The organism is Streptomyces sp. NPDC008317, from assembly GCF_042955955.1.
In the GTDB taxonomy this organism is placed as follows: Bacteria; Actinomycetota; Actinomycetes; order Streptomycetales; family Streptomycetaceae; genus Actinacidiphila.
The window spans coordinates 128,953-352,848 of sequence record NZ_JBIBFQ010000005.1; the positions used below are offsets into that span (position 1 = coordinate 128,953).

A 223,896-nucleotide genomic window follows, 5' to 3' on the forward strand; every position below is an offset into this window, starting at 1 on the left:
CTTTCGGGGTCTTTTTTTTTTACACCCCCCCCCCCCCCCGGCGGGGCGCCCGGGCGGGGGGGCCCCCCCCCCGGGGGGGGGGGCCCCCCCCCCGGCCCGTGCGCCCGGGTGACCGGTGGTCAGCGCCTCGCGTCCCGCGAGTCGCCGAAGAAGATGCGGTAGAGGATGAGCAGCACGAGCGCCCCGCCGATCGCCGCGCCCCAGGTGGCGGCGTCGAAGAAGTGGTGCTGTACCGGCTTGTCGAGGATTTTGGCGGACAGCCAGCCGCCGACGAACGCCCCTGCGACGCCGATCAGGGTGGTTCCGACCAGGCCGCCCGGATCGCGACCGGGCAGCAGAATCTTCGCGACGGCCCCGGCGAGCAGACCGAGGATGACCCAACTGATGATTCCCATAGGGGCCGTCTGCCCTGCGACCCGCGGGTCACACACACGAGTGCGCACCGCGCGGGGGTCAACACCGGGCGCGGGCACCGGAGTCGGGGCACGCCGCCCGGTCCGGCCGCGTGGAAATACGGCACGGTTATCGCCCGGCCGCCGGGCGCCCCTCGGCGTGCATATTTCCATATCCGCACCGCACGTTACAGAAAGCGTCACTCGGTGAAATCTGGAATTCACACGCGCGCAAGTTTTAGGTGGTCCCATCGCGGCTAATCCGCTGGTCAACCAGGTTTGTCGATTTCCCGCAGAGCGGGACCTGCGATGGGTGCGCGTCATGAACGAACTGCGTGTGCTGTCGATCTACGAGGGCTTCTTTTCCGGCGGTGCGAGGATTCTGCACAGCGACGTCGTGCGCGGTCTCAGCGGCGGCGCGCAGCGGCACGCGGTGCTGAGCATCGAGGGTGAGATGCACCGCGAGGCGACCAGGCAGCCGATGTCCGAGGACGCCTGCTACCGGGCGCTCACGGCGGCGGGTGTACCGGTGTCGGCCCTGCGCGACCGTTTCGGCGGCGAAGGCCGGGAGGACGCCGAGGCGGGCAGCCGTGAGGGCGGATACGAGAGCGGCGGTGGCGTGTTCAGCCGGTCGGAGCTCGCGGCCACCGCCAGGGCGACGGCGGCGGCCGACGTACTCCTCTCGCTCAAGGAACAGCCGCTCACGCTGCTCAATCAGGCCGGGCTACCGTACCGGCCGGTGGTGGTGTGCCTGCACAGGTCCGATCCGGAGAATCAGGGCCCCGCGCTGGACGCGCTGCGCGCCGCGGTGGCGGCGGGCCGGGTGCGGGCCTGCGTCTGCTGCGCGGAGTCGACCAGGGCCGCGTACGTGGCCGCGGGCATCCCTGCCGAGCTGATGCACGTCATCCCCAACGGCGTCGATCTGCTGCGGTTCCGGCCCGACGCGGTCCGCAGGGCCGCGATGCGGTCCTCGCTCGGTATCGCGGCGGACGCGCCCGTCACGGTCTTCGCGGCCCGCTACGCGGAGATGAAGAACGTGCCGCTGTTCCTGCGGGCGGCCAGGATCCATCTCGGGCGGGACCCCGGCGCGCACGTCCTGATGTGCGGCGCCGGGATGACCGCGGAGAACCCGGAGCTGACCGCGGACATCACGGCCGCCTTCGGTGACGCTCCCGGCCTGCTGCGGCGGCTGTCGCTGCTGGGCGTGCGGCAGGACATGGAGACGGTGTACGCCGCCGCGGACGTGGTCTCGCTGACGTCGTCGTCGGGTGAGGCGGCGCCGCTGTGCCTGATCGAGGGCATGATGTGCGGCGCGGTGCCGGTGGCCACCGATGTCGGGGACTGCGCGGAGCTGGTCGCCGGGCACGGCTTCCTCACCCCGGCGGAGGCCGAGCCGATCGCCGCGGCCTGGTCGCGGGCGGCGGCGCTGGCCGCCGACTTCGCCCCGGCGCTGGCCCGCAGCCGCGAGCGCTTCAGCCAGACCCGCATGGTGACCGCCTACGGCGCGCTCATCGAGCGGGTGCACCAGGACGCGGTGCGCGCGGTCCGCCCGGCCCGTCGCAGGACCAGGACGCGCGCGGGGGTCCCGTACGGAGCCTGAGCCCGCCGGGACGGCAAGCCGGAGTACGCGGTACGGCGCGGTGGGGGCCCCACCGCTCCCCCGCGCCGTACCGAAGCCGTGCCGAAGCCGTGGCGCCGAAGCCGTCAGGCGCCGTAGTACGCGTCCCGGTACGAGAGGAAGAGGCCGCCCGGTCCGTCCACCGTCTCGGCGGCGAGGACGGCGTGCAGGAGGGCCCGGGTGAGCGCGTCGGCGCCCGCCTCGAGGACGGCGTTCATCGCGCCCGCCTCGATGTGCACGCCGAAGGCGGGGTCGGCGGCGGCGGCCGTCCCCGGCGGGACGAGGGGGCGGCGGCCGGTCGCCATGGCGAAGACGGTGTCGCCGTCGGACAGGGAGTGGGCGGGGCGGACGGCGCGGGCGAGTCCGTCGTGCGCGGTGCCCGCCAGCTTCCGCGCCTGGGCGCGGGTGAGGACGGCGTCCGTCGCGACCACGGCCAGCGTGGTGTTGAGCGGGTGGGTCCGCCGCTCGGCGTTCGCGGCGGCAGCGGCGGCCGTACGGCGTCGGGCCCGCTCCAGGGCGTCGCCCGCGACGGGCGGGCCGTACGGGGCGAATTCCGCGGCGGCGGGGCCCGGCCTCGCGCCCCAGAGCGCGCCCGTGTCCGGGTCGACCACGGAACCGGCCGCGTTGAGCACCGCGAGCGCGGCCACCGTCACGCCGGACTCCAGGACCGTGCTGGCCGTCCCCACCCCGCCCTTGAGACCGCCGGCCACCGCGCCCGTACCCGCGCCGACGCAGCCCTGCGGCACCGGCGCGCCCTCCGGGGCCGCCGCCGCGGCGCGTACCGCCGCGAGGCCCGTCTCCGCTCCCGGTCGCGCCGTCCACGAGCCGCCGCGGCCGAGGTCGAACAGCGCGGCGGCGGGCACCACCGGCACCACCTGGCCGGGACCGCCGACCCGGAAGCCCCGGCCCCGCTCCTCCAGCCAGCCGACCACGCCGCCCGCCGCGTCGAGCCCGAAGGCGCTGCCTCCGGTGAGCACCACGGCGTCGATGTACGGCACGAGATTGCGCGGGTCGAGGGCGTCGGTCTCGCGGGTGCCGGGACCGCCGCCGCGTACGTCGACCGCGGTGACCGCGCCGCCCTCGGGGGCCAGCACCACCGTCGTCCCGGTGAGCCAGCCGTCGCCGGTCCGCTGGGCGTGACCGACGCGCACTCCCTCGACGTCGGTGAGGCCGTTGCCGGGACCCGGCCGTGCGCTGCCGCTCATGTCGTCCTCCGTGAGGTAGCCACGATCACGCGGGCCCGCGCCATCCGCGTACTCGCGGCCCGCCCCCTCACCGTACGAGACCGCGGCCGAACGTCGGTGTGCTCCGGCGCGTGTCAGGGCGCGCCGGAGCAAGGGGTATCCCATCAGAAGAACGACGTAAACTTCAATGTTTTTTACGCAACAAGTTGACCGAAGAGTGAAATGGACGGTCACTGCCGCCTCGGTGTCAGGTGCGCGCTCCTCGCCGTCTCGGCATGCGGGACGCCTTGATGGCGCGCCGCAGGCGACCGCCCGTGGGCCGCTGTACGGCGATCAGCACGATCATGCCCCGGTCCTGGACCCGGATCCGGCCGCCGGCCTTCACCTCGGACTCGTCGGTGCCGTCGGCCTCGGCCGCGGTGTCCACGGCGACCTGCCACAGGCCGCCGTACTCGCGCTCGGGGATCACGAAGTCGAGCGGTTCGTAGTGGCTGTTCAGCAGGATCAGGAAGGACGTGTCGGAGATCCGGCCGCCCTTCGGGTCGGACTCGGTGATGGCGTCGCCGTTCAGCAGCAGGGCGACGGCGCGCGCGTCGCCGCGGTGCCAGTTCTCCTCGCACATCTCACCGCCGTCCGGCCGGAACCACACGGCGTCCGCGACGGCCGATCCCCCGGTGTCGCCGCGGAAGAACCGGCGGCGGCGCAGCACCGGGTGCTCGGCGCGCAGCTTGATCAACCGGCGCGTGAAGTCGAACAGTTCGCGCTGCTCGGCGTCCAACGTCCAGTTCACCCAGGCGGTTTCGTTGTCCTGGCAGTAGACGTTGTTGTTGCCGCGCTGGGTGCGGCCCATCTCGTCGCCGTGTGCGATCATCGGCACACCCTGCGAGACCAGCAGTGTCGTCAGCAGATTGCGCTGCTGTCTGGCGCGCAGCGCGAGCACACCGGGGTCGTCGGTCTCGCCCTCGGCTCCGCAGTTCCACGAACGGTTGTGGCTCTCGCCGTCGTTGCCGTCCTCGCCGTTGGCCTCATTGTGCTTGTCGTTGTACGAGACCAGGTCGCGCAGCGTGAAGCCGTCGTGGCAGGTGATGAAGTTGATCCCGGCGCGCGGGCGGCGGTTGTCGTCCTCATAGAGGTCGGAGGAGCCGGTGAGCCGGGAGGCGAGGGCGGGCAGTGTGCCGTCCTCGCCGCGCCAGAAGTCCCTGACGGTGTCGCGGTATTCGCCGTTCCACTCGCTCCACAGGGACGGGAAGTTGCCCACCTGGTAGCCGCCCTCGCCCAGGTCCCACGGCTCGGCGATCAGTTTGACGCGGCTGACCACCGGGTCCTGCTGCACGAGGTCGAAGAAGGACGAGAGCCGGTCCACCTCGTGGAACTGCCGGGCCAGCGTGGCCGCGAGGTCGAAGCGGAAGCCGTCCACGTGCATCTCGGTGACCCAGTACCGCAGCGAGTCCATGATGAGCTGGAGGACGTGCGGATGCCGCATGAGCAGGCTGTTGCCGGTGCCGGTGGTGTCGAAGTAGTGCCGCGGGTCGTCGTCCACCAGCCGGTAGTACGAGGCGTTGTCGATGCCGCGGAAGGAGAGCGTCGGCCCCATGTGGTTGCCTTCGGCGGTGTGGTTGTAGACCACGTCGAGGATCACCTCGATGCCCGCCTTGTGCAGGGCCTTCACCATCTCCTTGAATTCCGTGACCTGTTGGCCGCGTACCCCGCTCGACGCGTACGCGTTGTGCGGCGCGAAGAAGCCGATGGTGTTGTAGCCCCAGTAGTTCGACAGGCCCCGGTCGCGCAGATGGCCGTCCTGCGCGAACTGGTGCACCGGCATCAGCTCGATCGCCGTCACGCCCAGTTCCTTCAGGTGCTCGATGACCGCCGGGTGCCCGACTCCCGCGTAGGTGCCGCGTATTCGCTCCGGCAGGCCCGGGTGGGTCATCGTCAGACCCTTCACGTGCGCCTCGTAGATCACCGACTCGTGGTACGAGTGACCCGGCGCGCGGTCGTCCCCCCAGTCGAAGGACGGATCGGTCACCACCGACAGCATGGCGTGGCCGAGGCTGTCCATCGTGTTCTGCTCTTCGGGCGCGTGGAAGCGGTGGCCGAACGCCGACTCGTCACCGTCGACCTGGCCTTCCACTGCCGTGGCGTAGGGGTCGAGCAGCAACTTCGCCGGATTGCAGCGATGCCCCTCGTCCGGCCGGTACGGTCCGTGCACGCGGTAGCCGTAACGCTGGCCGGGGCCGACGCCCGGCAGATACGCGTGCCGGACGAATCCGTCCACTTCGGTCAGCGTGAGGCGCTGTTCCCGTCCCGCGTCATCGACGAGGCACAGCTCGACCTTCTCCGCCACCTCGGAGAACAGGGCGAAGTTGGTGCCCGAGCCGTCGTACGTGGCTCCGAGCGGATAGGGACGACCGTTCCACTGCTGCATTCACTGACCCTCTCGACCCTGCGTGAGCGACGATCCGACGTCCTCCCACTCATACCCCGTTGATCTCAGGCCATGGGTTCGTGAAGTGAACGGTCGCAGAAGGCCCTCGCGGACCGGTCGCGGACCGTACGACAGCGACCTCCGGCGGTGGCCGGAGGTCGCTGTCGCGAGCCGCGTCGGGCTCGGGGTGTCGCGAGGGTTCGGGTGTCGAGGGGGTTCGGGTGTCGAGGGTGGAGGCGCCGGGGGTCAGGAGTCCGGGTTCGGGCGCCGGGGGATGTCAGGCGTCGTCGCCCGGCAGGGCCTCCGGGTCGTCCAGGAGGTGCACGGCGGCCTCCTCCGCGGAGGCGGCGCCGCCGTCGATGCCGACGTCGTCGGCCACACCGTCCTGGACCGGGCTGTCCACCCACTGCTCCGGGCTGGTCAGCCGGCCCGCGCGCAGGTCGCCCGCCTCGGGGTCGAGCAGTTCCCCGTCGGTGTCGGCGGCGTCGCCGAGGCCGTCCCCGTCGGGGAACTGCGGGGTGTCGGGGCGCTCCCTGGCCAGCCGCTGGTCCAGCGAGTCGCCGTCGTGCTGCTCCTCGGCCGTGGTGCCGTTCTGCTCGACGGCCAGGGGCCGCTCGGGCGGCGAGTACCCCTCGTCCAGGACGTCCTCGACGCCCCGGTCGACCAGGGTGTCCTCGGGCTCCAGCGGGCCCGCGTCCTCCTGGATCTCGCTCCCGTCCGGCTGGTAGACATCGTCCCCCATGCCGTCGTCCGTCATGCGGTCGGACATCGTGTCCTCTTCCTGGTCGGTCGGCGGATTCGCGATGCCGGTGGTGGCATCACGGACGGTCGCCTGCCCGTGGTGCGGCGGCGGAAACGGTGGACATCCCACCGCGGCCGTGCGGCGTACCCCTCAATCCTCGCGCGGTGCGGGCAGCGCGGCCAGCCAGTCGGTCAGCAGGCCGCTGACCTCCTCGGCGCGCTCCTGCTGGATCCAGTGCCCGCAGCCCTTGAGGATGTGCGAGGAGACCAGTCCGGGCAGTGTGCTCGGATACGCGTCGATGGCGCCGGCCATCCATGTGGTGGAGGCGTCGAGGTCGCCGCCGATGAACAGCGAGGGCTGCCGGATCGGAGCGCCGTCCCAGGGCGCGAGGTCCGCCCAGTCGCGGTCGACGTTGCGGTAGCGGTTGAGCGCCCCGGTCAGTCCGGTCCGCTCGAACTCGCCCGCGTAGAAGTCCAGGTCGCGCTCGGTCAGCCAGCCGGGCAGCCGTCCGGTGGGGAAGCGGTCGGAGAGCTTGGCGGCGGGCGGTACGAAGTGCGGGTCGCTCTCCCCCGCCGCGGGCATCGTGTCGGCCGACAGCGCCGCGTAGAAGCCCGCGAGCCAGCCGCGCACGTCCTGTTCGATCTCCGCCTCGGCCCGACCCGGCTCCTGGAAGTAGCTGACGTAGAACTCCTCGTCGCCGCCGATGGCGCCGAACGCCTCGGTGGGCCGGGGGCCGCCGCGCGGCGCGTAGGGCACGCTGAGCAGGCCGACGGCGGTGAAGACGTCCGGCCGCAGCAGCGCCGAGTTGGCGGCGACGGGCGAGCCCCAGTCGTGGCCGACGACCGTCGCGGTCCGCTCGCCGAGGGCGCGGACGACCGCCACGTTGTCGGCGACGAGCTGGAGCATGCGGTACGCCTCGGGCTCCGCGGGCTTCGACGAGCGGCCGTAGCCGCGCACGTCGACGGCGACGGCGCGGTAGCCCGCCGCGGCGAGGGCCGGGAGCTGGTGGCGCCAGGAGTACCAGGACTCGGGGAAGCCGTGCACGAGCAGGACCAGCGGTCCCGCGCCCTGCTCGACCAGATGGATGCGGCCGTCGGGCACGTCGACCAGCCGGTGCCGCGCGTCGGCCGCGGGGTCCTCGGTGGCCGCGGAGTGCGGACGGGTCGGCTGTGGACGGGTGGGCTGCGCCATTGCTTCCTCCCGGAGCTTCGGGCCGCGCTCGCGGCGGTCTGACCTGCGGCGTACGTCGTGCACGGGCCGGGAGACCCGGCACGCCGTGAGCCGTTGCCGCGAGTGTGCGGGCGCGGCCGGAGCGCAGGCCAATTCCGTTGCCGTTCCGGCAAAACGGCGTCCCGCCGGGCGTCAGGTGACGACCGCGCCGACGGCGACGAAGCCGCAGATCATGACGAAAAGGATGGCCAGCAGCGGCCAGATGAAGCGCAGGTACTGGTCGTAGCGGACCTTGGCCAGGGCCACACCACCGATGGTGACGGCGGTGGTCGGCACCCAGAGGTTCATCCAGCCGCTGGCCGACTGCCAGGCGGTGACGACGACCGAGCGCGAGACCCCGGCGAAGTCGGCCAGCGGGGCCAGGATCGGCATGGCGAGGGTGGCGTGCCCCGAGGTGGACGGGATGAGGAAGGCCAGCGGCAGGTTGACCAGGAAGACGATGATCCCGAACACCGAGTTGGACGTGCCGGAGACGACGCCCTCGATGGAGTGCAGCACGGTGTCGGTGACCTTGGAGTTGTTCATGATCACGGTGACGCCGCGGGCCAGCACGATGACCAGCGCGGGAGAGATGAAGTCCGCCGCGCCCTGGATGATCGTGGCGCTGAGCTTCTGCTCCCCCATGCGGCCGACCAGGCCGATGATCACCGCGGCGACCAGGAACAGCGCGGCCAGTTCGGCGAAGGACCAGTCCAGTTCCCAGGCGTACGGGGTCGCGTCGGCCTTGCCGGTCAGCGCGCTCGACCAGGGCACCACCGAGAAGATCATGAAGGCGAAGACCAGGCCGACGGCCATCAGTACGGCCTTGTGCAGGCCGGTCAGCTCGGGCGGCTCCTGGTCGCGGTCGACGCCCTGCTCCCGGTCGCCGGGCAGGAAGCCGACGAGGGAGCGGTCGGGGTTCTTCTGCACGCGCTTGCCGTAGCGGACGACGTAGGCGACCGTCACGGTCGTCAGCACGATCCACATCACGAAGCGCAGCACGATGCCGTCGCCGAGCGAGATGTCGGCGGCCGACGAGGCGACGCCGGTCGCGAACGGGTTGACCGTGGAACACAGCACGCCGACGCCCGCGCCGAGGATGATCGCGCCGGTGGCGACCATGCGGTCGTAGCCCAGCGCCAGCATCAGGGGCACGATCAGGCCGTAGAAGCCCAGGGTCTCCTCGGCGAAGCCCTCGACCGTGCCGAGCACGGAGAAGGTCACCATGATGCCCGCGATGAGCAGCGCGCCGCGGTCGCGCAGGGCGTGCGCGAGGCGGGCGATGCCGCGGTCCAGGGCGCCGGTGGCGAAGACCACGGTGATGAACGCGCCGATGGCGAGCACGAACAGGAAGACGCCCGCACTGCCGTACAGGTCACCGGAGTTGTCGGGCGCGACGAAGCCGGTCTTGGCGTTCTGGATGCCGTACAGGCCGTTGACCGGCGAGAGGAACAGGTCCTTGAGGTGGTCGACGAAGCTCAGTCCGGACGAGACACGGTGGTACGTGCCCTGGATGGGCGCGCCCGTGTCCTTCCGCTTGTACTCGCCCGACGGGATCAGGAACGCCAGCGCCCACACCGCGAGGGTGACCAGGGCGAGGATGGTCAGGGCGCTGGGGAAGGTGAATTTGTGCTTCTTGGGCGGCTGTCGGCCCGGGTCGCCGTCACCCGCGGTGCCGGTGCCGGAACCGCCGGCGGAGTCCCCGGCCGTGGTCCCCGCCGTCCCGGTGTCCCGGTACGCGGTGGATCCGTTGGCATCGGCCGCGTCGGCACCGGGCGCCGTATCGCCGCTCATCGCGCCCCGCCCGCCGCGCGGAAGTCCGCCGCGTACTCCCGGAGGAAGGCCGCCTCCGCGATGACGGCGCCGCGCAGCTCGGAGAAGAGCACCCGCTCATTGGGGGCGTGCAGATTGCACATGCTGTCCTGGGCTCCGAAGAGCAGCACCTCGGCGTGGGGTACGGCCTTGGCGAGGCCGTTGACCAGCGGGATGGAGCCGCCGCTGGCGGCGAGCTGGGCCTCCTCGCCCCAGCCCTCGCGCAGCGCGGTGCGGGCGGCGCGGTAGGCGGGGCCGTCGGTGGCCGGTTCGAAGCCGGGGCCCGCGTCGCTGGGGGTCACGGTCAGCTCGATGCCGAAGGGCCGGTGCTCGCGCAGGTGCCTGACCAGCGCGTCGGTGGCCTCCTTCGGGTCCTGCAAGGGGTGCACGCGCAGATTGAGCTTGGCGCGCGCATACGGCACCACGGCCGACGCGGCACCGTCCACGGTGGGGGCGTCCATGCCGATCACGGTGACGGCAGGGCCGCTCCACAGCCGCTCGCCGAGGCTGCCGGTGCCGATCAGCGGTGTGCCGTCGGGCACGGTCGCCAGCGCGCGGAACTCCTCCTCGGTGTACGAGGCCCCGTCCCACGGCTCGCGGCGCAGCCCTTCGACCGTGACGTCACCGGCCGCGTCGTGCAGCGAGGCGAGCGCCTGGATGAGGGCCAGCAGCGCGTCGGGCGCGGCACCGCCGAATTCGCCGCTGTGCCGGGCCTCGGCGAGCGTCCGCACCTCCACGACGACCTCGGCGACTCCGCGCAGACCGGTGGTCAGGGTGGGGGTGCCGGGCCGCAGATTGCCCATGTCGGCGATGACCATGGCGTCGCAGGCGAAGCGCTCGGGGTCGGTCGGCGGGTAGTCGTCGAAGGCGCTGCCGTACTCCTCCTGACCCTCCAGCACGATCTTGACGCCGGTCGGCGGCCGGCCGCCGTACGCGCGCAGGACGCCGAGGTGGGCCATGACGTTCGACTTGTCGTCGGCGATGCCGCGGGCCCGCAGGCCGCCCTCGATGGGCGTGGGCTCGAAGGGCGGCGACTGCCAGGCCGACTCGTCGCCGGACGGCTGGACGTCGTAGTGCCCGTAGAGCAGTACGGTCGGCGCGTCGGGGGTCGGCGGCGGGATCTCGGCGTAGATGACCGGTGAGGTGTCGGGCAGGTCGATCCGCTCGATGTGCTCGACCCCGGCGTCCCTCAGGAGCTCGACCAGCAGGTCGTGCGCCCGGTTCACCTCCGTGGCGGGGTAGCCAGGGAAGGCGATCGAGGGAATCTCGGCGAGCCGCACCAGGTCGGCGGTGAGCTGTTCCATCAGACTGTCGACGGTGGCGGCGAGATCCATACCGGCGTGCTCCTCATCCCGAGTTCTCTGTCTTCCGACCGCTCCGTGGCGCGGTCGCGCTCTCGTGCGATCGCGTCCGTGGTCCGACGCGCCCTGCCGTCCGAAATCCCTGGTGCGGTCAGGGCCATTACGGTCCTTTCGAGCACTCTGTCGACTGTCCGGGTGAGGCGCAGCCGTTAATGGGCCGAACGGGCCATGGTGGCCGCGGCGGGCGGTTGCCGTGGGACGCGGGTGACCCAAGGGGTTGACTGTGCATGACAACGCTGTCTCAATGTGGAATTGCAACGTGAGAAACGGTGAAGTGCCCGCGCTTCGACCGGAGTTGCCGTGCCGCGCGGTCGAGCGCGGCGTGACCCGTTCCGCCCGGTCCCGGACAGGGGTGTCGTGTGAGCAGACGGTGGTTGTGGCGCGTTCTTCTCCTCGCCTTGCTCGTCCTGGGCGCGCAGCCGGGCATCGCGTCGGCCTCGCCTGCGGGCGGCTCGTCGTCCTCCGCGGCTGCGGGGTCGTCGCACACGGGACGGTCGTCCACGGGGCCTGTGCCCACAGCGCTGGCGTCCACGGAGCCGTCGCCTACGGTGTCGCCGGTCGCGCTCGCCGCGCCGAACGACGCCACGACCGTGTGCGCGGTCTACTGCGACACCCGCGACCCGTCACTGGCGGGGCAGGAGACCTTCCCGGTGGCGGACAAGACCCTCAACGGCCGCCGGGTCTCGCTGCACGTCTCGGACGCCGACGGCATGGCCTGGGCGTCCATCGACGCGGGACAGTTCAACGACTCGGTGTGGCTGGACCGCTCGTGGGACGGCGGGACGACCTGGGACGGGCTGCTGGGCAGGGCCTCGATCCCGTCGACCTGGACCGGCACGCGCACCCTGATGTACAACCTCTACGACCCCGCCCACCACCGGCGCGCCGTACTGCGGGCGTGCGGTGACGCGCAGGGCGTCGGCTGTACGGGCTGGGCGCGGCTGAGCGTGTGTGCCGCGCGCTGCGACGGCGCCGATGTGTCCACGGGCACCGGTGACACCCGGCCGGTGGCGGACGCGACGCTCAGCGGGCGGACCATCGCGCTGCACATGGACAACTCGGGGATGGCCTGGGGCACGGTCTCCGGCGGCGGCGCGGGCGACGAGATCTGGCTCGACCGCTCGTGGGACGGCGGCGCGAGCTGGCCCGACGGATCGTCGAAGGGGCGGACATCCGTGCCGTCCGGCGCGTCGGGCACCAGGACAGCGGAGTTCAACACCTCCGATCCGCTCGGCAAGCTCTACGGCGGCGCGGTGCGCGCCTGCGGCCGGGCCGTCGAGGGCCAGAACGGGAGCTGCACCGCGTGGGCGCGGCCGACGACGGTCCGCAGCGCGGCGGCGGCCGACGCCCTCATGTACTCCTACGACCCGAACACCGCCTACTGGCCGTCGAGTTGGTGGAATTCCGCGGTGGCGCTCAGCACGGTGATCGACTACATGCGGCAGACCGGCGACACCCGCTATCTGTGGGTGGTGGCGCGCACCTTCCAGGTGAACAAGGCCGCCTTCCCCGCCGGGGCCCGCAGTTCCGACCCGATCGACGGCGACTTCATCAGCCGGGCCACCGACGACGCCGAGTGGTGGGCCCTGGCCTGGATCGACGCCTACGACCTGACCGGCAACGTCACGTATCTCAACGAGGCCGTCACGATCGCCACGTACGTCAACGGGCTGTGGGACACCAGCACGTGCGGCGGCGGGGTGTGGTGGGACCGCGAACGGACGTACAAGAACGCGGTGACCAACGGGCTGTACGTGCGGTTGACCGCGGAGCTGCACAACCGGATCAGCGGGGACACGACCTGGCTGGGCCGGGCGACCACGTCCTGGAACTGGTTCAGGAACAGCGGTCTGATCAACGCGTCCGGGCTGGTCAACGACGGGCTGACCGGCGGCTGCGCCAACAACGGCCAGACGGTCTGGAGTTACAACCAGGGCCTGGCGATCGGGGCCGCGGTGGAGATCTGGCGGGCCACGGGTGACGGTACGGCGCTGGCGAAGGCGCGCCAACTGGCCGACGCCGCGGTCGCGGCACCGTCGCTGGTCACCTCGGGGTTGCTCACCGAGCAGTGCGACGCGCTGAACGCGACCTGCGACGACAACGCCAAGCAGTTCAAGGGCGTCTTCATGCGCTACCTCCAGGACCTCAACGGCGCGACCGGCGGCGCCTATCGCGGCTTCGCCACCACTCAGGGCAACTCGATCTGGTCGGCGGACCGCGATTCGCTCAACCGTCTCGGCGAGCGCTGGTCGGGCCAGGGCAGCACGGACCATCCCAATGTGCGCGACTGGCGCACGCAGGCCTGTGCGCTCAGCGCGCTGCTGGCGGCGGGCTGAGGCGGCGCGGACCTCAGGGTCCGGGCGGGGTCGCGGGCGCGGTCGTCTCGCGGATGGTCGCCCCTGGCCCGGTCGTCCCGGTCGGCGCGGTATCGGGCACGGTGACACCGGTCAGGCGCTCGGCCGCCGCCCACAGCCGGGCGTTGGTCGCGGGGTCGAGCGCTCTGCGGGTGATGCGCGCGGTCGTGGTCGGGCCGACCAGGCCGAGGCGTCGGCCCGGGCCGTAGTAGCCGCCCGCGACGGCTCCGGGATCGGCCGCGGCGAACAGCAGCGGTTCCGTGCCCTGCTCGACCCCTTGGCGGGGCAGGAAGTCCAGCCGCCTGCCGAGCCTGTGCAGCCGTGACGGCTCGCCGCCCAGGCTCGCGCCCGCGGTTTGCAGGTTGGTGGTGGTGTAGCCGGGGTGGGCGGCGGTGCTCAGCAGATTCCAGCCGCGGTCGGCGGCGAGGGCGGCCAACTGCCGTGTGAGGATGAGGTCGGCGAGCTTGGACTGGGCGTACGAGAGATTCGGGCGGTAGCGGCGTCGCTCCCACTGGAGGTCGTCGAAGCCGATCCGCCCGTAGGCGGCCGTGCCGCTGCTCATGGTCGCCACGCGCGGCGCGGTGGCGGCGAGCAGGGCGGGCAGCAGCCGGACGGTCAGGGCGAACGGGCCGAGGAAATTGCTGCCGAATTGCAGCTCGAAGCCGTCGGCTGTGGTCATCCGGGTCGGCGGGGCCATCACGCCCGCGTTGTTGACCAGCAGGTCGAGCGGGGTGGGGTCGGCGAGCACGCCGTCGGCGAACGCGCGGACCGACGCCAGGTCGGCGAGGTCGACGCGGCGCACTTCCAGGCGGGCGTCCGGGTGCCGCTCCAGGATCTCGGCGCGGGCCCGCTCCCCCTTCTCCGGGGTGCGTACGGCCATGATCACCTGCGCTCCCGCGGCGGCGAGGCGGCGGGCGGCCTCCTTGCCCGTGCCGCTGTTGGCGCCGGTCACGACGGCCTTCCGACCGGTCAGGTCGGGGACGACATACATGGTGACTCCTTCGGCGTCCGTGCCGGGACACCTCAATAAAGGACCGGTGGTCTGTTACGTTTCACGCTATCAGACCGGCGGTCCGATAACAACAGACCGCAGGTCCGTAGAATGTGGGCATGCCCACGACTTTCCAGCGCGCCCGCAGCGAGGAGCAGCGCGCCCAGCGCCGCCAGGCGATCCTGGACACCGCGTCCGCGATGCTCGCCGAGATGCCGGTGGCCGAGGTCAGCCTCAACGAGCTGAGCCGCCGCGTCGGCCTGGCGAAGTCGAATGTGCTGCGCTACTTCGAGTCCCGCGAGGCCGTGCTGCTCGAACTGCTCGACGTCGCCTTCCGGGAGTGGCTGGCACACCTCGGACCCGAACTGGACGACGAGGTCGACCCCGGCGCGCCGCCCCGGCACCGCGGCGACCAGGTGGCGGCCGTCCTCGCCGCGTCGTTGGCGGTCCGCCCGGTGTTCTGCGACCTGACCGGCGCCCAGGCCGCCGTGCTGGAGCGCAATGTCTCGCCCGAGGTCGCCGCCGACTACAAGCGCACCGCCGTCCGGAACGTGTACGCGCTGGCCGAGCTCGTGCGGCGGCACGTGCCGGAACTGGGCGAGGGCGACGCGCTGCGGTACGCGGGCGCGGCCGTGATGGTCACGGGCGCCGTGTGGACGCACGCCCACCCGTCGGCGGCGATGCTGGCCGCCTATGACGCCGACCCGGCGCTCGAGGCGCTGCGGCTGGACTTCGCCGCGACGGTCCGCGAGACGCTGGAAGTCCTGGCCAGCGGGCTGCTGGCACGCCGCGTGCCCGAGTAGCGCCGGGACACCGTCCGAGCCCTCGACCCCCGCACCCTGACGGAGAGAAGACCGAGATGCGACTGCGCTGCGCCGTGCTGGACGACTACCAGGGCGTCGCCACGACGCTCGCCGACTGGTCCTCGCTGACCCACGAGGTCGAGGTCGTCGGCTTCCCCGGTCACGTCGCGGACGAGGCCGAACTCGTCGCGGCCCTGGCCGACTTCGACATCGTCGTGACCCTGCGCGAGCGCGTGCCCTTCCCCGCCTCGGTACTGGCCGCGCTCCCCCGGCTGAAGCTGCTGATCGCCTCCGGGATGCGCAATTCGGTGATCGACTACGCCGCCGCGCGGGAGCACGGTGTGACCGTGTGCGGTACGGAGAGCGCCGGCACCCCGCCGGTCGAGCTGACGTGGGCGCTGCTGCTGGGGCTGGCACGGGGCATCGCGCCGGAGAGCGCCAACCTCGCCGCGGGCGGCCCCTGGCAGACGACGGTCGGCGCCGACCTGCACGGCGCGCGGCTCGGTCTGCTCGGGCTCGGCAGGATCGGCGGGCGGGTGGCGGCCGTCGGGCTCGCCTTCGGCATGGACGTGGTGGCCTGGAGCGGGAATCTGACCGAGGAGCGGGCGGCCGAGGTCGGTGCGGCGCGCCTGGCCACCAAGGAGGAACTGCTGGCCACCAGCGACTTCGTCTCCGTCCACCTCGCCCTGGGCGAGCGCAGTCGCGGCCTGATCGGCGCGGCGGAACTGGCGCTGCTGAAGCCGACCGCGTATCTGGTGAACACCTCGCGCTCGGCGATCGTCGACCAGGCGGCGCTGCTCGCCGCCCTGCGCGAGGGCCGGATCGCCGGAGCGGGTCTGGACGTCTTCGACATCGAGCCGCTTCCGGCCGACGACCCCGTGCGTTCCACGCCCCGACTGCTGGCCACACCGCACCTCGGCTATGTCACCGAGGCCAACTACCGTACGTACTACGGGCAGGCGGTCGAGGACATCCGGGCGTATCTGGCGGGCGCGCCGGTCCGTCGCCTCGACTGACGCCGAGGTGAAGGGGGTCGGCTCAGGCGCTGGGTCCCGGCTCCCGGCCGACGCCGTTCAGCGGGATCCGCCGGGCCAGCAGCGTACGGTGGCTGATCCGCCAGCCGTCCGCGCCGCGCGTCACCCGGTCGTCGTACGTCAGACTCCCGCACGTGCCGTCGGTGTTGACGCCGAAGCCCTTGGACCGGACGCGGACGGCGCCGTCGGGCAGTTCGGTGATGACCACGTTGGTGACGTGGTGGGCGACGGGATTGCGGTCGCCGAGCGTGAGCGCCGCCTCCCGGACGGCCGCGATGCCGACGAGCGCTCCGCCGCCGTAGTCGCTCACGTCGTAGACCACGTCGGCGGTGAACAGCTCGTCCAGCCGGTCGAGTTCGCCGCCGTCGAAGAGGTGGCCGTGCAGGTGGATCAGCTCGGTGACGGCGACGCGGTCCTCGGTGGTGAGCGGCAACGGGACTCCTCTCGGGCCAGGCCCGTCCCGACCGGTCTGCCAGCGTAGTGCGCACGCGACCGCCGCCGTACGGTCCGGCGGCGGTCGGACCCGGACGTGTCGGCGGGCAGAAGGCGACGCGGTTCGGACGGAGTCCGGCCAACTGTGATCACTGCCGACGGTCGTGTCACACCGGGGAGTGAATTCCGGGACCGTCGATCGAGGTCAGCCCTTCGTCGATCCGAGGTGCCTGTGATACTCAGAATCCTGAACAGACCGGGACTCCGGCAGCGCGACACGGCAGGGCAGGACGACGCGGGGCGCGAGCCGCTGCCACCGGCGGCCCCCGTCGATGTGATGGCGGGGCGCGCGAAGCTCAGGGCGGCGCGTGAACTCGGGCGCAAGGCCGAGGAGTTCCTGCGGCTCTATCACGGCGAGGAGCCCGCCGCGGGCGACCTGGACAGCAGGCTCACGGCAGTGCGCGCGGAGATCGGCGACACAGGCACGTATCAACACACCTCGGCGGAGCTGGCGTTCGGCGCGCGGGTCGCGTGGCGCAACAGCAACCGCTGTATCGGGCGGCTCTATTGGCGGTCCTTGCAGGTGCGCGACCTGCGGCACGTCACGGAGGCGGAGGAGATCGCCGAGGAGTGCGCGACGCATCTGCGGATCGCCACCAACGGCGGCCGGATCAGGCCGCTGATCTCGGTCTTCGCCCCTGACGCCCCCGAGCGGCGCGGCCCGCGGATCAGGAACGAGCAGCTCATCCGCTACGCCGGATACCGGGCGGCCGACGGCACGGTCACCGGTGACCCGCGCACCGCGGACATCACCGGCCTCGCGGCGCGGCTCGGCTGGCCCGGCGGCCCGCGTACCGCCTTCGACGTGCTCCCGCTGATCGTCGAGGGCGTCGACGACAAGCCCCGGCTGTTCGACCTGCCCTCCGACGCCGTCCTGCACGTGCCGCTCGACCACCCCGAGCGCCCCTGGAGCGCCCAGTGGGGACTGCGCTGGCACGCGGTCCCCGCCGTCTCCGACATGTGCCTGGAGATCGGCGGCGTCTGCTACGGGGCGGCGCCCTTCAACGGCTGGTACATGGGGACGGAGATCGGCGCCCGCAATCTGGCCGACGTCGACCGCTACGACCTCCTGCCGCGCGTCGCGGACAGTCTCGGCATCGACACCGGAAGCGTCCGCTCCCTGTGGAAGGACCGCGCCCTGGTCGAGCTCAACCGCGCCGTCCTGCACTCCTTCGACCGCGCCGGAGTCACCCTGGCCGACCACCACACCGAGGCGGAACGTTTCCTCCAGCACCTCGACCGCGAGCGGCGCAAGGGCCGCGAGGTCCAGGCCGACTGGGCCTGGATCGTCCCGCCCATGTCCGGCGCCACCACCCCGGTCTTCCACCGCACCTACGACGACCGCGTCCTCAGCCCCGGCTTCGTCCGCCACCCGCGGGAAGCGGCGGACGGCGCCTCGTACGCCTGATCCGGCGCTACCGCGTTCCGTCCTGGTCGCGGCACTCCGGGTGGCCCCAGCCGTCGGGGTTCTTGGCGATCGGCTCGCCCGCGGCGTACGAGCGGCCGCAGCGGCAGCGGCCGGGGAATTTGGCGTTGAGGGTGCGCGAGGAGGCGGACGTGGCGCCGGTGGCGGCGCTCGCTGTCCCGGTCCCGCCGCCGTTGCCGCTTCGGCCTCCGGAGGGCTTGCGCTTGGGGGCGGACGAGGCGCGGGGGGTGTCGGGGTTGCGGGGCGGCGGCGGGGAGTCGTAGCGGGTGCCCGAGGCTTGCTGGGTGATGGCGGTGTTGCTGGCGGCGCGGTCGGCGTAGTCGTTGAGCCGGTCGCCGTCGACCTGGTGGGCGGCGACGTACGTGAACTCGACGTCACGGCCGGTGAGCAGCGCGTCGATGCCCGCGACGAGTTCCTGGTTGGCGACGGGCTTGCCCGCGGCGGTCTTCCAGCCCTTGCGCTTCCAACCGGGCAGCCAGGTGGTGACCGCCTTCATCGCGTACTGGGAGTCCATCCGGATCTCCATCGGCACGGCGGGGTCGACGGTCTCCAACAGCCGGAGCAGGGCGGTGAGTTCCGCGACGTTGTTGGTGGCCGTGCCCAGCGGGCCCGCCTCCCAGCGGTCGGGCTCCCCCGTACCGTCGGCGATCACCCAGGCCCACGCGGCCGGTCCCGGATTCCCCTTCGATGCCCCGTCACACGCGGCGATGATGCGTTCTGCCATGCCAGAGATCATGCCAGCCCGCGGACGGTCGTACGGCCCCGGCCCGAGGAGGCGCCCGGGCAGGGGTGAGGCGGGGCTACGGCTCGGGCGAGTAATCCGGCAGGGCGAGCCACTCCTTCCACGACAGGTCACGGCCGATGTGGCGCGGGCGCTCGAAGGGCCAGTCCTCCGCGATCCAGCGCGGCACCAGGGCGTCCAGCGCCCGCTCCAGGTCGGTGCCCACCCGGTCGTCCACCACCCACCACGAGATCTCGGCGTCGGCGCCCGCCTTCTCCGGCGGGTCGATGTAGACACAGCCGAGCAGCGCGGTGTTCGCGTCGTCGAAGAGCGCGTAGTTGAAGGACTGGTGCGCGGCGATCTCGGTCGCGTGCCGTTCGAGATCGGCGAGATCGGCCTCGTACGTCATGTCGGCGGGCGGCCAGCCCCAGGCCGGGCCGAAGATCGACCAGAGGCGGTCGCGCGAGCCCATCACCGCGGGGTAGTCGAGCGCGGTGTCGGATCCGGCGATCGGGCGCAGATGGTGGCCGCCGGGCACGGGGACGCGGACGGGGTGGACGAAGTCAGCTGGCAGCCAGGTCATGCGGCGGAGGCTAGCGCGGTGGAACGTCGCACCGCACCGGATTTATCGCCGCCGCGACATGGCGGCGGACGGTCCGCGAAGGCCCGTCGGCGGTCAGTGACCGCCCTTCGGCTGCTGGCAGCCGGTGCCGTCGGCGTAACCGGCGAAGGCGTCGACCTCGGTGCCGGCCGTGTTCAGCGCGCCCTTGAGGCAGATCGGGGTGTGGTCGACGACGAAGCCCACATAGGTGGAGCCGTAGGCCGAGACGCTGACCGAGTCGGGGGCGTAGCCGAGGGCGACGAGGCCGAGGCGGAGGTCACGGCCGCGGTGGGCCGCCCGGACGGCGCTTCGGCCCCCGCGCTGTCCACGGTCCGCGTGCCGCAGCCGGTCAGCGCGAGCGCCGCCACGGCGGTCAGCGACGGCGGGAGGACAAGGGCGGCTCCGCGGAGTCGGGCTCGGGTCATGCCCACGATCATGCCCGCCGGGCGGTGGCGGGCGCGTGAGTTCCCGTACTCAGTTCCGCGGGCGCGCGGACAGCGGCGGCGGACCGTCGTCGGGGACCGGCCCGCCGCGCCCGCGGGCCCGTTCACTCCGCGTCGATGCCGGTGATGACGGGGTCGCCGAGCCGGGCGGTCTCCTCGGTGAAGCCCGCGACGCCGAGCGCGTCGTTGACGAGGTCGCGCGCGGCCCCCTCGGCGGCGGGCGGATTGTCGGCGTCGACCGCGACGCGCACGCTGAAGGCGCTGGAGTCGCCGTACATCGTCAGGATGTCCAGCTCCTCGTCCTCGCCGAAGTCCGTGCTCTGCGGGTCGACGGGGCGCAGGGCCCGGACGAGCGTCGAGCGGGCCTCGGCGGTCGGCGCGTCGAGGAAGGTGCCGGGGACGGTCACAACATAGGTGGTCATGAGGGTTACGTCTGCCCGTTCCGCCGCCCGCCATCCCACCCGCGAGGTGCCCGGCCCGCCGGCGTGCGGCGTGTCGGGCACCTCGCGGTACGACTGACGTGGGTACGTCATCCGGACGGAGGAGCCGTGCGCGGTGCCGGAGTCCGTACGGCGCGGTCACCTGCGCGGTGGGCGTCCGGAGGCGCTGGGGCTAGCTGTGGTTCCAGGTGACGCTGAAGGCGTTGCCGCCGGAGAGCGCGGAGGTGGTCGCCTTGGTGGTGCTGCCGGAGGCCATGTTGATCTTGTCGGGGCCGTAGGTGCCGATCGCCTGGCCGTTGGCGGTGGCGTTGGTGAAGGACGCGGTGCTGAAGTGCGCGAGCGGCAGGACGCCGGTGGAGCTGGACGGCGCCTCGGCGATGATCTCCGCGGAGGCCAGGGAGGCGCCCTGGAGCGTCTTCTTGGTGGTCTTCGTCCAGTTCTTGGTGGTGTCGCTGAGGGTGAGCGTGAACGAGCCGCTGCCGTTGGTGGAGACCGTCGAGGTGAAGTGGTCGCCGGGGCTCACCGCGTTGGAGTAGTTCACGGGATAGGCCGGGTACATCTCGTACCACGAGGAGTACACGGCGCGACCGCCGGAGCAGTCCGCCTCGGTCCCGGTCTGCTCCACGGAGTTGCTGCCGTCGCCGTCGAGACCTATCCAGAACGAGGAGTACGTAGTGGCGCCGGTGCAGGTCACCGACGGCTGGACCCAGCTCGCGGAGACGCTGGTGAAGGTGGAGCCGGTGGCCGCGTAACCGGCCCAGTTGGAACTGGTGCTGTGCACGATGCGGCTGTTCGGGCCGATCAGGCGGTGGCTGCCCATGGGGGTGAGGCGGACCGATGAGTCGGCCGAGGCGACCGCGGAGGGCGCGGTCGCGAGGGCGGACAGGACTGCTGCGGCCACGGCGGATACGGCGGTGATGCGCGTTGTTGCCGACATGCTGCTCCTTCTCGCGGGTCTCGCGGTACAGGTGTCACCGGCGCGACCGGAGGGGTGTGTGGCCCCTGAGGGGTGCGTGGCACCAGTGGTGCTTGACAGTGTGCTGACAAGCGCGGCGCGTAGGTGCAGGCGGAATCAAACGATCGGCAAAACTCACGCCAAGTCGCCTTGTGGGCACGTCCAGTTGATCTCCACGGCACTCGAACAGGGGCGAAAAGGGGCCGTCCCGGCGTCCGGGTGTCGGACGCCGGGACGGCCTCACGCGCGGCGGACCGGCGAGAACCGGCCTCGGGCATCGCTCAGTTGCGCGCCCACTTCTGATTGCCGCCGTTGTTGCAGGTCCAGATGTCCAACGGCGTGCTGTTGGCCGTACCCGTGCCGACGGCGTCCAGGCAGGTGCCGGAGGCCACGTTGACGACCGTGCCGTCGGAGCGGACCCGCCACTGCTGGGCGGCGCTGCCGTCGCACGCGTTGATCTCCAGGCCGGTGCCGTCCGCGGTGGCGTGGCCGATGGTGCCCAGGCACTTGGTGTCGTAGACGGTCAACTGGTTGGTGGCGGTGGACGTCCAGGTCTGCTGATTGCCGCGGTTGCAGTCCCACAGCGCGGGTTTCGTGCCGTCGGCCTGGCTCGCGGCGGGCACGTCCACGCAGCGGCCGGAGTCCTGGCCGGTGAGGGAGGCCGCGACGGCGCCGCGGTCCCACTTCTGGTTGGCCCCGTTGTTGCAGGTCCACAGTTCGAGCGGGGTGCTGTTCGCGGTGCCGGCGCCGGTCACGTCGAGGCACTTGCCCGAGCCGACGTTGACGACGCTGCCGTCCGCGTTGACGTTCCACTGCTGACCTGTTGCGCCGGTGCAGTCGGAGATGTCGACGGCCGTGCCGTCCGCGGTGCCGCCGCCCGCTGCGTCCAGGCATTTGGTGCCGTAGACCATGAGTTGCTTGGCGGGGGTGGCGGTCCAGGTCTGGTTGGTGTCCCCGTTGCAGTCCCACAGGGTGACCACGGTGCCGTTGGCCTGACCGCGGGCGGGCACGTCGGCGCAGATCCCGGAGTGCCGGTCCTTGAGGAAGCCGCTGACGTTGCCCGCGGCCTTCGGGGTGATCGCGAGGTTGTCGAACTGGTCGGTCTGGTAGCCGACGACACCGAAACCGACCTGGCCGCTGGCGTACGAGCCGTCGTTGACGGTGCCCAGGGTGGCGCCGTCGAGGGTCGCGGTGATCTGGTCGCCGGAGAAGCCGATCGTCACGGTGTGCCAGGTGTTGAGCGCGAGCGCGGCGTGGCTCCCGGACGTCAGCGTGCTGAGGTTGCCCGAGCTGGTGCTCTTCGCGATCGACCAGGCTCCGGTGTTGGAGAGCCGCAACTGGTAGGCAGCCTGGTGGCTCTGGGGCCGCGACTGGGTACCCGCCCGGCCCAACAGGGTCACGGTGCCCGCCTGTTGGAGGTTGACGTCGACTCCGGCCGTGTAATTCGACCAGGTCGTGTCGCCGACGAGGGTGAACGCGTCGGAGTCCTCCTGCCATTCGATCGGCTTGACCGGCGCCACCTGCTGCACGCACTGCCCCGTCCGTCCGCCGGCGCAGGGCCGCGCCTCGAAGGAGCCCTGCATGTCGGAGAGATACCGGGCCTCGGTGTTGGTGGCGGCGGCGTCGAAGGTGTCGGAGTACGGCAGCGGCAGCGCGTGCGCCGCCGGGCCGGTGGCGGTGCCCTTGCCCTGGCCGGTGGTCGTGGTGACCGTGTAGACGTAACCGGGTTGCAGCGTCAGGGAGTACGAGCCGCCGGCCGGGATGATGTCCTGCGTGTGGACGAAGGAGGTGGCCGCGCTCGGCGCGTTCACCTGGGTGGCCCAGACGTGCACGGCGCCGGTGGACAGGCCGCCCTGGACGTGGAGGTTCACCGTCTGCGCGGCGGTGGCGGTCGTGGTCTCCAGCACGGTGGAGTAGTCGGAGGTGGTGTTCGACTTGATCGTCACGTAGGTGCCGTTGGACTCGGCGCCGCCGAGGTAGCCGGAGGCGGAGTCGATGAACTTCCAGCCGGGCTGGGTGAATTGGGTGACCTGGGCGGTGGCCCAGGTGCTGGCGCCGATGGTGTAGTTCCCCGACCAGGGCGAGTTGGCGGTGGCCAGGCCCACCGTGTTGTACGGCAGATTGGGGTAGATCGCGGCGAGCAGCGGCCAGTTGAAGTAGCTGACCATCTTGGCGTCGGTGTAGCCGCGGGTGATGGCCCTGATCAAGGCGGGGGCTCCGGTGTTCATGTCCTGCGAGCCGTTCTCGCTGTCCCACAGCGGCTTGCCGTTGTTCCGCGCGGCGGCGGTGCTGCTGCACGTGTCGGCGCTGCCGCCGTCGCCGCCCGCGCAGGAGTAGTGCGTGCCGATGATCGAGACGGCGTTGTTGAACGCGGCGTTGTTCGCCATGTCGTCGGCCACGCCCCAGCCGCTGTCGTCGGCGACGAGTTGCACACCGGAGTATCCGGCGGTGTTCAGCGCCGCTCGCAGTTGGACGTACCAGTTGGCGTCGTGCCCGCGCTCGTTCCAGCCGCCGAGGTACTTGATCGTCAGGCCGTGCTGTTTGGCGCAGCCGAGCCAGGAGATCAGGTAGTTGATCGTGTCGGTGGACCAGAAGCCGCCGTTGATCCAGCCGGGCGCGGCCCAGGCGAGGCCGTAGAGACCGATGTTCGGATTGCGGGCCCTGGCCTGTTCCGCGAGCCAGAATTCGTATCCGGCGTCGCAGTTGATCTGGCCTTTGACGTGTTCGATCGACGGTTCCGAGCCGTCGGTGGAGTTGGCGTCGCCGCCGATCTCCAGTTTCAGCAGTTGCAGGTTCGCGCCGTAGCCGGGCTTGAACAGGTAGTCGAGGATCTGCGCCTGTTGCGCGGCCGGGTAGTCGGTCAGCAGCCGGGAGTTGCCGCCTCCGCCGCTGATCGCGCCGATGCCGTCGAAGGTCCGGCCGCCCTGTGTCCCGTCCACCGTGATCGTGGTGGTGGCCGCGTTCGCGGGGGCGACGCCGACGGTCAGCAGTGCGATGAGCAGCCCCATGACCCACAACGGGGCAAATCTCCATGTTCGTAACATGACTGAACCCTTCACCGTGGGGGGATGGCGTTCAGTGTGTTGTCATGTTCACTTCTTGGTCAATATGGCGAACGAAGAAAACAGAAACAAACGTCGACAGTCGTCGTCAGCGGGCCGCGCCGTCGCACGGCGCTCGAAGTGGATCAGCGGGGGGCGTGAGCGGAGAGAACGGGAGCGGTGAAGGCGAGAGCGGTGAAGGCGAGAGCGGTGAAGGCGAGAGCGGTGAAGGCGGGAGTTGATCAGCGCGGCCCGGTCGGCCGGGGAGTGGGCCTTCGGCCCCCGGTGATCGGCCGTCTCACCGCCGTGGCCATTCGACGACCGTGATCACATATCTCACGGGAACACGAAAGGGAGCGCCGGCTCACGGGAGGAGGACATCCGGGGAGGAAACTCTCCCCCTCACACGGCCGGCCGCCGGTGCGACAATGGCTGGCATGACCGGCGACGCGCACATGAATGAGCTGGGCGAGTTCCTGAAGGCCCGGCGGGCCGAGCTCGGCCCGCGCACCGTGGGGCTGCCGGACCCCGGTACACCCCGGCGGGTGCCCGGGCTGCGCCGGGAGGAAGTGGCGCAGCTCGCCGCGATCAGCACCGACTACTACACCCGCCTGGAGCAGGGCCGTATCCATGCCTCGGTGTCCGTGCTGGCCGCCCTGGCCCGGGTGCTGCGACTGGACGACGACCAGCGCGACTACCTCTTCGGGCTGGCCGGGAAGACACTCGTGCGACCGCGCCGCCGCACCCGGCAGAAAGTCCAGCCGCAATTGCGACGGCTTCTGGACGACCTCGGTGCGACACCCGCCATTGTCATGGGCCGTTGCATGGATATCATCGCGTGGAATTCGCTCGCCTCGGCGCTCATCACCGATTTCTCGGCCATCCCGGAAAAGCACCGGAATTACGTGCGGATCATCTTCACCGATCCGTCGATGAAATCGCTCTACGCGGACTGGGAGAAAGTGGCGCGCACCTGCGTGTCGCAGCTGCGGATGGAGGCCGCCAAGTACCCCGACGACCCGGGGCTCGTCGAACTGGTCGGTGAACTGTCCGTGCAGGACGAGCAGTTCCGCCAGTGGTGGGCCACCCATCAGGTCGCCACGCTCAGCGTGGGCACCAAGGCCCTGCGCCATCCCGTCGCCGGGGAGCTCAGTCTGGACTGGGACACCCTGACCGCGAGTACCGACCCCGACCAGCAGCTCATCGTCTGGACCGCGGAGCCGGGCAGCCGTACCCACGAGGGCCTGCGCTTCCTCGCCTCGTGGGCCGCGTCCCACCTCCCGGCGGGTGACACCCCCGCATCGGCCGCTGAGGAGCACCCGCTCGGCTGACACGCCGGCCCGCACCCGGCCGGGCGGTGGCTTCAGCCGGTCACGTCCATGCGCTGGGTGCCGATGACGGACAGCAGCCGCAGCGCCTCCTCGGACGGCGAGCCGGGCGTCGCGGTGTAGATCACGACCTGCTGGTCCCGGTCGGCGATGTCCAGGACGTCGCAGTTGACGGTGACCGGCCCGACCAGCGGGTGCTGGAAGGTCTTGCGGAGGGTGGGCTCGCTGCGCACGTCGTGGGAGGCCCACAGCTCGCGGAATTCCGCGCTCCCGGCCCGCAGCTCGGCCACCAGCTCCGTCACCTCGGGGTCGTCGGGGTAGCGGGCGGCGACGGTACGCAGCCGCTGGGCGGCGTTGCTCGCGAAACGGTCCACGTCCGATACCCCGTACAGCCGCTGGCCCTGCCGGTGCGGTCCGAGGAAGGCGCGGCGGACGAAGTTGCGGTCGCGGCGCGGCAGGGCGGAGAAGTCCTCCATGAGGGCCGCCGCCAGGTCGTTCCAGGCGATGACCTCTCCGGTCGCGGACATCACGGTCGCCGCGGCCTGCGGCAGGCGGTCCAGCAGGTCGAGGATGCTCTGGCGCACCTCGCGCGAGGGTCCTGCGGGCGGTCCCGGCGGGGCGCCCGCGAGGTGGTGGAGATGGTCGCGCTCGACGTCCGTCAGCCGCAGCGCACGGGCCAGCCCCGCCAGGACCTCGCGGGACGGGCGGGGGCCGCGGGCCTGTTCGAGCCGCGTGTAGTACTCGGTCGAGATGAAGGCGAGCTGGGCCGCCTCCTCGCGGCGCAGCCCCGGTGTGCGGCGCCGGGTCCCGGCGGGCAGCCCCACCTCGGCAGGGGTGATCCGCTCGCGTCTGCTGCGCAGGAAGTCGGCCAGTTCTCGTCTGTCCACCTCCCCAGTGTGCTCGCGTGCCGCCGGGCGCAGCCAGGTACAGCCGGTGCCTGGCTGCGCCCGGCGGTCCGGCGCACGCTCGATGCCATGAACACCACACCCAACGTCGACACACCCACCACCGACACCACCGCGACCGGCGCCGCCACCGGGCTGCTGGCGGACAAGGTCGCCCTCATCACCGGCGCGGGTCGCGGCATCGGCGCCGCCGCGGCCCTGCTCTTCGCCCGCGAGGGCGCCCGCGTCATGCTCGCGGCCCGTACCGAGGCGCAGCTCAAGGCCGTGACCGAGCAGGTCGGGGCGGCGGGCGGCACCGCCGACCACGTGGTGTGCGACCTGGCCGACGCGGCGAGCGTACGCGCGGCGGTCGACCGTACGGTGGAGCGGTTCGGCCGCCTCGACGTCGCCTTCAACAACGGCGCCACGAACGCGTCACCCGGCCCGCTGGACCAGGTACCGGAGGCCGACTTCGACCGCCTCTACGCCGTGAACCTCCGGGGTCCGTGGCTCGCGATGGCCGCCGAGGTCGCCGCGATCCGGGCCACCGCGGGGACCGGCGCCATCGTCAACAACTCCAGCGTCGGCAGCCTGCGGGGCAACCCCGAACTGCCCGCCTACGGCGCGATGAAGCGGGCGGTCAACAGCCTCACCGAGTCGGCCGCCGTCACATACGGTCCCGAGGGCATCCGCGTCAACGCCATCGCTCCCGGCGGCACACTGACCGAGATGATCCACGCCTGGGCGGCGGAGTCCCCCGGTCTGCTCGACCGGATCACGGCGCACACCCCGCTGCGCCGGGCCGCCGACCCCGCCGAGATCGCGGAGGCCGCCGCCTGGCTGCTCAGCGACCGCGCGTCCTACGTGACGGGCACCGTCCTGCGGGTGGACGGCGGCGCGGCGGCCTGAGCCGCGCGGACCGCGGCCGTCACCGGTCGTCGGCGGATGTCACCGGTTATCGGCGGGTGTCACCGGTCATCGGCGGGTGTCACCGGGCGGCGGGCGGCGGTGCCACTCGCGCCGTCACCACTCGCGGGCGGCGATCAGTTCCTCGACGTCCGCGTCCTCGAAGCCGTAGGCCGTCGCCACGAACCAGATGTCCCCGCCTATCTCCTCCCGTGCGACGGTCTCGATCTCGCTGCCCGCGGCGTCGAACTCCGCCTCCAGAGCGTTGAACCGCTCCGTCGCGACCGCCGTCAGCGCGTACAGCGCCTTCAGGTCCGCGGGCCGCTCCGCCTCGATCCGCTCGCACAGGTCCAGCAGGATGGCCTTCCCCTTGTCGAGGACGTGGTCGGGAAAATACTCGTCCTCGTACAGCACCTCGAGGAACGCCCGTTCCTTGACCTGCTGGTTGGTGATCGCCATGGCGACGCCCTCCCCTTCTGCCCTGGATCAGCCCCGCGTCCAGTGTGGAATGTCCGACGTCTCCGATCGTGCACCACACCACTGACAACGCCGGTGGCGCGACGGCCGTCGGCCGCCGCGCCCCGGTCGCGTGAGCCCGCGCTTCAGCGCGGTCCGGCGCCGCTCGTCGCGGGCTGGCTCAGGTCAGCTCGGACTGCACGACACCGTCGGCCACGTCCAGGCGCCGTTGGTCTGGATCGTCACACCCCAGTTGTTGCCGCTGCCGTTCGGCTTGGCGGTCAAGACCTGGGCACTGGGATACGTGGCGTTGATGTTCCATGTCGCGATGATCTTCTCCGGCGCCGGAACGTTCATCGTCACCGTCCACGAACTCGACCCGGACACCGCCACGTTCAGGTTGTACCGGTCGTTCCACTGCTGACCGGCGGAGAGGGTCGCGGTGCAACTGCCCCCGCCACCGCCCCCGGTGGTGCCTCCGGTCGTGCCTCCGGTGGTGCCTCCGGTCCCGCCGCCGCTCGTACCGCCGCTGTCGGGGGCGACGGCGCGGCCGGTCTGCGGGGAGATCATGCCCGCGCACAGGCCGCGGCTCGCGAGGCCCTGCGCGATCCGCGGGATCGCGGCGAGCGTGTTCGCGGGCCACTCGTGCATGAGGATGATCTGGCCGTTGGTGAGCCGGGCGTTGGCCTGCACGATCGCGTCGGTGCTCGCGCCGTTCCAGTCCTGCGAGTCGACGTCCCAGATGATCTGGGTCAGACCGTACTTGGCCTCGACCGACTGCAAGGTCGCGTTGGTCTCGCCGTACGGCGGACGGAACAGTTTCGGTGTGCCGCCGCCAGCCGCGGCGATGGCCTGCTGGGTCCTGGAGACCTCCGAGTCGATCTGGGCCTGGCTCTCCTGGATCAGGTGGGGGTGGGTGTAGCTGTGGTTGCCGACCCACATCCCCGCGTTGATCTCGGCCTGGACCTGGGACGGATAGGACGCGGCGAACTGTCCCTCGTTGAACATCGTGGCCCGCAGGCCGTTCTGCCGAAGGGCGTTGAGGACGCTCGGGGTGTGGTCGTTGGACGGACCGTCGTCGAAGGTGAGTCCGACGTACCCGTTGCAGGTGGCGGCGTGCGACGGGGTGGCGTCGACGGTGAAGGTGACGACGCTCGCCACCGCCGTGGCGGCGACGGCAAGTCCCGTGATCAGGGAACGCAATGACATGTGCGGTCTGGTTCGCATGTGGGGGGCCTCCTTGTGGTGGCGTTGCGAACTCCGTGGGGGGATGACGGGGCCACGCGGTACCGGTACACGCGGTGCCGGGAAACGCTGTACCGGGCAACGCGGTCCGGGGATACGGGCGTACGGGCTACGCGCGTACCGGCGTACGGCGTCAGCTCGGACTGCACGAGACCGTCGGCCAGGTCCAGGCGCCGTTGGTCTGGATCGTCACACCCCAGTTGTTGCCGCTGCCGTTCGGCTTGGCGGTCAAGACCTGGGCACTGGGATACGTGGCGTTGATGTTCCACGTCGCGATGATCTTCTCCGGCGCCGGAACGTTCATCGTCACCGTCCACGAACTGGAGCCCGAGACCGAGACGTTGAGGTTGTAGCGGTCGCTCCACTGCTCACCGGCGGACAGCGCGGCCGTGCAACTGCCCCCGCCTCCGGTGGAGCCCCCGGTGGTGGACCCGCCGGTGGTCGAACCACCCGTGGTCGACCCTCCGGTGGTGCCGCCGGTGCTTCCCAGCGTGATGTTGGAGTTGCCGCTGCTCTGGTAGCCCTCGGTGGCGAGGATCATGTAGTTGAAGCTGCCGAGGCTCATCCCGTGGCTGGCCCACGCGTCGAAGTGGTTGCCCGTGGTGATGGTGCCGCCGGTCCGCTTCGACTGCCGGACGCTCCAGTACTGGTTGAAGGTCCGGGTGCCCTCGATCGACGGGGCGTTGACCCGTGTCGTCTCGTAGATGTCGTACGTGCCGCCGTCGCTGGTGACCGTGCCCTTGTACGTGCCGGTCGGCCGGTAGGTGCCGTAGTTGTCGACGACGTAGTACTCGACCAGCGGATTCGTCGTCCATCCGTACAGCGACAGGTAGGCGTTGCCCGAGGGGTTGAAGCTGCCCGAGTAGGCGACGCTCCGGCGTCCGCCGGTGGCCCAGCCCTTGCCTGCGACGAAGTTGCCGGCATTGCTCCACGAGGTGCTGTAGTTGCCGCCGGAGCCCAGGTTCATGGAGACGGATCCGCCGCCGTCGGTCCAGAACGAGTAGTAGTAGCCGTTGTTGGTGCCGGTCTGGTTCGACGTGATGATCGTGTCGGCGTTGGCGGTGCCGGGCAGGATGAGCGCGGCCACGCCGACCAGCGCTATCGCGCAGGCGCCGCTGATGAGCAGCCGGAAACGGCTGAGCAGCCCTAACGGGCGCCGTCTGCGGCTCATGTCGGGTACGGGTGCGGGTGCGTCGTTCATGTGCGTGCTTCCTCCTCGTCTCGTGAGGACCGTCTGCCGCGACAGTGTTGAGCGGAGCACGTCACGTGTCAACACTTTCGGCATCGATTACGAAAGCTTCGCCACCAGTCAGGCGTACGGCACCAGCCATTCCCGCAGGCAGACGCGCATCAATAGCCGGAGGAATTGGTTGACCCACAAAACCGCCGACCCGCGAGATCACCCCCAAGGGGATGAAATCCCGAATGTTTCGGAAAGCCTTCCGAGTGCGGGCGCGAGGTCTACGACCGGCGGGCGAGATCGGCCGAGACGTTGTCCGCGAGACGGCGCAACAGGGTCATGGCGGCCTCGGTCTCCCGAGGCGACAGACCCATCGCCGCGCCTATCGCGGGGGGTACGTCGCGGGCCCGGTCGCGCAGCGCGTCGCCCCGCTCGGTGAGGATGACGCGGACGGTGCGCTCGTCCTCGGCGCTGCGCTCGCGGCGGACCAGGCCGGCCGCCTCCAGCCGCTTGATCAGCGGGGTCAGGGTGCCGTAGTCGAGTTGCAGGGCGGCGCCGACGTCCTTGATCGGGACGTCGCCGTGCTGCCAGAGCACCAGCAGCACCAGGTACTGCGGATACGTGAGGCCGAGCTCGTCCAGCAGCGGACGGTAGCGGCTGGTGACCGCACGGGAGGCCGCGTACAGCGCGAAGCAGAGCTGGTCGTCCAGGAGCAGAGTGAACGCGGGCTCGGCGTCGGCGGCTTCCGTGCTGTCCATGCGGGCTGGCCCTCCTCGGGGACGGGTGACGGGGTCGACCGATCAGCCTAGCTTCACCATGAGGCAATTTCAACGCGCACGATTAGCTTGTACACGAGCTAATCGTGTCCTAGTCTTCTGGGGTGTGGCCGGCTCTCCCTGCCGAGCACGACAGGGCACGGCCGAGCACGATCCACCACGACGCGCCGGCCCGGAGCGCACCCGGAGCCGACGCCCACACCGTCCGTCCCTCCCCTTCCGTCCCACGAGGAGCCCCCGTCATGTCCGAGTCCACCCCCGCAGCACCCGTCCTGGAACCGGCCGCCGCGGAATTCGCCGCCGCCACGGCCAACCCGCCGTATCTGTTCGACCTCGGCCCCGTGGCGGGCCGCAAGACGGTCGACGAGGTGCAGTCCGGCGAGATCGACGCGCCCGAGGTGGACGAGGAGTGGGTGACCGTCGAGGACGGCCCGACCGAGTCCGTACGGGTGCGCGTCGTCCGTCCCAAGGGCGCCGTCGGAACGCTGCCGGTGATCCTCTACATCCACGGCGCGGGCTGGGTGTTCGGCAACGCCCACACCCACGACCGGCTGGTGCGCGAACTGGCGGCCGGTGTCGGCGCGGCGGTGGTCTTCCCCGAGTACGACCTGTCCCCCGAGGCCCGCTACCCGGTCGCGATCGAGCAGAACTACGCCGTCGCCCGCTGGGTCGTCACCGACGGCGCGGCCAAGGGTCTGGACGCGAGCCGTATCGCGGTCGCCGGGGACTCGGTCGGCGGCAACATGGCCGCCGCGCTGACCTTGATGGCCAAGGAGCGCGGTGATGTGCCGCTCGTCCAGCAGGTGCTGTTCTACCCGGTCACCGACGCGAGCTTCGACACCGATTCGTACCACCGGTTCGCGACCGGTTACTTCCTGCGCCGCGACGGCATGCAGTGGTTCTGGGACCAGTACACGAAGGACCCCGCGCAGCGCGCCGAGATCACCGCGTCCCCGCTGCGCGCCACCACGGAACAGCTCACCGGGCTGCCGCCCGCGCTGGTCGTCACCGGTGAGGCCGATGTGCTGCGCGACGAGGGCGAGGCGTACGCCGACAAGCTCCGGCAGGCGGGTGTCGCCGTCACCGCGACCCGCTACCCCGCGATCATCCACGACTTCGTGATGCTCAACGCGCTGCGCGGCACGCAGGCCGCGGAGGGTGCGATCAACCAGGCGGTCACCGTGCTGCGTTCAGCGCTCGGCACCGACTGACCGTCACGGCGGCCCGCGACGCGCTCGCCTGCGCCTCACACCAACGAGCGCGCCAACGACCGTCCCCACATGCCCATATGGCCGAACGCCTCGGGGTGCCACATCCCCACCCCGAGCACGGGCACCACCAGGAGGATCGCCAGGACGAGTGAGGTCTCCCCCAGGGTGGACAGCTCGTAGCGCTCCACGAGGGTGCCGAGCACCATCAGGCCGACGAAGACGACGACGCACAGGGCGAGCAGGTCACCGATCGCGTACCAGGTCACGGCCTCGGCGCCCGGGTGCTCCCAGCGCGCGTAGGTGAAGCTGGTGCCGGCCAGTATGGCCGCGAGCAGCAGGCCGCAGCCGGTCAGGACGGTGCACCAGGTCGTCCAGACCGGGGCCGGCGGCTTCCGGTCCTCCGGCGGGTCCGCCTCGTCCGCCTCCCGGTCGTCCTTCGAGTAGCCGTCCGCGTGGCCGTCCGCCATCTTCGGCGTCGCGGCCGATCCGGTCACGGCGTCGGCGGTGTCGTCGGCCGGACCCGGTTCGGGGCCGGGCTCCACGAGTACGCGTACGGCGGCGGCCCGGGCGTCGTACGCCTCGAGCTGTTCGTCGGCGCTCTCCAGCGCGAGGTCGAATTCCCGCAGCCGGGCGATCGCGGCGCCCACCCGGGAACCCTCGTCGGCCCCGGAGCCGGGACCGCCGTCCACGACCGGAGTGCGGGACGGGCCAGGTCGCGTACGGGCCCGGCCCTGCTCCACGGCCGACCGCCGGACGCCGACGGCCAGCTCCTCCGCCGCCTCTCGTTCCCTGCGGGCTCTGGCCAGCAGGGACTCCGCGGCGACCAACCGGTCCTGGTGGTCGGCCAGTTCCCTGCGCCGCGGCGGGGCGTCGATGCCGACCGCCTCATTCGCCCGGCGCTCCAGGACCGCGCACCACGCCTGGAGGTCGGCGACGAGTCCCATCAGCGTCTGGACGACCGCGCCGATGACCGAGAGCGCTTCCCGTACGAGCAACTGGCTCTTGTGCTCTTCGTCGGTCCCCGCGCCCGACCGCGGTTCCAACTCCGGCACCGCTCCGGCAGGATCCCCCTGCGACATCGACCCGCCCCTGTCCTCGACCGGCTCTTCGGTGCCGCCGCGCCCCCGCGTCGGCAGTCCCCGACGTCCATCAGATCACCTGCTCCGGCGATCGGCCACCCTGTTTCGCGCGCCACGCCGGGAGGGTTTCCCGACGGGTCGGCCGGACTCCGCCGCCGCGGCGGGCGGAATCGGACCGTCCGCCCGCGCGGGCCGCCTGGGCCCGGACATGGCGGGGCGCCTCCCTGCCCGGGGAAGGCGGTGCCGGGCAGAAAGGCGCAAGGTGCGCGAGCCGCTGCCGCTAGGGCCTAGCCGGTGATCAGGTCGAATTTCTCCCAGGCGCCGATGGCGGCCCGGTTGGCGACCAGCGGCGCGGCGCCCGCGTTCTCGGCGGTCACGTACTGGTTGGTGGCCTGGGCGCGGAGGCTGACGCTGCCGTCGGAGTTGTGGACGAGGGTGAAGGTCTGGGCGGCGCCGACGGTGGTGGAGTCGGCGATGAGATTGCCGGAACCCGCGCTGACGTAGCGGTTGTTGGCGTGGGCGCGCAGCGCGATGTTGCCGCCGCCCGCGTCGGTCATGTCGAACTGCTCCCAGGCGCCGATGGCGGTCCTGTTGGCGATGAGGGCCGCGGCTCCGGCGTTCTCGGCGGTCACGTAGTTGTTGTTCACGCGGGCGCGCAGGCTGATCACGGTACCGGTGCCGCCGCCCGGTGTGGTGGTCGTCGGCTGGGTGGGGCGGGTCGCGGTGAGGGCGATCTGGCCCTTGAGCATCTTGCCGCCGTCGCCGGTCAGCCGCAGGTAGTAGTCCGACGAGCAGGCCGTGCCGTCCTCGTCCAGTGCCAGGAACCCGGAGTTGGTCGGCACGAAAGCCTGGGACTCGGCGGTCTTGGCGATCTGGTTGCCCTCGTTGTACTCGTCGAACATCGAGATGTAGATGCCCTGCACCCCTGCCCGGCACATGTTGTAGAACTGCCGCCACATGAAGTCGCCGTGCGCGCGCTGGCGGAGTGTGACGGCGCCGGGCAGGACGCACGGCTGGTAGTCGATGCCGTGGGCGGCGCATTCGGCGAGGTCGGGGACGGTCGCCACGTTGTAGAAGTTGTCGGCGTCCGAGACGTTGCCGATCCGGCCGACCATCCACGGCGAGATCATGTTGAACGCGTGGTAGACGTCGCTGAATCCGGCGCGGGAGTCGCGGTCGCCGGTCCGCCACCAGGTGGGTACGCCGCCGATGACGTAACAGCCCTGGGACTTGAACCAGTTGACGACGTCCAGGCAGGGCGCGGGCGCCCACGGGCGTTTGTCGTCGTTGAAGCCGAAGCCCCAGATGCAGACGACCGGCTTGCCGTTCTGCGTCGCGTAGGCGGACGAGGCCGTGTGGGCCTTCATCTTGTTGGTCCAGTCGGTCTTGATCTCCGACTGCATGTTGGTCCAGTCGGTGACGTCGTACATGATGTAGAACTTCCGGCCGTGCGACTCGGCGGCGCTGCGCACCTTGGTGGCCATCGCGTCGCGTGTCGGACCTTCGCCGCCGACGGGGTTGAAGCGCTGGAGCGCGGCGGTGTCGATGTTGTTCTGCTGCATCCACTGGAAGTGGGTGTCCACGGTCTGCTGGTCGTAGGACGAGAAGAGCGTGGCGGGCTGGCCGTTGCCGAGATTCGCGTAGGCGGTCTGGTACGTCTTGGTGTAGTCGCGCATGTCGGGCCAGGCGACGATGCCGGTGTTGGACGGCGACGGGGGCTGGCTGGAGTTGGGGCTCCAGTGCCACCAGGCGTTGATCGGGGCGCCGTCGCCGATGCAGGCGAACCAGCCCTGATAGCCGACCGTGACCTTTCCGACCACGTCTCCCGGCCCGCTCGCGGCGGGGGCGGCCGACGCGGACGGGGAGACGGCGGACGCCGAGGCTCTCGCGGCCAGACCCAGGGCGCCGAGGGCGGCGGCGGACGTACCGGCCGCGGTGACGCTCACGAACTTGCGACGTGACACTGCCATGGATGACTCCGAACGGCGACGCGCGGCGGGACCGCCGGGCGTATCGGTGGACTGAGTGTGGGGGTTCATGCTGTTGGCCTGTTCAACAGATGAACTCAGTGTTCCGTGGTGGGCCACGCGGGGCGCGCGTGGCCAGCCCGGTGAATTCCGCTCGAATTACGCTGACTTGCGGTGGGGTCCGGCGCGCACAGTCCCTTGACACGCGCCTTCACGCCGATCTTCCGTGCACAAGCGGTATCGGGCACGCGCCGATTCAACTGCTGAATCCAATGGTGCGTCAAGGGTCCAGACCTGATTGACGGTTCCTCCGGAATTCTCCCGAATGGCGCCCAGGAAAGGCGCGTTGAACGTCCGTATCGGGGCCGAAAGGTCGGAGGGGATGATTCAGATAGTGTCAGGCATCGTCAAATATCTCGGCTGACAATCGGCCCCAGCGTTCGGCCGGACGCGCCGCCGCTCGGCCGACTATTCTCGACAGCGGCAGCGTCGCCACTCATCGCGCCCGTCCGCGACAGCGCTGCCGTACCTTCGCCGCGCCTCCGCCGAATCGACGCCTCCCGATGCCTCTCGACGCCTCTCGACGCTTTACCGACAGGAGACAAGCCGGTGCGGAAGACCGAAACGACCTTCACCGCGGGGGATTTAGCCCCGTCACACGTCCTGACCACGATGACCGGGGAGACCGTCGCCGTTCCCGAGGCCGGATATCCGGTGCACCTGCAATTCCGGCGGTTCGCGGGATGCCCGGTCTGCAATCTGCACCTGCGCTCCTTCGTCCGGCGGGCCGACGAGATCAGGGCCGCCGGAATCCACGAGGTCGTGGTCTTCCACGCCCCCGACGAGGAACTGCTCAAGTACGAGGCCGAGTTGCCGTTCGCCGTGGTGGGCGACCCGGACAAGACGCTCTACCGCGAGTTCGGGGTCGAGACCTCGATCCGCGCGGTGGCCGATCCGCGGGTCTGGCCGGCCATCGCGCGCGCGGTCGGCAGCTCGATGTGGGGCGCGGTCCGGCGCCGCAACCGTATGGCCCCGGTCGTGCCGACCGGCGGCAGCCTCGGTCTACCCGCCGACTTCCTGATCGCCCCGGACGGCCGGATCGTCGCGGCGAAGTACGGCGAGCACGCGTACGACCAGTGGTCCGTGGACGAACTGCTCGCGCACGCGGCGCAGCCGGCGGCCACCGCGCCGGCCGATCCCACCGAGGCCCCGGCCTGACGGCCGTCGCGCCACGGTCCGGCCGGGTCCCCGCGGCGCCGGGCGTGTCCGCTCGGCACGGCGAGCGGCGCGCCCGCCGCACCTGAGGCCGTACGACCGGCCGGCTCCCGTCGTACCGCCCGCCCACGGCACCTCCCGCGCCCTCACGCCGACAGTGCCCGCACCGCCTCCCCGATCTCCTCCGGGGCGCAGGCCGTGGCCAGCACGTCCAGGGACAGGCCGAGCGCCGCCGCCAGGGCGACCACGGTGAAGAAGGCCGGGGTCGGGGCCCGGCCGGTCTCGATCTTGCGCAGGGTCTCCGCGGAGACCCCGGCGGCCGCCGCCACGTCCACCATGCTGCGGTCGCCGCGGGCGTCGCGGAGCAGTGCGCCGAAGCGTTCGCCGCGGGCGCGCTCCTCAGGGGTCAGGGGTGTTCTCACCATGCCCGTGATACTAATACCGGTATAAGTATTGGGCGAGGCCGCGGCCGGAAGGAGTCCGGCCGCCCGCACGACGAGGAGTCACAGCACATGGTGGAGATCAAGACCGACGCGGCGCTCGACGCGATGCGCGAGGCGGGGCGCGTCGTGGCGCAGGCGCTCGCCGCCGCACGGGAGGCGGCGGCCGTCGGCGTATCGCTTCGGGACCTGGACGCGGCGGCCCACGCCGTCCTGGACAAGGCGGGCGCCACGTCCCCCTTCCTCGGCTACCAGCCGTCCTTCGCCCCCTCCCCCTTCCCCGCGGTGATCTGCGCGTCGGTGAACGACGCGCTCGTGCACGGCATCCCCACCGACTACCGGCTGCACGACGGCGACCTGGTGAGCATCGACTGCGGCGCGGTGCTCGACGGCTGGGCGGGCGACGCCGCGGTCAGCTTCATCGTGGGCACGCCCCGGCCCGAGGACGTGGAGCTGATCGCCGCCACCCAGCGCGCCCTGGACGCGGGCATCGCGGCGGCCGTCGTCGGCCACCGCCTCGGCGACATCTCGCACGCGGTCGGCGCGGTGGCGCGCACGGCGCGCTGCGGCATGCCCACCGACTTCGGCGGCCACGGCATCGGCCGCCAGATGCACGAGGACCCGCACGTGCCCAACCGCGGGCGGCCGGGGCGCGGCTTCCCGCTCCGCCACGGGCTCGTCCTCGCGATCGAGCCGATGCTGATGTCCGGCGGGCGCGACGAATACCGTACGGACCCGGACGGCTGGACGCTTCGCACGGTCGACGGGAGCCGCGCCGCGCACATCGAGCACACCGTCGCGATCACCGAGCAGGGCCCGCGCGTCCTCACGCTCGTCTGATCCGTCCCGGGCGCCGCCGCCCGCCCGCGGTCCACCGTCGGCCGTCGGCCGCCCGCGGTCCACCCGTCGGCCGCCCGCCGCTCGAACGTCCGGCGCACGCCGCGTGCCCCGCGGGCCGCCCGTTGCCTGCCCGTCGTCCGAAACGGGCACTTCCACGGGCCGTATGGCCAACCACCACACCACCTGATCGCCAACACACCCTCTGAACTGGCACTCTTGCCGACCGGTCCGGGCAACACCGGGCAGTTTGTTGTCCGTTATGGGCCGGTCCCTGTCAAAGTGGCGTTGGTATAACTCTTCCACGGGCAAAACCGGGCACGCCTTGCCCGGACCGGCGAAGAGACAGGTGGTGACCGTGAGAGCACAAGAACGCCAACATCGGATCCTCGCGCTCGCGCGCCACCAGGGTCAGGTCGAGGTCACCGTGATGGCCGCCGATCTCAAGGTGGCGCCGGAGACCATCCGCCGCGATCTGGGCGTACTGGAGAGCCGCGGTCTGGTCCGCAGGACGTACGGCGGCGCCTATCCCGTCGAGGGCGCGGGGTTCGAGACCGACCTCGCCCAGCGGGTGACGCTGCATGTCGCCGACAAGCGACGGATCGCGGCCGAGGCGGTCAAGCTGCTCGGCGAGGCGGAGACCGTCTTCGTGGACGAGGGCTACACCCCTCAACTGCTCGCCGCGCTGCTGCCCAGCGACCGGCCGCTGACGGTGGTCACCGCGTCGTTGACCACCGCGGCGGCCGTCGCGGACTCCGCCAACACCACTGTGCTGCTGCTCGGTGGCCGTGTCCGGGCCCGGACGCTGGCCACCGTCGGCTCCTGGGCCTGCGACATGCTCGCGGGCTTCGTCATCGACCTGGCCTTCGTCGGGTCGAACGGCATCTCCCGCGAACTCGGCCTGACCACACCGGATCCCGTGGTCGCCGACGTCAAGGCCAAGGCGCTGGAGGTCTCCCGGCGCCGGATCTTCATGGGCCACCACAGCAAATTCGGCGCGAGCAGCTTCTGCCGCTTCGCCCAGGTCGGCGACTTCGAGGCGATCGTCACCGACACCGGTCTGTCCAGCGCCGAGGCGCACCGCTACGCACTTCTGGGACCCCGCGTCTTCAGAGTCTGACCCGCGGGCCCGCCCCGCGCCGCTCCCCCCTTCCCCTCCCCCCACCTCCCCCGCGATCTCCGAGCTCCCCGCAGGCCCCGCCCCCCCCCCGCAGTCCCGGCGCTCCCCCCGCCTTCCGCACCTCCCCGGTACGCCGATCCGGGCTACCCCCTGCCCTCCCGCACCACGACTCCGCTCCACCCACCCTCATCCCCGGTCATGAAAGGGACGAATCATGACACCGAGAACGAGAAGCCTTCCCCGCCTTCTGCCTCCGCTCGCCCTCGCCGTCTGCGGCACCCTGCTCGCGGCCTGTTCCGGCGCCGGCGGCTCCGGCGGAAGCTCCGGCGGTCACTCCATCAACGTACTGATGGTCAACAACCCGCAGATGGAGGACCTTCAAAAGCTCACCGCCGCCAACTTCACCAAGTCCACCGGTATCAAGGTCAATTTCACGGTGCTGCCCGAGAACGACGTCCGGGACAAGATCACCCAGGACTTCTCCAGCCAGGCCGGCCAGTACGACGTCGCGACCATCAGCAACTACGAGACGCCGATCTACGCCAAGAACGGCTGGCTCGCCCCGCTCACCGCGCACACCAAGTCCGACACGGCCTTCGCGCAGAGCGACATCCTGCCCGCGCTCCAGCAGTCGCTGACGTACAAGAACGACATCTACGCCGAGCCCTTCTACGGCGAGTCGTCGTTCCTGATGTACCGCAAGGACGTCTTCGCGGCGAAGAACCTGACGATGCCCGCCAACCCGACCTGGGCGCAGGTCGCGGACCTCGCCGCGAAGGTCGACGGCGCGCGGTCCGGCATGAAGGGCATCTGCCTGCGCGGCCAGCCCGGCTGGGGCGAGGTCATCGCCCCGCTGACCACCGTGGTCAACACCATGGGCGGCACCTGGTTCGACAAGGACTGGAAGGCCCAGGTCAACAGCCCCGCCTTCACCAAGGCGACGCAGTTCTACGTGGACCTGGTGCGCGCCCACGGTGAGGCCGGAGCCCCGCAGGCCGGGTTCACCGAGTGCCTCAACGACCTGGAGCAGGGCAAGGTCGCCATGTGGTACGACGCGACGTCGGCGGCCGGTTCACTGGAGGCCAAGGACTCACCGGTGGCGGGCAAGCTCGGCTACGCGCCCGCTCCGGTCGACCAGACCAAGAGCTCCGGCTGGCTCTACACCTGGGCCTGGGGCCTGCAGAAGGCCAGCAAGCACCAGGACGACGCCTGGAAGTTCATCTCGTGGGCGTCGGGCAAGGGCTACGAGGAACTGGTCGGCAAGCAACTGGGCTGGTCGCGGGTCCCGGCCGGCAAGCGCACCTCCACGTACCAGAACCCGGACTACGTCGCCTCCGCCTCGGCGTTCGCCAAGGCCACCGAGACCGCGCTCGAGGCGGCCAACCCGACGAACCCGGGCATCCAGCCGCGGCCCGCGCCCGGCATCCAGTTCGTCGGCATCCCCGAGTTCACCGATCTGGGCACCCAGGTCTCGCAGCAGATCAGCTCCGCCATCGCGGGCCAGACCAGCGTGAAGAGCGCCTTGTCCGCGAGCCAGAAGCTCGCAGAGAAGGTCGCCGACAAGTATGCGGGCAACTGACCGCCACCGCCCCACCCGACGGTCCCGGCCGCCCCCGGCCCCCCGCACGACGGGGCCGGGCGGCGGGCCCGGGGCGCGAAGCGGAGAGAGACGACTGACACCATGAGCACCCCATCCCTCACCAGACGCATCCGCGCGCCGCAGACCGAGCAAGAGCCTGCGCCGCCCGCCGCGCGCCGGTCCCCCGGCGCCTGGGTCCGGCGGGCCCCGCTGCTGCCGGCCCTGGTCTTCATGATCGTGGTCACCCAACTGCCGTTCGTCGGCACCCTGGTGATCTCGTTCATGCGGTGGAACGCCCTCGACCCCGGTGACCGCGGTTTCGCCGGCCTCCAGAACTACAAGGAAGAGTTCACCGACCCGCAACTGCGCCACGCCCTGACCACCACGGTCGTGCTGACCGTCTCCGTGGTCCTGGTCAGCCTGCTGCTCGGCCTCGGCCTCGCGCTGCTGCTCGACCGGAAGTTCCTCGGCCGGGGCATCGTGCGCACCATGCTCATCACGCCGTTCCTGGTGGTACCGGTGGCGTCCGCGCTGCTGTGGAAGCACGCGCTGTACAACGCGTCGTACGGCCTGATCAACGGCTCGCTCAACTGGCTGTGGAAGCTGTTCGGCAGCGACAACGCGCCGCAGCCGGACTGGCTGTCCACCCACCCGCTGCTGGCCGTCGAGGCGTCGCTGGTGTGGCAGTGGACGCCGTTCATGATGCTGATCCTGCTCGCCGGGCTCCAGAGCCGGCCGATGGACATCGCCGAGGCGGCGCGGGTGGACGGCGCGGGCACCTGGCAGATCTTCCGCTATCTGACCTTCCCGTACCTGCGCCGCTATCTCGAACTGGCGGCCCTGCTCGGGTCGGTGTACGTGGTGCAGAACTTCGACGCCGTGTTCACCATCACCTCCGGCGGTCTCGGCACCGCAAACCTCCCCTACACCGTCTACACGACCTTCTACCAGGCGCACGACTACGGGCAGGCGTCCGCCGCGGGCGTCATCGTGGTCATCCTGTCGATCATCGTGGCCACCTTCGCGCTGCGCACCGTCTCGTCGCTGTTCCGAGAGGAGACCCGGTGATGGCTACCGTCTCCGTGACCACCGCCCGCCGCCGTACGGCGCCCGCCGCCCGCAAGGAGCGGCGCAACCGCTCACTGCTCGGCCTGCTGGCCTGGCTGTGCGGGATCGTCTTCTTCCTGCCCTTCGCGTGGATGGTGCTCACCTCCTTCCACAGCGAGCAGGACGCGGCGACCAACCCGCCGAAGCTCGGGGCGTCACTGACGCTCCACGGCTACCGGGAGTTCTTCGGCTCCGGCACCGGCGTCAGCCCGTGGCCACCGCTGGTCAACTCCCTGACAGCGGCGGCCGTTTCCACCGCCCTCGTACTGGTGCTGTCCTTCCCCGCGGCCTACGCGCTGTCGATCAAGCCGGTGCGCAAGTGGACCGACGTGATGTTCTTCTTCCTGTCGACCAAGATGCTGCCCGCCGTCGCGGGCCTGCTGCCGGTCTATCTGATCGCGAAGAACGCCGGTCTGCTGGACAACATCTGGCTCCTGATCCTGCTCTACACCTCGATGAATCTGCCGATCGCGGTGTGGATGATGCGCTCGTTCCTCGCCGAGGTCCCGGTGGAGATCCTGGAGGCCGCCTCGATCGACGGCGCGGGCCTGCCGACCATCCTGGTACGGATCATCGCCCCGGTCGTCACCCCGGGGATCGCCGCGACCGCGCTGATCTCGTTCATCTTCAGTTGGAACGAACTGCTCTTCGCGCGGGTGCTGACCGGTGTGGTGGCCGGTACCGCGCCGGTGTTCCTCACCGGATTCGTCACCAGCCAGGGCCTGTTCCTCGCCAAGGTGTGCGCCGCCGCCGTCTGTATATCCCTGCCGGTACTGGCCGCCGGATTCGCCGCCCAGGACAAGCTCGTCCAGGGCCTCTCTCTTGGAGCCGTCAAGTGAAAGCAGCCGTCATCAGCTCCCCCGGTGTCGTCGGCATCGAGACCGTCGACGACCCGGCGCCCGGCCCCCGGGACGTCGTGGTCCAGGTCGCGGCCTGCGGTCTGTGCGGCACCGATCTGCACATCCTCCAGGGCGAGTTCGCCCCGACCCTGCCGATCGTGCCGGGGCACGAGTTCGCCGGTGAGATCGTCGCCGTGGGCTCCGAGGTCCGCGAGCTGGCCGTGGGCGACCAGGTGGCGGTCGACCCGTCGCTGTACTGCCACGAGTGCCACTACTGCCGGATCGGGCGGAGCAATCTGTGCGAGCGGTGGGCCGCGATCGGCGTGACCGTCCCCGGCGGCGCCGCCGAATTCGCCGTCGCCCCGGTCGCCAACTGCGTCAAACTCCCCGAGCACATACGGACGGTGGACGCGGCGCTCATCGAACCGCTGTCCTGCGCCGTACGCGGCTACGACATCCTGCGCAGCCAACTGGCCAGCCACGTCCTGATCTACGGCTCCGGCACCATGGGCCTGATGATGCTGGAGCTGGCCAAGCGGACCGGCGCCGCGACCGTCGACGTCGTCGACATCAACGAGGAGCGGCTGACCACGGCCACGGCGCTGGGCTGCTCGCAGGTGGCGACCAACGCGGACGAGATCGCCCGCCCGCGCGGCTGGGACGTCGTGATCGACGCGACCGGCAACGCGCAGGCCATCCAGGACGCGCTGGACCGGGTCGGCAAGGGCGGCACCTTCCTCCAGTTCGGCGTGGCCGACTACGCCGCGCGCGCGACGATCGAGCCGTACCGCATCTACAACCAGGAGATCACCATCACCGGCTCGATGGCCGTCCTGCACAGCTACGAGCGGGCCGCCGAGCTGTTCGCGGGCGGGGTGCTCGACCCGGAGGTCTTCATCAGCGACCGGCTGCCGCTGGTCGACTACGCGTCGGCGCTCGAGCGGTTCAAGGCAGGCAAGGGCCGGAAGATCCAGGTGGTGCCCTGAGCCCTGCGGGCGCCGCGGCCGTGTCCGCCGGGGAAGCCGATTGTGACCCGGCCGCGGACTTCGACAGGATGGGGCCATGACCGAGATCCGCACGCCCCGCCTGGTCCTGCGCCGCTGGCGCGAGGACGACATCGCGCCGATGGCCGAGATCAACGCCGACCCGGAGGTCATGCGCTACATCGGCGACGGGCTGCCCCGCGACCTGGAGCAGACCGCGGAGTCCATCGAGCGGTGGGAGGAGGAGTGGGACGACGAGGGCTTCGGCCTCTTCGCCGTCGAACTCCTCGCCTCGGGCGAACTGGCCGGGTTCACGGGGCTGTCCGTGCCCACGTTCCTGCCCGAGGTACTGCCCGCGGTGGAGATCGGCTGGCGGCTCGGCCGCCAGTTCTGGGGGCAGGGTTACGCGTCGGAGGCCGCTCACGCCACCTTGGAGTTCGCCCTCCAGGACCGCGGCCTCGACCGCGTGATCAGCATCGCGCAGCTCGGCAACGACGCCTCCGAGAACGTGATGCGCAAGCTCGGCATGGTCCCGGACCGCACGACGACCCACCCGGTGTCCGGCCGCCCGGTGCGGGTGCACGCGATCGACCTGACCGAATACCGGGCCTGAGCCGCGGAGGACCGGGCCCGGATCGGTCGGCCAGCCCGTCGGCCAGGTCGGCCCGCCGGTCGGTCAGTCGGTCCGCCGGCCTGTCGGGGAGCGACGCTGATCACATGGACACGTCACAGGCTTTTCACTAAGGTTTGCCTTGCCTAAGGCAAACCGTGTGTTTTTCCCTGCCTGCGCACCCGTCGTCGTCTTCGCCCCTTTCCCGCCCGTGGAGTTGTTGACCCATGCCTGCCGTGCCCAGAGCCTCCGCTGTCGCCCTGCTCTCCCTGGTCGTCCTCGGCACGGCCGCCGTCACCGGCTGCGCGAAGAAGAACGACGCCTCGTCCGACGGCGCGATACGGGTGGACGCGGCCGACAGCTCCTGCAAGGTCTCGCGCACGGAGTTCCCCGCCGGTTCCGTCAGCCTGGACGTGCACAACAAGGGCTCCAAGGTCACCGAGGTCTACGTCTACGCGCCGGGCGACCGCATCGTCACCGAGCGGGAGAACATCGGCCCCGGCACCAGCGCCACCATCACCGCGCAGATCAAGGCGGGCACGTACGAGGTGGCCTGCAAGCCGGGCATGAAAGGCGACGGCATCCGGCAGAAGATCACCGTGACCGGCGCCAACGCGCCCAAGCCCGGTGACCCGCGGCTCGACGAGGCCGTCGCCTCGTACCGCAAGTACGCGCAGGAGCAGGCCGACCTGACGATCCCGCTGGTGCAGAAGTTCGCCGACGCGATCAAGGCCGGTGACGTGGCCGCGGCAAAGGCCGCCTTCGCCCCGTCGCGGGTCGGCTGGGAGCGCACCGAGCCGGTCGCCGAGAGCTTCGGTGACATCGACCCGAAGACCGACACCCGCGAGGACGGTCTGGAGGACGGCCAGAAGTGGACCGGCTGGCACCGGCTGGAGAAGGCGCTGTGGGCCGACGGCAAGCTGACCCCCGAGGACAGCACCCTCGCCGACGCGCTGGTGGCCGACCTCAAGGACTGGCAGAAGCGGGTCGGCACCGCCGACATCACACCGACCAGCATGGCCAACGGCGCCAAGGAGCTGCTGGACGAGGTCGCCACCGGCAAGGTCACCGGTGAGGAGGACCGCTACAGCCACACCGACCTGTCGGACTTCGACGCGAACGTGGCGGGCGCCCGCAAGGCGTACGAGCTGCTGAAGCCGGTCGCCGCCGAGAAGGACCCGGCGCTGTCCAAGACCCTGGACACCGAATTCGCCGACATCCAGACGCTGCTGGACAAGTACCGGCAGGGCGACGGCTTCGTCTCGTACGACAAGGTCACCGAGAAGGAGCGCAAGGCGTTCTCCGACGCGGTCAACTCGCTCGCCGAGCCGCTGTCCAAGCTCGCCGCGGCTGTCGCACCCGCCAAGTAACCCTCGGCGCCCGGCTGCCCGGGCGCCGAAACCGCAGCTCACCGAGCCGTGGCACTCCCGCACAGGGAGGGTCACGGCTGCGGTACGCACGACGCAGAACCGATAGAAGGGCCACCGTTCATGGACGAAGCAGCCGGTACCGGCGGCACCGAGTCCACCCCCGCAGACCCCGAGGGCGCCGAGCCCGCCTCGACCGCCCCACAGGGCACGACCGCGGACACGAGCACGGATACCGACACGAGCACGAACACCGACACATCCGCGGACGACCGTACCCACCGGGCGCTCAGCCGCCGCGCGGTCATGGGCTGGGCCGGTGCCGGACTCGCCCTCGGCGCGGCGGGCGGCGGCTCGGTCGCGGCGGCGGTGACCAGCGGTACGAACGGCGGCTCCGCGTCCTCCGACGGCTCCGTCCCCTTCTACGGTGAGCACCAGGCGGGCATCGCCACCCCCGTCCAGGACCGGCTGCACTTCGCGGCGTTCGACGTCCTCACCGACGACAAGGCTGAGCTGGTCGCGCTGCTCAAGGAGTGGACGAGCGCAGCCGCCGCGATGACGGCGGGACGCGAGGTCGGCACGGGCGCGGTGGACGGGCCGGCCGAGGCGCCGCCGGACGACACCGGTGAGGCGCTGGGCCTGCCCGCCTCCCGGTTGACCCTCACGGTCGGCTTCGGCCCGAGTCTGTTCGAGCAGGTCGCCGAGGACGGCACGCGCACCGACCGGTTCGGTCTGCGTGCCCGGCGCCCTGCGGCGCTGATCGACCTGCCGCACTTCCCCGGCGACAATCTCGACCCGGCCCGCAGCGGCGGCGACCTGTGCGTCCAGGCGTGCGCGGACGATCCGCAGGTCGCGGTGCACGCGATCCGCAATCTCGCCAGGATCGGCATGGGCAAGGTGTCGGTGCGCTGGTCGCAGCTCGGCTTCGGCAAGACGTCCTCGACGACGCCGGACGCGCAGACGCCGCGCAATCTGATGGGCTTCAAGGACGGCACGCACAATGTGTCGGGCACCGACACATCGACGCTGGACGGCCATGTGTGGGCGGGGCCGGGGGACGGTCCCGACTGGATGACCGGCGGCTCGTACCTGGTCGCGCGCCGGATCCGTATGCACATCGAGACCTGGGACCGCGAGGGCCTCCAGGCGCAGGAGGACGTGTTCGGCCGCACCAAGGGCGAGGGCGCGCCGTACGGCAAGCAGCGCGAGCGCGACACGCCCGACCTCGGGCTGATGCCGAAGGACGCGCATGTACGCCTGGCCCATCCGGACAGCAACGCCGGGCAGATGATCCTGCGCCGCGGCTTCTCCTTCACCGACGGCTCGGACGGTCTGGGGCGGCTGGACGCGGGTCTGTTCTTCCTCGCGTACCAGCGCGACACCCGTAAGGCGTTCGTCCCGTTGCAGCGGCGGCTCGCCGCGAGCGACGCGCTCAACGAGTACATCCAGCACGTCGGTTCCGCGCACTTCGCCTGCCCGCCCGGCGTCCGGAAATCCGGCGAATGGTGGGGGCAGTCCCTGCTCGGCTGACCCCGCCCCTCCCCCCGACCAGCGTCCCACCCGTCCCGGCCCCTGGAGTACCGCCGTGTTCGCCAACTATCTGATCGGCCTGCGAGAGGGCCTGGAAGCCAGCCTGATCGTCTGCATCCTGATCGCCTACCTGGTCAAGTCGGAGCGGCGCGAGAGCCTGCCGCCGGTCTGGACCGGCATCGGCGCCGCCGTGCTGCTGAGCTTCGGCTTCGGCGCGCTGCTCCAGTTCGGTTCGTCGGAGCTGACCTTCAAGGCCCAGGAGGCGCTGGGCGGTTCGCTGTCCATCATCGCGGTCGCGCTGGTCACCTGGATGGTGTTCTGGATGCGCCGCACCGCGCGGCATCTGAAGGCCGAGCTGCACGGCAAGCTGGACGCCGCGCTCGCGATGGGCACGACCGCGCTGGTCGTCACGGCCTTCCTGTCCGTCGGCCGCGAGGGCCTGGAGACGGCGCTGTTCGTGTGGACGGCCGTGCAGTCGAGCGACGACGGCGTCCGTCCGCTGATCGGCGCCATGCTCGGTCTGGTCACCGCCGTGATCCTGGGCTGGCTGTTCTACCGGGGCGCGGTGCGGATCAATCTGGCGAAGTTCTTCACCTGGACCGGTGCCATGCTGGTCGTGGTCGCGGCCGGTGTGCTCGCGTACGGTCTGCACGACCTCCAGGAGGCGGGCTGGATCGGCGGCCTGAACAGCCTGGCCTTCGACATCAGCTCCACGATCCCGCCGGACAGCTGGTACGGCACCCTGCTCAAGGGCGTCTTCAACTTCCAGCCGGACCCGACGGTGCTCCAGGTCTGCGCCTGGGGCGTCTACCTCGTGCCCACGCTGTACTTCTTCTTCCGCCGCTCCGGCGGTCGCCCCGCCCCGGCCGCGCGGGTCTCCCCCGAGCCGTCGCAGCCGGAGACCGCGCGCTGACCTCAGGCCCCGGCCCGCTCCGGGACCGCGTGCGGTCCCGTGGCCGGGGCCCGCGCACGGCCGACGGACGTCACCGGTGGCCGCGGATCGTGTGCGGGACGTAGGGCGCTTCGAGACGGGCGATCTCGTCGTCGGTGAGGGTCACCTCGACCGCGCCGACGGCGTCGTCCACGTGGGCGAGCTTGGTGGCGCCGACGATGGGGGCGGTCACGGCCGGTCGGCTGAGCAGCCAGGCGAGCGCGATCCGGGCCATGGGCACGCCGCGTTCGTCCGCGACGGCGCGGACGGCGTCGACCACGTCGAAGTCGGCCTCGGTGTACAGCTCGTCGGCGTAGGCGTCGCTCCCGGAGCGTACGGTCCTGCGCTCGCCGTCCCTGCCGCGTGATCCGGCGAGCAGGCCGCGGGCCAGCGGGCTCCAGGGGATGGCGCCGACGCCCTGCTCCCGGCAGAGCGGGATCATCTCCCGCTCCTCCTCGCGGTAGACGAGGTTGTAGTGGTTCTGCATCGACACGAAGCACGGCTGTCCCGCCGCCTTCGCCGTGTACTGGGCGGTGGCGAACTGGTACGCGAACATGCTGGACGCGCCGATGTAGCGGGCCTTGCCCGAGCGGACCACATCGGCGAGCGCCTCCATCGTCTCCTCGATGGGGGTCTCGTAGTCCCAACGGTGGATCTGGTAGAGGTCCACGTGGTCGGTGCCGAGCCGGCGCAGTGAGGCGTCGATGCCCGCCAGGATGTGCTTGCGGGACAGCCCTCCGTCGTTGGGGCCCGGTCCCATCGGCAGGCAGACCTTGGTGGCGAGCACGTAGTCGTCGCGGTGGGCGAAGAGCTTGCTCAGCAGCCGTCCGGTGATCTCCTCGCTGCGGCCGAGCGAGTACATGTCGGCGGTGTCGAAGAACGTCACACCGCCCTCGACGGCCCGCCGCACCAGAGGCTCGGACGCTTCCTCGTCGAGCATCCACGCCCGGTTGGCCGGGTCGCCGTAGCTCATCATCCCCAGGGCGATCCGTGACACCTTCAGGCCCGTCGTGCCCAGCCGGGTGTACTCCATGCCGTCTCCTCGCGTCGTGGTCCCCTTGTCCACGGGTACCCCGGCCGACCCGGATCAATATTGCTGTTCCGGCAACAATGTTTGCCGCCCGCACGTCAGGTGTCCGATGCTCCGTGCTCGGAGGTGGTCACCATGACCGACAAGGTGAGCGGGAACGGAAACGGGCAGGCGGCGGCGCGTACGGAGGCGGCCGGGGAGCGGCGCTTCGACGTCGTGGTGGTCGGCGGCGGGGCGGCCGGGCTGAGCGCGGCCCTGACGCTGGGCCGGGCGCGCCGCTCGGTGCTGGTGATCGACGCGGGCGAGCCGCGCAACGCGCCCGCCGACGGCATCCACAACTATCTGGGCCGCGAGGGCGCGAAGCCCGCGGAGCTGCTGGCCACCGGCCGGGAGGAGGTGGCCCGCTACGGCGGTGAGACCGCCGAGGGCCGGGCCGTCTCGGCCGCGCGGCTCGACGGCGGCGGCTTCCGCGTCGGGCTGGACGACGGCTCAGCGGTGCGCGCCGAGCGGCTGCTGCTGGCGACCGGCCTGGTGGACGGGCTGCCCGAGGTGCGGGGGCTGGCCGGGCGGTGGGGGCGCGAGGTGCTGCACTGCCCGTACTGCCACGGCTGGGAGGTGCGCGGCCAGGCGATCGGCGTGCTGGGCACCGGCCCGCTGGCGGTGCACCAGGCGCTGATGTGGCGGCAGTGGAGCCAGGACGTCACCCTCTTCGTGCACAGCGCGCCCGAGCCGGACGACGAGCAGTACGAGCGGCTGGCCGCCCGCGGGATCGCCGTGGTCGAGGGCGAGGTGGCCGCCGTGGAGGTGACCGACGACCGGCTCACCGGTATGACACTGGCCGGTGGCCGGGTGATCCCCTGCCAGGCGCTGGTGGTGTCCACCCGCCTGGACGCCAGGACGGATCTGCTGGCGGACCTCGGTCTGACCACGGTCGAGCAGGAGATCGGCGGGGTGCCGATCGGCACCCGGGTCGAGGCCGATCCGACCGGCGCCACCGCCGTGCCGGGCGTCTGGGTCGCGGGCAATGTGGCCTCACCTGTCGAGATCCTCATCGGCGGCGCCGCGGCGGGTGTCAGGGCCGCCGCGGCGATCAACGCGGATCTGACCGAGCAGGAGACGCTGGCCGCGGTGGCCGCGCGCCGCGCTTCGGCGGACGCCGCGCCGACCGCGTAGGGCGCGCGGCTCCCAGCGGTACGAGGACGGCACCGACCCGTACGGGAACGGCGCGCCGACACCACCGCGCGGACGACGGCGACACGCCCGTGCGGGCGCGCTCCACGAAGATCACAAAACTCGCGAAGGGCAAGGACAGGCCGATGACCGACAACACTCCGGCGACCGAGGAACTCCAGGGCGAGGAGTTCTGGAACGCCCGCTACTCCGGGAGCGAGCGGATCTGGAGCGGCGATCCCAATACGGTCCTGGTCCGCGAGGTGGCCGGGCTGTCACCCGGTCGGGCGCTCGACCTGGGCTCCGGCGAGGGCGGCGACGCGATCTGGCTCGCCCGGCAGGGCTGGCGGGTCACCGCCACCGACATCTCGGGGGTCGCGCTCGACCGCGCGGCGCGGCACGCCGAGGAGGCGGGCGTCGGCGACCGGATCGACTGGCAGCGGCACGACCTCGGCGTGTCCTTCCCCGAGGGCGCGTTCGACCTCGTCTCGGCCCAATTCCTGCACACCCCGGGCGAGATGCCGCGCGAGGAGATCCTGCGGACAGCGGCGGCGGCCGTCGCGCCCGGCGGCGTCCTGCTCGTCGTCGGCCACTCGGGCTTCCCCGCCTGGGAGAAGAACCCGCACCCCGAGGTGCATCTGCCCTCGCCGCAGGAGGTGCTGGCCTGCCTCGAACTGCCGGACGGCGCGTGGGAGGTGCTGCTCTGCGCGGAGCACGAGCGGATCCAGAACGACCCCGACGGGCGCCCGACCACGCGTACCGACAACGCCGTGAAGGTCCGCAGGCTCCCCGTGTCCGGCTGACCCGGCGCACGACACGCCGGGCGGCACCCGGACCCGGCACCCGGACCCGGCGCACGACACGCGCGACGCGGGCGGGGTCGCGGACCTCGCGCCTCCCGCCCGCCCGGCGTTCGGCGACACGGGGGTCTTCACCCCCTGGTCGGCATGGTGTCGGCTATCAGTGGGAACCTGTGCGGCATGACGGAGATCGGACTGCCCCATGGCGTACGAGCGTGCCTCTTCGACCTGGACGGCGTGCTGACGCCGACCGCGCTGGTGCACGCGGCCGCGTGGAAGGAGACCTTCGACGACTTCCTGCGGGACAGGGACGGCGAGGGTTTCCGCCCCTTCGACGCGAAGGCGGACTACGACGCGTACGTGGACGGACGTCCGCGCGCCGACGGCGTGCGCACCTTCCTCCAGGCCCGCGGCATCGAACTGCCCGAGGGCGAGGACGGCGACCCACCGGACCGGCAGACCGTCAACGGCCTCGGCAACCGCAAGAACGACGTCGTGCTGGAGAAGATCCGCACCGAGGGCGTACGCCCCTACCCCGGCTCGGTGCGCTATCTGGAGGCGGTACGGGCGGCGGGCCTGCGCACGGCGGTGGTGTCGTCCAGCGCCAACTGCCGTGACGTGCTGGTCTCCGCGGGCATCGAGCACCTGCTGGACGTACGGGTGGACGGTGTTGTCGCCAAGGAGCGGCATCTGCCGGGCAAGCCGCACCCGGACACCTTCCTGGCCGCGGCCGAGGAGCTGGGCTTCGACGCCGCCCGCGCGGCGGTCTTCGAGGACGCGCTGGTCGGCATGGACGCGGGCCGCTCCGGGCACTTCGGCTTCGTCGTCGGCGTGGACCGGGTCGGACAGACCGACGCGCTGCGCGAGCACGGCGCCGACACCGTCGTGAAGGACCTCGCCGACCTGATCGGAGTGACCGCGTGATCACCGACCCCGCCTATGAGGTCGCCCCCTGGAGCCTGCGCGAGTCCGAACTGAATCTGGACGTGCTGCCGCAGAGCGAGTCCGTCTTCGCCGTCTCCAACGGGCACATCGGCTGGCGCGGCAACCTCGACGAGGGCGAGCCGAACGGCCTGCCCGGCTCGTACCTCAACGGGCTGCACGAAACGCACCCGCTGCCGTACGCCGAAGCGGCCTACGGCGACCCGGAGTCCGGGCAGACCGTCATCAACGTCACCAACGGCAAGATCATCCGGCTGCTGGTGGACGACGAGCCGTTCGACCTGCGGTACGGCACGATCCGTTCGCACGAGCGTGAACTGGACCTGCGGGCCGGGGTGTTGCGCCGGGTGTGCGAGTGGGTCTCCCCCGCGGGCCGCGCGGTGCGGGTGCGTTCGACGCGCATGGTGTCCTTCACGCAGCGCGCGGTGGCCGCCGTCGCGTACGAGGTGGAGCCGCTGGACGGCAGCCTGCGGGTGGTCGTGCAGTCGGAACTGGTGGCCAACGAGGAGGTGCCGCGCAGCGAGGGCGACCCGCGGCGGGCCGCCGCGCTGGAGAACCCGCTGGTGCCGGAGGAGAACTTCGCGTCCGGCACCCGGCTCCGGCTGGTGCACTCCACGGCCCGCAGCGGACTGCGGCTGGCCGCCGCCGCCGATCACCGCGTGGACGGCCCCGAGGCGACCACGAAGGTCTCCTCGGAGTCCGACGACGACGTCAGCAGGCTCACCATCACCTCCGTACTGGAGTCCGGGCAGCGGCTGCGGCTGGAGAAATTCGTCGCGTACGGCTGGTCGGCGACCCGGTCGCTGCCCGCGCTGCGCGACCAGGCGGACGCGGCGCTGGTCGGCGCCCGCGACACCGGGTGGGACGGCCTGCTGGAGCAGCAGCGCGCCTACCTGGACGACTTCTGGGACCGGGCGGACGTGGAGGTCGACGGCGACACCGAGATCCAGCAGGCGGTGCGCTTCGGGCTCTTCCACGTGCTGCAGGCCGGTGCGCGGGCCGAGGAACGGGCGATCCCCGCCAAGGGCTTGACCGGCTCCGGCTACGACGGTCACACCTTCTGGGACGCCGAGACGGCCGTGCTGCCGGTGCTGACCTTCACCGCGCCGCGCGCGACCTCGGAGGTGCTGCGCTGGCGCCACAACACGCTGCCTGCGGCTCAGGAGCGCGCCCATCAACTGGGCCTGGCCGGTGCTGCGTTCCCGTGGCGGACGATCAACGGCGCCGAGGCGTCGGGGTACTGGCCCGCGGGCACGGCGGCCTTCCACATCAACGCCGACATCGCCGACGCGGTGGTGCGCTATGTGACGACCACCGGCGACCGGGACTTCGAGGAGAACATCGGCCTCGAACTCCTCGCGGAAACCGCCAGGTTGTGGCGGTCCCTGGGTCATCACGACCACGCGGGGGCCTTCCACATCGACGGCGTGACCGGGCCAGACGAGTACAGCGCGATCAGCGACGACAACGCGTACACCAACCTGATGGCGCAGGCGAATCTCGTCGCGGCGGCGGACGCCGCCGAGCGCCATCCGCGCCGGGCCGCCGAGTTGGGCGTCACCGACGAGGAGACCGCGGCCTGGCGGGACGCGGCGGCGGCGATGTCCCTGCCGTACAACGAGGAGCTGGGCGTCCACGAGCAGTCCAAGGGCTTCACCCGGCACCAGGTGTGGAACTTCGCCGAGACCGATCCGGCGCACTATCCGCTGCTGCTCAACTACGCCTACTTCGACCTGTACCGCAAGCAGGTGGTCAAGCAGGCCGACCTGGTGCTGGCGATGTTCCTGCGCGGAGACGCCTTCGAACACGCCCAGAAGGTACGGAACTTCGCGTACTACGAGCCGCTGACCGTCCGCGACTCCTCGCTGTCGGCGTACTGCCAGTCGATCATCGCCGCCGAGGTCGGCCATCTCCAACTGGCCTACGACTACCTCGGCGAGTCGGCGCTGATCGACCTCGGCGACCTGGAGAACAACTCGCGCGACGGCCTGCACATCGCGGCGCTCGCCGGTACGTGGACGGCGCTGGTGTCGGGGCTCGGCGGGATGCGGCTCTTCGACGGCGACCCGATCCGCTTCGCGCCCCGGCTGCCCGACGCGCTCAGCCGGATCGCCTTCCGGCTGGCCTTCCGCGGGCGCCGGCTGCACGTCGAGGTCACCAGGAGCGAGGCCACGTACACCCTCGCGGAGGGCGAGCCGATCGAGGTCCTGCACTACGAGAAGTCCTTCATGCTGACCGCGGAGCACCCGGTCAGCCGCGACCTGCCGGAGATCGAGCACCGCCCGCAGCCCTCGCAGCCCCCGGGCCGGGCGCCGCGCCGCCGCAATCAGCGGCCCGGCTAGGACCGTCCGGGGAACGCAGTGGGGTGGGGGCGGGGGGGGGGGGGGCGCCCCCCCCCCGGTTGTTTGAGACAGGGGCGGGGGGGGGGGAGCGGGGGGGCGGGACGGGGGGGGGGGCGGCAACCGAACCCCACCCCCCCCCCCGGCCGGGCCCCGCCCGCCCCAACCCGCCGGCCGGCGTGGGCCCGGCGGGGGGGGGGTGGGGGGGGGGGCGGGGGGGCGGCGGCGCCCCCCCACTCGGTTGTTCTCTCACGGGCGATGGTGCGGGAACGGGTGTGCCCGTCAGGGCTCGCGCGCTGTCAGCGAACGCGCCGTCAGCGTCGGGCGAGCAGGCGCACGCCGTCACCGGTCGGCTTGTACGGCAGACCGTAGTGCTGGAAGATCGCCTCCTCGTCCTCGACGGGCAGGACGTCGTCCGTGCCGATCGAGGGGGCCGACTTCACCAATGCCTTGTCGTACGGGACCTTCACCCATCCGGGGCCCACAATCACGTCCGTGACGGGCGTGAAGGTGAGCCGGTGCCTGGTGGGCAGGCCGATCTGGACCGTGACCATCAGCGGCTCGTCCGTGCCGGTGTCCACATACACCGCTTCGAGGGAGCCGATCTTGTGTCCCTCTGCGTCGACCACGTCGTGGTCGCGCCATTCGCGGAGATCAGCGGGCTTGATCATGACGAGTCCTCCTGGTGACGTGCTGTACCCGTTCACTTTCCTTGTGCCCCGGTCCACGCGCCACACGCACGTGGCAGTCGGGTCAATCCGTGCTCACCTCCGAGCGGTCGCCGCCCCACAACGTGTGGAAAGAGCCCTCGCGGTCGGTGCGCCGGTAGGTGTGCGCGCCGAAGAAGTCGCGCTGACCCTGCGTGAGCGCCGCGGGCAGCCGCTCGGCGCGCAGCGCGTCGTAGTACGCCAGCGCCGCGGAGAAACCGGGCGTGGGCACGCCGTGGCCCACCGCGGTCGCCACGACCGACCGCCAGTCGTCCTGCGCCGCGCCGATCTCCTCGGCGAACTGCTTGTCGGACAGCAGGCTCGGCAGGTCGGGACGGCTGTCGTACGCCTCCTTGATCCGGTCGAGGAAGGCGGCCCTGATGATGCAGCCGCCGCGCCAGATCGACGCGACCGCGCCCAGGTCGATGTCCCAGTCGTAGGTCTGGCTGCCCGCCTGGATCTGGTGGAATCCCTGCGTGTACGACACGATCTTGGACGCGTACAGCGCCTGCTCCACGCGGTCGGCGAAGGCGGCGGCCTCGGCCTCGCCGAGTACCGCACCCGAGGGGCCCGGCAGGTCGCGGGAGGCGGCCCGCAGTTCGCCGTGGCCCGACAGGGAGCGGGCGAAGACCGCCTCGGCGATGCCGGAGACGGGGACGCCCAGGTCGAGGGCGATCTGTACGGTCCAGCGGCCGGTGCCCTTCTGCTCCGCCTGGTCGGCGACGACGTCCACGAAGGGCTTGCCGGTGGCCGCGTCGGTGTGCGCGAGCACCTGCGCGGTGATCTCGATCAGGTACGAGTCCAGGCGCCCGGTGTTCCAGGTCTTGAAGGTCTCGGCGATCTGCTCGGGCGAGTAACCGGCGACCTCGCGCAGCAGGTGGTACGCCTCGGCGATGAGCTGCATGTCGGCGTACTCGATGCCGTTGTGCACCATCTTCACGAAGTGGCCGGCGCCGTCGGGGCCGATGTGCGTCGTGCAGGGCGTGCCGTCCTCGGCCTTGGCGGCGATCCGCTCCAGCAGCGGGCCGAGCGACTCGTAGGACTCGGCGGACCCGCCGGGCATGATCGACGGGCCGTTGAGCGCGCCCTCCTCGCCGCCGGAGATGCCGGTGCCGACGAAGTGGATGCCCTGCTCGCGCAGTTCCTTCTCGCGGCGGCGGGTGTCGGCGAAGTGCGCGTTGCCGCCGTCGATGATCACGTCGCCCGACTCCAGCAGCGGCGCGAATTCCTGGATCACCGCGTCGGTGGCCTCACCGGCCTTGACCATGATGACCAGCCGCCGCGGCCGTTCCAGGGCCGCGACGAACTCCTGCGCGGACTGCGCGGCGATGAAGGTGCCCTCGTCGCCGAACTGCTCCACCAGGGCGTTCGTCTTGGCGGTGGTGCGGTTGTGCAAGGCCACGGTGAAGCCGTGGCGGGCGAAGTTCCGGGCGAGATTGCTGCCCATCACTGCCAGCCCGGTGACGCCGATGTCCGCCGATCCGCTCATGCGATGTCTCCACACTTGTTGGTGTGCGTCTGCGTACGTCTTCCTGCCGTGCAACGGTGGCCGGGGCCGTGCGCTTCCCGTGGCCCCACTGTCGAGCCTGCCTCTTCCGGCGGCCGACAGCCACCCGTGCGGACCGCTCCGGCCGGGCCGGGTCGCTCCGGCTGCCCGATGATGGCAGAAGCGGGCCGTACGGAGAGGAGCCGTCGTGGCGGACGCCGACACCGACGCGAACAGCAACGCGAGGACGGGCACGGGCTCGGGCGACGACAAGGAAGCGGGCCAGGGCGCCGACCGGGGTACGGGCCAGGAGCGGGACCGGCTGGCGAAGTACCGCAGCATGCGGCGCTTCGACCGCACCGGCGAGCCCGAGGGCGGTACGGCGGCCCCCGGCGACGACCCGTCCTTCGTCGTGCAGATCCATGACGCGACCCGGATGCACTTCGACTTCCGGCTGGAGGTCGACGGGGTGCTGAAGTCCTGGGCGGTCCCGAGGGGGCCGTCCACCGACCCGCGCGACAAACGGCTCGCGGTGCCCACCGAGGACCACCCGCTGGAGTACCGGGAGTACGAGGGCGTGATCCCCGGCGGCCAGTACGGCGCGGGGCCCGTCATCGTCTGGGACCACGGCACCTACCACCCGCTGACGGACGGCGGTCCCGAGGCGTTCGCGCGGGCCCTGGAGCGCGGCCACGCCTCCTTCGAGCTGCGCGGTACGAAACTGCTCGGCGCGTACGCGCTGACCCGGATCCACCAGGCCGCCGACGGCGGTCAGGGGGACGCGGCGGACCCGGCGTGGCTGCTGGTCAAGAAGAAGGACGCGCACAGCACGCCGGGCCGCGGGACCACTCCGGATCCGCGCAGGGCCCGCTCGGTCCTGACCGGCCGCACCCTCGCGGCGGTCGAGCGCGAGGAGCCGCCGGAAGGGCCCGCCGGATCGGGGCCCGACGGAACAGGACCCGCCGGAACAGGACCCGCCGGAACAGGACCCGCCGGATCAGGACCCGCGTGAGGACGGCCGCCGCGCGGACTACGGCTGGGTGAGGCGTTCCATCAGGGCCAGCGCTTCGATGACCGCCTCGCGCTCCTGCGGCGTGTAGCGGTCCTGGAAGGCGCGGGCCAGCCACTCCTCGCGGGCCACGCGGTTGCCCTGGACCCGCTCGCGGCCCGCGGCGGTGAGCACGATCAACTGCCTGCGGCCGTCGCGGGGATCGGGGTGGCGCTCGATGAACCCGTGCTGTTCGAGCGCCCCGAGCGCGACGGCCATCGACTGCGGGCGCACACCCTCCGCGGCGGCCAGCGCGCTGGCGGTGGACTCCTCGCCCTTGCCCAGCCTGCTGAGCACCGAGGTCTGGGAGGGGGTCAGGTCCTGTGTGTCGGCGATCTCCCGCAGCCTGCGCAGCAGACGGCTGACCGTCACCCGCAGGTCGTGGGCCGCTTGGACCGCGGTCCGCGAGATGTCCTCGGTGCTCTCTTCCATACCCCTACCGTAAAGAGACCGGTGGCCGGGCGCGGCACGGGAGTCCGTACCGCGGGCGCGTCCCCGCTCTCAGGTCCGGACCGGGGGCGACCAGATGTACGGCGTCGTGGTCGTCACCGCGTGGAAGCCGAGGCGCCGCAGGATCGGCGCGCTGTCGTCCGAGGCGTCGACCTGGAGGTAGCGGATGCCCCGGGCGGCGGCGACATTGGCGCGGGCGGCGACCAGCGCGCGGTAGATGCCCCGGCCGCGCCACGCCTCCAATGTCGAGCCGCCCCACAGCCCGGCGAAGTCGGTGCCGGTCCTGACCACCAGCCAGGCCGCCGAGACGACCTGGCCGTCGGCCTCCGCGACCAGGACGACGACCTCGGTGGGCGCGGCGGCGATCCGGCCGGCCAGGTCGTCGGCCAGCCACCCCCAGTCCTGGCCCCACACGGCCGACTCCATGGCGGCGATCCGCCGCAGGTCGGCGTCGGCGGTGACCTGGCGCAGGACGACGCCGTCCGGCAGTACGGGGTCGGCCGTCATCTCCTCGGCCCGCCCGATCACGACGGTCTCCCGCTCCTCGGGCACGAAGCCGGCCGCGAGCAGCCGCTCGGGCAGGTCGGCGGGCCGGTCGTGCGCGCGGGTCTTCCACTCCACGGCCTCGCCGCGCGCCGCGAAGAAGTCGCGCTGGCGGGAGATCAGCCGGTCGAGGTCCGCGCCCTCCACCCCGAGGTCGGGCGGTGTGCTCACGAAGCCGCGGTACTGCCCGCTGAGCCGCAGGACCGGTCCGTCCCACTCGCACCTGACCCCGGCGGGGAGGTTCGGCGGAGCGCCGCGCATCTGCTCGTCATAGGCCGCGAGCAGGCCGTCACTGTTCGTCATACGAGCCAACGCTACGAAGGCCCGCAAGTGGTTTTCGCGGACCCCGTGCGGCGCCCGCGATGAGTTCGCGGTCCGCGGCCGGTCTACCGGGGCATGACCACTACCGGATACATACCGCCCCGGATCGTCGACCGCGCCGCTCGCCCGTACGCGGCCGTCCGGGCCCTTGTCACCATGGAATCGGTCGACACCATCGCCCACCGCATCCCCGAAGTCATCGGGCGGCTGTCCGCGCTCGGCGTGGAGCCCGCCGGGCCGCCCTTCCTCAAGTACAACGTCATCGACATGGCGAGGCAGCTCGAGGTCGAGGCGGGGGTGCCCGTCGCGGGGGCGGTGGTGCACGACGGCGACCTGTTCTCCGGCGTGCTGCCCGCGGGCCGCTTCGTGACGTACACGCACCTCGGCAGCCCCGCCGGGCTCGTCGGCGCCACGGCGCTGCTGCTCGACTGGGCGTTGGCGGCGGGGCTGCGCTGGGACATGAGGCCGACGGCCGAGGGCGACCGGTGGGGCTGCCGGATGGAGAGCTACCGCACCGATCCGCGCTCGCAGCCCGACACCGCGAAGTGGGAGACGGACCTGGAGTTCCGGCTGGCCGACTGAGCCGCGCGGGCCTATCGCGGCTCGCCCGGATAGGTGCCGAAGTACCAGTGGTTGCCCTCGATGTCGCGGGCCGCGAAGTCGCGGGAGCCGTAGTCCGTCTCGAACAGCTCGGCGGTGATCTCGGCGCCCGCGGCCTTGGCGCGCGCGTGCAGCGCGTCGGGGTCCGCGGTGACGACGTAGGCGCCGAAGGAGCCGGGGGGCCGCTTGGCCCAGGTGCCGTCCGGGTCCTCGCGGACCGAGCCGAGCATGATGCCGCCGCCTTCGGGCCAGGCCAGTTCGGCGTGCGCGACGGTGTCGCCCTCGCCGTAGACCGCGGTTTCCTCGAAGCCGAACGCGTCCACGAGGAAGCGGATCAGCCCGCGGGCGTCGCGGGCGCGCAGGGTGGGCCAGACCTGGGGCGGCGGTGCGGTCTTCGCTCGCGCGGAACCGCCGTCGCTCCCGCCCTGCGCCGGGTTGTCGCCAGTGCTCTCGGTCATGGGGATCGGACCTCCTCAGTGCTGCCGGTGTGCTGTCGCGTCCAGCCTCACTCGGACGGGTGGTGCCCGGATTGGATGTTTCGGCGCTCCTCGGCGAGCCACAGTGTCGGCGGGCAGCCCGCCAGGGCCCGGAATTCGCGGTCCATGTGCGCCTGGTCGAAGTAGCCGCGGTCGACGGCGATCCTGGCCAGCCGCCCCTCGGCGGCGCCGTAGGAGGCCAGGCCGCGGCGGGTGCGGTCGAAGCGGATCACCCGTGCGGCGGCCTTCGGGCTCAGTCCCACCTCGGCCGCGAAGCGGTCCCGCAACCGCCGGTCGCTCCAGCCGACCTCGGCCGCCAGCCGCGCCACGCCGATCGTGCCGCCGGTGGCCGCGAGCAGCCGCCACGCGTGCCGTACCTCCGGATGGAGCCGTACGCCCGCGCGCGGGTCGACGCGTGCCCGGTCCAGCAGCCAGGCGTCGACGACGGCGAAGCGGCCCGCCCAGTCCGGGGCGGCCCGCAGCCGGTCCAGGACGTCGGCGACCGACGGTCCGAGCACGTCCTGCGCGGCGAGATCCGCTCCGGCCAGCGCGCCCGCGGGCAGCCCGAGCAGGACGCGGGCGCCCAGCGGGTCGAGGGCGATCTGCACGCCGGACTGGCGGCCGGGCACGCTGATCAGCGCGGGGGTGGTGTGCAGGCCGCCGACGAGCGCCGAGAAGTCGCCGGGCGGTTCCGCCGGGTCGGGGTGGGCGGCGACGGTGAGCGGTTCGTCGAGCGTGAGGATCAGCGTCAGGTACGGGGACGGCAGCCCCCGGTGCCTGGTCGGGGGCACGCCGCGCTGCCGGTAGCCGGAGTACCAGCCGACCAGGCCGCGCAGGGCGGGCGCGGGCCTGCCGCGTACCGCCTCGTCGACGACGCCCGTGCCGGTGACCGGCTCCGTACCCGTACCCGTGCTCACGCTCTCCGTCCTCCCGGCGGACGCGGCGGCCCGCCGTATGCGACGGCCCGATGTGTACGGCGACCGTAACGTCCGGCGACCGCCGCCGTCAGCCGCCGTCAGCCGCCCGCGACCATGCCCCTGGTGTGCTCCAGGATCTCCTCGCGCGTCAGGTACGTGTCGGTGTACTCGAAGTCGCGCAGGGTGCCGGCGCTGCGGGACTGGAAGTTGGTGCGGACGAAGTCGTCGCCCGCCACCGCGTTGAGCAGCCAGTTGGTCATGACGCGGGTCTTGGCGACGTTGGTGCGCAGCGCCGACCAGTGGTAGCCGCGGGCGACCGCCTGGGCGGGCAGGCCGCGCAGTTCGATGCCGAGCGGCTTGGAGACCGCGTCCTTGCCGCCGAGGTCGACCACCAGGCCGAGGTCCTTGTGCGCGTACGGCGTGAGCGGCCGGTGGCGCAGGGTGGCCAGGATGTTGTCGGCCATCGTGCGGCCCTGCCGCATGGCGTGCTGCGCGGTGGGCGGGCAGATCGCGCCGTCCTCGCCCTTCGTGACGTCGGGCAGCGCGCCCGCGTCGCCCAGCGCGAAGACGCCGTCGAGCCCCGGCACGGTCATCTCGGGGGTGACCGCGAGCCTGCCGCGTACCGTCTCGGCGTCGAGCGTGGCGACCAGCGGGCTCGCGGCGACGCCCGCGGTCCAGATCAGGGTGCGGCAGGGCAGCACCCTGCCGTCGGTGAAGGTGACCTCCTCGGGTCCCGCCTTCGCGATCGACACCCCGAGCGAGACCTCGATGCCGCGCTTGCTGAGGATCTCCAGCGCGCTTCTGCCTAGCTTGTCGCCCAGTTCCGGCATCAGCTTCGGGGCGATGTCGATCAGGTGCCACTTGATCAGCTTCGGGTCGAGGCGCGGGTAGCGCTTGGCCGCGTTGCTGGTCAGCCGCTGGAGGCAGGCGGCGGTCTCGGTGCCCGCGTAGCCGCCGCCGACCACCACGAACTGGAGCCGGGAGGCCCGCTCGGCCTCGTCCTGGCTGGCGTCCGCGAGGTCGAGCTGCGCTATGACGTGGTCGCGGATGTACGCGGCCTCGGCGAGCGTCTTCATGCCGCGCGCGTTGTCCAGCAGTCCGGGGATGTCGAAGGTGCGGGTGACGCTGCCGGGCGCCAGCACGATGTAGTCGTACGGCTCGTTCAAAATCTCGCCCGTTATCTTGCGGATCACGCAGACCTTGGCCTTGGTGTCCACTCCCACGGCCCCGCCGGGGATGATCCGGGTCCGGTGCCTGCTGCTGCGGCGCAGCGACACCGCGATGGACTGCGGGGTCAGCACCCCGGAGGCCACTTGGGGGAGCAACGGCAGGTAGAGCTGGTACGAAAACGGTGTGACCAGTGAGACGTCCGCCTCGTCGGCGGCGAGCGACCGCTCCAGGCGGCGTACGCACGCCACTCCTGCGAAACCGGCGCCCACCACGAGAATCCTGGGTCGTGCCACGACATCCGTCCCTTCTCAGGTCTTCGCGTCCGTCTGCTCCCCTGCCCCGTGAACGCGGTCCGGCACACCTCCTGTCTTAGTACGCCGCGAGCGGGCCCGCCAGCCGGACGGCCGGTCACGGCGTACACCGCGCTGCACGGACGGCCGACTCGACGGAGCATGGTACGGACGACAAGCGGACAAAACGACGAAGCGACGAAGCGACGGGACGGCGGATGAGTCGAAGGGGCCGTGGATGAACGATCGTGACGAGGGACCCCCGGCGGACGACCGGACGGCGGGGCGCGCCGCCGAGCAGGCCGCCGAACTGCGTCAGATCGATGCCCTGAACGAGACCGGCCCGCACGAGAGGACCCGCAGGCCCGCGCCGGGCGAGGACGGTGAGCGGGACGGCGCCGCCCGCGCGCCCACCGACGCGGGCAGGCACCGTGATGTGCGGATGCTGGAGGCGGGCCGCGCCCTGGCCGAGGCGACCTCCGTGGACGAGGTCTTCATGGCTCTGGCGTCGCTCACCTCGCCGGAGTTCCCGATGGACGGCACGGCCCTGTTCGGCGTCACCGAGCGGTCGCTGAACCTGATCGGGCGGTACGGGTACCGGACCAGCGGCAGCCGGACCGTCCGTATGACGATCACCACCGACTATCCGGCGGCGGAGGTGCTGCGCACCGGCCGCCCGGTGTATCTGCCCACGGTCGAGGAGTACCGCGACCGCTTTCCGACGACGTGGCGGCTCGCGGCCCGCAAGGGCAGCAGGTCGTGGGCGTTCCTGCCGCTGGTGAGCACGGGCCGGATCACCGGGGTGTGGCTGGTGGCGTTCCTGGACGACGTCGACTTCGACAGCGACACGCGCAGCACGCTGGTCACCCTCGCCCGGCTGATCTCCCGCGCCCTGGAGCGGACGCACACCGGCGAGGCGGAGCTGGCCCTGTCGCGCGGGCTGCGCAGCAGCATGGGGCGGGGCGCGTCGGTGTACCGCGGGATGACCGTGACCTCGCGGTACGTGCCGACCGGCGGCGGGCTGGTGGTGGGCGGCGACTGGTACGACATCATCGACCTGCCCTCGGGCCGTCTGGCGCTGGTCATCGGCGACGTGCAGGGCCACGACCTGCACGCGGCGAGTCTGATGGCCCAGCTGCGGACCGCCGTGCACGCGTACGCCGCCGAGGGGCACGGCCCGGACGCGGTGCTGTCGCGGACGTCGCGCTTCCTGACCTCGCTGGACGGGGACAGATTCGCGACCTGCATCTACATCGAGGCGGACCCGGCGGCGGGCACGCTGCACGTGGCGCGGGCCGGGCATCCGCACCCCGTGCTGCGCATGCCGGACGGCACCTGCATGATCAAGCACATCAGGGGCGGGCTGCCGCTCGGCCTGATGCCGGACGAGGACGACTACCCGGTCAACGTACTGGAGCTCCAGGCCGGGGAGATCATGATGCTCTGCACGGACGGGCTCATCGAGACCGGCGGGCACGACATGTACACCGGCTGGAACCGGGTGCGGGACGCGCTGTCGCCCGGCCCGACCTCCGACCTGGAGGGGATGGCCGACCGGCTGATCCAGAGCGTGGTCGGCCCGGTGACCGAGAACGGCGAGGAGCGGCTGAGCCCGCGCAACGAGGACGACATCGCGCTGCTCATGCTGCGCCGCGACACCGGCGTCCAGCGCCCCGTGCGACCCGTTCGGCGCATCCTGACCACGATCGAGCAGGACGAGGCCGAGGGCCTGGCCGAGGCGCGCTCCGAGCTGCGGGCGCTGCTGCACGACTGGGCGCAGCCCGACCAGGTGGACACCGCCGTGCTCCTCGCGTCGGAGCTGCTGGGCAACGTGCTGGTGCACACCGACCAGACGGCGGCCCTGATGGCCTCGATCTCGGGCGAGCCCGGCAACCGCACGCTGCGCGTCGAGGTCTCCGACAGCGGTGACGAACTGCCCCACCAGCGCACCCCGGGCGAGATGGCGTCCTCGGGCCGCGGCCTCGTCCTGCTCGACATCCTGTCCGAGCAGTGGAGCGTACGGCCGGAGTCGGAGGGCAAGACGGTGTGGTTCGAGCTGTCGGAGGACGCCGACGGGGTCGCGGGACAGGACGTCTGAGGGTCGGCTCAGCCGTTGCGGGCTTCGGGCGCGCGGACCCCTGCCGTATGGGCTGCGGCGGTCGTACGGGTGCGGTGGCGTACGGCGGCGACCGTGGGAGACGAGGTGAAGGCGGCCGTCACCTCCAGCAGCCAGGCCGCCTCGGCCTCCACCGTGCCGGGGACCGTGGGCGGGGTGTGGCCGGGGGGCGCGAACCGCTCAGCGGCGGTGCCTTCGCACAGCCGCCCGGCGCGTTTGTTCTCCAACGCCGCCGCGATCGTGGCCGCTTCGAGCACGGCCCGCCGGTCACGGCCGCGCTCGTCGGCCCAGTCGATCGCGTCGCCGCCGGTCACCTCGCTGCCGTCGTCTCCCCCGCGTCCGTCGGTCCAGGCCGTGACGCCGGACTCGAAGTACGGGCGCAGCGCGAGATGGCCGTCGCGGATCTCGATCACCCTGCGGTAGAGGGCGAATTCGGCCTGCCGCAGGCCCGGTCGGCGGTCGGCGGCCGACGGGTCGAGGGCGATCTCGGGCAGTTCGCTGTGCAGCGCCGACCACAGCGGCTCCAGCGCCCGGTGGCTGCGGTAGGCGCGCAGCCAGCGCATGGGGGCGCCGAGCGCGCCGACCCACAGCGTGGTGGTGGCTCCTCCGGTGGCGAGCGCCGCGGTGACCGCGCCGAGCACGGAGGAGACCACGTCCTCGGCGACGCCTTGGCTGCCGGTGCGCAGGTCCGCGATGACGTCGTCCAGCGCCCACAGCGTCCACACCGCGCCGACCGCGGCGGCGAGCAGCATCAGCCGCAGTCCCGTACGCAGCAGCCCGGGGCCGGTCCGAGCGGCGTGGTCGGCGAGTTCCCTGGCCAGGACGGCCAGGCACCACGAACCGTAGAGGGCGAAGAGCGCGTTGTACGACGCCAGGGCCCATCGGTGGCCGGAGGAGACGGTCAGCGTGTCGCCCGCGATGGCGGGGTCGGCCACCAGGTAGAGCGCGGTGGAGACGGCCAGTACCGCACCGGCCGCCCACATCTGGAGGCGCACCGCACGCGGGGCCGCCGCCGCAGGGGACTTGAGCGCGTACGCCACCAGGACGAGGAAGGCGAAACCGACCATCTTCACGTCGTGGATGCCCAGGTTGACCAGGTTGTCGAAGGTCGTGTCGGAGGACAACGCCTTCGTGAGCGCGGGGGTGTTGAACAGCATGCCCGAGCCCAGGCACAGCGCGAAGCCGTAGACGTAGCGCTGCGCGGAATCGGACCACGGCCGGCGGGTGATCACCAGCCGGTGGACACCGAAGACCAGGAAGAACGCGGCGGAGACGAACGACAGGAGATCAGCCATCACGGCGGCCCGACGCGCGGTCCTCCGGTATGCCGAACAACCTGTCCAGACGCGTTCGTTGCGGATGCGGCGGCGGCACGGGGACGGTGTTCCCCAACGGGCGGGCGGTACGGGTCAGGATCAGCGAAGCGACCAACTCGGCTTCCTGCTCCTGCGGTTCGGTGTACACACTGCGGCCGAGTACCCGCTGGACCAGGGACGACGATAAGTGCGGTAACAGGACCTGGGCGGCGGCCGACGCCGCGGGCGCGGTCTCGTGGTGGCCGCAGACCAGGTGGGCCGCCTCGTGCAGCAGGATGTGCTGCTGGTGCAGCGCGCTGGTGTCGGCGGCGTAGAGGATGCAGTCGCCGTGGTCGGTGGTCACCAGCAGGCCGCACGGTGTGTGGGGCCGGGAGGAGACGGGCACGAGTTCGATCGGACGGCCGCGGGCGACCGCGAGCATCCCGATGAAGACCGTCGCGTCGAACGGATTGGGCAGGTCGAGCCCCTCGACCGTCCGCTGACATCTGTGCCACAGAGCTCGGCTCCGGTCACGTCGCACACGTCTCACACGCTGTCCCCTTGTCCGCCGGGTGGAACCGCGAGATCTCACCGAAGAGTTCGCGCACTTCAAGCGCTGCGTGCACTTCAGGCGCTGTCAGGGTTCGCGGCTGGGAGAGCCACGCTCCCTGCGGGCGAGCACATCGATCATGTCGCTGATCGTGGCCGCGCCCTCAGGGGAGAGGTTGACCGCGCGCAGGGCCATGCTGCGGACGCCCGCGTCGCGCAGCGCGCCGAGCAGCTCAAGCTCCTTGGCGATGGCGGCGCCCTGCTCGTCGTCGAAGAAGTATCCGACCGGCACGTCGAAGAACTGTGCCAGGGCTTCGAGATGACGCTTGGTGGGATTGTCGCGACGGCCCGTGCGCAACTGCCACAGGTAGGTCGCGGAGAAGCTCTCGCCGGTGGCCTCGCGGCAGGCGCGGGCGACCTCTTCATGGCTGTACGGCTCACGGTTGGGCCGTCGCACGACCCGGAACAGCGCGTCGATCTTGTCGGCCAGCGTCGACGCAGAGGGGGCCCGCGACTCGTTCTCGCCCATCGCCCGCCTCCCCTTCGTCGGTGCAGCCAGTATGGGTTCGTCCCGTGTCCGGCTTCATCCTAGCTGGTACACACAGCCGCCGGAATGGCCCGCTTGCGTGCGCCCATACGGCGGCGGCGGTGTCCGTCGTGCCGGACACCGCCGCCGATTGGCCTAAGAGGCAAGGGAGTTGTCGCCCGACCGGTGCGGTCGGGCGGGTCGGTCAGGCCGGGTTCAGCAGGCCGGGGCCCTGCGGCTCCTGCGCGATGCGCAGGGAACTGCCCCAGACGCAGTCCCATCCGCACACCACGCTGAGCGTGCTGCCGGCCACGCTGATCGGCTGGAGATTCGCCTTGCCCTGGTCCTTCTCGCTCCCCAGCGCCTGAAGCCTGAGCACCTCGTTCATGGGTGTTTCCTCGTCTCTCGTCCATGGGATTTCCGGTGGTCCGCCGCCGGACGGCGACGGGGGTCTTGGGTCAAACGGAGGCCGGTGACGGCTGCGCCGCGTCGTGGGACCGCCGTGCGGCGCGCAGCGCGGACGGCAGACTCAGGGCCACGCAGCCGAGGGCTGTCAGCCCCATGACCCACAGCGCGCCGCGTACCCCGACCAGGTCACCGAGCAGACCGCATCCCACCGCCCCGATCAGGCCCGCCCCCGCCAGGCACACCTGGAGCGCGGCCATCGCGCGGCCGAGGGTGTCCTCCGACATGTCGGCGACGAGCACGGAACTGACGGCCACATTGGCGACGGCGCCGAAGAAGACGGGCAGCCCGATGCCCATCGCGGCGCAGAAGGCGGCGAGGGGCAGCGGTCCCGCCGCCAGCGGCAGCAGCAGGCTGCACACCACCGCGCCGGTGAACGACATCAGCATCACCCGCCGGGGGTCGCGGCCCGGGGCGAGCAGCCGTGCGGCGACGGCGGAACCGCCCAGGCCCATCAGCCCCGAGAGCGCGAACAGGGAACCGTAGGCGGCGGTCGGCAGATGGATCACCCGCAGCAGGAACGGGCCGGTGAGGGCGGTCACGCCCGCCATCGTCGCGGCGGGCACCACGATGAACAGGCCCAGCGCGCGATGGAAGGCGTCACCGGTGAAGACCCGCATGCCCGCCATGGCGCCGCGCATCATGGTGAGGACCGACGGTGCGGGCCCGCGCGGCACGATGTCGGGTGAGCGCATCGTCATCAGCGCGGTCGCGCTGAGCAGATAGCTCGCCACGTCGACCGACAGCGCGGCGGCGGCGCCCAGCACCGCGATGGCGGGACCGGCCAGCAGGCGTCCGACGAGCGCGGCGCCGTACTGTCCCGCCTGGAGTCTGGCGCGCGCACCGCCGATGCCTTCGGGGCCGACGAGTTGGCGCAGGTGCAGGAAGTAGACGGCCGCGGACAGGGTGGACGAGGCGCCCATGATCACGCAGAGCAGGCCGAGCCACAGCAGCGAGATGGCGCCGACGGCCAGGCCCAGCGCGACCACGCCGATGGCCGCCGCGCAGATCAGGTCCAGCAGGACGAGCGTGCGGCGAGGGTGGGCGATGCGGTCGGCGAGCGCGCCCGCGGGGAAGCCGAGCAGCAGGATCGGCGCGGTCGTGGCGGCGCTGATCAGGCCGATGGCGCCTGGCGAGGCGTGGAGGTGCACGACGGCCACGACGGGCAGCGCGATGGCGGTGAAGGTCGAGCCGAAGGCGGAGGCCGTCTGCCCGCACCAGTAGAGACTGACGTCACGTCCGACGGCGTTGCCCGGGTCCCCCGGGCCGGCGCTCTCGGGCGCCTGCGCCGGCTCGGCGATTTCCTGGTGGCTCATCAGTTCACCTCAACGGGCCGCGACGGAACGGGAGTACGCGCCGGCGAGTGCGTCCACGGTGAACAGCGGGTCGGGCGCGGGGGCGAGGAGTTGCGACAGGAACAGCAGTACCCCTGCCGAACCGCTCCACAGATCGGCGCTGAACCGCATGAGCTGGTCGCCGAGGAAACGGATACCGGTCTCGTGCGGCACCGCGAATTTGAACAGCCCGCACGCCGCACGGATCGCGTCGTCCCGGCCCCGGCCGTCACCGGTCAGCCGCCCGTACTCCGCGAGACCGAGGCCGAGGCCGGACAGTCCCTGCCACAGCCCCGACATCACGGTGTAGGTGGTGCGCGTCGAGGTCAGCAGCCGGGGCAGCGCGTCGGCGAGCCGTTCGTCGTCCACCGACCGCGTGTAGCGGGTGACGGTGTGCGCCATCGAGGCGGAACCGCAGTAGAGGTAGGGCAGGCTGCGGTTGTCGGTGGCCGAGATGGGAAAGGCGAGACCCGGCGAGTCCGGCTCGGTGGCACGGTCCAGCTCGGCGTGCAACAGCCGGACGCCGCGCGCGAGTTCGTCGTCCGCGCCGGTCACGGCGGCGAGCTGCTGGAGCAGCAGCGCGATCCCGGTGCGGCCGTGCACGAGGCCGGTGGCGTCGTTGGCGCCGAGGTACGGGGTGAGGTCCGCGTCGGCCGGCAGCGCCGCCGTCAGCTCCAGGGCCCGGTCGATGTGGTGCTCGTCGCGGGTGTGGCCGTACATCGCCAGGTGGGTGAGCGCGACCCCCGAGGTGCCGCCGTAGAGGGTCGCCGACGCTCCGGAGGCGATGATGGGGTGGCGGTCGGCGGCGGTGAGCAGATCCCTCGCCTCGTCCAGCATCCCCTGGTCGGCGAGCACCCATGCGATGCCCGCGGTGCCCGCGAACAGCCCCGGGGGCAGTTTCCCGACGCCGCCGAGCGCGTCGTGCCGCAGCCGCTCCAGCACGCCGTCGGGCAGTGCGCGGCCCGCCCGGGTCAGGGCGTGCACGACGCCCGCGGTGCCGAAGGCCAGGCACTGGGTGTTGCTCTGGTAGCCCTCGGCGATGGTGGGGAACACCCGGTCGGGGTGGGCCGGGTCGGCCATGGCCACCATGGCGTCGGCGGTACGGTCGCGCAGGTCGGCCAGGTGCCGCAGCGGGTCCGCGGCGACTTCCTCGGGCGTCGGGATGGGGGTGACGCCCTGCGCCGCGGGCCGCGGCCGGTGATACGCGACGGCCCGCTCCCACAGCGGCTCCGGCAGCGGCGCCCGCTCCAGCAGTTCGCGGCGCAGGTGCGCGAGGGTGTCGGGATTGCGCTGCGCCACCTGGTGGAAGGGCCCGATGAGCAGCAGGGCGAGGCCAGCCAGGCCGTACTTGTCGTGGATCAGCGGGTCGTCGCCGACGAGTTCGGCGGGCGGGGTGTAGCCGGGCGTGCCCATCACCGGAGTGTCGTCACTGTCCAGGCGCTGGGCGGCCTCGAAGTCGACCAGTCGGATGCCGTCGTCCTCGGTGACCATCACATTGCCGGGGCTGACGTCGACGAAGAGGTAGCCAGCCGTGTGCAGCCGGTGCAGCGTGCTCTCGATCTCCGCGAACAGCTTCTCGCACCGGCCGTAGTAGTCCCCGGCCGCTTCGGGTCCGCGGTCGACGCCGAGCATGACCTGGTTGGCGACCATCCAGCGCTGGAGCGTCGTGCCCTCGATGAACTCGGTGACGAGGAAGTCGTGCTCCCACTCGCGGAAGTAGGCGAGCGGCTCCGGGGCGAGGCCAGGCGCCGTCTCGTGCAGCGCGGTCAACGTCTGCCATTCGGAGCGGAGTTGGTCGGGTGCGGTGGTGTCGCCCATCGCCACGCCGGTGTGCGCGCGCGCCTCCTTGATGAAGACCTTGCGGCCGGTGGCCGTCTCCCGTCCCAGGTAGGCGCCGCCGGAGTTGGTGAACTGGAGCGCGTCTTCGAAGGCGAATCCGTGGAAGACGATCGGCCCGCCGCCGCCGGCGGCGGGCTCGTCCACGGAATCGGGGGCGGGATCGGCGGCGGCATTGGCGCCCGCCTCCGCCCCGGCCTTCGCGACGGCTTTTTCGGCGGATGCGGCAGCGGGCTCGGCCGAGGACTTCGGCGCCGGGCGCGTCTCGACGAAGGGGTCGGTCATGCCCGCCGGGAGGTAGAAGGAGAAGCCCCTGCGGTCCTCCTCCAACTCGCCGTCGGTGCCGCGGACGAGCAGGGTGTGGGTGCCGTCGGCGTTGACGCGCTCGCGCGGGGCGAACGCCCCGTAGCGGTAGTGGACCGTGCGCGAGTCCCGGTACCGCCTGTCGGTGAGGATGAACGGGCCTTCCTCGTCGGCCAGTTCGGTGCGCAACCGTTCCATGAGGTCACGGGCCGCGGCGACGCTGGTGGGATACGCGGCGATGAACTTCCCGCTCTGCTGCCTGGCGGCCTGCTTGTGGTGGGTCCACCAGTAGAAGAGCCTGCCGGCGAGGTGCTTGAAGGCGACGTCCTGCTCGAAGCAGACGGCCGCGACGGTGTCGAGGACGTACGGCAGGCGGTCGGGCCGCGCGGACACGTGCACCTTCCAGCCGTCCTCGACACCGCGGAGCTGCTTGCCCCGGTGCCACATGGTCCAGATCCCCGACGGGGTCTCGGTCCACCCGTCCGGTACCGGCCCGGGCCGGTAGATCTCACCGCGGTCACGGGTGGTCTCCAGCGGCGCGTAGAACTCTCTGTCCGCCACGACGAACGGGAAGGGGATCATGGGCCTCTCCGATGTGGGACGCGAGGGGGCGGCGGCTCAGCAGCAGACGACGACGCTGGTCGCGCTCATCGACGCGACGGGGCTGCTGATCACCGACGTCGTGGGGTCCATCTCCTGGAGGCTCAGGGGGGATTCGGCGTGCGCCTCCACCTCGAATTCGCCCTCGCCTGCGTCCGCGCCTTCGGGCGCGTTCTCCTCGGCGGCGGATTCGGCGGAATCACTCATGGTCGTCTCCTGTCGGTTCTCAGGTGTCGGAAGGGCCGCCCCGGAGGACAACGCGAGCGGGAAAGACGTGTGGGTGGCGCGTCCACGAGGACGCGCCACCCACCCAGCTCGGTCAGGCGCAGGCGGCCAGGCTGACCGTGCTGCCCGGGGCCTGGAGGCCGCCCAGCACACCCTCGCCCTGGTCGGGCTTGCTCACGCCCATCTCCTGGAGGTCCAGGGGGGATTCGGCGTGCGCCTCGACCTCGTTCTCGGGGGTCTCCGCGATGTCCTCGTTGGTGGGCTCGACGGAATCAGCCATGATCGTCTCCTCTTCTGGGCGGGGTACGAGCAGGTGGTGGGAACACCTCAGAAGCTAGGACCGGCCGTTTCGGAACCGGTGAAGCCGCGGTATAAGCGCGGTATCGTCCCAGGTGATGCGGGGTTGGTCCGAACTCTCACCAGCAGTCCCCGCATTGCCGGTTCGCCACAGGCACATCATCTGATATAAGTCGTCTGCCTGATGTCATTCATCTCAGCTCACGATCCCATCTCCGGATCAACGGGCGGGAAAGGTGAAACCGGATATGGCCGAACCAGCGCACGTCAGTCTGCGGCTCTCCGTCCTCGGCCCGCTGTCCGTCGGCACGGCCGAAGGCCCCTTCCCGCTCGGCCCGCTCAAACAGCGGCTGCTCCTGGCCATGCTGCTGTGCCGCCCCAACACCCCGGTCTCACTGGGCTTGTTGACGGACACCTTGTGGGACGGCAATCCGCCGCGCACCGCGCGCAAGAACATCCAGGTGTACGTCTCCGCGCTGCGCAAACTCCTTGACCGCGCGGGAGCGGGCGACCGGCTCGAGCACCACCCGGGCGGCTACCTGCTGCGGGTGCGCGACGACGAGTTGGACTCGCTGCGCTTCCAGGGCCTGGCCAGATCAGCCCGCGAGGCCGCCGGGCAGGGCGCGTTCGGCCCGGCGTCCCGGATGCTGCGCGAGGCGATGGGGCTGCGGCAGGGACCGCCGCTGCACGACCTGAGATTCTCACCCACCGTCAGATCCGAGGCGGAGCGGCTCGACAGCCGCTACCTCCAGGTCTACGAGGACTGGGCCGAGGCCGAGTTGCGGCTGGGCCGGGCCACCGAAGTCGCCGACACCGTCGCCGATCTGGTGGAGCGTCACCCCGAGCGCGAACGGCTCAGGGCCGTCCAGATGAACGCGCTGTTCGACCAGGGGCGGCAGACGGAGGCCCTGGCGGCGTACGAGGGGCTGCGCCGGCTGCTCGCCGTCGAGTACGGGCTCCAGCCGAGCCCCGCGCTGGAGACGCTGTACCGCTCGATGCTCGACGGCGGCCCGCAGGAGCCCGGCGGCCCCTTCGCTCCGTCCGGCGCGCGGGCCGCGGCGCGGCGCTCCTGCGGAGTCCTCGGCGCCCTGCTCCCCCAGGACCTGGCCGACTTCACCGGCCGTGAACGCCAACTGCGCTTTCTGCTCAAGCTGTTGGGCAGTGACCGGCATCTGGCGGTCGTCACCGGGCCGGTCGGCACCGGTAAGACCGCGCTGGCGGTGCACACCGCGCACCGGCTCGCCGCGGAGTTCCCCGACGGCCGCGTACTGATCCGGATGCGCGACGCGGCCGGGCGTCCGCGTTCGGCCGCCTCGGTGGTCGCCGAGCTGGCCCGGATGGCGGACCTTCCCGGGCAGCGGGCGGCGGCCGTCGACGACGGGTCGGAGGACGCCGAGGAGGCCGCCGCCGCGTGGCGTGACTGGCTCGGGCCGCGCCGGATCCTGCTGGTGCTGGACGACGCGGCCGACGAGGCGTCCGTACGGCCGCTGGTGCCGGACTCCGGCGGCAGCGCCGTACTGGTGACCTCCCGCGCGCAGTTGGCCGGACTGGTCTCCGCCGACCGGCTGGAACTGGCGCCCTTCGACCTCGGCGAGAGCCTCGAACTGCTCGGCCGGATCGTGGGCCACGAGCGGCTGCGGGCCTGTCCGGAGGCGGCCCGGCGCATCGTCACCGCGACCGGCATGCTGCCGCTCGCGGTCCGGGTCAGCGGTCTGAAGCTCGCGGTACGACGCCATCTGCCGCTCGGTGAATACGCGGCGCGGCTGGCCGACGGCAGGACCGTACTGGACGAACTGGTCGCGGGCGACACGGATGTACGGCCGCGGCTGGCGAGCGGGTGGCGGGACCTGTCGGCGGCGGACCGGACTACGCTGTGTCTGCTGGGACACCTGCCGGAGGGGCCCTTCACGCTGCGGCAGGCCGCGGCGGCGCTCACCTGCGGCCAGGACGACGCGCTGCGCCGGCTGGAGTCCCTGCTCGACGCGGGCGCGCTGCTCGCCCCGGACAGCGAGGTCACCGCGCACGCCGCGCGGTACGAACTCCCGCGCCTGACAAGAGTCTACGCGCGTGAACAATCCCTCCTGGGGATGCGGCCACTCCCCCGGGCCACCGCCTGAGGAGCCTTCGGCGCAGGGCACACGCGACGGAACACGCCACCAGGCGCGCCGGTGAGCTGCGGATTTACCGTTTCCCAACCGTCCATGACCCCGACCTCGAACCGGCCCCGCCGAGACTTCGGTGGACGAGGAAGGGAGCACGCGATGGAACTCGCCGAACTCATGACGCTGCGCCCCGAACCCGGCGCGGGACTGCTCCTGACCGTCACCGGCCGCTGCCCCCTGCACTGCGCGCACTGCTCGACCGCCGCCACGATGGCCGCGGACGAGCCGGACGCGGACCGGCTGCGCGCCTTCGTCTCCACCTTCACCCCGGCCGAGCACCCTGCGGTGCTGATGATGACCGGCGGCGAGCCCTTGCTGCGGCCCGAGTTGGTCACCGACCTCGCCGCCACGGCGCGCGCGGCGGGCACCAGGACGGCGCTGCTGACCGGCGCCTTCTTCGTCGGCCGGGCGGACCACGGCGCGGGACACCTCGCCTCCGGCGCCGGCCCGCTGCCCGCTCCCGTACCCGAGTCCGTGCCCGTTCCCGAGCGGATCTGGCGGGCCGTCACCTCCGTCGACCACTTCTCGGTGAGCCTTGACGCCTTCCATGAGCGCGAGGTCGACCGCAGGTCCGTATTCGGCCTGATCCGGCGGGTGTTGGAGGCCGGAGTGGCCACAAGTTTCCACCTGGTCGGCGCCGGCCCCGACGACCCCTACCTCGCGGACGTCACCGCCGACATCCGCCGTACCTTCGGCGACCGCGTCCCGATGCTCGTCAACTCTTTGCGCCGGGTGGGACGCGCCGCGTCCTGGGCCGCCGCGAACACGGCGCTGCCCGGTACCGCGCTGCCCGGTACCGCGGCGCCCGACCCCGAGCGGGCGCTGCCGTGCTCGATGGCCGCGTGGCCGGTGGTGGCCGCCGACGGCACGGTGGTCGCCTGCTGCAATCAGCGGGTCGTCGACCGCAGGCCCGCCCCGCGTCACCTGACGCTCGGTCACATCGCCACCGACGACTGGCAGTCGGTCGCCGTACGGGCCCGTACCTCTCCGGTCCTGCGGATGATCAGGACGGTCGGCCCGGCCCACCTCCTGCACCGGTACGGCGGCGCGGAGCAGGCGGCCGCGCGCCCCGACTACTGCGCGGGCTGCCGGGCGCTCGGGGACCATCCGGAGGCGCTGGCCGCGGCGAGTGCGGCGGCCAGCGGGCCCGTGGGGGCGCTGCTCGACCGGTACGCGGCCCGCGGCCAGGTCGAGGCGGGCGCGGCCACGCTGGTGCGGCGGCACGGCTGCGCGCCCTACGCGGACCTGGTCGACCTGCCCGGAGCGCGGCGATGACCACGGTCGGCACGGCGGGCGCGGGCGCCGCGCTGCGGGTCCGGCTGCTGCTGACGGCCCCCGCCGTGCGGGCGACGACCGCGGCCGTGTGGCGACCGCCCGGACTCGCCGCGCGCTACGCCACGTATCTGACGGTGATGCACGGAGTCGTCCGCGCCTCGGTGCCGCTGATGGAACGGGCGGTGGCGCGGCTGGCGGAATTCGGCCCGCGCGACCCGTTGTGCGAGCCGCTCACGGACTATCTGCGGGAGCACATCGAGGAGGAGCGCGGCCACGACGACTGGCTGCTCGGTGACATCACCGCGCTGGGCGGGGAACCAGCGGCGGTCCTCGCCGAGCAGCCCATATCCGCCGTCGCGCGCCTGGCGGGCGCGCAGTACTACTGGATCGAGCACCATCATCCGGTAGCGCTGCTCGGCTACATCGCGGTGCTGGAGAGCAACGCGCCCGCGCCCTGGCTGGCGGACCGGATCGCCGCCGCGGGTGTGCCGGAGGCGGCGCTGCGCACGGTACGCGGCCACGCCGAACTGGACACCGGGCACACCGCCGCGCTCTTCGCGCTGCTCGACGCGCTGCCGTTGGACCAGGCCCAGGTACGCGCGGTCGTGATGAGCGCGCTGCACACCGTGGACGGACTTGTGGAGCTTTTCGCGCGCATCGGCCGGACAGCGGAGCCGGAACACCTCAGGGAAGGGACGTACACCTCATGAGTGACACGGCGGCGCGGGGCGGGGAGAGCGCGGAGCGGGCAGGCGACGGAGCCGACGACGCGCTGGTGGTGTTGGAGTCGCACGGCTTCGGCGTCGGCGAACTCACCGACGAACAGCGCGAGGTGCTGCGCGGGCTGAGCAGCCAGGAGCTGTCGATGATGCTCGACATCAAGGCCCGGCTGGACGAGGTGGGTCCCGAGGTGCAGGCCCACAGCGAGATCGCCGGCGGGGCGCTCTTCTGACATCTCCCCGCGACCGGGGTCCACACGATCGGGAAGAGACCGGGGTCCACACCATCGGGAAGACACGGGGAAGGGACGGGGAGACGAGATGACCACGCGCTGCGCCTCGTGCGACGGCGATCTGCCGCAGGACGCGCGCTTCTGCCCGTCCTGCGGCACACCGGCCGACTCCCCCGCACCCGTGACGGCGGTCGAGGAGCGCAAGGTCGTCTCCGTCGTCTTCTGCGACCTCGTCGGGTCGACGGCGCTGTCCGGTGTGCTCGACCCGGAGACGCTGCGCACGGTGGTGCTGCGCTATTTCGACCTGATGCGCGAGTGCCTGGAGCAGTTCGGCGGCACGGTCGAGAAGTTCATCGGCGACGCGGTGATGGCCGTCTTCGGCGTGCCGGTGACGCACGAGGACGACGCGGCGCGGGCGCTGGCCGCGGGCCTGGCGATGCTCGACGCCATACAGCGGCTCAACGAAACGGAGTTGGAGCCGACGCTCGGCATTCGGATCGGTGTCCGGATCGGCATCAACACCGGCCCGGTGGTGACGGCCTCGGATGTGTCGTCCCGTCAGGCGCTGGTGTCGGGCGAGACGGTGAACGTCGCGGCCCGGCTGGAGCAGAACGCCGGTGAGGGCGAGGTCCTGATCGGTCCTGAGAGCCGCAGGGCCGCGGGGGCGACAGCGGTCACCGAGCGCGTCGGCCCTTTGCGGTTGAAGGGCAAGGAGGACGCGGTCACCGCCTATCGGCTGCTGGACGTGGTCGAGGAGGAGCCGGAGCTGACCCGCCGCTTCGATGTGCCCTTCGTCGGCCGGGACCGTGAACTGGACGCTCTGTGGGCGACGTTCCGCGCCGTCGCGGACCGCGCCGGGCGCGGCCCGAATCTGGTGACCGTCCTCGGTGAGGCCGGGATGGGCAAGACCCGGCTGATCCACGAGTGGCGCAAACGGTCGGGCCGCGCCTTCCGCTACGGCTCGGGCCGCTGCCGCACGTACGGTGAACGCGGCAGCCTGGCGCCGCTGGCCGACGCCGTGAGCCAACTCCTGGACGCCTTCCCGGAGATCGCCCAGTCCCCGGCGCGCGCGGGAGAGCCCTCCCCCGAACGCCAGGAGATCGACGCGGCGCTGGCCGTACTGTCGGCCGGGCTGCTGGAGGACGGCACACCGAATCCGTCGACCGACGACACCTGCGCGGCGCTGACCGGTCTGCTGGCCGCGCTCGCGCGCAGGCGGCCGGTCGTGCTGGTGCTGGACGACCTCCAGTGGGCGAGCGACCCGCTGCTGACGATGGTCACCGCGCTCAGCGCCGAACTCACCGCGTCCGCTGTGCTGTTCGTCTGCGCGGCCCGCCCCGATCTGCTCGACCGCGGCGTCGGCTGGGGCGAGGGCGGCCCGCGCTCGCTCTCCTTGACGCTGCCCGGTCTGACGGCGACGGAGGCCGAGGCGGTGGCCGAGGCGCTGACCGAGGTCGGGGCGCACTGGGACGGCGGGGCGCCGTCCCAAAAGGGGGGTACGGGCGTGCCGCCGCAGGTGCTGGAGTCCGCGGGCGGCAATCCGTTCTATCTGGAACAGCTCATCGCCGCTCTCGCGCAGCCCGAGTCCGGCTACCGCCCCGACGGCGGAGGCGATGTGCCGACCACCTTGCAGGCGCTGCTCGGCGCCCGGATCGGGGCGCTCGGCCGGGCGGAGCGCGCGGCGCTGGACATCGCGGCCGTGGTGGGACGGGAGTTCAGCGCCGACGAGGTGGCCGAACTGGTGGGCGGGGACCGGGAAGGCGCGCCCGGCGGCGCGCTGCACGACGCGGACCCGCCCTCGGCGGAGACCGGGTCCGGCGGCCCGGCGCTGGACGGCGCGGTCGGCGCGGCGCTCGGCATGCTCAGCAGTCACCGCCTGCTGCGGCCCGCGGACCGGCAGGGGCCTTCCCCGTACCGGCTGCGCTTCAGCAGCGGTCTCGTGCACGAGGTCACGTATCAGTCGATGGCCAAGCGGACGAGGGCGGAGCGGCACGAGCGGGCCGCGGCGGCGCTGTCCGCGCGGCTGGCGGGCGGCGGCACGGCGGCGGGGAGCGCGGGGGAAGGCGCCGCCCCGTACGGCGGTGTCCTGTTCGGCGGTGGCGCTCCCGGTACGCGCGGCGCCGAGGATGCCGCCGCCGTGGCGGGTCACCTGGAGCGCGCCTACCGCTACCGCGCCGAGTTGGGCACGCTCGGTCCGCAGACGGACGAACTGCGCCTGCGGGCCGCCGCGTTGCTGATCGAGGGCGGGTCCAGGGCGCTCGCGCGCTCGGATCTGGCGTGGGCGGGCGGGCTGCTGGAGCGGGCGGTGGAGCTGACCGTCGAGGGCGAGCCGGAGTGGGCCGCGGCGGCCCGGCGGTTCGGTGACGTGCTGCTGGCGACCGGGCGGACGGACGAGGGCCGGGCGCTGCTGCTGCGCGTGCTCGCCGCCGCGGACGCGACGCCGGGGGACGCGGTGCGGCCGGTGGAGGCCGCGCACGCCGACCTCGCCCTGGCCGCGGTGTCGGCGGCCCCCGACGGGAGCAGCGCGGGGAGCGTCGCCCAGCGGACGCTGCCGGTCTTCGAGAGCGCGGGCGACGACCTCGGGCAGGCGCGGGCGTGCATCCGGCTGGCGCAGGAGCGGCAGTTGCACGGCAGGCACGGCGAGGCCGATGTCCTGCTCTCCCGCGCCCTGGACCACGCGCGCCGCTCGGGCGCCGAGCCCGAACGGGCCCTGGCGCTGGGCGCGATCGGCGTCTCGCTGTGGCGCGGGCCCGAGCCGGTCCCCTCGGCGGTCTCGCGCAGTCGCCGCCTGCTGGCGGAGCACGGCGACCGTCGCCCCACCGTACGGCTGACCCTCAACTGCCCGCTGGCCGTGCTGTTCGCGCTCCAGGAGCGCTGGGACGACGCGCACGCCTGTCTCGCCGGGGCGGAGCGGCTGGCCGGTGAACTCGGTTACGCCGAGGGCCGGGTGGTGCTGCCGCTGTTCGCCGCGGCGGTGGCGACGCTGGCGGGCGACGGGAGCCGGGCGCTCGGTCTGCTGGACGAAGCGGACGGCGCCGCACGGGAGTTGCAGGCCGAGGCCCTGCGGGACGCGGTGGCCAGGGACGCGGCGCGGCTGCTGGTGGACGCGGGCCGTCACGACGAGGCCGCGGCCAGGCTGGCCACCGCGCCGGACCCCGGACACACGGCACTCGCCGCCTCGGACGCCGCCGACCTCGACGGGCTGCTGGCCAGGATCGCCGCGGCGCGCGGCGCGGCCGAGGAGGCCGCACCGCTGGCGGAGCGGGCGGTGCGGACCGCGTCCGGCACCGACTCGCCCGTCGTCCTGGCGGTGGCCTGGCTGGACCGGGCCGACGTGCTGCGCCGGGCGGGCCGTACCGAGGAGTCCGCGAGCGCCGCCGCGCAGGCCGCCCGGCACTTCGGCGCCAAGGGCCATGTGCCGGGGGCGCGCCGCGCCGTGCGATGGCGGGAGGGTCCGCCGTGAGGCGCCAGGACCAGGGGCACCGGAGCGGACGGGCGCCGACCGGCGCCCGTCCGCTCCCGCTCCGGCCTCTCGGGCCACCACCGCATCGGAAGGCGACAACGCCAGAACGCGAAAGGCTGCTGATGAAAACCGCCGAACACGGCGCCGGCCCCGGACTCACCTGGACGCTGCGCGGCAAGCGCCCCGAGGACGTGCTGATCACCGCCGACGGCGAGCTGCCCGCGCTCGACCGGAGCTGGGACGACGCGCGCGGCGCCGGGGTGCGGGTGTGCGTGGTGGACTCGGGTGTCGAGGACGGCCATCCGCTGATCGGCCCGGTCGACGGCGCGTGGACGGTGCGCAAGGACGAGACGGGCACCAGCGTGGTCGAGACGACGGCGACCGACACCTGCGGGCACGGCACGGCCTGCGCGGGCATCATCCGCAGGACCGCACCGGATTGCGAGCTGTACAGCGTGCAGGTGCTCGGCAAGGGGTTCGGCGGGACCGGCGACGTCCTGCTCGCGGGACTGCGCTGGGCGATCCGGCAGGGCTTCGACGTGATCAATCTCAGCCTGTCCACGACGAGGCCGCAGTTCGCCGAGGAGTTGCGGGTCCTCGCCGACGAGGCGTACTTCCGGGGGACGGCGATCGTCGCCTCCGCGCACAACACTCCGGTGGAGAGCTACCCGTGGCGCTTCGCCTCGGTGATCTCGGTGGGCAGCCACCAGGAGGACGATCCCGATCTGCACCTGTACAACCCGAGCCCGCCGGTCGAGTTCTTCGCGCCGGGCCAGAACGTCCAGGTGGCCTGGCTCGGCGGGGCGACGATCAGGACGACGGGCAACAGCTTCGCCACGCCGTACATCGCCGGGCTCTGCGCCCGCATTCTGTCCCGGCACCGCCGGATGACGACCTTCCAGCTCAAGAACGCGCTCTACCTTTCCGCGGCCAACGTCCAACTGGGCATCAGGGGTGCTTCGTGACACAGAGCAACACAGCGACGGATCCGCTGTCGCAGGAGTTGATGCAGTCGGTGGTCGACACGGCACGGGCCATCTTCGGCGCCCAGGCCAGTTCGGTGTTCCTGCTGGACGAGTCGAGCCACGAGCTGGTCTTCCAGGCCGTCTCGGGCCAGGGCGAGAGCTTCCTGGTGGGGCGGCGTTTCCCGGCCGAGAGCGGGATCGCGGGATGGGTGGTCTCCTCGGGTGAGCCGATGGTGGTGGACGACCTGTCGCACAGCGCGTCCTTCGACCGGGACTTCGCGGAGTCCACGGAGTACGTGCCCGATTCGCTGATGGCCGCGCCGCTGACGCATGGTGACCGGGTGCTGGGGGTGCTGGAAGTCCTCGATCCCGTGCCGCAGTCCAGGTCGAGCCTGGACGAACTGGATCTGCTGGCGCTCTTCGCCCGGCACGCGGCGGCGGCGCTGCGGGTGGTCGTGGACCGCGCGCGGCCCGCCGACAGCGGCTCGCTCGGCGGTGACGGGCGCGCGGCGGCGCTGCGGATGGCCGAGGATCTGCGGCGGCTGCTGGAGACCTCCGCCTGAGCCGGGGAGCCCTCCGCTCAGCCCGTGGGCGCCGCCCCGGACCCGCACCGACCTGCGACGCGCCGGAAGGGAGGGAGGGGAGATCTCAGGGTGTTCACAGGTGCGAGTTGTCCCCTGAACAGGTGACAATGAGTAGGGTGTGTTCCTCCGGCCCCGGATCATCTGCCTAGCCTGAGCCGGGGAGAGGGAGGTGGCCGTGAGACGACGAATATCCTTCGGCCGCCGCCTCCCGACGCCCCACCCCGACCTCTCGCCGCAGGTGTCGGTCGCCGGGCGGACACCTCCGGTGCTCACCGCGCTGCCCTACGTGTTCATGGCCGTGGTCGCCGTGGTGGATGTGAGCGTCGGGACCAGTGTCGGCCTGCTGCCGCTGGTCTCGCTCGGCCCCGCCTTCTCCGGTCTGGTCGGCGGCTGGCGGCGGACCGCCCTGGTCGGGGCCCTGGCCGTCGCGCTCGTGTGCGCCCTGGGCGTCTACGACGGCCTGTTCGAGGAGCGGCGCGGTTTCAGCGCCCTCGCCTCGGTGATCGGCGTGACGGTCGCCGGAGTGATCGCCGCCGTGATGCGCCAGCGCCGCGAGACCGAATTCGCCAACGTACGGTCGATCGCGGAGGTCGCCCAGCGCGTCCTGCTGCGCCCCGTACCGCGCAGCGCGGGCCACCTGCGCACGGCCGTGTCGTACACCTCCGCCGTCGCCGAGGCGCGCATAGGCGGCGATCTGTACGAGGTCGTCGCGTCGCCGGTCGGCGTGCGGGTGATCATCGGCGATGTGCAGGGCAAGGGCCTCGAAGCGGTGGAGACCGCCGCCGTGGTGCTCGGCGCCTTCCGTGAGGCCGCGCACGACGAACGGGATCTGACGGGCGTCGGCGAGCGGGTGCAGCGGGCCGCCGACCGGGCGCTGAGCGGCGAGAAATTCGTCACCGCGATCATCGCCGAGATCAGCGAGGAGCGCGGCGCGACCCTCCTCAACTTCGGCCATCCCGCGCCGATGGTGCTGCGTCAGGACGGCGTCGCGTGCTTCCCCGAGCCGCCGCAGTACGCGATGCCGCTGGGGCTCGGCGTGCACGGCGGTGACGCTCCCGAGCCGTTTGCCGTCCCCTTCGGGCCGGGCGACCAGATGCTGCTCTACACCGACGGTGTCACCGAGGCCCGCGACCACACCGGCGCCTTCTATCCGCTGGGGCAGCGCGCGCACTTCCTCAAGGACCCGGATCCGGAAGCCGCGTTGGAGGCGCTGCGGACCGATCTGGTGCAGCACACGGAGGGGCCGCTGCACGACGACGCGGCGATGCTGCTGCTGCGCTTCCGCGACCCCGGCCCGGCGTTCGCCGCCTTCGACGGCGCCTGAGGGCCCGGACGGCACCGGCGCGGGTAAAGGGTTCGCAATGTGCGGATGCCTCGCCGTGCGGTCCGTGACGGGTTGTCCGCAATGAGCGACCGGCCCCACCCGAACACCCCTGCGAACACCGGTGTCGCGTCATAGAGTGTCGAGCCGTACACGCGGGCGGAGGCACGCACCGTTTGCCGATCGCGGTTGGAGGAGATCCCGGTGACGCTGCGCGCGTCCAGAGGCGGACCGGTCCCGCCGGACCACCCGGCCGTGTCCGCGGCGCACCTCCAGCGCGACGAGGCGGCGGCGCTCACCCTCTACCGGACCCTGCGCGACATGGGCGAGGGACGGATCGCGGAGGTCGCGGAGGCGGCCGGTCTGGACGCCGCGGAATCCGCGGGCGGCTGGCGGCGGCTGGACGAGCTGGGCCTGATCCGGATCGTGGGCGCGGTCGTCGAACCGGTCGACCCGGACGCGGCCATGGCGCACGCGATGGACACCTACAACGAGAACACCGCCAGGCAACTGCGGGACGCGCACTCGTTGCGCCGGGTCACCGAGTCCCTGATGACCGTCTTCCGCCCGGCCGTGGCCCGTGACTCGGCCGATGTCGCGGTGGAGCGGCTCGGCGACCGCAAGCGCAGGACGCGTACGGTGCGGGACCTCAACGCCGCCGTCCTGGACGCCTGCGACTCGATGCACCCCGGTCCGATGCCCCCGGCCGAGGCGCTGGAGGCGTCGCTCGACGAGGACGCGAAGCTGACCTCGCGCGGTATCCGGGTCCGGGTGATCTACCCCGAGTCGCTGCTGCGCTCCCCCAAGTACACCTGGTATCTGCACCGGTTGCTCGACATCGGCGTCGAGGTGCGGCTCCTGGAGCACTCCCCCTTCGACATCCTGCTCTTCGACCGGCACACCGCGTGCGTGCCCGGCGACCCCGAACGGCCGGGCGAGTCCATGCTGTTGATCCGCGGCTCCGCGCTCCTGAAGGGCTACACCGCGCTGTACGAGGACTACTGGCTGCGCGCCTCCCCCGTCGTCCTCGCCGCGCCGCCCGCGCCCGCCGAGGGCCCGGAGGTCAACGACCAGGAGCGCACGGTCATCCGGCTGATGGCGAGCGGGCTGAGCGACGACCAGATCGCCCGGAAGATGGGCGTGCACCGCCGCACGGTCCAGCGCGCGGTCGCCAAGCTGATGGACCGCCTCAATGCCTCAAGCCGCTTCGAGGCGGGTCTCAAACTCGCCCGCGACCCGGCCCTGATGAAGGTCTACCCGCTGAACTGACCGGCCGGGGTGACCCGTTGACGGCCGTGACGTACCAGCGGGGGCGCCACCAGGCCCAGGTGGTGCCCCCGCCGGCTGCCGTCGGCGGCCTCCACACCAGGTGGAGTGCCGCCTCCGGCAGCCCCGGCCCGCGGACATTCGGGGGATCCACGGGCCGGAAGTCGTGTCGCCGCGGCGGTCCGGCGGTCGCCCGCGGCGGGTGGTGCGCACGCGGGACCTCCGCGTGATGGTGATCGGCCTGCCGACAACTCCCTCGCTACGCCTGAACGTTCACGAGCCCTCCCGGAGCCGACGGCATGCCGTTCCCCCCGAGGCCGCGCACCGGCCGAAGTCACCTTCGGCGCCGTACCCGACCACACCTCGATCTTTACCCACCCGACAACCGCTGGCTACGAACCCCCGAGTACGTAATGCCCGGTGAACGGCTTCGCGCAGGCCACCTGAGGTGTCCAAAAGGAGACAGCGACCCAACTGGACAATGGTGGCGGCGGCGTAGCGAGCGCGCTTGCCGACTGCCACTGGTCGGTACGTCGTCGCAGGTCAACGGCGTTGCCACGGACGGCGACCGACCACTGACGCAGGGCGGGATTCGACCGCTGAGGACGGGTTTGCGCAGGTGGTGGGGGCCGGCCAAGTCGGTTGACACCCCATGCGTCCAGCGAACACGATCGACTGGTAAGCGCATTCTGCGGCTGGGCACGCCACTGGTCAGTCCGGGCGCGGGCCGAGCATCCGGGGGGAACGGTCATGACGCGCGGCTCGAACAGCACCACCCCGCTCATCCGCGGGTTTCTGCGGCAGGCCCGCAAGGATTACGCGGGGCCGCCGGAGCCGGGCAGCGGGCACACGGGACACCGCCCCGCCGGGCTGAGCCAGCAGGCGGTGGCGCACCGGATGGACATCTCGCCGCGGCTGTACCAGGACTGGGAGGGCGGCGGCCGGCCGGTGCCGGTCCACCGGCTGGACAGCCTCGCGAGCACCCTCGGCCTCGACCCGTACCAGCGCGACGAGTTGTGGTTCATCGTGACCGGCGGCTTCGCGCCGACCGGCCCGGCCCAGCCGGACCTGGAGGCGATGAGCGGCTGGCGGCTGTACCTGCGCGCGCTCCAGGTGCCCGCGCTCGTTCTCGACAGCACGTGGCGGATCCACGAGGACAACGCGGCCTGGCGCGGCCTGTTCGAGCCCGAGGGCCAGCGGCCACCGGCGAATCTGCTGCGCTTCATCCTCTTCTCGCCCTACGCGCGCCGCCTGTGCGGGGACTGGCAGGCGAGTTGGGCGGTGCCGTACCTGCGGCAGCTCAGGCTGGAGGCGGGGATCAGCGAAGAGCCGGAGCTGCAGCGTATCGTCGCGGAGCTGCAACTCGACCCGGAGCTGGGCGTGTTGTGGCAGACGGTCGGCCGGGGCGGACGGATGGCGCTGCACAACGACGGTCAGGTCCGGCTGCTGATCCCGCCGGGCGGCCGTGCCCCGTACCGCGTACGCACGCTGGTCTCCTCCCCCGCCCACAACCCCCGTGTGCGGATGGTGACCTTGCTGCCGACTCCCGTCGAGGCGACCGTGATCGCCCACGAACCGCTGGTGTCGCTGCCGCCGACCGCCGCGTGACCTCGGTGAGGAGAGCGGCGCGAGCGACGGGAACGGCGGGAACGGCGGGAACGGTGGCATCGGCGGGAGCACGGCCGCGGGCCCGGAGCGCATCTTCCGTACCCGCGGCCGAACGCCTCGCGACGCCTTACGGCTGTCGCGGTCCTCGCGGCTGACGCGGTGCTCGCGCTGTTGACGCCGTGAGCGCCGTGAGCGCCGTGAGCGGCTTGCGCGCTGTTCGCGCTGTTCGCCGCGTCAGCGGATCGTGACCTTGACGACGTTGGAGATCCCGCCACCGCCGACGATGCGCAGGTTGTTGAGGCCCTTGATGCCCAGCTTGACCCGCAGGTTGTACGTGGCGTCGTGGTTGGTGTTCATCGACGCGGGCAGCGAGACCCAGCGCTTGCCCTGCATCTGCTGGAGCGTCACCCGCGTGCCGACCTTGATGTTCTTGGTCGCGCCGTAGATCCGGAACTGCTGCCATGCGTTGATCGCGCTGACCGTCGCCTTGGCGGTGATGGCGGGTCGGGCGACGGCGGGCGCCATGGCGACGCTGTCCGCCGCGACGGCCTGGGCCACGGGTGCGGTCAACAGCGTGAGGGCGGTGAGACCGGTGGCACAGGCTCGCGAGAAGCGAAGCATGAAGGCTCCTACGGGGTGAACTCTGACATTTCGTCACATCGTAGGAGCCGGTCGCCACTTCACCGGAGAGTGACGCGCCGGGGCGGGCACGGGATTCCGGTCAGGAACCGCCGGGCTCCGGACCCTCGTCCGCAGCCGTGCCGGTGCCAGTGCCAGTACGTGCGTCCGTGCCCGCCCCCGGACCCGCGCCCGCATCCAGACGGTCTCCTCACCGCGCTTCAGAGCGTGTCCTCACCGCGCTCCAGCAGCGTGGCCGCGGAGCCGACGATGCGCGGGTCGGGCGTACCGACCACCTCGTCGTCCCTGTCCGCGTAGTCGAATCGGGCGAGGACGCTGCGCATGGCCTCGACGCGCGCCCGCTTCTTGTCGTTGCTCTTGACCACCGTCCATGGCGCGTAGGCGGTGTCCGTCTCACGGAACATCGCCACCTTGGCGGCGGTGTAGTCGTCCCAGCGGTCGAGTGAGGCGAGGTCCATCGGGCTGAGCTTCCACTGCCGCACCGGGTCGACCTGCCGGATGGTGAACCGGGTGCGCTGCTCGTCGCGCGAGACCGAGAACCAGAACTTCACCAGGTGGATGCCGTCGTCCACCAGCATCCGTTCGAAGGCCGGGGCCTGCCGCATGAAGCGGTGGTACTCGTCGTCCGAGCAGAAACCCATGACCCGCTCGACGCCCGCCCGGTTGTACCAGGAGCGGTCGAACATCACGATCTCGCCCGCGGTCGGCAGGTGGGCGACGTACCGCTGGAAGTACCACTGCCCGCTCTCGCGCTCGGTCGGCTTCTCCAGGGCTATCACCCGTGCGCCGCGCGGGTTCAGGTGCTCGATGAACCGTTTGATGGTGCCGCCCTTGCCCGCGGCGTCCCGGCCCTCGAAGACGATGACCAGCCGCTGGCCGGTCTCCTTCACCCAGCTCTGGAGTTTCAGCAGTTCGATCTGCTGGAGCCGCTTGTGCAGTTCGTACTCGGGCCGCTCCATCCGCGTGTCGTACGGGTAGTTCTCCCGCCAGGTGTCGACGACGCTGCCGTCCGCCCTGACCAGGACCGGGTCGTCCTGGTCGGTGTAGTCGACATGCATGCCCGCAAGGAGTGCGGAGCCGTCGGTGCCTGCGCTCATCGCTCGCCCGCCCTTCGCCGGTGGAACCGTCAGTGGACCCGGTGGTCCTCAGCCACCGCGGGTGGCCTCAGTGGAACTGCGGAATGATCAGATACAGCCCGTAGAGCACCGCGCACGCGCACGCCAGGAAACACGCCCCTGCGCCCGCGAGCTGTCCCGTGCCGCTGCCGCCCGACGCCCGTACGGTGTCGCGGGCGGAGAGCGCGAGCACCCCGACCGCGAAGACCACGACCACGCCGACGGTGACGCCGAAGCTCACCGCGGCCACCTCGCCCAGCGCGTTCCAGTCCACACTCATACTGCTGTTCCCCTTTTCCCCGATGATGCCGGTGATTCCGGTGGCGTCGCCGCTCAGACGCCCGCGCCGGCGGGCGCGGCGGGACGGACGGAGGTGGTGTGGCCGTGGTTCACATTGTCGGCGTGGACCGGGTTGCGGCGCGAGAGGACGACGATGCCGCCCGCCACCGCGACGGCGATCAGCGCGATCACCACGACGCCCGGCGTACCGCCGTGCACGACGACACTCGCGGCCACCGCGCCGACCGCCGCGGCCGAGGGCAGCGTCACCAGCCAGGCGAGCGCCATCCGGCCCGCGGTGCCCCAGCGGACCTCGGCGAGCTTGCGTCCCATGCCCGCGCCGAGGATGCCGCCGGAGCAGACCTGCGTGGTGGACAGGGCGAAGCCCAGATTCGCGGAGGACAGGATGACCGCGGTGGACGCCGACTCCGCGGCGAAGCCCTGCGGCGACTCGATGTCGACCAGGCCCTTGCCCATGGTGCGGATGATCCGCCAGCCGCCCAGGTACGTGCCGAGCGCGATGGCCAGGCCGGCGGCGAGGATCACCCAGACGGGCGGACCGGCGTCGTGGCCGAGCGCTCCGCAGGAGATCAGCGCGAGGGTGATGACGCCCATCGTCTTCTGCGCGTCGTTGGTGCCGTGCGCCAGCGAGACCAGCGAGGCGGAGGCGATCTGGCCGATCCTGAAGCCCTTGGAGACGGTGTCCTTACGGGCCCGGCCGGTGAGCCGGTAGGCGAGGTACGTCGCGGCGAGCGCCGCGAGCCCGGCCACGACAGGCGAGGCCACGGCGGGGATGAGGATCTTCTCGACGACCTTGCCGAAGTGGACGCCGTGCCGGCCCGCACCGACCCACACGGCGCCGATCAGGCCGCCGAAGAGCGCGTGCGAGGAACTGGACGGCAGTCCGAGCAGCCAGGTCATGAGATTCCACAGGATGGCCCCCACCAGGCCCGCGAAGATCATGCCGGGGGTCACCAGCGCGTCGTCGACGATGCCGCCGGAGATCGTCTTCGCGACTTCCGTCGACAGGAAGGCGCCCGCCAGGTTCAGCGCGCCGCTGAGCAGGACGGCGACCTTCGGCCGCAGCGCTCCCGTGGCGATGGACGTGGCCATCGCGTTGGCGGTGTCGTGGAAACCGTTGGTGAAGTCGAAGGCCAGGGCCGTGACGATGACCAGTGCCACAAGGAATGTGATGTGGTCCATGTGCCCAGGGAAGCAGCCCCCGGCGTACGCACGGGGAAGGGCGGGTGAAGGACCGGAGTGAAGGAGTGGGCGGACCCGCGCCGGGCGGTGCTTGACTGGTCCCGTGCGGGGCGGTAGGGAGATCCCGTCACCGCGCGGACGGTGCGAATGGGGGGGAACCATGAAGCCGCTCGAAGCGGGTGATCCCACTTCCGTGGGCGACGGCAGATACCGGTTGGCCGGCCGGCTCGGCCAAGGCGGTATGGGTGTGGTGTACTTCGGCCGGTCGCGGTCCGGCCGGGCGGTGGCGGTCAAGGTCGTACGCCCCGAGTTGAGCACCGAGCCGGGATTCCGGCGCCGCTTCGCCGACGAGGTGGCGGCGGCGCGCCGGGTCGGCGGCTTCCACACCGCGCCCGTGGTGGACGCCGATCCGCACGGCGAACCGGCCTGGCTGGTCACGGCGTTCGTGCCGGGGCCCACGCTGGCGGACGTGCTCGCCGATGTCGGCGCGCTGCCGACGGACACCCTCACGGTGCTGGCGGCCGGGCTGGCGGAGGCGCTGGAGGCGATCCACCGGGCGGGGGTGATCCACCGCGACTTCAAGCCCGCGAACATCATCGTGGCCGAGGACGGCCCGCGCGTCATCGACTTCGGCATCGCCCGCGCCCTCGACGGCACGGCGCTGACCCAGACCGGGCTCCAGATCGGCACCCCCGGCTTTCTCGCGCCCGAGCAGCTGACCGGCGGTCAGGTCAGCGCGGCGGTCGACATGTTCGCGCTGGGTGTGGTGCTCAGCCAGGCGGCGGGAGGCGCGCCCTTCGGTGACGGTCCGTCAGCGGCCCGGCACTACCGGGTTGTTCACGAGTCGCCGGACCTCAGGGCGGTACCTGACGAACTGCGCGCGCTGGTGGCCGCGTGTCTGTCGAAGGAGGCCGCCGCGCGGCCCAGCCCTTCGGAGTTCCTGAGCAGGCTGACGGTACGTCACCCGGATGACGGCGACTGGCTGCCCGCCGAGGCGACGGCGCTGCTGACGCGGGTGGTGCCGCAGGCCGTACCGCCCGCGGTCTCGACGCCCCCGCCCCCGCCCCACGCCACCGGGCCCGCCGCCGCGTCCGAGCCGACCGCCTCCTACGCGGGTCCCCCGGCGGGGAATTCGCCGTCGCCGCTCGCGTCCCCGTACGGTCCGGGGCAGGGGTACGGCGGCCCGCCGACGCCCGCGCCCACCCCGACGCCCGGTTTCGGTCCGCCGTCGGGGCCGCCGCGCGACCGGCGCAAGGGGACCGCGGCCGTGGGTCTTGTCGTGGTGGCCGCCGCCGTCGCGGGGGCGCTGGTCTGGCATCCGTGGACGTCCGGCTCCGCGAAGGACGACAACGCGGGCGCTCCCTCGGGCGGGCACACCACGACCGCCTCGTCGGCGCCGCCGACCCCGGCGCCGTTCCCCGATGTGCCGCTGCTGGTCCGGGTGGACACCGCCCCCGGCTGGCCCGCCACCTGCCACTCCTACATCGCGCTGCGCGACAGCGCGACCGACCGCCTCAAGCGGCTCGCGTCGGGCAGCCCGTGCGACTTCCTCCCCAAGTGGTCGCCCGACCGCAAGACCGTCGCCTTCACCCGCAGGACCGCCCAGGACACCTCGGTGTGGACGGTCGGCGCCGACGGCACCGGCGCCAAGCGAATCGCCGAGACCTCGGGCGGCCGGGTCTCCTGGTCTCCCGACGGCGGCAAACTGGCCGTGCTGCGCAAGGCCGGCGGCGTCCAGCAGCTCTACGTCGTGGACGTCGCGGACGGCTCCGCCCAGCAGATGACCACCGGCAGCACCCGTATCGAGGACCCTTCCTGGTCACCGGACGGCACCCGTATCGCGATCTGCGTCGAGAAGGGGACGGGCAACTGGCAGATCAACATGGTCGATCCGACGACGCCGGGCGCCACCCCGCAGCGGATCACCGACCTGCCCCGGCCCGCCCTCGACCCGGTCTGGTCCCCCGACGGCAAGGTCTTCGCCTACACCTCGGGCGACTACGGCAAGGGCACGCAGGGCGACATCCGCCTCGTCGGCACCGACGGCACCGGCGACCGGCCGCTGGCCGCCACCCCGGCCCACGAGATGGACCCCGACTGGTCTCCCGACGGCGCGTGGGTGGCCTTCGTCCGCGGCCCGCTCGCCACTCCCGAGATCTGGGCGGTCCGCGCCGACGGCACCGGCGAACGGCGGCTCAGCACCGACGCGGCCACGGAAGGGCACCCCGCCTGGGCGGTCAAGGGCGGCGGCTGAGCCCGGGGTCGGGCGACCGGTCCGACCGATACGGCGACGAGCACGGTCGCCACCGCCGTACGCGACGCCCCGGCGGCGCCCTGATTCGACGATTCGACATCCCCCCTGCCCCGGCATGTCCACCGCGCGGCGGACCTCGCCGCGCGCCGCCACAAACAGCGCGAAAAGCGTGAGAGTTGACTCTCACACATTGTGAGAGGACACTCTCCCGCCATGGAACCGGGTAACCGTTTGGGAGACATCGAGATCACCGACCCCAAGGCGATGCGCGCGCTCGCGCATCCGGTGCGGTTGGCGATCCTGGAGCATCTGCAACGCAACGGGCCCGCGACGGCCACCGTGCTCGCACCCCGCGTCGGGGCGACCCCTTCGGTGACGAGCTGGCATCTGCGCCATCTCGCGGGCTTCGGACTCGTCCGGGACGCGGACCCCGATCCGGACGCCGGGGGCGACGGGCGACGGGACCGGCGTGAGCGGCGGTGGCAGGCGGTCGCGCGCGGCTTCCGCTTCGAGGTGCCGGAGGACGACGGGGACGAGGAGGGCCGCTTCGCGGCGCGGCTGCTCTCGCGTGAGATGTTCCTGCGCTCCGCCGATCTGCCGGCCCGCTGGGCGGCCACCGTGGAGCCCGGCCTCGATCCCGCGTGGCGGCGGCTCTCGGGACTCGCCAACACGCGCGTCATGGTCACGCCCGAGGAGGCCGCCGCCATCGAGGACGGGATCGAGCGCGTGCTCGCGCCCTATGTGACGCGGGACGCGGCGGACCGCCCGGCCGCCGCCCGCTCCGTACGCCTGCTGCGCTACACGCTCCCTGAAGGTGAACCTCAAGGTGAGGGTGAAGGTCCGGCTGAGGTTGAGGCACAGGGCCGCGCACCGGGCACGGAATCGGGCGCGGACTCGGACTCGGACTCGGACTCGTATACGGATACCGGTACGCGAACGGCCGCGCGTAAGGACGACGACGGCGGCGGCACCCGGTGACCGCCGCAGCGACGCGGCCGCCCCCGATATCCGTGGCGCGCGACCGCCGCTTCGTCCGCTTCTGGGCCGGCCAGAGCGTCTCGCAGTTCGGCGACCGGATCAGCGAACTGGCCCTGCCGCTGATCGCGGTGAGCGCGCTGCACGCCTCCGCCAACCAGGTGGCGTGGCTGACCGCGCTGATCTGGACACCGAATCTGCTGGCGATCGTCCTGGGCGCGTGGGTCGACCACCAGGCCCGCAAGCGCGGCCTGATGGTGGCCGCGGATCTGATCCGCGCCGGGGTGCTGCTGTCGCTGCCCGTCGCGTACCTGGCGGGGGCGGTGACGCTCGGTCAGCTCTACGCGGTGGCGCTGCTGATCGGCGCCGCCGAGGTGCTGTTCAACACCTCCTATCCCCCGTTCTTCGCCCACCTCGTGCCGCGCTCGTCGTATGTGGACGCGAACAGCAAGCTCAGCGCGAGCCGGTCCGCGTCGTATGTCGCGGGTCCTGCCGTGGGCGGCGCGCTCGTGCAGGCGCTCACCGCGCCGGTGGCCGTCGTGGTCGACGCGCTGTCCTTCCTCGCCTCGGCCGTGCTGATCGGGCGGATCAGGATCGACGAGCCGCCGGTCGCCGCGGGCGCGCGGGACGCGCCGCTGCTGCGGCGGGCGAAGGAGGGGCTGGCGTTCGTCGTACGGCACCCGGTGCTGCGGGCCGGGCTCGGCACCTCGACCACCGTCAACTTCTTCACCTTCGTCTCCGGCAGCGGTCTGATGGTGCTCTTCGCCACCAGGAGCCTCGGTCTGTCGGCCGGCTTCATCGGCCTGGCCTTCGGTATCGGTTCCACGGGCGCGCTGCTCGGCGCGGTCCTGGCGCCGCGGATCTCGCGGTGGATCGGGATGGGGCGCAGCATCGCGATCGGCGCGGTGCTCTTCCCCGCGCCGATCGCGCTGGTGGCGGTCGCCGACGGGCCACCGTGGGTCGGCGCCGTGGCGCTGACCGGCACCGAGTTCCTTTCCGGCCTCGGTGTCATGCTCTTCGACGTCAACCTCAACTCCCTTCAGGCGTCCGTGATCCCCGACGGGATGCGCAGCCGGGTCTCCGGCGCGTACGCCACGGTCAACTACGGCATCCGTCCGCTCGGCGCGGTCGTCGGCGGCGTGCTCGCGACCTTCCTCGGGCTGCGTACGACCCTGCTGGTCGCGGCGGTCGGCGGGGCGCTGTCCGTGCTGTGGCTGCTGCCGTCGCCGGTGCCCGGCATCCGTTCGATCGACCAGGACGAGCGCCCGGAGGACACCAGGAACGCCGAGGACACGGCAGGGACGGCAGACACGGCGGTCGGCGAGGAGGTGGCGGACACGGCAGCGGCCGACGGCGCGGTGGCCGCCGGCCGCCGGCGGGGCCGTCGAGAAGAGCAGGATCAGGAGGTGGCGCCGTGACCGGGGGTCAGGGCGTGGCGCCGTACACCTGGACCTCGTAGAGCGAGTAGCCGTACGCCGTACCGCGCGCCGTGCCGTTGACGCGGACGTAGCGGCCGGTGCCGGTGAGGCCGGTCAGATCCTCGGTGCCGCCCTTGCCCGCGGTGGTGGAGTAGACCGTGGTCCAGGCGGCGCCGTCCGGGGAGGTCTGGACGGTGTAGCTCTTGGCGTAGGCGGCCTCCCAGCTCAGCTTCACCCGGCTGATGTGCGCGCTCGTGCCCAGGTCGACCCGGATCCACTGCGGGTCGGAGCCTTCCTTGCTGGCCCAGCGGGTGGAGGTGAGGTCGCCGTCGACCGCCTTGCTCGCGGGGTAGGCGGTGGATTCGGTGGAGGAGGCGGTGGCGGACCTGCCCTGCGAGAGCAGGGTGTCACCGCCGCCCGGTGGCGGTCCCGTGCCGCCGGAGGGGGTGAAGTTCCACTGGCTCGCGGCCCCGGAGCAGCTTCCGGCGGTGAGCGTCGAGCCGCTCGCCCGGAAGCACTTCTGCCCGGTCTGGATGTCGGAGACGGTGAGATTCGGGTTGACCGACCACTGCTGGTTCGGGCCGCCGTCGCAGGCTCTGAGTGTGATCGACGAGCCGGACAGGGTCGCGCAGAGATTGTTGCTGATCAGGAAGGCGCCGTGGAAGGTGAACGCCTGCGCTGCGGAGCCGGTGCAGGCCGCCGTGTCCAGCTTGGTGCCGCTGGCCGAGCTGTTCCCCGGATTGTCCAGGCACTGCCCGGTGGAGACGTTCTTGTACTGGCCGACGGTGGTGGTCGGCCGGGCTCCGCCGTAACAGGCGCCGGTCTTGGTGTTGAAGACGGGCGTGGCGTCGTACGGCTCGTTGGACGGCGGGTCCACGACGACGGATTCGAGCACCGGAGTGCTGTCGTCGTTGTAGTGGGTCAGCGCGTCCTCGCAGTCGATGGCGTCGAAGGCGTTGCCGCCCTGGCCGCCGAGCCAGAGGTCGAAGTGGTACAGATTCGGGCCGCCGTTGGGGCCGTGGCCGCTCCAGTCGGCGCCGCACTCCTCGCAGGAGTCCTCCATGACGAAGTACTTGCCGACCCTTGGCACCCAGATCCGCGTGCCCGCCGGTATCTCCTTGGTGGACGAGGCGAAGGTGATCGGGTCGGCGTAGGTCCCGGTGCCGCCGGCCGTGTCGTGCAGGCCGGGGTAGGAGATGTCGCCGCCGGGCGGGGTGTTGTCGTACCAGCCGTAGAAGGTGAGGAACGCCTGCCGGTCGGTGGAGGCCGCCGCCGCGGGGGACTTCGGGGCGGCCGAGGCGTACGGGGTCGCGCCGACGAGCGCGGCCATGACGGCCAGGACGAGGGCGCACAGGACGGCCGCGCCGCGCGGGGTACGGAGGCGGCTCATGCGGCCGGGCTCCAGTAGTCGCCCGCCATCACGATGTACACGAGCATCTTGATGGTCTCGCCGTAGTAGGCGTCCTCGAAGGGGTTGGAGGCGAGCTGCTTCCAGATCGCGTCGGTCCACGCCTGGTCGCCGGAGGCCATGGCGGCGGGACCGGCCGAGTCCCCGGCCTCCTCCGCCTCGGTGTCGCCCGAGACGTTGCCGTTGGCGCAGTTGAGCTTGATGTGCGGCTGGACCTTGGCCGGGTTGCCGCCGGACAGCGATTTCAGGCAGGCGGACTCCTTCTTCGCCGCGCCGTAGGCGACGGCGGCGGTCGAGGAGCCGTTGACCAGGGCGTCGGTGCCCAAGTGCCAGGGCACGCGCAGGGAGTTGTAGCCGACGATGTTGTCCGGCTGGTCCTCCTGGTAGTCGGCGGGGGCGGGCTTGGGGCTGGTGGTGTTGGCGTTGACGACGAAGTCGGAGAGCAGTCCGGCGGACGAGGAGTAGCCCGCGGTGAACTCGCTGATCACGGCCTCGGTGCGGGTGACGACCTTGTTCCAGTCGTGCGCGGTGTCGTAGGCGGCGAAGGCGCGCAGGTGGTCGAGCATCATGTCGGACGGCCGGGTGTCCGTGGTGGGGCCGTCGTCCTCGCACTTGAGGTGGCCGTCGGGCGCGACGTCGTGGGCGTAGAAGGAGGCGAGCCACGCCTTGGCGTCCGCTGTGTAGCCGCCCCACTGCTTGTCGGCGAGGATCAGGCCGTAGCCGATGTCGAGGTCGCCGTCGGTGGCCGAGTCCGGGGTGCCGCTGTCGGTGTACTTGCAGGTCTTGCCGTCGAGTTGCCACTGCATGAGACCGTCGGCGTCCTTGTGGTCCTTGACGAGCTGCCACAGGCCGTCGAACTCGGCCTTGGCGTCGCTGTCGTAACCGGCCATCAGGGGCACGATGTTCATGCCGTAGCCCTGGGCCTCGGAGACCGTGCCGTTGTGCGGGGCGTCGTCGTCGCCCTTGGTCGAGACGTAGTACTCGTTGGAGGCGCAGCCCTTGACCAGGTAGGCGCTCTTCCAGGAGTCGTACGCCTTCTTCACCGCCGCGTCGCGGGTGGTCTGCGTCGCGGAGGGCAGCACGCCCACCTTGTACGCGGTGTGCGCGGGGAACGGGTGCGCCGGGGCGGTGGCGGCGTCGGCCGTTCCGCCGCCCGCGGTCGCCAGCAGGCCGAAGGACGCGCAGGCGGCGACCGTACAGGCCGCCAGCCTCCTCGTCCTCGTCTTCACGGGTCGTGGCATCTTCCAACTCCTCGTCGGTTGTGGGGTACGGCGCCGGGCACGGGAGCGCGCACCGGGCAGGAGAGGGTCGTCGCGATAGTTAGGAAAGGTTCCTAACCTGCTTGAGGAGTAAGAGTGTTGCTCCGGACGCGGCGCGTCAAGGGGTCGCGCGCGGACCTTGACCTGACCGGGATTCAGGTACGTGACGCCGTCGCGGACTTCGGCCCGGCCGACCGGCCCGGCACCGGCTCATGCGAGCAGGTCGGCGACCGCGGCGATCCCTTCCGTGACGGCGCGCTCGTTCACATTGCCGAATCCCAGGACGAGTTGGGCCGGGGACTGCGCGCCCGTCGAACGGAACGCGCTCATGCCGTAGAGGCCGACCGCGCGGCCACGGGCGGCGGCGATGACGGAGTGTTCGGTGACGCCGGGCCGCGCGGCGGCGTCGAGGTGCGCCACGGCGTGGAAACCGGCGGCCAGGCCGCTGAGCCGGATGGCGGGCGCGTGCGCGGCGAGCGCCGCCTTGAGTGCTTCGCACCGGGCCCCGTAGATCCCGCGCATCCGCCGCAGATGGCGGTCGAAGCGGCCCGATTCGATCAGCCGGGCCAGGGCCAGTTGGTCGAGGGTGGGTGAGCCGCGGTCGCTGAGATGCTTGTCGGCCACGATCGCGTCGACGAGCGCGGGCGGGCAGAGCAGCCAGCCGATCCGCAGCGCGGGCACCAGGGATTTGCTGACGGTGCCGATGGCGACGACCCGGTCGGCGGCCAGGCCCTGGAGCGCGCCGACCGGCTCGCGGTCGTAGCGGAACTCGGCGTCGTAGTCGTCCTCGACGACCACGGCGTCCCTGCGCACCGCCCACTCGATCAGCGCCAGGCGCCGCTCGGGCGCCAGCACCACGCCGGTCGGCCACTGGTGGGCCGGGGTCACGACGACCGCGCGGGCGCCGGTCGCTTCCAGCGCGGTCACGTCGACGCCGTGCTCGTCGACGGGTACGGGGACGGCGGTCAGGCCCGCCGCCGCGGCCGCCGGCCCGATCACGGCGTGGGAGCCGGGGTCCTCGTACGCCACGGTGCGGACGCCGGACCGGGCGAGCGCGCGCAGGGTCAGGGCGAGGCCCTGGGCGTACCCGGAGCAGATCACGGTCCGCTCCGGGTCGGCCGCGGCGGCCCGTACCCGGCGCAGGTATCCGGCCACCACCTCGCGCAGCAGCGCGTGGCCGCGCGGGTCGCCGTAGTCGAGGGCCGAGGCGGGCATGGCGCGGACCGCCTCGCGCATCGCCCACAGCCAGTCGGCGACGGGGAACGCGGCCAGGTCGGGGACGCCCGCCTGGAAGTCGGCGAGCAGGCGCGGTGCGGGCGGCGTCCTCGGCTGCGGCGCGGGCGGCGCGCAGGCCCCGGCGGCGACGCGGGTCGCGGAGCCGACCCGCGTGACCAGATAGCCCTCGGACTGGAGCTGGGCGTAGCAGTCCTGGACGAGGCCGCGCGAGACGCCCAGGGCCGAGGCCAGTTCCCGGGAGGAGGGCAGTCGCTCGCCGACCTGGAGCCGGCCGGATCTGATCGTGTCCCGCACCCCGCGTTCGAGCTGCGACCGCAGCGGTTCCGTACTGTCCCGGTCGATCACAAGCAACAGTTCCGGCGACAAACCGGACCACTCCAGCGGCATGAAAATGGAGCTTACCCGGGTACCGGCCGCACCCCTAGCGTCAATGCCATGACGACCACGACGCGCGCCTCCGACGCCGCCGACCCCGCCGCGCAACCAGATGCCGACGACCCCTCGGAGCCCGCCACCTGCCGTGAGCCGACCCCGGCCCCGGAACCCGCCTCGGCCTCGGACCGAGATCCGCGCCTGGACTCGGGTCCTGCCCAGGGGCCCGGCTCGGACCGGGAGGCGGGCCTGACCTCGGCTCCCGCCGAGAGGCCCGGCTCGGGCGAGGAGCCGGCTCTCGCCACGGGCCTAGCACCGGAGCCCGGCTCCGGCAAAGAGGGAAATCCGGCTTCGGGCTCCGCCCAGGAGCCCGCTTCAGGCCGGGAGGCGGGGGCGGACTCGGGTCCCGCCCAGGGGGGCGGCTCGGGGCAGGCTCGGGACTGCTCGTCGGCCGCTCGCGGTCCGGCGGCGACCGGCTCGGGGGCAGGGGCCGGGTCCGGCGACGTGCGGCCGACGCTGGTGACGCGGGAGTTGCTGTTGCGCTGCGCCACGATCGTCGGCGCGTCGGCGAGCTTCTTTCTGCTGTTGTCGGTGGTGCCGCTGTACGCGGAGCGGTCCGGCGCGAGTGGCGGGGCGGGGCTGGCGTCGGGGACGCTGATGCTGGCCACTGTCTGCGGCGAGCTGGCCACGCCTCGGCTCGTCGCCCGGTACGGGTACCGGCGGGCGCTGGCGGCCGGTCTCGTGCTGCTCGGCGCGCCCGCCCTGGTGCTGACCGCGTCGGACGGCATGGCGTGGATCGCGGCGGTCTGCTTCGTCCGGGGCGTGGGCTTCGCCCTGACCATCGTCGCGGGCGGCGCGCTGACCGCGACGCTCATCCCCGCCGAGCGGCGGGGCGAGGGCCTCGCGCTCGCGGGCGCCATGGAGGGGGTGCCCTCGTTCATCGCGCTGCCGCTCGGAGTGTGGTTCGCCGCGCATGTCGGATACACCGCCGTCTGCGTGGCCGGTGGGCTGCTGGCGCTCGCCGCCGTCGCGGTCGTTCCCGCCCTGCCGGGACACGCGCCGGCCGGGGACGGGCACAAGGCGGCGGTGGGTGTGCTGGCCGGATTCCGTACCGGCGCGCTGGCCAGGCCCACCGCGGTCTTCGCGACCACCGCGCTCGGCGTGGGGATCATCGTGACCTTCCTGCCGCTCGCCGTGCCCTCCGGCGCGACCGGCCTGGTCGCCGCGGCCCTCTTCGTACAGCCCGCCGCGTCCACCGCGGCCAACTGGTTCGCCGGACGCAGCGGCGACCGGCACGGCTCGCAGCGCCTCGTGCTGCCCGCCCTGCTGCTGTCGGCTTCCGGGCTGCTGCTCACCGCTCTCACCGGCAGCGCGGTCGCGGTCCTCACCGGGGTCGCCCTCTTCGGCGTCGGCTTCGGCATGGCCCAGAACGCGACGCTGGCCCTGATGTACGCGCGCGTCCCGGAGTCCGGCTACGGCACCGTCAGCGCACTGTGGAACTCCGCGTACGACGCCGGGATGGGTTTCGGCGCCCTCGGATACGGCGCGCTGGCCGCCGCCACGGGCTATCCGCTCGCCTTCACGCTCACCGCGGGCCTGATGCTCATCGCGCTCGTACCGGCCCTGGGCGACCGGCGCCGCCCGTCCGTCGCCGCGCGGTGAGCCCCCGCAGTCGCGGTGCCGACCCCGCCCCGGCCGTCAGCCCTCGCCGCGGGCCGCGGCCTGGCGGCGGCGCTTGCCGAGGGCGGCCTGCGACAGGTCCTCGGCGTTCGAGGTGAGGTTCTTCCAGCCGTAGCCGCGCTCGGTCAGCCAGCCGCGGGCGGCGGCCTCGGCGCGCTCCGTGGCCTCCAGGATGTCCTCCTCCGCCTCGCCCGAGTCCAGGTAGCGGAAGGTGAAGAAGGGACGGGCCGCGAGGTCGTAGGTCAGGGTGCCCTCGGCGGTGAAGGCGGCATGCAGGATGTCGTGCTCCGCCGCCCGCGCGAGCAGTGCGGTCCGCTGGTCCGCGGTGAGCGCGTCGAAGGCGCCGCGGACGGTGATCCGGAAGGTGCGTGTACTCATCCCCGGATCGTAGGCAGCCGGTCGGCGATCGGCGTACCGGTTTTCCCGGCGAACCGTGGCGGCCGTGGTGATCGCGACGACCGCAGCGACCGCGGCGGCCGGGCAGACCGGGCGCCCGGCCGTCCGGTGCCGCCCTCTCCACCGCCGCCGGCCGCTCGTCCCGCCTTGTGCTTGACAGGCACTCCCGATGCTGATTTTTTAGCTGTCATACGCCCGAACCGAATGGTCGGTCGGTGCATCCACAAGGTGGTGGGCAGCGGTGACTCAGGGCAGCGACGCCAGGCTCGACACGGGACCGGCACCGGGTCCGCCCCCGGACGCGGTACGAGCGTCCGCGCGAGGGACCACGGACGGGGCCGAAAACGGGGCCGGGATCGCGGCGGCGCAGGCGATGTTCTCGGCCGACCGGGCGTCGAACGGGCTCGGTGTCGAGCTGCTGCACCTCGGTGAGGGCGTCGCCGTCGTGCGGATGGTCGTCACCGCCGCGATGGTCAACGGGCACGGCACCGCCCACGGCGGCTATCTCTTCCTGCTGGCCGACACCGCCTTCGCCTGTGCCTGCAACACCGACGGGGCGGCGACCGTCGCCGCGGCGGCGGACATCGACTTCGTCGCCCCGGCCCATGAGGGCGACGCGCTGCTGGCCACCGCCCGCGAGCGGGCGCGATTCGGCCGCAGCGGGATCTACGACGTACAGGTGCGGCGCGGCGACGAGCTGATCGCCGAATTCCGCGGCCGGAGCCGTACGCTGCGCGGCGCCGACGCGAAGGAGACCTCGTGAGCCACCTGGGCGGGACGACCCCGCGGGAGACCCCGGACGCGGCGGAGCGGATGACTCGCGCTGAGCTGGCGGCCCTTCAGCTCACGCGGCTTCAGGCGACGTTGCGCCACGCGTATGCCCATGTGGAGCTGTACCGGCGGAAGTTCGACGAGGCGGGTGTCGTACCCGCCGACTGCCGGACGCTGGAGGATCTGGCGCGCTTCCCCTTCACCACCAAGGCCGATCTGCGCGACACGTACCCCTTCGGGATGTTCGCCGTGCCGATGTCCGAGGTGCGCCGGGTGCACGCGTCGAGCGGCACCACCGGTCGTCCCACGGTGGTGGGTTACACCGAGGGCGATCTGTCGATGTGGGCCGACGTGGTGGCCCGTTCGATCCGCGCGGCGGGCGGCCGTCCCGGCGACAAGGTCCATGTCGCCTACGGATACGGCCTGTTCACCGGGGGCCTGGGCGCGCACTACGGCGCGGAGCGTGCGGGCTGTACGGTCATCCCCGCGTCGGGCGGCATGACGGCCCGTCAGGTGCAGATCATCCAGGACTTCGAGCCCGAGATCATCATGGTCACCCCGTCGTACATGCTCACGCTACTCGACGAGTTCGAGCGGCAGGGCGTCGACCCGCGCGGCACCTCGCTGCGGGTGGGGATCTTCGGCGCGGAGCCGTGGACGGAGCAGATGCGCCGCGAGATCGAGGAGCGCTTCGCCATCGACGCCGTCGACATCTACGGCCTGTCGGAGGTGATCGGCCCCGGCGTGGCGCAGGAGTGCGTGGAGACCAAGGACGGTCTGCACATCTGGGAGGACCACTTCTATCCGGAGGTGGTCGACCCGCTGACCGACGACGTCATGCCGCAGGGCGAGAGCGGTGAGCTGGTCTTCACCTCGCTCACCAAGGAGGCGCTGCCGGTGATCCGGTACCGCACCCGCGACCTGACGCGGCTGCTGCCCGGTACCGCGCGGCCCGCCTTCCGCCGGATGGAGAAGGTCACCGGCCGCAGCGACGACATGATCATCCTGCGCGGGGTGAATGTCTTCCCGAGCCAGATCGAGGAGATCGTGCTGCGGACGCCCGGTGTCGCGCCGCACTTCAGGATCGAGCTGACCCGGCGCGGCCGGATGGACCACATGACCGTCTACGCCGAGGCCAGGGCGGAGGCCGGTACGGAGCTGCGGGACGCGGGCGCGGCGGCCATCGCGCAGGGCGTCAAGGACGGTGTGGGCGTGAGCGTCGAGGTGCGGGTCGTGGACCCGGAGACGCTGGAGCGCTCGGTCGGCAAGATCCAGCGGGTCAAGGACCTGCGGGCGAAAGAATGAGGGCGAAGGGCTGAGCGCGAAGGGCCGCGGACGAACGGTTGAGGACGAACGGTTGAGGGTGCGGGCTCCAGCCCCGGCCCGCACCGCACCCGTCAAAGCGGCGGGCGGACCTCCGTACAGGAGGTCCGCCCGTCTGTGCTGTGCGCACACGCCGTACGGCCGCCTCGGCGGAGCGGCCGTACGCGTCCTACTCGATGTCGATCGGGCCGTCGGACGACGTGCCCTTGCCGCCCTTCCCCTTGCCGTTGCGGCCGTCGCCCGGGTGCGTCAGACCGCGCAGCGCGGGCAGGTTGTCCGAGCTGTCCGAGTCCGAACCGGAGCCGCCCTCACCGCCGTTGAGGTTGTTGCGGACCGAGTCGAGGATCGTCAGCCCCTGGCTGACCAGGCCCGCCGCGATCTCGCTGAGCCCGTCGGCGCCGTTGAGCACGTTGACATTGGCACCGGCCAGACCGCCGGCCGCCTCCTTCACGATCAGCGGGAGCTGGTCGATCAGCATGCGGTCGAGCGCCACCCGGTCGTGCGAGGCCGCCGCGGCGGCCTGGATGCGCATCCGCTCGGCGTCGGCGACGGCGAGCACCCTGATCCGCTCGGCCTCCGCCTCAGCGGGCTTGACGATCTCCGCCACGAGCTGCTGCTGGCGCAACTCGGCCGCGCGCAGCGCCAGTTCGGTCTGCGCGGCGAGCACTTCCTGCTGCGCGTGCGCCTGGGCGAGGGGGCCCGCCTGCGCGGCCTCGGCCTGCGCGCGGTCGACCTGCGCCGAGTACTCGGCCTGAACGACGGCGGTCTGCCGGGCGTACTCCGCCTGGTTCCTGGCGGCGATCTGCTGCGCCTCCACCGACGCCTGCGTGGCCTGGGCCTGCGCGATCTGCGCCTGCCGCTGGATGGCGGCTTTGTGCGGCGCCGACATGGCGTCGATGTAGCCGGTCTCGCCGTCGTCGATGGACTGGATCTGCAACGAGTCGACGCTCAGGCCGATCTTCGCCATCTCCGTCTTGGAGGTCTCCAGCACCTCGGAGGCCAGTTTCTGCCGCTCGGTGACGATCTCCTCGACCGTCATCGAGCCGATGATCGACCGCAGGTGACCGGCGAAGATCCGGCCGGTCAGAATCGACATCTGGTCCTGGTCGGACAGGAAACGCTGTCCGGCGTTGACAATGCTCTCGTGGTCGTTGCCGACCTTGAACGCGATGACGGCCTTCACCGTCAGCGCGATGCCCTGCCGGGTCACACAGGTCTCGGCGACTTCCGCCTCGCACATCGCGAGCGTGATGAACCGGGTCTTGCGGAAGACCGGCAGAACGAACTTTCCGTGGCCGGTGACCACACGGAACGGCGCACCCCCCAGTCCACGCCGACCGCCCGAGATCAACATCGCCTCGTCCGGCGCGGGAACGCGGTAACCGAACATCCTTTGTCTCCTTCATGTGCGCCGGCTCAGTCGGCCAGCGCGTCCAACGGGTCGGCCCACTCGATGACGTCCACCTGGCGTGTGCCACGCGAGTCCACCACCAGCACGGTCGCCCCCTTAGGCAGGGGTTCCTCGGACCAGGCGAGGAAGGTCTCGCTGCCTCCTCTGACCCGCACGTAGACCTCACCGGGTCCGGCGAGGCCGCGCGTGCCGATGAGCAGCTCCCCCGTACAACCGATCACGGCTTCGTCCTGCGCCATTCCCGGCCGCCCCTCACTTCTCGTGTCCGTTCCGGTCCTGGAATCTCCGTCTCATTCATCCTCCCACCAGCGGCCTCTTCCGGTCCGTCACCGGTCCGTACCAAATACGGAACGCCGCACCGTACCGCTCATCCGTGGATGGCGATTGGACGCGCCACCGGGGTCCCGCTCGTGCCAGGGTGTGGGAAGACCGTTCCTCTGCTGGGAGGCTGGATGTTCCGGGGCTTCACCGCGCCCTTGTCAGGCAGGACCGAGCGCGACCGTACGACGGCCGCCTCCGCGTTGGCGTACATCCGTACCGAGACGGGCAGCGCGGCCGTGCTGCTCGCGGCCACCCTGGTGGCGCTGGTCTGGGCGAATGTCGCGCCCGGCGGCTATGAGTCGGCGTGGGCGACGCACCTGTCCTTCCGCTTCGGGGACCACGGGCTCGACCTGGACCTGCGGGAATGGGTGAACAGCGGGCTGATGACGCTGTTCTTCCTGGTCGTCGGCCTGGAGGCGCGGCGCGAGTTCGACATGGGCGAGTTGCGCGACCGGCGCCGTATCCCGCTGCCCATGCTGGCCGGGATCAGCGGCATGGCCGTACCGATCGCGATCTACCTCATGGTGAACGCGGGCCGGTCCTCGGTGCACGGCTGGGGCACCGCGATGTCCACCGACACGGCTTTCGCGCTGGGCATGCTGGCGCTGCTCGGCTCGCGGTTCCCCGAACGGCTGCACACCTTCATCCTGACCGTCGCCGTCGTGGACGACTTCCTGGCGCTCGGCGTGATCGCGGTGGCGTACAGCGACCACATCTCGTGGACGCCGCTGATCGTCGGGATCGGCGTCCTGCTGGTGGTGTACGCGGTCCGCAGCGCCGGTGTGCGGCGCGGCGCGGTCTACGGGGTGCTGGGGGTGATCGCCTGGGTGGCGTTCCTGCATTCCGGGGTGGACCCGCTGGTCGTCGGTCTGATCATGGGCCTGCTCTCCTTCGCCTACCCGGCGTCGCGGGACGCGCTGGAGCGGGCGACGGGGCTGTTCCGGTCCTTCCGCGAGCAGCCGACCGCGGAGCTGGAGCGCGAGGCGCGGCTGGGCCTGGCCTCCGCGGTCTCCCCCAACGACCGGCTCCAGCGGCTGTGGCACCCGTGGAGCAGTTATGTGATCGTGCCGCTGTTCGCGCTGGCCAACGCGGGGATCGAGATCAACGGCTCGCTGCTGGCCGACGCCTTCACCTCGCCGATCACGCTCGGCATCCTGCTGGCGTACGGGCTCGGCAAGCCGATCGGCATCGTGGGCGCGTCCGCGCTGGCCACCAGGCTGAGCCGGGGCCGGATGCGGCCGTCGGTCGGCTGGGCGGCGGTGCTGGGCGGCGGTTCCATCGCGGGTATCGGCTTCACGGTGTCGCTGCTGATCGCGACGCTGGCCTTCGACGGGGACCAGCTCGCGCAGGCGAAGATCGGCGTGCTCAGCGCGGTCGTCTTCGCCATGCTCAGCACGACGGTGGTCGCGCTGGTCGCCGGGCGGCTGCCGGAGACGCGCAGGGCGCGTGCCCTGCTGGGCACCGCGGAGTCCGTCGTGGACCTCGTCGAGCCCGTCGACCCGGCCCGCGACCATGTCCGCGGGCCGGTGGACGCGCCGGTGACGATCGTGGAGTACGGCGACTTCGAGTGCCCCTTCTGCGGCCAGGCGGAGACCGTCGTACGCGAGCTGCTCGCCGACTTCGGCGACAGCGTCCGCTACGTGTGGCGGCACCTGCCGCTCAACGACGTGCACCCGCACGCCCAGCTCGCCGCGGAGGCGTCGGAGGCCGCCGCCGAGCAGGGCCGCTTCTGGGAGATGCGGGACCTGCTCTTCGAGCGGCAGGACGCGCTCAAGGTGCGCGATCTGCTGGACCACGCGCGGGAGATCGGGCTCGACGTTGCGCTGTTCAAGGAGTCGCTGCACAAGCGGCACGGCGCGCGGCGGATCGCGAAGGACGTGGAGTCCGCCGACCTGAGCGGGGTGTCGGGCACCCCGACCTTCTTCATCAACGGCCGCCGCCACCATGGCGCGTACGACATCGACAGCCTGTCCGCGGCGGTGATCTCGGCGCGCGAGCGGGCGCTGGTGGAGCAGGGCGGGGCGGAGGCGTAGCGGACCCGCGGACGGGGCCTACGCCGCCGCGTCCGCGGGGGCTCGCGCGCTCCGGGGTCTCAGGGGTGGAGGGAGCGGACCGCGCGGGGGACGCCGGGGGCCTGGTGGCCGCCGCTGGCGATCATCCGCACCTCGCCGTCCGCGCTGATCTCGGCGCGGACGATCCCGGTCTCGTCCTCGTAGACCGGGTAGCCGCCCGCGCCGGATTTCTCGGTCCTGCGTACGACGACGACGTCGTCCTCCACCGCGGGAGCCTGGAACACCAGCTCGTAGATCTCCGGGTAATCCATATAGGACCTCCTGACCCGCCCATCATCTCCCGCGACGTCCCGGCCCGCCTCTGGGGACCCGGCGGGTACGCCGGCGGTCGCGGCGGTGGCGCGGAAGCGGGCGCGACATGGTCCCGGAGGGGCTCGGGAGGACGGGTCGAAAGGCGGACAGAGAGGTGAACGCGGACAGAAAGATGAACAACGTGTCACACCGGCCGGTCGAGGGCGCCGGTCCGCTGACACACCGGCCGCCGCTGTGGTTCCCTGGCGTCATGACCCCGCTGCTCGTGATGCGCCGCCACGTGGACTACGGGCGTGTCACGAACATGGCCTGTCCCGCCGTGCGCTGACGTCGCGCTCTCGACGTCCTGCCGCCCGCGACGGCCGCTGATCAGCCCCTTTCACCACGCAAGGCGCGTTCCCGTGCCGCGCCGTGCCACCGCCGGGTGCCGTCCTCGCCGCCCGCCGTGCGGGTCGTCGCGGCGGCGGTCCGCGCGCCGGACACATCCGCACATCCGTACGGCGCGCTCCGCGCGAGCCGAGGGCCGTACGCCATTTCCCAGGGGAGAGCCATGACCCAGCCCATCGACTCCGTGACCGCGGGCACCACCGCGGAGGACACCGCGGCGCGGGACCTGCCGGGGTGGTCGTTCGAGACCCAGCAGGTGCACGCGGGCACCGCGCCCGACCCGACGACCGGCGCGCGGGCGGTGCCGATCTACCAGACGACGTCGTTCGTGTTCCGGGACACGCAGCACGCCGCCGACCTGTTCTCGCTGGCGGAGCCCGGCAACATCTACACGCGCATCCACAATCCGACGCAGGACGCCTTCGAGCAGCGGGTCGCCGCGCTGGAGGGCGGTGTCGCGGCGGTGGCGCTGGCGTCGGGACAGGCCGCGGAGACGCTGGCGATCCTCACGCTGGCGCGCTCCGGTGACCACATCGTCTCCAGCGCGTCGCTGTACGGCGGCACGTACAACCTCTTCCGTCACACGCTGCCGAAGTTCGGCATCGAGGTGTCCTTCGTGGAGGACCCCGACGACGCGGACGCGTGGAGGGCGGCGATCCGGCCGGAGACGAAGGCGCTGTTCGCCGAGACGCTGGGCAATCCGCGCGGCAATGTGCTGGACGTGCGGGCGGTCGCCGACGTCGCGCACGCGGCGGGTCTGCCGCTGATCGTGGACAACACGGTGCCGACGCCGTTCCTGCTGCGGCCGATCGAGCACGGCGCGGACATCGTGGTGCACTCGGCGACCAAGTTCCTCGGCGGGCACGGCACGACGATCGCGGGCGTGGTCGTGGACGGCGGGACCTTCGACTTCGGGGCGCACGCCGAGCAGTTCCCCGACTTCACCGAGCCCGACCCCAGCTACCACGGTCTCCAGTACTGGCCCGCGCTCGGCCCCGGCGCCTTCGCGGCGAAGCTGCGCGTGCAGCTCCTGCGCGACCTCGGCCCGGCGCTGTCGCCGCACTCGTCCTTCCTGCTGCTCCAGGGCGTCGAGACGCTGTCGCTGCGGCTGGAGCGGCACTCGACCAACGCGCAGGCGCTCGCGGAGTGGCTGGAGGCGCGTGACGAGGTCGCGGTCGTCCACTATCCGGGACTGCCCTCCAGCCGCTGGCACGACGCGGCCCAGCGCTATCTGCCGCGCGGGGCGGGCGCGGTGCTCGCCTTCGAGCTGCGGGACGGCGCGGAGGCCGGAAAGCGGTTCGTGGACGCGGTGTCGCTCTTCAGCCACCTGGCCAACATCGGTGACGTGCGGAGCCTGATCATCCACCCGGCGTCCACCACGCACAGCCAGTTGGACGAGGAGCAGCTCGCCGCCACCGGCACCTCGCCGGGCCTGGTGCGGCTGTCGGTCGGCATCGAGCACATCGACGACCTCAAGGCCGACCTGGAGGCGGGCTTCCGCGCGGCGAAGGGCGCGTCCTGAACACCGCTGCCACCACTGGGGTCCCCCTGCTGCCCGCCACGGGCGCCTGGCAGCCGGGGGACCCGCCGGGGCGCCGGAACTGGCACGCCCTCGACCGGCCGCTGGCCCTGGAGGCGGGCGGCGAACTGCCGGGCGTGCGGCTGGCGTTCGAGACCTGGGGGCGGCTCGCGCCGGACGCGTCCAACGCGGTCCTGGTGCTGCACGCCCTGACCGGGGACAGCCATGCGGCGGGCCCGGCGGGTCCCGGGCATCCGACCGCCGGGTGGTGGGACGCCCTGATCGGACCGGGCCGCGCGTTGGACACCGACCGGTGGTTCGTGGTCGCGCCGAACGTCCTCGGCGGCTGTCAGGGCAGTACGGGTCCGTCCTCGTACGGTCCCGACGGTCGTCGCTGGGGCGGTTCCTTCCCGTTTCTGACGCAGCGTGACCAGGTCGCCGCCGAGGCGGAGTTGGCCGACGCGCTGGGCATCGGGAGCTGGGCGCTGGTGGTCGGCGGGTCGATGGGCGGGATGCGCGCCCTGGAGTGGGCGGTCGGTCGCCCCGAGCGCACCCGCGCCCTGCTGCTGCTCGCCTCCCCCGCCGCGGCGAGTGCCGAGCAGATCGCCTGGGCCGCCGTCCAGTCGCACGCCATCCGCTCGGACCCGCACTGGCGCGGCGGCGACTACCACGACGCGGGTCCGGGCCGCGGACCGCACGCGGGGCTCGGCCTCGCGCGGCGGCTGGCCCACGTCACCTACCGCAGCGAGGGCGAGCTGCGGTCCCGCTTCGGCCGCTCCGCGCAGGACGGCGAGGAGCCCTGGCGCGGCGGGCGGTACGCCGTCGAGTCGTATCTCGACCACCACGCCGCCAAGCTGGTGCGGCGGTTCGACGCGGCCAGCTACGTCGTGCTCACCGAGGCGATGAACGCGCACGACATCGGCAGATCCCGCGGCGGTACGGCGGCGGCCCTGCGCCGCGTGACCGCCACGACCCTGGTCGCCGGAGTCGACTCCGACCGCCTCTACCCCCTCCCCCAGCAGGCCGAGTTGGCGGCGGGCATCCCGCACTCCGACCGGCTGCGGATCGTCGAATCGCCGTACGGGCACGACGGATTCCTCATCGAGACGGATCAAGTGGCCGCGCTCGTCAGAGAACTGACGGCGTGAGGGGCATGGGGTGCTGACGGAAGAACTGCCACATCAGGGCGTCGGCGCTGATCTCACGCGTCGTCGTACCGTTGCCCGCGGAGTCCTGTGGTGATCCCGGCCAGGTGTGACCGCCGTCCGACACCGAGTACAGCTCGACGTCCGCGCCGTCGCGGCAGCCTCCGTAGACGGTCCGCTGGACGTGTGCGGTGGTCTGGGTGGTGGCCGGTCCCGTCGTGCAGCCGTTGAGGGAGGCCCAGCGCTGCTGGGCGGCGGGCACCGAGTAGTGCCAGGCGGCGCTGTCGCCGCCGCCGTAGTACGGGTTGGTGTTGTCCTGCTGCCCGTGGAAGGCGATCACCGGTACGGCTCTGCCGGGCGCGCAGGACGCGGCGTCCGGCCGGCTGCCGTCGGCGGGGTCGGGGCGCCCGGCGCGGATGCCCGCCACCGGGGCGATCGCGGCGACCTTGTCGGCCAGCGCGCACGCCAGCGCGGAGGTCATCCGGCCGCCGCCGGAGTAGCCGGTCGCGTACACCCGCGCCGGGTCGACGCAGGCGGAGGGCGTGACCGTGTCGACTACCTGGCGCAGGAATCCGACGTCGTCGCGGGTGCCCTGCGGGGTGACGGAGGGAACGTTCCAGATGAAGCCGCCGCCGCTGGGCACCACCCCGGTGGGCGCGGCGACGACGAAGCCGTTCGCGTCGGCGGTCGGCGCCATGTCGCTGTACGCGAGCTGCCCGGCGCCCGTGCCCTGGCTGCCGTGCAGATCCAGCACCAGAGGCAGCAGCGCGCCTTGGGCGCGAGCCGGGATACGGACGAGGACCTGGTAGGTCGCGCCGCCGAACGACACCGGCGTGTTGTACTGCCCGCTGCCGAGCGCGGGCACGCACTGATCCGGCGCCGTCCCTCCCCCGTCGGGGAGGTTCCACTTCTGCCAGGCGTTGGCGTTGGAGTCCCAGATCTGCAACTGGGTGCCGTTGGCCGTGCTGCCGCCCGGATCATCGAGGAAACGGCCCGACTGAGGATTCCTGAGATGCCCGTCCGACTGGGCCTGCCACTGCTGCGCGCCCGAACCGTTGCACGTCCAGAGCTGGACCTTCGTCCCGTTCGCCGTCCCCTGGCCCGTCACGTCCAGGCACTTGCCCAGCGCCCGGACCGTACCGTCCGAACCGACCGTCCACGACTGCGCGTTGGTGCCATTGCAGTCGTAAAGCTGCACGGGAGTGCCGTCCGCGCTGCTCGCCGACGCCACATCCACACACTTGCCGCCGACACCCGTGATGGGTCCCGTACGAGCGGACGGCGAGGTCGGAGGAGAGGTGGGCGGGGTGCCGGTGGGGACGGTGAACTGGCCCTGGCTGAGGACGCGGGAGGTGGTGAAGGTGGTCTGGAGACCGGCGGTGGTGTTGGCCGAGGTGAGGTAGTCGGACCAGATCATGAACCAGGTCCACAGCGGCTGGGCCGCCAACTGCGCGGGCGTGGGGACCGTACCGACCTCGGCGAGCGAAACCGGCTTGCCGTGGGCCTGGTTGACGATCGCCTGGTACCACTCGGTGCTGGCCGAGCCGTGCACCCACGGGTCGAGGCTGGCGACGTCCACGTACGCGTCACCCGGGTAGTAGTCGGCCACGTGGGCCGCTCCGCCGTCGATGTCCTTGACGTTCCAGACCCAGATGATGTTGTCCAGGCCCTTGGACTCCAGGTAGTCGTGGGTGATCTGGAACAGCCGGGCGCTCCCGGCCGCGCCGGTCTTGCCGCCCCACCAGGCCCAGCCTTCGTTCATCTCGTGCAGCGGACGGAACAGCACGGGGATGCCCGCGTCCTTCAACTGCTGGACGTACGGCACCACTTGGTCGAGCCTGCGCTTGTAGTCGGTGTTCAGCGTCGAGCCGTCCGTGACGAGCTGGCTCCACTCCGGGTCCGACAGGTGGCTGCCCTTGATGGGGTTGGGACCGGTGTCGAAGTCGCAGGTCGCCACGTCGGGGCGGCACATGTGCCAGGTGAGGTTGACCAGTGAGCCGTTGGCCCACTCGGTCTTCGCCTGGTCGATCATCGTCTGGCGGTTGGCGATGTCGTCCGGCCGGAAGCCGAACTCCCCGCCCCACAGCCCGGCCCACTTCCCGGTGATCGAGTGGGCCTGGGCCGTGTAGGCCGAGGGCTGGCTGAGCGGTTCCTTGTTGTGGACGCCGCTGATCACATGGTTCCCGCTGATCTGGTGCAGGTAGCCGATCACCGCGTCGGGCGTCGAGGCACCGGTCGCCGACGCCTGCGGGGGCGAGGTCGCCAGCCACGCCCCGGCCACCAGCGGCAGCGCGGCGAGCAAGGCGGCCCGCCTGCGGGTGAAGATCTTCGCTCTCATCGGACCCTCTCATGTATCCCATGGGGGTGGAACGTTGCATGCCGCGCGTCCGTGGCAGCGAGATGTCGCGTCATCGCGGCCACGGGAAATCGGCGGAAAGACCAACGCCTGGAAGCTAGAACTCTGGTCTAGGCCATGTCAATGAGTCCGGCACACGTTTTCTAAAACGTGCCAGTAACTCACCAGTAACCAAGGAGGGATCGCGGGGCGCGGCCGGGCACGCGAGAGAGCGCGGGCGGGCCACAGCGCGGGAAGACGTACTCGTACGGACGAGGGACACGGCACCGACAGCGGTGGGGCGGCGCGCCGTCACTGGCGATCCGACCTCAACAGCCCGACGACAGCGCGGTGTTACGGCCGGGGCGGCGGCGCTGTCGAACCCCTCGGGACGAGGCCGGGGATCTGGGCCGCGTGGGACGCCGGTTTCTGATGCGTCATCACATCGAAGAGCGTCTCGGTGACGTCGGCGCCGAAGGAGAAGATGTCGTGCCGCATCGCCGAGAGCATGGGCCGGGTGAGCTGGCACAACTGCGAGTCGTCCCAGGCGAGCAAGGACAGGTCCTGCGGTACGGACAGGCCGAATTCGGCGGCCACGCCCAGCGCGGTGACGGCCATGATGTCGTTGTCGAAGACGATCGCCGTGGGGCGCTCGGCGGAGAGCAGGAGCGTACGGCAGGCGCGGCTGCCCTGGTCGGCGGAGAAGTCGGCGACGACGGTCTGCGCCGACAGGCCCAACTCGGCCGCCGTCTCGGTGAACGCGCGGGTCCTGATGGCGCTGTGCCCCAGCTCGGCGGGTCCGCTCACCCGGGCCACCCTGCGGTGCCCGAGCGCCGCCAGATAGCGGACCGCCTCGACGGTCGCGGCGGCGTCGTCGGTCCACACGGAGGTGAACGGACCGGCGAGCGAGGGGTGTCCGACGGCCACGGCGGGCAGGCCGATCGCGGACAGCGCCGGGATGCGCGGATCGTCCACCCGCAGGTCGACCAGGATGCTGCCATTGACCCGGTTGCCCTGCCACCACTCGCGGTGGACCTCGATCTCGTCGTCGGCCTCGACCAGCCGCAGCAGGAGCGAGCAGGAGTGGCGGCCGAGCACGCTCTCGATACCGGAGATGAACTCCATGTAGAACGGTTCGAGGCCGAGCATCCGCGCGGGTCTGGCGATGGCGAGTCCCACGGTGTGCAGCGCCCGGCCGGACAGCGACTGCGCCGCCTGGTTCGGGCTCCAGCCCAGGTCACGGGCGGCCTGGAGGATGCGTTCCTTCGTACTGGACGACACGCCCGGCTTGTTGTGCACGGCGATGGTCACAGCGGACGGCGAGACTCCCGCACGCCGGGCGACGTCCTTGATCGTGGCCTTGCGCCCGCCGCCCGCTGCTGCCGTCTGGCTCACCCGGATGTCCGCCTTCGTCTCGTGGTCGGGCCGTGCCGAGACGCGCCGCACCGGGGCCGGAAGTCGCGGGTCGCGGGGAGTCCCGGCCGAGGGGTGGACCGTGCGAGCCGCCTCGTCGGCTCAGCGTACACTCAAACGTTGCATACGCGCCGGTCGGCGACGGTCAGCGGCCCAAGCAGCACCGGAGCCGGTCGACGGGCCCACGCCCCGGCCGTACGCCGCGACGCGGGCCCGTGGCTCAGCGCGCTCCGGCCGTGGCCGCTCCCGCGATGGCCGCCGCACCGACCAGTCCGGCGTCCCCCCGCAGCGCGGCCCGCTCCACGAGTACCCCGGCCGCGAACGGCAGCGCGGCGTATGACTCCAAGTGGCGGCGCAGCGGCGGGAACAGCACGTCGGCGGCCTCGGCGACGCCCCCGCCGATGACGGCCGCCTCGATCTCCACCAGGGTGGCGACCGCCGCGATGCCCGCGGCCAGGGCCCGCGCGGCGGAGTCGAAGGCCGCCAGCGCGACCGGGTGGCCCCGCCGGGCGCCGACGGCCACCGCCGCCGCGTCGGCCGGTCCCTCCTCGGGCCGCCAGCCCTGCTCCAGCGCGCGGCGCGTGATGGACGTGCCGCTCGCCAACTGCTCGACGCAGCCCCGCGATCCGCAGACGCACGGCTCGCCGAGCAGGTCGACGGTGATGTGCCCCAGATGCCCGGCGTTGCCGGTCGGACCGCTGCGGACAGCGTTGTCAAGGATGAGTCCGGCGCCAACACCGGTCGAGACCACCATGCACAGCGCGTTCCGGTATCCGCGCGCGGCGCCGATCCAGTGCTCCGCCGCCGTCATCGCCACGGCGTCGCCGCACAGCACCACCGGCTTTCCCGCCACGGCGGGGTGCGCCCGTACGCGCTCGACGATCGGGAAGCCGCGCCAGGCGGGGATGTTCACCGGGCTCACCGTGCCCGCCGCGATGTCGACAGGACCCGCGCTGCCGATGCCCAACGCCGTGACCGCGCGCCAGTCCTGATGCTCGGTCAGCTCGGCCAGCACCTCGAGGACGGCGCCGAGAACCGCCGAGTCGGCGCCCGCGGGCGTCGGACGCCGGGCCCGGTGGCGTACGCGGCCCTCGGCGTCCACCAGCGCTCCGGCGATCTTCGTCCCGCCGATGTCCAGGGCGGCCAGCAGTCGCCCTCCGACCTCGGGCAGGAGCAAGGACGGCTGCGCGGCATCAGTGGCCATGGGGTGGATCTCCGTTCACGGCAGAGAGACGGGAGACGGGCCGGCCGTGGGAACTGGCCCCATTTAGGCGTGCGTCAGCGCAAAGGAGTCGATCTCGGACCAGCATGCTACTACAGCGTTTTATGGACGACGACACGCCATGCCGTGCCCGCTGCCCTCCTGTCGCGGTCCGGTCCGTGCCCGGTGTCCTCCGCACCGCCCGGTCCGGGCAGACTCGTCGGCAGCGGGAATCACCGCCGGCCGCGCGCCATGCGGCCGCTCACACGCGGTCCCTCAGACGCGGGGGCTCGGCGGCGCGAGCACGAGGGCCTGGCGGCGCTGATGGACGGTCAGGTAGCGCAGCCCGTGCGGACCCGCGGTGAACGCGCGCAGCGAGCGGCGCGGGAGCCACACCAAATCGCCGGGGACGAGGAGGACTTGGTCGAGTTCGGTGGTGAGGCGGCCGTCGCCGTCGAGGATGTGGACGAGCACGTCGAGGTCGGGGCCGAGGTGCGGTGCGATGCCCGCGTGCGGCGGGAGTTGGATGATGTTGGAGTCCAAGTCGCGTTCACGCATGCGCAGTTTCCACACCGCGCCGGAGGCGTCGGGCACGCCCGGCGGTGCGACGGCCGGGGCGCCCGGACCGTCCGCGGAATCCGGGAAGGCCGGGGCCGCCGAAACCACCGCGGAGTCCGAGACCACCGGGGAGTCCGAGACCACCGGGGAGTCCGAGACCGCCGGGGAGTCCGAGACCACCGGGGAGTCCGGTGGCCGCGCGCCGGTCAGGACGCGGGGCAGCGAGGTCGACGCGAGTTTGCGGATGCGGATCCGCCACTCCCCCGGCGCCTTGTCCTCGTACTGCCAGTCGTGGCCGCCCGGGTGCTCCGTGTCGAACTCCTCGCGCAGGTGGCGGGGGTCGTGGTCGTTGACCAGGACCAGCGAATCCCCTACTGCGAGGGCGTCGTACGCGGCGAAGACGGCGGGGTGCCTGCCGGGCTTGGGCAGCGGACGTACGTCGAGCTCGGGTCCTGGCACGGGCCGCGCCTCCCTCTATTTCTACAAGTGGCGATTGTGTAAACTCTAGCGCATGACGCCTCCCTCCGATCCCACGGACGCCGTGACCGACGCGCCCGCCGGCCGTCGGCGGGACGTCCTCGACCTGCTCCGACGATCGGCGGCGCCGCTGAGCATCGCCGACATCGCCCGCCGCCTCGAAGTGCACCCGAACACGGCCCGGTTCCACCTCGACACATTGGTGGGGCACGGGCAGGCGGAGCAGGTCACGGCCGCGCGCACCGGGCCCGGAAGGCCGCCGCTGCTGTTCCGCGCCAGCCCTGGCATGGACCGGACGGGGCCGCGCAATTACCGGCTGCTCGCGTCGATCCTCGTCGAGGAGCTGTCGCACAGGCCCCGTCCCACGCAGGCGGCGGTCGCGGCCGGGCGCGCCTGGGGCGGGGAGTTGGCCGAGGCACCGGACGCAGCGGCCCCGTCGGGCACGGTCACGGAGGTGCGCACGACGGTCACCGAGGCGCGCGCGGTCGAAGGTCTCATCCGCCTGCTCGACGACCTCGGCTTCGCTCCGGAGCGCCCTCCGCGCGGCGGCGTCGACCGGATCGGCTTGCGGCACTGCCCCTTCCTCGACCTGGCGCAGGAGCGGTCGAAGGTCGTCTGCCCGATCCATCTGGGCCTGATCCAGGGCGCGTTGGCCGCGATGGAGGCGCCGCTGACCGCCGAGCGGCTGGAGCCGTTCGTGGAACCCGACCTGTGCGTGGTCCACCTCGGCCGGGCGGCACGCCCCGTGGAAGGGAAGGGGCGTTGAGCGTGTCGGCGGCGGCCTCGGTGGCCCTGGTGTTCACCTGGCTCGGGATGGTCCTCGCCATCTCCTTCCTGGAGGCGCCGCTGAAGTTCCGCGCCCCGGACGTCACCGTCCGTATCGGTCTCGGCATCGGCCGCCTGGTGTTCCGCGCGCTCAACTCCGTCGAAGGGGTCTTCGCGGTGACTCTGCTGACCGTCGCGGCCAGCGGGCCCCTTTCCGCCCGCACGACGGTCGCGCTGACTGCCGCCGTGGCTCTGCTCGTCCTCCAACTGGCCGTGGTACGGCCCCGCCTGACCCGCCGTTCGAACGCGGTCCTGGCCGGGCAGGACCCACCAGGCTCCCACGCCCACTACGCCTACATCGGCCTGGAAGCCGCCAAGGTCGCGGCCCTGATCACGGCAGGCACCCTGCTGCTGGCCGGTTGACGCCCGCGAGCCGGTCCCCACGGTGCGGAACCGGCCGATCAGAAGAGGGCGATCGGGTTGACCGGGACGCCGGTCATGCCGTGGATACGCGGCGGCGCGACGGAGAGCAGGAAGCTGTAGCGCCCCAACTCCGCGCACAGCGCGGCGAGATCGTCGAGCTGTGAGGCGTCGATCAGGGGCATGGCCATCCGGCCGAGTGCCACGCCGTGCAGCGGCGACGGCCCGTTCGGATCGAGCGGTGGGAAGGCGTCGCCCCGGTCACCGGTGTAGACGGCGACCTGGCGGTGGTGCATCCAGCGCACCGCGTCGAGGCTGATGCCCGGTGTCGGTGTGCCGGGGACGGGCGTGGCGGGCCAGCCGAGCCGGATCGCGAGGGCGTCGCCCGAGCGCACCTCGACGTTCTGCCGCTTCTCGGCCTCCTCCAGGTCGTGGGAGGTCACCGCGTGACCGGGCGCGAGCGGGCCGTCCACGGCCAGGTCGAGCAGCACCCCGCGTGTGACGATGCCCGCGGCGAAGGCCCCCGTCGAAGCGAAGGTCACGCCCGCGGCGGTCACGACCTGGTCCCTCGGACGTCCGGGGTAGACCTGACCGTCGGTCGACCAGTGCGCCAGCGCGTCGATGTGGGTCGAGCCCGCGTGGTGGTTCTGCGTCAGCGTCAGATCGGCCGCCACGGGAACGCCGGTGTAGGACATCATCTGCTGGACCGGGGAGACGTCCACCGTCGTCGGCGCGAACGGGCTGCTGACGATGGGGGTCGGCGTGATCGGCTGCGCCAACGACACCCACCGGCCGGTCCGCACCTCGGCGGCGGCCTGTGCGCGTACGGCGTCGGTGATCAGATTGAGCGTGCCGAATTCGTCGTCGGAACCCCAGCGGCCCCAGTTGTCCGGAAGTTCCTGCTCGGTCGGATCGGTCACGTGAGCGCTTCCCCTCTTGCGATGTGCGGGAGCCGCGCGATGCGCCGAACTGCCCTTGTTCGCCCCGGCCGACGCACCACCAGCGGCCAACAGCATACGGTCGACACCCTTTTCACACCTGCCACATCCGGGATCGGACGGACGGGGTGGCAGCGGCGGGGATCGTGACGCTCGACGCAGCCGTTCCAGCCGGGACGCCACCCGCCTCCGCACGGCCCGCGCACCCGCCCGACGGCGGGAACGGGCGGCGGGTCCCGTGACATACCGTCACCCCGATGCGTGCCGTGACGTGCGCGGCCCGGCGTTACGGCGAAGGGTGGGAAGTTCAGGGCGCCGCGCCGGGCGGGGGCTCCGTACCGGAGGTTTGCGCACATGCGGTCCCTGCACCCGTCGCCCGCCCGCTCCGTGCCAGCGGACGTACACCGGTCGTGACCGGGGAGGACACCGCGACACCGGCCGCCGGGTCGCCGCCGCGGGTCGCCTGGGCGTGGCCCGGCTTCGCGCGCGGTCTGCTGTACGCGCTGCCGGGCGCCGCGGTGGCGCTGCACGATCCGGGCGCGGGCATGGCGCTGGCGGTGGGCGTGCTCCCCGCCGCCGTCATGCGCATGCCCGCCCGGCGGCGGGCCCGGTTCATGACCGTCGTGGTCGGCCTGTGCACCGGCCTGCCGATGGTGCTGGGGTCGCTGCTGGTGCAGGTGCGGTGGGTCGCGGTGCCCGGCGTGTTCCTGCTGGCATACGCGTCCGCCGTCGTCGCCGCACGGCGCCCCGCAGGGATGGTGCTGCTCGCGCTCAGCCTGCCCATGGTGGGCGCAGGGCTGAGCTACGACGACGTGTCCCAGGCGCTCGGCATCACCGGGCTGATCGTCGCGGGCTCCGCGTACGCCTGGCTGGTGTCGCTGCTGTGGCCGTCGACAGCGCCGCCCCCCAGGCCGCCGGGCCCGCCGCACTCCGCCGAGCAGGCCAGGATGTACGGTCTGCGGCTCGGCGCGGCCGGGGCCGCCGCGGCGGGCTGCGGTCTGGCGCTGGCGCCGACGCATCCGGGCTGGCCGGTGGTGGCCGCGCTGATGGTCATGCGTCCGCGACCCCAGATGCAACGGCTGCGGTCCTTCGGCCGGGTGCTGTCGGTGCTGGCCGGTGGCGCGGTCGCGCTCCTGCTGCTCCGTAACGACGCGCCGGACTGGGCGTACGCGGTGACCGCCGCGGCCACGCTCGCGCTCGCCGCGGCGACCCAGGGCAGCCGCTGGTATCTGACCCCCGCGTACTCGACGGTCCTCGTGCTGCTCCTGCTGCTGCACGCGGAGCCCGACCAGGCCCGTGCCCGGGCCGACGAGCGCCTGTGGGCCACGATCGCGGGCGTGGCCCTCGCGTATCTCTTCGGCCTGCTCCTGCCGAGGATTCTGCGGCTGCCGGCGGTGTCGCGCCTGCTGGGGGGGACGGGACGCGGCTGAGCGCCGTGCCCCTCACCGCGCGGGCGCGACCTGCTTCGTCTCCTGCGGCGCGGCGATCCGGCCGAGCGAGCGGTCGACGAGGGTGAGGACGAGGAAGACGGCCGCGGCGGCGAGCATGAACAGGGCGAGACCGTGCAGTCCCGAGGTGGTCGCGCGGCGGCCGAAGAAGGCGCCGGTCGCGGAGGAGGCGACCATGGCGCCCAGATACATGAACGTCCGCAGCAGCCCGGACGACGCGCCCATGCGCGCGGGGTCGGCCTGGAAGTAGAGCGCGTTCTGGTTGGCGAGGCTGACCAGGCCCTGCGGCAGTCCGAGGACGACGGCGACCGCGACCAGCAGCCACACCGCGGCGTGGTCGCCCACGGCCAACAGCATGGCGCAGGCGACGAGTTGGGCCACGGCGCCGACGACCAGCTTGCCGCGCACGACGGCCTTGCGCCCGGTGAGGGTGGACACGACGATGCCGACCGCGAAGGTGGGCAGCAGGAGCAGCCCGGCCGCGGAGGCGCTCAGCCCCCTGCCGTCCTCCAGCCACTGCGTGAAACCGTAGATGAAGGAGTACGAGACGGTGTACGCGACGAAGGTGCGGGCGTAGGTCGCCAGCAGCGGGATGTTGCCCGCCAAGACGCCGACGTCGATGAACGGGTCGGCGGCGCGCCGCTCGCGCAGGGCGAATCCGGTGCCCGCGAGCAGGGTGAGCGCGATGAGCCAGGCCCGGTCGGTGCGGGCGTCCATGAGGAACAGCAGCAGCGATACGAGGGTGGCGGCGAAGAGCAGGACGCCCGCCCAGTCGAGGCGGTTGCGCGGGCGCGGCCCGCCGTCGGGGAACGGGGCGCCGTCGGTGGCGCCCGACGGCGCGATCGCGGTCCTGCCCGGCAGGTGGATCCAACCGAGGACGAGACAGGCGATCGCGAGCGGGATGTTGATGGCGAAGGTGCTCCGCCAGCCGCCGAGGCCGATGAGCAGGCCGCCGAGGGTCGGGCCGATGACGGCGACGGTCTGGCCGGTCACGGCGAGCGTGGTGAGCACGCCCGCGGGGCTCTTCATCCCGGTGCGTTCGGCCTCGCTGCGGATCAGGTACATGGCGGCCGGATAACCGGCGCAGGTGCCGAAGCCGAGGACGACGCGGGCGGCGACGAGGACGGTGAGGTTCGGGGCGAGGGTGCCGATCACCCCGGCGACGCCGGTCAGCGCGGCCCCGGCGAGGAACAGCCGCTTGGGGCCGTACGTGTCGACCAGCCGTCCGACGAGCGGTTGCCCGATGGAGGTGGCCAGGTAGAGCGCGGAGATGAGCCAGGCCGTCCGGGCGGCGTCGGCGCCTAGGGCGGCGCCGATCGGCGCCAGGGCGACGGCGATGATGGAGGAGTTGATGGGGTTGAGGATCGAGCCGATCATCATCGGCGCGAGCAGCCGCCGGTCGAAGGCGCCCTCGGCCGGTGCGGAGGAGGGTTCGGACCGCTCGGACCGCTGGGGCCGCTCGGGCCGGCCTGGAGCGGCCGGTCCGGCGTCCTGCGCGGCGGGTTGTACGGCGGGTTGTACGGCGGCTGGCGCACCCGACGCGGCGATCCATTCCGGCCGTACGGCGGCCTGCTCCGTTCGTACGGCAGGCCCGGCAGGCACGGCGGACGCCTCGGGCTGCTCAGACGGCTCGGACGGCCCCGACTGCCCGGACTGTCCCTGCGGTATCGCGGCCATCAGTTCGTCAGCCTGCCCAACAGGCGCATCGCCTCACTGATCGTGTGCCGCTCCGCGTCGTCGTACTGCTCCTCCAAGGCGCGCGCCAGCCACTCCACGCCCGCCTGCCGAGCGCCCTCCGCGCGCTCGCGGCCCGCCGGGGTCAGCTCGACGATCTGGCGGCGGCCGTCGGCGGGGTCGGGGGTGCGGTGGATCAGTCCCAGCCGCTCGAGGGAGGACAGCGTCGCGGCCATGGACTGCTGCCGTACGTGCTCGGCGTCGGCCAGCGCGGCGGCGGTGACGGCGTCGCCCCGGCTGACGCGCATGAGCACGGACGACTGCGACGGGGTCAGATCCTCCCCGTCCGTCACCTGGAGGATGCGGCGGCGCAGTCTGCCCACCACCACGCGGACGTCCAGAGACGCCTGGAGCATGCCGGGAGCGACCGGCTTCGCTTCACTTTGCATATCGTCAGCCTACACTGTTTAATTCTCACTGTTCAGTTAAGACTGTCTACTTTCGGCCGAGAGGACCCGCCCCTCATGTCCGCATCCCGTACCGCCCTGCTGGTCATGGACTTCCAGAACGGCATCGTGCAGCGCATCGCCGACGACTCCGTCGTGGCCGCGGCGGCCCGCGCGGTCGAGGCCGCCCGCGCCGCCGAGATTCCGGTGATCTTCGTACGGGTCGCCTTCCGGCCCGGCTATCCGGAGACCGCCGCCTCGAACCTCTCCTTCAGCGCCCTCAGCCAGGCAGGGGACGCCTTCACCCAGGACAACCCGGCCACCCAGGTGGTCGACGCGCTCGCCCCGCGCGCCGACGAGCCGGTGGCCGTCAAGCGCCGGGTCAGCGCCTTCACCGGCAGCGACCTGGAGGTCCTGCTGCGCGGCGCCGGTGCGGACTCGCTCGTCCTCACCGGCCTGTCCACCAGCGGCGTCGTCCTGTCCACCATCCGCCAGGCGGCCGACCTCGACTACCGCCTGACCGTCCTGTCCGACGCCTGCGCCGACAACGAGCCCGACGTCCACCGCATCCTCATCGAGAAGGTCTTCCCCAAGCAGGCCCAGGTCATGACCACCGACGAGTGGGTCACGTCCCTCTGAGCCGACGGCTGTTGCCCCACCCCGCGGCCTCACGCGCCGGTGCCCGGCCGCGCCGGAGGGTCGGTGTCCGGCGCCCGTGAAGCGCAGGTCACGGGAGAGGTCCGGCGTTCGCGGACACGCTCTAGACTGAGCGCTCGCGCGGTCGGCGCGCAGGCGCGGTCCGGAGGGAGAGCGGTGGTGGCGAGGGGCGGGGGCGACTTCGAGGAGTTGCCCGCTGAGGTGCTGACACAGGCCGCCGCGGCCTTCGGCCTGCTGGCCTCGCCCGCGCGGCTGCACCTGGTGTGGACGCTGATGCAGGGCGAGAGCGATGTGACCGCGCTCGCCGAGCGGGTCGGCGGCGCGCTGCCCGCGGTCAGCCAGCACCTGACGAAGCTCAAGCTCGCCGGCCTGGTGCGGTCGCGCCGTGAGGGACGGCACGTGGTGTACCTGGTGGACGACCCGGACGTGGAGACCATGGTGCGGTGGATGCTGCGGCAGCTCGCGGAACGCGGTGGGTACACGACAACGCCTGGGCGCGTCCGTGACCTGGGCGCCTGACAGCGGACCACGTCCCACCGCCTGGGCGGCGCCCGAGCCGGTCGACGGCCTGGAGCAGGGCGCGCCGCCCGGTCACCTCACCGCCCCCGACACGGCGGATCTGCCCACGCTGGAGTTCCTGCGCGTGGTCGGCAGCGGTCCGCGCGGGCTGCTGGAGTCGCAGGCCGACGACCGGCTCGCCCGGTACGGCGAGAACGTCCTTCCCGCGCTGCGCTCCGTCTCCTGGCCGCGCCGCTTCCTGCGCAGCCTGCGCGATCCCTTCACCACCGTGCTGTTCTGCCTCGCCCTGGTGTCCGCCGCCGTCGCCGCCTGGAACACCGCGTGCGTGATCATGGCGCTGGTCACGGTCAGCTGTGTGCTGCGCTCCAGCGGCGAGTACCGCGCCGACCAGTCGGCGTCGGCGCTGCGGGAACTGGTCGCCGCGACCGCGACCGTACGCCGTCGAGCGGACGCGAACAGCGCGCCGGAGACCCGCGAGATCCCCGTCGACCAACTGGTGCCCGGGGATGTCGTCCTGCTCGGCCCGGGGGATCTGGTCCCGGCCGATCTGCGGCTGCTGCGCGCCACCGGGCTCACCGTGCACCAGGCCGCGCTGACCGGGGAGTCCGCGCCCGTCGCCAAGTATCCGGTGGAGAGTCCCGCCCCGACGGGCGACGCGTCGCCCGCCTCCGACCAGGAGCCGGGGGACGGGGCGACCGGCGACCGCCGGCACCGGCACGGTTCGTCGTCCGCGCAGGAGGCGCCGCACCTGTGCCTCCAGGGCAGCAGCGTCGCCTCGGGCAGCGCGACGGGGGTCGTGATGGCGACCGGCGAGCACACCCGGTTCGCGCGGGGCTTTCGCGGTATGTCGACGCGGCGGCGGGAGAGCGCCTTCGACCGTTCCGTGCACGGCATCTCCTGGTCGCTCATCCGGTTCATGCTGCTGACGCCGCCGCTGGTGCTCATGGCCGACGCGGGTCTGCGCGGGCGCGGTCTGGAGACGCTGCCGTTCGCGGTCGCGGTGGCGGTCGGCCTGACGCCGGAGATGCTGCCGGTCGTGGTGACCACGACGCTGGCCAGGGGGGCGTCCCTGCTCGCCCGTGGCAGCGACGTGATCGTCAAGCGGCTGCCCGCGCTGCACGACCTGGGCGCGATGGACGTCCTGTGCACGGACAAGACGGGCACCCTGACCCAGGACCGGCCCGTCGTCGCCTGCCATGTCGACGGCGAGGGGCACGACAGTCCCGACGTCCTGCACTGGGCGGCCGTCAACAGTCTGTGGACCCTCCAACTCGCCGAGCTGCCCTCGCCCGACGCGCTCGACGAGGCGCTGCTGGACGCGGCGGAGGAGCGCGGCGACGACCTCGACCACGACGCGGTGGCGGCGCTCCCCTTCGATCCCGTACGCCGCCTGGCCACGGTGGTGCTTCGGACACCGGGCAGTCCCGGCACGCACGCGCTGGTCGTGAAGGGCGCGGCGGAGGCGGTGATCGCCCGGTGCGTGCGGCAGCGCGTGGACGGCCGGGACACCGACCTGGACGACGAGGCCCGCGCGCGGCTGCTGTCCATGTGCGCGCAGCGGGCCGAGGGAGGTCTGCGGGTGCTCGCCGTGGCCGCGGCGGAGCGGCCCGCGAAGTCCGGCGCCTCGTCCGTCACGGCGTCGGACGAGTACGGGCTGACGTTCCTGGGCGTCGTCGGGCTGCGGGACGCGGCGGCGGACACGGCGGCCGACGCCCTGACGGCGCTCAGCGGGCGCGGTGTCACCGTGAAGGTGCTCACCGGCGACCATCCGGGCACCGCCGCGCGGGCCTGCGACGAGATCGGACTCGACCCCGGCCGGGTGGTCACCGGCGACACGATCGACGGCCTGGACGACGACGCTCTGGCCGAACTCGCCGAGACCACCACGGTCTTCGCCCGCTGCACCCCCGCGCACAAGGCCCGCGTGGTGCGGGCGCTGCGCGCGGGCGGCCACGTCACCGGTTTCCTCGGCGACGGTGTCAACGACCTGCCCGCGCTGCACGCCGCCGACGTGGGGATCAGCCCGCGTGACGCCACCGCCGTGGCGCGCGAGGCGGCCGACGTGGTGCTCGCGGCGAAGGACCTCACCGCGATCTGCCACGCGATCGTCGCCGGGCGCCGCAGCAGCGGCAACATCGCCACCTATCTGCGGATCGCGCTGTCCTCGAATCTGGGCAACGTCATCGCGATGCTCACCGCCGGGTTGCTGCTGCCCTTCCTGCCGATGCTGCCGATGCAGGTCCTCGTGCAGAATCTCTGCTTCGACGGCGCGCAGCTCGCCTTCGCCTACGACCGGCCGCCGGCCGCCGACATGGCGCGGCCCTCGGCCCTCGAACCCCGCGCCATCCTGCGCTTCGTCACCGGTTTCGGCATCCTCAACGCCATCGCCGACGTGGCGACCTTCGGCATCCTCGCCCTGTCCATCAGGGGATTCGGCACCAGCGCCAGCCAAGAGGCCTTCCAGTCGGGCTGGTTCACCGAGAATCTGCTCACGCAGGCCCTGGTGATGCTGCTGCTGCGCACCGGCCGCACCGCCGCGGAGGGCCGCGCGCCCGGCCCGATCCGGCTGACCACCAGCGCGCTGGCGGCCATCGGCATCCTCGTCCCCCTCTCCCCCCTCGCCCCCGCCCTCGGCTTCACCGCGCTCCCGCTCTTCTATTACGCGCTGCTCGCCGCGGTCCTCATGTCGTACGGGACGGCGCTGGTGATGGCGAAGACGCGGTACGAGGCGCGGACCGCCGCCCGTCAGGGACTGGCGGCGTCGAAGCCGTAGCGCAACGGGGTGTCCCCGGCGCGGGACGTGCGTCGATAGATGTGCAGCGCGTCCACCCGTACTCCCGTCGTGCCCGCTTCGTCGTCGAGGGGGCACGGACAGCTCACCTGCACCACTCGCGGCCGTCCGGCCACCCGTATCCGCACGCCGCCCGCCGGACCGCCGTCAAGGACCGCGGCTTCCCAGCCGTCGGCGCCGTTCCCTGCTCTCTCCATGCGCGACACTTTATCGATTACGCAATTGGGGAACTGTCGCGGGTGCGGATGTGGCGGGATTCAGGCGACGGGGGGTGGGACCGCCCCCAGGGGGGGTGGAAGGGGCGGCCCCGGCTCGGTGGACCTCAGACGTTGACGCCGAAGTCGGTGGCGATGCCCGCCAGGCCCGAGGCGTACCCCTGGCCGATGGCGCGGAACTTCCACTCCGCGCCGTTGCGGTACAGCTCGCCGAAGACCATCGCCGTCTCGGTGGAGGCGTCCTCGGTCAGGTCGTAGCGGGCGAGCTCGCGCCCGTCGGCCTGATTGACGATACGGATGAACGCGTTGCGCACCTGGCCGAAGCTCTGGCCGCGCTTCTCGGCCTCGTAGATCGACACGGGGAAGACGACCTTGTCGACCTGCGGGGGCACGGTGGCGAGGCTGACCTTGATCTGCTCGTCGTCGCCGTCGCCGCCGCCGGTCAGATTGTCGCCGCTGTGCACCACGGAGCCGTCAGGGCTGCCGAGGTTGTTGAAGAACACGAAGTGCCGGTCGCTCAGCACCTTCCCGCCCGCGTCGCACAGCAGCGCGGACGCGTCCAGGTCGTAGTCGGAACCCGTCGTGGTCCGTACGTCCCACCCCAGGCCGACCGTGACGGCCGTCAGTCCGGGGGCTTCCTTGCTCAGAGAGACATTGCCGCCCTTGGACAGAGTCACACCCACGAGCCCTCTCCACCTTCCCGCTTGTTTTCGCGTCCTCTACTGAGAAGAACGAGGATCCGCGCGACGCGGTTCCTTGATTGCGCAATCTTTGAAGTGCTCACAGGTCCAGGCCCGGACCTGCGGCGGAGGTCGGTACCCCCTCGCGACGCGGCGGACGCGCGTGTCGCGGGGCGAGTCCGTACGGTGGCACCGTGCGGTGACGGAAGGCGGCGGGACAGTGGCGGTGGACAAGCCCCGGAAGCGGTGGCCCTGGGTCGTCCTGGCGACCCTGGTGGTCGCCGGATGGGCCGCGGGCGGCCGTGGGCACAGTCCCGACGCCGCCGACCGGTCGGCGGCCGGCGGCTCCGCCCGGCCGAGCAGCAGCGCGCCGAGCGCGTCCGCCGAACCCTCGGCCTCCGCGAGCGACGGTCTCGGGCGGTACGCGCCGCAGGTCAAGCGGTACGCGGCCCGCGCCGGGGTCGACCCGCAGGTGCTGATGGCGATCCTCTACAACGAGGACTACAAGCCGCACGACCCGGCCTTCCAACGGGCCTGGCAGAAGCTCAAGCCGGACGCCGCCTTCGGCATCGCGAACATGCACAAGGCCACCTTCGACGAGACCAGACGGGGCCGCGACTTCGCCGGCCGCGACTGGGACGAGCTGCCCGACGACACCGGCTTGGCCATCGAGTCGGCGGCCTGGTATCTGCACGACCTGGCCGCCCAGCTCCCCGCCCACCGCTCCACGTCCCTGACGGTGAATCAGCTGATCGCGCTCGGTTACAACACCGGCGCGGGCAACATGCTGGCCTTCGCCCGAGGCGTCACCCCCGGGTCACAAGCCCAGTCCTATCTCGACCAGTTGACCTCGAACTGGGCCGCCGCGGGACGGGACGTGCGCGGCTCCGGCTGACCGCGCGGCGGACGCCGAGTGCCCGATGCCTCATGCCTGATGGCTGATGGCTGATGGCTGATGGCTGATGCCTCATGCCTTGTGCCGGACTCCGGGTGTCGCGGCTCAGGACACCGGAGGCGTGGCGGGCGCGGTCGCCCGCGACGACCAGGCCGACCACAGCTCGGCGTACCGGCCGCCCGCGGCGACCAGTTCGTCGTGCGGGCCCTCCTCGACGACGCGGCCGTCGTCCATCACCACGACCCGGTCCGCGGTGGCGGCCTGCGTGAGCCGGTGCGCCACCACCAACGCCGTGCGTCCGGCGAGCACTTCGCGCGCGGCGGCCTCCAGCGTGCGGGCACCCTCGCTGCCCGCCTCGGCCGCCGACTCGTCCAGCACGGCGATCGGCGGATCGGCCAACGCCAGCCGGGCCAGCGCCAGTTGCTGGGACTGCACGGCGGTGAGCGCCATGCCGCCCGACCCGACCAGTGTCGCCGTCCCCCGGGGCAGCGCGCGGACCCACGCCAGGGCGCCCGCCACGTCGAGAGCCGCTGTCAGCGCCGCCTCGTCCGCGTCCGGCCGGGCCAGCAGCAGATTGTCGGCGACCGTACCGGCGAAGACGTGGGTGTCCTGGTCGAGCAGCAGCACGGCGGGCCGCCCCGCCCGCCCGGTGGCCCGGACCGACACGTGACCCGACGTCGGCGGATGGACGCCCGCGACGATCCTCGCCAGGGTGCTCTTGCCCGCGCCGGTCGTGCCGACCAGCGTCACCTGCTCGCCGGGGGCCAGCCGCAGCGAGACGCCGTGCAGCACGGGCCGTCCCGGCAGGTAGGCGTGGTGGATGTCCCGCGCGTCGAGGAGATACGCCGGGCCATGTGCGGGGTCGGCAGCGGACTCCCGCGGCGCGGGTACGGCCGTCCCGCCCGGCTCGGCGGCGGACTCCCGCGGCGCGGGCACGGGCGTCCAGCCCGGCACGGCGGCGGACTCCGGTGCGAGGTCGGCCGCTCCGACCAGCCGGGCGAGTCCCGCCGCCGCCTCCTGCGCGGTCGCCGCGAGCCCCAGCAGCACATTGACGGGGTCGAAGAGCCGGACGAACAGCAGCGCGGCGGCGGTGGCCTCGCCGACGCCCGCGTGGCCGGTGTGCACCAGCCAGTAGCCGGTGCACAGGATCAGCCCGAGGCCGGTGAACTCGGCCGCGTTGAGGCGGCCGTAGAAGCGCGAGCGCAGGGTGACCGCGCGCAGGGCATAGCCCATCGCGGCGGCCGAGCGGTCCGCGACGCGCTTGGTGTGCCGTTCGGTGAGCCGGAAGGCCCGTACGGTCTCGACGCCCGACACCGATTCGAGGATCTGCCGGGTCCGCTCGCCGCCCGCGACGCGCTGGGCCGCGTAGAGGGGACCCGAGTGGCGCAAGTACCAGCGCATGGTGGCTGTCTGGATCGGCATGGCGCACAGCCCCGCCAGGGCGAACCGCCAGTCGAGGGCGGTCAGTCCGATGACGGTGAAGCCGATGGTCAGCGCGGCGCCCGCGACACTGGGCAGCACGCCGCGCAGCGCGCCCGCCACCAGGGAGGCGTCGTCGCCGATCCGCGCGGCGAGGTCGCCCGCGCCGACCTGTTCGACGCGCTGCGCGGGCAGGGCGAAGGCGCTCTCGATGACGCGTTCGCGCAGCCGGGCCAGGGCGGTCTCGCCGACCCGCGCGGTCAGCCGCAGTCCCATCGCGGTCAGTACGGCCTGGGCCAGCACCGCGGCCAGCAGCACGCCCGCGGCCACGTAGACCGGTCCCTCGCCGCGCCGCTGCTGCACCACGTCCACGATCCGGCCGAGCGCCAGCGGCCCGACCAGGCCGACCAGTGCCTCGGCGACGAAGACCGCGGCGGTCAGGAGGGCGAACGCCCTTTGCGGGCGGACGAGTTCGAGCACCGCGCGGCCGGTTCGCGCCGGGGTCGCGACGGGCAGCAGGTCGGCGACGGTGGTCGCTTCCCCGGTCCGCTCGGTCTGCGCGCTCATGCGAACACCGCCGCCCGGTAGGCCGGTTCGGCCGCCGTGAGGTCGGCGTGCCGCGCGCTGGCCACCACCGCGCCTTCGGTGATCAGGACGGTACGCGCGCAGGCCGCGAGCAGCGCGGGGGACGTGGTCACGATCAGTGTCGTACGGCCCGCCCGCTCGTCGGTGACCGTGCGGGCGATCCTGGCCTCGGTGACCGAGTCGATCGCGGTGGTCGGGTCGTCGAGCACGAGGATCGGCGGGTCGGCCGCCAACGCCCTGGCGAGGGCGACGCGTTGGCGCTGGCCGCCGGAGAGGAAGGCGCCGCGCTCGCCGACGCGGGTGTCCCCCGCGGCGGGCAGCAGGCCGTCGGGGGCGGGCCGGGGAAGGGTTCCCTCGGGCCCGGAGCCGAGGTTGTCGAGGATCGTGCCGTCGAAGAGGAACGGGTGGTGCGGTGCGACGAGGACGCGTTCGCGTATCGCGGCCCCGGTGAGGTCGGTGGCCGCCGTGCCGTCCAGCAGGACGGCGCCGCTCTCGGGCTCCGCCTGTCCGCGCAGGCACGCCATCAGGTCGGCGACGGCGGCCGGGTCCGGCACGACCAGCCCCACGTGCTCCCCGGCCGCGACGCTCAGTTCGATTTTGCGCAGCCGCCCGTAGGTGAGGGCGCGCAGTTCGAGCGCGCCACGCGGGCCCGCCGGGGAGTCGGCCACCGGGGCGTCCTTGGCCGCGGCGGGAGCGCCGGGCGCGCCCGCCGTGTCGAGCACCGCCGTGACGCGTCCGGCGGAGGCGCGGGCGCGGGCGAGGTCGGGGCCGACGGCGATGAGGCCCTGGGTCGGCCCGAGCAGGAACTGGCACAGGCCGGTGCAGGCGATGAGGTCGCCGAGGCTGATCCGGCCCTGGAGGGCGAGCCGCCCGCCGACCAGGGCGACCGCGGTGACCACGACTCCGCCGAGCAGCACGGCGGCGGCGTCCATCAGCGCCTCGAAGCGGGCGGCGGAGATCGTGGCGCGCAGGCTGGTCCGGTTGGCCTCGACGTAGCGGGCGTACGCGGGGCCCTCCGCGCGCAGGCCCTTGAGGACCCGCAGTCCCGCGACGAAGTCGACCGCGGTGCCCGACGCGCGGGCGGCGGCGGCCTGTTCCGCCGCGCCGCGGCGCTCCAGGGGTCGGCCGAGCAGATGCACCGCGACGAGGACGGCGGGCGTGCCGAGCAGCACCAGCAGGCCGAGCGTGACGGACATGCGCAGCAGCAGGGCCGCGCCGAGGACGAGCGCGAACACGCACGCGATCGCCTGGACGACGGACGTGGTGAATCTGCCGACGTTCTGCGCGTCCGAGACGGCGACCGACATCAGGTCGCCGGGCATCCGGTCCCGTACGGCCGTCCCCTCCGGCGCGAGCATCCGGTCGGTGAGCCGTACGCGGACGGCGTGCGCGGAGCGTTCGGCGGCGGCGACGGTGGCGCGGGAGCCGAAGCGGAAGCACAGTGACAGCGCGAGGAAGTCGGCGGCGAGCACGGCGAGCCAGGCCGCCAGCTGCCGGCCGGAGCCGCCGTCCACCGCCCGGTCGATGACGACGCCGACCACCACCGGCACCAGCGCCTCACCGGCCAGATGTCCGCTGCGCAGCAGCACCGCGGCGGTGAGGCTGCCGCGTACGTGGAGCGCCGCGGCGCGCAGCGGGCCGGGGTCGGCGGCGGGGGTGACGGCGGCGGTGGGCGGTGTCTGGGGCATGGCGAGGTGTGCGCTCTTTCCAGGCCCGCGGGGACCTTGGCCGGTGGGTGGTGCGTCGTGCGTACGGCCGCCGGACGGTGGTACGTGCGGCGGCCACCGCGAGGTTACGGGTCGGTCCGGGCTGTCGTAAATGAGCTACGCTGCTGACTTATGTCGCTGAACAGCCATGCCGTCGCCGAGGGTTCGACGCCGCCCGCCCGCGCCGAGGCGCTGCGCGTCGTGAACTTCGACATGGCGCGCGGCCAGCGCTTCGGCGAGCACGAGCACGACGTGCACCAGCTCGTGTGGGCGCCGACCGGTGTCCTGGCCGTGGACATCGGCGCGCACTCGTGGGTGCTGCCGCCGACCTTGGCGCTGTGGATACCGGCGTGGGTGCCGCACACGACGAGCGCGAGCCGCACCGCCCGGATGCGCAGTGTGTACGTGCATCCCGAGAGCTGCCCGCTGGCGTGGTCGCAGCCGACGGTGGTGGCGGTGGGGCCGCTGCTGCGCGAGCTGATCACGCACCTGGCGGACCCGGATCTGGAGCCGGAGCCGAGGGCGCGGGCGGAGGCGGTGATGTTCGACCTGCTGCGGCCGGTGGGGGTGACGACGATCGACCTCCCGATGCCGGTGGACGGCCGGGCCCGCAAGGTGGCCGAGGCGCTGCTGGCGCTGCCCGCCGACCACCGGCCGCTGGAGGACTGGGGGCGCGAGGTCGGGGCCAGCGCCCGTACGCTCGCGCGGCTGTTCAGCTCCGAGACCGGGATGTCGTTCGGCCGCTGGCGCACCAGGGCACGGCTGCGCGCCGGGCTGGAGCACATGGCGGGCAACCGGCCGCTGGCGGCGGTGGCGCTCCAGGTCGGGTACTCCACGCCCAGTTCGTTCATCGCGGCCTTCCGCCAGGAGACCGGCCGCACACCGGGCGCGTACTTCTCCGCTTCGCCCCGCTGAGACCGGTCCCGCGGCAGCGCCGTCACAGCGAGGTCAGCGCCTTCTCGAAGTCGTCGAGCACGCCGAGCGCGTCCTCGTAGCCGCCGGGCAGGAAGTAGTCGCTGCCGTAGAGGTGGTGGGCCTTGGCGGCGGCAAGCTGCTTGAAGGACTTCTGGGCGAAGAGCTTGGGCCCGAGGTTGGCGGGCTTCCCGTCGTTGGTCGTGTAGTAGAAGATCGCGTCCGCGTCGGAGAGCTTGGCGGTGATCAACTCGTAGGAGACGGGCTGCTGTTCGGCCAGCCGCTGGGTGGCGGTGGCGAACCGCGCGCCCGCCTCCTTGAGGATGCCGCCGATCGGCGACCCCGCGCCGTACAGCCACCACTGGCCCTCGTCGAAGCCGCCCTGGAGCAGATCCCAGTGGACGCGGCCGAGGACGTCCGCGTGCTTCTGCTTGATCTCGGCGACGCGCTGGGTGTAGCGGCCCTTGAGCTTGTCGAGAGCGGTCGGTACGCCGAGGACCGCCGCCGTCTGGTCGGACATGTCCCGCCAGGGTGCCTTGGACTTGGAGAAGGGCAGCAGGACGGTCGGCGCGAGCTCGCTGAGCTGGCTGTACGGCAGGTTGGCCTGGACGTCGATGCCGATGATCAGGTCGGGGCGCAGGGCTGCGACCTTCTCCACCTCGATGGCGCCGCCGACGCCGTTGGAGACCTTGGGGATCTTTCTCCAGCGCTCCAGGTCGCGCTGCGGGACGTACTCCTCCCCCGCGTTGAACAGGCCCGCGGGGGTCAGGCCGAGGTCGAAGATCGCGGACATCGGGAAGTCGTTGATCGCGACGACGCGCTGGGGCCTGTCCGGGATCTCTAGCGGGCCCTTGGCGGAGTCGACGGTACGGGTCTCCTTTCCGCCGCTCTTGCCGCCGCCCTTGGTTCCGGCCGAAGCGCTGTCCGAGGAGCCGGATCCGCCAGATCCGCAGGCGGCGAGGCCGAGGAGCGCGGCGCCCGCCGCGCCCGCGCCGAGCAGGGTGCGGCGGGTCGGACGCGCGAGGCGCGACGAGGAGGGGCCGGGCGGCAGGGACGACATGAGGACCTCCGAGCAGAACTTAGGTTTACCTAACTTTGGTTACCCTAAGCGCGGCTTTCCGGGGTGGATTCTGGCCTCGGCCAGTCGGTGTCGGCAGAAGGTCACCCGCGGCCTCCGGCCGCTCCCGCCGCCGTACGGGCGCGATCTCGCCAACTCCCCGGCGCGGCACGGAATTCCGCACTCCGGTGCGACGACGGAACGGCCGCACGGAGCATCAGCCCGATCGGACAGGGCCGCTCAGGAGTGTCCGTTCGGCGACACAAGATGTCTTCCTACGGCCCGTCCGCCGCCGCCGGGCGGCTCGATTCCCCCCAAGGGGCGGCAGAACGACCGCGCGACTTAAGTTAGCCTGCCCTTACTTTCCGCCCGGGTGAGTCCGCCGAGGAGTTGGCCCATGAACGTCTTGCGAGCCCGCAGCGGGCCCGCCCCGGTACCGGCCGACGGGACGCCTCCCGTCCCGGCCGCGACCGGCTCCCCCGCGAACGCGCACGGTTCACCCCGCCGTGATCGTACGGCCGCGCTCGGCGCCGGGCTGATCGCCGCCGCGGTCGTGCTCGCCCTCGCGGTCGGCGCGAGCCTGGCGATCGGCGCCAAGTCCGTCCCCCTGGGCACGGTCCTGGACACCGTCTTCCACCACGACTCCGGCAACGACGACCAGACCATCGTCACCTCGCTGCGGCTGCCGCGTACGGTCGTCGGTCTGATGGCCGGTGCGGCGCTGGGCCTGGCGGGGACGGTGATGCAGGGCCTGACCCGCAACCCGCTGGCCGATCCCGGCCTGCTGGGCGTCAACGCCGGGGCCTCGCTCGCCGTCGTCACCGCGATCAGCGTCTTCGGGATCACCTCCTTCACCGGCTACGTGTGGTTCGGCTTCGTGGGCGCCGCGGCGGCGGCCCTGCTGGTCTACTCGGTCGGCTCGCTCGGCCGGGAGGGCGCGACACCGGTCAAGCTGGCGCTGTCGGGCGCCGCCGTCAGCGCGGGGCTGACCTCCCTCACCACCGCCGTCCTGCTCACCGACACCGCGACGTTCGACCGGTTCCGGTTCTGGGAGGTCGGCTCGCTGGCCGGGCGCGATCTCCCGGTGGCCTACCAGGCGGGACCGTTCCTCCTGGTCGGCGCGGTGTGCGCGCTGGGATCGGGACGGCTGCTCAACACCCTGAGCCTCGGCGACGACACCGCCCGCGGGCTCGGCGCGAACATCGCCGCCGCCCGGATCTTCTGCGCGGTGTCCGTGGTGCTGCTGTGCGGCGCCGCGACCGCGCTCGCCGGTCCCATCGGCTTCGTCGGGCTGACCGTTCCGCACGTCGTCCGCTCCTTCACCGGCCCCGACCACCGCTGGATCCTGCCGTACTCGCTGTTCATCGCCCCGGCTCTGCTGCTGGTCTCCGACGTCCTCGGCCGCATCGTGGCCAGGCCCGGCGAGATCCAGGTCGGCATCGTCACCGCGGTGCTCGGTGCGCCGGTGCTCATCGTGCTGGTCCGGCGCGGAAGGCAGGCGGGGCTCTAGTGAGACCGACCTCCGACCCGCAGACGTCCGTGCCGCCCGGACCGCGGACCCCCGAAGCGCCGACCCCCGAACCGCCGACCGGCCGCGCGGGATCGGACAGCGCCGTTGTGGACGGTGCCGCTTGGGACACCGCCGCTTCGGACCGTGCGATCCGGACGACGGTGCCTGCCGACACCCTGCGCGCGATACGGGCCGCGCGGCGCCGGCCGAGGGCGCGTACCAGCGCCGTCGCACTCGTCCTCGTGCTGTGCGCCGTCGCTCTGCTGTGCGCCTCGCTGTGCGTCGGCAGCTACTCCGTCCCGCTGTCCGACGTGCTGCGCTCGCTGGCCGGGCGGGGCGACGCGGCCACCGACTTCATCGTGCTGAAGGTGCGGCTGCCGCGGGCCGTCACCGCGGTCGCGGCGGGCGCCGCGTTCGGCCTGTCGGGCGCGGTGTTCCAGACGCTGATCCGCAATCCGCTGGCCAGCCCCGACGTCATCGGGATCACCTCGGGGGCGAGCGCGGCGGCCGTGGTGGCGATCGTCGTGTTCGGACTCGGCGGCGCGACGGTGTCGGGACTCGCCGTGGCGGGCGCGCTGGCCACCGCGCTGGCGATCTATCTGCTGGCCTGGCGGCGCGGGGTGACCGGCTACCGGCTCGTACTGGTCGGCATCGGTGTGGCCGCGGGGCTCTCCAGCATCGTGTCCTTCCTGCTGACCAGGGCCGACATCTACACCGTGCAGCAGGCACTGCTCTGGCTCACCGGCAGCCTCAACGGCGCGGACTGGCCGCTCGCCCGCGCCCTGTTGCTGTGCCTGCTGCCGCTGCTGCCCGCGGTCTGTCTGGCGGTGCGTTCGCTGCCGGTGCTCGGGCTCGGCGACGACAGCGCGACCGGCCTCGGGGTACGCGTCGAGCGCAGCCGCCTGGTGCTGATCGGCCTCGCGGTCTGTCTGGCCGCGGTCGCCACGGCGGCGACCGGGCCGGTCGCCTTCGTCGCCTTTCTCTCCGGTCCCGTCGCCCGCCGTCTGGTGCACGGCCGGGGTCCCGCGCTGACACTGTCCGCGCTGACCGGCGCGGTCATCATGCTCGGCTGCGACTTCGCCGGGCAGCACCTGCTGGGCCCGACCGAATTCCCGGTCGGTGTGATCACCGGGGTGCTCGGCGCCCCGGGTCTGCTGTGGCTGCTGGCCCGGGCCAACCGGGTCGGGCAGGGAGGATGAGGACACCGCGATGACGGACACGACAGAGCAGGGCGCGCCCGCGCGGCCGGCCGCCGCGACGGACGGCGTATCCGGCGCGGCGGAGGCGTACGGCAGCCGGGGCGACACGTACGGGAAGCGGGAGGCCGAGACGAACGGGAAGAGGGCGGTCGACACGCGGGCCGAGACGTACGGAAAGGGCGCGGTGGACGCGCCCAGCACGCTCGCCGCCCGTGACCTGCGACTCGGCTACGACCAGCGGCCCGTGGTCACCGGCATCACCGCCGACATCCCCGCCGGGCGGGTGACGATGATCGTCGGCCCCAACGCCTGCGGCAAGTCCACCCTGCTGCGCGGCCTCGCCCGGCTGCTCGCTCCGACCTCGGGCGAGGTCCTGCTCGACGGACAGGACATCCACCGCCTGCCCACCCGTCAGGTCGCCGCCCGGCTCGGCATCCTTCCGCAGACCCCGGTCGCGCCGGACGGCATCCGCGTCATCGACCTGGTCGGGCGCGGACGCTACCCGCACCAGGGCTGGTTCCGGCGCTGGACGGCCACCGACGACGAGGCCGTCGCCGAGGCCCTGACCGCCACCGACACCCTCGACCTGGCCGAGCGCTCGGTGGACGAACTGTCCGGCGGCCAGCGGCAGCGCGTGTGGATCGCCGTCGCCCTCGCCCAGCGCACGGGCGTCCTGCTCCTCGACGAGCCGACCACGTATCTCGACCTCCCCCACCAGGTCGAGGTCCTCGACCTGGTCACCGACCTCAACCGGCAGCGCGGCGCCACCGTCGTCACGGTCCTCCACGACCTCAACCTCGCCTGCCGGTACGGCGATCACCTCATCGCGATGAAGGACGGCCGGATCGCCGCCGAGGGCCCGCCCTCGGAGGTCGTCACCGAGGACACCGTCCGCGACATCTTCGGCATGGAGTGCCGCATCGTCACCGACGAGGTCTCGCGGACCCCGCTGATCCTCCCGATCGGCCGCCACCGCGTACACCGGCCGACCGCGACCGACTGACAGCTACCGGCTGACGTACGCGGGCCGGAGCTTCTGCCGGGACGGACCTTCTAGCGGCGGGGCGCGGCGGTCGGCGTACGGGCGGGCGCCACGGGGATGACCGGCGGTACGGGTGACAGCCGCGCCGCGGGCGGGAGCGGCGCGTGCTGCGGGGACGCCCGGAACGCCTGGATCGCGAAGGCGGCGAAGCGCCGGGAGGCCGCGACGCGGGCCGCGGGTGACGGCGCGTGGATGCCGCTGTTGGCCATGAGGACGAGGATCAGGTCGTCCAGCACGAAGTCGGGGCGCAGGCGGCCGGTGGACTTGGCGCGGGCGGCCAGTTCCGCGACCGCCTTCAGCGCGTACTCGCGGCCCGCGTCGAAGTCGACGGCGTGCGGGAACGTCGACATGAAGGCCGCGGTGAAGCCGCGGTCGCGGGCGTGCAGCTCGCAGATCCTCTCGATCACCAGGCAGAGGCCGCGCCAGGGATCCGGGTCGGCGAGCCCTTCGTCCACGATGTCGTGGCAGGCCCGCAACTGACCGGTGAACGCCTCGGTGACCAGCGTCTCCTTGGTCGGGAAGCGGCGGTAGAGGGTGGCGGGGCCGACTCCGGCGCGCCGGGCGATCTCCCGCATCGGCACGTTCAGCCCCTCGGTCGCGAACACCTCGCGGGCCGCTTCGAGGATGCGCTCGCGGTTGTCGAGGGCGTCGGAGCGCAGGGTGTGAGGCAATCCGTCGGTCACGCTCTCACTTTAGCCAAACGGACGGCGGCGTCCGTTACCGTCCGAAGCACCAGGTCCGCGGGCCGCCGGGTTCCGGACGGGCGCGGACCACGAGGGCCGGGACCGGCCGTGGACCAGCGCAGGGAGCAGACGGTGAAGGCAGTCGCGATCGAGACGTTCGGCGGCCCCGAGGGCATGGCGGTCGTCGACCTCCCCGCCCCGGCGCCCGCCGCCGGGCAGGTGCTCATCGGCGTCGAGGCAAGCGGTGTCGGCGGCGTGGACGCCGTGATCCGCAGGGGCACGCTGGCCTCGTACGGCTTCAAGGAGGGGCACATCCTCGGCAGCGAGGCGGCCGGTACGGTGACCGCGGTCGGCGACGGCGTCGACACGTCGTGGATCGGGCGGCGCGTGTGGGCGTTCACCGGGCTCAGCGGCGGTTACGCCGAGCAGGCGGCCGTCCCGGTCGAGGCGGTCCTCGCGCTGCCCGACGGGCTGTCGGCGGTGGACGCGGTGACGCTCGGCAACTCGGGCGCGGTGGCCCATTTCGCGCTGGCCCACGCCCGCTTCGCCCCCGGCGAGTCGGTGCTGGTGCGCGGCGCGGCGGGCAGCATCGGGATCATGACGGTCCATCTGGCGTCCCGCGCGGGCGCCGCCGCGGTGGCGGTCACGACATCGTCGGCCGCGCGGGGCGAGCGGCTGCGCGCACTCGGCGCGACGCGTGTGCTGGACCGCTCGGGCGACACCATGGGCAGCGGTTCCGGTGCCGACGACACTTCCGACGACGCTCCCGGGGGATACGACGTCATCATCGACATCGTCGCGGGCGCGGACCTGCCGTCCTTCTTCGGCCGGCTCCGGCCGAACGGCCGCATGGTGACCGTGGGCGTGGTCGGCGGGCCGCCGCCCGCCGACTTCGGCATGGCGATGATCGCGGCCTTCCAGAAGTCCCTGTCGTTCGCCACCTTCAGCACCGACACCGTGGCCGCGGCGGATCTGACCGCCGTGCGTACCACGCAGTTCGCCGCCGCGAGCCGCGGCGAGCTGCCTCTCGCGGTGCACGAGGTGCTGCCGCTGGAGCAGGCCGCGCTGGCGCACCGGAAGATGGACGCGGGCGAGGTGTTCGGCCGGATCGTCCTGACGCCGTAACCCGAACCGCCGTCCGGAGCTGGGCAGTCGCTCGCGGCGCGGGCTCCCCAGGCCGCCCGTCCCGTTACGCGCTCATCGGTTGATGCGCTGATCCGCCCAACCGGGCGTGGGAGAGCCGGTTCCGCGCCGCCGCCGTGGCCAGTGGCAGGATCTCCTCATGCAGCATATTTCGTTCGCTCTGCCGCTTTTCGATCCCGGTGCGGGCCAAGGGGCCAGGCAGTTCGCCGAGTTGGGCCTCGCCCTGCTGCTGTCCACCCTGATCGGCGCCGAGCGCGCCACGCAGCAGAAGAGCGCGGGACTGCGCACCCACACCCTCGTCGGTGTCGGCAGCGCGCTGTTCATGGAGGTGTCCCAGCACGGGTTCAACGCCGTGCTGGGCTTGCAGGCCGTCTCGTTCGACCCGTCGCGGGTGGCCGCCCAGATCGTCTCGGGCATCGGCTTCATCGGCGGCGGCCTGATCTTCGTACGGCGTGACGCCGTCCGCGGCCTCACCACCGCGGCGACGGTCTGGCTCACCTGCGCGGTCGGCATGGCCTGCGGCGGCGGTCTCCCGCTGCTGGCCATAGGAGTCACCCTCGCGCACTTCCTGGTCGTCCAGGGCTACCCGTGGCTCACCCGCCGGGTCCCGGTCCTCGCCACCCCCGAGCGCACCCGCATCCACCTCGCGTACCGGATCGGCACCGGCGTCCTCACCCGCGTCCTCGAATACACCGCCACCCAGGGCTTCCGCGTCGTCCAGGTCCGCGTCGACCGCGCCGCCCAGCACCCCGACGACGAGAACTGGCACCCCACCGAGGGCGGCACCGCCCTGGTCGCGGTCGACGTCGAGGGCACCGGCAGCCCCGAACACCTGGTCGCGGGCCTGTCCGAGTTCGAGGAGCTGCTGAGCGTCTCGTCGGTGGCCGACGAATCCGACGACTGACCGGGGACGCGCCCTCGTCCCTGCCCCGACAGCGTGGTGCCCGGCGCCCGTGGACGGCGCCGCCGGGCCGAGTCCCCGAGCTGAGCCATGGGGCCCACGTCGCTGGCCCGCACCGCCGCCCTCGTCACTGGCCGCGCCACTGACCTGCGTCGTTGACAATAGGCAGGCAGATACCTGCATAATGGAGAGGTGAGCCCAGAACCGAGCGAGATGGACCCGGTCTTCAAAGCACTGGCCGACCCGACCAGGCGACTCCTGCTGGACCGGCTGCGGGAACAGAACGGTCAGACGCTGCGTGAGCTGTGCGAGCGTCTCGGCATGGCCCGCCAGTCGGTGACGCAGCATCTCGACCTGCTCGGGCAGGCCAATCTCGTGACCGTGGTGCGCCGTGGGCGGGAGCGGCTGCATTACCTGAATCCGGCGCCCATCCACGACATCGAGGAACGCTGGATCTCGGGGTTCGACAAGCCCCGGCTGCGGGCCCTGAGCGCCATCAAGAACCTGGCAGAGGAGAACGCCATGACCGACGAATCCGTATCCGTACCGACCTATGTCTACGTCACCTACATCCGGGCGACGCCCGAGCAGGTGTGGCGTGCACTCACCGACGCCGATCTGACCGCGCGGTACTGGGGACACGCCAACGTCTCGGACTGGCGGCCGGGCTCGGCCTGGGAGCACCGCCGCGCCGACGGCTCGGGCGCCGTGGACGCCGTCGGCCAGGTGCGGGAGGCCGAGCCGCCCACGCGCCTGGTCCTCACCTTCGAGGACTCCGTCGGCAAGGAGCCGCCGCGCGAGCCGTCGGAGGTCACCTTCCTCGTCGAGCCGCACCAGGACATCGTGCGGCTGACCGTGACCCACGAGAAGCTGGCCAATACGGACATGTTCAACGGCATCTCGCGGGGCTGGCCCGCCGTGCTGGCCAACCTCAAGTCGCTGCTCGAAACCGGTGAGGTGCTGCCGCAGGCGCCCTGGGAGATGTCCCCCACCGCCCGCGCCTGAGCACACCGGGCGCGGGGCCTCGGGCCCCGGCGGGAAAGGGCCGGTCGCGAGGGCGGCGCGGGACCGGTCAGGAATGGAGAAGCGAATCCCGGCGCCCGCCCGTAGCGTGAATCGCATGGACGCCGAGCCCCCGAACGTCAGGGGACCTCGGCACGGAAACACCGGGTCCATGCGGCCCGCGACCACAGGAGCGATCATGACCGGCACCACCACCCAGGGCATCAAGACCGTGCTGCACCCCGTGTCCGACCTGCCGAAGGCGAAGGCGGTGTACGCGGCGCTGCTCGGCATCGAGCCGCAGACCGACGAGTCGTACTACGTGGGCTTCGAGACCGGGGACCAGCACATCGGGCTGGTGCCGGGCGGCGGCCCGCAGGGTCTGACGTCCCCGGTGGTGTACTGGGAGGTGTCGGACATCGAGGCGAAGCTGGCCGAGCTGACCGCCGCGGGCGCCACCGTGAAGGACGCGGCGTCGGACGTGGGCGGCGGCCGGCTGGTGGCCACCGTCACCGACCCCGACGGCAATGTCCTCGGTATCCTCCAGGACCGATGACCGCCGACCCGCGCGAGTCCGGCCACGCGCCGGGTGACGACGCCCGCCGGTCGACCTGACGTCATGGAGAAACGATGAGCACGGCGAAGAAGACGGCCAGGCCGACAGCCGCGGCAACCACCAAGACCGCCAGGACCGCCAGGACCGCCAAAACCGCCAAGCCGGCCAGGACCGCCGCACCCGTCGGCGCGGACGAGACCGCGGAAAGCGCCGGGACGACCCGGGCGTCCGCGGTGCGTCCGGCCGACAGCCACGACCTGATCCGTGTGCACGGCGCGCGGGTGAACAATCTGAAAGACGTCAGCATCGAGATCCCCAAGCGCCGTCTGACGGTGTTCACGGGGGTCTCCGGTTCCGGCAAGAGCTCGCTGGTGTTCAGCACGATCGCCGCCGAGTCGCAGCGGCTGATCAATGAGACCTACAGCGCCTTCGTGCAGGGCTTCATGCCGACCACGGCACGCCCCGACGTCGACGTGCTGGACGGGCTGACCACGGTGATCACCGTCGACCAGCAGCGGATGGGCGCCGACCCGCGGTCTACGGTCGGCACCGCCACCGACGCGAACGCGATGCTGCGGATCCTCTTCAGCCGCCTCGGCAAGCCCCACATCGGCCCGCCCGGCGCGTACGCGTTCAACGTCCCCTCGGTCAGCGCGAGCGGCGCGATCACCGTGGAGCGCGGCTCGAAGACGGCGGTGAAGGCGACCTTCCACCGGACCGGCGGCATGTGCACGCGCTGCGAGGGCCGGGGCACGGTCTCCGACATCGACCTCGCACAGCTCTACGACGACACGAAGTCGCTCTCCGAAGGCGCCATCACCATCCCCGGCTACGGCTCGGACGGCTGGAACATGCGGCTGTACAAGGAGTCCGGCTTCGTCGACCCGGACAAGCCGATCCGCAAGTACACCAAGAGGGAGCTGCACGACTTCCTGCACCGCGAGCCGACCCGTATGAAGATCGCGGGCATCAACATGACGTACGAGGGGCTGATCCCCCGGATCCAGAAGTCGATGCTCTCCAAGGACAAGGAGGCGATGCAGCCGCACATCCGGGCGTTCGTGGAGCGGGCGGTCGCCTTCGCCACCTGCCCCGAGTGCGACGGCACCCGGCTCAGCGAGGGCGCCAGGTCCTCGAAGATCAAGCGGATCAGCATCGCCGACGCCTGCGCGATGCAGATCAGTGACCTGGCCGAGTGGGTCCGCGAGCTGAAGGAGCCCTCGGTCGCCCCGCTGCTGACCGCGCTGCTCCAGACCCTCGACTCGTTCGTGGAGATCGGCCTCGGCTATCTCGCGCTCGACCGGCCCGCGGGCACGCTGTCCGGCGGCGAGGCGCAGCGCGTGAAGATGATCCGGCACCTCGGGTCGGCGCTCACCGACATCACGTACGTCTTCGACGAGCCGACCGCCGGTCTGCACCCGCACGACATCCAGCGGATGAACGACCTGCTGCTGCGGCTGCGGGACAAGGGCAACACGGTGCTCGTCGTGGAGCACAAGCCGGAGACGATCGCCATCGCCGACCATGTGGTCGACCTGGGGCCCGGCGCCGGTACGGCGGGCGGCGCGGTCTGCTTCGAGGGCGGCCTCGACGGGCTGCGGACCAGCGGCACCCTCACCGGGCGGCACTACGACGACCGGTCCTCGCTCAAGAAGACGGTCCGCGAACCGGTCGGCGCGCTGGAGATCCGCGGCGCGACCACGAACAATCTGCGCGGTGTCGACGTCGATGTCCCCCTCGGCGTGCTGGTCGTCGTGACCGGTGTCGCGGGCTCCGGCAAGAGCTCGCTCATCCACGGCTCGCTGGTCAAGGGCGCGCAGGTCAAGGGCGCCGACGGTACGGCGGTGGTGTCGATCGACCAGGGCGCGATCCGCGGCTCGCGGCGCTCCAACCCGGCGACGTACACCGGGCTGCTCGACCCGATCCGCAAGGCGTTCGCGAAGGCCAACGGGGTGAAGCCCGCGCTGTTCAGCGCCAACTCCGAGGGCGCGTGCCCGACGTGCAACGGCGCGGGCGTCGTCTACACCGACCTGGGGATGATGGCCGGGGTCGCGACCACGTGCGAGGAGTGCGAGGGGAAGCGGTTCGAGGCGTCGGTGCTCGACTACCGCTTCGGCGGGCGCGACATCAGCGAGGTGCTGGCGATGTCGGTGGCCGAGGCCGAGGAGTTCTTCGGCGGCGGCGAGGCGCACACCCCCGCGGCGCACGCCGTCCTGCGGCGCCTGGCCGATGTGGGCCTGGGCTATCTGGGCATCGGCCAGCCGCTCACCACGCTGTCCGGTGGCGAGCGGCAGCGGCTGAAGCTGGCCACGCACATGTCGGACAAGGGCGGTGTGTATGTGCTGGACGAGCCGACCACCGGCCTGCACCTCGCCGATGTGGAGCAACTGCTGGGCCTGCTGGACCGGTTGGTCGATTCCGGCAAGTCCGTCGTCGTCATCGAGCACCATCAGGCGGTGATGGCGCACGCCGACTGGATCATCGACCTGGGCCCCGGCGCGGGTCACCACGGCGGCCGGGTCGTCTTCGAGGGCACCCCCGCCGACCTGGTCGCGGACGCCTCGACCCTCACCGGGGAACACCTCGCGGCGTACGTCGGCGCCTGACGTACCCGTCGCGGACGCCCGACCTTGCGGTGCGCTCTCGCCAACGACGGCCAGGCGCACCGCGGCTGGCCGAGGACATCCTCAACACCCGCGACCGAGGCCCGACTCAGCGCCCTTCGCCGGAGCCCGGCTCGACCCCCTGGAACCGAGCCCGGCACAACACCCTTGCCCGCAGCGCGGCTCAGCGCCCTTCGCCGGAGAAGGTCTCGCCGAGGATGTCGAAGGCCGAGCCCAGCAGGGCCGGCAGATCCGCGTCCTCGTCCTTGAGCCACTGCTCGTAGGCCGACAGCGAGGCGGCCAGCGCCGCCCAGGCGATCACCTGCGGCCGCATGTCGTCCTCGTCCACCCCGAGCCTGCGGGCGGCGTACTCGGCGATGGCCTGCCGCCAGGTGGCGTACCGCAGCGTGGAGTGCGCGACCAGCGTCGGCACGTTCAGCAGCAGGGACATCCGCAGCCGGTGGTCCTGGACGACGCTGGCCGGGAAGCGGTTGAACTCCACGATGGCGCCGCGCAGCGCCTCGGCCAGCGCCATGTCCGGCGGGGTGCGCTGGAGGTAGCGGCGCATCCGTTCCACCAGGGCGTCGAAGTCACCCCAGGGCACGTCGTTCTTGGACGGGAAGTAGCGGAAGAACGTCCGGCGGCCGATGCCGCAGGCGGCGGCGATGTCGTCCACCGTCGTCTCGGCGAAGCCGCGCTCGGCGAACAGCTCCAGCGCCACATGGCTCAGCTCGTCCACCGTCGTGGAGGGCTGACGCCCCATGCGAGTGCTGGTCGACGGCGGTTTCGGAGCGTCGGCTGGGGACCTCACGGATTTTCCTTCTTCCATTTGGCACCGGGTGCCATTAGTCTGAACATTATTGAAGGCACGGCGGACGACAACAACCCCGCCTGCGACCATCGCCCGACTGAGGAGCCATGGTATGGAAGAGCTTCAGCTCAAGGAGCCCGGCGAGCCGCGTGCCGCCGACGAGGATGTCACCGCGGATTCCGTGATCGAGGCCGACGACCTGGTCGAAGAGGTCTCGATCGACGGCATGTGCGGCGTCTACTGAGCCGCCCCGCCATGAGCGGCACGGACCGTCCGGTGAACGCCCCGGACCCGGCGCCCGGCATGGATCTCGACCGCCCCTGGGATCTGCACCCGCAGGTCTCGGTCCGGCCGGAACCGTTCGGCGCCCTGCTGTACCACTTCGGAACGCGCAAACTCTCGTTCCTCAAGGACCGGCGACTGCTGTCGGTCGTCCAGTCCCTCAAGGACTCCCCCACGGCACGGGCCGCCTGCTCGGTGGCCGGGGTCACCGAAGCCGACGTGCCGCGGTACGGCCGCGCCCTCGCGACCCTCGCCAGGTCGTCGATGGTGGTGGAAAGGACCCCGTGAGCCCCATGACCACGACGACCACGGATGCCCCCGCCCGCGCTCCCGGCGCCGAACGGCTGGTGGACCTGTTCGAGTACGGACTCGACGCGCCCATCTGCCTGACCTGGGAGCTGACCTACGCCTGCAATCTGTCCTGCACGCACTGCCTGTCCAGCTCCGGCCGCCGCGATCCGCGCGAACTCACCACGGCCGAGGCCGAGGCGGTGATCGACGAGCTGGAACGCATGCAGGTCTTCTACGTCAACATCGGCGGCGGCGAGCCCACGGTCCGCCCCGACTTCTGGGAGTTGGTCGATTACGCCACCGCCCACCACGTGGGCGTGAAGTTCTCCACCAACGGCGTCCGGATCACCCCGGAGGTCGCGGCCCGGCTGGCCGAGAACTCCTACGTCGACGTGCAGATCTCCCTCGACGGCGCGACCGCCGAGGTCAACGACGCGGTCCGCGGCCCCGGTTCGTACGACACCGCGCTGCGCGCCATGGCGAATCTGTCCGCCGCCGGGATGAGGAACTTCAAGCTGTCCGTGGTGTGCACCCGGCACAACATCCCCCAGATGGACGAGTTCAAGGCCATCGCCGACCGGTACGGGGCCCAGCTCCGGCTGACCCGGCTGCGCCCGTCCGGGCGCGGCGCCGACGTCTGGGACGAGCTGCACCCGACGCGTGACCAGCAGCGCGAGCTGTACGACTGGCTGGTGGCGCACGGCGACAGCGTGCTGACCGGTGACTCCTTCTTCCACCTGTCCGCCTACGGGCAGGCGCTGCCCGGCCTGAATCTGTGCGGCGCCGGACGCGTGGTGTGCCTGATCGACCCGGTCGGGGACGTCTACGCCTGCCCGTTCGCGATCCACGAGGAGTTCCTGGCCGGGAACATCCGGCAGCCCGGCGGCTTCACCGGCGTATGGCGCGAGTCCGAGCTGTTCCGCGGCCTGCGCGAGCCCCAGTCGGGCGGCGCCTGCGCCTCCTGCCAGTTCTTCGACACCTGCAAGGGCGGGTGCATGGCGGCCAAGTTCTTCACCGGCCTGCCGCTGGACGGGCCGGACCCGGAGTGCGTGCAGGGCTACGGCGAGGAACTGCTCGCGAACCGTACGCAGCACACACCCGTCCCGAAGTCGTCCGTCGACCACTCACACCGTACTTCCCCCGCACCGCGCCGGGGACCGGTCCCGCTGACCCTCACCCGTCGTGAGGATCTGGACCGGCCGCCCGTGAGCGACTGCGCGGAGGATCCGCTCGCCGGCTTCCGTCCGGTCTGAGCACTCCGGGACCGCCCCACCGGCCCGGCCGCCGGCTCCGGTCACGGAGCCCGGCCACCGTATCGATTGCGCACACCTCGGGGACATCACTCACAGTAATCAACCCGTAACGAAAGGTGCACGCAATGGGGCGTGTAGAAGGAAAGGTCGCATTCATCACCGGAGCCGCGCGCGGTCAGGGCCGCAGCCACGCGGTGCGGCTGGCGCAGGAGGGCGCGGACATCATCGCGGTGGACATCTGCGAGGACGTGCCGAGCGCCGGTTACCCGGGCGCCACCGACGAGGACCTGGCCGAGACCGTACGGCAGGTGGAGAAGCTGGACCGCCGGATCGTGGCCACGAAGGCGGACGTCCGTGACTTCGGGGCGCTGAAGGCCGCCGTGGACGACGGTGTGGCGCAGCTCGGACGGCTCGACATCGTCGCGGCGAACGCCGGGATCGGCGTCATACCCGACACCCTCGACGTACTGGACGCCCAGCGCTGGCGCGATGTCATCGACATCAATCTGACGGGCGTGTGGAAGACCGCGAAGGCGGCGATCCCGCACCTCAAGGCGGGCGGGCGCGGCGGCTCGATCATCCTGACCAGCTCGGAGGCGGGCCTGCGCGCGTATCCGCACGCGGGTCACTACGTGGCCGCCAAGCACGGCGTCGTCGGCCTGATGCGCACGCTCGCGCTGGAGCTGGCCCCGGACAGCATCCGGGTCAACAGCATCCATCCGACCCAGGTCGACACGGCCATGATCCAGAACGAGATGACCTACAAGCTGTTCCGTCCCGACCTGGAGCACCCGACCGCGGAGGACTTCGCCGAGGTCTCGCGGTCGGTCATCGCGCTGCCCATCCCGTGGGTGGAGCCGGTGGACATCTCCAACGCCCTGCTGTGGCTGGCCTCGGACGAGGGCCGGTACGTCACCGGGGTCACCCTGCCCGTCGACGGCGGCAACTTCCTCAAGTAGGGCCGCGAGCCAGGCGGTTCGCGGCAGAACGCGACACGGCTCACGGGGATCAGCGGGGGTTCACGGGGGTTCGCAGAACGACAGCGTCATCGAAAGAGAAAGAGGTGAGCACGCGATGGGGCGTGTAGAGGGAAAGGTCGCACTCGTCACCGGGGCCGCCCGTGGTCAGGGCCGCAGCCACGCGATACGCCTGGCGCAGGAGGGCGCGGACATCATCGCCGTCGACGTCGTGTCGCAGATCGACTCGGTGCCGTACCCGATGGCGACGCCCGACGACCTCGCGGAGACCGTACGCGAGGTGGAGAAGCTGGACCGGCGGATCGTCGCCGCACAGGCGGACGTCCGTGACTTCGAGGCGCTGAAGGCAGCCGTGGACGCCGGGGTCGCGCAGCTCGGACGGCTGGACATCGTCTCGGCGAACGCGGGCATCTTCAGCTTCGGCACCATGTCGGAGCTGGACGAGCAGGTGTTCCAGGACATGATCGACGTCAATCTCACCGGTGTGTGGCACACCGCGAAGGCGGCGATCCCGCACATCAAGGCGGGTGGCAACGGCGGTTCGATCGTGCTGACCAGCTCGACGGCCGGGCTGATGGCGATGGAGAACATCGGGCACTACGTCGCCGCCAAGCACGGTGTCGTCGGCCTGATGCGCACGCTGGCGCTGGAGTTGGCCCCGGACAGCATCCGGGTCAACAGCGTGCACCCCACGTCGGTCGACACCCCGATGATCCAGAATTCGGCGACGTACGAGCTGTTCGCGTCCGACCTGCCGGTGGCCGAGCGGACCAAGGAGAATCTCGGCCCGCGCTTCGGTTCGATGAACGCGCTGCCGATCCCGTGGGTCGAGCCGGTCGACATCTCCAACGCGGTGCTGTGGCTGGCCTCGGACGAGGCGCGGTACGTCACCGGCGTCACCCTGCCGATCGACGCGGGCCAGACGGCCAAGTAGCGGGTCTGTCAGCCACGTCGAGCGTAGGGAGCGCGAACGATGACCACACTGCGGACGGTACGGGACGCCGGGGCCGGCTCCGGCGTCGCGGCGGCCGGGGAGCGGATCGCCTCGCGCATCGTCGGCCGCGAGCGCGAGCTGGAACTCGCGCTCGCGACCGTCGGCGCCGGGCGGGATCTCGTCCTGGAGGGCCCGCCCGGCACCAGCAAGACCACCATGCTCAAGGCGATCACCGAGGAGTGGGGCATCCCGCTGGTGTTCGTGGAGGGCAACGCCGATCTGACCCCGGCCAAGCTGGTCGGGCACCACAATCCCGCGCGGGTGCTGCGGGAGGACTACAGCGCCGACAACTTCGTGGCGGGGCCGCTGGTCCAGGCGATGCGCACCGGCGGGTTCCTCTACATCGAGGAGTTCAACCGCGCCCCCGAGGACACCCTCAACACCCTGCTGTCGGCGATGGCCGACCGCGCGGTCGAGGTGCCCAGGGTCGGCCTGGTCACCGCCGAGCCGTCGTTCCGGGTCATCGCCTCGATGAACCCCAGTGACGACATCGGCACCACCCGGCTCTCGGCGGGCGTCAGCGACCGGCTCAACCGGATCGTGGTCGGGTACCAGGACGCCGCCGCGGAGGAGGACATCGTCAGGCTGCGCGCCGCGCTGTCCGGTCCGCTCGCGGACCGGATCGTGCCCGACGCCGTCGCGGTGACCCGGGCCACCCGCGCGCACCCGGATCTGCGTCAGGGCAGCAGCGTGCGGGGCGCGATCGACTGCGCGCTGGTCGCCGACGGCCTGATGACGATGCGCGGCCTGAGCGGACCGGACGACGACCGCTACCCGGAGAGCTTCTACGACGCGATGACGGTCTCGCTGTCCGGCCGGATCCGGCTGGACGACGCGGCGGAGACCACCGCGGAGCGCGTCCTGCGGGAGATCTGGGAGGACCGCTTCGTGCTGGATCCGGCGCGGGCGGAGCCCGGATGAAGAGCGGTGGAGGCCGACTCGCCCGTACGGCGGCGCGAACGGGCGTCCACGGACCGGTCGCGGCGACCGCTGCGCCGTATCCCCAAGACACTCGACGAGGAGCCGAAGGTGTTCGAAGCGGTGGCGGGCACGGGAGGCACGGTGCTGCGCGCCCGCTCGCGCGGCGCCGGTCCCGCGCGCCCGCGGCCGACCCGCTCGGCGGCCGACTTCACCGACGAGCGGGGGGCGCTGCTCAGCGGCTCGGACGACACCGAGCCGGTGGACCCCGCGGTGCGGGCGCGGGCCCGCGAGATCGCCGCGCGGCTGTCCCTGCCGAAGCCGAAGCGGGCGCGCGGCGGACGGCCGGCCGCTTCGGGGCGGCTGGCCAGCCTCCCGTACCGGCAGCGGGGCAGCGACATCGACCTGGATCCGACGCTGGAGCGGCTAGCGGAGCGGCCGGTCCCCGACGACGAGGACGTCTTCGTCTTCGAGCGGGTCCGCGCGCCCCGCTCCGTCGTGCTCGCGGTGGACCTGTCGGGGTCGATGAAGGGCGAGCGGGTACGTACCGCGGCGGCGACCGTGGGCGCGCTCGCGGCCGAGCTGGAGTCCGAGGCGCTGGCCGTCGTCGCCTTCTGGTCGGACGCGGCGGTGCTGCTCGAACTGGGCGACCCGGTCAGGCCGATGGAGCTGCTGGACGCGATGCTGCGCATCCCGGCCAGGGGCCTGACCAATGTGGCCTTCCCGCTCGAACTCGCCGCCGCCCGGCTGGCGTCGGTGCCGCGGCGCGGCGCGCGGGTGCTGCTGCTGTCGGACTGCGTCCACAACGCGGGGCCGGACCCGCGCCCGGCGGCGGCCCGGCTGCCGCGGCTGGACGTGCTGCTCGACACGAGCGGTGAGAAGGACGTCGAATTGGGCGCGGAACTGGCCAGGGCCGGGCACGGCACCTTTCACCGCATCCGCACCCACCACGACATCGCACCGGCTCTCAGGGAGGTCTTCCGCACATGAACGGCGCGTGGAGGCACGTTCGCCCGGGGCACGTGAGGAGCGGCTGACCCGCGCCTCAGCGGCGCACGGGCGGCACCTGACGCTCACGGACATGGACCGGCCCCGAAGGACCGGCTCCGAGACGAAGAGGAACACGCAATGAGCAGGAATCCCTGGTTCGAGACCGTCGCCGAGGCGCAGCGCCGGGCAAAGAAGCAACTACCGAGTTCGGTCTACGGAGCCCTGGTCGCGGGCTCGGAGCGCGGCCGGACCATCGATGACAACATCGAGGCGTTCGCCGAACTGGGCTTCGCGCCGCGGGTGGTGGGCCATCACGCCGAGCGCGACCTGTCGACGACGGTGCTGGGGATCCCGACGTCGATGCCCGTGGTGATCTCGCCGACCGGTGTGCAGGCCGTGCACCCGGACGGCGAGGTGGCCGTCGCGCGGGCCGCCGCGAACCGGGGCGTGATCATGGGGCTCAGCTCCTTCGCCAGCAAGCCGGTCGAGGAGGTCGCCGAGGCGAACGAGAACACCTTCTTCCAGATGTACTGGACCGGCACCCGCGAGTCGATGGTGCAGCGGATGGACCGGGCCAGGGCCGCCGGGGCCAAGGCGCTGATCTCCACGCTCGACTGGTCCTTCTCCAACGGGCGCGACTGGGGCAGTCCTTCGATCCCGGAGAAGCTGGACTTCAAGACGATGCTGAAGTTCGCGCCGAACGTGGCGCCGCACCCGGCCTGGCTGATGCGGTTCCTCAAATCCCGTCGGCTCCCCGACCTCACCGCGCCCAACCTCCGCCCGCCGGGCGGCGCGGCGCCCACCTTCTTCGGCGCCTACTACGAGTGGATGCAGACGGCGCCGCCCACCTGGGACGACGTGAAGTGGCTGCGCGAGGAGTGGGGCGGCCCGTTCCTGCTCAAGGGCGTGACGCGGGTGGACGACGCCAAGCGCGCGGTCGACGCCGGGGTCAGCGGGATCTCGGTGTCCAACCACGGCGGCAACAACCTGGACACGACACCGGGCACGATACGGATGCTGCCGTCGATCGCCGAGGCGGTGGGCGACCAGATCGAGGTCGTGCTCGACGGCGGCATCCGGCGCGGCGGCGACGTCGCCAAGGCGCTGGCGCTCGGCGCCCGCGCGGTGCTGATCGGCCGCGCCTACCTGTGGGGGCTCGCGGCCAACGGCCAGGCCGGGGTGGAGAACGTCCTGGACATCATGCGCGGCGGCCTGGACTCCGCGGTGCTGGGCCTGGGCCACTCCTCGGTGCACGAGCTGTCCCCCGACGACCTGGTGATCCCCGACGGCTTCACCAGGACACTCGGCGGCGGGCTCGTCGGCCGCGCGGACCGCGCGGGCGCCGCGGAGGCCGCGCCGCGCTCCAAGGACCCGATCCGCTGACATGCCGTCGACACCCGCGAACCGCGCGGGCCCCGGGAGCACGGCAGGACCCGCGGCCCCTTCCGACCTGGCGCACGCCGTCTGGCCGACGGTCCCGTTCGCGCCGCTGGTCCTGGTGCCGCTGGGCTCGACCGAGCAGCACGGGCCGCATCTGCCGCTGGGCACCGACGCCGCCATCGCGCGGGCGGTCGCCGAGCGGGTGGCGGCCGGGGCCCCGCCCGAGTGGCACACCCTGGTCGCGCCGACCATGGCCTACGGTTCGAGCGGCGAGCACGCGGGCTTCGCGGGCACCGTCTCGATCGGCCGCGAGGCCCTGAAGGCGGTCCTCGTGGAGTCCGTGCGGTCGCTGGCGATGTGGGCCGGGCGGATCGTCTTCGTCAACGGGCACGGCGGCAATGTCGCCACGCTCGCCGAGGCGGTCGTCCTGCTGCGCGCCGAGGGCCACCACGTCGCGTGGGTGCCGTGCGTGGCACCCGACGCGGATCCGCACGCCGGACGGTGGGAGACCTCGGTCATGCTCCACCTGGCGCCCGGGGACGTGCGGACCGCGCAGGCCGTCGCCGGGGACACCCGGCCGCTCGCGGACCTCATGCCCGACCTGGTCGCGGGCGGTGTGCTGGCGGTCTCGCCGTCCGGGGTCCTCGGCGACCCGGCGGGGGCGTCCGCCGAAGAAGGAGAGAAGGCGATGACGTACATGGTCACCACGGCCACCCGGCTGATCGCCGAAGGGTCCGCGGACACCCGCGGCCGACTGGTCGACGCCGAACCGGTGGACGGGACGGTGACCGAATGACCGCGGAACCGGCGGGGCGCGCGCCCGAGGGCGACGGCGGTACGGGTGCGCCGGACGGCAAGCGCGGCGCCGGCGCTCCGGACGGCAGGAGCGGTACGGGCGCGCCCGGCGGGACCGCGCGGCTGCCCGGCGGCTTCGTGGTCGCGCTCAACCGCCACACCCGCGTCATCGACGGCGGCCGTGCCCTGCTCGGCGGCTTCCCGACCCGGCTCGTCCGGCTGACCCCCCGCGCCCGCCCGCTGCTGGCCGACGACCGTACGGTGCGCGTCCGGGACGCGGCGAGCGGCGTCCTCGCCGACCGGCTGCTCGACAACGGCATGGCGTACCCGGTCGTTCACGACCTGCCGCAGAATCCCGACCCGCGGCACACCTTCGTCGTGCCCGTCCACGAGCGGGCGGCGCAACTCGACCGGCTGCTCACCAGCATCGGCCCCGGCCAGCGCGTCGTCGTCGTGGACGACGGATCGCGGCACGCCGACGACATCGAGGACACCGCCGTCAAGCACGGCGCCCAACTGGTCGTGCTGGAGCGGAACATGGGCCCAGCCGCGGCCCGCAACGCGGGGCTGCGGCTGGTCCGCACCCCCTATGTGGTCTTCGTGGACTCCGACATCGTGCTGCCCCCGGAGACCGTCCCCGTCCTGCTCCGGCACTTCACCGACCCCAAGGTCGGCATGGCCGTGCCGCGCATCACCGGGCTGCCGACCGCCGCGGCCACCGGCTGGATCGGCCGGTACGAGGCCGCCAGGTCCTCGCTCGACCTCGGCCGGGACCCGGCGGCCGTCCGCCCGGGGACCCCCGTCTCCTGGGCCTCCACCGCGTGCAGCGTGGCGCGGGTGGACGCGATGGCGGACGGCTTCGACGCGGCCATGCGGGTCGGCGAGGACGTCGACCTGTGCTGGCGGCTGATCGAGGACGGCTGGCGCGTACGGTACGAGCCGTCGGTCCGGGCCGAGCACGAGCACCGCGTGCGGTTCACGGACTGGATGCTGCGCAAGGCGGCGTACGGCACGGGAGCGCATCCGCTGGCCGAGCGCCACCCCGAACTCATCGCCCCCGCCGTCCTCGCCCCTTGGGCGGGCGCGCTGTCCCTCGCGCTGCTGGCCCAGCGCCGCTGGTCGCTGCCGGTGGCGGGCGCCGTCTGCGGGGTCACGACCGTACGGATCGCCCGCAAACTCAAGGGCGCCGACCACCCGGTACGGCTGGCCACCCGGCTCACCGCCAACGGCGCGGTCAGCGCCCTGTCCCAGACCGGCGCCCTGCTCACCCGCCACTGGTGGCCGCTGGCCGCCGTCGGCTGCGCGGTCTCCCCCCGGATCCGGCGCGCGGTCGCCGTCGCGTCGGTCGCCGACGTCGCCCTCGAATACCGTCCGGGCGAGGTCGGCCTCGACCCCCTGCGCTACGCCGTCGCCCGCCGCCTGGACGACCTCGCCTACGGCACGGGCGTCTGGCTCTCCGCGCTCAAGGGCCGCTCGACAGCGGCGCTGCGCCCGCGCCTGGGGTCCGGCAAGGGTGCCTCGGGCTGACGCTCACGCGCGGTCGTGGCGGATCGCGTCCGCGACGACCTCGCCGATCAGGACGGCGGTCGCCGCGGGACCGCGCAGGGGAGCGGCCGGAAGGATCGAGGTGTCCGCGACCCGCAGCCCCCGCACCCCGTGGACCCTGCCGTACTGGTCGACCACGGCGTGCCGGTCGTCGGCCGGACCCATGGGCGCGCTCGCGCAGGCGTGCACCGAGGTGCCGATACGGGCCCGGATCCACGCGTCGAGCAGGCCGTCGTCGGCCAGCGTCTCCTGGCCGGGCCCCGCCGTCGAGTCCGGCGCGACGACGGTACGGAAGGCGGGTGCGGCGATCAGTGCCGCGGTCGTCCTGACGGCCTCGCGCAGCCGCCGCCGGTCGTCGGGCGTCCGCAGATAGCCGTAGTCGACGGTCGGCGGCACCGCGGGGTCGGCGGAGACGATCCGCAGGCGTCCGCGCGGTCGCGGGGCCTGCGCGGAGACGAGGAAGGGCAGCGGCGCGCCGGGCAGCGACGTGCGGGCGCGGATCAGGGCCGCCATCGGCGTGAGCGACTGGAGGATTTCCAGGTCGCCCGCCGCGGGGCCGCCGCTCGACACCAGGTGGAGGGCGCCGCCGAGCCAACCGCCGTCGGCGGCGGGCACGTCGCCTACCGGGGTCCACTCCACGACGATCTGCGGGTGGTCGCTGAACGACCCGCCGACGCCGGGGGCGTCCCGCAGCACGGGGATGCCGAGGCGTTCGAGGTCCGCGCGCGGGCCGATGCCGGACAGCGCCAGCAGGTGCGGTGACCCGAAAGCGCCCGCGCACAGCACGACTTCACCCGCCGTGACGGTCTCCCGTACGCCGTCGCGTTCGGTCTCCACGCCGACCGCGCGGCCGTGCTCCACCAGGACTCGGCGGACGGTGCGGTCGCCGAGGACGGTGAGATTGGGGCGCGCGAGCGCGTCCTGGAGGTAGCCGACGGCGGTGTTGGCGCGTACGCCGTCGACCGCGTTCGACGGCACCGGGCCGAAGCCGGGCGCGCCCTGGTCGTTCTTGTCCGGCTCGGCCGGGAACCCCGACTCGCGGGCCGCCGCGCCGAACGCCGCGGCGGCGGGGTGGTCGAGCGCGGTCCGCCGCACCCGGACCGGGCCGTCCGCGCCGTGGACGGCGGACGCGCCGTAGTCCAGGTCGGTCTCCATCCGGCGCAGGAACGGCAGCATCCGGTCGAAGGACCAGGCGTCGTTGCCCGCCGCCGCCCACCGGTCGAAGTCGTCCCGCCGGGCCCGTACGAAATACCCGCCGTTGACGGTGGTCGAGCCCCCCAGGATCCTGCCCCGGCCGATCGTGTGGGGACGCTCGGGTGTCAGACGCGCCGGATACAGCCACAGCGGCGCCCCCCGCGCCCACGCCCCCGGTACGAGCCGCGCGTCCAGCAACTCCGGCGCGAAGGTTCTCGGCGCGGGCCCCGCCTCGATCAGCGCCACCGTCCGCCCCGCGTCCTCGCTCAGCCGCGCGGCCAACGGCCCCCCGCTCCCGCCTCCCCCGACCACCACGACATCGGCCCGCGCCACCCCGCTCGTCGGACCCACGCCCCGCCCCTTTCCCACCGGTTCACAGCCACCCTAGGCGAGCCCCCCTCCCGTTCCCGGTCGGCGCTCCCGCCGGGCCCGGTCAGGCGGACGGGCTCCGCGCCGGGGTCTCGCCGAGGGCCGGACCTTCAGCGGTGGGGAGCGGGCGCAGGCCGGGGGCCAGGGCGAGGGTGACGGCTACGGAGGCGGTCGCCATCACGGTCATGGCGGTGGCGGGTGAGGTGCGCTGGGCGACAGCTCCCGCCAGGGTGGCGCCGACGCCCTGGAGGGTGAGCGTGCCGGAGGAGTGGAGGCCGAGGGCGTGGCCGCTGAGGGCGTCGGGGGTGAGGGACATGAGCCGTTCCTGGAGGAGGAGGCTCGCGGAGTAGCCGACGGAGGCGAGGACGACGGCGGTCACGGCGAGCGGCAGGGCGGGGTGGAGGGCGAAGGCGAGGTAGGGGGCGGCGAGCAGCAGCCGCAGCGGGGCGCCGAGGCGTTCGCGCCAACGGCGGGGCAGGAAGCGGCCGGTGAGGGTGTCGCCCGCGAGCATCCCGAGGGCCGCGCTGGCGAAGAGGAGCCCGGCGTGCCGGGGCGCGTAGGGGACGTAGAGGGATTCGCAGCCGACGATGAGCCCGTTGGGCACCCACAGGGCGAGGTAGACGTAGCGGCGGGGCACGGACGACCAGAGCAGGCCGTTGGTGCGCCAGGTGTCGGCGACCGAGGGGCGTCCCGTGGTACGCGGCGGGCGACCGCTCAGGCCGAGCCGGGCGACGGCCGCGGCGGCCAGGTAGAGCGCGGCGCCGGCCAGCAGGGTGCCGCGCGGGGACAGCACGGTGACCAGGACCCCGCCGACGGCGAAGCCGCAGATCTGCGTGGCGCCGACCGACATGTTGAGCACGGACCTGCCGAGCAGATAGCCGTCGCGCTCAAGGATCTCGTTGAGCAGCCCGTAGCGCACTCCGCCGCCCAGTGAGGCGATCAGCCCCTCGCCGAGGAGTACGGCGAAGGCCGCCCACACGGGCAGTCCCGGCACGGCCTGGGCGGCGGTGCACAGGCCGAAGAGCAGGGCGAGCCCGGCCGTCGCGGCGCGCGGCGGCAGCCGGTCGGCGGCCGACAGCAGTGTGGCCGCGCCGACGACCTGGACCAGCGCCGGGCCGAACATCGCCAGGGCGGACAGCAGCGGCGAGCCGGTCGCCGTGTAGATCAGCGTGCCCAGCGCGAGACCGCTCACCGTGGACGCGGCCGTCGACAGCGAGCCGGTCGCGAACAGCGGCGTGAACTCCGGGGCGCGGAAGAGTTCTCGGTAGGTGCGCATGGACGGGGAGTCTCCGCGGCCCGGCCGGCCCGGCGTTAGAGTTTCGCGGGGAGGCGAAACGATGGGCTGGTGGCTGGTCAACGCGGACACCCTGGCGGGAGGCCGTTTCGTCGTCTCCCCGCTGGCCGAGACCGTCGCGAGCCTGCTCGACCTGGCGGGCGCCACGGCCGCGCACCCCGGCGAGAGCGCGTGGCTGCGCGCCCACCGGTCCGCGTACCGGCGCCGCCTGGCCGAGGACCCGGTCGCCGCGCTGATCGTCGGGGCCGGATTCCGGCCGACCTGGATCGCGGACTTCCTCATCCCCCCGCCGCGGGCCGAGGGCGAGCCGTCGATCGAGGCGGAGCTGGACCGTATCCGTACGACCCCGGCCGACGTCGCCCGCGCCGACCTGGCGACATCGCTGGGCGGACCGCTGCCCGCCTGGCTGCCCGAGGCCGAAGTGCCCCAGCGGGCCGCGGATGTGATGCGGTGGGTGTGGACGGAGACGGTCCTGCCGTACTGGCCCCGGCGGCGCCGCGTTCTCGAGGCCGACATCGTGGCGCGCACCCGGCAGTTGAGCCAGGGCGGCTGGACGGCGGCGCTGGACGACATGCGGCCGGGGATGCGCTGGCTGGGCGAGGGACGGCTCCAGATCAACGCGTACGACAATCCGCCGCGCGAGATCTCCGGGGCGCGGCTGCTGTTCGTGCCGGTCACCCCGCGCCGCAGCTGGGTCTCCTGGGACCGGCCGCACCGCTACGCCGTGATCTACCCGTGCGCGGGCGTACTGGCCGAGCCGGACCCGCCCTCGGCGCCGGACGCCCTGCGCGCGCTGCTCGGGCCGGGGCGCGCGGCCGTCCTCGTCCTCCTGGACTCCCCCAAGAGCACCACCCAACTGGTCGCGCTCACCGGCCAGGGACTCGGCTCCGTCGGCCGCCATCTGAAGGTGCTCTTCGACGCCGGTCTGATCCGGCGCCGTCGCGCGGGGCGGTCGGTGCTCTACTACCGGACGGACGCCGGGGAGGTGCTGGTGGGCGCCCAGCGGCACGAGTGAGCCGTCGTCGCGGAGCGGGCGGGGCGCTCAGGAACGCGTGGCCGTCGTGTCGATCTGTTCCTCGGCCGGGCCGGGGGACGCGGCGGCGGCCGGGAGCGCGGCGCGGCGGCGCGCGTACGGGCCGATGGCCTCGGTGAGTTTGCGGGCGATGGGCTCGGTCCAGCGGGCGGTGAGCGGGCCGAGGACGACCAGGATCAGCACATACGCGGTGGCCAGCGGCCCGATCCGGGGCTCGACACCGACCGCGAGTCCCGCGATGACGATGGAGAACTCGCCGCGCGCGACCAGCGTGCCGCCCGCCCGCCACCGTCCGGCGGGCCGGATTCCGGCCCTGCGCGCCGCGTACCAGCCGGTGGCGATCTTGGTGAGGGTCGTGACGACGGCCAGGATCAGCGCGGGGACCAGGACCGGCGGGATGTCGGCGGGGATGGTGCTCAGGCCGAAGAAGACGAAGAAGACCGCCGCGAACAGGTCCCGCAGCGGGGTCAGGAGATTGCGGGCGCCTTCGGCGACCTCACCCGACAGCGCGATGCCGACCAGGAACGCGCCGACGGCGGCGGACACCTGGAGCTGCTGGGCGACACCGGCCACCAGCAGCGTCAGGCCGAGCACGACCAGCAGCAGCATCTCGGGATTGTCGGAGGAGACGGCGCGGCTGATCAGCCGCCCGTGGCGCAGCGCCACGTACAGGACGATCCCGACCGTGCCGAGCGAGATCAGCAGAGTGAGGGTGCCGCCCGCGAGACTCACGCCCGCCAGCAGGGCGCTGAGAATCGGCAGATAGACCGCCATCGAGAGGTCTTCGAGTACCAGCACGCCCAGAATGAGCGGGGTCTCACGGTTGCCGAGACGGCCGAGGTCCCCGAGGACCTTCGCGATCACACCCGACGAGGAGATCCACGTCACGCCCGCCAGCGCGACGGCGGCGACCGGACCCCAGCCCAGCAGCAGCGCGGCCACCGCGCCGGGTACGGCGTTGAGCGCGAAGTCCACCGCGCCCGAGGGGTACTGCGTTTTCAGATTCGTGACGAGTTCCGAAGCGCTGTACTCCAGGCCGAGCAGCAGAAGCAGCAGGACGACGCCGATCTCGGCGCCGGTGGCCACGAAGTCCTCACTGGCGTGTAGCGGGATGAGCCCGCCTTTGCCGAAGGCCAGCCCCGCGAGCAGATAGAGGGGAATCGGCGAGAAGCCGACACGTCCCGCGAGGCGGCCGAGGATGCCCAGGGCGAGAATGATCGCCCCGAGCTCGATGAGCATGTCGGTCGTGTCGTGCACAGGCTCTTATCCCCCTGTGATCAGTTCCGCGACGGCGTCCACACCTTCGCGGGTGCCGACGACGACAAGGATGTCGCCGACCGCGAAGCGGAAGTCGGGAGTGGGCGACGGCACGGCGGCCGTGCGGCGGAGCACGGCGACGATCGAGGCGCCGGTACGGGTACGGGCCTGCGTGTCGCCGAGCGTGCGGCCCGCGTACGGCGACCGTTTGCTCACCGTGATGTGCTCGGTGACCAGGTCGATCTCGAAGTGCTGGCGCAGGTGCGCGACCGGGTCGGGCGGGAGCAGTTCGGCGAGCGCGCTCACTTCGTGCGGCTCCAGGACCACGGCGTCCTTGCAGGCGTCGTCGTCCTCCGGGTCGTGGAACGCCAGGGTGCGCCGCCCGTCGTGGTGCACGACCACCGACAGGTGCCGACCGGCGTCGGTGGACACGTCGTAGCGGATGCCCACCCCCGGGAGCGGGGTCTTGCGCGCGTGAACGGTGTGCTGCATTGCGTGCTCCAAGGGGGACGGGACGTGTCGTGTGAACGGCGTCCGGGCCGACCGGTGTGGGTCGGGCGGTCGGGCGGCGCGGCGCGTTCGCCGGGTCGGCGGCGACCGCGGCTCCTACCAGGGTCGCGGGCGGACCGACCGAGCCATAGTAAAGGAATGGCAAATGGATTGCGGGGGCGGGATCGGGCCCCCCTCGCCGGCCCCCGGCGGGGCGCCCGCGCGGCGGGCCGTCGAGGGGGGAAAAGCGGTTGACGGGAGCCGCCGCCGCGCGGTCGTATGACGCCCCATGACCACCCCGCCCATGCACCCTGACCTGCACCCCATCGACGCCGACCTCGTACGGCGGCTGGTGGCCGAACAGTTCCCCCGGTGGGCGGGGCTCGACGTGCGGCGGTTCCCGTCCGGCGGCACGGTCAACGCGATGTACCGGCTCGGCGACGACATGGTGGTCCGTCTGCCGCTCGTGGCGGGCGGGGCCGGGGACGTCGCGCTGGAGCAGGAGTGGCTGCCGCGGCTCGCGCCCCTGCTGCCCGCGGCCGTTCCCGAAGTCCTCGGCGCCGGGGAGCCCGCGCGGGGGTATCCGTGGCCGTGGTCGGTGTACCGGTGGCTGGACGGCGAGCCGCCCGAGGCGGGGGCGCTGACCGAACCCGTACGCCTGGCGGAGGACATCGCCGGATTCGTGCGGGCGATGCGGGACGTCACGCTGCCGGACCCGCCGCCCGCCTATCGCGGCGAACCGCTCGCCCACCACGACGCGTCGACCCGGTCGGCGATCGCGCGACTGCGCGGGATTCCGCAGGAGGGCGTCGATTGCGCCGGCCTGACCGCCGTGTGGGAGGACGCCCTGCGCGCGCCCGTCTGGGACGGGCCGCCGATGTGGGTGCACTCCGATCTGATGCCGGGCAATCTGCTGGTGTCGGGGGGCCGGCTGACCGCGGTGATCGACTTCGGGTGCGCGGGCGTGGGCGATCCGGCCTGTGACCTGTTCCCCGCGTGGAATCTGCTGCCGCCCGACGCGCGGGAGGTCCTGCGCGGCACGCTCGGCGTCGACGACGCGACGTGGAGGCGCGGGCGGGGCCGGGCGCTCTCCCAGGCGGTGAACGCGCTGCCGTACTACCGCGAGACGAATCCGACGATGGCACGTAACGCCCGGCATGTGATCCGCGCGGTGCTCGCCCAGGACTGAGCCCCCGGGCCGCTGGGCGCCTGGGCACCCGGCGGCCGAAAGGGCCCCGCACACAGCGACGTCCGGGGCGGCTTCTGCGAGCCGCCCCGGACGTCGTGGCCGGGATGTGCGTCAGACGCGGTCAGGCGTCCTCACCCGGTGCCCCGGAGGCATCGTTCTCAGACCAGGTCGAACCGGTCGAGGTCCATGACCTTGGCCCACGCCGCGACGAAGTCGTTGACGAACTTCTCCTTCGCGTCGTCGCTCGCGTAGACCTCCGCCAGGGCGCGCAGCTCGGAGTTCGAGCCGAAGACCAGGTCGGCGCGGGTGCCGGTCCACTTGACCGCGCCGGAGGCGTCGCGGCCCTCGAAGGTGTTCGCGTCCTCGGACGTCGCGCTCCACGTCGTGCCCAGGTCGAGCAGGTTGACGTAGAAGTCGTTGGTCAGCGTGCCGGGGGTCTCGGTGAGGGCGCCGAGGGCGGACTGCTGGTAGTTGGCGCCCAGGACGCGCAGGCCGCCGACGAGGACGGTCAGCTCGGGGGCGCTCAGGTTCAGCAGGTTCGCCTTGTCGATCAGCAGGTACTCGGCGGGCAGCCGGTTGGCCTTGCCGAGGTAGTTGCGGAATCCGTCGGCGGTCGGCTCCAGGGCGCTGAACGACTCGACGTCGGTCTGCTCCTGGGTCGCGTCCACGCGGCCCTGCGTGAACGGCACCTGAATGTCGAACCCGGCCGCCTTGGCGGCCTGCTCGACGCCGACGCCACCGGCCAGCACGATCAGGTCGGCGAAGGAGATCCCCTTACCGCCGCTCTGGGCGGCGTTGAAGGACTCCTGGACACCTTCCAGGGTGCGCAGCACGGTCGCCAACCGGTCGGGCTCGTTGACCTCCCAGCCGATCTGCGGCTGGAGACGGACGCGCGCGCCGTTGGCGCCGCCGCGCTTGTCGCTGCCGCGGAAGGACGAGGCCGAGGCCCACGCGGTGGAGACGAGCTGGGCCACCGACAGCCCGGAGCCGAGGATCTGGCTCTTGAGGGCGGCGATGTCGGAGGCGTCGAGCGGCTCGTGGGTGGCGGCGGGCAGCGGGTCCTGCCACAGCAGCACCTCGGAGGGGACCTCGGGACCGAGGTAGCGCACGACCGGGCCCATGTCGCGGTGGGTCAGCTTGTACCAGGCGCGGGCGAAGGCGTCCGCGAACTCGGCGGGGTTCTCGAAGAAGCGCCGCGAGATCTGCTCGTACGCCGGGTCGACCCGCAGCGCGAGGTCGGTGGTGAGCATCGTCGGGGCGTGGCTCTTGGACGCGTCGTGCGCGTCCGGTACGGTGCCGGCGCCCGCGCCCTCCTTCGGCCGCCACTGGTTGGCGCCCGCGGGGCTCTGGAACAGCTCCCACTCGTAGCCGAAGAGGATCTCGAAGAAGCTGTTGTCCCAGGCGGTCGGGGTGTTGGTCCAGATGCCCTCGAGACCGCTGGTGATCGCGTCGCCGCCCTTGCCGGTGCCGTAGCTGTTCTTCCAGCCGAGGCCCTGCTGCTCGACGGAGGCGGCCTCGGGGTCGTCGCCGACGTTGTCGGCCGGGCCCGCGCCGTGGGTCTTGCCGAAGGTGTGGCCGCCCGCGATCAGCGCGACGGTCTCCTCGTCGTTCATCGCCATCCGGCGGAAGGTCTCACGGATGTCGCGGGCCGCGGCCAGCGGGTCGGGCGTTCCGTTGGGGCCCTCGGGGTTGACGTAGATCAGGCCCATCTGGACGGCGCCGAGCGGGTTCTCCAGCTCGCGGTCGCCCGTGTAGCGCTCGTCGCCGAGCCAGGTGGTCTCGGGGCCCCAGTAGACGTCCTCGTCGGGCTCCCAGACGTCCGCGCGACCGCCGCCGAAGCCGAAGGTCTCGAAGCCCATCTGCTCCAGGGCGACATTGCCGGTGAGGATCATCAGGTCGGCCCAGGACAGGCTCTGGCCGTACTTCTTCTTGACCGGCCACAGCAGACGGCGGGCCTTGTCCAGGTTGGCGTTGTCCGGCCAACTGTTGAGCGGGGCGAAGCGCTGCTGGCCCGCGCCGCCGCCGCCGCGGCCGTCGCTGATGCGGTACGTGCCCGCGCTGTGCCACGCCATACGGATCATGAAGGGGCCGTAGTTGCCGAAGTCGGCGGGCCACCAGTCCTGGGAGCTGGTCAGCACCTGCGCGATGTCCTGCTTGACCGCCGCGAGGTCGAGGGTCTTGAACGCCTCGGCGTAGTCGAAGTCCTCGCCGAGCGGGTTGGCCACGGCGGGGTTCTTGGCAAGGATCTTCAAATTGAGCCGCTCGGGCCACCACTGGCGGTTTCCGCCGCCCTGAGTCGGGTGCGGCGCGCGTCCGTGCGCGACCGGGCAGCCACCCCCGCCCTCCGCCTTCGCGTCAGTGACGATTGCATCATGGTTCTCAGACATGGGAATCCTTCCGGACCAGGCGGATCACGGTGCTCAGGAACTGCGGGGAAATGGAACAGTCGGGGCGCTCGGCCCCGGGAGACGACCGCGGTTCGTCGGGCGACAAGTCGAACGACGAGCCAGGGTCATCGGACACGGTCGGGCGGGCGGTGGCCGTGACGCGGGCGGTCCCCACCCTCAGGCCGACGCCGCGCGACTTCACGGCGGTGGTCCCGTCACGTCTCCGTCTCCTGCCCTACTGGGGGCTTCCTGTCCCTTGGTTATCGCCGGAACCGATCCTACGATGGACTGTGTCCAAGTCAAGAAGCGGGCCAAGCTCATATCCCATCAGACTCCGGACGCCCATGAGTAAACTTCGGGCATCCCGCCGAACCTGAATAGGTGAACCGACATGAGTGACCTGCTGGAGCGGCTGCGCGGACGCGGCTGGCGGATGACCTCCCAGCGCCGCGTCGTCGCCGAGGTTCTCGACGGCGACCACGTCCACCTGACGGCCGACGAGGTGCACGCCCGCGCGGCCGGGCGGCTGCCGGAGATCTCGCGGGCCACCGTCTACAACACCCTGGGCGAGATGGTCGCGCTCGGCGAGGTCATCGAGGTCTCCACCGACGGCCGCGCCAAGCGGTACGACCCGAACGCGCACCACGCCCACCAGCACCTGGTGTGCTCGCGCTGCGGCACGATCCGGGACGTCCACCCGACCGGCGACCCGCTGGCCGACCTGCCGCCCGAGGAGCGCTTCGGTTTCAGCGTCTCGGCGTTCGAGGTCACCTACCGGGGCGTGTGCCCGTCCTGCGCGTGAGAAGCGGGCCTCAGCGCGGACGCCGGTAGCCGTCAGTCCTCGGCGGCGGGCAGCGCCGTCGCGACCACCCGGCGGATGGCGGGCAGGTCGACGCTCGCGGCGAGCGCGTCGTCCTCCGGCATGCCGGTGGTCGCGTCCTCGACGTTGAGCAGGGTGCGGAAGACGCGCGGCAGCACGGTGCGGCCGAGCAGGTCCTCGGCGAGGGCGGCGCCGTCCTCGGGTCCCATGCCGTAGTGCTCGACGAGATACGCGGCCAGCCGTTCGTGGGTGGTGGCGAACATGGCGTCGAAGTACGCGCGGGAACTGGCGGGCAGCCACGCGGCGGCGGCGATGCTCAGCCGGCAGGTGCGCACCTGCGACTCCCACGTCATGAGCTGGAGGAACCGCCCGCAGAACAGGGTGACGGCTTCCGCGGGGTCCGCGGAGTACGCGTCGGGTGTCCGCAGCCTGCCGAGGTAGAGCTCGCGGACGAGTCCGAGGACGGCGAGGAACAGCTTCTCCTTGTTCTCGAAGTGCGCGTACAGCGACCGCTTGGACGTCCCGGCGCGGGCGGCGACGGCGTCCATCGAGGCGCGCTCGTACCCGGCCTCGAGAAACACGTCCTTGGCCATGAACAGGATGTGGCGCCGCAACTCCTCGCCCCGTCGCTGCTCCCCGCGCTGTCGCGGCCCGCCTTCTTGGGTCATCGGTTTGCATCCTCAAAAGTAAACGGTACGGTAGAGTTTACTTGTTCGAGCGACCTTTTCCCATGCCGCTGGAGTGAACTCATGATCGTCATCACCGCACCTACCGGAAATATCGGACACCAGGTGGTCGACCGCGTTCTCGCCGCCGACGAGCCGGTCCGCGTCGTCGTCCGCGACCCCGCCCGGCTGAGCGCCGGCGTCCGCGAGCGCGCGGAGGTGGTCCAGGGCTCGCACGGCGACCCCGAGGCCGTGGCCCGCGCCCTCGACGGCGCCGACGCGCTGTTCTGGCTGCCGCCGCCCAACCCCCACGCGGCCACCCTAGACGAGGTGTACTCCGACTTCGCCCGGCCCGCCGTCGAGGCGATCCGCGCCTACGGCGTCAAGCACGTCGTCAGCGTCAGCTCCCTGGGCCGCGGCACCGCCTACGCGGACCGGGCCGGGCATGTGACGGCTACGCTGGCCCTGGACGACCGGCTCGCGGAGACCGGCGCGGCCTTCCGGTCCCTGAATCTGCCCAGCTTCATGGACAATCTGCTCCGCCAGACCCAAGTGATCAAGGAGCAGGGCGTGTTCTTCAACGCGCTCTCCCCCGACCGCGCGATGCCCACGGTGGCCACCCGCGACATCGCCGCCGTCGCCGCCCGCCTGCTGCTCGACCCCTCGTGGAGCGGCCGGGAGGACGTACCGCTGCTCGGCCCCGAGGACCTGTCGCAGAATGACACGGCCGCCGTGATCGCCGACGTCCTCGGCTTCCCGGTCCGCTACCAGCAGGTCCCGGCGGGGCCGTTCAAGGAGCGGTTCCTCGGCGCGGGCATGTCCGAGGCCATCGCCCAGGGCATGCTGGACATGGCGATCGCCAAGGACGGCGGCCTCGACAACGGGATCACCCGCACTCCGCAGCACGCCGTCGACACCCCCACCACGCTCCGGCAGTGGTGCGAGGACGTCCTCAGGCCCGTGGTCGAGGCCGCCTGACCGACGAGGTCTCAGGCCGCGTACTGGTGGGAGGAGTACGTGAGATAGCCCGCGTCGCCGCCCTGGTAGTACGTGGCCTCGTCAACAGGGGCCAGCGGCAGGCCGACGCGCAGCCGCTCGACCAGGTCGGGGTTGGCGATGAAGCCGCGGCCGAAGCTGATCAGGTCGGCGCCCAGCGCGAGCCAGTGGTCGGCGTCATCCCGGCCCGTCTGCTTGGGGCCCATCGGCAGCACGGGGTTCATGATGAGGGTGCCGGGCCACGCCCGGCGCAGAGCGGTCAGCGCCTCCTCGTCGGCGGTCGCCTCCAGGTGGACGTACGCCGGTGAGAGCGCCGCCAGTTCGGTGAGCAGCGCCGCGTACAGCTCCGGTACGTCGTCCTCCCGAACGCCCCAGAAGGTGGCGCCCGGCGAGAGCCGGATGCCGGTGCGGTCCGCGCCGACGGCCTCGACGGTGGCGGCGACCGCCTCGACGGCGAAGCGGATCCGGTTCACGACCGAGCCGCCGTACCCGTCGGTGCGCAGGTTGGCGTTGGACGAGAGGAACTGCGAGATCAGATAGCCGTTGGCGCCGTGCAGTTCCACCCCGTCGAACCCGGCGTCGACCGCGCGGCGGGCGGCGTCGCCGTACGACCGCGCGTGCTCGGGGATCTCGGCGGTCTCCAGGGCGCGGGGCGTCGGGGCGGGCTGCGGGCCGGTCGGGGTGAACACCTCTCCCACGGCGGCGACGGCCGAGGGCCCGACCGGCAGCGTCCCGATGGTGTCGGGGTGCGAGACCCGGCCGCCGTGCATGAGCTGGGCGAAGATCCGGCCGCCGCTGGCGTGCACGGCGTCGGTCACCGGACGCCACGCGGCGGTCTGCTCGTCGGTGTGCAGCCCCGGCGTGCCCGGGTTGGACTGCCCGATCGCGCTCGGCTGCACACCCTCGCTGACGATCAGCCCGGCGGTCGCCCGCTGGGCGTAATAGGCCGCCATCGACGGTGTCGCCAGCCCGCCCGCCGCGGCCCTGACCCGGGTCATCGGGGCCATGACCAGCCGGTTGGGCAGGGTCAGACCGCCGAGCCGGTAGCTGGTGAAGAGGTTCGTCACGTCGGGCTCCTTCATGCGTAGCGCGTCACTTCCGTATCGCCCGGTCGCCCGGACGCGACTGCTACGCTAAAACCTGACATTGACGTCAGAGGCAAGCTCTGTGACGCAGACCATAGCCCGCCCGGGAGCCACCGCCCGGGCGGTGGGAACAGCCGGGAGGACATCGTGCGGATCGGGGAACTCGCGGCGCGAGCCGGGGTCAGCGTGCGGTCCGTGCGCTACTACGAGGAGCAGGGGCTGCTCACCAGCGTGCGCAGCGGCAGCGGGCAGCGGCACTACACGGACGAGGAGGTCGAGCGCGTCGCCTTCATCCAGCGCCTCTACGCGGCGGGCCTGTCCAGCCGCACCATCGCCGAACTGCTCCCCTGCGTCGACTCCCCCAGCGAGGAGAACTCCGACGCCGCCCTCGACCGGATGGCCCTGGAGCGCGACCGCCTCTCGGCCCATATCGACGACCTCGTCCGCACCCGCGACACCCTCGACGCCCTGATGGTCACGGCGCGGACCCACCGTGACCAGGTCCTCGCGGGGACGGCCACCCCCATGGAGGCGGCCAGGTCCTGCGTGGGGCACGCAGCAGGCTGACGGCCTCCGCGGGGGTCGCGACGACGGGGACGGACTCCGGCGGGGGCGGGCGGCGGACGATCAGGACGGGGATGCCCGCCTCACGGGCCGCCGTGAGTTTGGGGGCGGTCGCGGAGCCGCCGCTGTCCTTGGTGACCAGGACGTCGATCCGGTGCTGGCGCAGCAGCGCCCGTTCGGACTCCACTGTGAACGGGCCGCGGGCCAGCAGGACATGGACGTGCGGGGGAAGCGGCGGGTCCGGTGGGTCGACCGAGCGTGCCAGCAGGAACGAGGCGGGCGCCGCGGCGAAGGCCGCGAGGTCGCCGCGCCCCGTGGTCAGGAAGGGGCGGCTCCCGAGGCCCGGCAGCAGGGCCGCCGCGTCCGCGACGGAGTCGGCCCAGTGCCAGCGGTCGCCGGGACCGGCCGCCCAGCCCGGCCGGCGCAGCACGAGCAGCGGCAGGCGTACGGCGCGGGCCGCCTCGGCCGCGTGGGCGCTGATGACGGCGGCGAAGGGATGCGTGGCGTCGACCACCGCGTCCACCCGTTCCTCGCGCAGCCAGCGGGCCAGCCCGTCCGCGCCCCCGAAGCCGCCGATCCTGACCCGGCCGTCCGGCAGCAGGGGCTCCGCGACCCGCCCGGCCAGCGAACTCGTCGTCACCAACCCCGGATCGGCCGCGAGCAGCTCCGCGAGCCGCCGGGCCTCCCCCGTACCGCCGAGGATCAGCACATGCCTCGACTCCGCGCCGGGCGAGGTCACTTGGGGACGCCGCGCCGCAGCAGATAGGTGTCCATGATCCAGCCCTTGCGCGCCCTGGCCCGCGCCCGTACGTCGCTGATCCGTTGCGCGAGGGCGTCGTCCAGCGGTCCGGACAGCAGGATCTCGTCGGGCGTGCCGAGATACGCGCCCCAGTAGATCTCCAGCCCCTGGCCGGTGAAACGTCCGAAGGTCTGGTGGGCGTCCAGCATCACCACCACGTCGTCCACCCCGTCCGGCAGCCCGCCGTCGGCGAGCCTGCGCCCGGTGGTGATCTGCACCGGCCGCCCGACCTGGTTGAGGCCCGTGCGGTGCTTGGCGGCCAGCGACGAGACGCTGCTGACGCCGGGCACGACCGTCCACTCGAACGCGGCCCTCCCCCGGCCGTGCACCTCTTCGAGGATGCCCAACGTGCTGTCGTACAGGGCCGGATCGCCCCAGACGAGGAACGCCCCGCAGCCGTCGTCCGGCAGTTCCCCGGCGATCAGCCGCTCGTAGATGTCGGCGCGGCGCCGTCGCCAGTCGTCAACCGCGTTCGCGTAGCCGGGAGTTGTCCGTTCCCGGTCGCGCTCCGGGTCGCGCGCGACGACCACGCGGTGCGGCCGTACGGCGTGCCGCCGCAGGATCTCCTCGCGCAGCGCGACCAGATCGGCCTTCTCCTCGCCCTTGTCGAGCAGGAAGAACACCTCGGTGCGGCCGATCGCCCGCACGGCCTGGAGGGTGAGCTGGTCCGGGTCGCCCGCCCCGATACCGATGACGAAGATCTGTTTCACGGTCCGGAGTCTCGCACAGCGGTCAGGGGCGTATGTCACAACGTCGCAGGCCCGATTGACGTGCCTGTTCGACAGCCCCTACGCTCAATTACGTGATGGCGTGAGGAAGCTGGTGAAAATCCAGCACGGTCGCGCCACTGTGTAGCCGGTCATCGAGGAGGTGGCCGGTGAGTCAGATACTCCGCCGTCACAACGCCCCATTCGATCGAGGGACGCCGAATCCCTGAAGGAGGCCCACCCGTGAGCTCTGTGTCCGCTCCCACCACCACCGCCACACCGGTTGTCCTGCCGGTCTCGAAGGCCGTGATGTGGCTGGTAGGCACCGCGATCCTGGCTTTCGCCGTCTACTACTTCATCGGTGTCGACCAGGGCGCGGTCAGCGTCTTCGGCAAGGACACCCACATCCACGAGTTCGTCCACGACGCCCGGCACTTCCTCGGTTTCCCCTGCCACTGAGTTCGCGCCGACGGAGCCGACAGAACAGACGGACAATTCGACATGGAAAAGAAACTCATCCTGCGCGGCATAGTCGTCGGCGCCGTCGCAGGGCTGCTCGCATTCCTCTTCGCGCGGATCTTCGCGGAGCCGGACATCAGTAAAGCGATCGACTACGAGAGCGGCAGGGACGACGCGCAGGCCGCGCTCGACAAAGCCGCCGGGCTGCCGATGGAGCACGCGGGGCACGAGCTGTTCAGCCGCACCGTCCAGGCGGACGTGGGCATCGGCGTCGGCATGATCTTCTTCGGCATGGCCATGGGCGCGCTCTTCGCGGTCGCCTACGCGGTCTGCCTGGGACGCGTCGGCAATCTGCGGGCGCGCAATCTCGCGCTGCTGGTCGCGGGCGGCGGATTCCTCGGCATCTACCTGGTGCCGTTCCTCAAGTACCCGGCGAATCCGCCCGCCATCGGGCACGAGGACACCATCAAGGACCGCACCGGGCTCTATCTGGTGATGGTCGTGTGTTCGCTGGCCTTTCTGGTCGGCGCGGCACTGCTCGGCAGAAGGCTCCAGGCCCGGTTCGGGAACTGGAACGCGACCCTGCTCGCCGGTGCCGCCTTCGTCGTCGCGATCGGCGTGGTGATGGCGCTGCTGCCGCAACTGGGCCACCTGGCGTACAACAAGGAGAATTTCGGCAACCACGCGACGGAGACGCCGCTGCCGCTCACCGACGACAAGGGCCGGATCGTCTATCCGGGATTCCCCGCCGATGTGCTGTTCTCCTTCCGCTTCTACTCGGTGGCCGCGCAGCTCCTGCTGTGGACGGTGATCGGGCTGGCCTTCGGCCCCCTGGCCGAGCGGGTGCTCGCCTCGCGCACCGCCCCCGCCGCGCAGACCGGCAGGACGGACCCGGTCAGCGCGTGAACCGATGAACGACGACGCGCCGCCGCCGTCCGAGCCGCCCGCCGAGGCGTCCCGGACGGCGGATCTCGCGGCCCTCGGCCCGTTCTTCGCCGCCGAGGGGCACCGCGCCGGTTCCGATACCGGCGCTCCCTGGCGTTCGATGGCCGAGCTGGCCGACGGCGGACCCGCGCTCGGCCACCGGGTGGCGGGCGTCAGGCGGTATCTCGCGGCGGCAGGCGGCCGGGAGGCGGGGGCCGTGGAACCGCGGGTCGCCGCGTCCGTGGCCCACCTCGGCCTGGTCGCCCGGGTGCTGTCGCCGACGCTGGCCCTCGCGGTCCTGCGCGGCGAGGTCGCGCCGGGCCTGCGGCTCGCCGATCTGCGCTGGCAGCCGGTCCTGGGCGGCCCCTTCCCGCTGTCGCTGCCGCACACGCCTCAGGACACCGGCCAGGACACGGCTCCCGGCGCGCCCGCGGGAGGGGAGGCCCTGGCCGCCGCCCTCGCCCGCCATCTGCTCGACGGGCCGGTGCGCGAACTGGCCGACGCCTTCGCGCCCTTCAAGGTGTCCCCGCACATCCTGTGGGGCAACAGCGCCTCCGCGCTGAACGGCGCCGCCGGGATGCTCGCCGCGGCGCGCCCCGCCGACGCCGGGCGCGTACGGTCGCTGGCCGCCCTGCTGCTGGACCGGCCGCCGCTGCGCGGTACGAGCACGGGGGCGCGTACGGGCGCACCGGGCGCGCCTTTCCGCCGGCGCAGTTGCTGCCTGATCTACCGGGCCGCGCCGGGGGGCGCGGGCGGCCTCTGCGGCGACTGCGTCCTCGCGCCGGTGGTACCGGCACCCCGCTGAGCTTGGGGCAGGCCAGGGTGGGCATCCTTATTGCCAGTACCTTGCAACAAGGACAGAGGTGCGTCTAGCTTGGCTTCGCCCGCTTCGACAAAGGACTGATGAAATGACCACCGCCACGTCTCCGGACGCACCGGCACCACCAGGGTCCCGCTGGCGCCGCATCGCCGGCTCGATGACCCGCGCCGAGTGGACGAGGGTCGGCGGCATGTTCGCCTTCATCCTCGCCCTGCACGTCATCGGCTGGTTCACGCTGGTGGCGATCGTGGCCCCCGAGCACTACAGCCTCGGCACCAAGTCCTTCGGCATCGGCATCGGCGTCACCGCGTACACCCTCGGCATGCGGCACGCGTTCGACGCCGACCACATCGCGGCGATCGACAACACCACCCGCAAGCTGATGGGCGAGGGCAAGCGGCCCCTGTCGGTGGGCTTCTGGTTCTCGCTGGGCCACTCCAGCATCGTCTTCGGCCTGGCCTTCCTGCTCTCGCTCGGCATCAAGGCGCTCGCCAATCCCGTCGAGGACGACAACTCCCAGCTCCACAACGTCACCGGCTGGATCGGCACCACCGTCTCCGGCACCTTCCTGTACGTCATCGCCTTCATCAACCTGGTGATCCTGGCCGGGATCTGGAAGGTCTTCCGGCAGATGCGCGAGGGCCACTTCGACGAGGCGGCGCTGGAGGAGCAGCTCAACAACCGCGGTTTCATGAACCGGTTGCTGGGCCGGGTCATGAAGTCGATCACCAAGCCGTGGCAGATGTACCCGCTGGGCCTGCTCTTCGGCCTCGGCTTCGACACCGCCACCGAGATCGCGCTGCTGGTGCTCGCGGGCTCCGGCGCGGCGTCCGGGCTGCCCTGGTACGCGATCCTCTGCCTGCCGGTGCTCTTCGCCGCGGGCATGTCGCTGCTGGACACCATCGACGGCTCGTTCATGAACTTCGCCTACGAGTGGGCGTTCTCCAAGCCGGTCCGCAAGGTCTACTACAACCTGACCATCACCGGCCTGTCCGTCGCCGTCGCCCTCATCATCGGCACCGTCGAACTCCTCGGCCTGGTCGCGGACAAGGCGGGGTTCCACGGCGCCTTCTGGGACTGGGTCGGCGGGATCGACCTCAACATCGTCGGCTACGTCATCGTGGGCCTGTTCTTCGCCACCTGGGCCGTCGCCTTCGCCGTCTGGCGGTTCGGCAACATCGAGGAGAAGTGGTCGGCGGGCCTGCGCACCGCCGACCAGCAGGCCGACTGACCGACGGCCCGCCCACGGCCCACGACGCGTCCGGGGCGGGCCCTAACCGCCCGCCCCGAGCGGCGGCCGGGTGCCGACGACGACGGTCGCGTACAGCTCGTCCGAGTCGGTGACGTGCGCGCGGAGCCCGGCGGCGGTGAAGAGGCCGACCGCCCGTCGGGCCTGCCGCTCGCTCGACTCGACCAGCAGGGAACCGCCGGGGGCGAGCCAGTCGGTGGCCCGCGCGGCGACACGGCGCATGACGTCGAGGCCGTCGGCGCCTCCGTCGAGCGCCATCAGGGCCTCGTGGTCGCGGGCCTCGGGCGGCAGCAGGCCGACCTCTTCGCTCGGTACGTAGGGGACGTTGGCGGCCAGCAGCCCGACCCGTCCGCGCAGGTCGGCCGGGAGCGGCGCGAAGAGGTCACCCTCGTACACCCGCCCGCCGACGCGGGCCACATTGCGGCGGGCGCAGCGCACCGCGGCCGGGTCGAGGTCGGCGGCGTGCAGTTCGACGCCGCCGCCGAGCGCGGTGGCCAGGGCGACGCCGACGACCCCCGAGCCGCAGCACAGGTCCAGGACGACGGCGCCGGGCGCGGCGAGCCCGGCCGCGACCTGGACGAGGAATTCGGTACGGCGGCGCGGTACGAAGACGCCGGGGTCCACGGCGAACCGCTGTCCGGCGAACTCGGCCCAGCCGAGGACGTGTTCGAGCGGCAGACCGTCCGCGCGGCGCGCGACCATCGCGGTGAGTTCTTCGGGGGTCCCGGCCGCCGCGATGAGCAGCCGCGCCTCGTCCTCGGCGAAGACGCAGCCCGCCGCCCTGAGCGCGGCGACGACGGTGGATTCGGGCGACGGTGCGGTGAAGTCCGACATGTAGAGCCTTTCGGGAAGCCCACGGGCACTCCCCCGGCCTCACCTACGTCGGAGAGACCGCTCGGCCGTACGGCGGGAGCACCCGGCCTGCGATACCGGTGATCGGTCCCACCTCCTCGGCTGATCTCGGCTGATCTCCACTGCTGTGGCGGGTCCTGGCCCGCCGCTGACGGCATCGACCCTACCCCACGGCGCGCCGCGCCCGTCGCCCCGAACCCGCGCCCTCGGACGGCGGCGCGCTGAACCGCAATGTAACGGTTAAGCATCAGCGCTGAATCAGTCCCTTTACCGGCCCACAACCCAATGCAATAGTGCGGTCGTTCCGCCACTGAATCGCTTAAGTACCGCGCTGTGGAGACGGAGATGGTGCACATGAAGGGCAAGGCACTCGCCGGGTCGCTGCTGGCGACCATGGCGCTGCTCGCCGCGGGTTGCGGTGGCGGGGGCTCGACGTCCAAGGGCGGTACCGCCACCGTGCCCGCCGACCCGTCGGCGGTGTCGGGTGACATCAAGGTCCTCACCCAGCGGACCGACCTCGTGCAGGACGGCACGATGAAGAAGTACGCCGCCGAGTTCAGCAAGCTCTACCCGAAGGTGCGGGTGACCTTCGAGGGGCTCACGGACTACGAGGGCGAGGTGAAGATCCGTATGAACACCTCGAACTACGGCGATGTGCTGATGATCCCGGCGGCCATCAAGACCGACGACTACCCGAAGTTCTTCGCCTCGCTGGGCAGCGCCGAGGAGTTGGGAAAGAAGTACAGCTTCACCGGCAAGGCCACGGTCGGCGGCAAGGTCTACGGCATCGCGAACTTCGCGAACGCGGCGGGCTTCGTCTACAACAAGGCCGTCTGGCGGCAGGCCGGGGTCACCGAATGGCCGACCACTCCCGACGCCTTCCTCGCCGACCTCAAGGCCGTCAAGGCCAAGACCTCCGCGACGCCGTACTACACCAACTACAAGGACGGCTGGCCGCTGACCGCCTGGACCTCGGTGCAGGGCGCGGCCACCTGCGACGCCAAGGCGGCCGACGAGCCCGCCACCGACCCGGACCCCTGGCGCGCGGGCACCGACCTGAACGTCGGCGACACGCTGCTCTACACCATCGTGCACGACAAGCTCTCCGAGCAGGACCCGACCACCACCAACTGGGAGAACAGCAAGAATCTGCTGGCCACCGGCAAGATCGCCACCATGTGGCTGGGCTCGTGGTCCATCGTGCAGATGCAGGACGCGGCGAAGAAGGCCGGGCGCGACCCGTCCGAGATCGGCTACATGCCCTTCCCCTCCCAGAAGAACGGCACCTTCTGCACCCCGGTGGCGCCCGACTACCAGGAGGCGGTGAACGTCCACTCCAAGAACAAGGCGGCGGCCCGCGCCTGGATCGACTGGTTCACCGACAAGTCCGGCTACGTGCAGACCAATCAGGCCGTCCCCACGCTCAAGGGCGGACCGCTGCCGTCGGCCCTCAAGCCGTTCCAGGACGCCGGTGTGCGGTTCGTGGAGATGTCGCAGGCGCAGAGCGCCAAGGTCACCAGGATCGACAACCAGTCCGAGATCGGCATGACCGACAAGCCCGAGTACCGCCAGCACCTGATCGACGTGGCGCGCGGCGCCGCGGGGGGTGATCTCCCCGGCATCTTCGCCGGCCTCGCCAAGAAGTGGGCGAACGCGCAGAAGACCGCCGCCCTGTGACGCGCGCCCGGGTCTGGCGGACCGTGACGCCGTGGCTGTACCTGGCGGTGCCGCTCGCTCTGCTGATCACGTTCACCTACCTGCCGGTCGGCACCATGATCAGGGACAGCTTCACCGACTGGGACGGGGTCAGCCCCGACCGGAACTACGTCGGGGCCAAGAACTACGTGGAGCTGTTCACCAGGCCCGAGCTGTTCCAGGTCTTCTTCGTCAGCGTCTACTACCTGGTGGCGTCGGTGGCGCAGATCGCGCTGGCGCTGTACTTCGCGACCGTGCTCAGCTTCGACCTGCGGTTCCGGAATCTCTTCAAGGGCCTGCTGTTCTTCCCCTACCTGCTCAACGGGGTCGCGATCGGCTTCGTCTTCCTGTACTTCTTCCAGCCGCACGGCACCCTCGACACCGTGCTGAGCGCCTTCGGGGTGCACGGGCACCACTTCTGGCTGGGCAGCGGGCGGACGGCGAACACCTCGCTGTCCGCGGTGTCGGTGTGGCGCTTCATGGGCCTGAACTTCGTGCTGTTCCTCGGCGCGATCCAGTCGATCCCCGGTGAGCTGTACGAGGCGTCGGAACTGGACGGCGCCAACCGCTGGCAGCAGTTCCGGCACATCATCGCGCCGGGCATCAAACCGGTGCTGAGTCTGAGCGCGATCCTGGCGATCTCCGGCTCGCTGTCGGCGTTCGAGATCCCGTACATCATGACCGGCGGCGCGGCGGGCACTCAGACCTTCGTGATCCAGACGGTGAAGCTGGCCTTCGAGTTCAACAAGATGGGGCTGGCCTCGGCGGCGGCCGTCGCCCTGCTGGTGATCATCTTGCTGGTGACCTGGTTGCAGCGCGTCGTGGTGCCCGACGAGAGGAACGATCTCGTATGACCTCGCTGCTCGTCCGCGACACGGCGCAGGCCCCGCCGCCGGAGACCGTCGACCGGCCCGCCCGCACCCGCAGGGTGCTGGTCAGAGCGCTGGTGTACCTCTCGCTCGTGCTGGCCTCCGCGGTGGTGCTGCTGCCGCTGGTCGCGGTGTTCCTGACCTCGCTCAAGACGTCGCAGGAGATGACGGCGGACGGCGGGGCGCTGTCGCTGCCGCACAACTGGCTGAACTACCACAATTATGTGACGGCCTTCCGGGCCGGGAAGATGCTGCGCGCGTTCGGGAACACCGCCTTCATCCTGGTCTTCTCGATCGCGGGCACGGTGCTGATCGGCTCGATGGCGGCGTACGCGATCGACCGGTTCCACTTCCGGCTGCGGCGGCTGGTGATCGCGCTGTTCCTGATCGGCTCGCTGGTGCCGAGCGTGACGACACAGGTGGCGACCTTCAAGATCGTGAACAACTTCGGCATGTACGACAGCCGTTGGGCACCGATCGTGCTGTACATGGGCACGGACATCGTGTCGATCTACATCTTCCTCCAGTTCATCCGGAGCATTCCGGTCTCGCTGGACGAGGCGGCCAGGATCGACGGCGCGAACACCTTCACGATCTACTGGCGGATCATCCTGCCGCTGCTCAAACCGGCCATCGCCACGGTGGTGATCATCAAGGGGATCACGGTCTACAACGACTTCTACATCCCCTTCCTGTACATGCCGTCGGAGAGTCTGGGGACCATCTCGACGTCGCTGTTCCGCTTCAAGGGGCCCTACGGCGCGCATTGGGAGGACATCTCGGCGGGCGCGATCCTGGTGATCGTGCCGACGCTGGTGATCTTCCTGTTCCTCCAGCGGTTCATCTACAACGGATTCACCAGAGGCGCGACGAAGTAGGGACGCAGCGGGAGTGAAGCGGACCGGCGCTCGCCGGTCAGGTCGTACGGGCGGGCGGGGCGGTGCTCTCGCGCGGGGTCAGCACCGGGGTGGCCACCGGTCCCCTCGCGGGTGTGCCGCCCTCAGCACGGTCAGCAGCCGCCGGGCCACCTCGGCGCCGAAGCCGAAGACGTCATGGCTCATCGCCGACAGCTTCGGCGGGGTGAGCTGGCACACCTGCGAGTCGTCCCAGGCGACGTCCTTGATGGTGGGGCGGCGTCCCGGCTCCCCGGCCGGAGGGCTCACCGCTCGTCGCCCTGCTCCGTGGGCTGGGCCGCGGAGTTGACGCAGTACAGCGCCGCGGCGGCGGCTCCGGGCTCCGGCCGGTCCCAGCCGCGTACGGTGATCGTGACGCGCTCGCCGGGCAGCAGGGTGACCAGGCCCCGGTCGGCGTGGGCCGCGGGGTCGAGCCGGTCGGCCTGGAGCAGCAGGTCGCGCAGGAGCGTCCGGGCGGTGACGGTCACTTCGGTGGCGCCGCCGTCGGAGGTGGCCAGCTCCAGGTCCCAGCGGGGCGCGGGGTAGGCGAAGTCCTTGTCCCTGGCCGGGAACCACAGGGCGCGGACGTCCTCGCCGCCGCCGGGTCCTTCGGCCTCGACGGTCAGCAGTTCCTTGGTGCTGTCACCCGGCGGTACGAGGTCGCGCGGTACGGCGATCTCGGCGACCGTGCGGGCCGTCGCGGTGAACGGCAGCCGGGCTTCGGCGAGTACGGCGCCGTCCACCGCGACCCTGCGCAGGACCGCCGTGCCCGACCAGTCCCGCGCGCTCTGGTTGACCAGGGCCGCGACCAGGCCGTCGGCGCGCTCCTGGACGGTGAGCAGCCGGTCCGCGTAGAGCCGCTTCAGCTCGTGGTAGAGCGGCTTCTCGCGCTCGTCGCCGTCGATCGCGGCCCACGAGGTCACCGGCCAGCAGTCGTTGAGCTGCCAGACGACGGTGCCCGCGCAGGCAGGCCAGTGCGAGCGCCAGTGCTCGATGCCGCACGCGATGGCGCGGACCTGGTTGACCTGCGTCAAGTAGTGCCAGGTGTCGAAGTCGGCGGGGGCGGGGAAGTGGTGGGCCAGGCCGCGGTCCAGCTTGCCGTTGCCGTCGGCGGCCTTCTGGTGGTGCAGCATGCCGGGCGAGTCCGGGGTGAGCGGGTCGTCGGTCAGCGCCCGGCGCAGCGTGGCGTACGCGGGCGGCGCCTGCCAGCCGAATTCGGCGACGAAGCGCGGCACGTCCTCCAGGTAGCCGGTCCAGTCCCGGCGGTTCCACACCTCCCAGGAGTGGGCGGTGCCGTGCGCCGGGTCGTTGGGGTGGTGGTGCCAGGAGCCGGACCAGGGGCTGCCCGCCCAGTAGGGCCGGGTGGGGTCGGTCTCGGCGACCACGCGGGGCAGCAGGCCCAGGTAGTAGCCCTCGCCCCAGGAGGCGCCCGCGAGATCCTGCTCCCAGTCCCAGTCGCGGAAGCCCCACAGATTCTCGTTGTTGCCGTTCCACAGCACGAGGCTGGCGTGCGGGGCGAGCCGGGCCACGTTCTCCCGCGCCTCGGCCTCCACCTCCGAACGCAGCGGCTGCTCCTCGGAGTAGGCGGCGCAGGCGAACAGGAAGTCCTGCCAGACCAGCAGCCCGGCCTCGTCGCAGGCGTCGTAGAAGTCGTCGCTCTCGTAGGTCCCGCCGCCCCAGACGCGGATCAGGTCGACGCCCGCGTCCTTGGCCTGCTGGAGCCTGCGGCGGTAGCGGTCGGGGGTGATCCGGGTCGGGAAGACGTCGTCCGGGATCCAGTTGACCCCGCGGGCGAATATCGGCTCGCCGTTGACCAGCAGGGTGAAGGGGGTGCCCTTCTCGTCGGGGGCGGTGTCGAGGGTGACGGTGCGGAAGCCGATGCGGCGGTGCCAGTGGTCGAGCGCGACGCCGTCTTCGCTGTCGGTGCCCTCGGTCCCGGCGTCGACGAGGGTGACCTCGCAGTCGTACAGCGGCTGGGCGCCGTAGCCGTGCGGCCACCACAGCTCGGGGCCGGGCACCTCGGCGGTGACGGTGCACCGGTCGGCGCCCGCGGGCACGTCGGCCTCGACCCGCGTCTCCCCCACCCGCAGGCGGACGGTCAGCGGGCGGTTCAGGCCGGACGCGGTGCGCTCGATCTCCAGCCGGGCCTCGACCCGTCCGGTGCCGTCGGCGGCCACCGTGACCAGCGGGGTGACGCCCGACAGCCGCGCGGTCGACCAGTGTTCGAGCCGCGCGGGCTTCCAGATCCCGGCGGTGACCAGCGTCGGACCCCAGTCCCAGCCGAAGGAGCAGGCCATCTTGCGGATGTACTGGAAGGGCTCGGGGTACGAGTTGGGCCGGTCGCCGACCAGCGCGCGGACCCGTTCCGCCTCGGTGTAGGCGGAGGTGAAGGCGACGGTCAGCGCGGTCTCGCCCGCCGGTCCGTACCGCTCGGTGACGTCGTAGCGGTAGCCGCGGTGCATGTTGCGCGTGGCGCCGAGGACGGTGTCACCGAGGCGGATCTCGGCCACCGTGTCCAGGCCGTCGAAGACCAGGTCGGTGCGCTCGTGCCCGGTGGCACGCGGCGGCAGCGCCGTCTCGTACGTCCAGTCCGCGCGTCCCACCCACGCCGCCGCGGTCTCGTTCCGGTCCAGGAACGGGTCCTTCAGCAGCCCGGCGGCCATCAGGTCGGTGTGCACGCAGCCGGGTACCTGGGCGGGTACGGTGCCGGACCCGAGCGCGGGCGCGGCGTCCGCTCCGGCTGCCGACCCGGACTCGGGAAGGCGCAGCCTCCAACCGTCGGCGATCGGCGTGACGTCCTTCATTCCTGCTCCTTGCCTGCTGTTGCCTTGCCGCCGGGCGGTTTCCGGCCGGTTGTCGGCCCCGTGGCCCGCGGCGCCCAACTTCGCGACCCCGCCGACCGGCTGTCCATTAAACGGTAAAGCACCGCAAGTGCTGATGGGAAGCGGGGTGTTCCCTCGATGTCAGGGGCTTTGCTGAACCGATACAGGGCCGTCCCGGGGCCGGCCCGGAGCCTGTCCGGGGCCGGTGCAGGACCCGGCGGACCGTGGCGGTGAAAAAACCTCCGCCGGAGGCGATGAGTTTCGGACGCCGCGCCGGTCAACCCCGCACAAGCCGTATCCGATCCTCGGGAGTGATCCGCATGGCCACGTCCACCACCACCGTCACCGACTACCTCGCCGCCCTGGAGGAGCCGCTGCGCGAAGTCGGCACGAAGGCGCGGGAGATCATCGAGGCCGCGCTGCCGGACGCGCCCGGCGCCATGTGGCACGGCCACCCGGTGTGGAGCCTGGGCGGAGCGCCGGGCGTCGCACCGGTCTGCCTGCTCAAGGCGTACGGCTCCTATGTGACCTTCGGGCTCTGGCAGGGCCAGCAGGTCGAGGACGCCAGCGGGCGGCTGGAGCCGGGCGCGCGGGCCATGGCCTCGGTCAAGCTGCGCGCTCTGGACGACGTGGACGCCGGACTGTTCACGCGGTGGCTCGCCCAGGCCCGCGCGCTGGCCGCGGCGGAGTCGGCCTGAACGCGGGAGGCCGCGGCACGCGGCGAGGCCGCACCGCGCGAGGAGGCGGCGGTCAGCGCGGGCCGCGCCGGCCGCGCACGGCCAGGGCGACGCAGCCGACCGTCGCCGCCAGGGCCAGCGCGGCGGGCAGCCGTGCCCAGTCGGTACCGGCCACCGGCACCGTCGCGCAGACGAAGGTCAGGGCGACGGCCGCCGCCGCGGTCAGGGCGGGGGCCGGGCCGCGGGCGGCGCGCGGCGCGGTCGCGCCCCGCGTCCAGTCGTCGGTGATCAGCAGATACGCCAGGAAGAGGCCCACGACGCAGGCGGCCAGCCAGGTCGGCGGTTCGGTGACCGCCGCGGCCACCACCGACCCCACGGCGAGGACGGTGGAGCGGCGGCGGGCGGCGACCTTTGCCCAGCGCATCGAATTGCGCACCGGCCGCTCGTCCACCATCGGCGCCGCCCACCAGGCGACCCCGGCCACCACGAGCAGCGCCACCTGTGCGCCGAGCGAGTGGCGTACGGCCTCCGGCGCGTCGCACGCCGCGAGCGCGAGCGCCACGGCCAGGCAGCGGGCGGGCAGTTGGGCGGGGAGCCGGATGCGGCGGGGCGCCCGGGCGGGGGCCGAAGGTACAGAAGGTGCCGAAGGCGCGTCGGCCGAGGGGGCCGGGGCCGCGGGCGTCATGGCGGGAGCCGAAGGCGCCGCGGGCGCGTCGGCCGAAGGTGCCGCGGGCGTCAGGGGCGAGGGTGCCGGGGCCGCGCCCGGCCGCTCCGCCGTACCGCTCATCGCCTGCCTCCGTGGATACGTGTGCGCACCAGCGGCGCCAGGGCCAGATCGAGGGTCTCGCCGCGCTCGTGGGTGACCACCGCGATGCCGCGCTCCTTCAGCGCGAAGCGCGTCGCGTCCCGCTCGGACCGCCACAGCCGCAGGCCCAGCTCCGCGTTGACGTCGCCGGGTTCGATGTACGGGTCCGCGGTGGCGATCTCGATCACCACCAGGGCGAGGGCCCGCGCCGCCACGCGATGCAGCACATCGAGGATCCGCTGGTCGGCGAGCGGCGTGAAGACGTACACGATCGCGCCTTCGGGCAGCGCGGGCGGCGGGAGGTTGCTCACGCCCTCGGTGCGGTAGGAGATGTCCTTGCGGACTTCGAGGACGCTCTCGACGATCCGGTAGAAGTAGCCGTCCCCGCTGCCCGGCTGGAGCCAGCGGGTCGTGCCGCCCACCGAGACGACGCCGACCCGGTCGTGGGTGCGCAGATAGGCGCGGACCAGTCCGGCCGCCGCGCGGAAGGTCTCGTCCAGCGAGGACGTGCCGGTGACCGGGTCGAGGACGTCGCCGAGTCCGTCGAGCATGACGACGGTGTCGGCGGCGCGCTCCGCGGCGAACTGCTGGAGTTGCAGGGAGCCGCGGCGGGTCGTGGCGGGCCAGTTGATCCGCCGCTGCCGCTCGCCGCGGATGTACGGGTGCACGCCGGTGACCTCGACGCCCTCACCGCGCTGCGCCGCGGTGTGCTCGCCGAGCCGCTGCGGGAGGCGGACCGGGATGGGCGTCATCCCGGCGCGGGACGGCACGGGGAACACCCGCACCTCGCCGAGGTCCGCGCGGACCGTGCGGCGGGCGGTGCCGCCCGCGTCGTAGAGGTCGAGATCGACGGTACCGAGCGTCCAGCGGCCCCAGCGCTCGGCGGTCAGCCGCAGTTCCACGCGCGAGCTGCCCACGGTGAGGTGGTCGAGCCGTACACCGGGCCCCAGCGTGACGCCCGGGTCGAGCCGCCCGCGGTCGCCGTCGTACGCGACGGTGATCCTGGCGGTGACGGTCTCGTCCTCGAACAGCCGCCGCGGTTCGACGTCGACCGTGACGTCCATCCGCGCCGTGCGCGTGCCGTACGGGAGTGAGAGCGCGAGCAGCACCAGCGGGCCGGCGGCCAGCGCGAGCAGCCACGGCCGTCCGGTGAGCAGGGCGGCGGCGACGGCGACCGCGGTCACCGTGCCGTACCGCAGGGCGCGTTCGCCCGCGCGCCAGCCGGTCGGCGGCGGCGGCGGTGGCTCCGCGGGCACGGCCCGCCGCTCGCCGGGCGGAGGCTGCGCGCCGCCGAGCGCGCGGGCGACGGCCGCGTGGGGGTCGGTGTGGGGGTCGGTCATGACGCGACGGCGTCACGGGCCGCCAGCGGCAGGGTCTGCGGGGCGGGTACGGACTGCACGATCTCCCGGATCACGTCGTCGGCGTTGATCTGCCGGACCCACAGCTCGGGGCGGAGCGTGACGCGGTGGGCGAGCGCCGGGACCGCCACCCACTTCACGTCCTCGGGGGTGACGTAGTCCCGGCCGTCGAGCACGGCGCGGGCGCGGGCGAGTTGGACCAGCGCGAGGCCGCCGCGCGGTGACGCGCCGACCTGGATGTGCGCGTGGTCGCGGGTCGCGCCGACCAGCGCCACGATGTACTCCAGCAGGTCGTCCTCGACCTCGACCCGCTCCACCGCCGCGCGCATCGCGAGCACTTCCGACGGTCCGCTGAGGGTGCGCAGCTTCGCCTCGGGCGCGGCCCTGTCGATCCTGGACCGCAGCATGTCGGTCTCCTGCGGCGCCGACAGATAGCCCATCCGCACCCGCAGCAGGAACCGGTCGAGCTGCGCCTCGGGGAGGGTGTACGTGCCCTCGTACTCGATGGGATTGGCGGTCGCGATCACCACGAACGGGTCGGGCAGTTCGCGGGTGCTGCCGTCGATCGACACCTGGGACTCGGCCATCGCCTCCAGCAGGGCGGCCTGGGTCTTGGGCGGGGTGCGGTTGATCTCGTCGGCGAGCAGCAGGTGCGTGAAGACGGGGCCGGGCCTGAAGACCATCTCGCCGCTGTGCTGGTCGTAGAAGGGCGCGCCGGTGACGTCGGAGGGCAGCAGGTCGGGGGTGAACTGGATGCGGCGGAACTCCAGTCCGAGGGTGGTGGCGAAGGATCTGGCCAGCAGCGTCTTGCCGAGTCCCGGCAGGTCCTCGATGAGGACGTGGCCGCCCGCGAGCACGCCGAGCATGACCAGCTCCAGCGGTTCCGGCTTGCCGACCACGGCGGTGCGGATCTCGGCGAGCACCTCGGCGGCCCTCTCACCCGCCCGCCGGGGGCTCAGGGCGTCGGCGTCGTGGTCGGATATGCGCTCGGAGCTGGTCACTGCGGTCCTCACCTTGCCTGGTCGTGGAGCGTCGTGGAGCGTCGTGAAACGGGGTACGGGGGCGGGGCGGCGCGCGGCGGACGCGCGGAATGCGGGCACGGGGCGGCGCACGCGCGGAATGCGGGCGCGGTCACAGCGTCTCCAGCCGGTCGAGCAGCGCCCGCAGTACGGCTTCGGGAATCGCCGGCTGCGGCGGGCCGGTCGTCGGGTCGATCCACGGCCACAGGTCGGGACCGACGATCGCGCGGGCCCGGTCGGGGCTCTTGCGCAGCAACACCCCGTGCCGCTCGGCGAGCCGGGCCGCGAAGAGCCGCTGCAACTGCGGGCGGAGCGTGGAGTGGAAGTGCAGGGCGCCTTCGGGGCCGAGCGCCTTGCGGACCACCCGCGGCCATTCGCCGAGCGCCGGGGCGCGACCGCCGAGCAGCCGTACGGACTTGCGGTATCCGCTGTCCTGCGCGCCCGCGCCGCCGACGTACCGGGCGATACCCAGCGCGACGACGGTGATCAGAGCGAGGCCGGTGGCCGCGGCGACGAGGCCGTCGGTGAGCGCGAGCAGCACTTCGGCGGCGACGACGAGGCAGCCGAGCAGGGTCAGCGAGTGGCGTACGGAGCCGGGCGGGCCCGCCGCCCGCCGGAGGCGTTCTTTCACTGTGCGGCCTCCGCGGCTGCTTCGGTGGTCCGCTCCCCGGGACCGCCGCCGTCGCCCGACGCGGCCTCGTCCGGGGCGAGTTGGGCGGCGATCTCGGTGAGTGCCCGCGCGGCGCGGTCCCGGTGGCCGTCGTCCATGGGGTGGGTGGAGTAGCGCGCCTCACGGAAGAGCGCGGTGAGCGCCGCCGCGCTCGGGCCGGCCAACCGGCCTGCCGTGACGGCCCGTTCGAGCAGGTCCTGCGGGCTGTCGGAGGCGCGGCGGGCGATGCCGGAGGCGGCGAGGGACCGTTCCATGGCGGCGTAGCAGGCGATGACGGCGGCGCGCGCGTCGGCGTCGTCCCGCAGCGCCCGGCGCCCGGACTCCACGGCCTCGGCGAGCAGTTCGTCCTCGTCGTCGGCCTGGTCGTACCCGGGGCCGTCCTGCCGCTCCGCCTCACCCGACCGCAGATAGCGCCAGAGCAGCACGGCGGCGAGGACGACGGCCAGCACCAGCAGTCCGATGCCGATGCCGATCAGGACGTGCGTCAGCCAGGAGGGGAAGCCGTGGTTGTCCTGGTGCCTCTTGAGCGGACGCGGCGGTGTGGGGGCGCTGGGGGTCGGCGCGGTGGCGTCTCGCCATTTGCGGTCCTTGCCGCCGCCCGAGGTACGGCCGGACGCGTGGAACCGGTGCATGACGAAGATCAGCAGCGGGACGACGAAGGCGGCGCCCAGCAGTGCGGCGCGGACCACGTCCACGAGCCGCTGCCGCAGCGGGTCGGACTCCGCGTCGTCACCGACCTGGAGCACATAGCGGTTGTGGAGCATCAGCGCGCCGATGAACCACGCGAGGCCGAGCGCCACCACGAACACATTGCCGCCGAGCGGTCCACCGCCCTTGCCGAACGCCTTGCCCTCGGGCCGCAGCACCAGGGCGCTGAGCGCCAGACCTGCGATCACCAGGACGCCGAGCGCCGCCCGTGCCCCGGCGCTCGTCCGCGGCCCTCCCCCGTTCCCCGCCCGTCCCACCGCCACCTCCCCTTGTCGCGGAAGGCAGCTTCGCACACGAGTCCAGGGCTGTCAGCAGGCCCCCCGCCGGGGCGGAGGCGCTGACGGAGGGCGGGAGCGGGCCGGGGCGTCCTTCAGTAGCGCTGGGCCTGGGCCACGCGCGGGAAGAGCGTCTTGTCTGCGTCCTTCGTGCTGAAGGCGACCGGCTGGGCGTGTTTGCCGGGCTCGACGTCGCGGGCGCCGACGACCGTGGAGTCCACGACGGCCCCGTCGGAGTCGGCGAATTCGACCTTGACGGCGAAGGACGCCTTCGTGTCGGTGGTGTTGGTGATGCTGACCAGGACGGCGTTGAGGCCGCCGGTCCTGGCCTTGGGGAAGCCGGTGAGCTGGACGTCCTTGACGGCGTTGCCCTGCCCGTCGACCTTGGCCAGCTCCGACTTCGCCTCGGCGGCGGCGCTGCCCGCGCCCGCTTCCACCGACGCCTCGAAGCTGGAGGCGGCGGCCTTCGCGGAGGACTGCGCGGCGGAGGCGGTCTGCTGGGCGGCGGAGGCGAGGGAGTCCAGCGGGGAGGGCAGGGTGCCGGAGAAGTTCCCGGTGCTGGGCGGGCCGCCGGGCGTCGTCGCTCCGGTCGAGCTGTTGCCGGAGGAGTTGTCGCAGGCCGACACCAGCGCCAGGCCGCCGGCCGCCATGGCCACCAGCGCCGCCGCGGTCAGTGAGCGCAGGCGGCGCGAGCGGGCCGTACGGGCCCGTCCGTCACCGGTTTCTCCTGCGCGGGTCCCCTCGGTACGACGTCGGCTCACGGGCTTCCCCTCCGGCTTCTGCGCTGGTCACCGGCCGGGCACACGCTCCGGCCGCCCCTCCACCGTGCGGGGTGCCCCGGCGGCGCGCAGCGTGCGCGGTGCCGTACGGGTGACGCGCCGGGCCCGGCGGTGGGGTGTACGCACCGGCCCTGCGAGGGGGTGCCCGCCGCGGGCCTTGCGCGTTTGCGGGGTCGGCGGGGCGGCCCGAGCATGAGGCCATGACCGATCCGGTGGCGTTCGACGTGGTCAGCGAGGGCTTGGCCGAGGTGCACCGGCGGCTGCTGCCGCTGCGGGACGGCGAGGTGGCGTCGTACATCCCGCAGCTCGCGCTGGCCGACCCGGACGACTTCGGCATCGCGCTGGTGAGCATGGGCGGCCACCGTTACGAGGCGGGCAGGTCACGTACCGAGTTCACCGTGCAGTCGGTGTCCAAGCCGTTCGTGCACGCGCTGGCCCTGTCCGAGCTGGGCCTCGACGAGATGACCCGCTGGGTGGGCAACGAGCCGAGCGGCGACGCCTTCAACGCGATCAGCCTGGAGCACGGCACCGGCCGCCCCGCCAACCCCATGATCAACGCGGGGGCCATCGCGACGACCAATCTCGTACCGGCCGCCTCGCCGGGCGAACGGTCCGCGCGCATCCTCGACGCGCTGAGCGCCTTCGCCGGGCGGCGGCTCACCGTGGACGAGGACGTCTACCGCTCGGAGGCGGCCACCGGCGACCGCAACCGGGCGCTGGCGTATCTCATGCACGCGGCCGGTTCGCTGCGCACCGATCCGGTGGAGGCGGCCGAGGTGTACTTCCGGCAGTGCTCGGTGCTGGTGAACACCGTCGATCTGGCCGTGATGGCGGGGACGCTCGCCAACGGCGGGGTCAATCCGGTGACGCGCGAGCGGGTGGTGGCCGAGCAGGTGGCCGTCGAGGTGCTGTCGGTGATGGCGACCTGCGGGATGTACGACGCGGCCGGTGACTGGCTGGTGCGAGTGGGGCTGCCCGCCAAGAGCGGGGTGTCCGGCGGGCTCGCGGCGGCCAGCCCGGCCCGGTTCGGCATCGCCTGCTACAGCCCGCCGCTGGACCGTACCGGCAGTACGATCCGCGGGGTGGTCGCGCTGCGGGAGCTGTCGCGGCGGTTCGGCATGCATCTGATGCACCACCCGGTGCCGGGCGCGGACACCGTGACGCGGGTCGGCACGGGCGGCAGCGGCGGTACGGGGACCCGGGTCTCCTCCGGGCGGGAGCGGGTGACGGCCGACCGCGACCTGCTGGACCGGGACGGCGACCGGGTGGTGCTGGTGGCCGCGCGCGGCGAGGTGGACTTCCCCGCGGCGGAGCGGCTGCTGCACGCCCTGGCGAGCGCCGTGCCGCTGGTGCCCGGCTGGGTGGTGGTCGACATGGAGCGCGTGACGCACGTCAATCCGGTGGCCGGGCTGATGCTCGGCAACGCCTTCGAGCGGATCTCGGCGGCGGGGCACCAGGTCGCCCTGGTCGGCGCGCCGGACCAGCACTGGGGCGGTGTCGCGGTACGGCACGACAGCGTGGAGGACGCGCTGGCGTGGGCGGAGGACGCACTGCTGTACGAGCTGCGGCCACTGCCCCAGTGAGATATCCATAAAGAGACAAAGGGATTTCATGTCCGGGGGGACTTCGCCGGAAGGGCCTGCCATGCACTCGCCTCTCAGCCCCGCCACCCTCGCCGACCTGCGCCGTCCGCGCCACTACCCCGCCGTCTCCGTGCTGATGCCGACGCACCGCCGGGAGCCGGACAACGCGCAGGACGCCGTACGCCTGCGCAATCTCATCGCACGGGCCAAGGACGAGGTGGAGTCCGACCCCGAGGTGTCCAGGGCCGACCGGATCGATGTGGTCGAGCAGCTGGACAAGGCGCTGTCCGAGGTGGACCTGGTGCACGCCGAGGACGGTCTGGCGATCTTCGCGGCGCCCGGTGAGCACCAGGTGTGGTCGCTGGACCGTTCGGTACCGGAGCGGGTGCTGCTCGCGCAGACCTTCCTGACCCGTAATCTCATCGCCGCGCAGGCGGCCGACCAGCCGTACTGGGTGCTGGCGGTCTCCGCCGACCACGCCACTTTGTGGGGCGGCGGCCGGGAGCGGCTGACCGAGCACACCGCGAGCGGTTTCCCGAAGACCCGGTCGCTGCCCGACACCGACATCGAGCGCGAGGAGCGCATCGGGGACCGGCCCAGCACCTTCAACGACGAGGAGACCCGCCGCTATCTGCGCGAGGTCGCCGACGCCGTCGGTACGGTGCTCACGGCCGAGCCGCGGCCCCTCTACGTCGTCGCGGAGGCCGAGGCCCTCGCCGTCCTGGACGAGGTCAGCCCCGATGCCAAGGAGGCCGTCCGGGTCCTCCAGGGCGGTCTGTCCAAGGGCCCCGCCGAAGCCGTCCGGCAGGCCGTGCTGCCCGCCGTCCGCGAGCGCGCCGACCAGGACGTCTCCGATGTCCTCGCGGAACTCGACGCCGCCCGAGGCCGCCGTACCTTCGCCGCGGGCGTGGACGAGGTCTGGCAGTGCGTCGTCGAGGGCCGCGCCGCCGTCGTCGTCATCGAGGAGGACTACCGCACCACCGTCCGCGACGACGCCGACCACCTCGTCCCCGCCACGCCCGAAACCCCGGGCGCCCGTGAGGACATCGTCGACGAGATCGCCGAACAGGCCCTCGACACCGGCGCCCGCGTGCACTTCGTACCCGACGCGATGCTCAACGGCTCCCACCACATCGCGGCCGTGCTGCGCTACTGACGGCCCACACGGCCTTTCTACGCCTCGGGCCTCGCCTCATACGCGGTCTCGTGCCCGGTCACTTGCGCGGCGCGCCTCGCCTCTCGCCCGCTCCCCCAGCTCCGGCAGCCGCCGCGCGTCGTGGTGCGGGAACCGCACGGCGGCGCCGCGCTCGCGTGCCTTGGCCTCCGCGGCGCGCAGCGCGGTGTCCGCCAGGTCGGCGTCACCGTGTGCGTGCGGCCCGCCCCAACGAGCGCCTCCGTCAGAAGTCGATTTCCACGTAGTCGATGTCGGTGAACTCGACCAGCAGCCCGTCCGCGCGGCGGCCGCTGTCCTTGAAGTAGACCTCCTGGAGACCCTCGGCGGCGATGGCCTGGAGCTGCTGTTCGGTGGCGCCGGAGGACTGGGCTTCGAAGAGCCGGGCGGCGTAGGCGGGCGGGAGGTGCTGGGTGATCCGCCGCATGCGGCCGTCGTCGGTGGAGCCGGGGGCGGCGGTGAAGCCGAAGCGGGCGCGGGTCTCGATGACGAGGCCGTCGGAGGTGGCGGCGCGGCGCTGGGCGCGCTGTTTGACACGGGGCTGCCAGTCCTGCCGGACGGCGGCGGCGAGGCGGTCGGCGAGTTCGCGCCGCGGCCGCTTGAGCGTGCCCTTCAGGTAGCGCTCGACGGTGCGCTGGGTGACGCCGAGGCGCTGGGCGACGGCGCGGGTGGAGCCCTTGGCGTATTTGACCAGGAAGCGCATCTGGGCCTGCGCGGACTTGGGGATCGGCCGGGTCTGGGTGTTGGCCGTCGCCTTGTCGAGGCTGTCGCCGATGATGCCCACGCTGTGGTCCTACTCTCCGTCGACGGCGGCGTCGGTGCCCTTGATGTGGCGGGCCGGGTTGTGGCCCTGGTCGAGGAGTTCGACCGCCCACATCAGGTCCTGGGTGCCTTCGTGCTTGACCATGCCGGGACTGACGCCGAGCCGGAATCCGCCGGGCAGCGGCTTGCCCTCCGGCGCGCGCGGCAGGAAGTCCAGCGGCGAGGGTCCGTCCGAGGCGTAGACGGCGCAGTCGGACAGCACGGCGAGGGGGTAGAGCCCGACGGCGGCGAACTTCCGCATTTTGCGGTGCATGTTGACCCGCGCGGAGGAGATCACGGCCGCGCGGATGTCGGGCCGCCAAGTGGGGCGATCCAGCGCGGACCACCGCTCCCCCGGCCGGTAGCCCGCGCCCTGCGGGCGCTCGCGGAGCTTGCCGATGCCGCCCTTGACGGTCGCCTTGACGGCGGACAGCACGGCGGCCAGGCCCGGATCGGTGTCCTTGTGGACGGCCATCGCGGCCAGGAAGTCCGCCTCGTCCATCCCCGCGGTGACGCCGAGCTGCCCCATCGTGGCGAGGTAGGCGTCCCGCAGCCGGGTGTACCAGGCGTCCAGATACGCGCCGGTCTCCGGCCGTACGTACGCCTCGACGGGCTTGACGTCGTGGCCGAGTTCGACGGCGTAGGCGACGGTCGGGGTGGCGTACCAGGCGGGTCCCTCGGGGCGGGTGCCCTGGGGGGTGAAGGGGCTCGGCAGCCGGGGGTCGAGTTCGATGCCGGAGAGGTCGACGAGCCAGCAGCCGGGCAGCGCCTTGTCGAAGCCGGGGGCGGTGCGGTGGACGGGGGCGCCGAGGCCGACGGTGAGGCGGTTCGCGGCGGCGGCGAAGGCCATGTTGACGTCGATGCCGACCGCGTACGGCCGGGCGCACTCGTCGTCACCGAGGAGCTGCGGGTCGCGGATCCAGTCGTACGCCTCCTCGTCCAGCACCTGGTCCGGTGTGCGCCGGTGGCCGCGCGGATGGAGCCGGGCCGCCACGGGGTGCTCGTCGGGGGCCTCGGGCGGCGCGGGGTCGACGGCGGCGCCGAGCGCGCCGGCCACCTGCCCCGACACCCACGCGCCGCTCGCCTCGTCCCGTACGGCCCTGGTCGGCGGGCGCAGGCTCGTCATCAGTTCGAGGCCGCAGACGGCGGTCGAGCCGCGCGGGGTGATCACGCGGGTGGCGTACGTGCCGAGGACGCGGGCCACTTCGGCGGGCGGCGCCTGGTCCACGTTCCCCCACGACCGGCTGTCCAGCGCGCCCCAGGGCAGGATCGCGAGCTGTACGCACTGGCGCTGTCCGGCCTGCGCGGGCCGGTAGACGCGTGCCCAGGGGCCGAAGCCGCGCCGGGTGAGCTGCCAGCCCGCGCGGGCGACGCGGCGTACGGCCTCGTGGTCCTCGGGCAGCCGCAGCGCGCGCCGGTCGGCCAGTTCCGCGGGGAGGCCGAAGCGGGTGGTGGCGGACTCGGTGAGGACGACCAGCGGGTCGGCGTCCTTGCCCGAGCGGTGCAGCCGGGCCGCGCCGAGGCGTGCGTCGGTGAGGGCCCACTGCACGAGCGACGGAATGTCGTCCGCCGGGCATTCCAGCACGAGGCCGCCGACGCAGTACGCGCTGCCGTCGCCGTCCACGACGGCCAGCGGTCCGTTGGCGAACCGCGGATCGGCACCGGGCTCGGGGGCACGGACGGAGGCGGGGGCCTGGGGGCGACGAGCAGAGGCGGGGCGGCGCGGCGGCGGGGCGGGCTGGCGGGCGGGGGCGGCTGCTGGTTCGGGTGCGGGGTCAACGGGGGCCGCGGAACGGGGAGTTGGCGGCGCCACCACGGCGACCGACGCGGGCACAGGTACGGGCTCCGGTACGGGCACAGGTTGCGGGGCCGGCTCAGGAGCCGTGGCGACCGGCGGCGCCGGATGCAGCGCCGCGAGACCGTCCAGCAGCCGTACGTACGCCGCCCGCTTCGGCGACCTCGGCTCGGCGCGGCCGGACTCCCACGCGGTGACCGTCTCGCGCCGCACCTTGAGCGTCTTCGCGATCTGGTCCTGGCTGATCCCGGCCGCCTCACGCAGCCGCTTGCGCTCGGCGGGTTCCGGCAGCGAGTCCTGCGCGGCCACTTGTTCGAGCAGCGCGTCGACCGAAGCGAACAGCTCGCCCTGCTCATTCGACAACCGGACCACCTCCGGCCGTCACCCTAGCCAAACACACACCCGAACACACGCCGGACACACAGTGTCCGGCGATCATGCCGACGCGGCGACCGGCTACGGCTGCCGCGTCACCCCGCTCACCGTGAGCCGTACCGGCAGCGCGCCGCTGCCGATCAGAGCGGCCAGGTCCTCCGCGCGCTGCCGGTCCAAGTCGCCGAAGATCTGCGCCGCGCCGTCGGTGATGGCCTGCTGGACGGCCGGTGCGGACAGCAGGTCGTCGTCGAGCAGGATCGCGAACTGATTGGCGGGCGGCGTCTCCTGGGCCAGCGCCGCGGTGACCGTGCCGAATGTCTTCGCGCCCCGCTCGGTGAAGTTCAGATTCACCATCCACTGGCCGGAGTTCGGCTCGTACGCGGACTTGGCGCTCTTGACGTCCTCGCCGTCGAGCGCGACCGGGCCGAGCAGGTACTTCTGGCCGGTCTTGGCGTCGCAGGCCGGGGTCGGCTCCTCGGGCCTGGACAGCGGGGGCGTGCCGGTGACCGGGCAGGTGAGGGCGTCGAAGCGCTGCCGAATCTCGGCGGACCCCTCCGCGTGATCGCCCTTGACCGCCCGGAAGGCCAGCTCGGCGGTCGCCGCCAACTGCCGCAGCCGGTCGCCGCTGTCGCCGGGCGCGTCGGCGGTGATGACGTTGCCGCGCTGTTCGATACGGGTGCCGGTCAGTCCGAAGGCGGCGGCGCGTTCCTTGAGCCGACGCACCGTCTCCTGGAGTTGGTCCGCGCTCATCGCCGAGGCGGCGGTGTACGTGGCGACGGTGCGGCCCGAGGCGGTCGACTCCGACGGCTTCACACCGCTGTCGGGGTCGACCGCGTCGGGATCGACGGCGCCGGGGCCGGACGGGCCGGAACGGGCGGCGCCGGGCGAGCCGGGGGACGGCGAGCCCGACGAGCAGGCGGCGAGAGCCGGGCCGAGCGTGATCAGGACGACGGTGAGGGCGACCGTGGACACGGTACGGTGAGGACGCATCCGCCCAGTCTGACGTGTGATCAGCCGCTACGACAGTACGGGCGCGGTCGGCGCCGGCCCCGTCGACGGCCGCCGTACCCACAGCAGGAGGACGACGGAGACGACGGCGGCGAAGGCGCACCAGGTGGAGACGAATTCGGTCCGCCACACCGCCGCGCAGACCGCGGCCCCCACCCCGGTGAGGACGCCGAGCAGCCGCAGCATCCGGTCCGCGCTGAGCAGCAGGGAGCCGACGGTGGCCACCAGATATCCGGCGATGACCAGCGGTACGGCGGGCACGTCCACCGCGTAGCCGACGGTGTGGCCGCGGATGTCGGCGACGGGCGCCCGGTCGATCAGGCAGGCGACGAGCACGACGGCGGTGGCGAGTCCGGCCAGCACCGGTACGGCCAGCCGCAGCCGCCCGCCCGGCGGCGCGGCGGTCAGCACGGCGAGCGGCACATAGGCGGCCAGCAGCGGCAGCGCGATGATCGCCCACGCGAGGGTGGCGGGCCCGGTGCCGCCGCCGCGGTGCCAGACCGCGGCCTCGATGAGCTGATGGGCGCCGAGCACCAGCGGCAGCGCCGCCAGCGGCAGGTCCCGGGCCCGGCGTACGCGCGCGACGCAGGTCACGCCCAGGGCGCAGATCACCGAGCCCGCCGCCAGATCGGCCGTGGCGCTCCAGCACATGAGGTCCCCTCGCGTCGTGCGGTCCGATGATCCGTTGTACGTCCCCGTCACGCTACGACGCCTGCCCTCTTCCGGCCGCGGGACCCCGCCGCGCGGCCGGGGGAAATCGCCTCCGGCGGGAATCGCGGGTGAGACGACGAAAAACGGCCCCACGCGCCGAAGCGCGTGGGGCCGTTGACGGTGCTCGGTGCTCGGTGCTCGGTGCTCAGTGCTCAGTGCTCGCTGCTCGGTGCTCGGTGCTCGGTGTTCAGTGCTCAGTGCTCAGTGCTCAGTGCTCAGAGCGTCGGGCGCTCAGGTACTCCTACGGGACCGCCCGCGCTCAACTCGCGAGCAGATCCCGGGTCCCGGCGGTCCAGGCGCGCGGGCCGGTGAAGCCGTGCGCGCGCCAGCGGGCGGCGCCCCGGCGGCGGGCGGCCGTCGCGTGGTCGGCGTCGGCCGCCGCGCGAACGGTGGCGGCGCGGGCGAGCAGCACGGCGGTGACCGCGGCGATCTCCTCGGGTGTCGCGGTGCCGCGCTCGACACGTACCAGCGTCGTCGGCGCCGGAGCCGCCTCGGGTGCGGCGAGCGGCACCACGGCGGGCGCGGCGTTGATCGTCTCCAGCGCGGGCGGTCCCGGCTGCGCCGGGATGGTCAGCGTGCCGACCCGCACCAGGTGCGGTGCGGCGGGGGTGGGAGCGGTGATGGCGGCGGGCATGGGCGGTGTCCCCTTCGGTCTCGGAACTGCCGGACGGAATGCACGAGTTGCGGGCGGCTGCGCTGACGCACCGTCAAGGGCTGTGCGGAGTACGGCGGGCTACTGCGGCGGGTTGCCGTGCTTGCGGCGCGGCAGGTCCGCGTCCTTCGTCCGCAGCATGGACAGCGACCGGATCAGCACCGACCGCGTGTCGCGCGGGTCGATGACGTCGTCCACCAGGCCGCGTTCGGCCGCGTAGTAGGGGTGCACGAGTTCCCTGCGGTACTCCTCGATCTTCTGGATCCGCATCGCCTCGGGGTCCTCGGCGGCGGCGATCTCGCGGCGGAAGACGACGTTGGCCGCGCCCTCCGCGCCCATGACGGCGATCTCGTTGCTGGGCCAGGCCAGCGCGATGTCGGCGCCGATCGACTGCGAGTCCATGACGATGTACGCGCCGCCGTACGCCTTGCGCAGCACCACCGAGATCCGCGGCACCGACGCGTTGCAGTAGGCGTACAGCAGTTTGGCGCCGCGCCGGATGATGCCGTCGTGTTCCTGGTCGACGCCGGGCAGGAAGCCGGGGACGTCGACCAGGGTGACGATCGGGATGTTGAAGGCGTCGCAGAACTGCACGAAGCGCGCGGCCTTCTCCGACGCCTTGATGTCCAGCACCCCGGCCATCGCCGACGGCTGGTTGGCGACGATGCCGACGGTCTGCCCGTCGAGCCGGGCCAGCGCGCAGACGATGTTGGGCGCCCAGGCGGCGTGCACCTCCATCGAGTCGCCGTCGTCGACCAGTTCCTCGATGACGTCCCTGATGTCGTAGCTGCGGTTGCCGTCGGTCGGCACGATCTCCAGCAGTGCGTCGCCCGGCCGGTCCACCGGGTCCTGTCCGGGGCTGGCCGGGGGCAGTTCGCGGTTGTTGGACGGCAGCAGCGACAGCAGGTAGCGGACCTCGGCGAGGCAGGTGTGCACGTCGTCGTAGGCGAAGTGGGCGACACCGGAGACGCTGGCGTGCACGTCGGCGCCGCCGAGCGCGTCCTGGGTCACCTCCTCGCCGGTGACGGCCTGCACGACGTCGGGCCCGGTGATGAACATCTGCGAGATGCCGCGGACGGCGAAGATGAAGTCGGTCAGGGCCGGGGAGTACGCGGCGCCCCCGGCGCAGGGGCCGAGCATCACGCTGATCTGCGGGATCACGCCCGATGCCTTGGTGTTGCGCTGGAAGATGCCGCCGTAACCGGCGAGCGCGGAGACGCCTTCCTGGATACGGGCGCCCGCGCCGTCGTTGAGCGAGACCAGCGGGGCGCCGGCCGCGATGGCCATGTCCATGATCTTGTGGATCTTCTCGGCGTGCGCCTCGCCGAGCGCGCCGCCGAACATCCGGAAGTCGTGGGCGTAGACGAAGACCGTCCGGCCCTCGACCGTGCCCCAGCCGGTGACCACGCCGTCGGTGTGCGGGCGCTTGCCCTCCAGTCCGAAGCCGCTGGCCCGGTGCCGCCGCAGCGCCTCGACCTCGGTGAAGCTGCCCTTGTCCAGGAGCAGGTCGATCCGCTCCCTCGCGGTCAGCTTGCCCTTGGCGTGCTGGCGTTCTGTCGCCGTGGGGTCGGGGCCCTGGCGGGCCAGCTCCTTGAGGTCGCTCAGTTCCTGCAACCGGTCGGGGACCTCGGCGGGAGACTCCGCGTTGGGCATGGCGCTCCACCCTCCCTTGCTCGGGTTCATGTCGATCACTCCTGTGGCCGCCGGACGGCGGCCTGCGGCACGCGGTGCACCCGCGTGCGGGAATCGGCGATCAGCTCCGTGGCGTCCTCGGCGTGGAGGCAGTCGGCGGTCAGTGTGCGGACGACGGTGCGGTAGTGGTGCGGGGTGCGGACGGCCGCCGCCGTGGCGTGGCCCGGCGGTCCCGGCACATCGGTGACGGACCATCCGGACGGGCGGTGCGGGCCGCCGCGCCGGCCCGCCGCCGTCCCGAGGTAGTCGGCGGCCAGGTCGCGGCGCAGACCGGTGCCGAGGCCCTTGAGATACGCCTCCTTGCGGGTCCACAGCCGGGCGAAGGCCGCGGGCCTCCTGCGGCCGGGCACAGCGGCCAACTCCGCCTGTTCCGCGGGGTGCAGGTCGGGCAGGCACAGCCGTACGGCGTTGGCCGGCGGCACCCGCTGCACGTCCACGCCGACGGTGGCGCCCGCGAGGGCGACGACCGCGACCTGGTGGCTGTGCGACAGCGAGAAGTGCGGCCAGTCGGGCACGGGACCGCGCGGGCGGTCGAGCAGCACCGGGCGGCCGTGCGGGCCGCCGCAGCAGGGGCAGCGGTCCCGGCCGAGCCGCAGCGCCCGAGGCGGGAGGCCGGTGTAGGCCGACAGCAGGCGGCGCAGGGCGACGTGGGCGGAGAGGTAGCGCACCCGGTCGCCCGTACGCAGCAGGCCCGCGGCGCGCTCGCGTTCGTCGTCGTCCAGTTCCCCGACCGGCAGCGGCGCCGGGTCGGTGTGCGTCCAGGGCCGGGGCAGCACCCAGATGTGCAGGTCGCCCGGCGCGACGGTCAGAGCCGGTGCGGTGGCGGCCCCCGTACGGTCCACCGCGCCGCTCACCGCGCGGTGCGCGCCGCTGCGGTGAGCCGCGGCCTCTCCGCCGGGGTGTCGAAGACGGCCGCGGCGACGGCGCCGACCGGGGCCGTCTGCGGGACGCTCTGCGGGACGGGGGTCACCAGCCCGGCCAGCAGCGCCGCCACCTCGGTGACCGAGTCGTCCCGCAGCAGGTCCGCGGCGGGGACGTCGACGCCCAGCGCCGAGACGAGCCTGCGGCGCAGCGCCAGCGCGGTGATCGAGTCGACGCCCTGACTGCGCAGCGACCGGTCGGTGCTGATCCGGTGGGCCGGGGGCACATGAAGATACGGCTCCAACTGACGGCAGATGTAGCGCTCGATGATCCTGGTCCGCACGTCGATGCCCGCGGCACGCAGGACGTGCGGGTCGGGAAGCCCCCTCAGGTGCAGGGGGACCGTCTGTTCCATCACGGCATACCGCCTTCCATCGGTAGTGCACGGACCGGCGCCGCCGTTGCGCTGTGGCGCGGCGGTTCACCGGCAGGTTCGAGAACGTGCCGCGCGGACGGCTCCGCGGGGCACGGGTCGCTCCGCGCGGTGGCGGAGCATCGGCCCGCGGCGGTCGTCCGGGACCGGGCCCGCGGCCCTCGTGGGGACGGGCGCGGTACGGACGGGGCGCGTACGGGCGGGGGTTCGGGGGCCTCGGGGCACCGTGCGCGCGCCGGCGTCACGCGCCGGTCGTCGGGACGGCCGGGGTCTCGGGCGAGCGGCTGCCGGTCTCCCGCGCGCGCCCGGCCTCCCGATCACCGTCGCCCTCGCGCTCCGCCCGGTCGCCGTCGTCCGCCCGGTCCCGGTCGTACGCCCGGTCGCCGTCGTCCCCTCGGCCCGGACGGGGCCGGTCAAGCAGCATGGCGACCGCCGCCGCGGCCAGCGAGACGATGCCACCCGCGTAGAGTCCGGATCTGGCGCCCCAGTGCTCGGTGAGCCAGCCGACCGCCAGCGCGCCCAGCGGGGTGGTCCCCTGGAGGATGAGCGCGTAGATGGCCAACACCCGCCCGCTGAACGCGGGGTCGGCGCCGAGCTGGATGCGGTGGTTGGCCGCCTGGGCGAAGTAGAGCGTGGTGAAGCCGGTGACCGCGAGCAGCAGCAGCTCGCTCAGGTAGTTCGGCGCCCAGCCCGCCGCGGTCTCGGCCGCGCCGAAGGCCAGCGCGGAGCCGGTCACCAGCCGTCCGCTCGGCCGGGTCGTACGCGAGGTGGTGACCAGCGCCGCCAGCAGTGATCCGGCCGCCAGCGCCGTGGTGAGCAGTCCGAAGGAGGCCGCGGAGGTGTGGAAGACCGTCTTGGCCACCAGCGGCAGCGTGAGCTGGAAGTTGAACCCGGCCAGGCCGATGACGGCGACCAGGGCGAGCGGCAGCAGCAGGTCGGGGCGGCTCGCGGTGTAGCGCAGGCCGTCGATGACGCGGGCGCGGGCTGCGCCCGGCGGCCCGCGGTGCAGTTCGGCGGGCCGCATCATCCGCAGCGCGACGACCGTGGCCAGATAGCTGACGGCGTTGAGCAGGACGACGGGTCCGGTGCCGAGCCAGCCGACGAGCAGGCCGCCGAACGCGGGCCCCGCCACCCGTGCGATGTTGAAGTACGCCGCGCTCAACGCCGAGGCGTTGGGCAGCAGTTCGGGGCCGACCATCTCGCGCACGAACGACATGCGGGTGGGAATCTCCACGGCGCTCGCGGTGCCGAGGCCGAGGGCGAACAGATACAGATGCCACAGCCGCAGCGTCCCGGTGAGCATCAGGGGCGCGAGCAGGGCGGCGAGCACACCGCAGACCAGGTTGGCGGCGACGAGCAGCGCGCGCTTGTCGTGGCGGTCGGCGAGCCGCCCGCCGTACAGCGCGAGGAGCAGGACCGGGGTGAACTGAAGGGCCGTCACCAGGCCGAGCGCGGTGGGTGAGTTGTCGGTGAGCGAGAGGACCGCCCAGTCCTGCGCGACCACCATCATCCAGGTTCCGGCCGCCGAGACGACCTGGCCGAGCGCGAAGAGCCGGAAGTTGCGCACGGCCAGCGACCGGAAGGGCCCGCCCGCGGACCGCCGTGCCCCGCCCTTCGGTTGGCGGAGGGCGCCGGCCCTCGAACGGTCGGCGCCCTCCGGTCGGAGGCTGGAACTCACGCGCCCGTCTCGGGCGCGCCGAACCACCGCTGGAGCGCCTCGGCCAGGCCGTCCTCACCGCCCGTCGAGACCCAGGCGACATGTCCGTCGGGCCGGAGCAGGACCGCGGTGGCCCCCGCCAACTCCCGTGCGGACAGCCCCTCGGGTTCGGCGACCGTGCCGCTGACGGTCAGGACGCGGCTCTTCCAGGGTGCGGCGACCGCGCGCACGGCCGCCGCGTCGGCGAGGTCGACGAGCACGCCCTGCGCGGTGTGCAGCAGTTCCGTGGTGTCGGTGCCGCCGCCGTCGGTGTCGACCTTCAGCGGGGTCAGCCGGCGTCCGGTCAGCGGGTGGTCGTCGTCCTTCGCGCCGAAGTCGTAGCGGATGTCGAGGCCGCTGACGGTGCCCGCGAGGTGCCGCTTGACCTCGTCGTACTCGATCAGCTCGGCGAACATCTCGCGGATCGGGTCCATTTCGGGACCGCCGACGTAGACCATGCCCTGGGTGGCGGTGTTCATCATCAGCCGCTCACCGACCCGGTGCCGCTCGGCGTGGTAGGTGTCGAGCAGACCCTCGGGCGCCCAGCCGGTGACGACCGCGGCCAGCTTCCAGCCGAGGTTGGCCGCGTCCTGCACGCCGGTGCTCAGGCCCTGGCCGCCCGCGGGCAGGTGGATGTGGGCGGCGTCGCCCGCCAACAGCACGCGCCCGCGCCGGTATTCGGTGACCAGCCGGTTGGCGTCGGTGAACGAGCCGACCCAGTCGGCGGTACCGGCGCTGATGTCCTCGCCCGTGATCCGCTGCCAGGCACCTGCCACTTCGGCGAAGGTCGGCTCCTCGGTGCGGTCCGGCGGCGGGGTGCCGTTCTCGACCACGATGACCCGGTCGACGTTCTCGCCCAGCGGCGCGGCCATGATCATGCCGCCGGGCAGCCGCTCGCCGAGGAATCGCGGGCGCAGCCCGCAGCCGACCACGTCGGCGAGGTACATGCCGCGGGTCGGGTCGGTGCCGGGGAAGTCGAAGCCGACGGCCTTGCGGACCGCGCTCTTTCCGCCGTCGCAGCCGACCAGGTACGAAGCGCGCAGGTGGCGTACGCCGTCCGCGGTTCCCGCGGTGAGGGTCACCGCCCCTTCCCCGTCGGCGACTTCGAGGAATTCCCAGCCGCGGCGGATGTCGGCGCCCAGGCCCACGGCCCACGCCTCCAGCACGGACTCGGTGAGCGACTGAGGGATGCCGCGGGCGCCGAAGTGCGCGCCCTCCAGCACCGTGTAGTCGAAGACCAGGCCGCCGAAGTGGCCGACCGGGGAGATCTCCAGGGTGCCGTCGGGGCCGCCGAAGGCGGGCAGCAGCCCGCGCTGGTCGAACACCTCCATGGCGCGGGCGGTGAAGCCCAGGCCGCGCGACTGCCCGGTGGGTTCGTCCAGGCGTTCCACGACGATCACCCGGGCGCCGCCCAGCAGCAGTTCACCGGCGAGCATCAGCCCGGTGGGCCCCGCCCCCACGATGATCACATCGGTGTCCAGGGCAGCGGCTCCGCCCGCGTCCGTGCTGTCCCTCTCGTGCACCTTCTCGTCCACCTTCTCGTCCACGTCTGACTCCTGTCTGAAAGGAAGTTGCCTCCGGCGAACGGGGCCACGGGCAGGGACGCGCCGCCGGACGGCCCGTCAGGAGGCGTCCGGCGGCGCTGTCGCGGGTGCGGTACGTCTGCGATGCGTACGGCCGGGGGGCCCTGCGTACGGCGGCGCTCGACGACCTGGGTACGGCGGGGGCTCAGCGCGCGAAGAGCTGCGCGATGTGCGCGGGCGCGTCCGTACCGGCCCATTCGACGGCGCTCTGGATCACCGCCGGGGTGGCCTCGAAGCACCTGTTGTCGGGCGAGCCCAACTCGAAGGGGGCGGGGAGGAATTCGGACGTCCGCAGCCGCTCGAAGAGCTGGGCCGCGCCGGCCTTGGCCTCCAGCGTGCCCGCCTCGACCTGCTGGCAGATGGAGCGGGTGAAGCCGAGCAGCTCCGATATGTCCTGGCCGACCGGGGCCGGGAGTCCGGGCACATCGCGCTTCTCCAGGTCGCGGAAGACCTGCTCGTCGCGCTCGGGGTCGGCCATGAAGGTGCGGTACGCCCGGTCGATGGTGACCGTCGGCAGGATGCTGGTCGACTCCCACACCCGGATGACCGCGTTCCACAGGTCGTAGTCGCGGAAGCCGACGAAGGAGCAGTAGACGAGGTCGTCGTGGATGTCGAACAGGCCCTGCTGGAGGCTGTCGACATACGCGAACCGCTCGACGGACCAGTCGCCGTCCTTGGACGCCTCGATCAGCCGCCAGGCGAGGGCGTTGACGACCTCGAGGGTGTTGGTCAGGCCGCGCGAGTACAGCGCGTCGATGAATCCGGCGGCGTGCGCGGTCAGACAGTAGCGCTCACCGACGGTCTGCGTCGCGGAGTACTGGAGCCGGCCGGTGGCCACCCACGGGCGTACGGCGGTGGCGTCGGTGAACTGCTCGGCGATCTCGGGGTACCGCTCCAGGAACTGGTCGAACTGCTCCTGCGCGGAGACGCCGGGCTCGGCGGGGAATTTGCGCTCGTCCAGTTGCAGGCCCACGCTGCACAGCGGGTTGAGGGCGCCGTCGTGGTTGTCGAACGGGATCACCCAGAGCCAGCCGCCGTCGAAGACGTGGTGCAGGGTGCCGTTGTGCCAGGGGCTGGGCTGCTTGTGCGAGCGGGCCGCCTTCGCGTCGTCGAAGGGTGTGACGCCGACCATGTGCGTGAACAGCGAGCGCGAGTGCGCCCTGGCGCGGGTCGGGGTCTCGCGCAGCCCGAACTTCTCCGCGACCGGCGACCGGAAGCCGCTGCCGTCGATGAGGTAACTGGCGTGGAATTCCTCGCCCTTGTCGGACCTGAGCAGCACCCCGTGCTCGGGGAACACCTCGATGTCGGCGATCTTCGTGGCGACCTTGGGCACCGCGCCGTACTTCACGGCGAGGTTGAACAGATAGGCGTCCACGTCCTGCCGGAACAGGTGCGTCTCGGTGCGCTGCCACTCGGGCACCACGAGCTGGTTGATCTGCTCGGGGTCCTGCGGCTGCCCTTCGACGTGGTAGACGAAGCCGAAGTTCTGCTTGCGCCCGCACGACGGGGCGATCTTCTCCTGGATGCCCTTGAAGCTGGCCAGCGGCTCGATCTCGGGCACCTGGTAGCGCTCGGCGATGATCCGGGTCATCGACGAGGTGTACGGGATGGTGGACTCCCCCACCGCGAAGCGCGGGTGCACGCCCGCGTCGATGAGCAGGACCTTCACCCCGTTGCGGGCCAGCACCGAGCCCAGCAGACCGCCGGCCATTCCCGCGCCGAGGATCGCCACATCGAACTTCTCATTGGACTGGGCCTGTTGGGCGGTTGTGTTCATGCTGCTTCGTCCCTCCCGGGTAGGAATGTGTCGGGGCACGCGAAAACGTCCCCGGCTCCCGGTGCGGGAGAGGGGACGTCACGGGGTCGGTGCGGTGCTGCTGCTCGCCGCGCTGTCGCGGGGCGGTGCGGTCAGTCCAGGGTGCGCAGCACGACGGCGGAGTTGAAGCCGCCGTGGCCGCGGGCCACCACCAGCGTGGTGCGCAGTTCCGCAGTGCGCGGCGACAGGACCAGATTGAGGTCGTAGCCGGGGGACGGCAGATCGTCCGCGGTCGGCGGGATCAGGCCCTCCTCCATGGCGAGCAGGGCTGCCGCCAGGTCCAGCGGCGCGGCCGTGCCCGGGTAGCGGCGCCCGGTCATGGTGCGGGGCGCGGTGACGGGTACGGCGTGCACGCCGAACACCGCGGTGACGGCGGCCGATTCGGCCGCGTCGAGGCCGGGGACGAACACCGCGTCCACCTCGCCGGGGACGGCTCCCGCGTCGCACAGGGCCAGTTCCACCGCGCGCCGCAGGCCCGGTTCGCGTCCGCCGCTCGGGTCGGGGTCGAAGGTCGCGCCGTATCCGGCGACCTCGCCGTAGATCTTGGCGCCGCGGGCCAGGGCCGCGTGCGCGGTCTCCAGTACCAGCAGCGCTCCGCCGCCGGGCCGGGCGGCGGGCGGCGGGGTGTGCGCGCTCCAGGTGGCGGGGCAGACCGGCGCGTCCACACCGCCGGAGACGATGAGCCGACCGCCCTGCCTGATCTGCCGCCGGGCGTGCGCCACGGCGTCCAGGCCCTTCATGCCGTCCCTGATCGAGATCTGGCCGCTGCTGACGGCGTAGAACCAGGCGAAGGAGCGGTACGCGCCGCTCTGCCGCCCGGCCTGGCCGCGCGGTCCGCCGGTGCCGGTGCCGGCCCGGAAGCGGGCGCCGAAGCCGGGCCCGCGGCCCTCGCCGTACCGCCCGCCGGGAGCCGCGGCGGCAGCAGCCGCGGCGGTGACGGCCGTCACCGCGTCGGGGCCGAAGTCGGGCAGGTCCTGCGGGCGGATGCCCGCGTCGGCCAGCGCCCAGTCCGCTGCGGCCAGCGCGAGCCGGGCCATCCGGTCGGCCTGCGGCGCGGGCCTGCCCCACAGTTGGTCGCCCGGAGCGGGGTCGAGGAGGGCGGCGGTCTGCCAGGCGGGTTCGCCCGCCGTACGGGCCTCGCCGTGCCGTCCGGCGCCGCGCCCGCTCCCGCACGCCTGCGCCCAGTAGTCGCGGGCGCCCAGTCCCGCGGGCGAGACGATGCCCAGACCTGTCACCACCACAGCGCCGGTCACGGCACCCTCCGCAGCAGCTCGGCCGCGCCGGGCACCCGCCCGGTGCGGCGGGCGGGCGGGGCCGGTCGGGCCCGCTCCACGATCGCCGTGCTGTCCATGGCCACGCCTTTCCGCAGTGCCCGAGCATGGACACCGCGCCCGAGCATGGACACCGCGCCCGGTGGCGCGGTGCCCGCCGATTCCGGCCGTTCAGGCGCCCGGTCGTCGGTGCCCGGGTCCGGTCAGACCTTGAACAGCTCCTTCTTCGCGTAACCGCGCTGCCAGATCAGCTTGTTGACGACGCGCAGCGGCGGCGGGAAGGACCCGAGGAACCGCTTCTGGTCGTCCGGCGTCGCGTCGTCGATGACCCAGGGGATGTAGACGCTGACGCCGCTGATGCCGAGGTTCTTGGCGTTGGCGAGCCCGAAGGTCCGCCATTCGGCGGGCGACAGCACGTCCTGGATCAGCGGCAGCGCGGCCTCCTCCTCGTGCGTGAAGTGGCCGTCCATCACCTGGTAAAGGTCCTCGATCAGCGCGGCCAGGTCGCCCCCGCCGCCCTTGATCGCGGTGTCCACCGCCTCGATGCGCGGGCCCAGCTCGGCGTGCTCCTCTTCCATTTCCTTCATCAGCCGCTGATCGTCGGGACGGTCGGCGATCTTGGCCTCCACCTGCGGCCACAGCGCCCGGTCCTCGACCGAGTGGTGGTTGTGGAGCTGGTGATTGAAGTTGTCCCACCCCGCGCGCACCTGCGGCGCCGTCGCCTGACCGGCGGCCACCGCGGTCGCCAGCCGGCGCAGGTCGCGTCGGAACGCCTTGTGCGTCGCATACATGACGGTGAAATCGATGTCCACGTTCGGGTCTTTCGACTCGGCCACGACGGCCCACCACTTTCTTCGTACGAATGTCGTTATCGGCCCCCCGGGGATCGGGATGACCGCTCGGAGCCTCGACGGTCCGGAGGCTCCCCTCCGGGCCCGGCGTCCGGGCCACCGCCAGACCGTGTCCGGCCCCGCGGATAAAGAGCTTCGGGCCACGGTCGATGTGACATCGTGGCACCGTGTGATCATTCCAGCACTCATGGAGATCGGTGGGTCGCGCCGGAATATCGCAGGTGAAAGAGACGCGCGTCACATTTCGCGGCGCGAGTGTCACGCTTTCGGGTCCGCGGTACCTCATAGGTGAAACGCATCACGGGAGGCTCACATCGTGTCCGACACTCCGGCTCAGCTCCCCTCGGCTGCTGGTGACCGCGCGACCGAGGTGTTCGTCGGCCATCGGGAACTCCTGTTCTCGGTGGTCTACAACCTGCTCGGCAGTGTCTCCGACACCGAGGACGTCCTCCAGGAGACCTGGCTGGCCTGGGCCCGCCGGGTCCGCCAGCCGGACGCCGAGGAGATCGACAACCCGCGCGCGTACCTGGTGCGGATCGCGGTCAACCAGGCGCTCGCCCGGCAGGCGACGATCAGCCGTCGCCGCGAGACGTACATCGGCCCCTGGCTGCCCGAGCCGCTGCTGACCCGTACGCCCGACGCCCTCGACAGCCCGCAGGGCGCGCAGGCCGTGGACGCCGCGGAGTCCGCGCTGCGCACCGAGTCGGTGTCCATGGCGCTGCTCGTGGTGCTGGAGACGCTGACGCCGCTGGAGCGGGCGGTCTTCGTCCTGCACGAGGTGTTCGGCTACGCGCACACGGAGATCGCCGAGATCCTGGGACGCAGCCCGTCCGCGATCCGGCAGCTCGCGCACCGGGCGCGCGAGCACGTCCAGGCCAGGCGGCCCCGGTACCAGGCCGATCCGCACCTCCAGCAGCAGGTCACCGAGCGGTTCGTGGCCGCCGCGCTCGGCGGCGACATCGCCGAGCTGATGAGCCTGCTCGCGCCGGACGTGACGATGTGGACCGACGGCGGCGGCAAGGTCCGCTCCGCGCTCCGGCCGGTCAACGGCCGGGACAAGGTCGCCCGCTTCCTCAACGGCTACGCCACCAGCCGGCTGCCCGAGTCGCTGGACATCCGCTACCAGCAGGTCAACGGCGACCCGTCGGCCGTCGTCTTCTCCGGCGACTCGCCGTACGCGGTCATGGTCATGGACCTCAACCCGAGCAACGACCAGATCACCGACATCTACCTGGTCACCAACCCCGACAAGCTCTCCCGGGTCCGGCTCGACGAGAGCGGTGAGCCGACGGGCGCGCCGCGGCTCGCGCCGGACGCGGTGCCCGAGCCGGAGCTGGACCCCGAGCAGGAGGACGCGCACCCCCGGGAGGCCGGACGGCGCGCGGACACCCCCTAGGCCCGGGAGCCGCCGGGTGAATCCCCCGGACCGGCCGCCCCCGTCACCCGACGGCGCGCAGGGCGCCGGTCACCCGGCGGCTCCCGACCCCCGTCGCGAGGACGGTGCGCGACGGTACGGACTACTGCGGCGCGCTGACCGGCGGGCCGCCGTGCGGTCCGCCCTGCGGCCGGGCGGCGGTGATGCCGTGGCGCTCGCCGACCGCCTTGATCGTGTCCCAGTCGGGCCGCTCGGGGCGGGTCAGCACCTCGCTCAGCTCCTCGAAGAACAGCTCGATGCCGCCGGGCGTCATCGTGCAGAGCATGAGTCCCGTGGTCTCGCCCACGTTGAAGAAGGAGTGCCACACGCCGCGCGGGCCGTGCACCATCGTCCCGGCGGGCGCCTTGTGGATCTCCTCGCCGACCTTGACCTCGAATTCACCCTCGAGGACGTAGAAGGACTCGTCGGTGTCATGGTGCACATGCCACACCGAGCCCTCCCCCGCGGGCATCCGGACCTCGTAGAACGAGGAACGGCCGCTGGTGTCCGAGCCGCGCAGCAGGAAGCGGGTCTCCTCGCCTCCGCCGTATGTGATCGGTACGACGTCCTCCAGTCGGACGACCTTGCCGGAATCCACGCCCATCACACCCTCCACCGGTCGAATTCGGGAACTCGCAGAAACGTCAGGAACACGAACAGCGCGGATCACCTCGGATCCACGCGGAAGACCGCGGGGCGTCGCGAAATACCGCCGTGCGACGCGCCGCCGTGCCAAGGAGACAGGGAACGGGCGGGGCGGTCAGCCGTCGATGATGGGGTGCACGCCGCGCAGTTCCTCCTCCAGCGCGCCGAGCCAGCCGCGGAAGAAGACCAGCGGCTCCTGGTGCTGCCGGGGCACGCCCAACTCGACCACGCGGCCGAGGAAGATCGTGTGGTCGCCGCCGTCGAACTCCTCGACCAGGTGGCAGGACAGGAACGCCAGCGCCTCGCTGAGCACCGGAACGCCCGTCACCGACGGGTGGTTGGCCACGTCGTGGATCTCCGCGGTGCCCTTGCCCGCGAAGGCGCGGGCCACGCCCTCCTGCTGCCCCTGGAGGAAGTTGACGACGAATTTCCCCGACTCCCGCACGACGGACCGCAGTCGGGACTCGTTGTGCAGGCAGAACAGCACCAGCGGCGGGTCGAGGGAGACCGAGGTGAACGAGTTCACCGTGGTGCCCTCGGCGTTGCCGTCCTCGCCGCTGGTGATCACCGTCACGCCGGTCACGAACATCCCGCACACCGTCCGCAGTGACCGGCCGTCCACCGGGTGCGCCTGGTGCAGTGACATCAGTCTGCTCAACGGGGCCGGTTCGCCCACCCGTTCCTCCGGCGGCGCCACCGTATCTCCGGCGACGGTCCCGGCCGCCACCGCGTTCGACGACATCGCACCTGCCATCGTCCACACCTCCCACACCACAGAGCCCGACAACGCGATTCAGGGGCCGCACCCGGACGTCAGGGGACGGTCGCCATGGTCGTTCGGAGAGAATCAAAGAGAATCAGGGAGAATCCGCGAGATTCGTAGAGATTCCGAGAGAAAGGACCGCTCCGGGGGCTTTCGCCGACACCGCACCGGATCCTGACTACCAGGTTCTTCGGTCCGCCGGTCCGTCACAAGATCCCCGGCTTCAGGTCTCGGTCAGGAACCACAGATGCACCGCCCGACCTTCCGGAAAGGGCCAGGCGCGTGTCAGAGGAGTGTCAGATCCGGCGGTCGGCGGGCGAGAGCCGGCCGACCGGCGGCCCGCCGACCGACGTCCGGCCGGAGGCGGTTGGCCGTCAGACCGCGCGGCCGAGCGCGGTGAGCATCTGCCGTCCGCCGGGGCCGAGCGGGAAGCAGTTGGTCCTGGCGAGCCCGGCGCGCAGCGCGAGGCTGCCGCCGAAGGACGCGAGGTCGGCGTCGGGCGCGGTCACGACCAGCGCCACGCCGAACCGGCCGCCGACGGCGACGACGCGCTCGGCGAGCCGGGTGGCCTCCAGGTCGTCGGCGAAGACGAGTCGGCAGTCCTCGACGGCGAGCACGATGCCCTGCCAGGTGTCGGTGGGGTCGGGGACCGGGCCGTGGTGGCGGGCGCGGTCGGCGATCACCGCCACCGCGTCGCGCAGCAGGTCCACGGTCTGCTCGCGGGTGGCGGCGGTACGGGCGGCGGCCTCGGCGATCGGCGCCGGGGTGTCGTGCCGGCCGCCGGGGTCGGCCAGCCACAGCGTGAACTCCTCGCGGCGCGCGGCCTCGTAGAGCACCATCAGCAGGAAGCTGCTCTTGCCGCTGCCGGGCGCGCCGCAGATCAGGCCGCTCTCCATGCCGGAGCCGGGGGTGTTGAGCTGCCAGTAGGCGGGCTCGCCGGTCGCGCCGACGCCGACGCGGTGCCGTCCGGTGGTCTCGTCGTAGGTCGGGCCGGGATAGCGCGGGCCGCGCTGCTGGGGCGCGGTGTCGCGGGCGGCCCTGTTCTCGGCCTCGCTGAGCGCGGACTCCAGGACGCGGCGGGCGCGGTCGGCGACCTCGGGGTCCACGGCTCCGGTCGCCACGGCGGTGTCGTGCTCGGCGACGGCGAGCAGGCGGCGCCTGGCCCGGTCGTCGCCCGCGGCTCCCGCGTCGACCACCAGCCGGGCGGCGCGCTCGCACAGATCGGCTGCCCTGGCATAGGCGCGGGCGTCCTCCGGCCGTTCGAGCCGCGCGTCGACCGCGGTGCGGTAGCAGGTCCTCGCGGTCGTCTGGAGGCGGCCGAGGTCGGCTCCGAGGGCGATCAGGACGAGCTGGGCGTGGACGATCTGCACGGCTTCCGCGTGCGAGAGCATCCTGGGGCCCGTCTCCGTCCCGACCGTCTCCCCCGAGCCGCCGTCGGCCTCGCGTAACAGGCAGTCGGTGCCGTGCGTCCACGCGTGGACGACGTCTTCCACGGCCTGCGACCGGTCCTCTGCGAACGACACGGCAATTCCCCTTCGCGTCACTGGTGTTGCGCCTGTGCCCTACGGTACGGGGCGGTAGCGTCACCCAACAGCGCGCCAGGGGGTCAGTAACCGGTCAATGCCGTGCCGCCGTCCACGGTGCCGATGGCGATGTGCGGCTGCGCCGCAGGCCGCAGCCACGCGAGGATCCGGCTCATCGCGTCGGCGGGTACCGAGACGCAACCGGCCGTCGCGCCGCTGCCGTTGACGTGCAGGAAGATGCCGGCGCCGCGGCCCTTGACCGGCTTGGCGTAGTTGAAGTCGATCAGGACGGCGTGCGCGTACTGCCCGGGGTAGTCGGCCAGGCGCTCGGACTCGGTGCCCCGGCAGTCCTTCGGCAGCGGGTCGACCCAGCGGTTGTAGGAGGTCGACTGGGTGTCCTCGCACCACCAGGCGGTCGGGGTGACCGCGCGGTACGGCAGGGCGGTGCCCGCGGGCGCGGCGGCGTTGCCGAAGGCGAGCGGCAGGCCGTAGAGGCCGGTGGGCGTGGTGCTGGTGTTCTGGGTGCGGGTCGCGCCGTCGGCCAGGCCGTGGGCGCCGAAGCGGGCGGGCGCGGTCCCGACGGCCTTCCAGCCGCCGCTCTGTTTCTCCCACCAGGTGAGGGTGCCGCTGGTGGAGCCGAGGGTGGGGGCGCTCGCGGTGATGAGCTGGGTGCCGCCGCCGGTGTCCTTCATGATCTGCGGGAGGTTCGCCACGGGCCGGGGCTGCGCCGTACCCGAGCCGGGAGCGGGACCGGCGCCGGTGCCGCCGACCGCGAGGGTGGTGGCGAGGGCTGCGGCGGTGACCAAGGTGGTCGGGGTCAGTGGGCGCACGGGGTCTCCTCGGTGCGGTGGTGGCGGATGAGCGCCAGCCGGGTGTGTGCGGGGTGTGGATGGGCAGCAGCTAAGCATGACCGTTGTGGTAATCGGCCGTATGGAGAGCATTGTCAGCTCCGCGACCACGGTCCTTCGCGAGGAGGGTTTCGACGCGCGTGGCGTCACCGGCGCGCGCGACGCCGTCTCCCTGATCGGCGCGGGCGGTGTGACGGCGCTGGTGATCGGCGGCGGTGTGGGCCCGCTGGCCGCGCGTCGGCTGCGGAAGGCCGCCGCCGCGCACTCGGTGACGGTGATTCGGGGCGGCCTGCGCGGCCAGGACGTGCGCGGTTACGTACGGCAGCAGATCGTGCCCCAACTGCGGGCCGCCGGTTCCTGACGGCCCGCGGCGCCCCGCGAACGCCCTGCGACCGTCAGCCGGTCGCCGTGGGAGCTCCGGCCGGGTCAGCCTCAGGGGCGTCCGGCGTCAGGTCGATCACCCAGTCGTGGCACGTGATCGGGTTGCCCTTGGGGTACTCGAAGTCGGCCTCGCCCAGCAACGTGAATCCGGCCTTGCGGCACACGGCGTTCGACGCCGGGTGGCTGACCTTGGGGAAGGCGTGCAGGTGGCGGTGGGCACCGGCGGCTCTGGCCGCCTCGGTCACCGCGCGGGCGGCGTCCGCCGCCAGGCCCCGGCCCTGGAACTCCGGGAGGATCGCCCAGCCGGTCTCGTAGACCTTCCCGCCCCGCCACGTCTGTTCCCAGAAGCCGATGGAACCGGCGACCTCGCCGTCCGGGACGAGCACCACGCGGTACATCCTGCCGCCGGTCTTCTCGATGTCCTGGTAGCGCTGGTGCCGGGAGAGCAGTTGCTCCTCGGTCTCCGGTCCGCCGAGGTACTCGGTCATCTCGGGTGTGTTCGTCCTGCGGAGCAGCCACAGGTCGTCCGCCGACCAGGGCTCGATGCGAATTCGCGGCTCATGTGCGTCGTCCATGTCCGCACCGTACGACGAGGGTCTGACAGTCGACCCCCGAGGCAGGCCGGTGCGGGCCGGACACAGGCGGGAACGAGCCCGGAGCGGGTCCGGAGCGGGTCCGGACATGGAGGAGCCCCGGCCGGGACGGGGGGACCAGGCCGGGGCAGTAAAGGGTGAAGAACGTGTGCGAACGTCTTCACATTATTAGTTTAACACTCAATGAGCGAAGTCAAAGCCACTCGGCGCGGACGTGGACCGCGCCGGGTCCTCGGGGGCCGAGGCGACCGCGGGGGCGGACACGGGAGCGTGCAGCGGGGCGGCCGGGGCGCGGGAGCCGCCGAGCAGATCGCAGAATTTCCTGGCGTCCGCGGGCAGGTCACGGCGCCAGGCCATGGCCACGACCGGGGCGAGCAGGACGAGGGCCGCGCGCAGCGAGCTGGTGACCGACAGCCGCACCAGCGTGCCGTCGGCGTGCGGGGCGAGCTCGAAGCCGTACACGGGCACCTGGGTGCCCAGCGGGCACCACATGCGCTGGCCGCGGAACACTATCCGGCGGCCCGGTTCGAAGGCGGCGCAGACCAGCCGGTGCGGTCTGCGCCGTCCGGGGTAGCGGTAGCGGTACTCCGCGTCCACGCCCGGCGGGACGGGCGCCGAGTCGACGAAGGCCACCCCCGAGCTCCACAGGGCGAGATTGCGGGCGTCGGCGAGGAAGTCGAAGACCTCCGTGGTCGGCCTCGACACGAACACGTTCGTGGACACGCTCGGCATCACAAACCTCCCCGGTAGCGGCGTGGGCGGCGAGCCGTCGCGGGTACGCCGACCGCACCCGTGGGGTGCGCGGCTCCGGCGCGGTACCGCCGCCTGTTTCACTCCTCTCGCACAGCGTGCCCCGCAAAGGTGCACATGTCGTGGCAATACGCCCATTGGAGTGAGAACGCTGCGTGCCGGGGGATGAAACCGCAGGCCGGAGGCCGATAGCCTGGCGCGCGTGGAAGAGCAGAAGCTGCCGGCGCACTTCGAGCGCGGCACGGACGGACCGAAGGTCATCCTCGCCGGACTGGACGGCTCCGACACGTCGTGGCGGGCCGCCGCGTACGCGGCGGGGCTCGCGCGGCGGCAGCACGCGCTGCTCGCCCTGGTCTACGTGCAGCCGTACATGCCGACCGGCGCCGCCCTCGGGGTCCCGGTGTCGGAGGTCGACACCGGGATCGCCGAGCAGCTCATGGCGGAGATCCGCGACTCCGTCGAGCGGTTGCAGGGGACGTTCACGGTGCGGTGGGAGTTCCACACCTTCCGCGGCGACCCCTACAACGGCCTGACCACGGCCGCGGAACAGCTCACCGCGGACGCGGTCGTGGTGGGCGCCTCGGAGCGCGCCGGGCACCGGTTCGTCGGCTCGGTCGCCGTCCGGCTCGTGAAAGCCGGACGGTGGCCGGTCACGGTCGTGCCGTAGCCGCGGTCGATACCGGCGCGGCGGGGGCGTACTTGTAGCCGACCCGGCGCACCGTCACGATGCTGGCGCGGTGCTCCGCGCCGAGCTTGCGGCGCAGCCGGGCGACGTGGACGTCGACCGTGCGGCCGTCGCCGACATGCCCGTATCCCCAGACCGTGGTCACGAGCTGGTCGCGCGAGTGCACCCGGTGCGGGTGCGCGACGAGGTGCGCGAGCAGTTCGAACTCCAGGTAGGTCAGGTCGAGTTGGCGACCGTCGACCGCGGCGGTGCGGCGCTCGTCGTCGATGCTGATCGGCACCTGGGACAGCGGGTCGGAGGTCTCCGCCCGGCCGGTGCGGAACTCGGGGGCCGGGGCGGGGACGGCGGTCGGGACCTGCTCGGCCGGGACGAGCACCAGGTAACCGACCATCGGGGCGCCGCCGGGGATGGTGGGCAGCACATGTCCCGGCGCGGGCAGCCAGGTGGCGCCGGGCGGCAGGAAGTCCGGTGCGGGCGGCACCTCGTCGGGGCGTACGGCGCGCAGTCGCTGCCGGTTGACGGCCGGAGCGCCGCCGGAGGAGGGCGCTCCGCCCGGTCGGGCGGGCAGCGTGGAAAGGGAGTGGACGTTCGGCAGGTTCGACATGATTCGGCTCTTTCGCGCGATGGGGTCGTCAGGACGCCGTATTGCGCGGGGACCGGTGGCTGCGGGCAGCGGCTCGGAGGCCGGTGCGGCGGGGTCAGCTCAGGACGCGGGTCCGCGCGGGGGTCGCGCGGCAACACCAGCGGTCGAAGTGGTGCTCCTGCCGGGACGGCCAGAAGGGTTCGAGGTCGTCGCGACCTGTCCCGGAGTCAGTAGTGCTGGCCATGTGTCCTATTGAACCAGACGACGTGCGCGTGCGGTGACCGCCCGGACACACTGGTGCCGCTTTGCCCGCATTCCGGCCACTGACCTGGGCGCGCGCTCCGGGTCGGCGCGCGGGCCGACCCGGAGCGCGGACGGCTCGGGGCGCGGGTCTACCCTGGGCAGCCGGACCATTAGGAGTACCCCCATGCATACCCACATGGATCTCGGCGCGTTCCACGACGTCACGACGTTCGCGATGTCGAATTCGCCCGGCCCCGGTCCGGTGATGCGCAGCATCATCGTCGTCTCGGTGGTCGGTGTGGTGTTCCTCGCCTGGTTCCTGCTGCGCGGTTACCGCAACGACGGGGACTAGTCACGCGGGGCCGCGCCGGGCGGCGGCGGTCATCTCGCGCGCAGGCCGTACGCGACCTCGTAGGCGTACAGCCAGGTCAGCGGCCCGACGGCGCCGTCCGCCGGGCCGAGCGCGGCGACGTAGTGCCGCTGGAGGGCCTTGACCTTGGTCAGGTCGAGCGCGGTCATGGTGCGGGACGGGCCGACCTTGTACGGCGGGCCCCAGTTGCCGCGTTGCAGCCAGGTCTGGAGCAGCAGGGTGTGGTCGCTGACCGCGCCGAGGACGAAGTACTCACGGCCGGGGAACGCGGGCGCCGGGTGCGTGGTGGCGGTCGGGCGCACTCGGTAGGAGGCGACCGCCGTGCCGCCGCGCGGGTCGGCGGGGTCCGCGGTCGGCGGGCAGATCCCGTCGGGGAAGCGCGGCGCGAAGTAGCCGGTGACGCGCTGGGCGTGACGCAGTTCACGGTGCGACCACACGCCGTTGCCCTGGCCCCGGTCGGTGGCCCCGGCCTTCACGCTGTTGCCGCCCTTGGTGTGGACGTAGCGCTCGTCGAAGCCGGTGACGATCTCGGTGTGCCCGCCGCCGTCCAGATTCACCCAGGCGCCGATGCTCGGGTACGCGGACCAGGCGCCCTTGCGTCGGGCCCATGCGCTGAACGCGGTCACGTTGTCGGTCTTCGGGACGGCCTGGGCGAGACCGACGTCGTGGTACATGTCCCAGTCGAAGATCACGCACCAGGAGACGCGGTTCTCTCCGTACTCCTTGCCGAATTCGGTGTCGTTGTCCCAACCGTCGGCGCCGCTCCAGTGCTCGTAGACGCGTTCCGGGACCGCCATGACGTGTTCGATGAGTCGTTTCCACTGCGGGTCGGCCATCGGCCCTCCCCGGGGCTTGCGCCGGAAATCGGCGCGTATCGGATGATGTACACCCTGCCCAACGAGGGGGTGGCCGCCGGGACATGCGTCAGGGGCGGACACCCCCGGCGTCCGCCCCTGAGCCCTGTGCCGTCACGCCGCCTCAGCGCAGCGGCATCCCGGACAGCGTGCGGGCGATGACCAGACGCTGGATCTCGCTGGTGCCCTCGAAGATCGTGTAGATCGCGCTGTCGCGGTGCATGCGCTCCACCGGGTACTCACGGGTGTAGCCGTTGCCGCCGAGGATCTGGATGGCCTGGGCGGTGACCTTCTTGGCGGTCTCGCTGGCGAAGAGCTTGGACATCGAGCCCTCGGCGGAGGTGAAGGGCTTGCCCGCCGTCGCCATCCAGGAGGCGCGCCAGACCAGGAGGCGGGCGGCGTCGATCTGGGTGCGCATGTCGGCGAGCTGGAAGGCGACGCCCTGGTTGTCGATGATCGGGCGGCCGAACTGCTCGCGGCCGGTGGCGTATTCGAGGGCGTATTCGTACGCGGCGCGCGCCGTGCCGACGGCCATGGCGCCGACCGCCGGGCGGGAGGCCTCGAAGGTGGCCATCGCCGCGTTCTTCACCCGCTCGCCGCCATGGGCCGACTTGGCCCGCTCGCGGGCCCGTGCCAGCCGCTCGTCGAGCTTGTCCTTGCCGCCGAGCAGGCAGTCGCCGGGAATCCGTACGTCCTCCAGGACGACCTCGGCGGTGTGCGAGGCGCGGATGCCGTGCTTCTTGAACTTCTGGCCCTGGGACAGGCCGGGAGTGCCGGGCGGCACGATGAAGGAGGCGTGGCCCTTGGTGCCCAGCTCCGGGTCGACCACGGCGACGACGACGTGGACGTTGGCTATGCCGCCGTTGGTGGCCCAGGTCTTGGTGCCGTTGAGCACCCACTCGCCGGTGGCCTCGTCGTAGACGGCGCGGGTGCGCATCGCGGAGACGTCGGAGCCCGCGTCGGGCTCGGAGGAGCAGAAGGCGGCGAGCTTGACGTCGTCGGCGTCGCCGTACATCTGCGGGACCCAGGTGCCGATCTGCTCCTCGGTGCCGTTGGCGAGGACGCCCACGGCGGCGAGTCCGGTGCCGACGATGGACAGGGCGATGCCCGCGTCACCCCAGAACAGCTCTTCCATGGTGAGCGGGATGCCCAGGCCCGTGGGGTCGAAGAACTGCTGGGCGTAGAAGTCCAGCGAGTACAGTCCGATCTTGGCGGCCTCCTGGATGATGGGCCACGGGGTCTCCTCGCGCTCGTCCCATTCGGCGGCGGCCGGGCGCATCACGTCGGCGGCGAAGCCGTGGATCCAGTCGCGCACGGACTGCTGGTCGTCATTGAGTTCGAGCGTGAAGTCGCCCATCTTCCCCTCCACGTGCCAGTTACTAGCGGTAACAGCAGTCTGTTACCGACCGGTAGGCCATGTCAACTCATTCCGCCGCGCGCGGGGGGCGGCTGGCGGGGTGTTACGTTGCGCTGACCACCAGCAATCGAACAATTGGGGAGGCGCGGGTGGACACCGGCCAGCGGCAGGACCAGCGGACGGCCACGGAGCGGCGCCGGGCGGAGCTGCTCGAAGCGGCCGACCGCGTCGTCCTGCGGGACGGGCCCGAGGCGTCCATGAACGCCATCGCCGCCGAGGCGGGCATCACCAAGCCGATCCTCTACCGGCACTTCGGCGACAAGAGCGGCCTGTACCGGGCGCTGGCCAAGCGGCACACCGACGCGTTGCTGGCCACCCTGCGGGCCGCGCTGGACTCCCCCGGCGACCGCAGGGACCGCGTCGAGGCCACCTTGCACGCGTATCTGTCCGCCATCGAGGCCCACCCGCAGGTCTACCGCTTCCTGATGCACCCGGCCGAGGCGCCTGCCGACGGCGACAAGGGACTGGACGCCGGACGGCACTCCGTACCGCTGCTGCGCCGCATGGGCGAGGACCTGGCCGAGGTGATCGCCGAACGCCTCGACCTCGGCCCCGACTCGGAGCAGCTCGCCCGCGCCTGGGGACACGGCATCGTCGGCATGATGTACGCGGCGGGCGACTGGTGGCTCGGCGAGCGGCCGTTCTCCCGCGACCAGCTGGTCAGGCACCTGGCCGACCTGCTGTGGGGCCGCCTCGCGGCGGCCGGCGACCGGGCGGGCAGCCCGGGGCTGTGACGCGGCGGGCGGATCAGGAACCGCGAGCGGGCCGCACCCGTCCCCACAGACAGCGCCGGTGGCGCGGATGCCCCCGGTGCGCGTGGAGTTCGGCGCACGGTCCGACCGGGGCGGCGCGGTGCGGTCCGGGGGCCCGGAGTCGATAGGCTGAGCCGGGACCGAACCTTGTCGGCCGCCCAAGTGGCGCTCGGAGGCGTACAACCAGCCGCCACGGGGCAGCGGGGCCGGTCGCAGTCGAGGAGGAAGAGAGACGATGGCAGGCAACTCGGAGCCGCTGTCGCCGCGGGCGAAACTGGCCGTGACGGCGGGCAAGGTGGCGGCGGGCGTGTCGCGTGCGGCAGGCCGTGGCAGCGGCTCGGTGATCGGCGGCAAGGTGGCGCTGAGATTCGACCCCGACCTGCTGGCCAGGCTCGCCCGGCACCTCGACGTGATCCTGGTGTCGGCGACCAACGGCAAGACCACCACCACCCGGCTGCTGGCCGAGGCGCTGCGCGCGGGCGGCCCCGTCGTCTCCAACGCGCTCGGCGCGAACATGCCCGCGGGGATCACCTCCGCGCTGGCGGGCGGCTCCGAGGCGCGCTTCGGCGTGATCGAGGTCGACGAGAAGTACCTGGCGGGCGTCGCCCGCGACGTCGCCCCCAAGGCCATCGCGCTGCTCAACCTCTCCCGCGACCAGCTCGACCGCGCGGCCGAGACCCGCATGCTGGCCGAGAAGTGGCGCGAGGGCCTGGCAGGCGTCGAGGCGATCATCATCGCCAACGCCGACGACCCGCTGATCACCTGGGCCGCCTCCTCCAGCCCGACCGTGGTGTGGGTCGCGGCGGGCCAGGAGTGGAAGGACGACGCCTGGTCGTGCCCGTCCTGCGGCGGCGTCCTGCAACGCCCGTCGGAGGACTGGTTCTGCGCCGAGTGCGGCTTCCGCCGCCCCACCCCGACTTGGGCGCTGTCCGGCGACCACGTGATCGACCCGCACGGCTCCGCCTGGCCGATCCACCTCCAGCTCCCGGGCCGCGCCAACAAGTCGAACGCGGCGGTCTCGGCCGCCGCCGCCGCGGCCTTCGGCATCGACCCCAAGGTCGCGCTGGAGCGGATGTACGCGGTGCAGGCGGTCGCGGGCCGGTACGACGTGGTGAGCTTCCAGCAGCGCGAACTGCGGCTGCTGCTGGCGAAGAACCCGGCCGGCTGGCTGGAGACCTTCTCGCTGATCGACGGCCCGCCCACCCCGGTGATCCTGTCGGTCAACGCGCGCGGCGCCGACGGCACCGACACCTCCTGGCTGTGGGACGTGGACTACACCCGGCTGGCCGGACACCCGATCATGGTGATCGGCGACCGCAAGCTGGACCTCGCGGTCCGCCTGGAGGTCGCCGGGCTCCAGTTCCGGGTCTGCGCCAACCTCGACGAGGCGGTGCGCTCCGCGCCGCCCGGCCGGATCGAGGCCATCGCCAACTACACCGCCTTCCAGGACCTGCGCCGCCGGGTCGGCAACTGACCGCGACCACGTCGCGTCACATCGCGTCACGTTGCTGACGACGGACAAGGAGAAGCACGCATGAGTGAGTCCAGCCTCCGCCTGGTGTGGGTCTACCCCGACCTGCTGAGCACCTACGGCGACCAGGGCAACGCGCTGGTCGTGGAGCGCCGCGCCCAGCAGCGCCGGGTGCCGGTCACCCGGGTCGACGTCCGCTCCGACCAGCCGGTGCCGACGTCCGGGGACATCTATCTGATCGGCGGCGGCGAGGACCGCCCGCAGCGGCTGGCCGCGGAGCGGCTGCGCCGCGACGGCGGGCTGAACCGCGCGGTCGCCAACGGCGCGATCGTCTTCTCGGTCTGCGCGGGCTACCAGATCCTCGGCCACGAGTTCGTCAACGACCTGGGCCGCCCCGAGCCGGGCCTCGGCCTGCTCGACGTGGTGAGCGTGCGCGGCGAGGGCGAGCGGTGCGTCGGCGACGTCCTGGCCGACATCGACCCGCACCTCAATCTGCCGCCGCTGACCGGCTTCGAGAACCACCAGGGCGTCACCCATGTCGGCCCGCAGGCCAGGCCGCTGGCCCGGCTGCGGATGGGCAAGGGCAACGGCACGGGGGACGGCACCGAGGGCGCCTTCAACGACACGGTCTTCGGCACGTACATGCACGGTCCGGTGATGGCCCGCAATCCGCAGATCGCCGACCTGCTGATCAAGCTCGCGCTGGACGTCAACGCGCTGCCGCCGGTCGACGACCAGTGGTTCGAGGCGCTGCGCGCCGAGCGGATCGCGGCGGCCGTACAGCCCGCGTGACACCGTTCCGACCCGCCTGACCCGTACCGCGCCCGTGTCCTCGCAGGAGGGCGCGGGCGTCGTGCGTCGGCGGGGGTCCGAGGTGGGTCCGTCACGCTGCGCAGGCGTTCCCCGGAGTTTGAGTAATCGTCAGGTGTCCGCAGTTCGGTCGCCGTGGAGGCGTGACAGCCGCTCTCGGTAAGCTGGCTGCGATCCATCCGGACGACGGGGTCCGGCCGTCCGGTCGAGTTGCGGGAGTAACGAGAGCAATGCGTATTGGTGTGCTGACCAGCGGCGGCGACTGCCCCGGGCTGAACGCCGTCATCCGGTCCGTGGTGCACCGCGCCGTGGTGGACCACAGTGACGAGGTCATCGGCTTCCACGACGGGTGGAAGGGCCTGCTCGAGTGCGACTACCGCAAGCTGGACCTCGATGCCGTGAGCGGCATCCTCGCGCGCGGCGGCACGATCCTCGGCTCCTCGCGGGTCCAGCCCGCCCACCTGCGCGGCGGGGTCGAACAGGCCAGGGGCCACGTGGCCGACCTGGGCCTGGACGCGATCATCCCGATCGGCGGTGAGGGCACCCTCAAGGCGGCCCGGCTGCTGTCGGACGCGGGCCTGCCCATCGTCGGTGTGCCCAAGACCATCGACAACGACATCGCGTCCACGGACGTGACCTTCGGCTTCGACACCGCCGTGATGGTGGCCACCGAGGCCCTGGACCGGCTCAAGACCACCGCCGAGTCGCACCAGCGGGTGCTGATCGTGGAGGTCATGGGGCGGCACACCGGGTGGATCGCGCTGCACTCCGGGATGGCGGCGGGCGCGCACGCGATCCTGGTGCCGGAGCGGCCGTTCGACGTGTCGGAGCTGGCACGGGTCGTCGGCCAGCGGTTCGAGGCGGGCAAGAAGTTCGCGATCGTGGTGGTCTCCGAGGGCGCCAAGCCGCGCGAGGGCACCATGGACTTCACGTCGGGCGCGACCGACATCTACGGCCACGAGCGGTTCAGCGGCGTCGCCAACCAGCTCTCGGTCGAGCTGGAGGAGCGGCTGGGCAAGGAGGCCAGGCCGGTCATCCTCGGGCACGTCCAGCGCGGCGGCACGCCCACCGCGTACGACCGCGTTCTCGCCACCCGCTTCGGCTGGCACGCCGTGGAGGCCGTCCACAAGGGCCGGTTCGGCATGATGACGGCGCTGCGCGGCACCGACATCACGCTGGTCCCGCTCGGGGAGGCCGTCGAGCACCTGAAGACGGTGCCCGCCGAGCGGTACGTCGAGGCCGAGTGCGTGCTGTGAGTGGCGTGTCCTGACGCTTCATGACGTGCTCCGACCACGTGGGTCGGCGCTCCCCGCCCCCGGCCGAATCGGCGTCCGGGGGCGGTTCTACTCTGGAGCGGGCACAAGGGTCGAATCGGAGCACGGGCCGGACCGGCAGCACGCGGCCCGGCGCGACAGGAGAGTGACGGATGGACCACGGCGGACACGGCATGCACATGGACTTGCCGCCGTTCACCCTCGGCCGGGGGCTGTCGTTCAGCGGCGGCGATCCGTTCTTCCTCATCGGCTGCCTGGTGGCGCTGGTCCTCTACGGCTGGGGTGTGCTGCGGCTGCGGCGGCGCGGCGACTCGTGGTCGCCCGGCCGTACCGTGGCGTTCGTCACAGGGGTGCTGACGGTCGCTCTGGTGATGTGCACCAAGCTCAACGACTACGGCATGGTCATGTTCAGCGTGCACATGGTGCAGCACATGGTGCTGAGCATGCTCTCGCCGATCCTGATCCTGCTGGGCGCCCCGGTGACGCTGACGCTGCGGGCGCTGCCCGCCGCCGAGCGCGGGCGCACCGGACCGCGCGAGCTGCTGGTGAGGCTGCTGCACAGCCGGTATCTGCGGATCATCACGCACCCGGCCTTCACGCTCCCGCTGTTCATCGCGAGCCTGTACGGGCTGTACTTCTCGCCGATCTTCGACACGTTGATGCACACCAAGACCGGGCACATCGCGATGATGGTGCACTTCCTGCTGGTGGGCCTGCTGTTCTTCTGGCCGATCATGGGCGTCGACCCGGGGCCGCACCGGCCCGGTTATGTGATGCGGATGCTGGAGCTGTTCGCGGGGATGCCCTTCCACGCGTTCTTCGGCATCGCGGTCATGATGGCCAGCGAGCCGATGCTGACCACCTTCGAGCACCCGCCCGCCTCGCTGGGCATCGACGCGCTCGGCGACCAGACGGCGGCGGGCGGCATCGCCTGGGCGTTCAGCGAGATCCCGTCGGTCGTCGTGCTGGTGGCGCTGCTCTTCCAGTGGTACACCTCCGAGCAGCGGCAGGCACGGCGCGGCGACCGGGCCGCGGACCGCGACGGTGACGCGGAACTCGTCGCGTACAACGCGTATTTGGCATCGTTGGAGGCGCGCGGTCGCGGCTGACGGAGGGGGGGCCCGGGATGGGCGAACAGGTACGGATCTCGGGGGCGGCGCTGGAGCTGCCCGGCGGGGTGACGGTCCGCTTCATGCGGACGCTGCGGCTGCCCGAGAAGGGCACGCACCCGCTGCCGCCCGGTCTGGGCTCCTTCCCGCTGCGCCGCGTGGGCGACTTCGCCGGGCGGACTCCGGAGCGGTGGCGCGCGCACGGCGGGGTGCTGCTGCCGGTGTATCAGCGCGAGGCGATGTGGCTCAGTTTCTCCTCGGCCGCGCCCGCCGCCCTCCAGGTCGGTGTCGGGAAGGTGTGCGCGGTGTCGGGCCGGCCGTGGAGCGACCGGCTGTCGCGCGATCCGCAGAATTACGTGGTGCTGCCCCGGCAGCCGTGGCTGGACGGCATCAACTCCGGCCCCGGCACGATCCGGCAGTTCGTGGCCGTGCCCCTGGGGCTCGGGGCGACCGTGGAGGGGCAGGTCTCCGGCGAGGAGGTCTGGGGCGGGGTGCAGCTCCAGGTGTTCGAGCTGCGCGAGGAGCCGCTGGCGCGCTGGCGCGCCGAGCAGAGCCGCAGGACGGTGACGACGAACGGGCCGTGGGGTGTGTCGGCGCAGGCGGCCGGGGGGTACGGCGGACCCGCGCTCCCGTCGATGGCCCCCGGCGCGGGTCCCGTGCCGCCGCCCGCACCGATGGCGGCCAGGTCGGCGCCCGCGATGGGGCTCGGCGCGGGCGGCCGGATGCGCCAGGAGGTGTACCGCGACGAGCGGCCCGCGCAGGACTGGCGGAAGAAGCCGTCCGGCCGGGTCTTCGTCCATCTGGCGACGGCCCCGCAGTGGCGGGAGATCACCGGCGAACCGGCGCCCGCGTCCCCGGTGGACCGGGCGGCGTACAACGCGGCGGGGCTGCCGTGGTTCGACTACTACGACGCGGACGGCGAGGATCTGGCCGCCACCGAGCCGTTGACCGGGGTTAGGCCGGTCGGTGACTGGCTGGGCGACGACGAGCAGCCGTGGGCGCCGCCGAAGCCGGAGCAGGTCGAGCACCTGGGCGACGATCCGGGCCGGGTGACCGACGGGGAGTGGTGAGCGGCCTGGCGCGCGGCGGGCCGTGAGGCGTGGTGGCGCGCGGGGTGCCCGTGGGGTCACCATGAAGGAAGGGCCGCGATACGGCTTCCGCCTCGTCGGCGGGTGCGCGCACGCGCCTGCGGAAGGGAGGCGTGCGATGCCGGGTTCCGTGAAAGCGATGGCGTTGACCACGGTGGCGTTTCTGGTCGCGGTGGTCGCCTACACCGTGGCACTGGGGTCGAACGGCTGGCTGTGGTTCGGCTGGGTGGTGCTGGGGCTGTGCACGGCGGGGGCGGCGGCGATCCGGGAGCCGCACTGAGTGTGCGGGCGCGCCGAACGAGCGGGCCGGCTGAGCGAGTCCCGGGCCGGGCGGGCGGCCGACCGGCCTGATCCGGATACGGGCGGGCTGCCGGATCTGGGCAGGCGGCCGGATACGAGCGGGCGGCCGGATCTGCGCGGGTGGCCTACTCCCCCGCCGCCGGGACCGCGTGCCGGGCGAGGCCGGAGACCAGCAGGTCGAGGCCGAATTCGAAGCGTTCGTCGCCGACGTCCCGCATCAGCTCGTCGACCATGCCGGTGATGACGGGGAACTGCCCGCTGGGCAGGCTCTTGTAGTAGTCGCGGACCTGGGCGAGGAAGTCGTCCTTGCCCGCCGTCGTGACGCCGGTGCGGAAGGCGAGGGCGGCCTCCTCGGCCGCGGCGGCGGTGACGTACAGCGCGAGCGCGTCGACCCCGTAGGCGCAGACCTGCACGGGCAGTCGCCCCGCGGCGAGGATGGCGAGCACGCCCTCGGCCGTGCGCATCGCGTTCTCACCGGTGGGGACGCCGATCTCGATCGAGAGCCGGGCCAGGTCGCCGTGCGCGGCCAGCGCCGCGCGGGCCTGCCGCATCACGTCCTTCACCTGCTCCTGCCACCGCTCGGGGTCGGGGACCGGGCAGTGGATCTCGGCCCTGACCCGGTCGAGGACCAGGGCGATCAGCTCGTCCCGCCCGGCGACGTGCGCGTAGAGGGAGGCCGCTCCCGTGCCCAGCTCCTGGGCGACCCGGCGCATGCTCATCGCGTCGATGCCCTCGGTGTCGACGATCCGCAGGGCCGCCGCGATGATCCCGTCCTGGCTGAGGACGCGGCGCGGCGCGCGCTTGCGGGTCGGTCCCCAGGGCGGGGCGGGGATCTCGGTCACGGCGGTGGAACCTCCAGGGACAGCGGCTGCGAACATCGTACTTGACGCGAACAGTGTTCGTAAGTAGAACAGTGTTCGTTCACAGCACGCCGTCCCGCCACCGCCCGGAGGAATCACCGTGACCGCATCGACCCTCACCGAGGACCCGGATCGCGCGTCGGAGCCGGACGCGGCCCCGGCCGGCGGTGCGCGGCTGCGCTGGCTCGCCCTCGCCGTGGTCCTGGCCGTGGAGGTGATGGACCTGCTGGACGCCACGATCGTCGGCGTGGCCTCGCCCTCGATCCAGGCGGACTTCGGCGGCAGCTCCACCCGTATCCAGTGGATCGCCGCCGCGTACACCCTCGCCTTCGCCGTCCTGATGATCACCGGGGCGCGGCTCGGTGACATCGTCGGCCGCCGCCGGATGTTCCTGATCGGGGTGGCGGGCTTCGCGGTCTGCTCGCTGCTGTGCGCCTGCTCGGGCTCCGCGGACATGCTGATCGGCATGCGGGCGGCGCAGGGCGCGTTCGCCGCGATGATGGTGCCGCAGGGCCTCGGCCTGATCAGGGAGGTCTTTCCGCCGGCCGAAATGGGCGCCGCCTTCGGCGTGTTCGGTCCGGTGATGGGTCTGGCGGCGGTCGCCGGTCCGGTGCTCGGCGGTTTCCTGACCGACGCCGATCTCTTCGGCACCGGCTGGCGGGCGATCTTCCTGATCAATGTGCCGATCGCGCTCGTCGCCTTCGCCGCCGCCCTGCACGTACTGCCGGAGAGCCGCGCGCCACGGCCGCCCCGGCTCGACGTGCCGGGTGTCGGCATCCTCAGCGTCGCCGTTCTGCTGCTGGTCTATCCGCTGGTGCAGGGCCGCGACCTGGGCTGGCCGCTGTGGAGTCACCTCTGCATGGCGGCGTCCGTACCGGTCCTCGTCCTCTTCGCGCGCTACCAGAAGTCGGTACGGGCCCGCGGCGGCTCGCCGCTGATCGAGCCGGGACTGTTCCGGCACCGCGGCTACACCGGCTCCCTCGCCGTCGGCCTGGTCTTCTTCGCGGCGCTGACCGGCCTGATGCTGGTGGTCACCCTCTACCTCCAGTACGGGCTCGGCTTCAGCGCCCTGCACGCGGGCGCGACGATGATCCCCTGGGCGTTCGGCTCCGCCGTCGGCGCGACGCTGTCCGGCATGTGGCTCGGCCCGCGCTACGGCCGCCGTGCCGTACAGGGCGGGCTGCTGCTCACCGCGCTGTCCGTGGGCGCGGTGGCGCTGACCGTGCGCCTGGCGGGCGACTCCGTGACGAGCTGGCAGCTCGTACCGTCCCTGCTGGTCAGCGGCGCGGGACTCGGTGTGGTGATGGCGCCGTTCTTCGACATCGCGCTGGCGGGTGTGTCCGACCAGGAGACCGGCTCCGCCTCCGGGGTGCTCAACGCGGTTCAGCAGCTCGGCGGTTCGATCGGCGTCGCCGTCCTGGGCACGGCCTTCTTCGCCCGGACCGGACACGGCATGGGCGCGGCGGCCGTGGCCACCTTGCTGATGGCGGCGGGCGGGCTCGCCGCCGCCTTCCTGGTGGCCTTCCTGATGCCGCGCGCGGCCCAACACGCCGGGCAGGGCGAGGAGTCGGGGCCGGCCGGACACTGACCGGAGAACCGTGCGTACGCCCCGGGCCGGGCAAAGGCGCGGGTCGCGGGCGTGCTCCGGGCTCGCGCGGCGGGGGCGCGGGCACTACTCTGCCGGGGCACCGAGGATCGGGGCACCGCTCTCCGGGCGCACCGGGACGGGTCAGGGGAGGCAGCCACCGTGTTCTACCGACTGCTCAAGTACGTGGTCCTCGGGCCGCTGTTGCGGCTGATGTTCCGGCCCCGGATCGAGGGGATGGAGAACATCCCCGAGAGCGGCCGGGCGATTATCGCGGGCAATCACCTGTCGTTCACCGACCATTTCGTGATGCCCGCGATCCTGCCGCGCCGCATCACCTTCCTGGCCAAGGCCGAGTACTTCACCGGTCCCGGTCTGAAGGGGCGGCTGACGGCGGCGTTCTTCCGCAGCGTCGGACAGATCCCGGTCGACCGGTCGGGCGGCAAGGCGTCGCAGGCGGCCGTCACCGCGGCGATCGAGGTCCTGGAGCGCGACGAGCTGCTGGGCATCTACCCGGAGGGCACCCGCTCGCACGACGGGCGGCTGTACCGCGGCAAGACCGGTGTCGCGCTGATGGCGCTGCGCGCCCAGGCCCCCGTGATCCCCTGCGCGGTGCTCGGCACCTTCGAACTCCAGCCGCCGGGACGGAAGTTCCCGCGGATCGGCCGGGTCACCATCCGCTTCGGCGAGCCGCTGGACTTCAGCCGCTTCTTCGGCATGGAGGAAGAGCGGTACGTGGTGCGGTCGGTGACCGACGAGATCATGTACGCGATCATGGCGATGTCCGGGCAGGAGTACGTGGACCGGTACGCGGGCGAGGTGAAGGCCGAGCAGGCGGCGCTCGCGCAGGGCGGCACCGGGGGGCGGCTGCGCCGCAAGTCGTCCTGATCCGGGGCCTGTTCCCGCCCCGCCGGGATCGCGCCGCGCCCCGCCGGGACCCCGCCACGCGCTGCCGGGGCTCCTTCTCGCGCTGCCGGGGCTCCTTCTCGCGCTGCCGGGGTTGCGCCGAGGGCGAATCCGCGCAGGGCGAACCCCTCTGTTCCGCGCGGTGCCCGCCCGCATAGCGTCCTC

The 223,896-nt window shown here is 72.4% G+C and carries 206 protein-coding genes and 1 riboswitch; of the genes, 100 read left to right on the forward strand and 106 right to left on the reverse strand.

The window, feature by feature from the left end:
- Positions 1–119 precede the first annotated feature (119 nt).
- Entirely contained in the window at positions 120–395 is a 276-nt protein-coding gene (locus ACFY9V_RS17700) for a GlsB/YeaQ/YmgE family stress response membrane protein (protein ID WP_391161842.1), read from the reverse strand.
- Positions 396–714: 319 nt separating this feature from the next.
- Here ACFY9V_RS17700 and ACFY9V_RS17705 point away from each other — a divergent pair, with 319 nt between their 5' ends.
- The gene (locus tag ACFY9V_RS17705) at positions 715–1,992 is read left to right on the forward strand and encodes a glycosyltransferase (RefSeq protein WP_391161843.1); all 1,278 of its coding nucleotides are present in this window, start codon (positions 715–717) and stop codon (positions 1,990–1,992) included.
- 104 nt (positions 1,993–2,096) lie between these two features.
- Here the strand turns inward: ACFY9V_RS17705 and ACFY9V_RS17710 are convergent, their stop codons facing one another.
- The 6 genes from ACFY9V_RS17710 to ACFY9V_RS17735 form a co-directional block, all read right to left on the reverse strand.
- Positions 2,097–3,215 (reverse strand): P1 family peptidase, encoded by a 1,119-nt coding sequence (locus ACFY9V_RS17710; RefSeq protein ID WP_391161844.1) that lies wholly within the window; start codon positions 3,213–3,215, stop codon positions 2,097–2,099.
- Positions 3,216–3,441: 226 nt separating this feature from the next.
- Positions 3,442–5,619, reverse strand: coding sequence for a glycogen debranching protein GlgX (gene glgX / locus ACFY9V_RS17715; RefSeq protein WP_391049858.1), 2,178 nt, complete (start codon positions 5,617–5,619; stop codon positions 3,442–3,444).
- 277 nt (positions 5,620–5,896) lie between these two features.
- Positions 5,897–6,388 carry a DUF5709 domain-containing protein gene (locus tag ACFY9V_RS17720; RefSeq protein ID WP_391161846.1) on the reverse strand — a complete coding sequence of 164 codons (492 nt, stop codon included), beginning with the start codon at positions 6,386–6,388 and terminating at the stop codon, positions 5,897–5,899.
- A gap of 123 nt (positions 6,389–6,511) precedes the next feature.
- Positions 6,512–7,552: an alpha/beta fold hydrolase gene (locus ACFY9V_RS17725; protein WP_391161848.1), complete on the reverse strand. Its 1,041-nt coding sequence runs from the start codon at positions 7,550–7,552 to the stop codon at positions 6,512–6,514.
- 171 nt (positions 7,553–7,723) lie between these two features.
- Positions 7,724–9,364, reverse strand: a complete 1,641-nt coding sequence (locus ACFY9V_RS17730) for a YfcC family protein (protein ID WP_391161849.1) — start codon at positions 9,362–9,364, stop codon at positions 7,724–7,726.
- Positions 9,361–10,716, reverse strand: coding sequence for a M20/M25/M40 family metallo-hydrolase (locus ACFY9V_RS17735; RefSeq protein ID WP_391161850.1), 1,356 nt, complete (start codon positions 10,714–10,716; stop codon positions 9,361–9,363). The genes ACFY9V_RS17730 and ACFY9V_RS17735 overlap by 4 nt, the downstream gene beginning before the upstream one ends.
- A 536-nt stretch (positions 10,717–11,252) precedes the next feature.
- On the opposite strand from ACFY9V_RS17735, the gene ACFY9V_RS17740 reads away from it, so the two are divergent.
- Positions 11,253–13,079, forward strand: coding sequence for a glycoside hydrolase family 76 protein (locus tag ACFY9V_RS17740; protein WP_391161851.1), 1,827 nt, complete (start codon positions 11,253–11,255; stop codon positions 13,077–13,079).
- Positions 13,080–13,092: 13 nt separating this feature from the next.
- Here the strand turns inward: ACFY9V_RS17740 and ACFY9V_RS17745 are convergent, their stop codons facing one another.
- Complete coding sequence (locus ACFY9V_RS17745; protein WP_391161852.1) at positions 13,093–14,088, reverse strand: SDR family oxidoreductase; 996 nt, start codon at positions 14,086–14,088, stop codon at positions 13,093–13,095.
- Between the two features lie 119 nt (positions 14,089–14,207).
- Between ACFY9V_RS17745 and ACFY9V_RS17750 the strand changes: the two genes are divergently transcribed.
- Together ACFY9V_RS17750 and ACFY9V_RS17755 are read left to right on the forward strand one after the other, a co-directional pair.
- A complete protein-coding gene (locus tag ACFY9V_RS17750) occupies positions 14,208–14,891 on the forward strand; it encodes a TetR family transcriptional regulator (RefSeq protein WP_391161853.1) in 684 nt (227 codons plus the stop codon).
- A gap of 56 nt (positions 14,892–14,947) precedes the next feature.
- Complete coding sequence (locus ACFY9V_RS17755) at positions 14,948–15,907, forward strand: NAD(P)-dependent oxidoreductase (RefSeq protein WP_391161854.1); 960 nt, start codon at positions 14,948–14,950, stop codon at positions 15,905–15,907.
- Positions 15,908–15,929: 22 nt separating this feature from the next.
- On the opposite strand, the gene ACFY9V_RS17760 is transcribed toward ACFY9V_RS17755, so the two are convergent.
- Positions 15,930–16,358 carry a nuclear transport factor 2 family protein gene (locus ACFY9V_RS17760; RefSeq protein WP_391161855.1) on the reverse strand — a complete coding sequence of 143 codons (429 nt, stop codon included), beginning with the start codon at positions 16,356–16,358 and terminating at the stop codon, positions 15,930–15,932.
- A 336-nt stretch (positions 16,359–16,694) separates the two neighbouring features.
- Here ACFY9V_RS17760 and ACFY9V_RS17765 point away from each other — a divergent pair, with 336 nt between their 5' ends.
- Positions 16,695–17,825, forward strand: a complete 1,131-nt coding sequence (locus ACFY9V_RS17765) for a nitric oxide synthase oxygenase (RefSeq protein WP_391162209.1) — start codon at positions 16,695–16,697, stop codon at positions 17,823–17,825.
- 7 nt (positions 17,826–17,832) lie between these two features.
- Here the strand turns inward: ACFY9V_RS17765 and ACFY9V_RS17770 are convergent, their stop codons facing one another.
- From ACFY9V_RS17770 to ACFY9V_RS17795, 6 genes are all read right to left on the reverse strand, one after another.
- Complete coding sequence (locus tag ACFY9V_RS17770; RefSeq protein WP_391161856.1) at positions 17,833–18,579, reverse strand: RNase H family protein; 747 nt, start codon at positions 18,577–18,579, stop codon at positions 17,833–17,835.
- 64 nt (positions 18,580–18,643) lie between these two features.
- The gene (locus tag ACFY9V_RS17775) at positions 18,644–19,147 is read right to left on the reverse strand and encodes an N-acetyltransferase (RefSeq protein ID WP_391161857.1); all 504 of its coding nucleotides are present in this window, start codon (positions 19,145–19,147) and stop codon (positions 18,644–18,646) included.
- A 93-nt stretch (positions 19,148–19,240) separates the two neighbouring features.
- On the reverse strand, positions 19,241–19,369 hold the full coding sequence (locus ACFY9V_RS17780; protein ID WP_391161858.1) for a hypothetical protein: 129 nt from the start codon (positions 19,367–19,369) through the stop codon (positions 19,241–19,243).
- Between the two features lie 343 nt (positions 19,370–19,712).
- On the reverse strand, positions 19,713–20,030 hold the full coding sequence (locus tag ACFY9V_RS17785; RefSeq protein ID WP_355349168.1) for a hypothetical protein: 318 nt from the start codon (positions 20,028–20,030) through the stop codon (positions 19,713–19,715).
- Positions 20,031–20,220: 190 nt separating this feature from the next.
- Positions 20,221–20,985, reverse strand: a complete 765-nt coding sequence (locus tag ACFY9V_RS17790) for a G1 family glutamic endopeptidase (RefSeq protein WP_355349171.1) — start codon at positions 20,983–20,985, stop codon at positions 20,221–20,223.
- Between the two features lie 299 nt (positions 20,986–21,284).
- Complete coding sequence (locus tag ACFY9V_RS17795; protein ID WP_391161859.1) at positions 21,285–24,011, reverse strand: ricin-type beta-trefoil lectin domain protein; 2,727 nt, start codon at positions 24,009–24,011, stop codon at positions 21,285–21,287.
- 470 nt (positions 24,012–24,481) lie between these two features.
- Here ACFY9V_RS17795 and ACFY9V_RS17800 point away from each other — a divergent pair, with 470 nt between their 5' ends.
- Complete coding sequence (locus ACFY9V_RS17800) at positions 24,482–25,375, forward strand: helix-turn-helix transcriptional regulator (protein ID WP_355349177.1); 894 nt, start codon at positions 24,482–24,484, stop codon at positions 25,373–25,375.
- Positions 25,376–25,407: 32 nt separating this feature from the next.
- Here ACFY9V_RS17800 and ACFY9V_RS17805 read toward each other — a convergent pair whose 3' ends face one another.
- Entirely contained in the window at positions 25,408–26,259 is an 852-nt protein-coding gene (locus ACFY9V_RS17805) for a helix-turn-helix domain-containing protein (RefSeq protein ID WP_391161860.1), read from the reverse strand.
- An 87-nt stretch (positions 26,260–26,346) separates the two neighbouring features.
- Here ACFY9V_RS17805 and ACFY9V_RS17810 point away from each other — a divergent pair, with 87 nt between their 5' ends.
- Positions 26,347–27,165, forward strand: a complete 819-nt coding sequence (locus tag ACFY9V_RS17810) for a glucose 1-dehydrogenase (protein WP_355349183.1) — start codon at positions 26,347–26,349, stop codon at positions 27,163–27,165.
- 114 nt (positions 27,166–27,279) lie between these two features.
- Here the strand turns inward: ACFY9V_RS17810 and ACFY9V_RS17815 are convergent, their stop codons facing one another.
- The 4 genes from ACFY9V_RS17815 to ACFY9V_RS17830 form a co-directional block, all read right to left on the reverse strand.
- Positions 27,280–27,621, reverse strand: a complete 342-nt coding sequence (locus ACFY9V_RS17815) for a DUF5713 family protein (RefSeq protein WP_391161861.1) — start codon at positions 27,619–27,621, stop codon at positions 27,280–27,282.
- Positions 27,622–27,804: 183 nt separating this feature from the next.
- Entirely contained in the window at positions 27,805–28,845 is a 1,041-nt protein-coding gene (locus ACFY9V_RS17820; RefSeq protein WP_391161862.1) for a polysaccharide deacetylase family protein, read from the reverse strand.
- A gap of 151 nt (positions 28,846–28,996) precedes the next feature.
- On the reverse strand, positions 28,997–30,034 hold the full coding sequence (locus tag ACFY9V_RS17825; protein WP_391162210.1) for a glycoside hydrolase family 11 protein: 1,038 nt from the start codon (positions 30,032–30,034) through the stop codon (positions 28,997–28,999).
- Positions 30,035–30,324: 290 nt separating this feature from the next.
- The gene (locus ACFY9V_RS17830) at positions 30,325–30,801 is read right to left on the reverse strand and encodes a MarR family transcriptional regulator (RefSeq protein ID WP_355349192.1); all 477 of its coding nucleotides are present in this window, start codon (positions 30,799–30,801) and stop codon (positions 30,325–30,327) included.
- Positions 30,802–31,061: 260 nt separating this feature from the next.
- Here ACFY9V_RS17830 and ACFY9V_RS17835 point away from each other — a divergent pair, with 260 nt between their 5' ends.
- Positions 31,062–32,030: an alpha/beta hydrolase fold domain-containing protein gene (locus ACFY9V_RS17835; protein WP_391049830.1), complete on the forward strand. Its 969-nt coding sequence runs from the start codon at positions 31,062–31,064 to the stop codon at positions 32,028–32,030.
- A 35-nt stretch (positions 32,031–32,065) separates the two neighbouring features.
- Here ACFY9V_RS17835 and ACFY9V_RS17840 read toward each other — a convergent pair whose 3' ends face one another.
- Together ACFY9V_RS17840 and ACFY9V_RS17845 are read right to left on the reverse strand one after the other, a co-directional pair.
- Positions 32,066–33,109: a hypothetical protein gene (locus tag ACFY9V_RS17840; RefSeq protein ID WP_391161863.1), complete on the reverse strand. Its 1,044-nt coding sequence runs from the start codon at positions 33,107–33,109 to the stop codon at positions 32,066–32,068.
- A 287-nt stretch (positions 33,110–33,396) separates the two neighbouring features.
- Positions 33,397–35,079, reverse strand: a complete 1,683-nt coding sequence (locus tag ACFY9V_RS17845) for a xylosidase (protein ID WP_391161864.1) — start codon at positions 35,077–35,079, stop codon at positions 33,397–33,399.
- A gap of 606 nt (positions 35,080–35,685) precedes the next feature.
- Between ACFY9V_RS17845 and ACFY9V_RS17850 the strand changes: the two genes are divergently transcribed.
- Positions 35,686–36,294 carry a redoxin domain-containing protein gene (locus tag ACFY9V_RS17850; RefSeq protein ID WP_391161865.1) on the forward strand — a complete coding sequence of 203 codons (609 nt, stop codon included), beginning with the start codon at positions 35,686–35,688 and terminating at the stop codon, positions 36,292–36,294.
- 143 nt (positions 36,295–36,437) lie between these two features.
- Here ACFY9V_RS17850 and ACFY9V_RS17855 read toward each other — a convergent pair whose 3' ends face one another.
- On the reverse strand, positions 36,438–36,716 hold the full coding sequence (locus ACFY9V_RS17855; RefSeq protein ID WP_355349207.1) for a helix-turn-helix transcriptional regulator: 279 nt from the start codon (positions 36,714–36,716) through the stop codon (positions 36,438–36,440).
- 87 nt (positions 36,717–36,803) lie between these two features.
- Between ACFY9V_RS17855 and map the strand changes: the two genes are divergently transcribed.
- The 10 genes from map to efeU all read left to right on the forward strand — a co-directional run bounded on the left by map (position 36,804) and on the right by efeU (position 47,616).
- Positions 36,804–37,571 carry a type I methionyl aminopeptidase gene (map, locus tag ACFY9V_RS17860; protein ID WP_391161866.1) on the forward strand — a complete coding sequence of 256 codons (768 nt, stop codon included), beginning with the start codon at positions 36,804–36,806 and terminating at the stop codon, positions 37,569–37,571.
- Positions 37,572–37,926: 355 nt separating this feature from the next.
- Positions 37,927–38,688, forward strand: coding sequence for a DeoR/GlpR family DNA-binding transcription regulator (locus ACFY9V_RS17865; protein WP_188284604.1), 762 nt, complete (start codon positions 37,927–37,929; stop codon positions 38,686–38,688).
- Between the two features lie 214 nt (positions 38,689–38,902).
- A complete protein-coding gene (locus tag ACFY9V_RS17870; protein WP_355349214.1) occupies positions 38,903–40,267 on the forward strand; it encodes a sugar ABC transporter substrate-binding protein in 1,365 nt (454 codons plus the stop codon).
- Between the two features lie 102 nt (positions 40,268–40,369).
- Positions 40,370–41,335 carry a sugar ABC transporter permease gene (locus tag ACFY9V_RS17875; RefSeq protein ID WP_355349217.1) on the forward strand — a complete coding sequence of 322 codons (966 nt, stop codon included), beginning with the start codon at positions 40,370–40,372 and terminating at the stop codon, positions 41,333–41,335.
- Entirely contained in the window at positions 41,335–42,213 is an 879-nt protein-coding gene (locus ACFY9V_RS17880; RefSeq protein ID WP_391049820.1) for an ABC transporter permease subunit, read from the forward strand. The genes ACFY9V_RS17875 and ACFY9V_RS17880 overlap by 1 nt, the downstream gene beginning before the upstream one ends.
- Positions 42,210–43,199, forward strand: a complete 990-nt coding sequence (locus ACFY9V_RS17885) for a zinc-dependent alcohol dehydrogenase family protein (protein ID WP_188284600.1) — start codon at positions 42,210–42,212, stop codon at positions 43,197–43,199. Before ACFY9V_RS17880 ends, ACFY9V_RS17885 begins: the two co-directional genes overlap by 4 nt.
- Before the next feature lie 76 nt (positions 43,200–43,275).
- Positions 43,276–43,809 carry a GNAT family N-acetyltransferase gene (locus ACFY9V_RS17890; protein WP_355349224.1) on the forward strand — a complete coding sequence of 178 codons (534 nt, stop codon included), beginning with the start codon at positions 43,276–43,278 and terminating at the stop codon, positions 43,807–43,809.
- 224 nt (positions 43,810–44,033) lie between these two features.
- Positions 44,034–45,176, forward strand: coding sequence for an iron uptake system protein EfeO (gene efeO, locus ACFY9V_RS17895; RefSeq protein WP_355349227.1), 1,143 nt, complete (start codon positions 44,034–44,036; stop codon positions 45,174–45,176).
- Between the two features lie 120 nt (positions 45,177–45,296).
- Positions 45,297–46,703 (forward strand): iron uptake transporter deferrochelatase/peroxidase subunit, encoded by a 1,407-nt coding sequence (gene efeB, locus ACFY9V_RS17900; protein WP_391161868.1) that lies wholly within the window; start codon positions 45,297–45,299, stop codon positions 46,701–46,703.
- A gap of 55 nt (positions 46,704–46,758) precedes the next feature.
- Entirely contained in the window at positions 46,759–47,616 is an 858-nt protein-coding gene (gene efeU, locus ACFY9V_RS17905) for an iron uptake transporter permease EfeU (RefSeq protein WP_355349232.1), read from the forward strand.
- Between the two features lie 70 nt (positions 47,617–47,686).
- On the opposite strand, the gene ACFY9V_RS17910 is transcribed toward efeU, so the two are convergent.
- On the reverse strand, positions 47,687–48,667 hold the full coding sequence (locus ACFY9V_RS17910; protein WP_391161869.1) for an aldo/keto reductase: 981 nt from the start codon (positions 48,665–48,667) through the stop codon (positions 47,687–47,689).
- 132 nt (positions 48,668–48,799) lie between these two features.
- On the opposite strand from ACFY9V_RS17910, the gene ACFY9V_RS17915 reads away from it, so the two are divergent.
- The 4 genes from ACFY9V_RS17915 to ACFY9V_RS17930 all read left to right on the forward strand — a co-directional run bounded on the left by ACFY9V_RS17915 (position 48,800) and on the right by ACFY9V_RS17930 (position 53,918).
- A complete protein-coding gene (locus ACFY9V_RS17915; protein ID WP_391161870.1) occupies positions 48,800–49,837 on the forward strand; it encodes an FAD-dependent oxidoreductase in 1,038 nt (345 codons plus the stop codon).
- 143 nt (positions 49,838–49,980) lie between these two features.
- Complete coding sequence (locus ACFY9V_RS17920) at positions 49,981–50,637, forward strand: methyltransferase domain-containing protein (RefSeq protein WP_391161871.1); 657 nt, start codon at positions 49,981–49,983, stop codon at positions 50,635–50,637.
- Between the two features lie 177 nt (positions 50,638–50,814).
- Positions 50,815–51,558 (forward strand): beta-phosphoglucomutase family hydrolase, encoded by a 744-nt coding sequence (locus ACFY9V_RS17925; RefSeq protein ID WP_355349243.1) that lies wholly within the window; start codon positions 50,815–50,817, stop codon positions 51,556–51,558.
- Positions 51,555–53,918, forward strand: coding sequence for a glycosyl hydrolase family 65 protein (locus ACFY9V_RS17930; protein WP_391049805.1), 2,364 nt, complete (start codon positions 51,555–51,557; stop codon positions 53,916–53,918). Before ACFY9V_RS17925 ends, ACFY9V_RS17930 begins: the two co-directional genes overlap by 4 nt.
- 311 nt (positions 53,919–54,229) lie before the next feature.
- Here the strand turns inward: ACFY9V_RS17930 and ACFY9V_RS17935 are convergent, their stop codons facing one another.
- A complete protein-coding gene (locus ACFY9V_RS17935) occupies positions 54,230–54,586 on the reverse strand; it encodes a PRC-barrel domain-containing protein (RefSeq protein ID WP_355340750.1) in 357 nt (118 codons plus the stop codon).
- Positions 54,587–54,668: 82 nt separating this feature from the next.
- On the reverse strand, positions 54,669–56,111 hold the full coding sequence (gndA, locus tag ACFY9V_RS17940) for an NADP-dependent phosphogluconate dehydrogenase (protein ID WP_355340753.1): 1,443 nt from the start codon (positions 56,109–56,111) through the stop codon (positions 54,669–54,671).
- 319 nt (positions 56,112–56,430) lie between these two features.
- Here gndA and ACFY9V_RS17945 point away from each other — a divergent pair, with 319 nt between their 5' ends.
- A complete protein-coding gene (locus ACFY9V_RS17945) occupies positions 56,431–57,120 on the forward strand; it encodes a DNA polymerase ligase N-terminal domain-containing protein (protein ID WP_391162212.1) in 690 nt (229 codons plus the stop codon).
- An 18-nt stretch (positions 57,121–57,138) separates the two neighbouring features.
- Here ACFY9V_RS17945 and ACFY9V_RS17950 read toward each other — a convergent pair whose 3' ends face one another.
- Both ACFY9V_RS17950 and ACFY9V_RS17955 read right to left on the reverse strand, forming a co-directional pair.
- Positions 57,139–57,588 (reverse strand): MarR family transcriptional regulator, encoded by a 450-nt coding sequence (locus ACFY9V_RS17950; protein WP_391161872.1) that lies wholly within the window; start codon positions 57,586–57,588, stop codon positions 57,139–57,141.
- A 69-nt stretch (positions 57,589–57,657) separates the two neighbouring features.
- A complete protein-coding gene (locus ACFY9V_RS17955; RefSeq protein WP_391161873.1) occupies positions 57,658–58,452 on the reverse strand; it encodes a GNAT family N-acetyltransferase in 795 nt (264 codons plus the stop codon).
- 93 nt (positions 58,453–58,545) lie between these two features.
- Between ACFY9V_RS17955 and ACFY9V_RS17960 the strand changes: the two genes are divergently transcribed.
- Positions 58,546–59,052 (forward strand): GyrI-like domain-containing protein, encoded by a 507-nt coding sequence (locus ACFY9V_RS17960; RefSeq protein WP_391161874.1) that lies wholly within the window; start codon positions 58,546–58,548, stop codon positions 59,050–59,052.
- Positions 59,053–59,063: 11 nt separating this feature from the next.
- Here the strand turns inward: ACFY9V_RS17960 and ACFY9V_RS17965 are convergent, their stop codons facing one another.
- From ACFY9V_RS17965 to ACFY9V_RS17975, 3 genes are all read right to left on the reverse strand, one after another.
- Positions 59,064–59,528: a VOC family protein gene (locus ACFY9V_RS17965; protein ID WP_391161875.1), complete on the reverse strand. Its 465-nt coding sequence runs from the start codon at positions 59,526–59,528 to the stop codon at positions 59,064–59,066.
- 47 nt (positions 59,529–59,575) lie between these two features.
- A complete protein-coding gene (locus ACFY9V_RS17970) occupies positions 59,576–60,463 on the reverse strand; it encodes a helix-turn-helix domain-containing protein (protein WP_391161876.1) in 888 nt (295 codons plus the stop codon).
- 98 nt (positions 60,464–60,561) lie between these two features.
- A complete protein-coding gene (locus tag ACFY9V_RS17975) occupies positions 60,562–61,926 on the reverse strand; it encodes an FAD-dependent oxidoreductase (protein ID WP_391161878.1) in 1,365 nt (454 codons plus the stop codon).
- Positions 61,927–62,161: 235 nt separating this feature from the next.
- On the opposite strand from ACFY9V_RS17975, the gene ACFY9V_RS17980 reads away from it, so the two are divergent.
- Positions 62,162–64,021 carry a SpoIIE family protein phosphatase gene (locus tag ACFY9V_RS17980; RefSeq protein WP_355340775.1) on the forward strand — a complete coding sequence of 620 codons (1,860 nt, stop codon included), beginning with the start codon at positions 62,162–62,164 and terminating at the stop codon, positions 64,019–64,021.
- A gap of 8 nt (positions 64,022–64,029) precedes the next feature.
- Here the strand turns inward: ACFY9V_RS17980 and ACFY9V_RS17985 are convergent, their stop codons facing one another.
- The 8 genes from ACFY9V_RS17985 to ACFY9V_RS18020 form a co-directional block, all read right to left on the reverse strand.
- Positions 64,030–65,334 (reverse strand): MAB_1171c family putative transporter, encoded by a 1,305-nt coding sequence (locus tag ACFY9V_RS17985; RefSeq protein ID WP_391161879.1) that lies wholly within the window; start codon positions 65,332–65,334, stop codon positions 64,030–64,032.
- Complete coding sequence (locus ACFY9V_RS17990) at positions 65,327–65,884, reverse strand: ParH-like protein (protein ID WP_391161880.1); 558 nt, start codon at positions 65,882–65,884, stop codon at positions 65,327–65,329. Before ACFY9V_RS17990 ends, ACFY9V_RS17985 begins: the two co-directional genes overlap by 8 nt.
- Positions 65,885–65,971: 87 nt before the next feature.
- Entirely contained in the window at positions 65,972–66,412 is a 441-nt protein-coding gene (locus ACFY9V_RS17995) for an XRE family transcriptional regulator (RefSeq protein WP_355340784.1), read from the reverse strand.
- A 202-nt stretch (positions 66,413–66,614) separates the two neighbouring features.
- Positions 66,615–66,797, reverse strand: a complete 183-nt coding sequence (locus ACFY9V_RS18000; RefSeq protein ID WP_355340787.1) for a hypothetical protein — start codon at positions 66,795–66,797, stop codon at positions 66,615–66,617.
- A gap of 70 nt (positions 66,798–66,867) precedes the next feature.
- Positions 66,868–68,190 (reverse strand): MFS transporter, encoded by a 1,323-nt coding sequence (locus ACFY9V_RS18005; protein ID WP_355340790.1) that lies wholly within the window; start codon positions 68,188–68,190, stop codon positions 66,868–66,870.
- A 9-nt stretch (positions 68,191–68,199) separates the two neighbouring features.
- A complete protein-coding gene (locus ACFY9V_RS18010; RefSeq protein WP_391161881.1) occupies positions 68,200–70,929 on the reverse strand; it encodes a lanthionine synthetase LanC family protein in 2,730 nt (909 codons plus the stop codon).
- A gap of 36 nt (positions 70,930–70,965) precedes the next feature.
- The gene (locus ACFY9V_RS18015) at positions 70,966–71,154 is read right to left on the reverse strand and encodes a hypothetical protein (protein WP_355340796.1); all 189 of its coding nucleotides are present in this window, start codon (positions 71,152–71,154) and stop codon (positions 70,966–70,968) included.
- A 112-nt stretch (positions 71,155–71,266) separates the two neighbouring features.
- Positions 71,267–71,452, reverse strand: a complete 186-nt coding sequence (locus tag ACFY9V_RS18020; RefSeq protein ID WP_188283862.1) for a hypothetical protein — start codon at positions 71,450–71,452, stop codon at positions 71,267–71,269.
- A gap of 265 nt (positions 71,453–71,717) precedes the next feature.
- On the opposite strand from ACFY9V_RS18020, the gene ACFY9V_RS18025 reads away from it, so the two are divergent.
- The 10 genes from ACFY9V_RS18025 to ACFY9V_RS18070 all read left to right on the forward strand — a co-directional run bounded on the left by ACFY9V_RS18025 (position 71,718) and on the right by ACFY9V_RS18070 (position 85,065).
- The gene (locus ACFY9V_RS18025) at positions 71,718–73,586 is read left to right on the forward strand and encodes a BTAD domain-containing putative transcriptional regulator (RefSeq protein ID WP_391161882.1); all 1,869 of its coding nucleotides are present in this window, start codon (positions 71,718–71,720) and stop codon (positions 73,584–73,586) included.
- 144 nt (positions 73,587–73,730) lie between these two features.
- A complete protein-coding gene (locus ACFY9V_RS18030; protein WP_391161884.1) occupies positions 73,731–74,906 on the forward strand; it encodes a radical SAM protein in 1,176 nt (391 codons plus the stop codon).
- A complete protein-coding gene (locus ACFY9V_RS18035; RefSeq protein ID WP_391161885.1) occupies positions 74,903–75,616 on the forward strand; it encodes an iron-containing redox enzyme family protein in 714 nt (237 codons plus the stop codon). Before ACFY9V_RS18030 ends, ACFY9V_RS18035 begins: the two co-directional genes overlap by 4 nt.
- Entirely contained in the window at positions 75,613–75,858 is a 246-nt protein-coding gene (locus tag ACFY9V_RS18040; RefSeq protein WP_355340808.1) for an aroma-sacti cluster domain-containing protein, read from the forward strand. The genes ACFY9V_RS18035 and ACFY9V_RS18040 overlap by 4 nt, the downstream gene beginning before the upstream one ends.
- An 88-nt stretch (positions 75,859–75,946) precedes the next feature.
- The gene (locus ACFY9V_RS18045; RefSeq protein ID WP_391161887.1) at positions 75,947–79,321 is read left to right on the forward strand and encodes an AAA family ATPase; all 3,375 of its coding nucleotides are present in this window, start codon (positions 75,947–75,949) and stop codon (positions 79,319–79,321) included.
- A gap of 122 nt (positions 79,322–79,443) precedes the next feature.
- Entirely contained in the window at positions 79,444–80,286 is an 843-nt protein-coding gene (locus ACFY9V_RS18050) for a S8 family serine peptidase (protein WP_355340814.1), read from the forward strand.
- 41 nt (positions 80,287–80,327) lie between these two features.
- Positions 80,328–80,849, forward strand: coding sequence for a GAF domain-containing protein (locus ACFY9V_RS18055; protein ID WP_188285584.1), 522 nt, complete (start codon positions 80,328–80,330; stop codon positions 80,847–80,849).
- Between the two features lie 313 nt (positions 80,850–81,162).
- Positions 81,163–82,194 carry a SpoIIE family protein phosphatase gene (locus tag ACFY9V_RS18060; protein WP_391162214.1) on the forward strand — a complete coding sequence of 344 codons (1,032 nt, stop codon included), beginning with the start codon at positions 81,163–81,165 and terminating at the stop codon, positions 82,192–82,194.
- A gap of 201 nt (positions 82,195–82,395) precedes the next feature.
- The gene (locus ACFY9V_RS18065) at positions 82,396–83,460 is read left to right on the forward strand and encodes a helix-turn-helix transcriptional regulator (protein WP_355340817.1); all 1,065 of its coding nucleotides are present in this window, start codon (positions 82,396–82,398) and stop codon (positions 83,458–83,460) included.
- A gap of 747 nt (positions 83,461–84,207) precedes the next feature.
- Positions 84,208–85,065, forward strand: a complete 858-nt coding sequence (locus tag ACFY9V_RS18070; RefSeq protein ID WP_391161890.1) for a helix-turn-helix domain-containing protein — start codon at positions 84,208–84,210, stop codon at positions 85,063–85,065.
- 234 nt (positions 85,066–85,299) lie between these two features.
- On the opposite strand, the gene ACFY9V_RS18075 is transcribed toward ACFY9V_RS18070, so the two are convergent.
- The 4 genes from ACFY9V_RS18075 to ACFY9V_RS18090 all read right to left on the reverse strand — a co-directional run bounded on the left by ACFY9V_RS18075 (position 85,300) and on the right by ACFY9V_RS18090 (position 88,301).
- Positions 85,300–85,686 carry a hypothetical protein gene (locus ACFY9V_RS18075; RefSeq protein WP_355340823.1) on the reverse strand — a complete coding sequence of 129 codons (387 nt, stop codon included), beginning with the start codon at positions 85,684–85,686 and terminating at the stop codon, positions 85,300–85,302.
- Between the two features lie 218 nt (positions 85,687–85,904).
- Positions 85,905–86,801: a polyphosphate kinase 2 gene (gene ppk2 / locus ACFY9V_RS18080; protein ID WP_355340826.1), complete on the reverse strand. Its 897-nt coding sequence runs from the start codon at positions 86,799–86,801 to the stop codon at positions 85,905–85,907.
- Positions 86,802–86,868: 67 nt separating this feature from the next.
- A complete protein-coding gene (locus tag ACFY9V_RS18085; protein WP_391161891.1) occupies positions 86,869–87,099 on the reverse strand; it encodes a hypothetical protein in 231 nt (76 codons plus the stop codon).
- 53 nt (positions 87,100–87,152) lie between these two features.
- Positions 87,153–88,301, reverse strand: coding sequence for an inorganic phosphate transporter (locus ACFY9V_RS18090; RefSeq protein WP_391044897.1), 1,149 nt, complete (start codon positions 88,299–88,301; stop codon positions 87,153–87,155).
- A gap of 193 nt (positions 88,302–88,494) precedes the next feature.
- Here ACFY9V_RS18090 and ACFY9V_RS18095 point away from each other — a divergent pair, with 193 nt between their 5' ends.
- From ACFY9V_RS18095 to ACFY9V_RS18105, 3 genes are all read left to right on the forward strand, one after another.
- A complete protein-coding gene (locus tag ACFY9V_RS18095; RefSeq protein ID WP_391161892.1) occupies positions 88,495–90,555 on the forward strand; it encodes a protein kinase in 2,061 nt (686 codons plus the stop codon).
- Positions 90,556–90,786: 231 nt separating this feature from the next.
- Positions 90,787–91,533 carry a helix-turn-helix domain-containing protein gene (locus tag ACFY9V_RS18100; protein WP_391161893.1) on the forward strand — a complete coding sequence of 249 codons (747 nt, stop codon included), beginning with the start codon at positions 90,787–90,789 and terminating at the stop codon, positions 91,531–91,533.
- Positions 91,530–92,948, forward strand: a complete 1,419-nt coding sequence (locus ACFY9V_RS18105) for an MFS transporter (protein ID WP_391161894.1) — start codon at positions 91,530–91,532, stop codon at positions 92,946–92,948. The genes ACFY9V_RS18100 and ACFY9V_RS18105 overlap by 4 nt, the downstream gene beginning before the upstream one ends.
- A 7-nt stretch (positions 92,949–92,955) precedes the next feature.
- Here ACFY9V_RS18105 and ACFY9V_RS18110 read toward each other — a convergent pair whose 3' ends face one another.
- From ACFY9V_RS18110 to ACFY9V_RS18120, 3 genes are all read right to left on the reverse strand, one after another.
- The gene (locus tag ACFY9V_RS18110; protein WP_391161895.1) at positions 92,956–94,338 is read right to left on the reverse strand and encodes a discoidin domain-containing protein; all 1,383 of its coding nucleotides are present in this window, start codon (positions 94,336–94,338) and stop codon (positions 92,956–92,958) included.
- Positions 94,335–95,597 (reverse strand): glycosyl hydrolase family 8, encoded by a 1,263-nt coding sequence (locus ACFY9V_RS18115; protein ID WP_391161896.1) that lies wholly within the window; start codon positions 95,595–95,597, stop codon positions 94,335–94,337. Before ACFY9V_RS18115 ends, ACFY9V_RS18110 begins: the two co-directional genes overlap by 4 nt.
- A 228-nt stretch (positions 95,598–95,825) precedes the next feature.
- Positions 95,826–97,238, reverse strand: a complete 1,413-nt coding sequence (locus ACFY9V_RS18120) for an aminotransferase class I/II-fold pyridoxal phosphate-dependent enzyme (RefSeq protein WP_391161898.1) — start codon at positions 97,236–97,238, stop codon at positions 95,826–95,828.
- A 48-nt stretch (positions 97,239–97,286) separates the two neighbouring features.
- Here ACFY9V_RS18120 and ACFY9V_RS18125 point away from each other — a divergent pair, with 48 nt between their 5' ends.
- Positions 97,287–98,885 carry an MFS transporter gene (locus ACFY9V_RS18125; protein ID WP_391161899.1) on the forward strand — a complete coding sequence of 533 codons (1,599 nt, stop codon included), beginning with the start codon at positions 97,287–97,289 and terminating at the stop codon, positions 98,883–98,885.
- Between the two features lie 36 nt (positions 98,886–98,921).
- On the opposite strand, the gene ACFY9V_RS18130 is transcribed toward ACFY9V_RS18125, so the two are convergent.
- Positions 98,922–99,281 (reverse strand): DUF6204 family protein, encoded by a 360-nt coding sequence (locus ACFY9V_RS18130; RefSeq protein ID WP_355340856.1) that lies wholly within the window; start codon positions 99,279–99,281, stop codon positions 98,922–98,924.
- A 391-nt stretch (positions 99,282–99,672) separates the two neighbouring features.
- Between ACFY9V_RS18130 and paaI the strand changes: the two genes are divergently transcribed.
- Positions 99,673–100,062, forward strand: a complete 390-nt coding sequence (gene paaI / locus ACFY9V_RS18135) for a hydroxyphenylacetyl-CoA thioesterase PaaI (RefSeq protein ID WP_355341320.1) — start codon at positions 99,673–99,675, stop codon at positions 100,060–100,062.
- A 50-nt stretch (positions 100,063–100,112) separates the two neighbouring features.
- Entirely contained in the window at positions 100,113–101,375 is a 1,263-nt protein-coding gene (paaK, locus tag ACFY9V_RS18140) for a phenylacetate--CoA ligase PaaK (RefSeq protein ID WP_391162215.1), read from the forward strand.
- 187 nt (positions 101,376–101,562) lie between these two features.
- Here paaK and ACFY9V_RS18145 read toward each other — a convergent pair whose 3' ends face one another.
- Together ACFY9V_RS18145 and ACFY9V_RS18150 are read right to left on the reverse strand one after the other, a co-directional pair.
- Complete coding sequence (locus ACFY9V_RS18145; protein WP_391118136.1) at positions 101,563–102,783, reverse strand: SPFH domain-containing protein; 1,221 nt, start codon at positions 102,781–102,783, stop codon at positions 101,563–101,565.
- Between the two features lie 26 nt (positions 102,784–102,809).
- The gene (locus tag ACFY9V_RS18150) at positions 102,810–103,043 is read right to left on the reverse strand and encodes a hypothetical protein (RefSeq protein ID WP_188285579.1); all 234 of its coding nucleotides are present in this window, start codon (positions 103,041–103,043) and stop codon (positions 102,810–102,812) included.
- A gap of 213 nt (positions 103,044–103,256) precedes the next feature.
- On the opposite strand from ACFY9V_RS18150, the gene nhaA reads away from it, so the two are divergent.
- Positions 103,257–105,158, forward strand: coding sequence for a Na+/H+ antiporter NhaA (gene nhaA, locus ACFY9V_RS18155; protein ID WP_355340864.1), 1,902 nt, complete (start codon positions 103,257–103,259; stop codon positions 105,156–105,158).
- Positions 105,159–105,217: 59 nt separating this feature from the next.
- Here the strand turns inward: nhaA and ACFY9V_RS18160 are convergent, their stop codons facing one another.
- A complete protein-coding gene (locus tag ACFY9V_RS18160) occupies positions 105,218–105,448 on the reverse strand; it encodes a DUF6296 family protein (protein WP_355340867.1) in 231 nt (76 codons plus the stop codon).
- Positions 105,449–105,621: 173 nt separating this feature from the next.
- On the opposite strand from ACFY9V_RS18160, the gene ACFY9V_RS18165 reads away from it, so the two are divergent.
- The 3 genes from ACFY9V_RS18165 (at position 105,622) to ACFY9V_RS18175 (ending at position 108,503) form a co-directional block, all read left to right on the forward strand.
- Complete coding sequence (locus ACFY9V_RS18165; RefSeq protein ID WP_355340870.1) at positions 105,622–105,777, forward strand: hypothetical protein; 156 nt, start codon at positions 105,622–105,624, stop codon at positions 105,775–105,777.
- A gap of 222 nt (positions 105,778–105,999) precedes the next feature.
- A complete protein-coding gene (locus ACFY9V_RS18170) occupies positions 106,000–107,358 on the forward strand; it encodes a bifunctional o-acetylhomoserine/o-acetylserine sulfhydrylase (protein ID WP_391161900.1) in 1,359 nt (452 codons plus the stop codon).
- Positions 107,355–108,503: a homoserine O-acetyltransferase gene (locus ACFY9V_RS18175; protein WP_355341326.1), complete on the forward strand. Its 1,149-nt coding sequence runs from the start codon at positions 107,355–107,357 to the stop codon at positions 108,501–108,503. Before ACFY9V_RS18170 ends, ACFY9V_RS18175 begins: the two co-directional genes overlap by 4 nt.
- Here the strand turns inward: ACFY9V_RS18175 and ACFY9V_RS18180 are convergent.
- The 4 genes from ACFY9V_RS18180 to ACFY9V_RS18195 form a co-directional block, all read right to left on the reverse strand.
- Positions 108,484–110,838, reverse strand: a complete 2,355-nt coding sequence (locus tag ACFY9V_RS18180) for a glycosyl hydrolase (protein ID WP_391161901.1) — start codon at positions 110,836–110,838, stop codon at positions 108,484–108,486. The genes ACFY9V_RS18175 and ACFY9V_RS18180 overlap by 20 nt on opposite strands.
- Positions 110,839–111,189: 351 nt before the next feature.
- Positions 111,190–112,230, reverse strand: coding sequence for a substrate-binding domain-containing protein (locus tag ACFY9V_RS18185; protein WP_391118126.1), 1,041 nt, complete (start codon positions 112,228–112,230; stop codon positions 111,190–111,192).
- Between the two features lie 238 nt (positions 112,231–112,468).
- Positions 112,469–113,452, reverse strand: a complete 984-nt coding sequence (locus ACFY9V_RS18190) for an ROK family protein (RefSeq protein ID WP_391044925.1) — start codon at positions 113,450–113,452, stop codon at positions 112,469–112,471.
- Positions 113,453–113,725: 273 nt separating this feature from the next.
- A complete protein-coding gene (locus ACFY9V_RS18195) occupies positions 113,726–114,466 on the reverse strand; it encodes a DUF2249 domain-containing protein (RefSeq protein ID WP_391161902.1) in 741 nt (246 codons plus the stop codon).
- Between the two features lie 52 nt (positions 114,467–114,518).
- Here ACFY9V_RS18195 and ACFY9V_RS18200 point away from each other — a divergent pair, with 52 nt between their 5' ends.
- Positions 114,519–115,250 (forward strand): helix-turn-helix domain-containing protein, encoded by a 732-nt coding sequence (locus ACFY9V_RS18200; RefSeq protein WP_391161903.1) that lies wholly within the window; start codon positions 114,519–114,521, stop codon positions 115,248–115,250.
- Between the two features lie 47 nt (positions 115,251–115,297).
- Positions 115,298–115,672, forward strand: a complete 375-nt coding sequence (locus ACFY9V_RS18205) for a hypothetical protein (RefSeq protein WP_391162216.1) — start codon at positions 115,298–115,300, stop codon at positions 115,670–115,672.
- 38 nt (positions 115,673–115,710) lie between these two features.
- Here ACFY9V_RS18205 and ACFY9V_RS18210 read toward each other — a convergent pair whose 3' ends face one another.
- Positions 115,711–116,589 (reverse strand): cyclase family protein, encoded by an 879-nt coding sequence (locus ACFY9V_RS18210; protein WP_391161904.1) that lies wholly within the window; start codon positions 116,587–116,589, stop codon positions 115,711–115,713.
- Positions 116,590–117,017: 428 nt separating this feature from the next.
- Between ACFY9V_RS18210 and ACFY9V_RS18215 the strand changes: the two genes are divergently transcribed.
- On the forward strand, positions 117,018–118,037 hold the full coding sequence (locus ACFY9V_RS18215; RefSeq protein WP_391161905.1) for an FUSC family protein: 1,020 nt from the start codon (positions 117,018–117,020) through the stop codon (positions 118,035–118,037).
- A 12-nt stretch (positions 118,038–118,049) separates the two neighbouring features.
- Here ACFY9V_RS18215 and ACFY9V_RS18220 read toward each other — a convergent pair whose 3' ends face one another.
- Both ACFY9V_RS18220 and ACFY9V_RS18225 read right to left on the reverse strand, forming a co-directional pair.
- On the reverse strand, positions 118,050–119,435 hold the full coding sequence (locus ACFY9V_RS18220) for an MFS transporter (RefSeq protein ID WP_391162218.1): 1,386 nt from the start codon (positions 119,433–119,435) through the stop codon (positions 118,050–118,052).
- A gap of 296 nt (positions 119,436–119,731) precedes the next feature.
- Positions 119,732–120,178, reverse strand: a complete 447-nt coding sequence (locus ACFY9V_RS18225) for a MarR family transcriptional regulator (RefSeq protein ID WP_355340900.1) — start codon at positions 120,176–120,178, stop codon at positions 119,732–119,734.
- 75 nt (positions 120,179–120,253) lie between these two features.
- On the opposite strand from ACFY9V_RS18225, the gene ACFY9V_RS18230 reads away from it, so the two are divergent.
- The 3 genes from ACFY9V_RS18230 (at position 120,254) to mgtA (ending at position 124,124) form a co-directional block, all read left to right on the forward strand.
- The gene (locus tag ACFY9V_RS18230; protein ID WP_355340903.1) at positions 120,254–120,814 is read left to right on the forward strand and encodes a cysteine hydrolase; all 561 of its coding nucleotides are present in this window, start codon (positions 120,254–120,256) and stop codon (positions 120,812–120,814) included.
- Between the two features lie 177 nt (positions 120,815–120,991).
- Positions 120,992–121,351 (forward strand): metalloregulator ArsR/SmtB family transcription factor, encoded by a 360-nt coding sequence (locus tag ACFY9V_RS18235; protein WP_391161906.1) that lies wholly within the window; start codon positions 120,992–120,994, stop codon positions 121,349–121,351.
- Positions 121,335–124,124 (forward strand): magnesium-translocating P-type ATPase, encoded by a 2,790-nt coding sequence (gene mgtA / locus ACFY9V_RS18240; protein WP_391161907.1) that lies wholly within the window; start codon positions 121,335–121,337, stop codon positions 124,122–124,124. The genes ACFY9V_RS18235 and mgtA overlap by 17 nt, the downstream gene beginning before the upstream one ends.
- Here the strand turns inward: mgtA and ACFY9V_RS18245 are convergent.
- Both ACFY9V_RS18245 and ACFY9V_RS18250 read right to left on the reverse strand, forming a co-directional pair.
- The gene (locus ACFY9V_RS18245; RefSeq protein WP_391161908.1) at positions 124,097–124,339 is read right to left on the reverse strand and encodes a hypothetical protein; all 243 of its coding nucleotides are present in this window, start codon (positions 124,337–124,339) and stop codon (positions 124,097–124,099) included. The two genes, mgtA and ACFY9V_RS18245, sit on opposite strands and share 28 nt — an antisense overlap.
- 125 nt (positions 124,340–124,464) lie before the next feature.
- Entirely contained in the window at positions 124,465–125,040 is a 576-nt protein-coding gene (locus tag ACFY9V_RS18250) for a TerD family protein (RefSeq protein ID WP_391161909.1), read from the reverse strand.
- A 217-nt stretch (positions 125,041–125,257) separates the two neighbouring features.
- Here ACFY9V_RS18250 and ACFY9V_RS18255 point away from each other — a divergent pair, with 217 nt between their 5' ends.
- A complete protein-coding gene (locus ACFY9V_RS18255) occupies positions 125,258–125,932 on the forward strand; it encodes a lytic transglycosylase domain-containing protein (protein WP_391162219.1) in 675 nt (224 codons plus the stop codon).
- Between the two features lie 105 nt (positions 125,933–126,037).
- On the opposite strand, the gene ACFY9V_RS18260 is transcribed toward ACFY9V_RS18255, so the two are convergent.
- Entirely contained in the window at positions 126,038–127,918 is a 1,881-nt protein-coding gene (locus ACFY9V_RS18260) for an ABC transporter transmembrane domain-containing protein (RefSeq protein ID WP_391161910.1), read from the reverse strand.
- The gene (locus ACFY9V_RS18265) at positions 127,915–129,624 is read right to left on the reverse strand and encodes an ABC transporter transmembrane domain-containing protein (protein WP_391161912.1); all 1,710 of its coding nucleotides are present in this window, start codon (positions 129,622–129,624) and stop codon (positions 127,915–127,917) included. The genes ACFY9V_RS18260 and ACFY9V_RS18265 overlap by 4 nt, the downstream gene beginning before the upstream one ends.
- Before the next feature lie 150 nt (positions 129,625–129,774).
- On the opposite strand from ACFY9V_RS18265, the gene ACFY9V_RS18270 reads away from it, so the two are divergent.
- Positions 129,775–130,557 (forward strand): helix-turn-helix transcriptional regulator, encoded by a 783-nt coding sequence (locus ACFY9V_RS18270; protein WP_355340924.1) that lies wholly within the window; start codon positions 129,775–129,777, stop codon positions 130,555–130,557.
- A gap of 22 nt (positions 130,558–130,579) precedes the next feature.
- Here ACFY9V_RS18270 and ACFY9V_RS18275 read toward each other — a convergent pair whose 3' ends face one another.
- Positions 130,580–131,614: an ABC transporter substrate-binding protein gene (locus ACFY9V_RS18275; protein ID WP_391161913.1), complete on the reverse strand. Its 1,035-nt coding sequence runs from the start codon at positions 131,612–131,614 to the stop codon at positions 130,580–130,582.
- Between the two features lie 394 nt (positions 131,615–132,008).
- On the opposite strand from ACFY9V_RS18275, the gene ACFY9V_RS18280 reads away from it, so the two are divergent.
- The 3 genes from ACFY9V_RS18280 (at position 132,009) to ACFY9V_RS18290 (ending at position 135,323) form a co-directional block, all read left to right on the forward strand.
- Positions 132,009–133,121 carry an iron chelate uptake ABC transporter family permease subunit gene (locus tag ACFY9V_RS18280; protein WP_391161914.1) on the forward strand — a complete coding sequence of 371 codons (1,113 nt, stop codon included), beginning with the start codon at positions 132,009–132,011 and terminating at the stop codon, positions 133,119–133,121.
- Positions 133,122–133,282: 161 nt separating this feature from the next.
- Positions 133,283–134,320 (forward strand): iron chelate uptake ABC transporter family permease subunit, encoded by a 1,038-nt coding sequence (locus ACFY9V_RS18285; protein ID WP_391161915.1) that lies wholly within the window; start codon positions 133,283–133,285, stop codon positions 134,318–134,320.
- Between the two features lie 184 nt (positions 134,321–134,504).
- Complete coding sequence (locus ACFY9V_RS18290; protein WP_355341335.1) at positions 134,505–135,323, forward strand: ABC transporter ATP-binding protein; 819 nt, start codon at positions 134,505–134,507, stop codon at positions 135,321–135,323.
- A 50-nt stretch (positions 135,324–135,373) separates the two neighbouring features.
- Here ACFY9V_RS18290 and ACFY9V_RS18295 read toward each other — a convergent pair whose 3' ends face one another.
- Positions 135,374–136,045, reverse strand: coding sequence for a TetR family transcriptional regulator (locus ACFY9V_RS18295; protein WP_391161916.1), 672 nt, complete (start codon positions 136,043–136,045; stop codon positions 135,374–135,376).
- 132 nt (positions 136,046–136,177) lie between these two features.
- On the opposite strand from ACFY9V_RS18295, the gene ACFY9V_RS18300 reads away from it, so the two are divergent.
- The 5 genes from ACFY9V_RS18300 (at position 136,178) to ACFY9V_RS18320 (ending at position 142,253) form a co-directional block, all read left to right on the forward strand.
- Positions 136,178–137,170, forward strand: a complete 993-nt coding sequence (locus tag ACFY9V_RS18300) for a zinc-binding dehydrogenase (protein ID WP_391161917.1) — start codon at positions 136,178–136,180, stop codon at positions 137,168–137,170.
- A gap of 157 nt (positions 137,171–137,327) precedes the next feature.
- Positions 137,328–138,092, forward strand: a complete 765-nt coding sequence (locus tag ACFY9V_RS18305; protein WP_391044968.1) for an MgtC/SapB family protein — start codon at positions 137,328–137,330, stop codon at positions 138,090–138,092.
- A gap of 210 nt (positions 138,093–138,302) precedes the next feature.
- Positions 138,303–139,094 (forward strand): metalloregulator ArsR/SmtB family transcription factor, encoded by a 792-nt coding sequence (locus ACFY9V_RS18310; protein WP_391045634.1) that lies wholly within the window; start codon positions 138,303–138,305, stop codon positions 139,092–139,094.
- 196 nt (positions 139,095–139,290) lie between these two features.
- Positions 139,291–139,647, forward strand: a complete 357-nt coding sequence (locus ACFY9V_RS18315; protein WP_355340944.1) for a VOC family protein — start codon at positions 139,291–139,293, stop codon at positions 139,645–139,647.
- 74 nt (positions 139,648–139,721) lie between these two features.
- Complete coding sequence (locus ACFY9V_RS18320) at positions 139,722–142,253, forward strand: ATP-binding cassette domain-containing protein (protein WP_391161918.1); 2,532 nt, start codon at positions 139,722–139,724, stop codon at positions 142,251–142,253.
- A gap of 181 nt (positions 142,254–142,434) precedes the next feature.
- Here ACFY9V_RS18320 and mftR read toward each other — a convergent pair whose 3' ends face one another.
- On the reverse strand, positions 142,435–143,013 hold the full coding sequence (mftR, locus tag ACFY9V_RS18325; RefSeq protein ID WP_355340949.1) for a mycofactocin system transcriptional regulator: 579 nt from the start codon (positions 143,011–143,013) through the stop codon (positions 142,435–142,437).
- A 160-nt stretch (positions 143,014–143,173) separates the two neighbouring features.
- Between mftR and mftA the strand changes: the two genes are divergently transcribed.
- The 10 genes from mftA to mftF all read left to right on the forward strand — a co-directional run bounded on the left by mftA (position 143,174) and on the right by mftF (position 152,468).
- On the forward strand, positions 143,174–143,305 hold the full coding sequence (gene mftA, locus ACFY9V_RS18330) for a mycofactocin precursor MftA (protein ID WP_188281158.1): 132 nt from the start codon (positions 143,174–143,176) through the stop codon (positions 143,303–143,305).
- Between the two features lie 11 nt (positions 143,306–143,316).
- On the forward strand, positions 143,317–143,631 hold the full coding sequence (gene mftB, locus ACFY9V_RS18335; RefSeq protein WP_391161920.1) for a mycofactocin biosynthesis chaperone MftB: 315 nt from the start codon (positions 143,317–143,319) through the stop codon (positions 143,629–143,631).
- 5 nt (positions 143,632–143,636) lie between these two features.
- Positions 143,637–144,887 carry a mycofactocin radical SAM maturase gene (gene mftC, locus ACFY9V_RS18340; protein WP_391161921.1) on the forward strand — a complete coding sequence of 417 codons (1,251 nt, stop codon included), beginning with the start codon at positions 143,637–143,639 and terminating at the stop codon, positions 144,885–144,887.
- A 125-nt stretch (positions 144,888–145,012) separates the two neighbouring features.
- Positions 145,013–145,846, forward strand: a complete 834-nt coding sequence (locus ACFY9V_RS18345; RefSeq protein ID WP_355340958.1) for a mycofactocin-coupled SDR family oxidoreductase — start codon at positions 145,013–145,015, stop codon at positions 145,844–145,846.
- Positions 145,847–145,961: 115 nt separating this feature from the next.
- A complete protein-coding gene (locus tag ACFY9V_RS18350) occupies positions 145,962–146,798 on the forward strand; it encodes a mycofactocin-coupled SDR family oxidoreductase (protein ID WP_391161922.1) in 837 nt (278 codons plus the stop codon).
- Positions 146,799–146,837: 39 nt separating this feature from the next.
- A complete protein-coding gene (locus ACFY9V_RS18355; protein ID WP_391044983.1) occupies positions 146,838–147,779 on the forward strand; it encodes an AAA family ATPase in 942 nt (313 codons plus the stop codon).
- 6 nt (positions 147,780–147,785) lie between these two features.
- A complete protein-coding gene (locus tag ACFY9V_RS18360; protein WP_391161923.1) occupies positions 147,786–148,766 on the forward strand; it encodes a VWA domain-containing protein in 981 nt (326 codons plus the stop codon).
- A gap of 138 nt (positions 148,767–148,904) precedes the next feature.
- The gene (gene mftD / locus ACFY9V_RS18365; RefSeq protein ID WP_391161924.1) at positions 148,905–150,149 is read left to right on the forward strand and encodes a pre-mycofactocin synthase MftD; all 1,245 of its coding nucleotides are present in this window, start codon (positions 148,905–148,907) and stop codon (positions 150,147–150,149) included.
- Between the two features lies 1 nt (position 150,150).
- On the forward strand, positions 150,151–150,942 hold the full coding sequence (gene mftE, locus ACFY9V_RS18370) for a mycofactocin biosynthesis peptidyl-dipeptidase MftE (protein ID WP_391161925.1): 792 nt from the start codon (positions 150,151–150,153) through the stop codon (positions 150,940–150,942).
- Positions 150,939–152,468 (forward strand): mycofactocin biosynthesis glycosyltransferase MftF, encoded by a 1,530-nt coding sequence (gene mftF, locus ACFY9V_RS18375; RefSeq protein WP_391161926.1) that lies wholly within the window; start codon positions 150,939–150,941, stop codon positions 152,466–152,468. The genes mftE and mftF overlap by 4 nt, the downstream gene beginning before the upstream one ends.
- A gap of 3 nt (positions 152,469–152,471) precedes the next feature.
- Here the strand turns inward: mftF and mftG are convergent, their stop codons facing one another.
- A complete protein-coding gene (gene mftG / locus ACFY9V_RS18380; RefSeq protein WP_391161927.1) occupies positions 152,472–154,031 on the reverse strand; it encodes a mycofactocin system GMC family oxidoreductase MftG in 1,560 nt (519 codons plus the stop codon).
- A gap of 82 nt (positions 154,032–154,113) precedes the next feature.
- Complete coding sequence (locus tag ACFY9V_RS18385; protein WP_391161928.1) at positions 154,114–155,325, reverse strand: MFS transporter; 1,212 nt, start codon at positions 155,323–155,325, stop codon at positions 154,114–154,116.
- A 61-nt stretch (positions 155,326–155,386) separates the two neighbouring features.
- Between ACFY9V_RS18385 and ACFY9V_RS18390 the strand changes: the two genes are divergently transcribed.
- Positions 155,387–156,358 carry an ArsR family transcriptional regulator gene (locus tag ACFY9V_RS18390; RefSeq protein ID WP_391161929.1) on the forward strand — a complete coding sequence of 324 codons (972 nt, stop codon included), beginning with the start codon at positions 155,387–155,389 and terminating at the stop codon, positions 156,356–156,358.
- Positions 156,359–156,385: 27 nt separating this feature from the next.
- Here the strand turns inward: ACFY9V_RS18390 and ACFY9V_RS18395 are convergent, their stop codons facing one another.
- Both ACFY9V_RS18395 and ACFY9V_RS18400 read right to left on the reverse strand, forming a co-directional pair.
- The gene (locus ACFY9V_RS18395) at positions 156,386–157,633 is read right to left on the reverse strand and encodes a cation:proton antiporter (RefSeq protein WP_391045004.1); all 1,248 of its coding nucleotides are present in this window, start codon (positions 157,631–157,633) and stop codon (positions 156,386–156,388) included.
- Positions 157,634–157,639: 6 nt separating this feature from the next.
- On the reverse strand, positions 157,640–158,125 hold the full coding sequence (locus ACFY9V_RS18400) for a cation:proton antiporter regulatory subunit (RefSeq protein WP_188281150.1): 486 nt from the start codon (positions 158,123–158,125) through the stop codon (positions 157,640–157,642).
- A gap of 286 nt (positions 158,126–158,411) precedes the next feature.
- Here ACFY9V_RS18400 and ACFY9V_RS18405 point away from each other — a divergent pair, with 286 nt between their 5' ends.
- A complete protein-coding gene (locus ACFY9V_RS18405) occupies positions 158,412–159,311 on the forward strand; it encodes a phosphotransferase (protein ID WP_391161930.1) in 900 nt (299 codons plus the stop codon).
- Positions 159,312–159,469: 158 nt separating this feature from the next.
- On the opposite strand, the gene katG is transcribed toward ACFY9V_RS18405, so the two are convergent.
- Positions 159,470–161,698 carry a catalase/peroxidase HPI gene (gene katG, locus ACFY9V_RS18410; RefSeq protein ID WP_391161931.1) on the reverse strand — a complete coding sequence of 743 codons (2,229 nt, stop codon included), beginning with the start codon at positions 161,696–161,698 and terminating at the stop codon, positions 159,470–159,472.
- Positions 161,699–162,089: 391 nt separating this feature from the next.
- Between katG and ACFY9V_RS18415 the strand changes: the two genes are divergently transcribed.
- On the forward strand, positions 162,090–162,500 hold the full coding sequence (locus ACFY9V_RS18415; protein WP_391045013.1) for a transcriptional repressor: 411 nt from the start codon (positions 162,090–162,092) through the stop codon (positions 162,498–162,500).
- 32 nt (positions 162,501–162,532) lie between these two features.
- On the opposite strand, the gene ACFY9V_RS18420 is transcribed toward ACFY9V_RS18415, so the two are convergent.
- Positions 162,533–163,186: a TetR family transcriptional regulator gene (locus ACFY9V_RS18420; RefSeq protein WP_391161932.1), complete on the reverse strand. Its 654-nt coding sequence runs from the start codon at positions 163,184–163,186 to the stop codon at positions 162,533–162,535.
- A gap of 81 nt (positions 163,187–163,267) precedes the next feature.
- Between ACFY9V_RS18420 and ACFY9V_RS18425 the strand changes: the two genes are divergently transcribed.
- Positions 163,268–164,161, forward strand: coding sequence for an NAD(P)H-binding protein (locus ACFY9V_RS18425; protein WP_391161934.1), 894 nt, complete (start codon positions 163,268–163,270; stop codon positions 164,159–164,161).
- 11 nt (positions 164,162–164,172) lie between these two features.
- Here the strand turns inward: ACFY9V_RS18425 and ACFY9V_RS18430 are convergent, their stop codons facing one another.
- Entirely contained in the window at positions 164,173–165,246 is a 1,074-nt protein-coding gene (locus ACFY9V_RS18430) for an alkene reductase (RefSeq protein ID WP_391161935.1), read from the reverse strand.
- Positions 165,247–165,411: 165 nt separating this feature from the next.
- Between ACFY9V_RS18430 and ACFY9V_RS18435 the strand changes: the two genes are divergently transcribed.
- A complete protein-coding gene (locus ACFY9V_RS18435; RefSeq protein ID WP_391161936.1) occupies positions 165,412–165,831 on the forward strand; it encodes a MerR family transcriptional regulator in 420 nt (139 codons plus the stop codon).
- Here ACFY9V_RS18435 and ACFY9V_RS18440 read toward each other — a convergent pair.
- Entirely contained in the window at positions 165,740–166,567 is an 828-nt protein-coding gene (locus tag ACFY9V_RS18440; RefSeq protein ID WP_391161937.1) for a cobalt-precorrin-6A reductase, read from the reverse strand. The two genes, ACFY9V_RS18435 and ACFY9V_RS18440, sit on opposite strands and share 92 nt — an antisense overlap.
- A complete protein-coding gene (cobF, locus tag ACFY9V_RS18445; protein WP_391161938.1) occupies positions 166,564–167,337 on the reverse strand; it encodes a precorrin-6A synthase (deacetylating) in 774 nt (257 codons plus the stop codon). The genes ACFY9V_RS18440 and cobF overlap by 4 nt, the downstream gene beginning before the upstream one ends.
- Positions 167,338–167,392: 55 nt before the next feature.
- Positions 167,393–167,541: riboswitch (cobalamin riboswitch) on the forward strand.
- Positions 167,542–167,643: 102 nt separating this feature from the next.
- On the opposite strand from cobF, the gene ACFY9V_RS18450 reads away from it, so the two are divergent.
- The 4 genes from ACFY9V_RS18450 to ACFY9V_RS18465 all read left to right on the forward strand — a co-directional run bounded on the left by ACFY9V_RS18450 (position 167,644) and on the right by ACFY9V_RS18465 (position 170,768).
- Complete coding sequence (locus ACFY9V_RS18450) at positions 167,644–167,793, forward strand: CbtB-domain containing protein (protein WP_188281174.1); 150 nt, start codon at positions 167,644–167,646, stop codon at positions 167,791–167,793.
- 42 nt (positions 167,794–167,835) lie between these two features.
- A complete protein-coding gene (locus ACFY9V_RS18455; RefSeq protein WP_391161940.1) occupies positions 167,836–168,699 on the forward strand; it encodes a CbtA family protein in 864 nt (287 codons plus the stop codon).
- Between the two features lie 4 nt (positions 168,700–168,703).
- Positions 168,704–169,522 (forward strand): (2Fe-2S)-binding protein, encoded by an 819-nt coding sequence (locus ACFY9V_RS18460; RefSeq protein ID WP_391161941.1) that lies wholly within the window; start codon positions 168,704–168,706, stop codon positions 169,520–169,522.
- 103 nt (positions 169,523–169,625) lie between these two features.
- Positions 169,626–170,768: a HoxN/HupN/NixA family nickel/cobalt transporter gene (locus tag ACFY9V_RS18465; protein WP_391161942.1), complete on the forward strand. Its 1,143-nt coding sequence runs from the start codon at positions 169,626–169,628 to the stop codon at positions 170,766–170,768.
- A gap of 42 nt (positions 170,769–170,810) precedes the next feature.
- Here the strand turns inward: ACFY9V_RS18465 and ACFY9V_RS18470 are convergent, their stop codons facing one another.
- Positions 170,811–171,620 (reverse strand): putative protein N(5)-glutamine methyltransferase, encoded by an 810-nt coding sequence (locus ACFY9V_RS18470; RefSeq protein ID WP_391161943.1) that lies wholly within the window; start codon positions 171,618–171,620, stop codon positions 170,811–170,813.
- Between the two features lie 363 nt (positions 171,621–171,983).
- Here ACFY9V_RS18470 and ACFY9V_RS18475 point away from each other — a divergent pair, with 363 nt between their 5' ends.
- The 3 genes from ACFY9V_RS18475 to ACFY9V_RS18485 are packed head-to-tail and all read left to right on the forward strand — an operon-like array spanning position 171,984 to position 175,080.
- The gene (locus tag ACFY9V_RS18475) at positions 171,984–173,315 is read left to right on the forward strand and encodes an extracellular solute-binding protein (protein WP_391161944.1); all 1,332 of its coding nucleotides are present in this window, start codon (positions 171,984–171,986) and stop codon (positions 173,313–173,315) included.
- Entirely contained in the window at positions 173,282–174,187 is a 906-nt protein-coding gene (locus tag ACFY9V_RS18480) for an ABC transporter permease subunit (protein ID WP_391118052.1), read from the forward strand. Before ACFY9V_RS18475 ends, ACFY9V_RS18480 begins: the two co-directional genes overlap by 34 nt.
- Complete coding sequence (locus ACFY9V_RS18485) at positions 174,184–175,080, forward strand: carbohydrate ABC transporter permease (protein WP_355341031.1); 897 nt, start codon at positions 174,184–174,186, stop codon at positions 175,078–175,080. Before ACFY9V_RS18480 ends, ACFY9V_RS18485 begins: the two co-directional genes overlap by 4 nt.
- A gap of 78 nt (positions 175,081–175,158) precedes the next feature.
- Here ACFY9V_RS18485 and ACFY9V_RS18490 read toward each other — a convergent pair whose 3' ends face one another.
- Positions 175,159–175,365 carry a hypothetical protein gene (locus tag ACFY9V_RS18490; RefSeq protein WP_391161945.1) on the reverse strand — a complete coding sequence of 69 codons (207 nt, stop codon included), beginning with the start codon at positions 175,363–175,365 and terminating at the stop codon, positions 175,159–175,161.
- On the reverse strand, positions 175,362–177,899 hold the full coding sequence (locus tag ACFY9V_RS18495) for a glycoside hydrolase family 2 protein (RefSeq protein WP_391161946.1): 2,538 nt from the start codon (positions 177,897–177,899) through the stop codon (positions 175,362–175,364). The genes ACFY9V_RS18490 and ACFY9V_RS18495 overlap by 4 nt, the downstream gene beginning before the upstream one ends.
- 338 nt (positions 177,900–178,237) lie before the next feature.
- Here ACFY9V_RS18495 and ACFY9V_RS18500 point away from each other — a divergent pair, with 338 nt between their 5' ends.
- Positions 178,238–178,615, forward strand: a complete 378-nt coding sequence (locus ACFY9V_RS18500) for a DUF1801 domain-containing protein (protein WP_391161947.1) — start codon at positions 178,238–178,240, stop codon at positions 178,613–178,615.
- 52 nt (positions 178,616–178,667) lie between these two features.
- On the opposite strand, the gene ACFY9V_RS18505 is transcribed toward ACFY9V_RS18500, so the two are convergent.
- The 6 genes from ACFY9V_RS18505 to ACFY9V_RS18530 form a co-directional block, all read right to left on the reverse strand.
- Entirely contained in the window at positions 178,668–179,381 is a 714-nt protein-coding gene (locus ACFY9V_RS18505) for a hypothetical protein (protein ID WP_391161948.1), read from the reverse strand.
- Positions 179,378–180,739 carry a DUF58 domain-containing protein gene (locus tag ACFY9V_RS18510; RefSeq protein WP_391161949.1) on the reverse strand — a complete coding sequence of 454 codons (1,362 nt, stop codon included), beginning with the start codon at positions 180,737–180,739 and terminating at the stop codon, positions 179,378–179,380. The genes ACFY9V_RS18505 and ACFY9V_RS18510 overlap by 4 nt, the downstream gene beginning before the upstream one ends.
- Entirely contained in the window at positions 180,736–181,758 is a 1,023-nt protein-coding gene (locus ACFY9V_RS18515) for a MoxR family ATPase (RefSeq protein WP_355341045.1), read from the reverse strand. Before ACFY9V_RS18515 ends, ACFY9V_RS18510 begins: the two co-directional genes overlap by 4 nt.
- Before the next feature lie 130 nt (positions 181,759–181,888).
- Positions 181,889–182,407: a hypothetical protein gene (locus tag ACFY9V_RS18520; RefSeq protein WP_391161952.1), complete on the reverse strand. Its 519-nt coding sequence runs from the start codon at positions 182,405–182,407 to the stop codon at positions 181,889–181,891.
- Positions 182,404–183,411, reverse strand: a complete 1,008-nt coding sequence (locus tag ACFY9V_RS18525; protein WP_391161953.1) for a DUF4129 domain-containing protein — start codon at positions 183,409–183,411, stop codon at positions 182,404–182,406. The genes ACFY9V_RS18520 and ACFY9V_RS18525 overlap by 4 nt, the downstream gene beginning before the upstream one ends.
- Before the next feature lie 113 nt (positions 183,412–183,524).
- Positions 183,525–184,190, reverse strand: coding sequence for a hypothetical protein (locus ACFY9V_RS18530; protein ID WP_391045067.1), 666 nt, complete (start codon positions 184,188–184,190; stop codon positions 183,525–183,527).
- A 218-nt stretch (positions 184,191–184,408) separates the two neighbouring features.
- Here ACFY9V_RS18530 and glsA point away from each other — a divergent pair, with 218 nt between their 5' ends.
- On the forward strand, positions 184,409–185,791 hold the full coding sequence (gene glsA / locus ACFY9V_RS18535) for a glutaminase A (RefSeq protein WP_355341061.1): 1,383 nt from the start codon (positions 184,409–184,411) through the stop codon (positions 185,789–185,791).
- Positions 185,792–185,852: 61 nt separating this feature from the next.
- Positions 185,853–186,947 carry a chemotaxis protein gene (locus ACFY9V_RS18540; RefSeq protein WP_391161955.1) on the forward strand — a complete coding sequence of 365 codons (1,095 nt, stop codon included), beginning with the start codon at positions 185,853–185,855 and terminating at the stop codon, positions 186,945–186,947.
- 241 nt (positions 186,948–187,188) lie between these two features.
- Here ACFY9V_RS18540 and tpg read toward each other — a convergent pair whose 3' ends face one another.
- The 13 genes from tpg to ACFY9V_RS18605 form a co-directional block, all read right to left on the reverse strand.
- Positions 187,189–187,746, reverse strand: coding sequence for a telomere-protecting terminal protein Tpg (tpg, locus tag ACFY9V_RS18545; RefSeq protein WP_355341067.1), 558 nt, complete (start codon positions 187,744–187,746; stop codon positions 187,189–187,191).
- A gap of 9 nt (positions 187,747–187,755) precedes the next feature.
- Positions 187,756–189,921, reverse strand: coding sequence for a telomere-associated protein Tap (tap, locus tag ACFY9V_RS18550; RefSeq protein WP_391161956.1), 2,166 nt, complete (start codon positions 189,919–189,921; stop codon positions 187,756–187,758).
- A gap of 93 nt (positions 189,922–190,014) precedes the next feature.
- Positions 190,015–190,923, reverse strand: coding sequence for a hypothetical protein (locus ACFY9V_RS18555; RefSeq protein ID WP_391161957.1), 909 nt, complete (start codon positions 190,921–190,923; stop codon positions 190,015–190,017).
- 27 nt (positions 190,924–190,950) lie between these two features.
- On the reverse strand, positions 190,951–191,592 hold the full coding sequence (locus ACFY9V_RS18560) for a DUF6629 family protein (protein ID WP_355341076.1): 642 nt from the start codon (positions 191,590–191,592) through the stop codon (positions 190,951–190,953).
- A 319-nt stretch (positions 191,593–191,911) separates the two neighbouring features.
- Positions 191,912–192,286: an acyl-CoA carboxylase epsilon subunit gene (locus tag ACFY9V_RS18565; RefSeq protein WP_391045086.1), complete on the reverse strand. Its 375-nt coding sequence runs from the start codon at positions 192,284–192,286 to the stop codon at positions 191,912–191,914.
- 99 nt (positions 192,287–192,385) lie between these two features.
- A complete protein-coding gene (locus ACFY9V_RS18570) occupies positions 192,386–193,957 on the reverse strand; it encodes an acyl-CoA carboxylase subunit beta (RefSeq protein WP_355341348.1) in 1,572 nt (523 codons plus the stop codon).
- A 35-nt stretch (positions 193,958–193,992) separates the two neighbouring features.
- On the reverse strand, positions 193,993–194,838 hold the full coding sequence (locus ACFY9V_RS18575; protein ID WP_391161958.1) for a 4'-phosphopantetheinyl transferase superfamily protein: 846 nt from the start codon (positions 194,836–194,838) through the stop codon (positions 193,993–193,995).
- A gap of 8 nt (positions 194,839–194,846) precedes the next feature.
- A complete protein-coding gene (locus ACFY9V_RS18580) occupies positions 194,847–195,272 on the reverse strand; it encodes a phosphopantetheine-binding protein (protein WP_391161959.1) in 426 nt (141 codons plus the stop codon).
- Between the two features lie 259 nt (positions 195,273–195,531).
- Entirely contained in the window at positions 195,532–196,857 is a 1,326-nt protein-coding gene (locus ACFY9V_RS18585) for an MFS transporter (RefSeq protein ID WP_391161960.1), read from the reverse strand.
- 107 nt (positions 196,858–196,964) lie between these two features.
- Positions 196,965–198,467, reverse strand: a complete 1,503-nt coding sequence (locus ACFY9V_RS18590; protein WP_391045638.1) for an FAD-dependent monooxygenase — start codon at positions 198,465–198,467, stop codon at positions 196,965–196,967.
- 247 nt (positions 198,468–198,714) lie between these two features.
- Positions 198,715–200,346, reverse strand: coding sequence for a tryptophan 7-halogenase (locus tag ACFY9V_RS18595; RefSeq protein ID WP_391118013.1), 1,632 nt, complete (start codon positions 200,344–200,346; stop codon positions 198,715–198,717).
- Between the two features lie 131 nt (positions 200,347–200,477).
- A complete protein-coding gene (locus ACFY9V_RS18600) occupies positions 200,478–201,638 on the reverse strand; it encodes a beta-ketoacyl synthase N-terminal-like domain-containing protein (RefSeq protein ID WP_391045096.1) in 1,161 nt (386 codons plus the stop codon).
- A 221-nt stretch (positions 201,639–201,859) separates the two neighbouring features.
- On the reverse strand, positions 201,860–202,492 hold the full coding sequence (locus ACFY9V_RS18605; protein WP_355341092.1) for a hemerythrin domain-containing protein: 633 nt from the start codon (positions 202,490–202,492) through the stop codon (positions 201,860–201,862).
- A 331-nt stretch (positions 202,493–202,823) separates the two neighbouring features.
- On the opposite strand from ACFY9V_RS18605, the gene sigJ reads away from it, so the two are divergent.
- Positions 202,824–203,903, forward strand: coding sequence for an RNA polymerase sigma factor SigJ (sigJ, locus tag ACFY9V_RS18610; RefSeq protein ID WP_355341095.1), 1,080 nt, complete (start codon positions 202,824–202,826; stop codon positions 203,901–203,903).
- Between the two features lie 121 nt (positions 203,904–204,024).
- Here sigJ and ACFY9V_RS18615 read toward each other — a convergent pair whose 3' ends face one another.
- The 4 genes from ACFY9V_RS18615 to ACFY9V_RS18630 form a co-directional block, all read right to left on the reverse strand.
- Complete coding sequence (locus ACFY9V_RS18615; protein ID WP_355341098.1) at positions 204,025–204,525, reverse strand: cupin domain-containing protein; 501 nt, start codon at positions 204,523–204,525, stop codon at positions 204,025–204,027.
- A gap of 156 nt (positions 204,526–204,681) precedes the next feature.
- Entirely contained in the window at positions 204,682–205,320 is a 639-nt protein-coding gene (locus tag ACFY9V_RS18620) for a flavin reductase (protein ID WP_391161961.1), read from the reverse strand.
- A 383-nt stretch (positions 205,321–205,703) separates the two neighbouring features.
- Positions 205,704–206,852 carry a hypothetical protein gene (locus ACFY9V_RS18625; RefSeq protein ID WP_391161962.1) on the reverse strand — a complete coding sequence of 383 codons (1,149 nt, stop codon included), beginning with the start codon at positions 206,850–206,852 and terminating at the stop codon, positions 205,704–205,706.
- An 83-nt stretch (positions 206,853–206,935) separates the two neighbouring features.
- On the reverse strand, positions 206,936–207,658 hold the full coding sequence (locus ACFY9V_RS18630; protein ID WP_355341357.1) for a L,D-transpeptidase family protein: 723 nt from the start codon (positions 207,656–207,658) through the stop codon (positions 206,936–206,938).
- Between the two features lie 100 nt (positions 207,659–207,758).
- Here ACFY9V_RS18630 and ACFY9V_RS18635 point away from each other — a divergent pair, with 100 nt between their 5' ends.
- Positions 207,759–208,061, forward strand: coding sequence for a hypothetical protein (locus ACFY9V_RS18635; RefSeq protein ID WP_355341107.1), 303 nt, complete (start codon positions 207,759–207,761; stop codon positions 208,059–208,061).
- A 34-nt stretch (positions 208,062–208,095) separates the two neighbouring features.
- On the opposite strand, the gene ACFY9V_RS18640 is transcribed toward ACFY9V_RS18635, so the two are convergent.
- Both ACFY9V_RS18640 and ACFY9V_RS18645 read right to left on the reverse strand, forming a co-directional pair.
- Positions 208,096–208,656 carry a GNAT family N-acetyltransferase gene (locus tag ACFY9V_RS18640; RefSeq protein ID WP_391161964.1) on the reverse strand — a complete coding sequence of 187 codons (561 nt, stop codon included), beginning with the start codon at positions 208,654–208,656 and terminating at the stop codon, positions 208,096–208,098.
- Between the two features lie 198 nt (positions 208,657–208,854).
- The gene (locus ACFY9V_RS18645) at positions 208,855–209,397 is read right to left on the reverse strand and encodes an SRPBCC family protein (RefSeq protein ID WP_355341113.1); all 543 of its coding nucleotides are present in this window, start codon (positions 209,395–209,397) and stop codon (positions 208,855–208,857) included.
- A gap of 229 nt (positions 209,398–209,626) precedes the next feature.
- On the opposite strand from ACFY9V_RS18645, the gene ACFY9V_RS18650 reads away from it, so the two are divergent.
- Positions 209,627–210,091 (forward strand): universal stress protein, encoded by a 465-nt coding sequence (locus ACFY9V_RS18650; RefSeq protein ID WP_355341116.1) that lies wholly within the window; start codon positions 209,627–209,629, stop codon positions 210,089–210,091.
- Here the strand turns inward: ACFY9V_RS18650 and ACFY9V_RS18655 are convergent.
- The gene (locus ACFY9V_RS18655; RefSeq protein WP_391161965.1) at positions 210,075–210,713 is read right to left on the reverse strand and encodes a winged helix-turn-helix domain-containing protein; all 639 of its coding nucleotides are present in this window, start codon (positions 210,711–210,713) and stop codon (positions 210,075–210,077) included. The genes ACFY9V_RS18650 and ACFY9V_RS18655 overlap by 17 nt on opposite strands.
- Positions 210,714–210,807: 94 nt before the next feature.
- Positions 210,808–210,936, reverse strand: a complete 129-nt coding sequence (locus ACFY9V_RS18660; RefSeq protein WP_262928374.1) for a hypothetical protein — start codon at positions 210,934–210,936, stop codon at positions 210,808–210,810.
- Between the two features lie 183 nt (positions 210,937–211,119).
- On the opposite strand from ACFY9V_RS18660, the gene ACFY9V_RS18665 reads away from it, so the two are divergent.
- The gene (locus ACFY9V_RS18665) at positions 211,120–211,287 is read left to right on the forward strand and encodes a hypothetical protein (RefSeq protein ID WP_355341375.1); all 168 of its coding nucleotides are present in this window, start codon (positions 211,120–211,122) and stop codon (positions 211,285–211,287) included.
- Between the two features lie 29 nt (positions 211,288–211,316).
- On the opposite strand, the gene ACFY9V_RS18670 is transcribed toward ACFY9V_RS18665, so the two are convergent.
- Both ACFY9V_RS18670 and ACFY9V_RS18675 read right to left on the reverse strand, forming a co-directional pair.
- Positions 211,317–212,141, reverse strand: coding sequence for a hypothetical protein (locus tag ACFY9V_RS18670; RefSeq protein WP_391161966.1), 825 nt, complete (start codon positions 212,139–212,141; stop codon positions 211,317–211,319).
- Between the two features lie 142 nt (positions 212,142–212,283).
- Positions 212,284–213,516 carry an acyl-CoA dehydrogenase family protein gene (locus tag ACFY9V_RS18675; RefSeq protein WP_355341126.1) on the reverse strand — a complete coding sequence of 411 codons (1,233 nt, stop codon included), beginning with the start codon at positions 213,514–213,516 and terminating at the stop codon, positions 212,284–212,286.
- A gap of 149 nt (positions 213,517–213,665) precedes the next feature.
- On the opposite strand from ACFY9V_RS18675, the gene ACFY9V_RS18680 reads away from it, so the two are divergent.
- The 7 genes from ACFY9V_RS18680 to ACFY9V_RS18710 all read left to right on the forward strand — a co-directional run bounded on the left by ACFY9V_RS18680 (position 213,666) and on the right by ACFY9V_RS18710 (position 220,360).
- Positions 213,666–214,310 carry a TetR family transcriptional regulator gene (locus ACFY9V_RS18680; RefSeq protein ID WP_391161967.1) on the forward strand — a complete coding sequence of 215 codons (645 nt, stop codon included), beginning with the start codon at positions 213,666–213,668 and terminating at the stop codon, positions 214,308–214,310.
- A 253-nt stretch (positions 214,311–214,563) separates the two neighbouring features.
- Positions 214,564–215,802: a MurT ligase domain-containing protein gene (locus ACFY9V_RS18685; protein WP_355341129.1), complete on the forward strand. Its 1,239-nt coding sequence runs from the start codon at positions 214,564–214,566 to the stop codon at positions 215,800–215,802.
- Between the two features lie 60 nt (positions 215,803–215,862).
- Complete coding sequence (locus ACFY9V_RS18690; RefSeq protein ID WP_188282469.1) at positions 215,863–216,591, forward strand: type 1 glutamine amidotransferase; 729 nt, start codon at positions 215,863–215,865, stop codon at positions 216,589–216,591.
- Positions 216,592–216,839: 248 nt separating this feature from the next.
- Positions 216,840–217,865 carry a 6-phosphofructokinase gene (locus ACFY9V_RS18695; RefSeq protein WP_188282470.1) on the forward strand — a complete coding sequence of 342 codons (1,026 nt, stop codon included), beginning with the start codon at positions 216,840–216,842 and terminating at the stop codon, positions 217,863–217,865.
- A gap of 170 nt (positions 217,866–218,035) precedes the next feature.
- Positions 218,036–218,992 carry a cytochrome c oxidase assembly protein gene (locus ACFY9V_RS18700; RefSeq protein WP_391161968.1) on the forward strand — a complete coding sequence of 319 codons (957 nt, stop codon included), beginning with the start codon at positions 218,036–218,038 and terminating at the stop codon, positions 218,990–218,992.
- Between the two features lie 17 nt (positions 218,993–219,009).
- Positions 219,010–220,062: a hypothetical protein gene (locus ACFY9V_RS18705; RefSeq protein ID WP_391161969.1), complete on the forward strand. Its 1,053-nt coding sequence runs from the start codon at positions 219,010–219,012 to the stop codon at positions 220,060–220,062.
- A gap of 136 nt (positions 220,063–220,198) precedes the next feature.
- Positions 220,199–220,360 carry a hypothetical protein gene (locus ACFY9V_RS18710; RefSeq protein ID WP_355341139.1) on the forward strand — a complete coding sequence of 54 codons (162 nt, stop codon included), beginning with the start codon at positions 220,199–220,201 and terminating at the stop codon, positions 220,358–220,360.
- Positions 220,361–220,505: 145 nt separating this feature from the next.
- Here the strand turns inward: ACFY9V_RS18710 and ACFY9V_RS18715 are convergent, their stop codons facing one another.
- Positions 220,506–221,222, reverse strand: coding sequence for a TetR/AcrR family transcriptional regulator C-terminal domain-containing protein (locus ACFY9V_RS18715; RefSeq protein ID WP_391045120.1), 717 nt, complete (start codon positions 221,220–221,222; stop codon positions 220,506–220,508).
- A 118-nt stretch (positions 221,223–221,340) separates the two neighbouring features.
- On the opposite strand from ACFY9V_RS18715, the gene ACFY9V_RS18720 reads away from it, so the two are divergent.
- Together ACFY9V_RS18720 and ACFY9V_RS18725 are read left to right on the forward strand one after the other, a co-directional pair.
- Positions 221,341–222,828 carry a DHA2 family efflux MFS transporter permease subunit gene (locus ACFY9V_RS18720; protein ID WP_391161971.1) on the forward strand — a complete coding sequence of 496 codons (1,488 nt, stop codon included), beginning with the start codon at positions 221,341–221,343 and terminating at the stop codon, positions 222,826–222,828.
- A gap of 159 nt (positions 222,829–222,987) precedes the next feature.
- Positions 222,988–223,713 carry a 1-acyl-sn-glycerol-3-phosphate acyltransferase gene (locus ACFY9V_RS18725; RefSeq protein ID WP_391161972.1) on the forward strand — a complete coding sequence of 242 codons (726 nt, stop codon included), beginning with the start codon at positions 222,988–222,990 and terminating at the stop codon, positions 223,711–223,713.
- Positions 223,714–223,896: the final 183 nt, after the last annotated feature.

Excerpts from the sequence above, each read along its gene's own strand:
- ACFY9V_RS18540 (WP_391161955.1), top strand. The coding sequence starts at position 185,853 with ATGCACTCGCCTCTCAGCCCCGCCACCCTCGCCGACCTGCGCCGTCCG.
- ACFY9V_RS18280 (WP_391161914.1), top strand. The coding sequence starts at position 132,009 with ATGAACGTCTTGCGAGCCCGCAGCGGGCCCGCCCCGGTACCGGCCGAC.
- ACFY9V_RS17790 (WP_355349171.1), bottom strand. The coding sequence starts at position 20,985 with ATGTCGGCAACAACGCGCATCACCGCCGTATCCGCCGTGGCCGCAGCA.
- katG (WP_391161931.1), bottom strand. The coding sequence starts at position 161,698 with ATGTCTGAGAACCATGATGCAATCGTCACTGACGCGAAGGCGGAGGGC.
- ACFY9V_RS17765 (WP_391162209.1), top strand. The coding sequence starts at position 16,695 with ATGGCGGGGCGCGCGAAGCTCAGGGCGGCGCGTGAACTCGGGCGCAAG.
- ACFY9V_RS18475 (WP_391161944.1), top strand. The coding sequence starts at position 171,984 with ATGGTGCACATGAAGGGCAAGGCACTCGCCGGGTCGCTGCTGGCGACC.
- ACFY9V_RS17950 (WP_391161872.1), bottom strand. The coding sequence starts at position 57,588 with ATGGAAGAGAGCACCGAGGACATCTCGCGGACCGCGGTCCAAGCGGCC.
- ACFY9V_RS18450 (WP_188281174.1), top strand. The coding sequence starts at position 167,644 with ATGTGGCTGGTAGGCACCGCGATCCTGGCTTTCGCCGTCTACTACTTC.
- ACFY9V_RS17755 (WP_391161854.1), top strand. The coding sequence starts at position 14,948 with ATGCGACTGCGCTGCGCCGTGCTGGACGACTACCAGGGCGTCGCCACG.
- ACFY9V_RS18695 (WP_188282470.1), top strand. The coding sequence starts at position 216,840 with ATGCGTATTGGTGTGCTGACCAGCGGCGGCGACTGCCCCGGGCTGAAC.
- mftA (WP_188281158.1), top strand. The coding sequence starts at position 143,174 with ATGGAAGAGCTTCAGCTCAAGGAGCCCGGCGAGCCGCGTGCCGCCGAC.
- mftB (WP_391161920.1), top strand. The coding sequence starts at position 143,317 with ATGAGCGGCACGGACCGTCCGGTGAACGCCCCGGACCCGGCGCCCGGC.
- ACFY9V_RS17710 (WP_391161844.1), bottom strand. The coding sequence starts at position 3,215 with ATGAGCGGCAGCGCACGGCCGGGTCCCGGCAACGGCCTCACCGACGTC.
- ACFY9V_RS18565 (WP_391045086.1), bottom strand. The coding sequence starts at position 192,286 with ATGCCCGCCGCCATCACCGCTCCCACCCCCGCCGCACCGCACCTGGTG.
- ACFY9V_RS18145 (WP_391118136.1), bottom strand. The coding sequence starts at position 102,783 with ATGTTCGGTTACCGCGTTCCCGCGCCGGACGAGGCGATGTTGATCTCG.
- ACFY9V_RS18060 (WP_391162214.1), top strand. The coding sequence starts at position 81,163 with ATGGCCGTGGTCGCCGTGGTGGATGTGAGCGTCGGGACCAGTGTCGGC.
- ACFY9V_RS18265 (WP_391161912.1), bottom strand. The coding sequence starts at position 129,624 with ATGCCCCAGACACCGCCCACCGCCGCCGTCACCCCCGCCGCCGACCCC.
- ACFY9V_RS17810 (WP_355349183.1), top strand. The coding sequence starts at position 26,347 with ATGAACACCACACCCAACGTCGACACACCCACCACCGACACCACCGCG.
- ACFY9V_RS18385 (WP_391161928.1), bottom strand. The coding sequence starts at position 155,325 with ATGCGCACCTACCGAGAACTCTTCCGCGCCCCGGAGTTCACGCCGCTG.
- ACFY9V_RS17935 (WP_355340750.1), bottom strand. The coding sequence starts at position 54,586 with ATGATCAAGCCCGCTGATCTCCGCGAATGGCGCGACCACGACGTGGTC.
- ACFY9V_RS18310 (WP_391045634.1), top strand. The coding sequence starts at position 138,303 with ATGGACCCGGTCTTCAAAGCACTGGCCGACCCGACCAGGCGACTCCTG.
- ACFY9V_RS18345 (WP_355340958.1), top strand. The coding sequence starts at position 145,013 with ATGGGGCGTGTAGAAGGAAAGGTCGCATTCATCACCGGAGCCGCGCGC.
- ACFY9V_RS18305 (WP_391044968.1), top strand. The coding sequence starts at position 137,328 with ATGCAGCATATTTCGTTCGCTCTGCCGCTTTTCGATCCCGGTGCGGGC.
- ACFY9V_RS18025 (WP_391161882.1), top strand. The coding sequence starts at position 71,718 with ATGGCCGAACCAGCGCACGTCAGTCTGCGGCTCTCCGTCCTCGGCCCG.
- ACFY9V_RS17720 (WP_391161846.1), bottom strand. The coding sequence starts at position 6,388 with ATGTCCGACCGCATGACGGACGACGGCATGGGGGACGATGTCTACCAG.
- glgX (WP_391049858.1), bottom strand. The coding sequence starts at position 5,619 with ATGCAGCAGTGGAACGGTCGTCCCTATCCGCTCGGAGCCACGTACGAC.
- ACFY9V_RS18165 (WP_355340870.1), top strand. The coding sequence starts at position 105,622 with ATGAACAACGTGTCACACCGGCCGGTCGAGGGCGCCGGTCCGCTGACA.
- ACFY9V_RS18555 (WP_391161957.1), bottom strand. The coding sequence starts at position 190,923 with ATGCGTCCTCACCGTACCGTGTCCACGGTCGCCCTCACCGTCGTCCTG.
- ACFY9V_RS17750 (WP_391161853.1), top strand. The coding sequence starts at position 14,208 with ATGCCCACGACTTTCCAGCGCGCCCGCAGCGAGGAGCAGCGCGCCCAG.
- ACFY9V_RS18705 (WP_391161969.1), top strand. The coding sequence starts at position 219,010 with ATGGGCGAACAGGTACGGATCTCGGGGGCGGCGCTGGAGCTGCCCGGC.
- ACFY9V_RS18690 (WP_188282469.1), top strand. The coding sequence starts at position 215,863 with ATGAGTGAGTCCAGCCTCCGCCTGGTGTGGGTCTACCCCGACCTGCTG.
- ACFY9V_RS17830 (WP_355349192.1), bottom strand. The coding sequence starts at position 30,801 with ATGGACAGCACGGAAGCCGCCGACGCCGAGCCCGCGTTCACTCTGCTC.
- ACFY9V_RS18665 (WP_355341375.1), top strand. The coding sequence starts at position 211,120 with ATGCATACCCACATGGATCTCGGCGCGTTCCACGACGTCACGACGTTC.
- ACFY9V_RS17795 (WP_391161859.1), bottom strand. The coding sequence starts at position 24,011 with ATGGGGCTGCTCATCGCACTGCTGACCGTCGGCGTCGCCCCCGCGAAC.
- mftR (WP_355340949.1), bottom strand. The coding sequence starts at position 143,013 with ATGGGGCGTCAGCCCTCCACGACGGTGGACGAGCTGAGCCATGTGGCG.
- ACFY9V_RS17870 (WP_355349214.1), top strand. The coding sequence starts at position 38,903 with ATGACACCGAGAACGAGAAGCCTTCCCCGCCTTCTGCCTCCGCTCGCC.
- ACFY9V_RS18595 (WP_391118013.1), bottom strand. The coding sequence starts at position 200,346 with ATGAACACAACCGCCCAACAGGCCCAGTCCAATGAGAAGTTCGATGTG.
- ACFY9V_RS17955 (WP_391161873.1), bottom strand. The coding sequence starts at position 58,452 with ATGACGAACAGTGACGGCCTGCTCGCGGCCTATGACGAGCAGATGCGC.
- ACFY9V_RS17995 (WP_355340784.1), bottom strand. The coding sequence starts at position 66,412 with ATGGGCGAGAACGAGTCGCGGGCCCCCTCTGCGTCGACGCTGGCCGAC.
- ACFY9V_RS18180 (WP_391161901.1), bottom strand. The coding sequence starts at position 110,838 with ATGAGAGCGAAGATCTTCACCCGCAGGCGGGCCGCCTTGCTCGCCGCG.
- gndA (WP_355340753.1), bottom strand. The coding sequence starts at position 56,111 with ATGAGCGGATCGGCGGACATCGGCGTCACCGGGCTGGCAGTGATGGGC.
- efeB (WP_391161868.1), top strand. The coding sequence starts at position 45,297 with ATGGACGAAGCAGCCGGTACCGGCGGCACCGAGTCCACCCCCGCAGAC.
- ACFY9V_RS18125 (WP_391161899.1), top strand. The coding sequence starts at position 97,287 with ATGACGACCACGACGCGCGCCTCCGACGCCGCCGACCCCGCCGCGCAA.
- ppk2 (WP_355340826.1), bottom strand. The coding sequence starts at position 86,801 with ATGAGCGCAGGCACCGACGGCTCCGCACTCCTTGCGGGCATGCATGTC.
- ACFY9V_RS18510 (WP_391161949.1), bottom strand. The coding sequence starts at position 180,739 with ATGACCGACCCCCACACCGACCCCCACGCGGCCGTCGCCCGCGCGCTC.
- ACFY9V_RS17725 (WP_391161848.1), bottom strand. The coding sequence starts at position 7,552 with ATGGCGCAGCCCACCCGTCCACAGCCGACCCGTCCGCACTCCGCGGCC.
- ACFY9V_RS18640 (WP_391161964.1), bottom strand. The coding sequence starts at position 208,656 with ATGGACGACGCACATGAGCCGCGAATTCGCATCGAGCCCTGGTCGGCG.
- ACFY9V_RS17875 (WP_355349217.1), top strand. The coding sequence starts at position 40,370 with ATGAGCACCCCATCCCTCACCAGACGCATCCGCGCGCCGCAGACCGAG.
- ACFY9V_RS18120 (WP_391161898.1), bottom strand. The coding sequence starts at position 97,238 with ATGCCGCTGGAGTGGTCCGGTTTGTCGCCGGAACTGTTGCTTGTGATC.
- ACFY9V_RS18390 (WP_391161929.1), top strand. The coding sequence starts at position 155,387 with ATGGGCTGGTGGCTGGTCAACGCGGACACCCTGGCGGGAGGCCGTTTC.
- ACFY9V_RS17855 (WP_355349207.1), bottom strand. The coding sequence starts at position 36,716 with ATGGTGAGAACACCCCTGACCCCTGAGGAGCGCGCCCGCGGCGAACGC.
- ACFY9V_RS18405 (WP_391161930.1), top strand. The coding sequence starts at position 158,412 with ATGACCACCCCGCCCATGCACCCTGACCTGCACCCCATCGACGCCGAC.
- ACFY9V_RS18425 (WP_391161934.1), top strand. The coding sequence starts at position 163,268 with ATGATCGTCATCACCGCACCTACCGGAAATATCGGACACCAGGTGGTC.
- ACFY9V_RS18580 (WP_391161959.1), bottom strand. The coding sequence starts at position 195,272 with ATGGAACAGACGGTCCCCCTGCACCTGAGGGGGCTTCCCGACCCGCAC.
- paaK (WP_391162215.1), top strand. The coding sequence starts at position 100,113 with ATGACTCGCGCTGAGCTGGCGGCCCTTCAGCTCACGCGGCTTCAGGCG.
- ACFY9V_RS17820 (WP_391161862.1), bottom strand. The coding sequence starts at position 28,845 with ATGCGAACCAGACCGCACATGTCATTGCGTTCCCTGATCACGGGACTT.
- ACFY9V_RS18570 (WP_355341348.1), bottom strand. The coding sequence starts at position 193,957 with ATGCCCAACGCGGAGTCTCCCGCCGAGGTCCCCGACCGGTTGCAGGAA.
- ACFY9V_RS18355 (WP_391044983.1), top strand. The coding sequence starts at position 146,838 with ATGACCACACTGCGGACGGTACGGGACGCCGGGGCCGGCTCCGGCGTC.
- nhaA (WP_355340864.1), top strand. The coding sequence starts at position 103,257 with ATGTTCCGGGGCTTCACCGCGCCCTTGTCAGGCAGGACCGAGCGCGAC.
- ACFY9V_RS18055 (WP_188285584.1), top strand. The coding sequence starts at position 80,328 with ATGCAGTCGGTGGTCGACACGGCACGGGCCATCTTCGGCGCCCAGGCC.
- ACFY9V_RS18655 (WP_391161965.1), bottom strand. The coding sequence starts at position 210,713 with ATGTCGAACCTGCCGAACGTCCACTCCCTTTCCACGCTGCCCGCCCGA.
- ACFY9V_RS18220 (WP_391162218.1), bottom strand. The coding sequence starts at position 119,435 with ATGATGATCGGCTCGATCCTCAACCCCATCAACTCCTCCATCATCGCC.
- ACFY9V_RS18015 (WP_355340796.1), bottom strand. The coding sequence starts at position 71,154 with ATGAGTGATTCCGCCGAATCCGCCGCCGAGGAGAACGCGCCCGAAGGC.
- ACFY9V_RS17700 (WP_391161842.1), bottom strand. The coding sequence starts at position 395 with ATGGGAATCATCAGTTGGGTCATCCTCGGTCTGCTCGCCGGGGCCGTC.
- mftC (WP_391161921.1), top strand. The coding sequence starts at position 143,637 with ATGACCACGACGACCACGGATGCCCCCGCCCGCGCTCCCGGCGCCGAA.
- ACFY9V_RS17730 (WP_391161849.1), bottom strand. The coding sequence starts at position 9,364 with ATGAGCGGCGATACGGCGCCCGGTGCCGACGCGGCCGATGCCAACGGA.
- ACFY9V_RS18225 (WP_355340900.1), bottom strand. The coding sequence starts at position 120,178 with ATGCAAAGTGAAGCGAAGCCGGTCGCTCCCGGCATGCTCCAGGCGTCT.
- ACFY9V_RS18130 (WP_355340856.1), bottom strand. The coding sequence starts at position 99,281 with ATGAGTACACGCACCTTCCGGATCACCGTCCGCGGCGCCTTCGACGCG.
- ACFY9V_RS18070 (WP_391161890.1), top strand. The coding sequence starts at position 84,208 with ATGACGCGCGGCTCGAACAGCACCACCCCGCTCATCCGCGGGTTTCTG.
- ACFY9V_RS18230 (WP_355340903.1), top strand. The coding sequence starts at position 120,254 with ATGTCCGCATCCCGTACCGCCCTGCTGGTCATGGACTTCCAGAACGGC.
- ACFY9V_RS18260 (WP_391161910.1), bottom strand. The coding sequence starts at position 127,918 with ATGAGCGCGCAGACCGAGCGGACCGGGGAAGCGACCACCGTCGCCGAC.
- ACFY9V_RS17825 (WP_391162210.1), bottom strand. The coding sequence starts at position 30,034 with ATGAGCCGCAGACGGCGCCCGTTAGGGCTGCTCAGCCGTTTCCGGCTG.
- ACFY9V_RS18620 (WP_391161961.1), bottom strand. The coding sequence starts at position 205,320 with ATGGCAGGTGCGATGTCGTCGAACGCGGTGGCGGCCGGGACCGTCGCC.
- ACFY9V_RS17920 (WP_391161871.1), top strand. The coding sequence starts at position 49,981 with ATGACCGACAACACTCCGGCGACCGAGGAACTCCAGGGCGAGGAGTTC.
- ACFY9V_RS18485 (WP_355341031.1), top strand. The coding sequence starts at position 174,184 with ATGACCTCGCTGCTCGTCCGCGACACGGCGCAGGCCCCGCCGCCGGAG.
- ACFY9V_RS18050 (WP_355340814.1), top strand. The coding sequence starts at position 79,444 with ATGAAAACCGCCGAACACGGCGCCGGCCCCGGACTCACCTGGACGCTG.
- ACFY9V_RS17800 (WP_355349177.1), top strand. The coding sequence starts at position 24,482 with ATGACCGGCGACGCGCACATGAATGAGCTGGGCGAGTTCCTGAAGGCC.
- ACFY9V_RS18420 (WP_391161932.1), bottom strand. The coding sequence starts at position 163,186 with ATGACCCAAGAAGGCGGGCCGCGACAGCGCGGGGAGCAGCGACGGGGC.
- ACFY9V_RS17745 (WP_391161852.1), bottom strand. The coding sequence starts at position 14,088 with ATGTATGTCGTCCCCGACCTGACCGGTCGGAAGGCCGTCGTGACCGGC.
- ACFY9V_RS18675 (WP_355341126.1), bottom strand. The coding sequence starts at position 213,516 with ATGGGCGACTTCACGCTCGAACTCAATGACGACCAGCAGTCCGTGCGC.
- map (WP_391161866.1), top strand. The coding sequence starts at position 36,804 with ATGGTGGAGATCAAGACCGACGCGGCGCTCGACGCGATGCGCGAGGCG.
- ACFY9V_RS17960 (WP_391161874.1), top strand. The coding sequence starts at position 58,546 with ATGACCACTACCGGATACATACCGCCCCGGATCGTCGACCGCGCCGCT.
- ACFY9V_RS18505 (WP_391161948.1), bottom strand. The coding sequence starts at position 179,381 with ATGAGCGGTACGGCGGAGCGGCCGGGCGCGGCCCCGGCACCCTCGCCC.
- ACFY9V_RS17775 (WP_391161857.1), bottom strand. The coding sequence starts at position 19,147 with ATGACCTGGCTGCCAGCTGACTTCGTCCACCCCGTCCGCGTCCCCGTG.
- ACFY9V_RS18030 (WP_391161884.1), top strand. The coding sequence starts at position 73,731 with ATGGAACTCGCCGAACTCATGACGCTGCGCCCCGAACCCGGCGCGGGA.
- ACFY9V_RS18560 (WP_355341076.1), bottom strand. The coding sequence starts at position 191,592 with ATGTGCTGGAGCGCCACGGCCGATCTGGCGGCGGGCTCGGTGATCTGC.
- ACFY9V_RS18400 (WP_188281150.1), bottom strand. The coding sequence starts at position 158,125 with ATGCAGCACACCGTTCACGCGCGCAAGACCCCGCTCCCGGGGGTGGGC.
- ACFY9V_RS17845 (WP_391161864.1), bottom strand. The coding sequence starts at position 35,079 with ATGGCAGTGTCACGTCGCAAGTTCGTGAGCGTCACCGCGGCCGGTACG.
- ACFY9V_RS17735 (WP_391161850.1), bottom strand. The coding sequence starts at position 10,716 with ATGGATCTCGCCGCCACCGTCGACAGTCTGATGGAACAGCTCACCGCC.
- ACFY9V_RS18045 (WP_391161887.1), top strand. The coding sequence starts at position 75,947 with ATGACCACGCGCTGCGCCTCGTGCGACGGCGATCTGCCGCAGGACGCG.
- ACFY9V_RS17840 (WP_391161863.1), bottom strand. The coding sequence starts at position 33,109 with ATGTCGCAGGGGGATCCTGCCGGAGCGGTGCCGGAGTTGGAACCGCGG.
- efeO (WP_355349227.1), top strand. The coding sequence starts at position 44,034 with ATGCCTGCCGTGCCCAGAGCCTCCGCTGTCGCCCTGCTCTCCCTGGTC.
- ACFY9V_RS18495 (WP_391161946.1), bottom strand. The coding sequence starts at position 177,899 with ATGAAGGACGTCACGCCGATCGCCGACGGTTGGAGGCTGCGCCTTCCC.
- ACFY9V_RS18075 (WP_355340823.1), bottom strand. The coding sequence starts at position 85,686 with ATGCTTCGCTTCTCGCGAGCCTGTGCCACCGGTCTCACCGCCCTCACG.
- glsA (WP_355341061.1), top strand. The coding sequence starts at position 184,409 with ATGACCGATCCGGTGGCGTTCGACGTGGTCAGCGAGGGCTTGGCCGAG.
- ACFY9V_RS18470 (WP_391161943.1), bottom strand. The coding sequence starts at position 171,620 with ATGTCGGACTTCACCGCACCGTCGCCCGAATCCACCGTCGTCGCCGCG.
- ACFY9V_RS17785 (WP_355349168.1), bottom strand. The coding sequence starts at position 20,030 with ATGACCACCTATGTTGTGACCGTCCCCGGCACCTTCCTCGACGCGCCG.
- ACFY9V_RS18190 (WP_391044925.1), bottom strand. The coding sequence starts at position 113,452 with ATGGCCACTGATGCCGCGCAGCCGTCCTTGCTCCTGCCCGAGGTCGGA.
- ACFY9V_RS18670 (WP_391161966.1), bottom strand. The coding sequence starts at position 212,141 with ATGGCCGACCCGCAGTGGAAACGACTCATCGAACACGTCATGGCGGTC.
- ACFY9V_RS18205 (WP_391162216.1), top strand. The coding sequence starts at position 115,298 with ATGGTCCTCGCCATCTCCTTCCTGGAGGCGCCGCTGAAGTTCCGCGCC.
- ACFY9V_RS18710 (WP_355341139.1), top strand. The coding sequence starts at position 220,199 with ATGCCGGGTTCCGTGAAAGCGATGGCGTTGACCACGGTGGCGTTTCTG.
- paaI (WP_355341320.1), top strand. The coding sequence starts at position 99,673 with ATGTTCTCGGCCGACCGGGCGTCGAACGGGCTCGGTGTCGAGCTGCTG.
- ACFY9V_RS18685 (WP_355341129.1), top strand. The coding sequence starts at position 214,564 with ATGGCAGGCAACTCGGAGCCGCTGTCGCCGCGGGCGAAACTGGCCGTG.
- mftE (WP_391161925.1), top strand. The coding sequence starts at position 150,151 with ATGCCGTCGACACCCGCGAACCGCGCGGGCCCCGGGAGCACGGCAGGA.
- ACFY9V_RS18320 (WP_391161918.1), top strand. The coding sequence starts at position 139,722 with ATGAGCACGGCGAAGAAGACGGCCAGGCCGACAGCCGCGGCAACCACC.
- ACFY9V_RS17910 (WP_391161869.1), bottom strand. The coding sequence starts at position 48,667 with ATGGAGTACACCCGGCTGGGCACGACGGGCCTGAAGGTGTCACGGATC.
- ACFY9V_RS18660 (WP_262928374.1), bottom strand. The coding sequence starts at position 210,936 with ATGGCCAGCACTACTGACTCCGGGACAGGTCGCGACGACCTCGAACCC.
- ACFY9V_RS18110 (WP_391161895.1), bottom strand. The coding sequence starts at position 94,338 with ATGAGCCGCCTCCGTACCCCGCGCGGCGCGGCCGTCCTGTGCGCCCTC.
- ACFY9V_RS18315 (WP_355340944.1), top strand. The coding sequence starts at position 139,291 with ATGACCGGCACCACCACCCAGGGCATCAAGACCGTGCTGCACCCCGTG.
- ACFY9V_RS18000 (WP_355340787.1), bottom strand. The coding sequence starts at position 66,797 with ATGAACGAGGTGCTCAGGCTTCAGGCGCTGGGGAGCGAGAAGGACCAG.
- ACFY9V_RS18465 (WP_391161942.1), top strand. The coding sequence starts at position 169,626 with ATGACCACCGCCACGTCTCCGGACGCACCGGCACCACCAGGGTCCCGC.
- ACFY9V_RS17915 (WP_391161870.1), top strand. The coding sequence starts at position 48,800 with ATGACCGACAAGGTGAGCGGGAACGGAAACGGGCAGGCGGCGGCGCGT.
- ACFY9V_RS18270 (WP_355340924.1), top strand. The coding sequence starts at position 129,775 with ATGTCGCTGAACAGCCATGCCGTCGCCGAGGGTTCGACGCCGCCCGCC.
- ACFY9V_RS18035 (WP_391161885.1), top strand. The coding sequence starts at position 74,903 with ATGACCACGGTCGGCACGGCGGGCGCGGGCGCCGCGCTGCGGGTCCGG.
- ACFY9V_RS18635 (WP_355341107.1), top strand. The coding sequence starts at position 207,759 with ATGACCGTTGTGGTAATCGGCCGTATGGAGAGCATTGTCAGCTCCGCG.
- ACFY9V_RS17890 (WP_355349224.1), top strand. The coding sequence starts at position 43,276 with ATGACCGAGATCCGCACGCCCCGCCTGGTCCTGCGCCGCTGGCGCGAG.
- ACFY9V_RS17985 (WP_391161879.1), bottom strand. The coding sequence starts at position 65,334 with ATGGCTGATCTCCTGTCGTTCGTCTCCGCCGCGTTCTTCCTGGTCTTC.
- mftF (WP_391161926.1), top strand. The coding sequence starts at position 150,939 with ATGACCGCGGAACCGGCGGGGCGCGCGCCCGAGGGCGACGGCGGTACG.
- ACFY9V_RS18040 (WP_355340808.1), top strand. The coding sequence starts at position 75,613 with ATGAGTGACACGGCGGCGCGGGGCGGGGAGAGCGCGGAGCGGGCAGGC.
- ACFY9V_RS17880 (WP_391049820.1), top strand. The coding sequence starts at position 41,335 with ATGGCTACCGTCTCCGTGACCACCGCCCGCCGCCGTACGGCGCCCGCC.
- ACFY9V_RS18415 (WP_391045013.1), top strand. The coding sequence starts at position 162,090 with ATGAGTGACCTGCTGGAGCGGCTGCGCGGACGCGGCTGGCGGATGACC.
- ACFY9V_RS18005 (WP_355340790.1), bottom strand. The coding sequence starts at position 68,190 with ATGAGCCACCAGGAAATCGCCGAGCCGGCGCAGGCGCCCGAGAGCGCC.
- ACFY9V_RS18115 (WP_391161896.1), bottom strand. The coding sequence starts at position 95,597 with ATGCCACGACCCGTGAAGACGAGGACGAGGAGGCTGGCGGCCTGTACG.
- ACFY9V_RS18700 (WP_391161968.1), top strand. The coding sequence starts at position 218,036 with ATGGACCACGGCGGACACGGCATGCACATGGACTTGCCGCCGTTCACC.
- ACFY9V_RS18245 (WP_391161908.1), bottom strand. The coding sequence starts at position 124,339 with ATGGAGAGAGCAGGGAACGGCGCCGACGGCTGGGAAGCCGCGGTCCTT.
- ACFY9V_RS17770 (WP_391161856.1), bottom strand. The coding sequence starts at position 18,579 with ATGATCTCTGGCATGGCAGAACGCATCATCGCCGCGTGTGACGGGGCA.
- ACFY9V_RS18275 (WP_391161913.1), bottom strand. The coding sequence starts at position 131,614 with ATGTCGTCCCTGCCGCCCGGCCCCTCCTCGTCGCGCCTCGCGCGTCCG.
- ACFY9V_RS17980 (WP_355340775.1), top strand. The coding sequence starts at position 62,162 with ATGAACGATCGTGACGAGGGACCCCCGGCGGACGACCGGACGGCGGGG.
- ACFY9V_RS18460 (WP_391161941.1), top strand. The coding sequence starts at position 168,704 with ATGAACGACGACGCGCCGCCGCCGTCCGAGCCGCCCGCCGAGGCGTCC.
- ACFY9V_RS18350 (WP_391161922.1), top strand. The coding sequence starts at position 145,962 with ATGGGGCGTGTAGAGGGAAAGGTCGCACTCGTCACCGGGGCCGCCCGT.
- ACFY9V_RS17835 (WP_391049830.1), top strand. The coding sequence starts at position 31,062 with ATGTCCGAGTCCACCCCCGCAGCACCCGTCCTGGAACCGGCCGCCGCG.
- ACFY9V_RS17815 (WP_391161861.1), bottom strand. The coding sequence starts at position 27,621 with ATGGCGATCACCAACCAGCAGGTCAAGGAACGGGCGTTCCTCGAGGTG.
- ACFY9V_RS18150 (WP_188285579.1), bottom strand. The coding sequence starts at position 103,043 with ATGGCGCAGGACGAAGCCGTGATCGGTTGTACGGGGGAGCTGCTCATC.
- ACFY9V_RS18085 (WP_391161891.1), bottom strand. The coding sequence starts at position 87,099 with ATGAGTGTGGACTGGAACGCGCTGGGCGAGGTGGCCGCGGTGAGCTTC.
- ACFY9V_RS18500 (WP_391161947.1), top strand. The coding sequence starts at position 178,238 with ATGGCCACGTCCACCACCACCGTCACCGACTACCTCGCCGCCCTGGAG.
- ACFY9V_RS18020 (WP_188283862.1), bottom strand. The coding sequence starts at position 71,452 with ATGGCTGATTCCGTCGAGCCCACCAACGAGGACATCGCGGAGACCCCC.
- ACFY9V_RS18010 (WP_391161881.1), bottom strand. The coding sequence starts at position 70,929 with ATGATCCCCTTCCCGTTCGTCGTGGCGGACAGAGAGTTCTACGCGCCG.
- ACFY9V_RS18615 (WP_355341098.1), bottom strand. The coding sequence starts at position 204,525 with ATGGGCGTGGATTCCGGCAAGGTCGTCCGACTGGAGGACGTCGTACCG.
- ACFY9V_RS17925 (WP_355349243.1), top strand. The coding sequence starts at position 50,815 with ATGACGGAGATCGGACTGCCCCATGGCGTACGAGCGTGCCTCTTCGAC.
- ACFY9V_RS18170 (WP_391161900.1), top strand. The coding sequence starts at position 106,000 with ATGACCCAGCCCATCGACTCCGTGACCGCGGGCACCACCGCGGAGGAC.
- ACFY9V_RS17705 (WP_391161843.1), top strand. The coding sequence starts at position 715 with ATGAACGAACTGCGTGTGCTGTCGATCTACGAGGGCTTCTTTTCCGGC.
- ACFY9V_RS18455 (WP_391161940.1), top strand. The coding sequence starts at position 167,836 with ATGGAAAAGAAACTCATCCTGCGCGGCATAGTCGTCGGCGCCGTCGCA.
- ACFY9V_RS18160 (WP_355340867.1), bottom strand. The coding sequence starts at position 105,448 with ATGGATTACCCGGAGATCTACGAGCTGGTGTTCCAGGCTCCCGCGGTG.
- ACFY9V_RS18090 (WP_391044897.1), bottom strand. The coding sequence starts at position 88,301 with ATGGACCACATCACATTCCTTGTGGCACTGGTCATCGTCACGGCCCTG.
- mftD (WP_391161924.1), top strand. The coding sequence starts at position 148,905 with ATGAGCAGGAATCCCTGGTTCGAGACCGTCGCCGAGGCGCAGCGCCGG.
- ACFY9V_RS17965 (WP_391161875.1), bottom strand. The coding sequence starts at position 59,528 with ATGACCGAGAGCACTGGCGACAACCCGGCGCAGGGCGGGAGCGACGGC.
- ACFY9V_RS18200 (WP_391161903.1), top strand. The coding sequence starts at position 114,519 with ATGACGCCTCCCTCCGATCCCACGGACGCCGTGACCGACGCGCCCGCC.